Source organism: Sphingopyxis bauzanensis, from assembly GCF_002205675.1.
In the GTDB taxonomy this organism is placed as follows: domain Bacteria; phylum Pseudomonadota; class Alphaproteobacteria; order Sphingomonadales; family Sphingomonadaceae; genus Sphingopyxis; species Sphingopyxis bauzanensis.
The window spans coordinates 226,864-447,147 of the sequence record NZ_NISK01000003.1 but is presented as its reverse complement, the minus strand read 5'-3'; the positions used below and the strand labels follow the sequence as shown (position 1 = coordinate 447,147).

At 62.6% G+C, this 220,284-nt stretch carries 237 protein-coding genes, 7 tRNA genes and 1 pseudogene (1 of these 245 only partly in view); 120 read left to right on the top strand and 125 right to left on the bottom strand.

Annotated features, from left to right (window positions below; genetic code table 11):
* Nucleotides 1-116 carry the final stretch of an EF-hand domain-containing protein gene (locus CDQ92_RS13615; protein WP_088441906.1) on the top strand. Its footprint begins 355 nt before the window's first position, so 116 of the gene's 471 nt are visible here — the last part of the coding sequence; its start codon lies off the left edge, out of view; the stop codon is at nucleotides 114-116.
* A 61-nt stretch (nucleotides 117-177) separates the two neighbouring features.
* On the opposite strand, the pseudogene CDQ92_RS13610 reads toward CDQ92_RS13615, so the two are convergent.
* Nucleotides 178-831, bottom strand: a pseudogene (locus tag CDQ92_RS13610) (JAB domain-containing protein).
* 209 nt (nucleotides 832-1,040) lie between these two features.
* Between CDQ92_RS13610 and CDQ92_RS13605 the strand changes: the two are divergent.
* The 8 genes from CDQ92_RS13605 to CDQ92_RS13570 all read left to right on the top strand — a co-directional run bounded on the left by CDQ92_RS13605 (nucleotide 1,041) and on the right by CDQ92_RS13570 (nucleotide 7,607).
* Nucleotides 1,041-4,208, top strand: a complete 3,168-nt coding sequence (locus CDQ92_RS13605; protein ID WP_229667111.1) for an intermembrane phospholipid transport YdbH family protein — start codon at nucleotides 1,041-1,043, stop codon at nucleotides 4,206-4,208.
* A complete protein-coding gene (locus CDQ92_RS13600; RefSeq protein ID WP_088441905.1) occupies nucleotides 4,205-4,420 on the top strand; it encodes a YnbE family lipoprotein in 216 nt (71 codons plus the stop codon). Before CDQ92_RS13605 ends, CDQ92_RS13600 begins: the two co-directional genes overlap by 4 nt.
* Before the next feature lie 14 nt (nucleotides 4,421-4,434).
* Nucleotides 4,435-4,839 (top strand): YdbL family probable chaperone protein, encoded by a 405-nt coding sequence (locus CDQ92_RS13595; protein ID WP_088442251.1) that lies wholly within the window; start codon nucleotides 4,435-4,437, stop codon nucleotides 4,837-4,839.
* A 221-nt stretch (nucleotides 4,840-5,060) separates the two neighbouring features.
* On the top strand, nucleotides 5,061-5,381 hold the full coding sequence (locus CDQ92_RS13590; protein ID WP_088441904.1) for an AtpZ/AtpI family protein: 321 nt from the start codon (nucleotides 5,061-5,063) through the stop codon (nucleotides 5,379-5,381).
* Nucleotides 5,382-5,448: 67 nt separating this feature from the next.
* On the top strand, nucleotides 5,449-6,234 hold the full coding sequence (locus CDQ92_RS13585) for a F0F1 ATP synthase subunit A (protein WP_088441903.1): 786 nt from the start codon (nucleotides 5,449-5,451) through the stop codon (nucleotides 6,232-6,234).
* A gap of 42 nt (nucleotides 6,235-6,276) precedes the next feature.
* The gene (locus CDQ92_RS13580; RefSeq protein ID WP_003044110.1) at nucleotides 6,277-6,504 is read left to right on the top strand and encodes a F0F1 ATP synthase subunit C; all 228 of its coding nucleotides are present in this window, start codon (nucleotides 6,277-6,279) and stop codon (nucleotides 6,502-6,504) included.
* 79 nt (nucleotides 6,505-6,583) lie between these two features.
* Complete coding sequence (locus CDQ92_RS13575) at nucleotides 6,584-7,084, top strand: F0F1 ATP synthase subunit B family protein (RefSeq protein ID WP_088441902.1); 501 nt, start codon at nucleotides 6,584-6,586, stop codon at nucleotides 7,082-7,084.
* Nucleotides 7,077-7,607 (top strand): F0F1 ATP synthase subunit B family protein, encoded by a 531-nt coding sequence (locus tag CDQ92_RS13570; protein WP_088441901.1) that lies wholly within the window; start codon nucleotides 7,077-7,079, stop codon nucleotides 7,605-7,607. The genes CDQ92_RS13575 and CDQ92_RS13570 overlap by 8 nt, the downstream gene beginning before the upstream one ends.
* Nucleotides 7,608-7,996: 389 nt before the next feature.
* Here CDQ92_RS13570 and CDQ92_RS13565 read toward each other — a convergent pair whose 3' ends face one another.
* Complete coding sequence (locus CDQ92_RS13565) at nucleotides 7,997-8,716, bottom strand: SDR family oxidoreductase (RefSeq protein ID WP_088441900.1); 720 nt, start codon at nucleotides 8,714-8,716, stop codon at nucleotides 7,997-7,999.
* Nucleotides 8,717-8,785: 69 nt separating this feature from the next.
* On the opposite strand from CDQ92_RS13565, the gene uvrC reads away from it, so the two are divergent.
* From uvrC to CDQ92_RS13530, 7 genes are all read left to right on the top strand, one after another.
* Nucleotides 8,786-10,720, top strand: coding sequence for an excinuclease ABC subunit UvrC (gene uvrC, locus CDQ92_RS13560; RefSeq protein WP_088441899.1), 1,935 nt, complete (start codon nucleotides 8,786-8,788; stop codon nucleotides 10,718-10,720).
* Between the two features lie 157 nt (nucleotides 10,721-10,877).
* On the top strand, nucleotides 10,878-11,270 hold the full coding sequence (locus tag CDQ92_RS13555) for a PaaI family thioesterase (RefSeq protein WP_088441898.1): 393 nt from the start codon (nucleotides 10,878-10,880) through the stop codon (nucleotides 11,268-11,270).
* Nucleotides 11,258-11,995 carry a DNA repair protein RecO gene (gene recO, locus CDQ92_RS13550; RefSeq protein ID WP_088441897.1) on the top strand — a complete coding sequence of 246 codons (738 nt, stop codon included), beginning with the start codon at nucleotides 11,258-11,260 and terminating at the stop codon, nucleotides 11,993-11,995. Before CDQ92_RS13555 ends, recO begins: the two co-directional genes overlap by 13 nt.
* 48 nt (nucleotides 11,996-12,043) lie before the next feature.
* A complete protein-coding gene (gene leuB, locus CDQ92_RS13545; protein WP_088441896.1) occupies nucleotides 12,044-13,090 on the top strand; it encodes a 3-isopropylmalate dehydrogenase in 1,047 nt (348 codons plus the stop codon).
* A 5-nt stretch (nucleotides 13,091-13,095) separates the two neighbouring features.
* On the top strand, nucleotides 13,096-14,301 hold the full coding sequence (locus CDQ92_RS13540) for a trans-sulfuration enzyme family protein (protein ID WP_088441895.1): 1,206 nt from the start codon (nucleotides 13,096-13,098) through the stop codon (nucleotides 14,299-14,301).
* Nucleotides 14,302-14,318: 17 nt separating this feature from the next.
* Nucleotides 14,319-14,720, top strand: coding sequence for a Co2+/Mg2+ efflux protein ApaG (apaG, locus tag CDQ92_RS13535; protein WP_088442250.1), 402 nt, complete (start codon nucleotides 14,319-14,321; stop codon nucleotides 14,718-14,720).
* Nucleotides 14,717-15,508: a LysR family transcriptional regulator gene (locus CDQ92_RS13530; RefSeq protein ID WP_088441894.1), complete on the top strand. Its 792-nt coding sequence runs from the start codon at nucleotides 14,717-14,719 to the stop codon at nucleotides 15,506-15,508. Before apaG ends, CDQ92_RS13530 begins: the two co-directional genes overlap by 4 nt.
* An 18-nt stretch (nucleotides 15,509-15,526) precedes the next feature.
* Here the strand turns inward: CDQ92_RS13530 and CDQ92_RS13525 are convergent, their stop codons facing one another.
* Nucleotides 15,527-16,837, bottom strand: a complete 1,311-nt coding sequence (locus CDQ92_RS13525) for a serine hydrolase (RefSeq protein WP_088441893.1) — start codon at nucleotides 16,835-16,837, stop codon at nucleotides 15,527-15,529.
* A gap of 34 nt (nucleotides 16,838-16,871) precedes the next feature.
* The gene (parE, locus tag CDQ92_RS13520; protein ID WP_088441892.1) at nucleotides 16,872-18,851 is read right to left on the bottom strand and encodes a DNA topoisomerase IV subunit B; all 1,980 of its coding nucleotides are present in this window, start codon (nucleotides 18,849-18,851) and stop codon (nucleotides 16,872-16,874) included.
* 169 nt (nucleotides 18,852-19,020) lie between these two features.
* On the opposite strand from parE, the gene CDQ92_RS13515 reads away from it, so the two are divergent.
* Nucleotides 19,021-19,851 carry an outer membrane protein gene (locus tag CDQ92_RS13515; protein ID WP_088441891.1) on the top strand — a complete coding sequence of 277 codons (831 nt, stop codon included), beginning with the start codon at nucleotides 19,021-19,023 and terminating at the stop codon, nucleotides 19,849-19,851.
* A gap of 57 nt (nucleotides 19,852-19,908) precedes the next feature.
* Here CDQ92_RS13515 and CDQ92_RS13510 read toward each other — a convergent pair whose 3' ends face one another.
* Both CDQ92_RS13510 and CDQ92_RS13505 read right to left on the bottom strand, forming a co-directional pair.
* Complete coding sequence (locus tag CDQ92_RS13510) at nucleotides 19,909-20,307, bottom strand: PaaI family thioesterase (protein WP_088441890.1); 399 nt, start codon at nucleotides 20,305-20,307, stop codon at nucleotides 19,909-19,911.
* 10 nt (nucleotides 20,308-20,317) lie between these two features.
* Complete coding sequence (locus tag CDQ92_RS13505; RefSeq protein WP_088441889.1) at nucleotides 20,318-21,013, bottom strand: GcrA family cell cycle regulator; 696 nt, start codon at nucleotides 21,011-21,013, stop codon at nucleotides 20,318-20,320.
* A 118-nt stretch (nucleotides 21,014-21,131) separates the two neighbouring features.
* Between CDQ92_RS13505 and CDQ92_RS13500 the strand changes: the two genes are divergently transcribed.
* Nucleotides 21,132-22,004: an ABC transporter permease gene (locus CDQ92_RS13500; RefSeq protein WP_088442249.1), complete on the top strand. Its 873-nt coding sequence runs from the start codon at nucleotides 21,132-21,134 to the stop codon at nucleotides 22,002-22,004.
* A 10-nt stretch (nucleotides 22,005-22,014) separates the two neighbouring features.
* Here CDQ92_RS13500 and hspQ read toward each other — a convergent pair whose 3' ends face one another.
* A complete protein-coding gene (gene hspQ / locus CDQ92_RS13495) occupies nucleotides 22,015-22,389 on the bottom strand; it encodes a heat shock protein HspQ (protein ID WP_088441888.1) in 375 nt (124 codons plus the stop codon).
* A gap of 188 nt (nucleotides 22,390-22,577) precedes the next feature.
* Here hspQ and CDQ92_RS13490 point away from each other — a divergent pair, with 188 nt between their 5' ends.
* Nucleotides 22,578-23,213: a Yip1 family protein gene (locus CDQ92_RS13490; RefSeq protein WP_088441887.1), complete on the top strand. Its 636-nt coding sequence runs from the start codon at nucleotides 22,578-22,580 to the stop codon at nucleotides 23,211-23,213.
* A 66-nt stretch (nucleotides 23,214-23,279) separates the two neighbouring features.
* Here CDQ92_RS13490 and CDQ92_RS13485 read toward each other — a convergent pair.
* Nucleotides 23,280-23,369: transfer RNA gene (locus CDQ92_RS13485), tRNA-Ser, on the bottom strand.
* A gap of 161 nt (nucleotides 23,370-23,530) precedes the next feature.
* Nucleotides 23,531-26,770: an amidohydrolase family protein gene (locus tag CDQ92_RS13480; protein WP_088441886.1), complete on the bottom strand. Its 3,240-nt coding sequence runs from the start codon at nucleotides 26,768-26,770 to the stop codon at nucleotides 23,531-23,533.
* Between the two features lie 140 nt (nucleotides 26,771-26,910).
* Here CDQ92_RS13480 and CDQ92_RS13475 point away from each other — a divergent pair, with 140 nt between their 5' ends.
* The 3 genes from CDQ92_RS13475 (at nucleotide 26,911) to CDQ92_RS13465 (ending at nucleotide 29,799) form a co-directional block, all read left to right on the top strand.
* Nucleotides 26,911-28,089, top strand: coding sequence for a CaiB/BaiF CoA transferase family protein (locus tag CDQ92_RS13475; protein WP_088441885.1), 1,179 nt, complete (start codon nucleotides 26,911-26,913; stop codon nucleotides 28,087-28,089).
* Between the two features lie 101 nt (nucleotides 28,090-28,190).
* Nucleotides 28,191-29,066, top strand: a complete 876-nt coding sequence (gene yghU, locus CDQ92_RS13470; protein WP_088441884.1) for a glutathione-dependent disulfide-bond oxidoreductase — start codon at nucleotides 28,191-28,193, stop codon at nucleotides 29,064-29,066.
* A 178-nt stretch (nucleotides 29,067-29,244) separates the two neighbouring features.
* Nucleotides 29,245-29,799 (top strand): TadE/TadG family type IV pilus assembly protein, encoded by a 555-nt coding sequence (locus CDQ92_RS13465; protein ID WP_088442248.1) that lies wholly within the window; start codon nucleotides 29,245-29,247, stop codon nucleotides 29,797-29,799.
* Here the strand turns inward: CDQ92_RS13465 and CDQ92_RS13460 are convergent.
* Nucleotides 29,796-30,872 (bottom strand): MBL fold metallo-hydrolase, encoded by a 1,077-nt coding sequence (locus CDQ92_RS13460; RefSeq protein ID WP_088441883.1) that lies wholly within the window; start codon nucleotides 30,870-30,872, stop codon nucleotides 29,796-29,798. The two genes, CDQ92_RS13465 and CDQ92_RS13460, sit on opposite strands and share 4 nt — an antisense overlap.
* Before the next feature lie 159 nt (nucleotides 30,873-31,031).
* Here CDQ92_RS13460 and CDQ92_RS13455 point away from each other — a divergent pair, with 159 nt between their 5' ends.
* Entirely contained in the window at nucleotides 31,032-32,225 is a 1,194-nt protein-coding gene (locus tag CDQ92_RS13455) for an acyl-CoA dehydrogenase family protein (RefSeq protein ID WP_088441882.1), read from the top strand.
* Nucleotides 32,226-32,331: 106 nt separating this feature from the next.
* Nucleotides 32,332-33,471, top strand: coding sequence for an acyl-CoA dehydrogenase family protein (locus tag CDQ92_RS13450; RefSeq protein WP_088441881.1), 1,140 nt, complete (start codon nucleotides 32,332-32,334; stop codon nucleotides 33,469-33,471).
* A gap of 144 nt (nucleotides 33,472-33,615) precedes the next feature.
* On the opposite strand, the gene CDQ92_RS13445 is transcribed toward CDQ92_RS13450, so the two are convergent.
* From CDQ92_RS13445 to CDQ92_RS13425, 5 genes are all read right to left on the bottom strand, one after another.
* Nucleotides 33,616-36,099, bottom strand: coding sequence for a TonB-dependent receptor (locus CDQ92_RS13445; RefSeq protein ID WP_088441880.1), 2,484 nt, complete (start codon nucleotides 36,097-36,099; stop codon nucleotides 33,616-33,618).
* A 2-nt stretch (nucleotides 36,100-36,101) separates the two neighbouring features.
* Entirely contained in the window at nucleotides 36,102-37,034 is a 933-nt protein-coding gene (locus tag CDQ92_RS13440) for a FecR family protein (RefSeq protein ID WP_088441879.1), read from the bottom strand.
* Nucleotides 37,024-37,692, bottom strand: coding sequence for a sigma-70 family RNA polymerase sigma factor (locus CDQ92_RS13435; protein ID WP_308423590.1), 669 nt, complete (start codon nucleotides 37,690-37,692; stop codon nucleotides 37,024-37,026). The genes CDQ92_RS13440 and CDQ92_RS13435 overlap by 11 nt, the downstream gene beginning before the upstream one ends.
* A gap of 85 nt (nucleotides 37,693-37,777) precedes the next feature.
* Entirely contained in the window at nucleotides 37,778-40,990 is a 3,213-nt protein-coding gene (locus tag CDQ92_RS13430; RefSeq protein ID WP_088441878.1) for an autotransporter outer membrane beta-barrel domain-containing protein, read from the bottom strand.
* A 188-nt stretch (nucleotides 40,991-41,178) separates the two neighbouring features.
* Nucleotides 41,179-44,181, bottom strand: coding sequence for a TonB-dependent receptor plug domain-containing protein (locus CDQ92_RS13425; protein ID WP_088441877.1), 3,003 nt, complete (start codon nucleotides 44,179-44,181; stop codon nucleotides 41,179-41,181).
* A 545-nt stretch (nucleotides 44,182-44,726) separates the two neighbouring features.
* On the opposite strand from CDQ92_RS13425, the gene CDQ92_RS13420 reads away from it, so the two are divergent.
* Complete coding sequence (locus tag CDQ92_RS13420) at nucleotides 44,727-47,012, top strand: penicillin acylase family protein (protein WP_308423589.1); 2,286 nt, start codon at nucleotides 44,727-44,729, stop codon at nucleotides 47,010-47,012.
* Here CDQ92_RS13420 and dacB read toward each other — a convergent pair.
* From dacB to CDQ92_RS13390, 6 genes are all read right to left on the bottom strand, one after another.
* Entirely contained in the window at nucleotides 47,007-48,485 is a 1,479-nt protein-coding gene (gene dacB, locus CDQ92_RS13415; protein ID WP_229667109.1) for a D-alanyl-D-alanine carboxypeptidase/D-alanyl-D-alanine endopeptidase, read from the bottom strand. The two genes, CDQ92_RS13420 and dacB, sit on opposite strands and share 6 nt — an antisense overlap.
* Nucleotides 48,482-49,510, bottom strand: a complete 1,029-nt coding sequence (locus CDQ92_RS13410) for a serine hydrolase domain-containing protein (protein WP_088441875.1) — start codon at nucleotides 49,508-49,510, stop codon at nucleotides 48,482-48,484. Before CDQ92_RS13410 ends, dacB begins: the two co-directional genes overlap by 4 nt.
* On the bottom strand, nucleotides 49,507-50,760 hold the full coding sequence (locus CDQ92_RS13405; RefSeq protein ID WP_229667107.1) for a dicarboxylate/amino acid:cation symporter: 1,254 nt from the start codon (nucleotides 50,758-50,760) through the stop codon (nucleotides 49,507-49,509). Before CDQ92_RS13405 ends, CDQ92_RS13410 begins: the two co-directional genes overlap by 4 nt.
* Nucleotides 50,761-50,794: 34 nt before the next feature.
* A complete protein-coding gene (gene dgcA, locus CDQ92_RS13400; RefSeq protein ID WP_088441873.1) occupies nucleotides 50,795-51,787 on the bottom strand; it encodes an N-acetyl-D-Glu racemase DgcA in 993 nt (330 codons plus the stop codon).
* Between the two features lie 10 nt (nucleotides 51,788-51,797).
* Nucleotides 51,798-52,832: an N-acetyltransferase DgcN gene (gene dgcN, locus CDQ92_RS13395; RefSeq protein ID WP_088441872.1), complete on the bottom strand. Its 1,035-nt coding sequence runs from the start codon at nucleotides 52,830-52,832 to the stop codon at nucleotides 51,798-51,800.
* Nucleotides 52,833-52,927: 95 nt separating this feature from the next.
* Nucleotides 52,928-53,812 (bottom strand): LysR family transcriptional regulator, encoded by an 885-nt coding sequence (locus CDQ92_RS13390; protein WP_088442245.1) that lies wholly within the window; start codon nucleotides 53,810-53,812, stop codon nucleotides 52,928-52,930.
* Here CDQ92_RS13390 and CDQ92_RS21295 point away from each other — a divergent pair.
* Together CDQ92_RS21295 and CDQ92_RS13385 are read left to right on the top strand one after the other, a co-directional pair.
* Nucleotides 53,783-54,136 carry a hypothetical protein gene (locus CDQ92_RS21295; protein ID WP_162291073.1) on the top strand — a complete coding sequence of 118 codons (354 nt, stop codon included), beginning with the start codon at nucleotides 53,783-53,785 and terminating at the stop codon, nucleotides 54,134-54,136. The genes CDQ92_RS13390 and CDQ92_RS21295 overlap by 30 nt on opposite strands.
* Entirely contained in the window at nucleotides 54,024-55,673 is a 1,650-nt protein-coding gene (locus tag CDQ92_RS13385; RefSeq protein ID WP_088441871.1) for an N-acyl-D-amino-acid deacylase family protein, read from the top strand. The genes CDQ92_RS21295 and CDQ92_RS13385 overlap by 113 nt, the downstream gene beginning before the upstream one ends.
* Before the next feature lie 114 nt (nucleotides 55,674-55,787).
* Here CDQ92_RS13385 and CDQ92_RS13380 read toward each other — a convergent pair whose 3' ends face one another.
* The 19 genes from CDQ92_RS13380 to CDQ92_RS13290 all read right to left on the bottom strand — a co-directional run bounded on the left by CDQ92_RS13380 (nucleotide 55,788) and on the right by CDQ92_RS13290 (nucleotide 63,824).
* On the bottom strand, nucleotides 55,788-56,744 hold the full coding sequence (locus CDQ92_RS13380; protein WP_158213843.1) for a tyrosine-type recombinase/integrase: 957 nt from the start codon (nucleotides 56,742-56,744) through the stop codon (nucleotides 55,788-55,790).
* Between the two features lie 2 nt (nucleotides 56,745-56,746).
* Nucleotides 56,747-57,034, bottom strand: coding sequence for a helix-turn-helix domain-containing protein (locus tag CDQ92_RS13375; protein ID WP_088442244.1), 288 nt, complete (start codon nucleotides 57,032-57,034; stop codon nucleotides 56,747-56,749).
* A gap of 163 nt (nucleotides 57,035-57,197) precedes the next feature.
* The gene (locus CDQ92_RS13370) at nucleotides 57,198-57,602 is read right to left on the bottom strand and encodes a hypothetical protein (RefSeq protein WP_088441869.1); all 405 of its coding nucleotides are present in this window, start codon (nucleotides 57,600-57,602) and stop codon (nucleotides 57,198-57,200) included.
* An 81-nt stretch (nucleotides 57,603-57,683) separates the two neighbouring features.
* Nucleotides 57,684-58,082 (bottom strand): recombination protein NinB, encoded by a 399-nt coding sequence (locus CDQ92_RS13365; RefSeq protein WP_088441868.1) that lies wholly within the window; start codon nucleotides 58,080-58,082, stop codon nucleotides 57,684-57,686.
* Nucleotides 58,075-58,422 carry a DUF968 domain-containing protein gene (locus CDQ92_RS13360; RefSeq protein WP_088441867.1) on the bottom strand — a complete coding sequence of 116 codons (348 nt, stop codon included), beginning with the start codon at nucleotides 58,420-58,422 and terminating at the stop codon, nucleotides 58,075-58,077. Before CDQ92_RS13360 ends, CDQ92_RS13365 begins: the two co-directional genes overlap by 8 nt.
* Nucleotides 58,422-59,048: a phage replication initiation protein, NGO0469 family gene (locus CDQ92_RS13355; RefSeq protein ID WP_144035782.1), complete on the bottom strand. Its 627-nt coding sequence runs from the start codon at nucleotides 59,046-59,048 to the stop codon at nucleotides 58,422-58,424. Before CDQ92_RS13355 ends, CDQ92_RS13360 begins: the two co-directional genes overlap by 1 nt.
* Nucleotides 59,049-59,064: 16 nt before the next feature.
* A complete protein-coding gene (locus tag CDQ92_RS13350; RefSeq protein ID WP_088441865.1) occupies nucleotides 59,065-59,757 on the bottom strand; it encodes a hypothetical protein in 693 nt (230 codons plus the stop codon).
* Nucleotides 59,754-59,939 (bottom strand): hypothetical protein, encoded by a 186-nt coding sequence (locus CDQ92_RS13345; RefSeq protein ID WP_088441864.1) that lies wholly within the window; start codon nucleotides 59,937-59,939, stop codon nucleotides 59,754-59,756. The genes CDQ92_RS13350 and CDQ92_RS13345 overlap by 4 nt, the downstream gene beginning before the upstream one ends.
* Nucleotides 59,936-60,145 carry a hypothetical protein gene (locus CDQ92_RS13340; protein WP_088441863.1) on the bottom strand — a complete coding sequence of 70 codons (210 nt, stop codon included), beginning with the start codon at nucleotides 60,143-60,145 and terminating at the stop codon, nucleotides 59,936-59,938. Before CDQ92_RS13340 ends, CDQ92_RS13345 begins: the two co-directional genes overlap by 4 nt.
* On the bottom strand, nucleotides 60,142-60,648 hold the full coding sequence (locus tag CDQ92_RS13335) for a hypothetical protein (protein WP_144035781.1): 507 nt from the start codon (nucleotides 60,646-60,648) through the stop codon (nucleotides 60,142-60,144). Before CDQ92_RS13335 ends, CDQ92_RS13340 begins: the two co-directional genes overlap by 4 nt.
* A 127-nt stretch (nucleotides 60,649-60,775) precedes the next feature.
* Complete coding sequence (locus CDQ92_RS13330) at nucleotides 60,776-61,378, bottom strand: hypothetical protein (protein ID WP_229667105.1); 603 nt, start codon at nucleotides 61,376-61,378, stop codon at nucleotides 60,776-60,778.
* A gap of 178 nt (nucleotides 61,379-61,556) precedes the next feature.
* Nucleotides 61,557-61,826 (bottom strand): DUF7303 family protein, encoded by a 270-nt coding sequence (locus CDQ92_RS13325; RefSeq protein ID WP_088441861.1) that lies wholly within the window; start codon nucleotides 61,824-61,826, stop codon nucleotides 61,557-61,559.
* The gene (locus CDQ92_RS13320; RefSeq protein ID WP_088441860.1) at nucleotides 61,823-62,230 is read right to left on the bottom strand and encodes a hypothetical protein; all 408 of its coding nucleotides are present in this window, start codon (nucleotides 62,228-62,230) and stop codon (nucleotides 61,823-61,825) included. The genes CDQ92_RS13325 and CDQ92_RS13320 overlap by 4 nt, the downstream gene beginning before the upstream one ends.
* Nucleotides 62,212-62,556 (bottom strand): hypothetical protein, encoded by a 345-nt coding sequence (locus CDQ92_RS13315; RefSeq protein ID WP_088441859.1) that lies wholly within the window; start codon nucleotides 62,554-62,556, stop codon nucleotides 62,212-62,214. Before CDQ92_RS13315 ends, CDQ92_RS13320 begins: the two co-directional genes overlap by 19 nt.
* Nucleotides 62,556-62,780, bottom strand: a complete 225-nt coding sequence (locus CDQ92_RS13310; protein ID WP_088441858.1) for a hypothetical protein — start codon at nucleotides 62,778-62,780, stop codon at nucleotides 62,556-62,558. Before CDQ92_RS13310 ends, CDQ92_RS13315 begins: the two co-directional genes overlap by 1 nt.
* Nucleotides 62,777-62,995 carry a hypothetical protein gene (locus CDQ92_RS13305; RefSeq protein ID WP_088441857.1) on the bottom strand — a complete coding sequence of 73 codons (219 nt, stop codon included), beginning with the start codon at nucleotides 62,993-62,995 and terminating at the stop codon, nucleotides 62,777-62,779. Before CDQ92_RS13305 ends, CDQ92_RS13310 begins: the two co-directional genes overlap by 4 nt.
* On the bottom strand, nucleotides 62,992-63,198 hold the full coding sequence (locus CDQ92_RS13300; RefSeq protein WP_088441856.1) for a hypothetical protein: 207 nt from the start codon (nucleotides 63,196-63,198) through the stop codon (nucleotides 62,992-62,994). Before CDQ92_RS13300 ends, CDQ92_RS13305 begins: the two co-directional genes overlap by 4 nt.
* Nucleotides 63,195-63,380, bottom strand: a complete 186-nt coding sequence (locus CDQ92_RS13295; RefSeq protein WP_088441855.1) for a hypothetical protein — start codon at nucleotides 63,378-63,380, stop codon at nucleotides 63,195-63,197. Before CDQ92_RS13295 ends, CDQ92_RS13300 begins: the two co-directional genes overlap by 4 nt.
* Before the next feature lie 159 nt (nucleotides 63,381-63,539).
* Complete coding sequence (locus tag CDQ92_RS13290) at nucleotides 63,540-63,824, bottom strand: helix-turn-helix domain-containing protein (protein WP_088441854.1); 285 nt, start codon at nucleotides 63,822-63,824, stop codon at nucleotides 63,540-63,542.
* Nucleotides 63,825-63,908: 84 nt separating this feature from the next.
* Here CDQ92_RS13290 and CDQ92_RS13285 point away from each other — a divergent pair, with 84 nt between their 5' ends.
* Nucleotides 63,909-64,124, top strand: a complete 216-nt coding sequence (locus tag CDQ92_RS13285; RefSeq protein WP_088441853.1) for a hypothetical protein — start codon at nucleotides 63,909-63,911, stop codon at nucleotides 64,122-64,124.
* Between the two features lie 2 nt (nucleotides 64,125-64,126).
* Complete coding sequence (locus CDQ92_RS13280) at nucleotides 64,127-64,348, top strand: hypothetical protein (protein WP_088441852.1); 222 nt, start codon at nucleotides 64,127-64,129, stop codon at nucleotides 64,346-64,348.
* Here the strand turns inward: CDQ92_RS13280 and CDQ92_RS13275 are convergent.
* Nucleotides 64,341-64,532 carry a hypothetical protein gene (locus CDQ92_RS13275; RefSeq protein ID WP_088441851.1) on the bottom strand — a complete coding sequence of 64 codons (192 nt, stop codon included), beginning with the start codon at nucleotides 64,530-64,532 and terminating at the stop codon, nucleotides 64,341-64,343. The genes CDQ92_RS13280 and CDQ92_RS13275 overlap by 8 nt on opposite strands.
* Before the next feature lie 80 nt (nucleotides 64,533-64,612).
* Between CDQ92_RS13275 and CDQ92_RS13270 the strand changes: the two genes are divergently transcribed.
* From CDQ92_RS13270 to CDQ92_RS13095, 41 genes are all read left to right on the top strand, one after another.
* Nucleotides 64,613-64,924, top strand: coding sequence for a hypothetical protein (locus CDQ92_RS13270; protein ID WP_088441850.1), 312 nt, complete (start codon nucleotides 64,613-64,615; stop codon nucleotides 64,922-64,924).
* Nucleotides 64,925-65,024: 100 nt separating this feature from the next.
* Nucleotides 65,025-65,387 carry a hypothetical protein gene (locus tag CDQ92_RS13265; protein ID WP_144035780.1) on the top strand — a complete coding sequence of 121 codons (363 nt, stop codon included), beginning with the start codon at nucleotides 65,025-65,027 and terminating at the stop codon, nucleotides 65,385-65,387.
* Nucleotides 65,388-65,568: 181 nt separating this feature from the next.
* Entirely contained in the window at nucleotides 65,569-65,808 is a 240-nt protein-coding gene (locus CDQ92_RS13260) for a hypothetical protein (RefSeq protein ID WP_088441848.1), read from the top strand.
* On the top strand, nucleotides 65,805-66,095 hold the full coding sequence (locus tag CDQ92_RS13255) for a hypothetical protein (RefSeq protein ID WP_088441847.1): 291 nt from the start codon (nucleotides 65,805-65,807) through the stop codon (nucleotides 66,093-66,095). The genes CDQ92_RS13260 and CDQ92_RS13255 overlap by 4 nt, the downstream gene beginning before the upstream one ends.
* Complete coding sequence (locus CDQ92_RS21830; protein WP_268239138.1) at nucleotides 66,095-66,226, top strand: hypothetical protein; 132 nt, start codon at nucleotides 66,095-66,097, stop codon at nucleotides 66,224-66,226. The genes CDQ92_RS13255 and CDQ92_RS21830 overlap by 1 nt, the downstream gene beginning before the upstream one ends.
* Entirely contained in the window at nucleotides 66,223-66,363 is a 141-nt protein-coding gene (locus tag CDQ92_RS21190) for a hypothetical protein (RefSeq protein ID WP_158213842.1), read from the top strand. The genes CDQ92_RS21830 and CDQ92_RS21190 overlap by 4 nt, the downstream gene beginning before the upstream one ends.
* Nucleotides 66,360-67,016: a DNA-methyltransferase gene (locus CDQ92_RS13250; RefSeq protein ID WP_088441846.1), complete on the top strand. Its 657-nt coding sequence runs from the start codon at nucleotides 66,360-66,362 to the stop codon at nucleotides 67,014-67,016. The genes CDQ92_RS21190 and CDQ92_RS13250 overlap by 4 nt, the downstream gene beginning before the upstream one ends.
* Entirely contained in the window at nucleotides 67,013-67,324 is a 312-nt protein-coding gene (locus CDQ92_RS13245) for a hypothetical protein (RefSeq protein WP_144035779.1), read from the top strand. The genes CDQ92_RS13250 and CDQ92_RS13245 overlap by 4 nt, the downstream gene beginning before the upstream one ends.
* Before the next feature lie 256 nt (nucleotides 67,325-67,580).
* Entirely contained in the window at nucleotides 67,581-67,814 is a 234-nt protein-coding gene (locus CDQ92_RS13240; protein ID WP_144035778.1) for a hypothetical protein, read from the top strand.
* Nucleotides 67,811-68,158, top strand: coding sequence for a hypothetical protein (locus CDQ92_RS13235; protein WP_144035777.1), 348 nt, complete (start codon nucleotides 67,811-67,813; stop codon nucleotides 68,156-68,158). The genes CDQ92_RS13240 and CDQ92_RS13235 overlap by 4 nt, the downstream gene beginning before the upstream one ends.
* Nucleotides 68,155-69,102 (top strand): helix-turn-helix domain-containing protein, encoded by a 948-nt coding sequence (locus CDQ92_RS13230; RefSeq protein WP_088441842.1) that lies wholly within the window; start codon nucleotides 68,155-68,157, stop codon nucleotides 69,100-69,102. Before CDQ92_RS13235 ends, CDQ92_RS13230 begins: the two co-directional genes overlap by 4 nt.
* Entirely contained in the window at nucleotides 69,095-69,373 is a 279-nt protein-coding gene (locus CDQ92_RS13225) for a hypothetical protein (protein WP_088441841.1), read from the top strand. The genes CDQ92_RS13230 and CDQ92_RS13225 overlap by 8 nt, the downstream gene beginning before the upstream one ends.
* A gap of 151 nt (nucleotides 69,374-69,524) precedes the next feature.
* Entirely contained in the window at nucleotides 69,525-69,689 is a 165-nt protein-coding gene (locus tag CDQ92_RS21185) for a hypothetical protein (protein WP_158213841.1), read from the top strand.
* 152 nt (nucleotides 69,690-69,841) lie between these two features.
* The gene (locus CDQ92_RS13220) at nucleotides 69,842-70,231 is read left to right on the top strand and encodes a hypothetical protein (protein ID WP_144035776.1); all 390 of its coding nucleotides are present in this window, start codon (nucleotides 69,842-69,844) and stop codon (nucleotides 70,229-70,231) included.
* 490 nt (nucleotides 70,232-70,721) lie between these two features.
* Nucleotides 70,722-71,006, top strand: a complete 285-nt coding sequence (locus CDQ92_RS13215; protein ID WP_088441839.1) for a hypothetical protein — start codon at nucleotides 70,722-70,724, stop codon at nucleotides 71,004-71,006.
* Nucleotides 71,003-72,301, top strand: a complete 1,299-nt coding sequence (locus CDQ92_RS13210) for a PBSX family phage terminase large subunit (RefSeq protein WP_088441838.1) — start codon at nucleotides 71,003-71,005, stop codon at nucleotides 72,299-72,301. The genes CDQ92_RS13215 and CDQ92_RS13210 overlap by 4 nt, the downstream gene beginning before the upstream one ends.
* On the top strand, nucleotides 72,298-75,369 hold the full coding sequence (locus CDQ92_RS13205; protein ID WP_088441837.1) for a portal protein: 3,072 nt from the start codon (nucleotides 72,298-72,300) through the stop codon (nucleotides 75,367-75,369). Before CDQ92_RS13210 ends, CDQ92_RS13205 begins: the two co-directional genes overlap by 4 nt.
* Nucleotides 75,366-75,605, top strand: a complete 240-nt coding sequence (locus tag CDQ92_RS13200; protein ID WP_088441836.1) for a hypothetical protein — start codon at nucleotides 75,366-75,368, stop codon at nucleotides 75,603-75,605. The genes CDQ92_RS13205 and CDQ92_RS13200 overlap by 4 nt, the downstream gene beginning before the upstream one ends.
* On the top strand, nucleotides 75,602-75,880 hold the full coding sequence (locus CDQ92_RS13195) for a hypothetical protein (protein ID WP_088441835.1): 279 nt from the start codon (nucleotides 75,602-75,604) through the stop codon (nucleotides 75,878-75,880). The genes CDQ92_RS13200 and CDQ92_RS13195 overlap by 4 nt, the downstream gene beginning before the upstream one ends.
* Before the next feature lie 35 nt (nucleotides 75,881-75,915).
* On the top strand, nucleotides 75,916-76,881 hold the full coding sequence (locus tag CDQ92_RS13190; RefSeq protein ID WP_088441834.1) for a hypothetical protein: 966 nt from the start codon (nucleotides 75,916-75,918) through the stop codon (nucleotides 76,879-76,881).
* 12 nt (nucleotides 76,882-76,893) lie between these two features.
* Nucleotides 76,894-77,844: a DUF5309 domain-containing protein gene (locus CDQ92_RS13185; RefSeq protein ID WP_158213840.1), complete on the top strand. Its 951-nt coding sequence runs from the start codon at nucleotides 76,894-76,896 to the stop codon at nucleotides 77,842-77,844.
* 66 nt (nucleotides 77,845-77,910) lie between these two features.
* Nucleotides 77,911-78,087 carry a head fiber protein gene (locus CDQ92_RS20900; RefSeq protein WP_144035775.1) on the top strand — a complete coding sequence of 59 codons (177 nt, stop codon included), beginning with the start codon at nucleotides 77,911-77,913 and terminating at the stop codon, nucleotides 78,085-78,087.
* A 48-nt stretch (nucleotides 78,088-78,135) separates the two neighbouring features.
* Entirely contained in the window at nucleotides 78,136-78,294 is a 159-nt protein-coding gene (locus CDQ92_RS21180) for a hypothetical protein (protein ID WP_158213839.1), read from the top strand.
* On the top strand, nucleotides 78,287-78,607 hold the full coding sequence (locus CDQ92_RS13180) for a hypothetical protein (RefSeq protein ID WP_229667103.1): 321 nt from the start codon (nucleotides 78,287-78,289) through the stop codon (nucleotides 78,605-78,607). Before CDQ92_RS21180 ends, CDQ92_RS13180 begins: the two co-directional genes overlap by 8 nt.
* A 9-nt stretch (nucleotides 78,608-78,616) precedes the next feature.
* Complete coding sequence (locus CDQ92_RS13175; RefSeq protein WP_088441832.1) at nucleotides 78,617-79,249, top strand: phage adaptor protein; 633 nt, start codon at nucleotides 78,617-78,619, stop codon at nucleotides 79,247-79,249.
* The gene (locus tag CDQ92_RS13170) at nucleotides 79,246-80,649 is read left to right on the top strand and encodes a hypothetical protein (protein ID WP_088441831.1); all 1,404 of its coding nucleotides are present in this window, start codon (nucleotides 79,246-79,248) and stop codon (nucleotides 80,647-80,649) included. The genes CDQ92_RS13175 and CDQ92_RS13170 overlap by 4 nt, the downstream gene beginning before the upstream one ends.
* Complete coding sequence (locus tag CDQ92_RS13165) at nucleotides 80,646-80,900, top strand: hypothetical protein (protein WP_088441830.1); 255 nt, start codon at nucleotides 80,646-80,648, stop codon at nucleotides 80,898-80,900. Before CDQ92_RS13170 ends, CDQ92_RS13165 begins: the two co-directional genes overlap by 4 nt.
* Before the next feature lie 12 nt (nucleotides 80,901-80,912).
* Nucleotides 80,913-81,218 carry a hypothetical protein gene (locus CDQ92_RS13160; RefSeq protein WP_088441829.1) on the top strand — a complete coding sequence of 102 codons (306 nt, stop codon included), beginning with the start codon at nucleotides 80,913-80,915 and terminating at the stop codon, nucleotides 81,216-81,218.
* Nucleotide 81,219: 1 nt separating this feature from the next.
* A complete protein-coding gene (locus CDQ92_RS13155) occupies nucleotides 81,220-82,560 on the top strand; it encodes an SPRY domain-containing protein (protein ID WP_144035774.1) in 1,341 nt (446 codons plus the stop codon).
* A complete protein-coding gene (locus CDQ92_RS13150; RefSeq protein WP_144035773.1) occupies nucleotides 82,557-84,044 on the top strand; it encodes a DUF1996 domain-containing protein in 1,488 nt (495 codons plus the stop codon). Before CDQ92_RS13155 ends, CDQ92_RS13150 begins: the two co-directional genes overlap by 4 nt.
* Before the next feature lie 240 nt (nucleotides 84,045-84,284).
* Nucleotides 84,285-84,632 (top strand): hypothetical protein, encoded by a 348-nt coding sequence (locus tag CDQ92_RS13145; protein WP_088441827.1) that lies wholly within the window; start codon nucleotides 84,285-84,287, stop codon nucleotides 84,630-84,632.
* On the top strand, nucleotides 84,629-85,276 hold the full coding sequence (locus CDQ92_RS13140) for a hypothetical protein (protein ID WP_088441826.1): 648 nt from the start codon (nucleotides 84,629-84,631) through the stop codon (nucleotides 85,274-85,276). The genes CDQ92_RS13145 and CDQ92_RS13140 overlap by 4 nt, the downstream gene beginning before the upstream one ends.
* Nucleotides 85,276-85,881, top strand: a complete 606-nt coding sequence (locus CDQ92_RS13135; RefSeq protein ID WP_088441825.1) for a hypothetical protein — start codon at nucleotides 85,276-85,278, stop codon at nucleotides 85,879-85,881. The genes CDQ92_RS13140 and CDQ92_RS13135 overlap by 1 nt, the downstream gene beginning before the upstream one ends.
* A gap of 49 nt (nucleotides 85,882-85,930) precedes the next feature.
* A complete protein-coding gene (locus CDQ92_RS13130) occupies nucleotides 85,931-86,173 on the top strand; it encodes a D-Ala-D-Ala carboxypeptidase family metallohydrolase (RefSeq protein ID WP_088441824.1) in 243 nt (80 codons plus the stop codon).
* Nucleotides 86,173-88,968: a hypothetical protein gene (locus CDQ92_RS13125; RefSeq protein ID WP_088441823.1), complete on the top strand. Its 2,796-nt coding sequence runs from the start codon at nucleotides 86,173-86,175 to the stop codon at nucleotides 88,966-88,968. The genes CDQ92_RS13130 and CDQ92_RS13125 overlap by 1 nt, the downstream gene beginning before the upstream one ends.
* 103 nt (nucleotides 88,969-89,071) lie before the next feature.
* A complete protein-coding gene (locus CDQ92_RS13120; protein WP_088441822.1) occupies nucleotides 89,072-89,410 on the top strand; it encodes a hypothetical protein in 339 nt (112 codons plus the stop codon).
* Entirely contained in the window at nucleotides 89,400-89,852 is a 453-nt protein-coding gene (locus tag CDQ92_RS13115) for a hypothetical protein (RefSeq protein ID WP_088441821.1), read from the top strand. The genes CDQ92_RS13120 and CDQ92_RS13115 overlap by 11 nt, the downstream gene beginning before the upstream one ends.
* Nucleotides 89,853-92,024, top strand: a complete 2,172-nt coding sequence (locus CDQ92_RS13110; RefSeq protein ID WP_088441820.1) for a hypothetical protein — start codon at nucleotides 89,853-89,855, stop codon at nucleotides 92,022-92,024.
* Between the two features lie 43 nt (nucleotides 92,025-92,067).
* Nucleotides 92,068-92,268 (top strand): hypothetical protein, encoded by a 201-nt coding sequence (locus CDQ92_RS13105; protein ID WP_039571445.1) that lies wholly within the window; start codon nucleotides 92,068-92,070, stop codon nucleotides 92,266-92,268.
* A complete protein-coding gene (locus tag CDQ92_RS13100; protein ID WP_088441819.1) occupies nucleotides 92,265-92,459 on the top strand; it encodes a hypothetical protein in 195 nt (64 codons plus the stop codon). The genes CDQ92_RS13105 and CDQ92_RS13100 overlap by 4 nt, the downstream gene beginning before the upstream one ends.
* Nucleotides 92,459-93,082, top strand: coding sequence for a glycoside hydrolase family 108 protein (locus tag CDQ92_RS13095; protein ID WP_201792062.1), 624 nt, complete (start codon nucleotides 92,459-92,461; stop codon nucleotides 93,080-93,082). Before CDQ92_RS13100 ends, CDQ92_RS13095 begins: the two co-directional genes overlap by 1 nt.
* Before the next feature lie 5 nt (nucleotides 93,083-93,087).
* On the opposite strand, the gene CDQ92_RS13090 is transcribed toward CDQ92_RS13095, so the two are convergent.
* The gene (locus tag CDQ92_RS13090) at nucleotides 93,088-93,639 is read right to left on the bottom strand and encodes an HNH endonuclease signature motif containing protein (RefSeq protein WP_158213838.1); all 552 of its coding nucleotides are present in this window, start codon (nucleotides 93,637-93,639) and stop codon (nucleotides 93,088-93,090) included.
* 113 nt (nucleotides 93,640-93,752) lie between these two features.
* Here CDQ92_RS13090 and CDQ92_RS13085 point away from each other — a divergent pair, with 113 nt between their 5' ends.
* Nucleotides 93,753-94,022 (top strand): hypothetical protein, encoded by a 270-nt coding sequence (locus tag CDQ92_RS13085; protein ID WP_144035772.1) that lies wholly within the window; start codon nucleotides 93,753-93,755, stop codon nucleotides 94,020-94,022.
* A 285-nt stretch (nucleotides 94,023-94,307) separates the two neighbouring features.
* Complete coding sequence (lysC, locus tag CDQ92_RS20895; protein ID WP_144035771.1) at nucleotides 94,308-94,592, top strand: Rz1-like lysis system protein LysC; 285 nt, start codon at nucleotides 94,308-94,310, stop codon at nucleotides 94,590-94,592.
* Here lysC and CDQ92_RS13075 read toward each other — a convergent pair.
* From CDQ92_RS13075 to CDQ92_RS13035, 9 genes are all read right to left on the bottom strand, one after another.
* Nucleotides 94,589-95,119, bottom strand: a complete 531-nt coding sequence (locus CDQ92_RS13075) for an HNH endonuclease signature motif containing protein (RefSeq protein ID WP_088441815.1) — start codon at nucleotides 95,117-95,119, stop codon at nucleotides 94,589-94,591. The two genes, lysC and CDQ92_RS13075, sit on opposite strands and share 4 nt — an antisense overlap.
* Nucleotides 95,120-95,271: 152 nt before the next feature.
* Nucleotides 95,272-95,604 (bottom strand): hypothetical protein, encoded by a 333-nt coding sequence (locus tag CDQ92_RS13070; RefSeq protein WP_088441814.1) that lies wholly within the window; start codon nucleotides 95,602-95,604, stop codon nucleotides 95,272-95,274.
* On the bottom strand, nucleotides 95,601-96,197 hold the full coding sequence (locus tag CDQ92_RS13065; RefSeq protein WP_088441813.1) for a hypothetical protein: 597 nt from the start codon (nucleotides 96,195-96,197) through the stop codon (nucleotides 95,601-95,603). The genes CDQ92_RS13070 and CDQ92_RS13065 overlap by 4 nt, the downstream gene beginning before the upstream one ends.
* Nucleotides 96,130-96,387, bottom strand: coding sequence for a hypothetical protein (locus tag CDQ92_RS20890; protein ID WP_144035770.1), 258 nt, complete (start codon nucleotides 96,385-96,387; stop codon nucleotides 96,130-96,132). Before CDQ92_RS20890 ends, CDQ92_RS13065 begins: the two co-directional genes overlap by 68 nt.
* Nucleotides 96,388-96,389: 2 nt before the next feature.
* A complete protein-coding gene (locus tag CDQ92_RS13055) occupies nucleotides 96,390-96,611 on the bottom strand; it encodes a hypothetical protein (protein WP_088441811.1) in 222 nt (73 codons plus the stop codon).
* Between the two features lie 373 nt (nucleotides 96,612-96,984).
* On the bottom strand, nucleotides 96,985-97,296 hold the full coding sequence (locus CDQ92_RS13050) for an ASCH domain-containing protein (RefSeq protein ID WP_229667101.1): 312 nt from the start codon (nucleotides 97,294-97,296) through the stop codon (nucleotides 96,985-96,987).
* Complete coding sequence (locus CDQ92_RS13045) at nucleotides 97,289-97,549, bottom strand: hypothetical protein (protein ID WP_088441810.1); 261 nt, start codon at nucleotides 97,547-97,549, stop codon at nucleotides 97,289-97,291. Before CDQ92_RS13045 ends, CDQ92_RS13050 begins: the two co-directional genes overlap by 8 nt.
* A complete protein-coding gene (locus CDQ92_RS13040; protein ID WP_088441809.1) occupies nucleotides 97,539-97,877 on the bottom strand; it encodes a GIY-YIG nuclease family protein in 339 nt (112 codons plus the stop codon). The genes CDQ92_RS13045 and CDQ92_RS13040 overlap by 11 nt, the downstream gene beginning before the upstream one ends.
* Before the next feature lie 125 nt (nucleotides 97,878-98,002).
* A tRNA-Ser gene (locus tag CDQ92_RS13035) sits at nucleotides 98,003-98,092 on the bottom strand.
* Nucleotides 98,093-98,239: 147 nt separating this feature from the next.
* Between CDQ92_RS13035 and CDQ92_RS13030 the strand changes: the two genes are divergently transcribed.
* The 10 genes from CDQ92_RS13030 to mazG all read left to right on the top strand — a co-directional run bounded on the left by CDQ92_RS13030 (nucleotide 98,240) and on the right by mazG (nucleotide 107,129).
* Entirely contained in the window at nucleotides 98,240-99,301 is a 1,062-nt protein-coding gene (locus CDQ92_RS13030) for a lytic murein transglycosylase (RefSeq protein WP_088441808.1), read from the top strand.
* Nucleotides 99,285-100,247 carry a septal ring lytic transglycosylase RlpA family protein gene (locus CDQ92_RS13025; protein ID WP_088441807.1) on the top strand — a complete coding sequence of 321 codons (963 nt, stop codon included), beginning with the start codon at nucleotides 99,285-99,287 and terminating at the stop codon, nucleotides 100,245-100,247. Before CDQ92_RS13030 ends, CDQ92_RS13025 begins: the two co-directional genes overlap by 17 nt.
* Nucleotides 100,222-101,223, top strand: a complete 1,002-nt coding sequence (locus tag CDQ92_RS13020) for a D-alanyl-D-alanine carboxypeptidase family protein (RefSeq protein ID WP_088441806.1) — start codon at nucleotides 100,222-100,224, stop codon at nucleotides 101,221-101,223. Before CDQ92_RS13025 ends, CDQ92_RS13020 begins: the two co-directional genes overlap by 26 nt.
* 78 nt (nucleotides 101,224-101,301) lie before the next feature.
* Nucleotides 101,302-101,922 (top strand): dTMP kinase, encoded by a 621-nt coding sequence (gene tmk, locus CDQ92_RS13015; RefSeq protein WP_088441805.1) that lies wholly within the window; start codon nucleotides 101,302-101,304, stop codon nucleotides 101,920-101,922.
* Nucleotides 101,919-102,899 (top strand): DNA polymerase III subunit delta', encoded by a 981-nt coding sequence (locus CDQ92_RS13010; RefSeq protein ID WP_088441804.1) that lies wholly within the window; start codon nucleotides 101,919-101,921, stop codon nucleotides 102,897-102,899. Before tmk ends, CDQ92_RS13010 begins: the two co-directional genes overlap by 4 nt.
* Nucleotides 102,900-102,937: 38 nt before the next feature.
* Nucleotides 102,938-104,515: a methionine--tRNA ligase gene (metG, locus tag CDQ92_RS13005; protein ID WP_088441803.1), complete on the top strand. Its 1,578-nt coding sequence runs from the start codon at nucleotides 102,938-102,940 to the stop codon at nucleotides 104,513-104,515.
* Complete coding sequence (locus tag CDQ92_RS13000; RefSeq protein WP_088441802.1) at nucleotides 104,515-105,291, top strand: TatD family hydrolase; 777 nt, start codon at nucleotides 104,515-104,517, stop codon at nucleotides 105,289-105,291. Before metG ends, CDQ92_RS13000 begins: the two co-directional genes overlap by 1 nt.
* 13 nt (nucleotides 105,292-105,304) lie before the next feature.
* Nucleotides 105,305-106,069 (top strand): MBL fold metallo-hydrolase, encoded by a 765-nt coding sequence (locus tag CDQ92_RS12995; protein WP_088441801.1) that lies wholly within the window; start codon nucleotides 105,305-105,307, stop codon nucleotides 106,067-106,069.
* A complete protein-coding gene (locus CDQ92_RS21175; protein WP_158213837.1) occupies nucleotides 106,066-106,242 on the top strand; it encodes a hypothetical protein in 177 nt (58 codons plus the stop codon). The genes CDQ92_RS12995 and CDQ92_RS21175 overlap by 4 nt, the downstream gene beginning before the upstream one ends.
* A gap of 110 nt (nucleotides 106,243-106,352) precedes the next feature.
* Nucleotides 106,353-107,129 (top strand): nucleoside triphosphate pyrophosphohydrolase, encoded by a 777-nt coding sequence (mazG, locus tag CDQ92_RS12990; protein WP_088441800.1) that lies wholly within the window; start codon nucleotides 106,353-106,355, stop codon nucleotides 107,127-107,129.
* On the opposite strand, the gene hflX is transcribed toward mazG, so the two are convergent.
* The 7 genes from hflX to dusB all read right to left on the bottom strand — a co-directional run bounded on the left by hflX (nucleotide 107,104) and on the right by dusB (nucleotide 116,316).
* Entirely contained in the window at nucleotides 107,104-108,444 is a 1,341-nt protein-coding gene (gene hflX, locus CDQ92_RS12985; RefSeq protein WP_088441799.1) for a GTPase HflX, read from the bottom strand. The genes mazG and hflX overlap by 26 nt on opposite strands.
* Before the next feature lie 8 nt (nucleotides 108,445-108,452).
* On the bottom strand, nucleotides 108,453-108,953 hold the full coding sequence (gene hfq, locus CDQ92_RS12980) for an RNA chaperone Hfq (protein WP_088441798.1): 501 nt from the start codon (nucleotides 108,951-108,953) through the stop codon (nucleotides 108,453-108,455).
* 116 nt (nucleotides 108,954-109,069) lie between these two features.
* Nucleotides 109,070-110,449: a nitrogen assimilation response regulator NtrX gene (gene ntrX / locus CDQ92_RS12975; RefSeq protein ID WP_088441797.1), complete on the bottom strand. Its 1,380-nt coding sequence runs from the start codon at nucleotides 110,447-110,449 to the stop codon at nucleotides 109,070-109,072.
* Nucleotides 110,439-112,730 (bottom strand): sensor histidine kinase, encoded by a 2,292-nt coding sequence (locus tag CDQ92_RS12970; protein WP_229667099.1) that lies wholly within the window; start codon nucleotides 112,728-112,730, stop codon nucleotides 110,439-110,441. The genes ntrX and CDQ92_RS12970 overlap by 11 nt, the downstream gene beginning before the upstream one ends.
* A gap of 93 nt (nucleotides 112,731-112,823) precedes the next feature.
* Nucleotides 112,824-114,233, bottom strand: a complete 1,410-nt coding sequence (locus CDQ92_RS12965; RefSeq protein ID WP_088441795.1) for a sigma-54-dependent transcriptional regulator — start codon at nucleotides 114,231-114,233, stop codon at nucleotides 112,824-112,826.
* Nucleotides 114,230-115,321, bottom strand: a complete 1,092-nt coding sequence (locus CDQ92_RS12960; RefSeq protein ID WP_088441794.1) for a two-component system sensor histidine kinase NtrB — start codon at nucleotides 115,319-115,321, stop codon at nucleotides 114,230-114,232. Before CDQ92_RS12960 ends, CDQ92_RS12965 begins: the two co-directional genes overlap by 4 nt.
* Nucleotides 115,318-116,316, bottom strand: coding sequence for a tRNA dihydrouridine synthase DusB (gene dusB, locus CDQ92_RS12955; RefSeq protein ID WP_088441793.1), 999 nt, complete (start codon nucleotides 116,314-116,316; stop codon nucleotides 115,318-115,320). The genes CDQ92_RS12960 and dusB overlap by 4 nt, the downstream gene beginning before the upstream one ends.
* Nucleotides 116,317-116,411: 95 nt before the next feature.
* Here dusB and CDQ92_RS12950 point away from each other — a divergent pair, with 95 nt between their 5' ends.
* Complete coding sequence (locus CDQ92_RS12950; protein ID WP_088441792.1) at nucleotides 116,412-117,590, top strand: bifunctional 2-C-methyl-D-erythritol 4-phosphate cytidylyltransferase/2-C-methyl-D-erythritol 2,4-cyclodiphosphate synthase; 1,179 nt, start codon at nucleotides 116,412-116,414, stop codon at nucleotides 117,588-117,590.
* A gap of 2 nt (nucleotides 117,591-117,592) precedes the next feature.
* A complete protein-coding gene (locus tag CDQ92_RS12945) occupies nucleotides 117,593-118,150 on the top strand; it encodes a CinA family protein (RefSeq protein WP_088442238.1) in 558 nt (185 codons plus the stop codon).
* Here the strand turns inward: CDQ92_RS12945 and CDQ92_RS12940 are convergent.
* Nucleotides 118,093-118,572, bottom strand: coding sequence for a type II toxin-antitoxin system RatA family toxin (locus tag CDQ92_RS12940; protein WP_088441791.1), 480 nt, complete (start codon nucleotides 118,570-118,572; stop codon nucleotides 118,093-118,095). The genes CDQ92_RS12945 and CDQ92_RS12940 overlap by 58 nt on opposite strands.
* Nucleotides 118,573-118,580: 8 nt before the next feature.
* A complete protein-coding gene (gene lipA / locus CDQ92_RS12935; RefSeq protein ID WP_088442237.1) occupies nucleotides 118,581-119,516 on the bottom strand; it encodes a lipoyl synthase in 936 nt (311 codons plus the stop codon).
* Nucleotides 119,517-119,578: 62 nt separating this feature from the next.
* Between lipA and CDQ92_RS12930 the strand changes: the two genes are divergently transcribed.
* Nucleotides 119,579-120,220, top strand: coding sequence for a carbonic anhydrase (locus tag CDQ92_RS12930; RefSeq protein ID WP_088441790.1), 642 nt, complete (start codon nucleotides 119,579-119,581; stop codon nucleotides 120,218-120,220).
* 14 nt (nucleotides 120,221-120,234) lie between these two features.
* Complete coding sequence (locus tag CDQ92_RS12925) at nucleotides 120,235-120,819, top strand: hypothetical protein (protein ID WP_088441789.1); 585 nt, start codon at nucleotides 120,235-120,237, stop codon at nucleotides 120,817-120,819.
* A gap of 66 nt (nucleotides 120,820-120,885) precedes the next feature.
* On the opposite strand, the gene CDQ92_RS12920 is transcribed toward CDQ92_RS12925, so the two are convergent.
* Both CDQ92_RS12920 and ettA read right to left on the bottom strand, forming a co-directional pair.
* Nucleotides 120,886-121,263: a PaaI family thioesterase gene (locus CDQ92_RS12920; RefSeq protein ID WP_229667097.1), complete on the bottom strand. Its 378-nt coding sequence runs from the start codon at nucleotides 121,261-121,263 to the stop codon at nucleotides 120,886-120,888.
* Nucleotides 121,264-121,334: 71 nt separating this feature from the next.
* Nucleotides 121,335-123,014, bottom strand: a complete 1,680-nt coding sequence (gene ettA / locus CDQ92_RS12915) for an energy-dependent translational throttle protein EttA (RefSeq protein WP_088441787.1) — start codon at nucleotides 123,012-123,014, stop codon at nucleotides 121,335-121,337.
* A gap of 374 nt (nucleotides 123,015-123,388) precedes the next feature.
* On the opposite strand from ettA, the gene CDQ92_RS12910 reads away from it, so the two are divergent.
* Together CDQ92_RS12910 and CDQ92_RS12905 are read left to right on the top strand one after the other, a co-directional pair.
* Nucleotides 123,389-123,769, top strand: a complete 381-nt coding sequence (locus CDQ92_RS12910) for a hypothetical protein (RefSeq protein WP_158213836.1) — start codon at nucleotides 123,389-123,391, stop codon at nucleotides 123,767-123,769.
* Between the two features lie 16 nt (nucleotides 123,770-123,785).
* Nucleotides 123,786-123,862, top strand: a tRNA-Pro gene (locus CDQ92_RS12905).
* Nucleotides 123,863-123,890: 28 nt separating this feature from the next.
* Here the strand turns inward: CDQ92_RS12905 and CDQ92_RS12900 are convergent.
* From CDQ92_RS12900 to CDQ92_RS12885, 4 genes are all read right to left on the bottom strand, one after another.
* The gene (locus CDQ92_RS12900; protein ID WP_088441785.1) at nucleotides 123,891-125,366 is read right to left on the bottom strand and encodes a M20 family peptidase; all 1,476 of its coding nucleotides are present in this window, start codon (nucleotides 125,364-125,366) and stop codon (nucleotides 123,891-123,893) included.
* Nucleotides 125,367-125,437: 71 nt separating this feature from the next.
* Nucleotides 125,438-125,513 (bottom strand) — tRNA-Ile (locus tag CDQ92_RS12895).
* A 54-nt stretch (nucleotides 125,514-125,567) separates the two neighbouring features.
* The gene (locus CDQ92_RS12890) at nucleotides 125,568-126,542 is read right to left on the bottom strand and encodes a polysaccharide deacetylase family protein (RefSeq protein WP_229667096.1); all 975 of its coding nucleotides are present in this window, start codon (nucleotides 126,540-126,542) and stop codon (nucleotides 125,568-125,570) included.
* 80 nt (nucleotides 126,543-126,622) lie between these two features.
* Nucleotides 126,623-128,266 (bottom strand): histidine kinase dimerization/phospho-acceptor domain-containing protein, encoded by a 1,644-nt coding sequence (locus CDQ92_RS12885; RefSeq protein WP_088441783.1) that lies wholly within the window; start codon nucleotides 128,264-128,266, stop codon nucleotides 126,623-126,625.
* Between the two features lie 184 nt (nucleotides 128,267-128,450).
* Here CDQ92_RS12885 and CDQ92_RS12880 point away from each other — a divergent pair, with 184 nt between their 5' ends.
* Complete coding sequence (locus CDQ92_RS12880; protein WP_088441782.1) at nucleotides 128,451-128,924, top strand: Lrp/AsnC family transcriptional regulator; 474 nt, start codon at nucleotides 128,451-128,453, stop codon at nucleotides 128,922-128,924.
* An 83-nt stretch (nucleotides 128,925-129,007) separates the two neighbouring features.
* Here CDQ92_RS12880 and CDQ92_RS12875 read toward each other — a convergent pair whose 3' ends face one another.
* Both CDQ92_RS12875 and CDQ92_RS12870 read right to left on the bottom strand, forming a co-directional pair.
* Nucleotides 129,008-130,306 carry a tetratricopeptide repeat protein gene (locus tag CDQ92_RS12875; protein ID WP_088441781.1) on the bottom strand — a complete coding sequence of 433 codons (1,299 nt, stop codon included), beginning with the start codon at nucleotides 130,304-130,306 and terminating at the stop codon, nucleotides 129,008-129,010.
* 187 nt (nucleotides 130,307-130,493) lie between these two features.
* Nucleotides 130,494-130,790 (bottom strand): Hpt domain-containing protein, encoded by a 297-nt coding sequence (locus tag CDQ92_RS12870; protein WP_088441780.1) that lies wholly within the window; start codon nucleotides 130,788-130,790, stop codon nucleotides 130,494-130,496.
* A gap of 69 nt (nucleotides 130,791-130,859) precedes the next feature.
* Between CDQ92_RS12870 and CDQ92_RS12865 the strand changes: the two genes are divergently transcribed.
* Complete coding sequence (locus CDQ92_RS12865) at nucleotides 130,860-133,232, top strand: coiled-coil domain-containing protein (RefSeq protein ID WP_088441779.1); 2,373 nt, start codon at nucleotides 130,860-130,862, stop codon at nucleotides 133,230-133,232.
* A 443-nt stretch (nucleotides 133,233-133,675) separates the two neighbouring features.
* On the opposite strand, the gene CDQ92_RS12860 is transcribed toward CDQ92_RS12865, so the two are convergent.
* Genes CDQ92_RS12860 through CDQ92_RS12765 form a run of 21 tightly spaced genes read right to left on the bottom strand, consistent with a single transcriptional unit; the run spans nucleotide 133,676 to nucleotide 152,158 of the window.
* Nucleotides 133,676-133,936: a DUF1467 family protein gene (locus CDQ92_RS12860; RefSeq protein ID WP_088441778.1), complete on the bottom strand. Its 261-nt coding sequence runs from the start codon at nucleotides 133,934-133,936 to the stop codon at nucleotides 133,676-133,678.
* A gap of 14 nt (nucleotides 133,937-133,950) precedes the next feature.
* Entirely contained in the window at nucleotides 133,951-135,585 is a 1,635-nt protein-coding gene (locus tag CDQ92_RS12855) for a ribonuclease J (protein WP_088441777.1), read from the bottom strand.
* The gene (locus CDQ92_RS12850; protein WP_088441776.1) at nucleotides 135,582-136,367 is read right to left on the bottom strand and encodes a type III pantothenate kinase; all 786 of its coding nucleotides are present in this window, start codon (nucleotides 136,365-136,367) and stop codon (nucleotides 135,582-135,584) included. Before CDQ92_RS12850 ends, CDQ92_RS12855 begins: the two co-directional genes overlap by 4 nt.
* Complete coding sequence (locus tag CDQ92_RS12845; RefSeq protein WP_308423592.1) at nucleotides 136,368-137,033, bottom strand: biotin--[acetyl-CoA-carboxylase] ligase; 666 nt, start codon at nucleotides 137,031-137,033, stop codon at nucleotides 136,368-136,370.
* A 59-nt stretch (nucleotides 137,034-137,092) separates the two neighbouring features.
* Nucleotides 137,093-138,526, bottom strand: coding sequence for an NADH-quinone oxidoreductase subunit NuoN (gene nuoN, locus CDQ92_RS12840; RefSeq protein ID WP_088441774.1), 1,434 nt, complete (start codon nucleotides 138,524-138,526; stop codon nucleotides 137,093-137,095).
* Nucleotides 138,523-140,076, bottom strand: a complete 1,554-nt coding sequence (locus CDQ92_RS12835; RefSeq protein WP_088441773.1) for an NADH-quinone oxidoreductase subunit M — start codon at nucleotides 140,074-140,076, stop codon at nucleotides 138,523-138,525. Before CDQ92_RS12835 ends, nuoN begins: the two co-directional genes overlap by 4 nt.
* Nucleotides 140,073-142,124, bottom strand: coding sequence for an NADH-quinone oxidoreductase subunit L (gene nuoL / locus CDQ92_RS12830; RefSeq protein ID WP_088441772.1), 2,052 nt, complete (start codon nucleotides 142,122-142,124; stop codon nucleotides 140,073-140,075). Before nuoL ends, CDQ92_RS12835 begins: the two co-directional genes overlap by 4 nt.
* A gap of 4 nt (nucleotides 142,125-142,128) precedes the next feature.
* Nucleotides 142,129-142,434, bottom strand: a complete 306-nt coding sequence (nuoK, locus tag CDQ92_RS12825; RefSeq protein ID WP_053554267.1) for an NADH-quinone oxidoreductase subunit NuoK — start codon at nucleotides 142,432-142,434, stop codon at nucleotides 142,129-142,131.
* Nucleotides 142,431-143,042 (bottom strand): NADH-quinone oxidoreductase subunit J, encoded by a 612-nt coding sequence (locus CDQ92_RS12820; RefSeq protein WP_088441771.1) that lies wholly within the window; start codon nucleotides 143,040-143,042, stop codon nucleotides 142,431-142,433. Before CDQ92_RS12820 ends, nuoK begins: the two co-directional genes overlap by 4 nt.
* Nucleotides 143,043-143,054: 12 nt before the next feature.
* Nucleotides 143,055-143,543, bottom strand: a complete 489-nt coding sequence (gene nuoI, locus CDQ92_RS12815) for an NADH-quinone oxidoreductase subunit NuoI (protein WP_088441770.1) — start codon at nucleotides 143,541-143,543, stop codon at nucleotides 143,055-143,057.
* Nucleotides 143,540-144,589, bottom strand: a complete 1,050-nt coding sequence (nuoH, locus tag CDQ92_RS12810) for an NADH-quinone oxidoreductase subunit NuoH (protein ID WP_088441769.1) — start codon at nucleotides 144,587-144,589, stop codon at nucleotides 143,540-143,542. The genes nuoI and nuoH overlap by 4 nt, the downstream gene beginning before the upstream one ends.
* Entirely contained in the window at nucleotides 144,586-144,726 is a 141-nt protein-coding gene (locus tag CDQ92_RS21170; protein ID WP_158213835.1) for a hypothetical protein, read from the bottom strand. Before CDQ92_RS21170 ends, nuoH begins: the two co-directional genes overlap by 4 nt.
* The gene (gene nuoG, locus CDQ92_RS12805) at nucleotides 144,723-146,735 is read right to left on the bottom strand and encodes an NADH-quinone oxidoreductase subunit NuoG (protein ID WP_088441768.1); all 2,013 of its coding nucleotides are present in this window, start codon (nucleotides 146,733-146,735) and stop codon (nucleotides 144,723-144,725) included. Before nuoG ends, CDQ92_RS21170 begins: the two co-directional genes overlap by 4 nt.
* Nucleotides 146,735-146,938 carry a hypothetical protein gene (locus CDQ92_RS12800; protein ID WP_088441767.1) on the bottom strand — a complete coding sequence of 68 codons (204 nt, stop codon included), beginning with the start codon at nucleotides 146,936-146,938 and terminating at the stop codon, nucleotides 146,735-146,737. The genes nuoG and CDQ92_RS12800 overlap by 1 nt, the downstream gene beginning before the upstream one ends.
* Nucleotides 146,935-148,224 carry an NADH-quinone oxidoreductase subunit NuoF gene (gene nuoF / locus CDQ92_RS12795; protein WP_088441766.1) on the bottom strand — a complete coding sequence of 430 codons (1,290 nt, stop codon included), beginning with the start codon at nucleotides 148,222-148,224 and terminating at the stop codon, nucleotides 146,935-146,937. The genes CDQ92_RS12800 and nuoF overlap by 4 nt, the downstream gene beginning before the upstream one ends.
* 1 nt (nucleotide 148,225) lies before the next feature.
* Nucleotides 148,226-148,894 (bottom strand): complex I 24 kDa subunit family protein, encoded by a 669-nt coding sequence (locus tag CDQ92_RS12790; protein WP_088441765.1) that lies wholly within the window; start codon nucleotides 148,892-148,894, stop codon nucleotides 148,226-148,228.
* Nucleotides 148,887-149,069 (bottom strand): hypothetical protein, encoded by a 183-nt coding sequence (locus CDQ92_RS12785; RefSeq protein WP_144035769.1) that lies wholly within the window; start codon nucleotides 149,067-149,069, stop codon nucleotides 148,887-148,889. The genes CDQ92_RS12790 and CDQ92_RS12785 overlap by 8 nt, the downstream gene beginning before the upstream one ends.
* Nucleotides 149,066-150,283: an NADH-quinone oxidoreductase subunit D gene (locus tag CDQ92_RS12780; protein WP_188682264.1), complete on the bottom strand. Its 1,218-nt coding sequence runs from the start codon at nucleotides 150,281-150,283 to the stop codon at nucleotides 149,066-149,068. Before CDQ92_RS12780 ends, CDQ92_RS12785 begins: the two co-directional genes overlap by 4 nt.
* 35 nt (nucleotides 150,284-150,318) lie before the next feature.
* Nucleotides 150,319-151,221, bottom strand: coding sequence for an NADH-quinone oxidoreductase subunit C (locus CDQ92_RS12775; RefSeq protein WP_088441762.1), 903 nt, complete (start codon nucleotides 151,219-151,221; stop codon nucleotides 150,319-150,321).
* A complete protein-coding gene (locus CDQ92_RS12770) occupies nucleotides 151,221-151,754 on the bottom strand; it encodes a NuoB/complex I 20 kDa subunit family protein (protein ID WP_088442236.1) in 534 nt (177 codons plus the stop codon). The genes CDQ92_RS12775 and CDQ92_RS12770 overlap by 1 nt, the downstream gene beginning before the upstream one ends.
* Before the next feature lie 29 nt (nucleotides 151,755-151,783).
* Nucleotides 151,784-152,158 carry an NADH-quinone oxidoreductase subunit A gene (locus CDQ92_RS12765; RefSeq protein ID WP_088441761.1) on the bottom strand — a complete coding sequence of 125 codons (375 nt, stop codon included), beginning with the start codon at nucleotides 152,156-152,158 and terminating at the stop codon, nucleotides 151,784-151,786.
* Nucleotides 152,159-152,384: 226 nt separating this feature from the next.
* Here CDQ92_RS12765 and CDQ92_RS12760 point away from each other — a divergent pair, with 226 nt between their 5' ends.
* Nucleotides 152,385-152,867: a YbjN domain-containing protein gene (locus CDQ92_RS12760; protein WP_088441760.1), complete on the top strand. Its 483-nt coding sequence runs from the start codon at nucleotides 152,385-152,387 to the stop codon at nucleotides 152,865-152,867.
* Nucleotides 152,868-153,191: 324 nt separating this feature from the next.
* Here CDQ92_RS12760 and CDQ92_RS12750 read toward each other — a convergent pair whose 3' ends face one another.
* The 3 genes from CDQ92_RS12750 to thiE form a co-directional block, all read right to left on the bottom strand.
* Nucleotides 153,192-154,010 (bottom strand): inositol monophosphatase family protein, encoded by an 819-nt coding sequence (locus tag CDQ92_RS12750; RefSeq protein ID WP_088441758.1) that lies wholly within the window; start codon nucleotides 154,008-154,010, stop codon nucleotides 153,192-153,194.
* 96 nt (nucleotides 154,011-154,106) lie between these two features.
* Nucleotides 154,107-154,670, bottom strand: a complete 564-nt coding sequence (gene efp / locus CDQ92_RS12745; protein WP_088441757.1) for an elongation factor P — start codon at nucleotides 154,668-154,670, stop codon at nucleotides 154,107-154,109.
* A gap of 351 nt (nucleotides 154,671-155,021) precedes the next feature.
* Nucleotides 155,022-155,660: a thiamine phosphate synthase gene (gene thiE / locus CDQ92_RS12740; RefSeq protein ID WP_088441756.1), complete on the bottom strand. Its 639-nt coding sequence runs from the start codon at nucleotides 155,658-155,660 to the stop codon at nucleotides 155,022-155,024.
* 35 nt (nucleotides 155,661-155,695) lie between these two features.
* Here thiE and CDQ92_RS12735 point away from each other — a divergent pair, with 35 nt between their 5' ends.
* Complete coding sequence (locus CDQ92_RS12735; protein WP_229667093.1) at nucleotides 155,696-156,097, top strand: hypothetical protein; 402 nt, start codon at nucleotides 155,696-155,698, stop codon at nucleotides 156,095-156,097.
* 201 nt (nucleotides 156,098-156,298) lie between these two features.
* Here the strand turns inward: CDQ92_RS12735 and CDQ92_RS12730 are convergent, their stop codons facing one another.
* The 4 genes from CDQ92_RS12730 to CDQ92_RS12715 form a co-directional block, all read right to left on the bottom strand.
* Nucleotides 156,299-157,378, bottom strand: coding sequence for a Cj0069 family protein (locus CDQ92_RS12730; RefSeq protein ID WP_144035768.1), 1,080 nt, complete (start codon nucleotides 157,376-157,378; stop codon nucleotides 156,299-156,301).
* Between the two features lie 87 nt (nucleotides 157,379-157,465).
* A complete protein-coding gene (locus CDQ92_RS12725) occupies nucleotides 157,466-158,128 on the bottom strand; it encodes a superoxide dismutase (RefSeq protein ID WP_229667091.1) in 663 nt (220 codons plus the stop codon).
* 80 nt (nucleotides 158,129-158,208) lie between these two features.
* On the bottom strand, nucleotides 158,209-159,606 hold the full coding sequence (gene chrA / locus CDQ92_RS12720) for a chromate efflux transporter (protein ID WP_037555262.1): 1,398 nt from the start codon (nucleotides 159,604-159,606) through the stop codon (nucleotides 158,209-158,211).
* A gap of 2 nt (nucleotides 159,607-159,608) precedes the next feature.
* Entirely contained in the window at nucleotides 159,609-160,532 is a 924-nt protein-coding gene (locus CDQ92_RS12715) for a chromate resistance protein ChrB domain-containing protein (protein WP_037555261.1), read from the bottom strand.
* A gap of 183 nt (nucleotides 160,533-160,715) precedes the next feature.
* On the opposite strand from CDQ92_RS12715, the gene CDQ92_RS12710 reads away from it, so the two are divergent.
* From CDQ92_RS12710 to CDQ92_RS21975, 3 genes are all read left to right on the top strand, one after another.
* Entirely contained in the window at nucleotides 160,716-161,606 is an 891-nt protein-coding gene (locus tag CDQ92_RS12710; RefSeq protein WP_037555260.1) for a DUF1259 domain-containing protein, read from the top strand.
* A 75-nt stretch (nucleotides 161,607-161,681) separates the two neighbouring features.
* Nucleotides 161,682-162,005 carry a hypothetical protein gene (locus CDQ92_RS12705; RefSeq protein ID WP_088441754.1) on the top strand — a complete coding sequence of 108 codons (324 nt, stop codon included), beginning with the start codon at nucleotides 161,682-161,684 and terminating at the stop codon, nucleotides 162,003-162,005.
* A gap of 78 nt (nucleotides 162,006-162,083) precedes the next feature.
* Nucleotides 162,084-162,410 carry a Rap1a/Tai family immunity protein gene (locus tag CDQ92_RS21975; protein WP_373289591.1) on the top strand — a complete coding sequence of 109 codons (327 nt, stop codon included), beginning with the start codon at nucleotides 162,084-162,086 and terminating at the stop codon, nucleotides 162,408-162,410.
* 209 nt (nucleotides 162,411-162,619) lie between these two features.
* On the opposite strand, the gene CDQ92_RS12700 is transcribed toward CDQ92_RS21975, so the two are convergent.
* On the bottom strand, nucleotides 162,620-163,276 hold the full coding sequence (locus CDQ92_RS12700) for a DUF6118 family protein (protein ID WP_188682253.1): 657 nt from the start codon (nucleotides 163,274-163,276) through the stop codon (nucleotides 162,620-162,622).
* Nucleotides 163,277-163,458: 182 nt separating this feature from the next.
* Between CDQ92_RS12700 and CDQ92_RS12695 the strand changes: the two genes are divergently transcribed.
* Nucleotides 163,459-164,565, top strand: coding sequence for a recombinase family protein (locus tag CDQ92_RS12695; protein WP_081933069.1), 1,107 nt, complete (start codon nucleotides 163,459-163,461; stop codon nucleotides 164,563-164,565).
* Between the two features lie 327 nt (nucleotides 164,566-164,892).
* Here the strand turns inward: CDQ92_RS12695 and CDQ92_RS12685 are convergent, their stop codons facing one another.
* The 5 genes from CDQ92_RS12685 to CDQ92_RS12665 all read right to left on the bottom strand — a co-directional run bounded on the left by CDQ92_RS12685 (nucleotide 164,893) and on the right by CDQ92_RS12665 (nucleotide 168,720).
* Complete coding sequence (locus CDQ92_RS12685; protein WP_037555255.1) at nucleotides 164,893-165,873, bottom strand: TerC family protein; 981 nt, start codon at nucleotides 165,871-165,873, stop codon at nucleotides 164,893-164,895.
* Between the two features lie 140 nt (nucleotides 165,874-166,013).
* Complete coding sequence (locus CDQ92_RS12680; RefSeq protein ID WP_037555253.1) at nucleotides 166,014-166,310, bottom strand: TFIIB-type zinc ribbon-containing protein; 297 nt, start codon at nucleotides 166,308-166,310, stop codon at nucleotides 166,014-166,016.
* A gap of 3 nt (nucleotides 166,311-166,313) precedes the next feature.
* Nucleotides 166,314-166,472, bottom strand: a complete 159-nt coding sequence (locus tag CDQ92_RS12675) for a DUF465 domain-containing protein (protein WP_308423591.1) — start codon at nucleotides 166,470-166,472, stop codon at nucleotides 166,314-166,316.
* A gap of 229 nt (nucleotides 166,473-166,701) precedes the next feature.
* The gene (locus tag CDQ92_RS12670) at nucleotides 166,702-167,628 is read right to left on the bottom strand and encodes a hydrogen peroxide-inducible genes activator (RefSeq protein ID WP_037555250.1); all 927 of its coding nucleotides are present in this window, start codon (nucleotides 167,626-167,628) and stop codon (nucleotides 166,702-166,704) included.
* 204 nt (nucleotides 167,629-167,832) lie between these two features.
* Nucleotides 167,833-168,720 (bottom strand): LysR family transcriptional regulator, encoded by an 888-nt coding sequence (locus tag CDQ92_RS12665; protein ID WP_037555249.1) that lies wholly within the window; start codon nucleotides 168,718-168,720, stop codon nucleotides 167,833-167,835.
* Nucleotides 168,721-168,820: 100 nt separating this feature from the next.
* Between CDQ92_RS12665 and CDQ92_RS12660 the strand changes: the two genes are divergently transcribed.
* Genes CDQ92_RS12660 through CDQ92_RS20885 form a run of 5 tightly spaced genes read left to right on the top strand, consistent with a single transcriptional unit; the run spans nucleotide 168,821 to nucleotide 174,994 of the window.
* Nucleotides 168,821-170,446 carry an NADH-quinone oxidoreductase subunit L gene (locus CDQ92_RS12660; protein WP_037555247.1) on the top strand — a complete coding sequence of 542 codons (1,626 nt, stop codon included), beginning with the start codon at nucleotides 168,821-168,823 and terminating at the stop codon, nucleotides 170,444-170,446.
* Nucleotides 170,443-173,001: a YbcC family protein gene (locus CDQ92_RS12655; protein WP_088441752.1), complete on the top strand. Its 2,559-nt coding sequence runs from the start codon at nucleotides 170,443-170,445 to the stop codon at nucleotides 172,999-173,001. Before CDQ92_RS12660 ends, CDQ92_RS12655 begins: the two co-directional genes overlap by 4 nt.
* Complete coding sequence (cysD, locus tag CDQ92_RS12650; protein WP_037555243.1) at nucleotides 172,998-173,903, top strand: sulfate adenylyltransferase subunit CysD; 906 nt, start codon at nucleotides 172,998-173,000, stop codon at nucleotides 173,901-173,903. The genes CDQ92_RS12655 and cysD overlap by 4 nt, the downstream gene beginning before the upstream one ends.
* 2 nt (nucleotides 173,904-173,905) lie before the next feature.
* Nucleotides 173,906-174,769 carry a DUF6671 family protein gene (locus CDQ92_RS12645; RefSeq protein ID WP_037555242.1) on the top strand — a complete coding sequence of 288 codons (864 nt, stop codon included), beginning with the start codon at nucleotides 173,906-173,908 and terminating at the stop codon, nucleotides 174,767-174,769.
* A gap of 27 nt (nucleotides 174,770-174,796) precedes the next feature.
* Nucleotides 174,797-174,994, top strand: coding sequence for a hypothetical protein (locus CDQ92_RS20885; protein ID WP_144035767.1), 198 nt, complete (start codon nucleotides 174,797-174,799; stop codon nucleotides 174,992-174,994).
* A gap of 149 nt (nucleotides 174,995-175,143) precedes the next feature.
* Here CDQ92_RS20885 and CDQ92_RS12640 read toward each other — a convergent pair whose 3' ends face one another.
* Together CDQ92_RS12640 and traA are read right to left on the bottom strand one after the other, a co-directional pair.
* Entirely contained in the window at nucleotides 175,144-175,857 is a 714-nt protein-coding gene (locus tag CDQ92_RS12640) for a DUF6118 family protein (protein WP_052182209.1), read from the bottom strand.
* Nucleotides 175,858-175,867: 10 nt separating this feature from the next.
* Nucleotides 175,868-178,828, bottom strand: a complete 2,961-nt coding sequence (gene traA, locus CDQ92_RS12635) for a Ti-type conjugative transfer relaxase TraA (RefSeq protein WP_088441751.1) — start codon at nucleotides 178,826-178,828, stop codon at nucleotides 175,868-175,870.
* Between the two features lie 172 nt (nucleotides 178,829-179,000).
* Here traA and traD point away from each other — a divergent pair, with 172 nt between their 5' ends.
* From traD to CDQ92_RS21370, 3 genes are read left to right on the top strand one after another with little or no spacing between them, the layout of a single operon-like run.
* Nucleotides 179,001-179,306 (top strand): conjugal transfer protein TraD, encoded by a 306-nt coding sequence (gene traD / locus CDQ92_RS12630; RefSeq protein WP_037555239.1) that lies wholly within the window; start codon nucleotides 179,001-179,003, stop codon nucleotides 179,304-179,306.
* A gap of 22 nt (nucleotides 179,307-179,328) precedes the next feature.
* A complete protein-coding gene (locus CDQ92_RS12625) occupies nucleotides 179,329-179,586 on the top strand; it encodes a conjugal transfer protein TraD (protein WP_052182217.1) in 258 nt (85 codons plus the stop codon).
* On the top strand, nucleotides 179,583-179,750 hold the full coding sequence (locus tag CDQ92_RS21370; protein ID WP_169714565.1) for a DUF6771 family protein: 168 nt from the start codon (nucleotides 179,583-179,585) through the stop codon (nucleotides 179,748-179,750). Before CDQ92_RS12625 ends, CDQ92_RS21370 begins: the two co-directional genes overlap by 4 nt.
* Before the next feature lie 3 nt (nucleotides 179,751-179,753).
* Here CDQ92_RS21370 and CDQ92_RS12620 read toward each other — a convergent pair whose 3' ends face one another.
* The 6 genes from CDQ92_RS12620 to CDQ92_RS12595 all read right to left on the bottom strand — a co-directional run bounded on the left by CDQ92_RS12620 (nucleotide 179,754) and on the right by CDQ92_RS12595 (nucleotide 185,329).
* Nucleotides 179,754-180,191: a Ros/MucR family transcriptional regulator gene (locus CDQ92_RS12620; RefSeq protein WP_088441750.1), complete on the bottom strand. Its 438-nt coding sequence runs from the start codon at nucleotides 180,189-180,191 to the stop codon at nucleotides 179,754-179,756.
* A gap of 71 nt (nucleotides 180,192-180,262) precedes the next feature.
* Nucleotides 180,263-180,769, bottom strand: coding sequence for an RNA polymerase sigma factor (locus CDQ92_RS12615; protein ID WP_052182207.1), 507 nt, complete (start codon nucleotides 180,767-180,769; stop codon nucleotides 180,263-180,265).
* The gene (locus CDQ92_RS12610; RefSeq protein WP_229667090.1) at nucleotides 180,766-181,263 is read right to left on the bottom strand and encodes a hypothetical protein; all 498 of its coding nucleotides are present in this window, start codon (nucleotides 181,261-181,263) and stop codon (nucleotides 180,766-180,768) included. Before CDQ92_RS12610 ends, CDQ92_RS12615 begins: the two co-directional genes overlap by 4 nt.
* Nucleotides 181,264-181,483: 220 nt before the next feature.
* Nucleotides 181,484-182,404, bottom strand: a complete 921-nt coding sequence (locus CDQ92_RS12605) for a HEPN domain-containing protein (RefSeq protein ID WP_037555238.1) — start codon at nucleotides 182,402-182,404, stop codon at nucleotides 181,484-181,486.
* Nucleotides 182,405-182,526: 122 nt separating this feature from the next.
* Complete coding sequence (locus CDQ92_RS12600; protein WP_037555237.1) at nucleotides 182,527-184,275, bottom strand: ParB/RepB/Spo0J family partition protein; 1,749 nt, start codon at nucleotides 184,273-184,275, stop codon at nucleotides 182,527-182,529.
* 10 nt (nucleotides 184,276-184,285) lie between these two features.
* Nucleotides 184,286-185,329, bottom strand: a complete 1,044-nt coding sequence (locus CDQ92_RS12595) for an IS110 family RNA-guided transposase (RefSeq protein ID WP_088441749.1) — start codon at nucleotides 185,327-185,329, stop codon at nucleotides 184,286-184,288.
* Between the two features lie 916 nt (nucleotides 185,330-186,245).
* Here CDQ92_RS12595 and CDQ92_RS12590 point away from each other — a divergent pair.
* Nucleotides 186,246-188,411 (top strand): DUF4238 domain-containing protein, encoded by a 2,166-nt coding sequence (locus CDQ92_RS12590; protein ID WP_081933068.1) that lies wholly within the window; start codon nucleotides 186,246-186,248, stop codon nucleotides 188,409-188,411.
* Between the two features lie 210 nt (nucleotides 188,412-188,621).
* On the opposite strand, the gene CDQ92_RS12585 is transcribed toward CDQ92_RS12590, so the two are convergent.
* Together CDQ92_RS12585 and CDQ92_RS12580 are read right to left on the bottom strand one after the other, a co-directional pair.
* Nucleotides 188,622-190,625: a UvrD-helicase domain-containing protein gene (locus CDQ92_RS12585; protein ID WP_037555277.1), complete on the bottom strand. Its 2,004-nt coding sequence runs from the start codon at nucleotides 190,623-190,625 to the stop codon at nucleotides 188,622-188,624.
* A gap of 4 nt (nucleotides 190,626-190,629) precedes the next feature.
* Complete coding sequence (locus CDQ92_RS12580; RefSeq protein WP_052182206.1) at nucleotides 190,630-192,678, bottom strand: ATP-dependent nuclease; 2,049 nt, start codon at nucleotides 192,676-192,678, stop codon at nucleotides 190,630-190,632.
* 618 nt (nucleotides 192,679-193,296) lie between these two features.
* On the opposite strand from CDQ92_RS12580, the gene CDQ92_RS12575 reads away from it, so the two are divergent.
* The 3 genes from CDQ92_RS12575 (at nucleotide 193,297) to CDQ92_RS12565 (ending at nucleotide 195,438) form a co-directional block, all read left to right on the top strand.
* On the top strand, nucleotides 193,297-193,524 hold the full coding sequence (locus CDQ92_RS12575) for a helix-turn-helix transcriptional regulator (RefSeq protein ID WP_037555235.1): 228 nt from the start codon (nucleotides 193,297-193,299) through the stop codon (nucleotides 193,522-193,524).
* Nucleotides 193,521-193,727, top strand: coding sequence for a hypothetical protein (locus CDQ92_RS12570; RefSeq protein ID WP_037555234.1), 207 nt, complete (start codon nucleotides 193,521-193,523; stop codon nucleotides 193,725-193,727). Before CDQ92_RS12575 ends, CDQ92_RS12570 begins: the two co-directional genes overlap by 4 nt.
* 73 nt (nucleotides 193,728-193,800) lie before the next feature.
* On the top strand, nucleotides 193,801-195,438 hold the full coding sequence (locus CDQ92_RS12565; protein ID WP_229667087.1) for a recombinase family protein: 1,638 nt from the start codon (nucleotides 193,801-193,803) through the stop codon (nucleotides 195,436-195,438).
* A gap of 19 nt (nucleotides 195,439-195,457) precedes the next feature.
* Here the strand turns inward: CDQ92_RS12565 and CDQ92_RS12560 are convergent, their stop codons facing one another.
* The 5 genes from CDQ92_RS12560 to tkt form a co-directional block, all read right to left on the bottom strand.
* Nucleotides 195,458-196,114: an O-methyltransferase gene (locus CDQ92_RS12560; protein WP_088441748.1), complete on the bottom strand. Its 657-nt coding sequence runs from the start codon at nucleotides 196,112-196,114 to the stop codon at nucleotides 195,458-195,460.
* Nucleotides 196,115-196,132: 18 nt separating this feature from the next.
* Entirely contained in the window at nucleotides 196,133-197,002 is an 870-nt protein-coding gene (locus tag CDQ92_RS12555) for a fructose bisphosphate aldolase (protein WP_188682262.1), read from the bottom strand.
* A 100-nt stretch (nucleotides 197,003-197,102) separates the two neighbouring features.
* The gene (locus tag CDQ92_RS12550; protein WP_088441746.1) at nucleotides 197,103-198,299 is read right to left on the bottom strand and encodes a phosphoglycerate kinase; all 1,197 of its coding nucleotides are present in this window, start codon (nucleotides 198,297-198,299) and stop codon (nucleotides 197,103-197,105) included.
* A gap of 18 nt (nucleotides 198,300-198,317) precedes the next feature.
* Entirely contained in the window at nucleotides 198,318-199,325 is a 1,008-nt protein-coding gene (gene gap / locus CDQ92_RS12545; protein ID WP_088441745.1) for a type I glyceraldehyde-3-phosphate dehydrogenase, read from the bottom strand.
* A gap of 36 nt (nucleotides 199,326-199,361) precedes the next feature.
* Complete coding sequence (gene tkt / locus CDQ92_RS12540; RefSeq protein ID WP_088441744.1) at nucleotides 199,362-201,329, bottom strand: transketolase; 1,968 nt, start codon at nucleotides 201,327-201,329, stop codon at nucleotides 199,362-199,364.
* A 168-nt stretch (nucleotides 201,330-201,497) separates the two neighbouring features.
* Here tkt and CDQ92_RS12535 point away from each other — a divergent pair, with 168 nt between their 5' ends.
* From CDQ92_RS12535 to CDQ92_RS12520, 4 genes are all read left to right on the top strand, one after another.
* The gene (locus tag CDQ92_RS12535) at nucleotides 201,498-201,704 is read left to right on the top strand and encodes a hypothetical protein (protein ID WP_088441743.1); all 207 of its coding nucleotides are present in this window, start codon (nucleotides 201,498-201,500) and stop codon (nucleotides 201,702-201,704) included.
* On the top strand, nucleotides 201,697-202,140 hold the full coding sequence (locus CDQ92_RS12530) for a cell division protein ZapA (protein WP_088441742.1): 444 nt from the start codon (nucleotides 201,697-201,699) through the stop codon (nucleotides 202,138-202,140). Before CDQ92_RS12535 ends, CDQ92_RS12530 begins: the two co-directional genes overlap by 8 nt.
* A gap of 231 nt (nucleotides 202,141-202,371) precedes the next feature.
* Nucleotides 202,372-202,965: a 5-formyltetrahydrofolate cyclo-ligase gene (locus CDQ92_RS12525; protein WP_088441741.1), complete on the top strand. Its 594-nt coding sequence runs from the start codon at nucleotides 202,372-202,374 to the stop codon at nucleotides 202,963-202,965.
* Nucleotides 202,962-203,198 (top strand): DUF2842 domain-containing protein, encoded by a 237-nt coding sequence (locus CDQ92_RS12520; RefSeq protein ID WP_088441740.1) that lies wholly within the window; start codon nucleotides 202,962-202,964, stop codon nucleotides 203,196-203,198. The genes CDQ92_RS12525 and CDQ92_RS12520 overlap by 4 nt, the downstream gene beginning before the upstream one ends.
* Before the next feature lie 79 nt (nucleotides 203,199-203,277).
* Here CDQ92_RS12520 and CDQ92_RS12515 read toward each other — a convergent pair.
* Together CDQ92_RS12515 and CDQ92_RS12510 are read right to left on the bottom strand one after the other, a co-directional pair.
* Nucleotides 203,278-203,354 (bottom strand) — tRNA-Asp (locus CDQ92_RS12515).
* Between the two features lie 43 nt (nucleotides 203,355-203,397).
* Entirely contained in the window at nucleotides 203,398-204,594 is a 1,197-nt protein-coding gene (locus CDQ92_RS12510; protein ID WP_229667086.1) for an AI-2E family transporter, read from the bottom strand.
* Between the two features lie 283 nt (nucleotides 204,595-204,877).
* On the opposite strand from CDQ92_RS12510, the gene CDQ92_RS12505 reads away from it, so the two are divergent.
* From CDQ92_RS12505 to CDQ92_RS12490, 4 genes are all read left to right on the top strand, one after another.
* On the top strand, nucleotides 204,878-205,792 hold the full coding sequence (locus CDQ92_RS12505) for a DUF11 domain-containing protein (protein ID WP_229667084.1): 915 nt from the start codon (nucleotides 204,878-204,880) through the stop codon (nucleotides 205,790-205,792).
* An 11-nt stretch (nucleotides 205,793-205,803) separates the two neighbouring features.
* Nucleotides 205,804-206,268, top strand: coding sequence for a DUF11 domain-containing protein (locus CDQ92_RS12500; RefSeq protein ID WP_088442234.1), 465 nt, complete (start codon nucleotides 205,804-205,806; stop codon nucleotides 206,266-206,268).
* A gap of 73 nt (nucleotides 206,269-206,341) precedes the next feature.
* A complete protein-coding gene (locus tag CDQ92_RS12495; protein WP_088441738.1) occupies nucleotides 206,342-207,406 on the top strand; it encodes a DUF11 domain-containing protein in 1,065 nt (354 codons plus the stop codon).
* Between the two features lie 67 nt (nucleotides 207,407-207,473).
* Nucleotides 207,474-212,135: a DUF11 domain-containing protein gene (locus CDQ92_RS12490; protein WP_088441737.1), complete on the top strand. Its 4,662-nt coding sequence runs from the start codon at nucleotides 207,474-207,476 to the stop codon at nucleotides 212,133-212,135.
* Nucleotides 212,136-212,245: 110 nt separating this feature from the next.
* Here CDQ92_RS12490 and CDQ92_RS12485 read toward each other — a convergent pair whose 3' ends face one another.
* From CDQ92_RS12485 to thyA, 4 genes are all read right to left on the bottom strand, one after another.
* Nucleotides 212,246-213,544 carry a dihydrolipoamide acetyltransferase family protein gene (locus tag CDQ92_RS12485; RefSeq protein ID WP_088441736.1) on the bottom strand — a complete coding sequence of 433 codons (1,299 nt, stop codon included), beginning with the start codon at nucleotides 213,542-213,544 and terminating at the stop codon, nucleotides 212,246-212,248.
* Between the two features lie 4 nt (nucleotides 213,545-213,548).
* Nucleotides 213,549-214,586: an alpha-ketoacid dehydrogenase subunit beta gene (locus CDQ92_RS12480; RefSeq protein WP_373289590.1), complete on the bottom strand. Its 1,038-nt coding sequence runs from the start codon at nucleotides 214,584-214,586 to the stop codon at nucleotides 213,549-213,551.
* Nucleotides 214,586-215,881, bottom strand: a complete 1,296-nt coding sequence (locus CDQ92_RS12475) for a 3-methyl-2-oxobutanoate dehydrogenase (2-methylpropanoyl-transferring) subunit alpha (protein WP_088441735.1) — start codon at nucleotides 215,879-215,881, stop codon at nucleotides 214,586-214,588. The genes CDQ92_RS12480 and CDQ92_RS12475 overlap by 1 nt, the downstream gene beginning before the upstream one ends.
* A gap of 93 nt (nucleotides 215,882-215,974) precedes the next feature.
* Nucleotides 215,975-216,910 carry a thymidylate synthase gene (thyA, locus tag CDQ92_RS12470; RefSeq protein WP_268239135.1) on the bottom strand — a complete coding sequence of 312 codons (936 nt, stop codon included), beginning with the start codon at nucleotides 216,908-216,910 and terminating at the stop codon, nucleotides 215,975-215,977.
* 141 nt (nucleotides 216,911-217,051) lie between these two features.
* Here thyA and CDQ92_RS12465 point away from each other — a divergent pair, with 141 nt between their 5' ends.
* Complete coding sequence (locus tag CDQ92_RS12465) at nucleotides 217,052-217,480, top strand: JAB domain-containing protein (RefSeq protein ID WP_201792061.1); 429 nt, start codon at nucleotides 217,052-217,054, stop codon at nucleotides 217,478-217,480.
* Between the two features lie 107 nt (nucleotides 217,481-217,587).
* Nucleotides 217,588-217,664, top strand: a tRNA-Pro gene (locus CDQ92_RS12460).
* 181 nt (nucleotides 217,665-217,845) lie between these two features.
* Here CDQ92_RS12460 and CDQ92_RS12455 read toward each other — a convergent pair.
* Nucleotides 217,846-218,721 (bottom strand): N-formylglutamate amidohydrolase, encoded by an 876-nt coding sequence (locus tag CDQ92_RS12455; RefSeq protein ID WP_088441734.1) that lies wholly within the window; start codon nucleotides 218,719-218,721, stop codon nucleotides 217,846-217,848.
* A gap of 142 nt (nucleotides 218,722-218,863) precedes the next feature.
* Here CDQ92_RS12455 and cpdR point away from each other — a divergent pair, with 142 nt between their 5' ends.
* Nucleotides 218,864-219,241 carry a cell cycle two-component system response regulator CpdR gene (gene cpdR, locus CDQ92_RS12450; protein WP_088442230.1) on the top strand — a complete coding sequence of 126 codons (378 nt, stop codon included), beginning with the start codon at nucleotides 218,864-218,866 and terminating at the stop codon, nucleotides 219,239-219,241.
* 70 nt (nucleotides 219,242-219,311) lie between these two features.
* Nucleotides 219,312-219,386: transfer RNA gene (locus tag CDQ92_RS12445), tRNA-Val, on the top strand.
* Between the two features lie 54 nt (nucleotides 219,387-219,440).
* Here CDQ92_RS12445 and CDQ92_RS12440 read toward each other — a convergent pair.
* Nucleotides 219,441-220,232, bottom strand: coding sequence for an SDR family oxidoreductase (locus CDQ92_RS12440; protein ID WP_088441733.1), 792 nt, complete (start codon nucleotides 220,230-220,232; stop codon nucleotides 219,441-219,443).
* Nucleotides 220,233-220,284: the final 52 nt, after the last annotated feature.

The window sequence follows — 220,284 nt, the reverse complement described above, 5'->3', positions numbered from 1 at the left end:
CTGAATCGGCCGACGTGAAGACTTGGATCGGTCAGGCGTTCGCCGCCGCCGATGTCGATAAATCGGGTGCGGTCAACAATACCGAACTGACCGGCTTTCTTTCGCGCGGCGCCTAATCAGCCAAGCGCGGGGTAGTGCAGCCGTCGGAGCGATCCGGCGGCTGCATCCGGTTGCGTTCTATAAACGGCCCATCGCGCGGAAGCTGCGAAATTCCGATCCGCCGATCCCGATATGCTCACGCAATACGATCCCCAGCCGCGCTCCTGAACCCGCAATCTCGCGCGTAATCGCGATATTCTGGAGGCTGGGTTCGGGGCTGCCGCTGCGGTGGTTGTGGACGAGGATATGGCCGATGCCCCCCAGCTAAAGCGCGCGCTTTATCACTTCGCGAACATAGATCGCCGACTGGTCGATCGATCCCTCGTTCGCCAGTTCGTCGCGGATCAGCATGTTGCGCGAATTGCGATACAGGACGCGGACGCGATCGATGTCGATCGGCCTCATGTCGGCGCGTAGCCAGTCGGGGAGGGCGTCCCAGTTCGACAGTAAAGGCTCGTCGCGATACTCGCCTTGAGCATTCGCAGGCTGGCGGCCTGGACGATTTTCAACGCCGCAATGCCGGTGTCGCCCAATCCATCGACGCGGCGGAGCGATTCGGGATCGGCGCTGACGAGTTGTGCCAGCGAGCCGAACTCGCGCAGCAGCGCCTTGGCCCGTGGCTTGGTGTGGCAGCGTGGGATCGCCAGCGCGAGCAGATATTCGACCAGTTCAGCGCCCGTGAAGGCGCGCGCGGTGGCCCGCACGGTCGGGGGAGGAGCGGCGTGTCGGCATCGGCCATCGCTGTCCGAATAACCGCCTTGTGAGGCGCACTCAACGGGCATAGGACACAGTTGATGGCGATCCGGACCAATTTGTTGCAGCGAAACGGGATTTCCGGCGTTGCTCTGATGAAAACCGGCGGGTCGAGGGACGAATTAACGCCATGACGTCATCTGCCGCCCTGCGATCTTGCGATAATTCCGGCATCTCGCGACCCCGTTATGACTGAAGCCGAGAATACACCGCGGCGCAAATGGCGTCACCGGACGGTGCTGTTCAAAAAGCGCTGGATGACCGCGGGCGCGGTCATCGTGGTCATTGCCGGAGTGTGGGTAGCGCGCGAGCCGATTGCCGACCGGTTTATCAGCGACGAACTTGGCAGCCGCGGCGTACCGGCGCAATATCAGATCGATTCGATAGGTTTCCGCAGCGAGCGGCTGTCGGATGTGGTGATCGGCGATCCCAAAAACCCCGATCTGACCGCGAAGAGGGTCGAGGTGCTGCTGGGCTATGGCTGGTCCGGCCCCTACGTCACCGAAATCCGCGCCGAGGGTGTCCGGCTCTACGGCCGCTTCATCAATGATCGCCTGTCGTTCGGGGCGCTCGACAAGTTTCGCGATCCGACCAGCACCGATCCTTTCGCCTTGCCTGATCTGACCGTGGTGTTGCGTGATGCGCTGGCGCGCGTTGAAACGCCGTGGGGCAATGTTGGCGCGGCGCTAAGCGGGGGCGGCAATTTGCGCCGCGATTTCACCGGCAAGCTTGCGCTGGTCGCACCCAGCGTCACCGCAGCCGGGTGCAGCGGGCGCGATGTCAGTTTCTACGGCACCTTGCTTGTGCGCGATGTTCGTCCGCAGCTCGTCGGCCCCTTGCGCGGAGGCAGCATTTCGTGTGCCGATGGCGGAGTGACCGCAGCTTCGCCGCAGATCGCGCTGGATCTGTCGCTGACGGAGGATTTGCAAAGCTGGAAGGGCGAGGCTGACGCCAGCGTTGCGTCGCTCGTCGCGGGGACAGTCCGGGCCGACCGCTTGGGCTTGCTGGCCAAGTTTGAAGGCACGGCAGCCGCGACAAGAATCGACGTGGACGCCGATACGGCGCGGGTCCGCGGGGCCGACTTTGCAGCCGGGACGGTGAGCATTGATGCCCGCGGCGTGGTCGGCAGCGCCGCGCCGAAGCTCGACGGCCAGATCAGATTTGCGCGAGCCAGCGGCAGCGCGGCGATGCGGCGCGCGCTGATGAACAGCGTCGGCAGTCTTGCCGAAACCCCGCTCGGGCCGCTGGCGACCAAAGCCAGCGTAGCGCTCAGCCGCATGTTGGCCGACATTGGCGGCAGCGCCAATTTCACGTTGGGGGGCGAAGCGAACTTGGCGCGCATCGACCTGATCGCGCCTCAACTGGCGAGCGCGAGCGGGGCGCGCTTTACCGGTAGCCCGGACAGCCGAATCAGCTATGTTTACGGAGCCGCGGAGCCCGCCGTTCTCGCCGCCGGCCGATGGAGTTTTGGCGGCGGCGACTTGCCTGCGGGCTCGCTCAGCCTCGATCGCCGCGGCGACGGGTCTATAACGGGAATTGCCAACCTCGATCCGTATCAGGCGAGCGGCGCAAGGCTCGCGCTGGCGCCGGTGCGCTTTTCGGGCGACCGCACCGGCCTGCTGCGCGTTGCGACGCGCGCCGAGTTGTCGGGGCCGTTGGCCGGTGGGCGAATCGAGCGGTTGAACATCCCGCTGAACGGCTTCGTCGCGCCGACTGGCGCGCTGGCGCTCGACGGCGGATGCAGCCGAGTGAGCGCGGGCCGCATCACCGTTTCTGGTTTCCAGCTTGGCCAAAGCGCGATCGACCTGTGCAGCCGCCCCGGCGCACCGCTGCTCAGCGCCGGACCGGGCGGGCTGCGCGGCTATATTCGCATCCCCGGCATCAATCTGCGCGGCACCAACGGTCGGTCGCCGTTCGCGGTGACGAGTGGCCCGGCGAATTTCGACCTGACCGCAATGCGCTGGTCGCTGGCGCTCGCCGATTTTCGGCTGGGCGAGGGCGAGAGCCTCACCCGCTTCAGCGCCCAGACCATCGCCGGACGCGCCACCGCGCAGGGCATGGTCGGCGAGCTGGTGGGCGCCAACGGCAAGATCGGCGCGGTGCCGCTCAAAATGAACGAGATCGCTGGCGTCTGGCGCTTGGCCGACGGTGCGCTGACGCTCAACGGTGGCCTGCAGCTGACAGACGCGGCACCTGAGGCGCGCTTTGCCCCGCTGGTCAGTGGCGACGCGACGCTGCGCTTTGCCAATGGGGTGATCGACGCCAAGGCGGGTTTCAGCGAACGGCAAACCGGCACAAAGATCCTCGACACGATCATTCGTCACCGGATGGCGGATGGCAGCGGTTCGGCGGACTTGCTGGTCAAGGAACTGCGGTTCGACGAGCGGTTCCAGCCCGACCAGCTGACCAGCCTCGCGCTCGGCGTCGTCGCCAATGTCGAGGGATCGATTGTCGGCGACGGGCGCATCGATTGGGCCGCCGACGGGGTGACCAGCCGCGGCACCTTTGCTACCGCCGACGCCAGCCTGGCCGCAGCGTTCGGCCCGGTGAGCGGACTGACCTCGACCCTGACCTTTGACGACTTGATCGGGCTGCGGTCGGCGCCGGGCCAGATCGCGAAGATCAAGGAAATCAATCCCGGCATCCCGGTGCTCGACGGCGAGATCGAATATCAGCTGCTCGGCGACAATCGGGTGCGGGTCGAGGGCGGCAGCTGGCCCTTTGCCGGGGGACAATTGCTGCTCCACCCGACGACGCTCGATTTCGGCGCCGAGCAGACGCGGCGGCTGTCGTTCGACATCGTCGGGGTCGATGCGGCGGTGTTCCTGCAAAGCTTCGGCTTCGACAATATCAACGCGACCGGCAAGTTCGACGGGACATTGCCGGTCGAATTCAGCGGCCTCGGCGGGCGCATCGTCGAGGGGCGCATCGATTCGCGCGAGGGCGGCGGGACGCTCGCCTATGTCGGCGAATTGTCGAACCGCAATCTCGGCGTGATCGCCAATTTTGCCTTTGGCGCGCTGCGCAGCCTGAAATATGACGATCTGACGATCATTTTGAACGGGGATCTCGATGGCGAAATGGTGACCGACATTCGGTTTGGCGGCGTGGGGCAGGGCGAGGGCGCGGCGCGCAATTTCCTGACCAACGCGGTCGCGAGTATCCCGCTGGTCTTTAACGTGAAAATTACGGCGCCGTTCCGCCAGTTGCTGACCTCGGCGAAGGGATTTTACGATCCGTCGCTGCTGATCGAACAAAATCTGCCCGCGCTGATGCGCGCCCAGGAAGAAGCCGAGGCGGCCGAAAAGGCCCGCTCCGCCCCCGTTCAGCCTCCAGAAAGCGAGCCCATGCGATGAACATACCCAAGACAGGAGCAAGGAGGCGGACTATCGCCGGTCACGGTCTGGCGGTTCTGGTCGGTGCGACAGTCCTCAGCGGCTGCGTGCAGATCGAAACGCCCGACAAGCCGATCGAAATCAACCTGAACATCAACATTCGTCAGGAAGTGGTGTACAGGCTGGATGGTGACGCCAAAAAGCTCATCGAGCAGAATAGCGAAATATTCTGATGACAGGGAATGACATGATGCGTGTGAAGATGTGGAAACCGACCGGACTGGCGCTTGCTGCGATTGCGGCGACCGCTGCCATTGCGGTTGCCGTGCCGTCGGCGATGGCGCAGCGCGATCCCGCTTATGCTGCGGCGCGTGCCGCAGGGCAGATCGGCGAGCAGCCCGACGGCTATCTTGGCTTTGCCAGTACCCCTACCCCGGCGATTCGGGCGCTGGTGCAGGATCTCAATATCAAACGCAAAGCCGCCTATACCGAGCGCGCGCAGGCAACCGGCAGCACGGTTGAGCAATTCGCCTTTACCAGCGGCTGCAACCTGATTGCGAACACCAAGCCGGGCGAGAAATATCAGGCGCCCGACGGCCGCTGGCTGACCCGCGATGGCAGCCCGCCGGTCCGCAACGCCAGTTGTCCGTAACGCGTCCAGCTTCCAATAGCGCCCGCGGGCGCCCCATGCCGCCGCGCCCCTAAACGCGGCGGCATTTTTGTGCATGGCAGCAATTGTGTTAGGGGCGGGCATTGACTTAATGGGGCGTCATTCCTAAACGGACCGCGCCTTAGGGGTCCCCCGATTTTTCGGGCCTTTTTTCGCAGGCGGAATCGGGGTTTTCCGGTTCTGTTTCAGGAGGATGGCGCAAAATGAAGGGGAACGGCAGCGATCCGGAACTTGGCTCAGAGGATTCGCGCCTGGTCTCGCTCAACAAGCGATTGGACCGGGCCGAAGCCGCAGAGGCAAAACGGACCGCGGTGAACGCCGGACCGGAATCCGATGCCAATTACCGGCTCGGCAACCGCGTTCTGGCTGAACTGTTGGGTGGATTAATCGGCGGTGCCTTGTTCGGCTGGCTGATTGACCGCTTCGCGGGAACGTCGCCCTGGGGTTTGTTGGTGATGTTGTTCATGGGCATAATCGTGGCCTTTCGGAACATCATTCGCCTGTCAAAGACGCCGCCCAAATAGCGGGGTGCGCAAGATATTTTCAGCGAGACGGCGCACCCGCCGCCTCGCCAGACGCGTGGAGTGAAGAGTGGCGGCGGAATCCGGCAAGATCGACCCGATGCACCAGTTCGAGGTGACCCCGCTCGGCGGTGGCTTCAACTTGGGCGGGCACGACATCCTGTTCACCAACAGCGCGCTGTGGATGATCGTCGCAGCGATCGCGCTTGGCCTGTTCATGTGGGGCGGCATGCGCCGTCAGCTCGTTCCGGGTCGCTGGCAGGCTGCGGTTGAGGGCTTCACCGGCTTCATTTCGAACATGATGATGGCGAATATCGGCAGCGAAGGCCGCAAATATACGCCCTATGTCTTCTCGCTGTTCATGTTCATCCTGTTCTGTAACCTGCTTGGCATGTTGCCGCTGGGCGTGCTGGGGTTGCATCCCTTCACCGTGACCAGCCACATCGCGATCACTGGCGTGCTCGCGCTGATCAGCTTCGCCATCGTCCTCGTCGTCGGCTTCTGGCGCCATGGCCTGCACTTCTTCTCGCTGTTCGTACCGCACGGTACGCCGCTGCCGATGATCCCGATCATCGCGCCGATCGAGTTCGTGTCGTTCATGGTCCGCCCGTTCAGCTTGGGGCTGCGTCTGTTTGTCGCAATGACTGCGGGGCACGTGCTGCTCAAGGTGCTGTCGGGCTTCGTGATCAACGGTTTCAACGCCGAAACGCTCTGGCTCGGTTCGATCGTGTCGGTGCTCAGCTTCATCCTGATGATCGGGATCAGCGCGCTCGAGCTGCTGGTCGCCGGCATCCAGGCTTATGTTTTCGCCCTGTTGACCTCGCTGTATATCAACGACGCGGTCAACCTTCACTAAGTTACGTTTACTTTCAAACGATTATACCAAGGAGTAATTATAATGGACGCAGAAGCAGCAAAGCTGATCGGTGCCGGTCTGGCAGCCATCGGTGCCGGCATGGCCGCCATCGGCGTGGGCAACGTGTTCGGTAGCTTCCTCGAAAGCGCACTGCGCAACCCAGCTGCCGCCGACGGCCAGCAGGGTCGCCTGTTCATCGGCTTCGCCGCTGCCGAACTTCTCGGTCTGCTGGCGTTCGTCGTTGCGATGATCCTGCTCTTCGTCGTCTGATTTGGTGACGATATGCGAGGCCGGTCCCGGCGGGATCGGTTTCGTGGCAGGTTTTTCAGTAAGTTAAGGTTCGCCTTTCATGCCCCAAATAGCCCAGCTCACCGCTGACAATTGGTATCTTGCCTCGCAGCTGTTCTGGCTGCTGGTCGTATTCGCCGGGATTTACCTTGTGATCGGCCGCGGCATGTTGCCGAAGATCGAAGCGACCGTGGACGCCCGCGACCGCAAGGTGGCGGACGATCTGGCGGCGGCCAAGGCGGCGCATGCCGCCGCCGACGGTCTTGAGGAAAGCTATCGCCAGCAAAGCGACGCGAGCCGCGTCGCTGCGCAGAAGGCGGTCGCCGAAGCCAAGGACAAGGCCGCGAAGGACGCCGAAAAGCGTCTGGCCAAGGTCGATGCCGAACTGGGCGACAAGTTGGCAGCCGCAGAGGCCGATGTTGCGGCAGCGCGCAAGTCGGCGATGGCGGAAATCGAGTCGGTCGCGGCCGAAGCGGCGGGCGACCTGGTCGCCAAGCTGTCGGGCGTGAAAGTCGGTGCGGCGGATGCCAAGGCGGCGGTAAAGGCGGTGCTCCATGGCTAATCTGACGCTGATTTTTGCCGAGGGCGCCGTCGAACCGACCGCGTTCGGCCTGAACGCAACGGTGTGGGTGTCGATCGCGATGCTCGTTTTCTTGGGCATCCTCGTCTGGAAAGGCGTGCCGGGCGCGATCGCGGCGATGCTCGACAAACGCATCGCCGAAATTTCGAAGCAGCTGGACGAAGCCGAACGGCTGCGGCTCGACGCCGAATCGCTGAAGGCCGAGTATGAGGCGAAGCTGGCCGGCGCAGTTAAGGAAGCTGCGGATATGCGCGCTCGCGCCGAAAGCGAAGCCGAGACGCTCGTCGCGAAGGCAAAGGCAGACGCCACCGCGCTGATCGGTCGCCGCAAGCAGATGGCCGAAGACCGCATCGCGGCGGCCGAAGCGACCGCGCTGACCGAAGTCCGCGCTGCGACCGCCAAGGCAGCGACGGCGGCTGCTGCGGCTCTGATTGCCGAAAAGCATGATGCGAGCGCCGACAAAGCGCTGGTGGATCAGGCGATCGCGGGCGTCGCCAAGGGCTGACGCGTTTCGACATCGCTGAAACAAGGCGCCCGCGGATTTCCGCGGGCGTTTTGCTTTGGGGTGAGCGGCGGCGAGTGGCCAAGAGCTACCATAGTTTCCATCGTTATCCCGGCGGAGGCGGGGGGCGCCATCGGCCTTATCCTGCGCAGCCGAGTAAACCGATAGCGGCCCCCGCCTTCGCGGCGGTAACGGTTTATGGAGACGTCTGCTCGCCCCCAAAGCGAACACCGCCCTCAAAAGGCCTTTCCTGCATTATTGCGCTGTGCCAGCCTTCATCCAGCGGCGAATCCGCCGCCGCGCAAGGTCCTGATCGCGGCGCGCATAGGGCTGAACTTTCCTGAACTTTGCATGACGCGGTCCCCACGCGCCACGTCGATTGTCGCCGGGCTTCAAAACTTGATCATGATCCGCCGCGCCAATGCCGGCGAGATGCTGTGGACGAGCTGCAGCATTTTCACCATCCCGGCATTAACCTCGCTTTTGCCGGTACGGATGCCGTGCACGATTTCGGCGGCGCAGTCGTGGGCGCTCATCTTCTTGCCGCCGCGGCCCGCAGTCATATTGGTCTCGACGACAGGCGGCAGTGCCTCGATCACGCGGACATTGCTGTCCTTGAGCAGATGCCGGATTGCCTGTGTATAGCTGCGCAGCCCGGCCTTGGTCGCACAATAGATCGAGCCGCCTGCCCGCGGCGCGATGGCAAGGCCGGACGTCACATTGACGATCGCCGCCTCGGGCTGGGCCCGCAGCTTCGGCAGTAGGCGCGTGCAGAGCGCGATCGGGGCGTCGAGGTTGGTGCGGATACACAATGCCGCGCTATCGAGCGTCGCAACGTCATCCAGCTCATATTCGCTGCCTACGCCGGCATTGTTGACAAGCAACGCGAGCGGCTTGCCCGCGACCCCGCCTACCACCGCATCGACGCCTGCCGCGGTCGACAGATCACCCGCGATCGTTCCGAACCCCAGCGCCGCCATCGCCCGCAACTTCTCGACCGAACGGCCCGTGACGATTACATCGGCGCCCGCCGCCTGCAGTTGCAGCGCGATCTCGCGCCCGATGCCGTCGCTACCTCCGGTTACCAGCGCCAATTTTCCTCTGACGTCCATGCGACCCCTCCCATGTTGTTACCTCACACACTATGGCGGCTCGCATCGCCATCGCCTACATGCAAAATCATGGCTCGCCCGAACGCTCCCGACCGATTCAACGAAGAGAAGGCGACGTACGTTATCCGCGGCAGCGGCGCGGCTGATGACAAGCCGGACCTGGAGCGCGGCGCCGAGGCGATCCGCAGCGTTGTGCGCAAATTGCCGACCCGCCCCGGCGTCTATCGCATGCTCGATGCGCGCGGCGACGTGCTGTATGTCGGCAAGGCGCGGGCGCTGAAAAACCGGGTGACCAATTACACCCAGGTCGCGCGGTTGCCGCAGCGGTTGCAGCGGATGGTGTCGCAAACGCGCGCGATGGAGATCGTCACGACGACGAGCGAGGCCGAGGCGCTGTTGCTGGAAGCGCAGCTGATCAAACGGTACCGCCCACCGTATAACGTCCTGCTGCGCGACGACAAAAGCTTCCCCTACATCCTGCTGCGGATGGATCATGATTTTCCGCGGGTGCAGAAGCACCGCGGCGCGCGGCGGGCCAAGGGGCGCTATTATGGGCCGTTCGCGAGCGCGGGGTCGGTGACGAAAACGCTCAACGCGCTGCAAAAGACCTTTTTGCTGCGCAGCTGCACCGACAGCTTTTTTGCCAACCGTTCGCGGCCGTGCCTGCTGTACCAGATCAAGCGGTGCAGCGCGCCGTGCGTTGGGCGGATCGACACCGAGGAATATGCCGGGCTGGTCAGCGACGCGCAGGACTTTCTGGAGGGCCGCTCGACCGCGGTCCAGAAGCGCCTCGGCGATGCGATGACCAAATCGGCCGAAGCGATGGATTTCGAGCAGGCGGCGGTGCTACGCGACCGGCTCAAATCGCTGACGTTCATTCAGGGTAGCCAATCGGTGCATGCCGACGGGCTGGGCGATGCCGATGTTTTTGCGCTGGCGGCGAAGGGCGGGCAGTTGTGTGTCGCGGGCTTCTTCATCCGCGGCGGACAGAATTGGGGGCATCGCAGCTTTTTTCCGGCGCATGTCTCGGGCGTCCCCGAAGAGGAAGTGATGGCGAGCTTCCTGATGCAGTTTTACGAAGGCGTGCCGCCGCCGAAGACGATCCTCGTCGACCGCGAACCTGCCGAAATAGAATTGCTGGCGGAAGCGCTGGGCGAAGTCGCCGAACGCAAGGTCGAGATCAGCGTGCCACAGCGCGGCAACCGCCGCCGCCTGCTCGAACAGGCGGTCCGCAACGCAGGCGAAGAGCTCGACCGGCGGCTTGCGGAGAGCAGCTCGCAGGCCAAGCTGGGCCGCGAGCTCGCTGAGCTGTTCGATCTGGAGAACCCGCCGCAGCGGATCGAGATTTACGACAACAGCCATATCCAGGGCACCAATGCGCTCGGCGCAATGGTGGTCGCGGGGCCGGAGGGCTGGATCAAGGGCGCATACCGCAAGTTCAATATCAAGCGCGCCGAGACGATGCCGGGCGACGATTTCGCGATGATGCGCGAAGTGTTCCAGCGCCGCTTTGCGCGCGCGCTCGAAGAAGACCCTGAGCGCACGAAGGGCGAATGGCCCGACCTGGTGCTGATCGATGGCGGCAAGGGACAGGTGTCGGCGGTTGCGGGGGTGTTCGCCGAGCTGGGGATCGACGATCTGCCTTTCGTCGGGGTCGCCAAAGGACCGGATCGCAACGCCGGGCGCGAGACATTTCACTGGCCCGACGGGCGCGAGTTCACGCTGCCACCGAACAATGCGGCGCTTTTCTATATCCAGCGACTGCGCGACGAGGCGCACCGCTTTGCGATCGGCGCGCACCGGGCGAAGCGATCGAAGGCGCTGGGATCGTCGCCACTCGACGAGGTGCCGGGCATCGGTCCGTCGCGGAAAAAGGCACTGCTGATGCACTTCGGCACGGCGCGCGCGGTGCGCGGGGCGAGTTTGGAGGATTTGCAGAAGGCGCCGGGCGTGAGCGCGGCGGTGGCGCAGGCGGTGCATGATTTCTATCATGCGGGGCGGTGAGAATATTTAGCCCCTCCCCTTCAGGGGATGGGTTGGGGTGGGGTCTATCGACCTTGCGCAAGGTCGATGGACCCCACCCGCTGCGACTAGCCAGCAAGCTGGTAAGTCTCGCTGCCCTCTTCTGAAGGGGAGGGCTCATAGGGTGAGGAGAGCATATATGGATTTCGCCGCGATGATGCCCTTGGCCGCCACGCTCGGCGTGACCATCCATGAAGGCAGCAAAGACCGCGTCGCCGGCAAGCTTGCCGTGCGCCCCGACATCTGCACCGCGGGTGGGATCGTCCATGGCGGCGCCATCATGGCGTTTGCCGATTGCCTGGGCGCGGTCGGGGCGTTTCTGACGCTGCCCGAGGGGGCGAGCGGGACGACGACGATCGAGAGCAAGACCAATTTCCTCGGCGCCGGGCCGGTCGGATCGGTGTTGGTCGCCGAAGCGACGCCAGTGAAGATCGGCAAGCGCGTGTCGGTGTGGCAGACGCGCATCGCCACCGAGGATGGCGCCGATGTCGCGCTCGTGACGCAGACGCAGCTGGTGCTGTGGCCAGCCTGACCGCCCCCGCCATCGTCTGCGCGGTCCGCGCGCATGGCGAGCATGGGTCGATATTGCGCGCGCTGACCGAGGAGGCGGGGCTGGTCGCGGGCTATGTACGCGGCGGGCGGTCGACGCGGTTGCGCCCGATCTTGATGGCTGGAAATCTGATCGCGCTCGAACTGCGCGCACGCACCGACGAGCAATTGGCGAGTGCCACCGCCGAACTGCTCGCGAGCCGCGCGCCGCTGCTTGCCGAACCGCTGGCGGCGGCGGCGATCGACTGGGTAACCAGCGTCACCGCGACGATCCTGCCCGAAAATCAGCCCTATCCGGCGCTCTATTCGGCGCTGTCCGGGTTGCTCGACGCGATCGGCGTTGCATCGTCGGCGCGGCAATGGGCGGCGGCGCTGGCGCGCTATGAATTGCTGTTGCTCGCCGAACTGGGGTTCGGGCTTGATCTCGACGAATGTGTGGTGACGGGAGCGGCGAGCGATTTGGCGTTCGTCAGTCCCAAATCGGGCGGCGCGGTGAGCTTGGCCGCTGCGGCGGGCTATGAGGAGCGATTGCTGCGCCTGCCGCCATTCCTGCGCGGCGCCGATGCCAGCACGTCGCTGGGCGATGTCATCGACGGACTGGCAATTACCGGGCATTTCATCGACCGCGACCTGCTCGACGGCCGCGCGCGCGATTTGCTGGCGGTGCGCGCGCGATTGATCGATCGGCTGGGCAGGGCGGTTGCGTGACGCGCCGCTGCTGTCTAAGCGGCGGGCGAGACACGAAAGGGCGACAAGTTGAAAATCCTGCTGCTGGCTGGCGACGGTATCGGTCCAGAGATCATGGTTGAGGCCGAGAAGGTGCTGACGGCGCTCGCGCTGCCGGTGACGCTCGATCGCGCGCTGGTCGGCGGGGCGGCGTATGCCGCGGCCGGCCATCCGCTGCCGCCCGAGACACTGGCGAAGGCGAAAGCGGCCGACGCGATCCTGTTCGGCGCCGTCGGCGATCCGCGCTTCGACAATGTCGAGCGCCATTTGCGTCCTGAGCAGGCGATCCTGGGCCTCCGCGCCGAACTTGGCCTGTTTGCCAATCTCCGCCCCGCCAAAATGTTCGCCGGGCTGGAAGACAGCTCGGCGCTGCGTCCTGAAGTCGCGTCGGCAATCGACCTGCTGATCGTGCGCGAACTCAACGGCGACGTCTATTTCGGCGAAAAGGGGACGCGCACGACCGCCGATGGGCAGCGCGAAGGCTATGACATCATGGCGTATAGCGAGAACGAAGTGCGCCGGATCGCGCATGTCGCGTTCCGTGCGGCGCAGGGGCGGCGCGGGCGGCTGTGTTCGGTCGACAAGGCAAATGTACTGGAAACGTCGCAGCTGTGGCGCGACGTAGTGATCGAGGTTGCGGCCGACTATCCCGACGTCACGCTCAGCCATATGTATGTCGACAATGCCGCGATGCAGCTGGTTCGCAACCCCGGCCAGTTCGACGTCGTCGTCACCGGCAATCTGTTCGGCGACATATTGTCCGATCAGGCGTCGATGTGCGTCGGGTCGATCGGCCTGCTCGCGTCGGCATCGCTCAGCGAAAGCACGCAAGGGCTGTATGAGCCGATCCACGGCAGCGCGCCCGACATTGCGGGGCAGGGTGTTGCTAATCCGCTGGCGATGATCCTGTCGCTCGCGATGCTGCTGCGCCATTCGGGCGGCGACGAGGCGAGCGCGGTGCGGATCGAGGCGGCAGTCGCGCAGGTGCTCGCTGATGGCTGCCGTGGTGCCGATCTGGGCGGACATATGGGAACGGCGGCGCTGGGTGACGCGGTTGTTGCGGCTTTGAACGGATAGACGAGATGAAAAAGACCACGGGTTTCGATCGCAACACCACGCGCCACTGGCACCCTGCGACGCAGGCGGTGCGCGGCGGCACCTGGCGCAGCGAACATGGCGAGACGTCGGAGGCGCTGTTCCTCACCTCGGGCTATACTTATGACGACGCCGAGACGGTCGCGGCGCGTTTTGCCGGTGAAGCGCAGGGCATGACCTATTCGCGGCTCCAGAACCCGACCGTCGCGATGCTCGAGGAACGCATCGCACTGATGGAGGGCGCCGAAGCGTGCCGGACGCAGGCGACGGGCATGGCGGCGATGACCACCGCGTTGCTGTGCCAGCTGTCGGCTGGCGATCATATCGTAGCGGCCAAGGCAGCGTTTGGCTCGTGCCGCTGGCTGGTCGACCAGCTGTGCCCGCGCTTTGGCATCGAAACGACCGTGATCGACGGGCGCGACAATGATGCGTGGGAACGCGCGATCCAGCCAAACACCAAGGTGTTCTTCTTTGAAACCCCGGCCAATCCGACGATGGACATCGTCGACATGAAGCATGTCTGCGGTGTCGCTCGGGCGCACGGCATCACATCGGTCGTCGACAATGCGTTCGCGACCGCGGTGCTCCAGCGGCCGATGGGTTATGGCGCCGACGTCGTCGCCTATTCGGCGACCAAGCTGATGGAAGGGCAGGGGCGCGTGCTCGCCGGCGCGGTGTGCGGTACCGAGAAATTCATCAACGACGTGCTGCTGCCATTCCAGCGCAACACCGGGCCAAACCTGTCGCCGTTCAACGCGTGGGTGGTTCTCAAAGGCCTTGAAACGCTCGACCTGCGGGCGCGGCGACAGTCGGAAAATGCGCTCGCGGTCGGCAAGTTTGTCGAAAAGCGCGTGCCGCGCATCCTGCATCCCGGCCTCGCCAGCCATCCGCAACATAATCTGGCGATGAGCCAGATGGAGGCGTGCGGACCGATCTTCTCGTTCATTCTCGAGGACCGCAAGCAGGCGATGGCGCTGCTCAATGCGCTCGAGCTGGTCGATATTTCGAACAATATCGGCGATTCGCGCAGCCTGTGCTGCCACCCCGCATCGACCACCCACTATAGCGTCAGCGCCGAAGCGCGCGCCGATATGGGGGTGGTCGAGGGGATGCTGCGGATCAACATCGGGCTGGAGGATCCGCGCGATCTGATCGCCGATCTGGACCAGGCATTGACCAGGGTCGGGCTTTGAGCGACCTTGGCCGCGTGATGATCGACTCCTTCTTTCCCTTTGCCGAGAGCACCGGCCCCGTCACCGTGCGCGTGTCGGTCAGCTATCTGCCCGAACAGTCGCATCCGGCGCTGGGTCGCTGGTTCTGGGCCTATCATGTCCGGATCGAAAATCATGGCGATGTCGCGGTGCAGCTGATCAGCCGCCACTGGCGGATCAGCGATGGCCGCGGCCAGATCAGCGAAGTCGAGGGCGAAGGCGTTGTCGGCGAGCAACCGCTGATCGCGCCCGGCGGCGCCTATGATTATGTCTCGGGCTGCCCGCTCCCGACCCCGGAAGGGTCGATGGTGGGTAGCTACACGATGGAGCTTGGCGACGGGTCGGAGATGCTGATCGCTATCCCGCATTTCCCACTCGTGGCGCCTGCGACCGCGGCATGAAGCGCACCCACCTGCCACTGAACGCCTTGCGCGTGTTCGACGCTGCAGCTCGGCACCTCAGCTTCACGCGTGCCGCCGACGAGCTGGCGGTCACGCCTGCCGCGGTCGGACAGCAGATTCGCGCGCTCGAGGATATGCTGGGCGTCGTCCTGTTCCGCCGGACGCCCAAGGGACTGGAACTGACGGGTGAGGCCGACGCGGGGCTTGATGCGCTGCGGCAGGGGTTCCTGCAATTCGAAGAATCGGTGCGCGCGATGCAGGCGGGGCAATCGTCGCAGTCGCTGACCATCGCCGCGCCGCGAGACCTCACCGCCAAATGGCTGGCGCCGCGGTTGGCGCGCTACAGCCAGCAGGCGCCCGATGTGCGCTTTACTTTGGTGTCGGCCGACGGCGGCATCGATTTTACCGAGGCCAATCTGGATCTCGCGATCTTCTGGTCCGACGGTGTCGGTGACCATGAAGGCGTGGCGCTATCCGAGCCGCTGATGGTGACCGTTGCTGGGCCGGGCAGTGCCAGCGACACGCGCATCGCCTGGCCGGGTTGCCCCGTCGCCGACGGTGAGCCCGCGCTGCGGCTGGGCGATGCGGGCCTCGCGATCGACGCGGCGGCCAACGGGCTGGGCCAAGCCAATGTCCCGGCGATGCTGGCCGAGGCGGACATTGCGTCGGGGCGCGTGCGGCAGATTGGCGATGCGATGGCGGTGAAGCGCGGCTATTGGCTGGTCGCGCCGACGCCGCAATGGCGGCAGGCCAAGGTCAAGGCGCTGGTTGCCGCGTTGACGGCGTAAACATTGCACTGCAAGCGGCTATTTCGCCGCCAGCGCCAGCAATCGTGTGACCAATCCGACGAGCGTGTCGGTGGCCACTGGTGCCGCCGGGTTGTTCCAGCTCGCGGTGACGACAAACCATTTGCTGTCGGACTTGCGCTGGCCGAGCAGGCTCATCGAAATCACTCCGAGTTCGGACCCGCCCTTGTAGCCGAGCCACGTCCAATCCCTGGTCGCGCCGGGGTTTACACCCGGATTGATCGCCATCGCAGACATGGCTGTGGGTGAATTGCGGTTGCGCAGGTCGATCATCAACCGTGCGACGTCGTTGGGGCTGGCGAACCATTCGAGAGTGTCGATAAAGCGCGGACCGCCCGCAAAGCTCACGCCGTCAACATTGGCGAGAGTCAGGCGGCTCTTATTGGCGTCGATCAGCTTGCGCTGCGCCGCGTCGTCGCCCGCGATAAAGGCGGTGCGCTCGCTTTCGAAATTATTCCCCTTGAGCGCAAAGGCTTCGACCGTCGTCAGGAACGGGATATTGCGCGACGGCACGCTATGCCCCGCGGCGCGCATCCGCGCTTCGATCGACTCGCGCCCGAGCACATGGATCAGCGTATCGGTGGCGCTATTATCGCTGACCGAAATCATCCAGTTAGCGAGGCTTTGCAGCGTTACCGGGGTGTCCTTCGCCCAGTTTGCGGTACCCGTCGACGAAAAACTGAGGTGTGACAATGGCACAACGTCGGACCAGCGGCGCTTCTTCGCCGCTACCTGCGCCGCCAGTTCGTCGAGGATGTAGAGCTTGAAAGTCGAACCGACTGCGAATTGCCGGTCTGTATTGGCCGCGGCAAGCGGGCGGATTGTAGCGTCGTCGAGCTCCGCGACCAGAAATCCGGTCGCGCCGGGCAAAGCGGCGATTTCCGTGGCTACCTTGGCGAAACTATCGTCCGCTGCCTCGAAGCCGGTGAGCCGCAGGCCGATCACCCGGCCATCGGCAGCCGCACTAACGTCGAGCAGCACCGCCGCAATGCCCTTTTCGAACCGCAGCGACAGCGAACCGGAACGGCCGTCGGTCGATACCGGCTTCTCGACCGCCAACGGCTTGCCATATTGCGCGATCAGGCTGGCGGTCATCGCTTTGAACTGCGCCTCGGGAAGCGCGGCTTGAAAGGTTGGGTCGAAATAGTCGGCATAGGCGATTTCACCGTTGAGCAAATCGACAAGCTGCGCCGCGCGGCGATCGAAGCCCGTTGTGGTCGCGGCCTGCATTTCGGGGGACTGCGCCGCGACCGGCGCGCCAGAAAGCGACAGCGCCAGCAGGAGCACGGCGAGAACGGGTTTGCGGATCATGAATACCCCCCTCGATCGATGAACTCGCCCGATATTAAGCGTCGATCGCCGCTTCGTCGAGTGTCGCCGCGTTCGCCTGGATGAACTGGAAGCGGTGCTCAGGATGCTTGCCCATTAGCCGGTCGACCAGATCCTTGACGAGGTGGCGCTCCTCATATTCCTGCGGCAGCGTGACGCGGAGCATCGAGCGCGTTGCTGGGTCCATCGTCGTTTCCTTCAATTGGTTAGGATTCATTTCTCCCAACCCCTTGAAGCGTCCGACATCGACCTTCTTGCCCTTGAATTGCTTGGCTTCGATCTCGGCGCGATGCGCATCGTCGCGGGCATAGACCGAGGTGTTGCCCGACGTGATGCGATAGAGCGGCGGTTGCGCTAGATAGACATGCCCCTTTCGGACGATGTCGGGCATTTCCTGAAAGAAAAAGGTCATCAGCAAGGTCGCAATATGCGCGCCATCGACGTCGGCATCGGTCATAATCACGATTTTTTCGTAACGCAGCCGATCGGCGTCGCAATCCTTTCGCATCCCGCAGCCGAGCGCGAGCGCCAGATCGGCGATTTCCTGATTGGCGCGGATCTTGTCGTTGCTGGCGCTCGCGACATTCAGAATCTTGCCGCGGATCGGCAGGATCGCCTGCGTTTTGCGGTTGCGCGCCTGTTTGGCGCTGCCTCCGGCGCTGTCGCCTTCGACTATAAATAATTCCGTGCCTTCGGGGCCGTCATTGGCACAGTCTGTGAGCTTGCCAGGAAGACGCAGTTTACGACCGCTGGTCGCGGTCTTGCGCTTGACCTCGCGCTCGGCCTTGCGTTTCAGCCGCTCGTCCATGCGATCGAGGATCAGCCCAAGCAGGGCGCGGCCACGGTCCATATTGTCCGACAGGAAATGGTCGAAATGGTCGCGCACCGCGTTTTCCACGAAGCGGGTGGCTTCGGGGCTCGACAGGCGATCCTTGGTCTGACTTTGGAACTGCGGGTCGCGGATGAACACCGACAGCATCATCTCGCCACCATTGAACACATCCTCAGCAGTGATCTGCGCCGCCTTCTTCTGCCCGATCAGTTCACCAAAGCCGCGCAACCCTTTGGTCAGCGCCGAGCGCAGCCCCGCTTCGTGCGACCCGCCGGCGGGGGTCGGGATGGTGTTACAATACCAGCTGTACGATCCGTCGGACCACAAAGGCCATGCGATCGCCCATTCGGCGCGGCCTTGGTCGCCGGGAAAATCCTGGCGGCCGATGAACGGTTCAGCGGTCGCGCATTCGCGGGTGCCGATCTGTTCCTTCAGATGGTCGGCGAGCCCGCCTGGGAATTGGAACGTCGCCTCGGCAGGCGTGTCGTCACCGATCAGCTCGGGCGCGCATTTCCAGCGGATTTCGACCCCCGCGAACAAATAGGCCTTTGACCGCGCCATCCGGTAGAGGCGCTGCGGCTTGAAACGCTGATGATCGCCAAAAATTTCAGGGTCGGGAACGAAGGACACGCTGGTACCGCGGCGGTTAGGCGTGGGGCCAAGTTCTTCGAGCCCGCCGACCGGGGCGCCGCGGGCGAAGCGCTGACGATAGAGCAATTTGCTGCGCGCCACCTCGATTTCGGTGTCGATCGACAAGGCATTGACGACGCTGATCCCGACGCCATGCAGGCCGCCCGACGTCGCATAGGCCTTGCCCTCGAACTTGCCGCCCGAATGCAGCGTGGTCATGATGACCTCGAGCGCCGATTTACCGGGGAATTTCGGGTGCGGGTCGACCGGGATGCCGCGGCCGTTGTCGGTGACGGTCAGCCGGTTGCCGACATCAAGCGTGACTTCGATACGGTTCGCGTGCCCCGCCACCGCTTCGTCCATGCTGTTGTCGATCACTTCGGCGGCGAGGTGGTGCAGGGCGCGTTCGTCGGTGCCGCCGATATACATGCCGGGGCGTCGCCGGACGGGCTCCAGACCCTCCAGCACCTCGATCTGCGAAGCGTTATAGCTCTCGGTGGCCGGGGTCGCGGCGTCGAACAAATCGTGACTCATGCTGTGGCTATAGGGGGCGGGAAAGCCCGCTGGCAAGCGCGGTTTTTCGCGGCTGCGGCCGTCGCAATCGCCGCTCGGCTCATCCTATTTTCATGCACGGGTGGAACTTTAGCGGAGGAGACCGGGTTTGGCCGGTGACTAAAAAGTCATTCAAAAAGCGGAGTAAAAAATGAAAACTCTCTCTCTCCTCGCCGTATTGGCGGCCAGCACTGTTGCCGTCCCGGCTTTCGCACAAGACCGCGACCCGTCGCAGGATTTTGACGGTCCTTACATCAGCATCGGTGGCGGCGGTACGCTACAAGGCAGCGACCGCGGCGAAACCGTAGTGTTCGATACCAATCGTGATGGCACCTATGGTGACCAGGTCACCACCGTTGGCGGCGCCAACGCTTTCTCGACCGGTTTCTGTAACGGCGCGGCCACCAGCAGTGCCAACTTGAACTGCCGCAACGACAAGGATGGGCCGGAATATTTCGGTCGTCTGGGTTTCGATAAGCGCATGGGCAACTTCGTCCTCGGCGCAGTGATCGAGGGCGGCCGTAGCGTCGCCCGCGACAGCGTCACGGCTTTCTCGACCACGCCGGCGAGTTACACCTTCAGCCGTGAAGCCGACTACCAGGCCAACGCCCGCCTGCGCGCCGGTTACACGCCCGGTGGCGGCGCCCTGTTCTATGTGACGGGTGGCGGTGCCTATGCGCGCCTCGACAACCGCTTCTCGACGAGCAACGGCGCCAACAGCTTTGCCGATAATGGCAAGACGCACGGCTGGGGCTATACCGCAGGCGGCGGCGCCGAGGTGATGGTAACCAACAACATCGCTGTCGGCCTGGAATATCTCTACACCGACATCAAGGACGATGATTTTGTCGTCAACGTCGGCGCCGGCACCGCGCCGCCGACCAATCCATTCCTGCTCAATGGAGGCGGCACCGATATGAAGCGCAGCAGCGATAATTTCCGCACCCACAGCGTGCGCGGGACCCTCAGCTTCCGCTTCTAAACACTTGCAGAAGCAGCAATTGGAAGGCGTCGGATCGCAGGATCCGGCGCCTTTCGGCTATTTGGTGGATGGCGCGGCGAAGATCGCGAAGTTCCCGTTGGCGCTGCTGACCAGGCGACCGTCCTGATAGAGCTTGGCGTCGATATTGGCGACGCGCTTTCCGCGATGCAGCACCGCCGCCTCGCAGGTCAGACGTCCTTCGCCGACGCGAACGTGGTAGTTGAACTTGATTTCCAGCGTTGCGCACCATTGATCGGCGTCGAGCAGGCTGGTCAGCGCCCCACCCATCGCGGTGTCGGCGAGCGAGTAGGCGACGCCGCCATGCGCAGCGCCTTGCGGGCTGAAATGCTGCTGCGGATTGACGTCGATCGCCATGGTGCAGCGCCCGTCGCCGCGCTCGACCATTTGCAGGCCGAGCGCGCGTGCGAATTCAAACTCCTGCGCGAACGGCCTCACCGAACGCGCCTTAGCGAACTCGGGGGCCTCCGAACGGCGGTGGCGGCGGCGGACGGCGCGTGCCGCGCGGCAGCTGCGCCTGATAGGCACGCCCGCAATGCTCGACGCAATAGGGGAAGCCGGGATTCACGGCCTGACCGCAAAAATGGAAGTCGGGCTCGCCCGGATGCCCCATCGGCCAGCGGCAGATGCGATCGTTGAGATCGAGCAAGGTCGTCTTGTCGGCGATCTCCGGGCTCGGTTTGGCGGGAACTAGGCGGCGCGGCGGCGCGGGCGGGATCGGCGCCTGCTGGTCGCCCGGTCCCTGACGGATGAAGCCGCCGGGGCCGATCGAGACGATACGCGGCTGATCAGCCTTGGGAATCTGCTCACCGACCGAACCGTCGGCGGTCGGCGTGTCGACCGTCGGGCGCGCTTCAGACCTTGGCGGGGTAGGGGCGACAGGGCGCGGCGCGATAGGCGCTGCGGCGCGCGGGGCCGCGGCGGGGGCAACTGCCTTCGGTGCAGCAGGAGCCGCCGCCTTGGCAGGCTTGACCTTATCGGTCGCTTTCACCGGCGACGGGCGCGATTTCAGGCCGAGGCGATGCGCCTTGCCGATCACCGCATTCCGGCTGACGCCGCCAAGTTCGTCGGCGATCTGGCTGGCGGTCAGCCCTTTTTCCCACATGGTGCGCAGGCTTTCGATGCGCTCATCGGTCCAAGACATATTCTATTCCTTATCATTCCACGCCGCGGGCTATGTCGCGGTTATCGATGCGATCCTTGCGGACCGGCGCCACTGCCCAGCTTGCGGTAAGATCGGGGAGGCGATAGGCGAGAACGCCATGAACGACCAGCCCCAAATTTCGCGACCCGACTCGAGCAAATTCGCGGCAACCCCGCCCTTTGCCGAACCGGGAGTGCCGCACATCCGGACGCTCAACGTGCCCGGCATGCAGGCGCTATATGTCAAGGAGGTGCGGCGGTTTTTCAAGGTGCAGCTGCAAACAATCTGGGCACCCGCGATCACAACGCTTCTGTTCCTCGTCATTTTCACCGTTGCGCTCGGCGGCGCGGGGCGCGAAGTCATCGGGGTTCCCTTTGCCGATTTCATCGCGCCGGGGCTCATCATGATGGCGATGCTGCAAAACAGCTTTGCGAATGCCAGCTTTTCGCTGCTCGTTGGCAAGATCCAGGGAACGATCGTCGATTATCTGATGCCGCCGCTCGCGGTCGGCGAACTGATTATCGCGCTGGTTGGTGCTGCAATCACGCGCGCTCTGCTTGTTGGCCTCGCGCTATGGCTCGCGATGTCGCTGTGGCCTGGGGTCAGTGTCATGCCCGATCATTTGTGGGCAGTGGTGGTGTTCGGCGTGCTCGGCGCCTCCATGCTCGGTTTCCTCGGTCTAATCACCTCGGTCTGGGCGGAAAAGTTCGATCATGCCGCGGCGGTGACCAACTTTGTCGTGACGCCGCTCGCTTTGCTCTCGGGGACTTTCTACTCGGTCGACCGGCTGGCGCCCTGGTTCCAGACCGTCGCGCACGGCAACCCCGTCTATTATGCGATCATGGGCTTTCGCTACGGCTTCATCGGCACGGTGGATTCGACGATCGTCAACCCGATTCTGACCGCGATCCTGGTGCTGGTCGGGGTCAATATCGCGCTGGGATTGTTGACCTATCGCTTGCTCGCGTCGGGCTGGAAACTGAAGGCTTGAACCCGCTTGCTTAGTGGCGATGAATGGCGCGGACGCGGTATCGGCCGTCGTCCAGCCCCTCGAACATCGCCTCGATCTGCGGATGGTCGATCGGTCCACCTTCGGCGTCGGGGACCAGATTCTGTTGGCTGACGTATGCAATATAGGAAGAATCGCCGTTTTCGGCGAGCAGGTGGTAATAGGGCTGTTCTTTCGCCGGACGGATTTCCTCCGGGATCGCCTCATACCATTCGTCGCTGTTGGCGAATACCGGGTCGATGTCGAACACGACCCCGCGAAAATCGAACATGCGGTGGCGCACGATGTCGCCCGGCGCAAAGCTGGCGGCGCCGATCAAAGGTGCGGTGACGGCTGCGGGACGCTCGGAGGAGGATTCGGAAATCATGCGTCTAATCTATGGCTATTCCCTGCTGTTTCAACCCTGTTACACTCGGTTGCCCGCCGGTGGGTCGAATCCCGGCTGTGATAGGCGTTACAGACGATGACGCACGCCGAGCTATCTTGCTTGCTCGGCCGCCGGTTGTACCGGGCTGGATTGCGGGCCGTGTTGATTGCAACAGGGAAAGGCATAGCATGAACGAGATACCAACGAGCAACCCGACACCCCCGCCAAGCCCCGCATCGGGCATTATCGAGCGGGCCAAGAACATCATCCTCAAACCCAAAGAGACGTGGGTCGCTATCGATGCCGAACCCGCGACGACGCAGTCGATTTACATGCCTTATGTACTGGTTCTGGCCGCGATCGGGCCAATCGCCCAGTTCGTCGGCGGGCAGGTTTTTGGTTACGGCGCATTTGGCATCAACTTCCACCCGCCGATCGGTACCGCCCTGGTTTCGGCGATATTGTCCTATGGGCTGGCGCTGGCGACAGTCTTTGCCCTTGCGCTGGTGATCGACGGGCTGGCGCCGAATTTTGGCGGGCAGAAGAATCAGGTTCAGGCGCTAAAGGTCGCGGCCTATTCGGCAACGGCAGGCTGGCTCGCCGGCATATTCGGTCTGATCCCGGCGCTCGCCATTCTGGGGCTGCTCGGCCTCTACAGCCTCTATCTGCTATATCTCGGGCTGCCCATTTTGATGAAAGTGCCGCAGGACAAGGCGATGGGTTACACGGTGGTCGTGATCATCGTCGCGATCGTGCTGTTCCTGATCGTCGGTGCGATCGTCGCATCGCTGACGGCGCCTTCGCTGCCTGGAATAAGCATCTAGGGATTGTCAGCCGTCCCGGCGGTGGCGCGGGGCGGCTGCCCGCTGGTGGTCAGATCAGGGGGAAAATGGAGGAGAGTGAGGGATTCGAACCCTCGGTACCGTTGCCGGCACTTCGCATTTCGAGTGCGACGCTTTCGACCACTCAGCCAACTCTCCTCGCTGAGAGGTGACGCCCCTAGCGGCGGTCCGCCACGCTTGCAACCCTCTAGTCACAAACCTTCTCAGAATTGCGTCATCCCGGCGTATGCCGGGCTCTCCACGTCGCGTTATTACGCAACGGCGAGACCCCGGCCTACGCCGGGGTGACAAAGGGGGGCTTAGGGCTTTTCTGCTTCCCACCAATAGGCGGCGCGCTTACGGTTGCCCGTCGCCACTTCGTTCATCGTCAGCGGATCGTAAAGCCGCCCGCCGAGCATGACGCGGTGGATGCGTTCGGTGTTGCGGATGTCCTGCGTCGGGTCGGCGTCGAGAATCAGCAGGTCGGCGAGTTTGCCCGCTTCGAGCGACCCGACATCCTTGCCATAGCCCAGCGAGGTGGCAGGCATGATCGTCGCGGCGCGCAACGCGTCGATATTGCTCCACCCGCCGCGCACGAACGACCAGATTTCCCAATGCGCTCCGAGCCCCGATTGCTGCCCGTGCGCGCCGATCGAAACCATTCGGCCCGCCGCCGCGATCTTGCCCGCTTCGCGCGCCGAATCATCGTCGACATAATCACCCTCGGGCGCGATCGTGCGGCGCTTGTTGTTCGCCGCCAGCTGCGCGGGCGGGATATGTTTTGTCAGGATCGGATGCTCCCACACATTGGTGTGCGCGCGCCAATAAGGATCGCCCGCGGGGCCACCATAGGTGACGACCAGTGTCGGGGTGTAATCGACCTGCGTCTGCCCCCACAACTGCACCAGATCCTTGTAGAAGGTGTGGAGCGGGATGTTATGCTCGACCGTCGAATTGCCGTCCTGGATCAGCGACACGTCCATCGTGTAAAGCGAGCCGCCTTCGGGCACGACGAGCATTCCCTCGGCCTGCGCTGCCTTGACGACCATCTGGCGCTGATCGCGGCGCGGCTGGTTGTAGTTTTTGACGCTATGCGCGCCCTGCGCCTTCAGACGGCGGATATGGGCGAGCGCGTCGTCATAGCCGTTGATCTCGGCATAGACCCCCGCCGCCTTGGCGCCATAGATGATCTCCCCGGTGGAAAAGATACGCGGCGCGAGGATCAATCCGGCACGCTGCATTTCGGACGACACGAAGATTTCGGATGCGCGCGACGACGGGTTGTGGCTGGTGGTCGTCCCCATCGCGAGGTTGACGATTTCGGACCAGTTCTGCTGCGGCACCAGCTCGTCGTCGCCGTGCGCACCATGGGCGTGCGCATCGACGAAGCCGGGGACGATCGTCTTGCCCGTCGCATCGACCGTGACCGAGCCCGCAGGAACACTGATCGACGCCAGCGGCCCGACCGCGGTGATCCGGTCGCCCTCGATAACGATCGCGCCATTGTCGATGATGCCGGCGTCCGCCCCGGCCATCGTGACGATCCGCGCACCGGTGATGACGACGGTGCCGCGTCGTTTCGACGCCGCCTGCGTCATCGCGAGCGAAACCCCTCCCGTTGGCGGCGTGAACTTCGGTGCCTTCTCGTCCGCGGGCGCGTTGGTGAACAGGCTGGCAAGGTCGGCACTGAACAGCGTCGCGCCGCGGCTCCAGTGGAGGCGGCGGCCACCGCCGGACCAGTGGACATACTCCGCCCCGCTACCGCTAACCCGGGTGACCGGCAGCGCGCCACTCTTGGTTTCAAGCGCGATATCCTGCCCGCCGGGCATCAGCGGGGTCACATAGGCGTCGTAGTTCTGGCGGAAGGCCAGCGTGCGCCCGTCGGGCGAAATTTCATAATCGCTGACCAGTTCGCCATTGGCGTGGGTGCGCTTATCTTGACCGCTGAGGTCGGTACTGACGAGCTGGCTCTTGCCGTCTCCTGCGGTGACCATGAAGATGCGGTCGCTGGTCGCGCCATATTGCGGCTTGGCGCCGTCGGCGTTCACCCGCTCTGCCGTGCCGCCGGTCGCAGCGATGCGATAGACGCCGGGATCTTCGCTCCAGCGTGTCGAGGTGAGCCCGCCGCCGCGGCGCCGTTCGAACACGATCGTCTTGCCGTCGGGCGAGAAGCGCGGTTCGGCATAGAGGCCGGGGACGCTCGTCACCTTGCGCGACGCGCCGCCGCCCGCACCGATGGTGTGAATCTCCCCCATGCCGCTGTCGGTCCAGCGCACAAAGACGAGCGACTTGCCATCGCGCGACCAGCTTGGCCACGCCTCCATCGCGTCGTCCTTGGCGGCAGTCAGCCGCCGCGCGGTGCCGCCGCTGGCGGGCTTGATGTAGAGCTTGCCGAGCGTTTCGAAGACGACACTGCGCCCGTCGGGCGACACTTCGGCCCAGCGCGGCATTTGCGTCGTGAAGCTGTCGGGGGCGACCTCGACCGCTGGATGGGTGGCGTCGATGATCACGCGGTCGTCGTTGATGCTGAACGGAATGACGCGCGCTTCGCCGCCCTGACCGCTTACACGGCGGAGCTTGCCGCCCGCCCAGAACACAATGTCGCGGCTGTCGGGGGTCCATGCCATGTTGGGATAGACGCCGGTGACCGCCCAGGTTTCCTGCACATCCTGGTCGAGCGCGTCATATACCTTGCGCTCGGTGCCCGACGCGAGGTCTTTGACGTACAGTTTCGACTGCGCCGCCTCGCGGCGGACGAAGGCCAGATATTTGCCGTCGGGTGAGGGGGTGGGGCGCACAGCGCCACCGGCGCCCGACGCCGCCGTGCTGACCTTGGCGCCCTGCAGATCATAGCGTTCGATGTGGAACAGGTCGGTGTTGCTGTCCTGTGCATATTCAAAGATCGGCCCGGCCGTCACGTTGCGAGTGTAGAACACGCTCTTGCCGTCGGCCGCGAAGATCGGCTCGCCCAGTTCTTTCTGGTGGCGTTCATTCGGCTTTTTGACAAGCGGCACCCCTGCACCGCCCGACACATGGTACATCCACACCTCGCCGGTACCGAGCGACCGGCCGGTGGTGAAATGTTTCTTGGCAACGATGAACTGGCCGTCGGGACTCCAGCTCGGTTGGTTGAGCAGGCGGAAGTCCTCCTTGCTCAGCTGTACCTTGCCGCTGCCGTCGCGGTTCATCAGCCAGATATTGTCGCCGCCGGCGCGGTCGGACACGAACGCGATGCGCTTGCCGTCCGGCGAAAAGCGCGGCTGATGCTCGAACGCCAGCCCCTCGGCGATGCGCGTCGGCGTGCCACCTTCGATCGGCATCGTGTAAATGTCGCCGAGCAAGTCGAAGGAGATCGTGCGTCCGTCGGGCGCAACGTCAATGTTCATCCAGCTGCCTTCGTCGACCGTGATCGGCACCTTGCGCGTCGTCATGCCGGGGGGCGCATTGACGTCCCATTTCTCCGGCTTGGCGTCGGCGGCGGGCGTTGGCGCCGCCTGCTGAGCAAAAACCGAAGTCGAACAAGCCAAAGTCGCTGCAAGGGCGAGAGCGAAGCGCGCCATATCATTATCCCCGTTTGAAATTATCTGCCGACCATATGACCCTCTAACGAACATGCAAGCGACAGGTTTCGACGAAGAACTGGCAGCGTCGACGAGCGACTGCTAGCGCGGTCGAAAGAACAGTACCGGGAGAGCAAGGCGTGCCGCTCAAAGGAATACGAGTCCTCGATTTCGGGCGCTATATCGCCGGACCCTATTGCGCGGTGCTGCTCGGCGATTATGGCGCCGACGTCATCCGCATCGAAGCTCCGGGCGGCAATGACGATCGCTACACGGTGCCGGTTGCCGACGATGGTTCGGGCGCGATGTTTATGCAGATGAACCGCGGCAAGCGTTGTCTGACGCTGAAACCGGGGAGTCCCGAAGGCCGCGAGATCGTGCGGCGGCTGGTCGAGACTGCCGACGTCGTTGTTGCCAACCTGCCGCACGCCGCGTTGACCAAGATAGGGCTGGATTTTGACACCCTGTCGGCAATCAATCCGCGCATCATCCTGGCCACCGTGTCGGCGTTTGGCAGCGAGGGACCGCTGGCGCAGAATGTCGGCTTTGACGCGGTCGGGCAGGCGATGTCGGGGGCGGTGCATCTGACCGGGACGCCCGATCAGCCGTATCGCGCGCAGGTCAATTATGTCGATTTCGGTACCGCGCTGCACACGGCCTTCGGCGTCATGCTGGCGCTGCGCGAGCGTGAGACGACAGGGCGGGGGCAGTGCGTTTCCGGGTCGCTGCTCGGCACCGCGCTGGCTTTTTCCAACGCGCTGGCGATTGACCATGCGCTCAACGGCATCGAGCGCCAGCCGATCGGCAACCGCAGTTATAGCTCGGGACCGACCGACGTCTTCCGCACCCGCGACGGGTGGATCGTGACCCAGATCGTCGGCGGCGGCATCTTTGCCCGCTGGGCGAATCTGGTTGGGCGTTCCGAGCTGGTCGATGATCCGCTCTATGCCAGCGACATCTTGCGCGGCGACAATGGCGAGGCGCTGAGCGTCATCATGCAGGATTGGTGCAGCCAACGCAGCAGCGCGGACGCAATCGCCGAGTTGGGCGCCGCGCGCGTGCCCGCCGCTCCGGTGCTGCGCGCGAGCGAGGCGCTGGCGCAGCCGCAAGTGGCGGCGATGGGGCTGGTCGAGCCCGCCAACTATCCCGGCACTCCAAGCAGCGCACCCGTCATTCGGGCGCCGATCATCCTGTCGGACAGCACCAAGGTGGCCTCGGCCCGCGCCCCGCAAGTTGGCGAGCATAGCGAAGCGATCCTCGCGGAGCTTGGCTACGGTGCCGCGGAGATCACGGCTTTGCGAGCGGCAAGCATTATTTGAGCGGCGCGGGGTGGACGGCGGCGCCCCGGCACCTTAAATACCGATCAGTATGAAATTCAGCTTCCCACGAAACAACCGAGAAACAACCGAGGAGTGTCGAGATGAGCGATCAAGCCGAATATGTACCGCCAAAGGTGTGGGTCTGGGACAAGGACAGCGGCGGACGTTTCGCCAATATCAACCGCCCGATCGCGGGACCGACGCACGACAAGGATCTGCCGGTCGGCAAGCATCCGCTCCAGCTCTATTCGCTCGGCACGCCCAATGGCGTGAAGGTGACGGTGATGCTTGAGGAACTGCTCGCGGCAGGCCACAGCGGCGCTGAATATGATGCATGGCTGATCAATATCGGTGAGGGGGATCAATTTTCCAGCGGCTATGTCGCGGCCAATCCGAACAGCAAGATCCCCGTGCTCGTCGACCGCAGCGGCACCGAGCCGATCCGGGTGTTCGAATCCGGCGCGATCCTGATCCACCTCGCCGAGAAATTCGGCGCGTTCCTGCCGACCGAGACCGCGAAGCGCGCCGAAACCTTGTCGTGGCTGATGTGGCAAATGGGCAGCGCGCCCTTCCTCGGTGGCGGTTTTGGCCACTTCTACGCCTATGCGCCGACCAAGCAGGAATATCCTATCAATCGTTACGCCATGGAAGTGAAGCGCCAGATGGACGTGCTCGACCGGCGGCTGGCGGAGAGCGAATATATCGCGGGCGCCGACTATACGATCGCCGATATGGCGATCTGGCCCTGGTACGGCGCGCTCGCCAAGGGATTGGTCTATGACGCGGGCGAATTCCTGCAGGTGCACGAGTATAAGAACGTCCAGCGCTGGACCGATCAACTTGCGACACGCCCGGCGGTCAAGCGCGGGCGGATGGTCAATCGGGTGACCGGCGATCCGGCGAGTCAGCTCCGCGAACGGCATGATGCGTCGGACTTTGACCTGCGGACGCAGGACAAGCTGGAGGCCGCGGAATAGGTGCAATTTGCGCGGTTCGATGACGAGGCCCGTTTGCGCTGAATCAATGAATGGCGCCAACGCCCGGAATAGTGTCGGTTTCGAACTCTCGTGCGAGCAAAACTCTATGTAAAATGCGCAAAAGCGGCGTCGAACATTCTCGACGCCGCTTTCATTTTAGTCCGCCATGCTGGCGGGTATGACAGCTTTCCTCCGATCGCCGCGGTATCCCCGCCCTCCTGTCCTGACCGGACTCACCCTGGCGCGCGAGGAGCGCGGTGCTGCCATCGTCGAAATGGCGCTGGCGCTGGCGCTGCCGCTGCTTCTCGCGCTGCTGATGGGAATGCTCGTCTATGGCCAATATTTCATGCTGGCGCACGGCGTCCAGCAAGCGGCGAACGACGCCCGACAAGCCCTGCTCACCGCCCTCGAGGCGCAGGGCGAAATCGGCCACGCCCGTATCTCGGTACGCGAAGCCGTCGAGGCCGCGAATGATGCGCTGCTAGAAATGCTCGGGGTCGATGTCGCTGCGATCCGGCGGGTAAGCTTTTCGGCGTTGCTGGCGATCGGTTATCGGGCGGGTTTTGCCGATGGACTGGAGGAACTGTTCCGCTCGGGTCAGCCGGTACGACTGGCATCGCAGATCGTCACGCGGGATGGCGACGCGATCGACGTGACGCTGACGATCGCCGAAGTGCGCGGACCTTTTGCAAGCGACGGCGCGGTCGTGCTCGTCACCCAGCGGCCCGCCTAGAACCAGCTGCCGCGTTCGATCAACTTGCTGCCCGCGGACAGTGAGAAATACTGGCCGTCCTCGCCGACGATGATCGGCCCGTCGAAACGATCTTCGGCGCCATCGAGGAAGGCGGCGTTGAGGTAGGCGGAGGGCATCGACGGCACGACATGGCTGAGGACGAGCATCTTGACCCCCGCGACGCGCGCGCTGTCGGCGGCCTGCACCGGGCTGGCATGGTAATCGAGGATGTCGCGCATGATCTGTGCCGTCTGTTTGCGGCCCGCCTTATCAAGATTGGCGGCGAGCGTCTCGACCATCGCCGGGTTCAGAGCCTCGTGGATCAGCAGGTCGGCGCCCTTGGATGCCGCTTCCAGCGTTTTTGACGGCGCCGTATCGCCGCTGACGACAACGCTGCGCCCTTTATAGTCGAACCGATAGCCCACCGACGGCTGAACCGGCCGGTGATCAACAGGAAAAGCGGTGACGCGAAGCCCGCCCGCGTCATAGACGACCGTCGGCGCAGCGGGGATCGCAAAGGGCATTGCGGTGGCGCCCGCGGCGGCAGGTGGGGTGATCGTCTGGCCGTGATGCGCGGTACGATAGCCATTATCGAGTGCGTAGGCGGCATTGAACCCGCCAATAACCCGCTCGATGCCCGGCGGCCCATAGACGGGCAGGGGGCTGATGTTGCCGCTGGCAGTCCAGCGGAGCAGCATCATCGGTCCCATGCCGTCGATATGATCCGAATGGAAATGGGTCAGAAACATCGCCTGGATGCGGCCATTGGGCAGGCCCATCTGCGCGATATTGCGCGCCGCGCCTTCACCGGCATCGACGACAAACATCGCCTTGCCCGCGATCACGACGGTGCAGGACGCCGCTCGCTCGCGGCTGGGCAGGGGGGAGCCCGTTCCGCACAGTCCGACGTGCAATCCATCGGGCAGATCCTTGAGCGTATCGCGCCCCGCGGCGCGTTCGACCGCCCGTTCAAACAGCCACAGGCCGATCGGCCGCTGGAACATCCCTGCGGCCAGTACGGCGACGGCAATGACCGCCGCCACCCACAGAACGGCCCGTTTTGCCTTTGTCATCGCTCTTCCCCCATCTTGTCCGCAGCAACTGCGCGCGCTGGACAAGCCGCATCGTTACGCGCAATCATTACACCGAGGAAAGTTGTCAAATGCAACTTGCCGTTTACGTAAAGGTGAGCGCTCATTATAAGTGCGCCATTACCCAATGGGAGATTCGTGATGGACATGGAATTCAGCCCCGAAGATCTCGCCTTCCAGCAGGAAGTGCGCGACTTCATCGCCGAAAATTACCCCGCCGAGCTGCGTGAAAAGCAGGACGAGGGCGAAGAGATGTCCAAGGAGGATTTCCTCGTCTGGCACAAGATCCTGCACAAAAAGGGCTGGATCGCACCCGCATGGCCCGTCGAATATGGCGGCACCGGCTGGACCCCGACCCAGCGTTTCATCTGGTCGGAAGAAACTGCGCGCGCCGACTGCATCCGCCTGATGCCCTTCGGCCTCGCGATGGTCGGACCGGTGATCTACACCTTTGGCACGCCCGAGCAGAAAGCCCATTTCCTGCCGCGCATCCTGTCGGGCGAGGATTGGTGGTGCCAAGGCTATTCGGAACCCGGTTCGGGTTCCGACCTTGCTTCGCTGCGCACAACGGCCGTCCGCGACGGCGATGATTATATCGTCAATGGGCAAAAGACCTGGACGACGCTGGCGCAGCATGCCGACTGGGGCTTTTTCCTCGTCCGCACCGACAAGGATGCCAAGCAGCAGGAGGGCATTTCGTTCCTACTGATCGACATGAAATCGCCCGGCATCACCGTGCGCCCGATCATCACCTTGGGCGGCGAGCATGAGGTCAACGAAGTGTGGTTGGAGGACGTCCGCGTCCCCGTGTCGCAGCGCGTTTACGAAGAGAATAAGGGCTGGACCTGCGCCAAGTTCCTGCTCGCGCACGAACGCACCGGCATTGCCGGGGTCGCGGCTTCGAAGCGCGGGATCGAGAAGGTCAAGGCGATCGCCCGCACCGAAGTCGATGGCGACAAGCCGCTGCTCGCCAATGCGTTCTTCAAGCGCAAGGTGGCCGAGCTGGAAGTCGATCTGGCGGCGCTCGAATTCACCGAGCTGCGCAGCCTGGCCGGTGCCAATGCGGGTCGCGGCCCGGGGCCGGAATCGAGCTTGCTCAAGATCAAGGGGTCGGAGATTCAGCAACGGTTGACCGAACTCAGCCTGGAAGCGGTCGGCCATTATGGTGCGCCCTATTTCCGCGGCTTCGGCGAGGGCGACAACGAGCATCCGATCGGGCCGGATTACGCCCATCGCGCGGCGCCGACCTATTTCAACATGCGCAAGACGACGATCTATGGCGGATCGAACGAGATTCAGCGCAACATCATCGCGAAGATGGTTCTGGGTCTCTGAAGCACGCGTCGCCCCCGCATAGGCGGGGGCCGCAATCGGCCTGACTCAGCGCCGCAGTATAAACCTATAGCGGCCCCCGCCTTCCCGGGGGCGACGGGGATGTAAAATGGATTTCACCTACACCGAAACGCAGGACATGATCCGCGACACGCTGTCGCGCTTCCTGAGCGATACATATGATTTCGACACGCGACAGAAGTTCATCAATTCGGACGGCGGCCGCGATCCGGCGATCTGGACCGCTCTCGCACAGGAACTGGGCATGCTCGGCGCGCCCTTTGCCGAAGAGCATGGCGGCCTCGGCGGCGGTGCGCTGGAAAATGCGATCGTCATGGAGGAAATGGGCAAGGTCATCGGGATCGAACCCTACCTGCCGACCGTCGTCATCGCCGGCGGCGCGCTCAAGGCGGTTGGCGGCGCACAGGCCGATGCGTTCATTCCTGAAATCATCGCGGGCAATGCGATCATCGCATTTGCCTATGCCGAACCGCAAGGTCGCTACGACCTAGCCAACCTACGCACCACCGCGAAAAAAGACGGTGCTGGCTATGTGCTGAACGGCCACAAGGGTGTTGTTTATGCCGCACCCTGGGCGACCCACCTCCTCGTCACCGCGCGGACCGGCGGTGCGACACGCGACCGTGAGGGCGTGTCGCTGTTCCTGATCGACGCCAACCTGCCCGGGATCGTCCGCCGCGACTATCCGACCGTCGATGGCAGCCGCGCATCGGAAATCTATTTCGAAAATGTCGCGATCCCCGGCGATGCGCTGCTCGGCGGCGAAGGCACTGGCCTGCCGCTCATCGAGCAGATCGTCGACGAAGCGACCGTCGCGGTCTGCGCCGAGGCGACGGGCGTGATGCAGAAGCTGCACGAAGGTACGCTGGAATATACGCAGCAGCGCAAGCAGTTCGGGGTACCGATTGCCAAGTTCCAGGTGCTCCAGCACCGTATGGTCGACATGTTCATGGAGGTCGAACAGGCGCGCTCGATGACGATCATGGGCGTGCTCAAGCTCGGCCTTCCCGCCAACGAGCGCATGGCCGCTGTCTCTGCCGCCAAGGCGAAGGTCGCGCGCGGCGCCAAATTCGTCGGCCAAAACGCGATCCAGACCCACGGCGGCATCGGCATCACGCAGGAATTGGCGATCGGTCATTATTTCAAACGCGCGACGATGATCGAGAGCCAGTTCGGCAGCCATGATTATCACATGGACCGGTATGAGCGGTTGGTTCTGGCGGATTGAGGCACTTTCGCCCATCTTTTCGAGGGAGGGGTGCGAGACTTACGAGCTTGCTCGTAAGTCGCAGCGGGGGTGGGTACGCGGCCCGAAAGAACGCCTGCGGTGACCCGCCACTAGCCCTCCCTAAAGAAGGGAGAGGAACGATCCTCAATACGCCACGTCCACCGCAATCCGCAGCGTCCTCGGCCGCAGCGGCGTCATAAAGCCCTCATTACCCTCGACGAACGGCGTGCCGAGCGAAAAGCGATTGCCGCGCGAATCGAATAAGTTGGTCAACGTCAGCGATAGCCCGCGGCGATCGTTGCCGATCCGCATCGCGACCCCCGTATCGATATAGTCGCCCTGGCTCTCGCCCAGCACTGGCCCAATGCCGAGCCGCGACGGCCCGATATAGTTGGCCCAGCTGTTGACGCGGAAATCCTCGTCACCGACGACGGTGGCATAGTTGATCGACCCGCGCACCGCGTGGCTCGCGACATTGGGGATGCGGCCTAGCCGTCCGGGTGCGCTGGCGAACACCGGCAGGATTTCGAGCGCCAGATCGTCGACGCGGCTGTGGTTATAGACCGCGCCGAGCTCAAAGGTCAGCGTCTCGGTCGGCCGCATCGCGAGCGCGCCCGACACGCTGGTAATCCGTCCGTCGCCGATATTGGCGGTAGTCGGGAAACCGGCGCTGTCGATGAAATCGGCCTGAATGTTGCGCCAGCGGCTGTGCGACACGGCGATGCTCGCATCGAACAGGCTCTGCCCCTTGTCGCCGAACCGCACCCCTGCTTCCCATGTGCGGACCTGATCGTTCAGAAACCGCCGAACGAAATTGCCGTCGACCGCCAGCCCGCCGGGACGGAAACCCTCCTGATAGCGCGCATAGAGCCGCAGGTTATGCAGCGGTGTCGCGAGAAGCGAAAAGGACGGCAGCAGGTCGGTTTCATTGCGCGACGCGGTCGTGGCCCGCCCTGCTTGCGCGAGCGCGAACGAGACGCCTTCGGCCATACCACCGAGGCGCGCGTGCGACAAACGGATCCCACCCGCGGCAATCAGGTCGGGCATCACTTCGACCGTGGCCTCGGCATAGCCGGTGACTTCGGTGATTTTGTTGGTGACGCCGGGCAGCACCGCGCGCAGCGGACCATAGCCATATTCACGCTTCTGCCGCGCGCGATTGTCGATGAAACTCGCGCCGATCACCCAGCCAAGACCGTCGTGATAGGGCCGTGATAGCCGGTTCTCGCTGACGAACATCCGCGTAGCGTTGCGCTGATCGAGCACGCGCGGGACGTTGCTGAGCGGGGTGATCTGGACCGGAGCGAATAGGCGTTCGACATCCACCGCACCCGTTGAGGCGACCGACCCGGGCGGTGCTTCGGGCACGCTGGCGTCAAAGCGTTCGAACAGACGGTGATCGATAAAGGCGTTCGACGACTGGAAATGCAGGCCGTCCCAATCCTTCATGATAACAATCGTGCCAAGCCCGTAACGCGCCGACGCATTCTGCTCGACCATCGAATTGCGGGTCAGCGGATCGGCAGCCTTGTCGGCATATTGCGCGTCGTTCGACTTGATCGACTGATACACGCCGCCCAGATCGACGGTCCAGTCATTGCCCGCGTCGAAGCGAAATGCGCCGCGACCGCCGCGCACATGGACGCGATTGACGTCGTTCTGGCCGCGTAGCGGGTTGTCGATATAGCCGCCGTCGGTCAGCATATAGCCGACCAGCCGCAATGCATGGCCATCATCACCGACCGGGAGATTGGCGATGGCAGCGATGTCACCGCCGGGGTCGCCATGCTGGGTCAGCGAAACACCTGCGATTGCCTGCACCGTCATCGCGCGCGGGTCGGGCGCTTTGGGGACGACGCGGATGATGCCGCCCAGCGACCCGGCGCCGTAAAGCGTGCCCTGCGGCCCTTCGAGGATTTCGACATTATCGACGTCGTAAAGGCGTAGGTCAGGATCGGGCGCGTTATAGCTGAGGCGGATGTCGCCCAGATATTGGCCGACGGTCGACTGGGTCGGGCCGGTGAAGCTGGAATCGGCAATACCGCGAATGAACAGTTTGTTGCGACCCGATCCCAGATGGGTCGAGGATACCGTCGCGGTACGCGACAGGATCGATTCCATCCCGCGTTCGCCGCCAAACGCCAGATCGCCGCCACTCAACTGAGTGACGACGCCGGCAAAATGCGAATAGGGCAGGTCGGTTTTCGACGCGGTGACGATGATCTCGTCCTGCGCCGCCGCGACCATATTTTGCGCCGGTTCGCGCGCGCGGGGCTGCGGCACCTGTCGCGGCGGCGGGGCGGGTCGATGCGCGACGCGCGGTGCGACGGCACGGCGCTCGATGCGCCAGCTGGTGGCACTGACGCGGACAGCGCGGGCGTCCGAACCCTTCAGCAGACGCTGGATCGCTTCCTCGACGCGCATCCGCCCGCGCACCGGCTTGACCCGCGCCTGCCACAATTTGGCGTCGACGACGCTGATGCTGACCCCGGCCTGGCGACTGATCACCGGTAGAGCGCTCGACAGGCTTCCTTTCGGCACGTTGAACGCGCGCTCCTCTGCCGCCAAAGCCTGCACGGGCAGGCTCAGCAGCGTCGCGGCAGCGACAAGGGAAAGGCGCGGGTGCATGCTCAGCGGGTCAGGATCCAGCCATCGCCCTGCCGCTCGGCCTTCGTCCCTGACAAGGCTGCAAGGTCGGCAATGGTGCGGTTGCGATTCTTGTCGATGATCAGCGCGCCGCGGAACGATAGTGCGGCGGCGGCTGGAGCCACCTGCACGTCCATACCGGCGGTCCGTTTCAGATCCTCGGCCACAATGACCAGCGGGGCATCGTTATAAACAAGCAGCCCACTGCGCCAGCCACCGATGCTGGCGACATCGATGTCCTGCACAACGGGTGGTTTGCTATCATCATCGCGCGCCTCGATCGCCTTGCCTGCGATCAGACGGACCTTGTCGCGATCGGGGTTATAGAGAACGATGCCCTCCGACACCGCGACCGATGTCTGCCGCTCGCGCCGGACGACATTGAACGCAGTGCCCAGATCCACAATCCGGTCGTCGCCCGCCTCTACGACGAAAGGATCATCATCGCGGTGGACGACATGGAACATCGCTTCGCCCGCTTCCAGTCGGGCAAAGCGCGGCCGGTCCTTGTCAACTTCGACCACAGAGCCGCCGTTGATTTCGATCCGCGACCCGTCGGCGAGCTCGATCGTGCGATGTTCGCCCGCCGCTGTCTCGATCCGGTTGGCGTTGCCGAATGGGTTCAGCGTCGACAGGCCGACAACAGCGACCAATGCCGCTGCCACAGCGCCGCCGAACCACGCGCGGCGCGAGGTGCGGCGCGGCGCGGTCGGCATTGCCGCTGGCAAGGGCTTGGCCACCGCGGGCAGCGCGTCGAGGTCCCGATCGATGCTAGCGACGGCATCATAGATCGCAGCATGTTCGGGATCTTCGCCGAGCCAGTCGGCAAAACCGTCCCAATCGTCGAACGCCGGGTCGCGCTGACGGATCAGCCAGTCGATGGCGCGCGCTTCGGCGGGATTGGCATCAGGATGCATCGAACTGCCTCCGCAGCGCGGCCAGTGTTGCATAAACCTTGCGCAAATCGGCCTCGACGGTGCTTAGGCTGATCCCCATTTCGCTGGCTATAGCGCGTTGACTGGCTCCGTCGACGCGGAACCGGCGAAAAATACGGGCCGGGCGTTCGCCGGTACGGGTGATTGCCGACTCGACCAGCAGCAGTTGCTCGCGGGAGATCAGCGCGGTCTCCGCCGACGGTTCGTGACCCGCCGCTGCCTCGCCCCACGCATGGTCGCGCAGCGCGCTTTGCCGCGTCGATCGATAGCGATCCAGCATCAGATTGTTCGCGGCGCGCATGACATAGGGCAGGGGATCGGCAACCGGACCCATCGGCCGATCGGTCAACCGCATCCACAAATCCTGGAACAGATCCTCGGCCGCATCGCCCGCGCCGCGCACCTGCAAGAACCGGACGATCCGATCCCGGTTGGCGAGCAATACGCCTTCGATGCCCAGTGCGGCATCGGTTCGGTCGTGCGAACTGGTCATCGATTGCTTGCTCTGGAACGCCATCTTTTGCCGGTTAGCGCCGCCCCGGCGCGCGCCATAGGTTCCCCTGATGCCGCCGTCATATAGCGCCCATGTCCCGCCGCGCAACCGCGGCGCCGGGAAAGAGAGGAGGGGCAATGCAAACATCGGTGTCTTGTTTCATTTCTGTCTAAGCAAGGGGGAGGCGGGGTAGGGAGGGGCCTCCCCCTTGCACGCGGGGCCGGCCGGGGGGCTAGAGGCCGACCCGCAGACTCGCACGGAACGCCCAACCAATATGGTTTTGCTGTTCCTCCGCGGACATTTCGCCAGCGACCTGAAAGGCCGAATTGCCAGCAATGCCACGAAGACGGCCGACCCAGCCGCTCGTGCGATCATCAGGAATTAGCGTAAAGGGCGTGCCGTCCTTGAACGACGCGGTGGTCGAGCCCAGCGTACCGCCAACGATCTGACGCCGACCGCCTTCGATTTCGAAGCGCGTCCAGCCGTCATATTGATCGAGGCCTCCGAAATCCATGCCGAGCGCAACGGTACCCGACACCGCGAGTTCGTCGCTGTCGCGGCCGAGCACCTTCAGGTCGAGCGCATCGCCGCCGCCGGTTTCCTGATAGCCCTTCTCGGTCAGCTTGAAATAGTCGACCGCGACCATCGGACGGATCGTGATTCCCCCAGCATGGGCGTCATAGGCAAGCGAGCCCGACGCCGACCACAAGGTGCCGTCCCATTTCCCCTTCATCGTCTTTTCGATATCATCTGCGCCCGCCTCGGCGCTGAAGATGCGGGTACCCTTCATCTTGACTGGCGCGCCCGAGACGCGGGCGTTGGCCATGAAACCCTTCGAGCGCAGGCGCCAGTGCAGCGCGCCTTCGAACTGGCTGGTGGCGACTTCATTGGCGTTGCTGCCATTGCCGTCCTTGCCGCTGAGGAACGCAATCGACCCGCCGAAATTGCCGATGTCGCTCTTGATCTCGGCGCCGAGGCCGATGCCCCAGCCGCTGACGTCATAGCTGGCGGTGTCGCCGACGCTTTTCGACGTCCCCCATACCGCCTGGTTGACCCAATAGCCCCATTTGCCTTCGTCCTGGAACGGTGCATTGGGATCCTGCAGGTGGCGCGAGAGCGCGCGCGAGCCCGAGGTGACGGTTTCGAACACGCCGCCTTCATGCTCGGGCAGCATCTGGCCGAGCTGGGCGCGGAACTGATCGCCATCGGTGATGCCGAGGAAGACATCTTCGATCTTCTGGTCAGCGACCACGGCGTCGATCACCGCGTCGAACGCGCCCGCTTCAGAACGGTTGAGCCCAAGGTCGCTGGTGCTTTTGCGCGCCACATCGACGATCAACTGCGTCGCGTTCGAGGTCAGTGTGCCTTTGTAAAGGAATGGTAGCAGCGTCTGCGACGCGGTCAGATTGCTCGCGCCGGTCAGCGAACCGGCGGTCAGCACGATGTGCCGTCCCTCGGCCTGCTCAATGCTCGACAATTTGAGCGCGAGCTTTGATTCTGCGCCGAAACCGGCATTGCCTGTGACCTGAAGCCCCGTGCCGGTGGCGCCGGTGTCGAGCAGCACCCCCAGCGTGCCCTTATCGGCAACCGCGAGCGAGGCAATTGTCGCCTTGCCGCCGACGTCGAACGTGCCGCCGCTGACCGATACCGCCAGCCCCTGCGCATTGGCCAGCGAGCCCGAGAAGATGGCCGTTCCGCCGATGCTGAGCGTGTCGGTACCGCCGCCGAAATCGGCTGCGCCGGTGAACTTTGAGGTGCCAGCCAGCGTCATGGTGTCGTTAGCGGCGCCGAAGCGCGCGTTGCCCGCATATGTGGCGTCGCCCGACAACGCGAGGCGATTGTTGCCGCCGCCAAAGAAGCTGTTCCCCTTCACCGACCCGTCTGCAATATCGAACACGTCATTGCCGCCGCCAAAGCGCACGTCGCCAACGATGGACGGGGCAGTGACCCCCGACGCGACCGCAGTCTGCTTGACGGTCGCCCCCGCGGCATTGGTCGACAGGTCGATCGCCACATTGCGGTCGGACGTTGCCAGCGCACCGCTGGCGCTGATCGTGCCGCTGTTCTCGACCGTGGCGACGGTACCCGACAGGTCGACGATCGCCCGCGCGGTGCCATTGTCGCCGCCGGTCTTGGCCGCGATCAAGCCGCTGTTGCGGATCAGCGCGACATTGCCGCCTGCTTCCACCAGAACGGCGGTGGCGACCGAACCCGCGACGTTACCCGTGGTCGTCGCCTCGACCTTGCCCGCATTGCGCAGCTCGGGCGTCGTCGCGCCGCTGCCGATGCGGATTGCGGTCGCGGCGACATCCTTCGACAGCGCGGCCACGCTGCCCGTCGCGCCGATGCCGATGCCACCCGCAATGGTCACGGCTCCGCCGAGGCCACCGATCTGCATACCGTTGCCGTCCTTGCCGGCATAGAGACCGTTGCCAATTACGCTACCGTCGATGATCAGGCCGAGCCCGGTTCCGGTTCCCGCAACCGGACCGATCGTCACGCTTTGCGTTGCCGATCCGATCCGCACCGCTGCGGCCGAGCCGAACGAACGCACCACCGCGCTGCCTTCCTTGTCGTCGGGGATGCCGTCCTTGTCCTCATCATTGTCCGTGGTGCTCGAATCCTTGGGCGGGACCGCGAGGACGATGCCGCCGCTCACATTCCCCTCAACCGACAGCGCCGGGCCGCCGATCAACAGATCGTCAGCATCGAGCTTCGACGGATCGGCGGGCGGCGTCGTGAAGCGATATCCAGTGGAGGTCAGATTGCCCTGGACGACGAGCGCCCCCGTGATGTTGCCCGCCAGTCGCGCGGCGGTTGCATCAAGCCCGGTGGCGGTGATCGTGCCCGCCAGCCGGACATTGCCCGTCACATCCTGCAACCCAACGCCGAGCGCGCGGTCACCAAGCACGGAGACCGTACCGTCGGTGGTGAAATTGCCGGTCAGCGGTCCGCCAAGGCGGATGCCCGCCGAATCATTGCCCTCGATCGTGATCGCCCCGCTGTTGACGATATTGCCGGTAAAGGCGCCAAGGGTCGCAATGCCGACGCGGTTGCTCCCCAACGCGAACGGCCCGTCGATGTCGCCGTCATTGTCGATGTCGGTCGGTGCATAGGGTTCGTCGATGATGATCTTGCCGGTCGCTGCATTGGTGATCGATCCGACCGTCCCGGCGTTGGCGACGATGCCGCGCGCGCCGTTGACGTTGCTGATTTCGATCGTGCCTTCGTTGATGAGCTTGTGATTGCTGTCGATAGTGACCGCGGTGGCGCTCGTCGGCTTCACCGATCCGGTCGAGGTGATCTTGATATCGTCGGGCGCGCCCGATTTGATCGTCGATGTCCGCACCGGCGCCGTGGTCGCGGTGGTAATCGTCGTTTCTGCGTGGGCAGTCGTCGAAAGCAGGGCGGCCAGACAGGTGGTGGCCAGCAAGGTCTTGCGCATCGGGTTCCTCTTGTGATCGGGGCCGGGTGACATCCCGGCGACAATCACAAGACGGAGCGGGCGAAGCGCAGCCTTGATCGGTTTGTCATTTTATTCGGACATGGAATTTTGGGCCGAAGGGAAAATCCCGCAAAGAAAAAGGAGGGCCCTTGCTGACCCTCCTCCCTCATTCGTTTCGGTATCAGCCGTTAGCGGGTCTTGAAACGGACCCCGACGCGGAAGCTGCGGCCCAGCAGATCCGAATAGGTGCTGTTCGCGGCGAGGCCGGTTTCGGGCAGCAGGATCGGATTTCCATTGAGCAGGTTCGTAACATTGATGAAGAACTCGCCACCGCCTTCGCTGAAAGCGGAGAACTTCTGCGTCAGGTTGAGGTCAACGTAGAAGGCGCCTTTGACGCGGTTCCGTTCATAAGTCGGCGCGTTGACCGTCGAGACGGGGCAGGTGGTCTGGCATTCGATGCCATTGGCGACATATTTCCCCGCGCTTACCCCGCGGCCAACCGCAGTAATGCTGAAGTCATCGTCATCATAGGCGGCGCTGACGCGGTAGATCCATTTTGGCGTACTCGCCTGACCGCCATTCACACCCACCGTGTTGAGTACAACCGTGTTGGGGACGCCGCTGTCGAAACGGTTTTCCAGATAGCGGGTCGCAAGCCCACGAAGCGTGAACGCGCCGCTGCCCTGCGCCATCGGTATCCGGTAGGACGCGTCGATATCGAGACCGCGGGACTTCTGACTTGCCGCATTGAACGGGCGCGTCAGGATAACGAGGTAAGGCTGCGCCGGATTTTGGGTGCGCGCGGCATCGACACTGATCGCGTCACAGAATGCCTGTTCGCCAAGGAAACACAGATTGACGATCTGCTGCGCGCTGAATGCCCCGATCCCGCCTTTTAACTTGATGTCGAAATAATCGACCGCAAGATTAAACCCCGGCAGGAAGGTCGGCGTAAATACCGCGCCGATGTTCCACTGGTCAGACTTTTCCGGTGTCAGGTCGGTGTTGCCCGTCGCGAACCCGGAATAGCTGTAGCCCGCCTGCGGCGGCTGGCCGGCGGGGACGAACGAAGGGCTGGTTCCGGTAATGAAACCGGGATTGCTGACCGAATCGCTGTTTGCGGTACCGGCCTGGAAGAGTTCGTTCAAATTGGGCGCGCGGATGTCGCGCGACCGTGTGACGCGCAGACGGATGTCGTCGATGGGCTGCCAGGTCGCACCGGCTTTCCAAGTGGTAACATAACCTGCTTCCGAGTAATCGGTCGCGCGGACAGCGCCGTTGAACTCCAGCCCGAAACCCAGGGGAACGACGGTTTCGAGATAGGCTTCCTTGACGTTATACGATCCGCGGCTAGGCAGATAGTTACCCACCGACCAACGGTTGGTGGCACCGATCACGTTGCCTGACCCGTCGAGCCTCGGTACCGGTTGGAATTCGTCGGGCACGAAGCCGCTGACCTTTTCCTTGCGATACTCCCCGCCGACCGCGATGCTGACGTCGCCCGCCCAGGTCGCGAATGGCGTGAACGCGAAGTTGGCACCAAACACCATCTGCTCAAGACGCTGTTTGCGATATGGGTCGCCCAGGACATAATCGATCGCCGCCGGGTCAGCGACGCCAAGGCCCAGACGGTTCAGCGGAACACAGGCCGCATCGTTGTTGTTCGGATCGGCGTCGACGTTGATCAGGCACTGAATCGACCCCGTCGGGAATCCACTCCCAGCAGGCGCGAATGCCGCGTCGCGCGCCGCATTGATTCGTGCGATATTCTGAATATCGCGAAGCTGCTCGCGCACATCGGCGCGGCCGTACTGAGCATAGATGTCCCAGCGCGCCGACTTTCCGAACGCGTCGAACTCGCCCTCTGCACCGATCAGATAACGCTGCACCTCGCGCTTGTTGTTGATCCCGCGGAACGGCAGGTCGGCCGATGTCGTGGCTACGGTGACGCTGGTGATGCCCTGCAACGCAGCGGCGCCCAGCGTGTTGAGCAAGAAAGCGTTGCAAGTAGTGGGCACCGGCGTCTGTGTACAACCTGTCGCGTCGAGGCGGATGCCCGTTTGCAGGTTCGGACCAGCGTTGAATAATACTTCTTGCTTATTATAGGCGGCTTCGGCGAACAGTTCGATACCGTCGCTCACCTCATAGCTTAGACGGCCGAATAGACCATAACGGTCATCGCGCGGGTCGAGGCCGATATTGCGTCCCGAATCATTGACTCGCCAATCGCCGCCGCGCGTGCGCAGCGGCACGGCAGCGCCAGTCGGCGACGGGAAGGTCAGATCGCCCCAGACGAACTGGTTGATCGATCCGCCGTTGCCGAAATAGAGGCCACGCAGCTGGTTGGCGACGCCACCGGTAGAGTTAGTGACTATGCTGCCAGGGGCGGAGTTGGTCGGACCTGCGCCGCGTACAAAAATATACTGCGGCGCGCCGGAGTTGGCGTTCGCGAGATAGGCCGGATTTTCGAACCGCAGGAATCCGATCTGATTCCAGTCACGGTCGACCTGCAAGATACCGTCATTATGGGCGATCTCACCGCTGAGCAGCAGGTGGCCGCGCCCACCCGCGAATGCCATCCCGGCCGCCGCGCTGAACGAATAGCTGAATCCGTCGCCTTCCTGGGTAATGCCCGCGTCACCTTCGACCTTCAGCCCTTCATACTTGTTGTTCAGGATGAAGTTGACGACGCCGGCGACGGCGTCCGAGCCATAGGCCGCCGAAGCACCGCCGGTGACGACCTCGACGCGCGAGACCAGCGCCTGCGGAATTGTGTTGATGTCGACCAGTCCGTTGATTGTCGATCCCACCGACCGGCGGCCATTGACCAGAATCAGCGTGCGCTCTGGGTTAAGGTTGCGGAGGTTGAGTGCGTTGATGCCCGCCTGACCGCTGGAAATGTTGAGGCGCGAGTTGGACGGGCGGGTCGACCCGGCCAGCGACGGCAGCGTGTTGACGAAGTCGGCAATGTTGTTCGTCGGCGAGCTGTTTTGGATCTCCGTCTCGCCCAGCACCGTCAACGGCGTCGGCGCCTGGAACCCGTCGCGCACAATGCGCGTGCCGGTCACGACAATCTGGTCGTTCGCCGCGGCTTCGCTGGCGGCCGCTGGGCTCACGCTCTCGTCTTGCGCCAGCGCGGGCGCACTGTGAACGATCGCCAAAGCGGTCATCGCCGCACCGATATTCCTCATGCCGACGAACGACCGACGATTCCGACCAATATTACGCATTTTAACCGTCCCCTTTGTTGCCCAAGAACCAGCCCACCATCACCCGATGGCATACCGGCGTCGATACGCCAGATAGCTGTTCCGTGTTGTCCCGCCTGCCTGTGTGGTGGCCGTTTGGCGCACTCGATTATTTTGTAGCACTCACATTCCGTCGGCCCCACAGTTCGCCTCGTCACGGGGCGGGCGCAGCGGGTTCCGTGACGGGAAGGTTACAGGGTGGTTGCGGGGGGTCAACCGCTTCGCGCTGATCCTGACGATATGGACCTATAGCCATAAGGCATGGTGTGCGGCCCAAGGCTGTCGGCGGTAAATAGCTTGTGTTTATAGGGGGTACCCCGCTTACTATAGCGGTACGCCGATGCGCTGCGATAGGCTTTGATTTTCCTTCGCAACTTGGAGAAGCTCCGTTGATCCAACGCCGCGCATTTCTACTTGCCTCGGCCGCGCTTGTCGCCATGCCAGGAAGCCTGATCGCTCAAGCCAATATCAGGGGCGGAGCACGCAATGTGACGCTGACGGGCGCTCGCGCGCCGATCGAGATCGTCGAGGATGAACTCGGTATGCCGCATGTGCGGGCGGCGTCAAAGCATGACGCATTTTTCGCGCAGGGTTACCTGGTCGCGCGCGATCGCCTTTTCCAGCTCGATATCGACCATCGCCGCGACATGGGACGGATGGCTGAAGCGTTCGGGCTGGCTTTTGTGGCGGCGGACCGGGCGGCACGTCTTTTCCACTATCGCGGTGACATCGACGCCGAACTGGCGGGCTTGCCGCCAGATGTGCTCGACTGCGCGCTTGGATATGTCGCGGGCGTCAATGCGCGGATCGACGAACTGACCGATAACCCGGCGGACATGCCGCTGGAATATGGGATACTCGGCTTTGCCCCGCTCCGCTGGGATATTCGTGATCTCGTCAAACGGCGCGGGATCGGAATGGGCGATGCCGACGACGAAGTCCGCCGCGCGCAGCTTCAGGCGCGCGGATTGATCGACGCCGAACAGCTGATGATGCCCCTTCGCCCGGCATGGTCCTTTTCGGTACCTGAGGGACTCGACCCGGCGGCGGTGAGCGATGCCGATCTGGGTGTGCTTGATCCGGCAAACCGACCTGTGCCTTATGATGCCCTGCAGGAACCAAGGATGGGACCGGACCAGCCGGAGGGCGATCGCTTTGCCTTGGGTAGCAACGCGTGGACAATCGCCGCGTCGCGGAGTGCGACCGGTCGCCCGATCCTGGCGAACGACCCGCACCTCGGGATCGGCGGCACCAGTCCGCGGCATATGATCCATTTGACGGCACCGGATCTCGACGTGATCGGAGCAGAGGCGCCCGGTTTGCCAGGGATCATGCAGGGGCACACCGACCGCTTCGCTTTTGGCCGGACCAATTTCCATATTGATCAGACCGACCTGTTCATCCTGCAAACGCAGGAGGGCAATGCCGACAAATATTGGCACCAGGGCAAATGGCGGTCGTTCGAAATCTTTGAGGACGAGATTGCGGTGAAGGGCTCAACGCCCGAACGTGCGATCCTGCGCTATGCCGACGGGCGGCCGATTGTGTCGCAGGACGCCGCGCGCAACCGTGCCGTCGCGCTTGCAACAGTGAGTATGTTGCCCGGCGCCAATATGCGCTTCGCAATCATCGCGATCAATCTGGCGAAGGACTGGACGACGCTGCAGCAGGCATTCAAACTGCATGTGTCGCCGACCAACCTTCATTACGCCGATGTCGACGGCAACACCGGTTGGCAGACGATCGGTTTTACGCCGCGACGTCCGAAGCACGACGGCCTGTTTCCCGCCCCCGGCGACGGCGCCTATGACTGGACCGGGCTGATCCCGGTCAAGGATATGCCATCGGTCTATAATCCGCGTGAGGGCTGGTTCGCGTCGGCGAACGAGATGAACCTTCCCGCCGATTACCCTTACCGCGAGCGGATCATCAGCTTCACCTGGAGCGACCCCTTCCGCTACAACCGCGTTGCCGAGGTGCTGCGGAGCCAGCCAAAGCATCGGATAGATGACAGCATCGCGCTTCAACACGATGTCCAGTCGCTTCCCGCGCGGGCGTTGCTCAAGCTGCTTCCGGCCACGTTGTCAGCCGAGGCGACCGCCGCGGCGGCCATGCTGCGCCGCTGGGATTGCGGGATCGAGGCGGACAGCGCCGCGGCACTTTTGTTCGAAATGGTGATGGCCGCACTGTCGGCCAGCTTCCGCAAACGAGTGGTGCCAGCGGCGGCGCGGGAACTGATCCCTTCAGTCAACCTGTCCGAAATGCTCCGTATCCTCGCGGCGCCGGACAAGCGCCTCGGTGACGATCCCGCCGCGGCACGCGATGCGCTGATTGATGGCGCGCTGGTCGCAGGCTGGGCGAAGGCCGTCGAACTGGGCGGCGGCGACCCGGCAAAATGGCAATGGGGCAATCTGCACCGCGTCAATATCGCGCATCCGCTCGCATCATCGAACAGCGCGATCGCGGCAGCCTTTCCAAAGATCGCGGGCGGGCGGTCGGGCGGCGACGGCACGACGCCGATGGCGCGCGGCTTTAATGCCCGACGCGGATTTCAAGTGTCGCACGGCGCAAGCTTCCTGTTCGTCGCTGACGTGGGCGCATGGGACAACAGCCGTTATCTGCTGCTTCCCGGCCAGTCGGCCGATCCGCGGTCGCCGCGTTATGGCGACTTTTATCCCAAATGGCTGGCGGGTGCGATGCAGCCGATGTGGTTTAGCCGCGCAGCGGTCGACCGCCACGCGGTCGGTCGGATGACCGTCACGCCAAAGCTATAGCGTCCCGGCGATTGCCACGAGCATCCGGTCCACCGCGGCAGTTGCCTGGCTGTCGGTGCCGTCGGGCATGTCGTTGGCCAGCACCGAAAAGATCAACGTCCGCCCGCTGCGCGTTACCAGATAACCCGATAGTGCGCGGCTGGCGTTGAGCGACCCGGTCTTGGCGAATAGCTGGCCTTCGAGCAGCGTCCCCTTGAACCGGTTTTGCAGGGTGCCGTCGCGCCCGGCGATCGGCAGCGTGTCGCGCCATGCCATGCCCCACGACTGGCGAGCAATCCACGCCAGCAGGCCCACCGCAGCGCGCGGTGTGATGCGGTTATAGGTCGACATCCCAGACCCGTCGGAAAAGTCATAACTGGTTTCGGTCAGCCCGGCCTGACTCATCAACTGGCGCATCACCGCCTGCCCATCGGCGATCGAACCGCTCCCACTCTGCCGCGCCACGCGTCGCAGCATCAATTCGCTATGGAGGTTCTGGCTCTCTTTGTTGATCCGGATCATGTTCTCCGCCAGCGGCTGCGGCTTGAGTTCGGCGAGCATTGCTGCGGGCTCTGGCGGCTGGACAAAGGGGGTGGTGCCGCGTGCTTTCGGATCGTCGGCACGCGTCAGTGGGCGGCGGCGCACGTCGATATTTCCGTCGACACGAACGCCGCGCGCGCGCAACAATTCGCGCAGCCGCCAGGCGGCAAAATGCGCCGGGTCATCGATGCCATAGCGCATGGTCATGACTGGAGCCTCGGCACCGATCGTTCCGGTCAGGCGCAGGGTGCGACTGTTCGGCATCCGGTCGGAGACAACCGCCTCTTCTTTACCGGCGACGGTCACAACACGATTTTCGATGTCGTAATAGCCTGTGGATTTGAGGCTTGCGGCAGCTCCGACGACGCCCGGCGCCAGAGTGACGACAAGCTCATTGTCGTCGAGCGTCAGCGCCGACGTCGCGGTGCCGTACCGCGACTGTATATTGTTCCAGCTCATGCCCGGGCTCCAACGCTCGTCAGGCAGCCAGCTGTCGTCGCCGATGACATGGCGGACGTGGCGCGTTGTGCGCGCAACAGCATCGGCCAGCATTTGCAGGCAGTTTTGTACGCAGTCCTCGGCACTCGACAGCCGCGGATCGCCGCGACCATGCAGCACGACGTCGGTAGCGCCCTTGCTAGTCTCGAGCCCCACCCCGGTACCTTTGGCGGCGCGCTCGAGCAGGGGGAGTTGTGCATAGCCGATCGCGGTGGTGAACATCTTGGTGTTCGAGGCGGGGATGAACCGCTGGTCGGGCGTTATCGATACCAGCGTTTCACCCTCCATCGTCGTCACAAGCAGGCCGATGCGCGAGCCTGCGGGGCGATCGGCCAGCTTCTGTTCGGCAACCGACTGCGGCGAAGGCGTTTCGGGCGGTCGGGCTTCGGCAGGCGCGAACGACAAAGACAATGCGAGCAGAGCCGGGAGCGCAAGCCTCCTGTTCAAAATCATCATGCGGTTTGTGATTCCTCCCATGCGGAAATAAGCCGTTCGCCCACGGCCGGGCGTAGCGCGGCAATGCCGCTGTCGCGATGCCGCGATGGATGAACGCGATTGGTCAGCAATGTCCAGGCGAGGCCGCGGTCGAAATCGATCCACAAGCCGGTTCCGGTGAATCCCGTATGCCCGATGGTCTCCGCCGAGCAGCGACTGCCGCCGTGCCAGCCCGGAAAAGCCTTTTGCCAGCCGCAGGTCCGGTGCCGGTCACCCGCCGTCCGGATTTCGGCCATCATCGCGGGGGACAGCAGTGATCCGTCCAGCAGCGTGCGCGCGAAGCCGAGCACCCCATCGACCGTGCCGAACACGCCGGCATGTCCGGTCGCGCCGCCGAGCGCAAAGGCGTTTTCGTCGTGCACCTCGCCCTTCAAAATGCGGCCGCGCCAATTACAAAATTCTGTCGCAACAGCCGGGCCGGGCGGCCGGCCGTAGCCCAATCCCCTGCCGAGCGGCCAGTCGGAGAGCGGTACCCCGGTCACGCGTTCGATTGCGATCCCGAGCAGGATGAAATTGATGTCCGAATAGACCGGTGGCCCTTGCCGCCACTCTCGTTGCAGCACAAAGGCGCGCAGGCGCGCCGGGTCGGCATCATAGGTGTAGATCGGCTCGACCGCGGGCAGGAAGGTCCGGTGCATCAGGCAATCGCGAAAGGTCAGCGATCGTTCGGGTGCGTTCGCAACGTCATATTGGCGCAGATCGGGGATCGCGTCAGTGAGTGGTCGGTCAAGTTCGAGGCGCCCCTGATCGGCAAGCATCAGGATGATCGTAGTGGTCGAAATCACCTTGCTGAGCGACGCGAGATCGAACCAGTGGCCGCGGGTCAACGCCTCGCGCGCAGGTTCGAGCGCCGCCAGGCCTGCAAGGCATACGGCGCTCTCGCCTGTAGCGGTGACCACACCCAGCGCCGCCGCGGGGATGTCGCCCCGCTGGACGGCGGCAAGAGCGGGTTCAAAGCCGCGATCACAGACCGCTTGCAGGTTCATTGTGCGGGTTGCTGCATTTGAGTCTCCGTCTCGATCTCGGCATCGATCGCTTTCTCCCAGCGCGCCACCACCGTGGTCACGGTCAGATTGGCGCTGGCGCTGGCCACCGTGCGCGTCATGTCGAGCAGGCGGTCGAACGGCAGGATAAAGCCGACGATCAGCGCCGTCTGCTCAGGCGAAACACCGGCCGACGCCAGCACCGCGGCGAGCATGAACAGCGATGCCGACGGAATGGGAGCGGTGCCGAAGGCCGCAAGCGCACCGGTCAGAAGGACGATCGCGAGCATCGGCAGGTCGGGTTCAATCCCGAGCGCCTGCAGACCAAAGATGCTGAGCAGCCCCACGTACATAGCGGTGCCGTCCTTGCCGATGCTGGCGCCGATCGGCAGCACCGTCGACGCGACGCCGGGAGCGATCTTCAAGTCGTCGCGCGCGATCCGCAACGCGACCGGCAGGGTAGCGGCGGACGAGGCTGTCGAAAATGCCACGGCGAGAGCATCGACGATGGTGCGGTAAAAATGCAGAACATGTTGGCGGGCGACCAAGGCGATCAGAGGAACGTGGACCAGCAATATCTGGAGAAGCACCCCCACCGCGACGCCGACGGCCAGCCATCCCACGTTGGCAAATACCGCGACGCCATTGTCGGCGACGGCCTTGCCGATCAACGCGAGAACCCCGAACGGCGTGATCTCCATGATGATACGCACGAGGTGGAACATCACTTCCGCCACCGATTGCAGCAGATTGGCGACCGGACGTCCCTTGTCCCCGGCCAGGATAACCCCGAAGCCCAGCATCATCGCGAAAAAGATGATCGCCAGCATATCACCATCGGCGAGCGACTGGACGATGTTCACCGGGACAATGCCCATCAGCTGATCATAAAGCGATTTGGGTTCGCCTAGCGCGTGCGGCGCCGCGTTGCCGAGTGCCGCCCCCTTGCCGGGTTCCAGCACCATTCCGACGGCGATACCGATCGACACCGCACAGGCGGTCGTGGCCGCGAACAGCGATACGGTGCGGGCGCCGACCGAACCCAGTTTGCGCGGGTCGGCCAGGGCGGTGACGCCCGAGGCGATGCTGATGAACACGATCGGGACGACCAGCATCCGGATGAGGCGGACGAACAGGTCGCCAATAAAGGCAATGGCGCTGGTAGCCGCGGGCCAGAGCAAGCCAAGCGCGACGCCGATCACCATCGCGCCGAGCACCCGTTGCCAAAGGGGAATCGCAAACCAGCCGTGCATCAATCCTGTCATCGGCCCCTGCACCCCATGTCCGTTAAAGTCCGCCCCAGAACCCCGGTTGCGGTGGCGACAGCATGCCGCTGGCGCCGCTGACGCCGCCCGCACGATCCTCGGCAAGCCAGAGCGGTCCGTCAAGGTCGATGAAGTCGCTCCCGGCGGCAACTGCCCAGGCCGGGGCGATCGACAGCGAGGAACAGATCATGCACCCCGTCATGACGCCCAGCCCGCGCTGCCGGGCGGCGGCGGCCAGTTCGAGTGCGGCGGTAAGCCCGCCAGACTTGTCGAGTTTGATGTTCACGACGCCATAACCGTCAGGCAATCGATCGAGATCGGCGGCGACGTGTACCGCTTCGTCGGCTGCGATGGGGCTCGCGGAGCGAAATCCGGCAAGATCGCTGTCGGCGTTGGCGGGCAGCGGCTGTTCGAGCAAGTCGACGTGCAGCTCGGTCAGCAGTCCCTGCAGATCGCGGACCTCGTCGATCGTCCAGCTTTCGTTGGGATCAACGATCATCCGCGAGGTAGGCGCAGCAGCGCGGACCGCCTTTAGGAGCGCTGCAGGGTCGTTGCGGTCGACCTTGACTTTCAGCAGCGGCGCATCCGCGAGCGTGGCCGCGAATCGCGCCATATTCTCGGCCGTATCGAGCCCGACCGTCATCGCGGTGACGAGCGGACGCCGCGGAACCTCGACGTCAAAGGCTTCGCCAAAACTACAGTCGCCTTGCTGCAGTTCCAGATCCCACAGCGCACAGTCGATCGCGTTGCGCGCCGACCCAGCGGGCATCAGTTGCATCACGTCCTGCCGTCCGGCGCCACCCTCGATCGCCGACCGCACGCTCTCCACGGCGGCAATCGCATTGGCGACGCTTTCACCGTAGCGCGGATAGGGAACACCTTCACCGCGGCCGATGACACCATCTTCCGAGATCAGGACCGTAACGACTTCGGCAGCAGTCTTGGTACCGCGCGATATGCGGAAGGGTGAGTGGAGCGGAAAGGTCTCCGCAAACACCGAAAGGATACGAGGCATCGGCGAAGGTTCAGGCTGTTTGCGCGGCGACGGGCGAGGCGGCTTCGACGCCGAGCAATCGATCGAGAATGGCCTCAACGCCGAACCGATAGGGATCGCTCGTTGGCAGACCGAACTCGGCTTCCGTTTTGGCACAAAGTGCGACCGCTTCCGCCTCGGGCATCGCGGACGTGTTCAGCGCGATGCCGACCATCCGCACATCGGCGCTGGTGAGCCGCGCGGCGCGAAGATTGGCCTCGATACATTCGCCAATCCCCGGCAAATCATAATGCGGCAGTCCGCGCATGTGCGGCCGCACCGGGTCGTGACATAGAACGAGCGCGTCGGGCTGGGCGCCGTGGATCAGACCCATCGAGACACCCGCGAACGACGGGTGATAGAGCGAGCCCTGACCCTCGATCAGATCCCAGCCATCGTCGCTGCGCGCAGGCGATATTTGCTCGATCGCGCCCGAAATAAAATCGGCGATGACGGCGTCCAGCGGCACACCGTCGCCCGCGATCAGAATACCGGTCTGTCCGGTCGCGCGGAAGTCGGCGGCGACGCCGCGCTGTTCGAGGGCACGGGCAAGACACAGCGTCGTATACATCTTGCCGACCGAGCAGTCGGTTCCGACGGTCAACAGGCGCTTGCCGGGGCGCGGCTTGCCATTGCCGATCGGAATGTCCGGGCGCGGTTCGCGCACATCGTGCAGCTTGCGGCCCAACCGCGCTGCGGCCTCAGCCAGCCGCGGCTCGGCGTTGAGGCGCTGGTGCAGCCCCGAGGCGATATCCAGCCCGGCTTCCATCGCTGCGAGCGCATCGACGATCAACGCATCACCGAGTTTGCCCCCGGCATTGGCGATGCCGAGCACCAGCGTTTGCGCGCCCGCGGCGCGCGCGGCGGCAAAGTCCATCCGCGGCAATTCCAGCGTCAGCGAACAATCGTCGTGGCGAAATTCGCCGACGCAGATCTCCGGCCGAAACACCGCGAGACCGCGTGAGGTCTTGATGTCGGCGGCATCGGTCGAATGACCCAGATAGAGAAGATAGGGTGTAGCGATCATGGCTTGAAAAACCTGCGTGACAATGAAGGCATCATTTCTATCTGCACCCGGCGTGTTGCCCCAATATCCAGCGCCTCATATCCTATAGCCTGACGCTATAATCCTTCGATCACCGTCGCGAGCACGTCGAGGAAGGCGGACGTGGTTTTCGACGGGGGACGATTCTGCAAATAGACAGCGTTGATGTCGAACGTGATTGCGGGCTGCAGCGGCCGGCTGGAGAGCCCCGGCGCCAATACCGCGTGGGCGGTGAAATTATCGACGATCGCCATCCCGACGCCTGCTCCGACGAGGGCAGCGGCGACATAATAGGTGCGCGCCGATATCACCTCGTCGAGCGTTACTTCCAGCCGGCTGAGCTCGCTCGACAACATGCGGCCGATTGGCCCGTTCTGCACCGGGCTGATAAACTTGTGCCCGCGCAGCTCGTCAAGGTGCAGGCGCGGCGGCGCGGCGGGCATGTCCTGCTCGCGGTAGATGACGACCAGCTCGCCCTCGCCAATCACCTGATGCGCGACCGGCGCCGACAGGGGCACCTCGAAACCCACCGCAATGTCCGTTTCATGCTCATAGAGTTTGCGCACCATTTCGTCATGATGCAGCGTCTGAAGGTCGAACATGATGTCTTCATGATCAGCGAGAAACCGTGCGACCGCAGCGGGAATTGCGCCAAGGCCAAGCGAAGGCAGAGCCGAGATACGCAGCAATCCGCCGCGCCCGTGCCGGAGATTCTGACACGCCTGACGCAGCGAGCGAACCCGGTCCTGAATGTCGGACACCTCCGCGAACAGGGTGTGTGCGTCCTGGGTCGGGATCAGCCGCCCCTTCGATCGTTCGAACAGCGTCAGACCGATCGAACGCTCAGCGTGGCGAAGCACCTTGGTGACGGAAGGTTGAGACACGTTGAGCGCCCGGGCAGCGGCGCTGACCGTGCCGTGCAGGAACACTGCATGGAATATCTCGATCTGTCGCAGGTTCATTCGGCTATGGTCCCGGATCAGGTGGTTGGGGCGATGATCAACGGCCGCCACAACCAACATTATGCCATCGGGTTATGGGCGCGGCAACTCCCCTGTCTGGACCTCGGGTGGTTGTTCGGGACATTCTGGTCAGCGCGTGGTTCGAGCCAGCGGATACGAACGCTATTTTACGCCCCGGCGGCGCGCCACTATATCTGGAAGAGTCTGATCAATGCCACCATCACTTTCCGCCAAAGTCGCTCGGCGATCGATCGCGCTCCTTTCATCGGCGGCGCTACTCCTTTGCGTGTCCAGCGCCGGAGCAAACCCGAACGACTCTGTTGATGTCCTTATCCGAGGAGGCACCATCCATGACGGCGGGGAGGGCGCGCCCTTCGTCGGCGATGTTGCCATCCGCGACGATCAGATTGTTGCGATCGGTCCGGATATTTCACGAAAAGCAAAGCGCATCATTGACGCCAAAGGCATGATTGTCACACCCGGCTTTATTGACCCGCACACCCACGCGGACGCATTTTTGAGATCCTCCGTTCGGGGGGAAAGGCTCAACGCGCCGTGGCTTTATCAAGGCGTCAGCACGGTAATGATCGGCGTCGACGGGGCCGGCACGCCCGATGTTGCAGCCGACGCCCGGCAGCTGGCGCAATCCGGCATCGGAACCAATGTCGTGCCCTTCGTCGGTTTCGGCCCGGTTCGCCAGCGCGTGCTGGGCCAGGATGCGCGTGCGCCGACGGACGCCGAGCTTGGAGCAATGAAGGCCCTGGTCGCCAAGGGAATGTGCGAGGGGGCAACGGGCTTTTCGACCGGGCTCTTCTATGCCCCGCAAAGCTTTGCGGCGACGGCGGAAGTTGTGGCGGTGGCGCGCGAAGCGGCGACCCGCGGCGGCGTGTACGATACCCACCAGCGCGACGAATCGAGTTACAGCATTGGTCTGCTCGGTTCGGTCGAAGAAGCGATCGAGATCGGTCGGCAAGCCAATATGCCGGTGCATTTCGCGCATCTGAAAGCGTTGGGCGTTGACGTGCACGGCCAAGCAGCCGCGGTAATATCGGCGATCGACGAAGCGCGCGCGGCGGGCATCGAGGTGACCGCCGACCAATATCCGTGGCTCGCTTCGGGCTCGAACCTCGATGCGGCCCTGTTGCCGCGCTGGGCGGTCGATGGCGGCGGCGCAGCGTTGCTCAAGCGGCTGGACGATCCGGCGACGCTCGCGCGTATCCGCAACGAGATGCAGGCGAATTTGCGGCGGCGCGGGGGCGCTGAAGCATTGCTGCTGATCGGGCAGGGGTATCCCTGGGTCGGCAAGACGCTGGAAGATGTCGGTGCCGAATGGAAACTCGACAGCCGTGACGCTGCGCTGCGGATCATCCGCCAGAATATCGCGGAAAAACAGCGTGGCGAAAGCGGCGGCGGAACTGCCGTCGCTTCGTTCAACATGGCGCAAGCCGACGTCGATCTTTTCATGCAGCAGCCCTGGATGGTGACGTCATCGGACGGATCAGCGGGCCATCCCCGTATGTTCGCCAGCTTCCCGGAAAAATACGTCCGATATGTCCGTGAACGGCAGGTCATCAGCCTTGCAACCTTCATCCGCCAGTCGACCGGGCGCACTGCCGACATCTACAAGATCGACCGCCGCGGTTATCTTCGCCCCGGTCATTACGCCGATGTGCTGGTGTTCGATCCCGCGACCTATGCCCCGCAGGCGGACTATATCCGGCCACGCGAATTCAGCGTCGGAGTACGCCAGTTGTTCGTCAACGGACAGCTTGCGATCGACGGCGGGCAATCGACGGGGGTCGCCGCGGGGCGCCCATTGCTGCGCCCGCTCCCCGCCAACTGCGCCCAAAGAATGCCATGACGCCAAACGAAGGTGGCGGACAGGGTGGGATTCGAACCCACGGTGAGCTTGCACCCACGGCGGTTTTCAAGACCGGTTTGTTGCATGGCGCTCATCTCCTTCTAAGCCGCAAGATTACGCGGTTTCTGCCTTATCCGCAACAGAAAACCGCTTTGCTTGTGACGGATTTTGCGACGGGGCAAATTTGGCGCCCATCTGTTCATCAGGTGACAGGAATTGCAGATACCATTCCGTCTGCTTGACGCTGCCGTGACCGAGTTCGATTTGAAGCTGGTAGATGTTGCCGCCGTTCGCGAGGTAGTCGATAGCGAACATATGGCGCAGGTCATGCAGCCGGAACCGCTCGAATTTCCACCCCTGCTTTTTCGCCTTCTCGACAGCTCGCGCCTGCGCGGTTGCCCAATTGGTGCTGGCTTGCTTATAGACCCGCGCCTCGCCGGTAACTCGGTCGATAGCCGGAAACAGGATGTCGCCATCCTGCCCCGCGAGGATACCCAGGGCCGTGGAATTGAGCGACACGGTGCGAGCGCGACCGTTCTTTGTATCGGTGAGCGTGGCGACCTTGCGGCGTTTGTCGATTTGCCCGCGCGTGAGGCTCGCCCCTTCCATCAAACGCATCCCCGTTGCCAGCAGGAAGCGCGCCAGAGGCTCTAGATTGCCGTGGCAGCAGCTTATGCCCAGATCCACCGATCGCTGGCTGGGGCGCTTGAAAACGGGCGACTTGTACCGCAGCGGACGCTTGGGCAATTGTGCGACAGGATTTGTGCCAGCCCATGCGCGGTCAACGGCATAGTCGGCGGCTTGCGACAGGGCGGTAAGGTCGCGCTTGATCGTCGAAATCTTGACGCCATCGCCCTTGCGTTCGTCGATATATTCGAGCAAGGTTTCCTTGGTGATCGCGTCCCACCAGTGACCGGCAAACGTGTCGGCCAGTTTCAGGATGCTGGTTTTATAGCGGCGGTGCGTGGCGGGTTTCAGGTTGGTTTTCGCGCTCGCCAGATACTCGCCGGTCACGTCCTCAAACTTGCGCCGGATCGTGGCCTTGTAAGGGGAGGTGGATTGCAGGAACACGGCTAGGCGCCTTTTCGCCTCTGCGCGATTTCCTGTCTGTAGGGATTTTCGTTGGTCGCGACCTGCCACTTGAATCCGCGCATACCATATGCCGCCGCGTTGGTAGAGGTTATCTGACACTCTCGTTCCTTATTCCTGATCCATCGTGCCAGCTTAATGCGGTCGAACGTCCACGTCGAACCCAGCTTTGCCGCGCCCGGTATCTCGCCGCGCTGCGCCATCTTCTGGATCGTGCGCTTGGCAAGACCCGTCTTATGCACAACGGCGTTAACCTGGACGCGCTCGCTCATCGTCCCAACGCCCTATGCCACCAACTACGATGGGGTGGGGGTGCCTCGGAACGACGGACTGTGCGGACGTGCCTGCCGTCGATCACATAACCCGTGCTTGTCAGCTTAACGACGCCGGGGGCTTCTGGTAGCCGCTCTATTGGGGGCCAGTCGCGGGGCTTTATCATGCCGCGTCCTCCGCCAAGAACACGATCCCACGGCAATAGGTGTCGCCGTCCTCCATGATGACGAAGGTTTCGTGCGGGATTTCGGTGACGTAGAGCCACGAAAAGCCGCCCTCATCCCAATTTGCGTAGATGGTCCGAGCATTCGCCCTGACAGCCTTGAAATAGGGGCAATAGTCGTCATCGCAGTCATTGATGAGCGGTCCACTCTCGTTGACGTACAAGGTGGCGCTTCCGTAGCAGCTAGCTTCCTCCCGCCATGCACCGCGAAATTCAGCAAGGTCATCGCTGGCACCGAACAGTGCTACCAGACCGGCAGCTTTGAAAGCCGCCTCCTCGTCGCGGGTGATCTCTTTGGTATATTCGCGCCCGTTCAACAGGGCGGCGGCTTCCGTGGGGGTCATGGTTCTAATCCCTCCCCGCGAGCATCCTAGGTCCGTGCGTCTGCTCGCGGGCGTTTTGTGCCAGCACGTTGGCGGTTGATGTTAGGCGGCCAGAGATTGAGGCTCTGACCAGCGGACGCCATGTTGAGCGCCGGTTGCGTAAATCAGTTCAATAAGGTCAGCGAATTGCCTGACAGACAGGGCCGATGACTTGTGGCCGACCGGGAAAAATCCCGTCCCGTCTAGCTTCGGCAAATATCGCATCTCGGTGCCGAGCGCGTCCATGAAGCGGAGTTTGATGCTCTCGCCGTCCATCTCGCGCATGTCAGGAATCTGCTCCTGGCAGTCGGCTATCATGGCCCACATCTTTGCGTTCTGGTCGAGGTTGCGGGTAGGCTCACTGACCACGACAACATGCCCATCTGGCGCGCGGTCGATAAGCTTGTGGGCAAGATCGCGCGCCATTTGGTCGAGCAGCTTGACGGTTTTCTTTTCAGCCATTGCGGGCCTCCCATGCGCCGCGCCCCGGCCATTTCGACCAGTATTGACTGGCAGCCCAAAGCGCGTCGAACTTGTATTTCTTCTGGAACGTCTGCCAGCCGGTGTTGTGCTGCTCGCGATGATGGCCAGAGCAACCGGGGATGGCGAAGCGGTCACTGACCTTCGTCCCCATCCCCTTGTCGCCGCCGTGATCGACGTGCATTGCCTCCATCTGCCCCTCGCAAGCGCCAGTGTGGGCGAGGATGCACGGGCGACCGCGCAGCCATTGCAGGAACCCCGGCGCCGACTTACTGGCAGGCCGACCGGCGTTCTTCTTGCGAGGGGCGAATGACAGACGCATCAAAATGGCACGTCATCGTCAAGGTCATCGTCCGCGAACGGGCGGGGACCGGCGCCTTCATCCTCGACTTTGCCGGGGTCGATCTGCGCGGTGATCTTCTCGCGCAGCCACTTGGGCAGGTTCTCGAATGTCCCGGCGTTATCGTTGTCATAGAGCGTCACGCCATTCTCGGCGCTCGGCTTGTCCATGCCCTTGGGGATGCCGCCAAGGCTGGCAACATTGGTATAGGTGCGACCGTTCTTTTCGGTGTGCGTTACAGTCAGGGTCGCCGGGACGCCAAGCAGCTTGGCAACGTCGAACCCGCGCAATTCTTCCTCGGTGAACGACTTGCCGCGCCATGCCTGCAAATCCTTGCGCAGATTGGCCTTCTCACCCAGCGAAAGGGTGTAGGTCTTGCCGATGACGGCGGGGCCTTCCTTCTGGTTGCCGTCACCGTCTTTCCATTCGACGCGCTCGGCGGGGATCTGCCAGCGCAGATAGATCTGGTGCTTGACGCTTTCCTCGCCCTGATAGGACGTGCGCTGCTTTCCAAGGTCCACAACCATATCGCAGACCGCGAAATGAGTGCCCATGGGGACGGGGGTAAAGTCGCCACCCCCTCCGGTGTCAGTTGCTACAATCGCCATTCTTTTCGTCCTTTCTCTATGCTACTTTTCGCTCTTGGTTGATTGTGAAGCCGGGTATTTCCCGCGCACCGGCGTTCACGGCCTTTCCGGCCAATTCGCGCAGAAACTCTCGCAATTCTTCGGGGTGACGCGCCTTCGCCCATTTCAGGGCTTCCCCGCTGTCTGTCAGGGATGCTTCCCAATAGGTCCGCAGCCCGAAAGCCCGACCGCCGCCGTGAACATGGCTCTTGGCCTTGCCAGCGCGTTTGGCGACCTTGGCAGCGTCAAAGGCGGCGTCCTGCAATTCGCGGGTCGCGGTGAGGCTTTCCAGACTGCCCGACGTGCGCGCGGCTGCGATTGCCTGTTCTGCCAGCCTGTCAGCTTCTGCCTGCGTCTCCTGGGCTATCCGCTGGCGTTCTTCCTCTTGTGCCAGTAGCCACGCTGTGAGGGGCTTCTGGACGGCTGTAATCACGTCATCGACCTTGGTCAGCACCGGCGCCCATTTGGCTTGCACGGCCTTGGCAGCGTCGTCATGGGGCTGCTTTTCGGTCTTGCGGGCAGCATCGGCATCCTTGCGGATTTGCTTCGCCCCGGTGATGATCGCAGCCAGCGCGTCGGCCTCGCCTTGTGTTTTGACGGGTTCGCCATCAACAAAGTTCGCTGCCTCGCTATAGAGGTCGTCAACCGCCATGCTGTAGGCGATGTCGGGGGTGGAGTTGGGGATGCTCATGCGGCAAGCCTTTGAATGTCGCACTGGTCGATGCGGGCGCGGACAAGGTGGATCGCTTTCGTGAGACCGGCGCGATAGGACCACGGCCACAGCAGCGGCTTGGTGCGGCGCCCCATGCGGTCCTCCCATGAGCGTTCCATGAGCAGCAGGTATTTGCGGACAAGGCGGTCGCGCTCGTTCACAATTCTTCTCCTGCGATATGGTCGTCAATCTCGACCAGCAATTCTTTGTAAGTGGCGGCATGGACCTGAGCGCCGCCGCAGCGAAAGAACCCGTCCTGATCGCAATCAACGTCATAGTCGGGCGAGGTCGCGCACCAGTCGAAGCTGCGGATCGGGATCGGCGGGCAGTCGGCGCTGATCGCCCAGCCCTTGTAGGTGGCGTTCACTGGTTTTCTCCTTTGGCTTTGAGCGCGGCGGCGCATAGGGCCAGCGCTGGAGTGGCGGCATTCGATATCGACCGGTATTCAAGCGGATCGGCAGGGCCGGACCATGCCCACGCGGTTCCAGTTGCGTCTTTCGAACCGCAGCCGAAAATATGCCCCGGCGGAACCAACGTCATGGCGGCGTCTATGCTGGTCGAATATGGGCGAGGCTCGCGCCAGATGTCGGTGCCGTGAAGGCTGTCGAGCTTCGGCGTTCGCCGCCCGTCCCCCCTGACATATTCGCCAATAAAATCCTCTGGCGCGATCCAGCCGGGGTTCTTGCGGCCAATCTCGCTAGGTGAATAGCGGTGCCAGCCAACAGCAAGCGCGATTTCCCGGTCTAGGGCCGCGCTTGGCTTGGCGCCGCGCTCGACCAGCTCGACCAGCCCCGCGTTAGGGATGCTGCTCTGCTGAGACGGCGAAGCTGGCTCAGGCCGTAGGCCAGCAGCCCGGGCCGCTTGCGGCAACGCCCCCTTCACTTGAGCATCCCCGCAAGAATAAACCCCAGCACCAACCCCATAACAGGCAGGTATCTATCACCGGGTGAGTGGATAGAGGGCCGGAGCATGCGGAAGTGTCTGGTGAAGACGCGGATCATGCTGCGAGCCTTTCGGTCTTGAGGATGTAATCACCCCACTGGCCAGCCATTGCGTCGGCTATCCCCTGATAGGTGCGGCTGCGCTCTTTCCAGCGGTTAGGTCCTGGCGGCATCTTGTGGATGCGATCAGAGCGGCCTTCGACAACGTCGGTCGGGACCATCTTCGGCAGGTTTTTGAGCCACAGGCAGGTGGATTTCGTCTCGCCATGCCCAAACTGCCACGGCTGGATAATCTGGTCAGGCTTGCGTATCTTGCTCGATATGACGCTGATCGGGTTTTCCAGCGCGATATGCGGGACCGGGGCGTCAAGCAGCCGCTGCACGAACTCAAGCGCGCGTTGCTGGCGACCGTCTGCGATCTTCGCCGGGAAGTGCCTGGCGCCGCTTACAGCAAGGTCAGTGCAGGGCGGGTGAGCGATCAGCAAATCCCAAGGCCGCGCCATGCCGGTCAGGAACGAAAGAACATCGCCGTGGATATGCCAACGCGGGTCGCCTTCGGTCGGCAACAGGTCGCAGGACCAAGCATCGAACCCGCGAGCGCGAAAGGCGTCACGAACGGTCGCTGAATATTCGCAAGCGATGAGGACGCGTTTCATCATTCACCCCCTTCAAAATCACGCCCATACCGAGCGCGACAATCAGCACGGTGGGCTTCCAAAACGTCGGTCATGCGCTGTTCAAGAGCCTCGCTTTGTGCTGTCAGCTCGTTCCAGCGATCTATGGGAGGAACGGCGTCGAGGGAGGCATAAACTCGCGCGAGTTGGGCGGTTCGGCTGCTCATGCGAGCCTCCAGCAGCGGACGACGCCATCTGCGCGGTCAATCCGCGTCGTGAATTTCGCCTTGGTGTCGTTGCGACGTTTCCAATTGGCGGCGGCAGACATGACCCGCTGCAGAGCTTTTTCGTTGCCGGTCCCGTATCGCTCGCCAGAAATCGGTACAGAGAAGCTTTCTCCGACTTTAAGGTTGGCGAACGGATAGTTCGGCTTCATGCCTCGGCTGCGCGGCTCAGGGATCGGCAGCCCTGTTTCGATTTTGACGTCGATCATGACGGGTCTCCAATCTCATTAGGGGTGCGACCAAGGGCTGCGCGGGCGGCACGGCGGCGAAGGTCTGCGATGTGGAGCATTGCCCAATCGCGTTCCGTGCCGGGGTGGCTTGCGGGCTGGTCTCCAAGGTAGCTTGTTGCTATGTCTTCCAAGGCGGCGGTCAGTTCGTCGCAGCGCTGGCGGGCAGTTGACGCCTCGCGTTCGGCGCAGTCGATGCGGCTCGCGATGTTGAACGCCAGATTGTCCTTGAGATAATCCTGCGTTGCGTCGAGTAATCCGCTATAGATGTCGTCAACGGCCTTCTTGAGCAGCGGCTGCACCGCCTTCTCAATCGCGCCCGTCACGTCGTCTGCAACGTCTTCCCACGGCTGGTTGAGGATCGCGCTCACAGCGATGCCTTCCATGCGATCCGGCGGGCTTCACATCCCCCGCAGTCGTCAAAATTCGCGCAGTCAGGAGACTTCTCGCACCAGCCTTCGCAAAGCTGGTCGGCATACTTTTCGAGGGTCGCGAGCATATCCGGCGCGGCGTCCGCCAGTGCGACCTTGCTGTTGAAGTCGGCCAAGTCTTTGCTGTCGATCCCGTTGGGGTGGCGCTTCCAAAGAAGCTCCATCCCGCGATCATCTGGCACCGCGAACGGCTTGGCGTCATTGCGAGCCAAGGCTTCGGCGTAGCAGTCGAAGAAACCATGCTCGAAAAAGAACTGCGCTAGGGTGCGGTTGTCGGCCATCAGACCAGCCCCCCGAGCACGTCCACAGCCTCATTCCGAGCGTCGTCATCAACGCCTGTGAGATTGTCGATCAGGTGAATTGCCAGCGCGAGCCGATCCTCTGACGGCAGCGATGCAGCCGACATGCGCGCTCTATCGTAAGCGAGACTGCGGCTGACAGCGTGGACGTGTGCCGTGTGGGCAGCGCGGAGGGTGGGGGTGATGTTGAGAGCGGGGCGGTTCACTTGACCTGCTCCCGCGCGGCTAGCATTTCGTCTGCGACGACATAGGCTCCGTAAGCGAGTGTGGACTCGTTTGAGCCATCGAGCATGCGACCAATCGAAGCTGCGCAAATTCCGGCGATCGCTTGACCGGCGAACCAGTCGCGCAGGGACATGCCCATCGTGCCGTTGACGTTCGCCTCATTGCAGGCCGGAAAAGCGGGGGTGTCGTTATTCATGCTGCACCGCCAGTCGATTTGGCGATGGCGTCATCCATGCGGCGCTTGACCTCGACCCGATAATCAACGTGATTTATGTTGATGTTCTCGTAGTTGTCGGCTGCCCAAATCGCGGCTTCCAGCAGCGGGTTGCTCGTCGCTTCGGCACAGGCCACGCATTGAAAGATGTCGCCCGGTTCGCACCGGCACTTTGCGGCGCTCACGCTGCACCGCCATTGGCGAACGATGCGTCGATTAACCGGCGAACAGCAACGCGAGTGTTTCCGCTGCCAATTTCGAAGCGTCCGCGAAATCCGCGATACGAGCCTTGGAAAAGGGCGATCACAAAGCCGCGATATTCTTCGCAGGTCGTATAATGGTTCGGGATGTAGGTCTCGGTCTGCATATCTACTCCATTCCGGCTGTCCGGGGTGTGACCCGGTTGCTTCGTTGATGGAGGGATAATGGGACAGGTTGTCCCGCCTGTCAAGGACAATCTGTCCCTTTAATGCGCGCGCGAAAAAGCCCGCAAAAGCAGGCTAATGTGTTGTCATCGCTATTAGAATTATCCGTCTGTGCCGGTGGCGCGGATTAGGTTGCGAGGTTTTCTCACAAAATTATCGTCTTTCCCGGTCACGAGATACGTCACCGATCGATCCACCATCTGCGCAAACCGGGGCAGAAGGTAAGCGGGCATGGGTGAACGCGTTTCATACTTCTTATAGCGTTCGTGCGGCAGGCCAATCGCCGCCGCCATTTGCTGCTGGGTCCACTCGCGCTCAATGCGGAGCCTTTGCACACGGGCGCATAGTTCATCGTTGAACTGCGCTTCATCCAACCAGGTCGACATGCTCCTATTATGCCAGCGGGGAGAAAATGAATCCCGCGACACGTTGTCCTTGACTAAGGGGACAATCTGTCCCATCATCCCCGAATGGACAGCAAACATCTTACGTGGCTCGTTGTTGACAGCGAAGCCGAGGCCCTCGGAGCGGAGGCGGAAGCCCGCCGCAAATGGCGGCAACCGAACCGCAAGGTTCCTTTCGAGTGGCAGCTCCGCATAATCGAGAGTCTCGCCAGCAAGGGCCAGCGCATCACGGCAGCGGATTTTGACGCCCTACCGGTCAACCCCGGTCGGATCGCAGCCTGACAATGAAACAGGGGGGCGAACAACACACCATCAATGAAGGAGATTATCCCATGCATACGCCTGAGGAGCGCGACCTCGCGCTTGCCTGTCTGAACCTCGCCAACACGATCAATGCGGACACTTCGTCCATTGTCGAGCGCGCCGAGGCGTTCTTTGCCTTCGTGACGGGCCAGACGCCGCGCGATCAGATCAACGCGGCGCTGGACCGGGCTGGCGTCAAGTAAATTGGCTGGCGTCAATCTTCCTGCTCTTGGTGGCGTTGAGGCATTGGGCATAAAGCTCAAGCTCGCCTTGGACGTTCCCCGGTTGCTTGTGGACGTAGCGAATTTGCTGCCACAGTCGGAACGCGACATCTTCCGCGCTTCCGGCAGTTGGAAGGTCGGTAATCCTGACGCTCTGGTCGGCCATAAGAAATCCTTTCGTGCTGTTTTCGACGACTGCACGATGAACGGAGGGCAGGGGCGCGTCAATGCGTCCCTGCTTACCGCATGACCGCCCGCAACCACATTCCCGTGAACCGGGACGATGCCGAGATCATCCCCCCCGATCTCGGCGTCGAGAGTCGCTCGCTGGGTCGAGCGCCGGGGAGGGCGTCCACTGCTCTCCCCGGTAATCCTGACAAGGCAATCGTGCGTCATCGCCTGATCGTCGCCGAGACCTATCACGAACTCGCGGACGATTTCCCCGATCAACCGGGCCTTATCGCACTCATCGGGATCAACGGGGGTGTCGAACCCTTTCACTTCATCGATTTTCGTCCTTTCCATGCTGGGAGAACTAGCCGTGTCTGTCAAAAATAGGCTGGGCAATTCGCCCCTGCTTACCCAAAGTCTTTTTGAGGATCTCGCGTCGGGCGCGGTGCGTCGGGTCCAATCGTCAACCGGCGCGACCGATCAGGACTTGGCCGATGTCATCGGGTGCAGCTCGGCAACCGTTGGCAATGCGCGCAACCGCAACGGCAAGCTGTCGGCACATACGCTGTTCAACCTGCTCGCCGTCGATCCGCTGGCGCTGGAAAGCCTGCTTGGTCACTTCGACCGCCGCAGCGTCCCCATCGTAGCCAAGTGCGACACCGACGCCCTGCCTAGCACGGCTGGTGCTGTTCACAAGCTGGCTGTCGTGACCGCCGACGCATCACCGGGCGGCAAGTTCATCACCGATTGCGAGGCTCTCCAGTGCGAGCCTGAGATTGATGCAGCGATGGAAGCACTGGCGAGCCTCAAGGCCCGTTGCATCGCCATTCGTAAGGATCGCGCAGCATGAGAACTTTGACCGCCGCCGCCATTGCTATTGCGGCATCCTCGATGATCGCCGCGCCCGCTTCGGCGGCGCCCTATCCCACTGATAGCATGGTCCGCCGCCCCAAGGGTCCGCGCTCGAAATACATGCCCCACCAAGGCGCTCGCGAGATTGCCCGCCGCCTTCGTCAAGCGGGGAGGGCAGCATGAGCAGCCCAATCCACAGCGACCTTCTGCAATGGCAGACGCTCGACACCGCGCCCGAACTGTACCGCGTATTCGTCACCGGCTGGCAAGCGCAACACGGCACCACGCGAGGCTACTGGTGGTGGCATGAGGACACCGTCCACGAGGGACGGGCCGTTGAGCATCCCGACGCGCTCTATTGGGCGCCGATTGTCCTGCCCGAACCTCTCCCGCCGCACAAATCGGGAGACGTCCCATGATCGACCTTATCGCAGCCGCAGGTATAGGCGGCATCACTGTCGGCGCGCTCGTTTATCTGGCGATGAAGGGGAAGGTGGAAGCGGCGGACGCTGAAACCGAGCGCGCCTATGACGCGGTTGGCTTTGAACATCTTGCCGCATGGAACGCGAGGGAAGCCCACACCCGCTGCTCCGACGCTCTAGAGACTGCGCGCAATCGCATTGAACGGGCGCTATCTGTGGAGACACCCAAGGCAGCGCACGGCGTTCGTAAGATGGCGCGGATACTTCGTGGGGAGCAGGGCTGATGTGGCGCATCCTGCTAGTCCTCAACATGATCCTTTCGCTGGTCTTTATGTTCGTGGGCGAGATCGACCGCGCGACCTTCCACTTGGTCTGGTGCGTTCTCTGCCAGCTTGGCGTGGAGCGTCAATCATGATCGCGCGTTTCCTCACCCGCATAGCCTCCCACATCCTCTCCAGCCAGCGCAAAGACCCCAGAGAGGCTTACCGCGCCAAGGCTCGGCAGATGTACCGCGATCAGGGGAAGCCTGTTCCCAAGGTGCTGCGGCCATGAGCGAGCCTGTAACCATCGGGCGGGCTACGCTCTACAATTCTGACTGCCGCGACATTTTGCCGACACTCGGCAAGGTCGATGCTGTCGTGACTGACCCGCCTTATGGGATCAACGCCGCGCGGGACCGCAAGAGCGAACAGTGGGGCTGGAAAGACTACCCGCAATCCGGTTGGGACAAAGAGCGCCCCGATGCGTCCTGCTTTGCAGCCGTTCTGGCCGCTGCTCGATACCAAATCATTTGGGGCGGCAACTATTTCACCGACCGCCTGCCCGCAAATCATATGGGCAAATGGCTCATCTGGGACAAGGGGCAAGAGGGCTTCTCGCTTGCCGACGCGGAACTGGCTTGGTGCAATTTTGACGGCGCGATCCGCCGCATAAACTACCACCGCGCGAAAGCCCTTCAGGACGGGAAAGAACACCCGACGCAAAAGGCCGTCGAGGTGATGAAGTGGTCAATCGACCAGCTTCCCAAGCCGTCCGCCACAATCCTTGACCCCTTCCTTGGATCGGGAACCACCGGCGTCGCCGCCGTCCAGATGGGTCGCGACTTCGTCGGCGTTGAGGCTGACCCCGTGTTTTTCGACATCGCATGTCGGCGCATTGAGGACGCTCAACGCCAGCGCGACCTGTTTCTGGAGTCCGCAGCATGATCCCGAACGGCTCAGACCACATGATCCGCCGCGCGCTGGGCTACATGGAACCGCGCAAGGTCGGCCAATGGGCGCGCACCATGATCTGTCCCAATATCACGGACAGGGACATCATCCGCATACAGCGCAGCATGTCGGCACCCCGGCGCATCGGCACGGCAAAGGACACTGGCGCCGGTCCGTACAACAGCAACCCTCTGGTGGATGACGGGACGTTGGGCCGCAAGATCGACGCATTTGTTGCGGCCCGCTCGAAAGATTGTGGCGTCCACCCTGACTACTATCGGAGGTCGCTGGGATGGCGTTGAGGATGACCCCCGACGAGCGAGACGCAATCCTTGCGGCAATCGCTGCGCAGCCGCCCGTAGCTTATCGCTGGATAGGTGAGCGGTTCGACCGGCACGTCAAGACCATTGCCGCGCTCGCTCGCGCCCACGGCTTCCAGAGGCAGGGCAAATGATCGAGCTGCCATTCCCTCCTAAAGCACTATGGCCGAACGGTCGCGTCCATTGGGGAACCAAGAGCCGCGCAACCGCGAAGGCCAAGCTTGACGCCTACATGTCGATGAAGGGCTATCTGGCAACCATGCGGGCGCCTGCTGTCCCCGCTCGACTGGTCTACACGATCCATCCCAAGACCGCGAACCCGATCGATGCGGATAATGCCGCAGCGGCCATGAAGGCATACCAGGACGGCATCGCTGGCGCCCTTGGCATCAATGACGCCTCGCTAGGCGCTCCCCGCATCATCTTCGGCGGCCCGATCAAGGGCGGCGCCGTGTTCGTGGAGGTCGAATGATGGACGGCTGCACCACCTGCGGAAAGCCGCTGTCGCGTCGCAACGTGTCTGGCCTTTGCCGCCGCCACGCGCTCGACCTTGGCAACTTGCCACATAATACGGTCAAGCGGGTAGGGGCATTGCGCAGATTCGCCGCCGACAATCCTGATCGCGTCCGCGAGTATTGCACTCAGGCTTCGCGCTCGCGCCTCTCATGGTGCCCGCCAGAGTACCGGGACGAATATCGCCGCCTGACCCGCGTCAAGATGCTGCCCGCTGCTGAGAGCCGCAAGGTTATTGAGGATCTGATTTCCGCCCACGCCACGCGCTATTCGCGCACCGGCAAGTTGCAGCAAGCCGCATGAGCAGCGAAGCCCTCGCATGGGCCTTCAAGGTCAACGTCAAGCCGTCGGCGGTCAAGTTCACGCTGATCGCGCTGTGCGAGTGCGCCAATTACAAGACCGGCAAGATATTCCCGTCCATCGAGCACCTGTCCGAAATCACGGGGCAGGACCGCAAGACGATCATCGCCAATGTCGCAAAGCTGGAGGCCATGGGGCTGATCCGCGACACTGGCGAGCGCGGCGGTCGGACCAAGCAAATCAAGGTCTATGAGGCGGCTGTTGGAAGCGGCCCGCGCATCGTCGGTGATTCCCATTACGTCTACAGGCTCCGCGCGGATGACGGCTCCTATTACATCGGCGTCCGGTCATGTTCAGGCGCACCTGAGAGTGACGGATACATGGGTTCGGGAAGCTGGCCCAAGCATTGCGCCTATCACTCCATCCCGCTGACCAAGGAAATTGTATCGTCGCACGAAAGCCGAACCGCTGCCGATATTGCAGAGGCGATGCTCATCAAAGATTGCATCGGTGACAGCCGCTGCATGAACATAGAATATAAGGATACCGAAAAAGGTATACCAAATACGGGACTGTTAAAGGGTACCGTTTCTCCGCCGAAACAGTCCCAAAAACGGGACACGGAACCTTCAAGGGAACCTTCATCCCCTGTATCAGCTAACGCTGATACGTCCCCGCCTTCGATTAAGCCCAAAGATGTTTTGGACGCTTGGAACGATATGGCAGCCAAGAACGGCCTGCCTATCGCCAAGGTGCTGACCACGCCGCGCCAGAAGCGGCTGCGGACGATGATAGCCCAACATCCACCAGACGACTTCGCCACGGCGCTGGACGCCGTTGAACGCTCGCCTTTCTGCCGGGGCGAGAAGTCAGACTGGAAGGCAGACTTCGATTTCTTCCTGCAAACCAAATCATTCACGAAATTATTGGAGGGCGCATATGGCTGACAATGCAATCATGGTTCGCCGTCAAGGCGGCGGCGACGGCGGGGGCGGTAAAGTCACCCTCGAATCTCTGGAGCAGTACGCTGCCCGCCTCAACCGGATGAACTTCACGATAGCGCAGGGCATTCACTGGTTCGTCGCAACTCGCACGACGCCAGACGGTGAGATCCAGCATGTCCTGGATAGCCGCAAGATGTTCGACGGCGACGAAAGCCCGAACGGCCCCGTTCGCCGCGCTGCCAGCAATCTGCGCGTCCCGTACTCCGATCGATGACCTTCCAGAAAATGACCAACGACCTGATCTCGTACCGTCAAGGAACCATCACCATGGACCAATTAAGGGCGCTCTACCCGACGTGGAAGGTCTCAGCAGAGACCGCGCGTTTCTGCGTGAATGCCGCGATGGAAGCAGGGAGGCCACGGGCATGAGCGTTTCCGACAAGATCGTCCGCGACATCGTCAAAGCGGCTCGGGCTTACCTTCCACCAGACGGCATAACCGCTGACCAGTTCATCAATCGGGTTATCGAAGCGATCGACAACGACGAGGTCAACCCGACTATCGCGCGATTAATGGAGGACGGGGCATAATGGCAAGGGCGGCAAAAATATCGACCAAGATCAAGCGGGCAGGGCGCCCGACCAAGGGCGAGGTTGCACGAAAGACGGGCGGGACCGAACGCCTGCTTGATGGGGTCATGCAAAATCACGGGGCAAGCCCGCTCACACGATGGAAGGCCGCTATGGAACTGACAGATAGCCAGCTCGCCGCGATCGGTTGGTGCCAAAAGCGATGGGCGCTAGTAGGACATGAACAGCGCACGACCGCGAGCTATGACGAGCGCACCAGCCCTGCGAACGATGACGGGGAAAGTGGGGCGATGATCCTGCGCCGGATGGACGCCAGCGACGATCTCAAGCGCGTCTGTGGCGGCAATGGCATGTCAGGCGAGTATGAGTCCGGATATATCCCGCGCGCCTACTGGCAGACCTTTGAGAACTGCATACGGTTCGATGAGCCTGCGGGAACTGCCGGGTCACGCTTGGGCCGATCAGCGCCGAGCGTTCGCGCTTTGACGGTGGTCCGGTTCGTAGCTGACATCATCGCCGACAAAGAGCGTTTGCAGTTTTAGGTGACAAAGACTCTTGTCATGCTCGCGAGGACATGGTAGCCAATCCGTCATTGGTCGAACTGCGACCGCAACCGGCTGCTCATAACGGGCGGCCCTTTTCATTTCCGGCAAGCGTTCCTCCCTGTTCCGCGCCGGACCCCGCCGCCGACAACCTCGCAACCATTGCTCACCTATGTTTGAGATAGCGTTGGTTCGTCGCGCGGCGGGAAGTTTCAGGAGATCAGCCGTGAACATTGAACGTGCATTGGTGATCTGCATTCTCGTCATTCTCGTAGTGTGGATGGCTACTCGACTTCTCTGATCGACAGGAAGCGCGTTCTCCTTGGCCCGACCATCGGCGGCGGGCTTAACGGCTATTCTGGTTCCTGACTTAACGCTGTGCGCTTCCGAGGGTTCCGACCCTTTCATATGAGCAGCGAAGCTTAGCAACGCCGATATTTCACGATCCGAAACCGCCCACCCATTGGGAGCGGAAAGAGAGGATTGGCCCATGTCTGAGCCGAATAAAATAGAGGGCGACAATTTGTCGAACCGTGGGCGTGGGCGTCCCAAGGGTTCGGTGAACAAAGTCACGGCAGAAGCGAAGAATGTCATCGCGGAAGCCGCCGCGGCGCTTGGCGGCAAGGACCGTTTGGTAGCTTGGGCAAAAGAGGCGCCCGAGAATGAAAAAGCATTCTGGTCCACTGTGTATCCGAAACTGTTGCCGCTCCAGGTCACTGGCGAGGGCGGGGGCGCATTCAAGGCGATTACCGAAATCCGCCTTGTGAGCGGATGAAGGTCGAAGTCCAGCTTCCCCCGAAGCTGATACCGGTATTCACTGGCTCCGCTCGATACCGGGGAGCCTATGGCGGGCGAGGGTCGGCCAAGACACGAAGCTTCGCCAAGATGGCAGCCATTCACGCGCACCGATGCGCGCAGGCTGGCAAGGAAGGGATCATCCTCTGCGTCCGTGAGTTTATGAACTCGCTGGATGACAGTTCAATGGCTGAGATCAAGGCGGCGATCCGGTCAGAGGAATGGCTTGAAGCGCATTTCGAGATTGGCGACACGTTCATCCGCACCAAGTGCCGCCGGGTTGAGTTTATATTCGTTGGCCTGTCGCGCCATCTGGACAGCATCAAATCGAAAGCCCGCATCCTTCTGTGCTGGGCCGATGAAGCTGACCCGATCACTGAGACCGCATGGGAGAAGCTGGTTCCGACTGTCCGCGAGGATAACTCGGAAATCTGGGTAACGTGGAACCCCGAGATTGAGGACAGCGCGACCGACCTGCGCTTTCGCAAGAACCCGCCGCCCGATGCCAGGATTGTTGAACTGAACTTCGCGGATAACCCGTGGTTCCCCAAGGTGCTTGAAGCCGAGCGGCTGAACGACAAGGAACGTCGTCCCGATAGCTACGAGCATATTTGGGGCGGGGCTTACAAAACGCATTTCGAGGGGGCTTACTTCACCACGCATCTGACTGCGGCACGGGAGCAGAACCGCATCACGACGGTTCCCGAAGATCCGCATATGGTCATTCACCTGTTTGCCGACATTGGGGGCACCGGGGCGAAGGCGGATAACTTCGTATTCTGGGCTGCGCAGTTCATCGGCCTGACGATCAAGTGTGTGAATCATTACGAGGTGCAGGGGCAACCGATCGGTTCGCATCTCGATTGGCTGCGGACACAGGGCTACGCACCGGGCCGCGTCAAGATCTGGCTGCCGCACGACGGCGACACGCAGGAAAAGGTTATTGATACGTCCTACCGCAAGTCCTTTGAGGATGCGCTGTACGACGTTGAGGTTGTCCCCAATCAGGGCAAGGGCGCAGCGATGCAGCGGGTCGAGAAGGTCCGCGAGCATTTCAGCCGCATCTGGATAGACGAAGCGAAGTGCGCGGGCGGCTTGAAGGCCATCGCGGCATACCATGAGAAGCGCGACGAAAAGCGCAAGATCGGGCTTGGACCGAACCACGACGGCAACAGCCATAGCGCGGACGCCTTCGGGTTGATGTGCAGTGTCTATCAGGAACCCAAGGCCGCAGCGCCGTTGGACCTTAGCAGATTGATGAAAGGGGTAGCATGAAGCGAGAACCCCTAACCGAAGACGAACTGTTGCAGGCTCTCCAGAGCGAGGCGACGGCGGCTTGCGGCTTTTACGACACCACGGTCTATGAGGAACAGGCTGAGGCGATCAAATATTATCAGGGCGAGCCGTTTGGCGATGAGGTTGATGGGCTTAGCCAGATCGTTCTGAAAGATGTTGCCGAGACGGTCGATTACATGACGATCAGCGTGGGGCGCCTGTTTGTTGCTGGTGACCGCGTGTGCGAGTTTGAGGCCAAGGATGAGAGCGAGGCCAAGGCCGTCGATCAGGCTACGGCTGCGATGCACCAGATTTTCATGCAGGACCAGGACGGTTACCGCATCCTGATGGACTGGCTCAAGGCTGGGCTGATTGAGAAGTACTGTGCGACCAAGACGGCGATGGTTGAAGAGGAAAGCATCAGCACCAAGGTTTACACCGGCACTGCTGACGATCTCATGGCAGCCGAGGAGCGCGGCGAGCTTCCCGATGATGCTGAGGTCACGCAAGGCGAAGACGGCACGTTCCGGGTCAAGATCAAGACCAAGGCGCAAAAGACCCGCTTCTATGATTACCCGCTGCCTTCGGAAGAGTTTCGTTTCAGCGCCCGCGCCCGCCATGAGGATGATGCGGACTATCTTGCGCATGTATGCCGCAAGACGCGCTCCGAGCTGGTCGAGATGGGTTTCGACGCCGATATGGTTTATGAGTTGTCCACTGAGGACGATTTGCTGACCGACCAGCGCCGCGCCGCTCGTGACGACTGGCAGCATTGGCGCGACGACAACGTCAATCCCTCCATGCAGGAGGTGACGCTGTGGGAAGAATATATCAAGATCGACGCTGACGGCGACGGCATTGCCGAGCGGCTGAAAGTGTTCCGCGTTGCCGACAAGATTCTGAAGCAGGAAGAGGTGGACGATCACCCGTTCGTGATCTTCACACCGTTCCCGCGCCCGCACCGCATTGTTGGCGATGGCCTTGCCGACAAGACAATGGATATTCAGCGCATCCGTTCGGTGGTCGCCCGCCAGTTGATGAACGGCATGTATCTGTCGAATATGCCCCGCTATTGGGTGCCGCAGGAAAGCGTCAACGAAAACACCTACAACGATCTTTTGACGGTCATTCCCGGCTCGCCTGTGCGCGGCAAGGGTATGGCCCCGACCCCGCTCAATGCCGGGTTTGACGCTGGCCGCAGCATCAACGTGATGGAGTTCTGGACCGGGGAGCGCGAAAGCCGCACCGGCATTACCCGCCTGAACCAAGGCCTTGACGCCGACGCGCTGAACAAGATGCTCTGCGTGGAGACGCCGGTTCCGATGGCATCCGGCGCCTATAAGTTGCTGGCCGATGTCGAAGATAACGATTGGCTGATTGGCTCTGACGGCGGTTCCGTCCGCGTCGTCAAAGCGCACGAAATTCACGATCCCGAGAGGGCTTATCGCATCCGTTTCTCGTCGGGTGAGGAAATTGACGCGGGCGGCGAGCACCTGTGGACCGTCCAGACCGATAATGACAAGCGTTATAACAAGTTTCAGACCGTAGATACTGACCGCCTTTTTGAGATGATGCAGGGCAGGGGCTTGGTCTATATCCCGCGCGTCCAGCGCCCCCTTACCGGCGCTGAGCGCGAGCTTCCTCTAGACCCGTACCTTCTCGGTACATGGCTCGGTGATGGCAGCCTCCACGCTCCGCGCATAACGACGATGGAAGCAGAAACGGTCGCGTATACTGAGGCTTGGGCCGAAGAGTACGGCGGGCTGACGATCGATAAACAACAGAACAGCGGTGCAGCTAAAACCTACTACGTCAAGGGGCTGTACCCCATCCTGCGCGGCATGAAGATGCTCAAGCGCGGCGATGCTGATAGAGACGCGGGCATCGTCGGGAAACACATTCCCGAGGAATATTTCCACGCGTCCTATCGCCAGCGCCTTGAATTGCTCCGTGGCCTCATGGACACGGATGGCTGTCACCATAGCAATGCGCTATGTGTGTTCGTGCAGAAGGGCGGAAAGCTCCTAGACGACGCCGTTCGCTTGATCGAGAGTCTCGGTGGTTGGCCGAGTGTCCGCCCCGCCACCGCTGCCGGCTGTTATCAGGTCACATTCTCGCTTGCCGATTGCCCGTTCCGCTTATCCCGCAAGGCTGAGCATTGGCGTCCGGCCAAGGCCAACGCGGCTACTCAAGTCGTCAAATCTATCGAACGTATCGCGATTAAGCCGATGCGCTGCCTTACGGTCGATGCAAGTGATGGCCTGTTCTGCGTCGGTCGCCGTTTCACTGTCACGCATAACACCGCATCCGGCACTGCCATGATGCAGGCGCAGGGCCAGCAGTTTGAGGAATATATCGCCCGTAACTTTGCCGAGTGCTTTGCGCGGTTGATGTGGAAGAAATACCGATTGGTCAAAGAGTTCGGCCAGCCGTTCAAGCTCAAGATGGACGGCGAGTATCAACAGGTCGATCCGGCGATGTGGCCCGATGAGCCTGACATGGTTATCCGTGTCGGCATGGGGACGGGCCGCAAGGAATATCGCTTGGCGCTGCGGATGCAGTTGCTCGATATTCAGCGCGAAGGCCTTGAAATCGGCATGGTCAAAAAAGAGCACCTGTTCAACAACGCTGGTGCGATTGTTCGCGATGCTGGCTTGGGTCAGCCTGACGACTATTTCGTCAACCCTGCAAAGCCTGAGTTGGACGCCGAGGGTAACCCGGTCCAAGAGGAGCCGAAGCCCGATCCCGAAATGGCGAAGGTCGAGGCTGAGACACAGTTGCAAGCGAACAAGCTGCAAGGCGAGCAGGCCATGTCAGCCGCCAAGATGCAGATGATGCAGCAGGAAGCGGCTCTCAAGTTGCAGTTGCAGCGCGAAGAAGCCGAGGCGCAGGCCCAGCTTGCCCGCGACAAGGCGACATTCGAGGCGCAGCAGGCGGAGCAGCGGTTTGCGTTTGAGCAGGAGATGGCAACCCGCCAATTCCAGCAAGATTCCATGCTCGCCCAGCAGCGCGCCGACAACGACGCCAAAATGAAGAAATACCGTGAAGGCGGGAGTCTGGCAGAATGACGCTAAGCGATAAAATCGGCCGCAAATTGGCGTCACGCCTGCTTCGTCTGCACTGGCGCATTGGCTGCAACTCGCCGTTTGAGAACTGGTCGCAGTTGGTTTGCCTGTTCTGGCCATGGTCATGGCGACCCAGCGGCACCCTACGCAACAATCTGAAAACCGTCCCCGGTCGGCTGGTGCGGTTTTGGCAGTGGAAGATCGTCTATCCGATTCTGCGGGACGCAAAGAAGCTATGAGCGAAGACCCGCTGCACCGCGCAAGCCGCTGGCAATCGTTCTACGACGAGGACGGCGGGCTTGACGATGTTCTGTCCGGCCTTCGCCGCGCCTATTTCGAGCGCGCCCAGACGTTGGGAGCGAGGGACACCGACGGGCTATTGAAGCTGTCCATTGCTGACAAGATCGTCGGCGAACTGGACGCCCATATTCGTTTCATCATTGACGGGGGCCAGGTCGAAAAGGACCGCAAGGCCCACGTTGAGCGCGTCCGCAAGGTCGGCAAGCTTTACTAAGCCGCGCTACGGCGCATCACCCTGGAGTATAAACGATGGCCCATCCGGAAACCCCGGAAGCCCTCGACGTGCGCCCGTTGGATACAACGGACGATGCGGCGGCGGCTTTGGACGACTATTTTGCGCAGCAGGACGAAGACGAGCCTGTTGACGACGATTCACCCGAGGACGACGCGCCGGAAGGCGATGAACCCGAGGATGATGAGCAGGACGACGAAAGCGACGAACCGGAAACGGCCATCGATGCGCCCGTCAGCCTGAACGCGGAGGAAAAGGCGGTCTTTGCGCAGCTTCCAGTGGAAGCCCAGCAAGCATGGGCCGCGAGTGAAACCCGACGCAACGCACAGGTCCAAGAGGCCACGACGAAAGCCGCCCATGCCGAACGATCTGCAAAGACGCAAGCGGCAGAGGCGCACAGCAAGGCGAAAGCGGTATTCGCCACGCAGCTTGCGGAGTTCGCAAGCCATCTATCCCCGCAAATGCCCGATGCCGAACTGGCTCGGGTCAATCCGGGGGAATATATCGCACAGAAAGCCCAATACGACGCCATGAAAGCCCAGCACGACGAACTCGTGCAGCAAGTAGCGGCGCTCGGTGACGAGGCCAGTCAGGAAATCGATCAGGCGTTTATCCAGCAGCGCGACCGGGAACTTCTAGCCATCCCAGAGGTCGCGAACGAGGAAACGCGCGGAGACTTCTTTGACCGGGCGCTCGGCGCAGCGGAGGCCCTTGGATATGAGCGCGACATCCTTTTGCGGGATGGCAACGCGACGGACTTCAAGGCGCTGGTCGCTGCCCATGGGTGGAAACAGGACGCCGACAAATACAAGGCCTTGATGGCCAAGCAGATGACGCGCGTCCGAGAGGCCAAGTCCGCGAAACCCAATGCCGCCCAGCCCTTGGGCAGCGGCAAAGCCCGCGCGCAGGTCAAGACACAGCAGCGGCTACGCGAAACCGGAGACATTCGGGACGCCGCAGCCGCTATCACAGCACTAGGCTAAGGATTTAGTACCATGGCAGTTCCAACCAATACCGTTCAGGCGGTGGGCCGCATCGGCAACCGCGAAGACCTTTCCGACATCATCTACGACATCAGCCCCACCGACACCCCGTTCGTTTCGTCGATCGGTCGCGGCAAGGCTGAGGCGACGTACACCGAATGGCAGACCGACACCCTGGTGGCGGCGAACCACGATAACAAGACCATCCAGGGCGATGATCTGGCCAACGAAAGCCGTCCGGCAACGACCCGCGTCGGTACGCACACCCAGATCTTCAAGAAGGTCATCGGCACCTCGACGACCGCACAGGCCGTCAAGCAGGCTGGCCGCGCCAACGAACATTCCTATCAGGTCGCCAAGGCCGGTAAGGAAATGAAGCGCGACATGGAAAAGCGTTTCACCGGCAACTATGCCTCTGTGGCCGCTACGGCGTCCGTGGCCGGCGAAACTGCTGGCGCGCTGGCGTGGATCACCACCAACGACTCGCGTGGCGCTGGCGGCGCTGATGGCGGCTTCTCAGCGGGTATCGTCGCTGCGGCCACCAACGGCACTCAGCGCGCCTTCACCGAAACGCTGCTCAAGGCGGCTGTTTCGGCTGCTTGGAACGCTGGCGGTGACCCGACGATGGCAATCATGTCGCTGACCCAGAAGCAGACGGCAGCCGGTTTCGCCGGCCTTGCCGATGCGCGCCGTGAAACGGGCGACAAGAAGCTGAAAATCATCGCGGGCGCCGACGTTTACGTCAGCGACGTTGGTGAAATCCGGCTGGTCCCGGATCGCTTCTGCTCGACGCGCGATGCGCTGATTGTGGACCCGGAACTGTGGGAGATCGCAACGCTCGATCCGATGCAGCGCCGCGCTCTCGCTGTCACCGGCCTTGCCGACCGCACCGCGCTCTACACCGAATGCGCGCTCAAGTCGCTCAACGAGTCAGGCAACGCGCTGATTGCCGATCTGACCTGATAGGTTCGCCTGTCAACCATATGGGGTGGGGGTTTCGGCCTCCACCTTTTTTCAGGAGTGAAACAAATGGCTGCTGGTTCCCCGGTATCCCAAAGTAACGGGCGCGCCACCACGGCACGTCCCGGCACGGTTCTACAGGCCGCTGCGCAGGCCAACACGGCTGCGGCTGATGTCGCGGGCCTTGTGACGGACATCAACGCCCTACTCGCCAAGCTGCGCACGGCTGGCGTTATAGCAACCTAATAACGGGCGGGGGTCTATGGCTCCCGCCCTTTTTCATGGAGAATTGCCATGGTGAAAGCCAAAGCTAAGCCGGTCGAAAAGCCGGAATATGTGGTCGTGATCGACAAGCTGCATCTGGACGACGGCACGACGCTGCTGCGCGACCAGCCCGATGATGGCGATGCCGCCGAAACCTACCTTGCCAGCGGGTGGATCGAGCGTGTCTGAACGGCTTTTCGACCATGACCCCGTTTCGGGCATGACGACTTGGCACAGTTACGACGAAGAAACCGACACCACGTTCTTTCGCTACGAACAGGACACGTCGGCTATCCTTGACCACAACAAGGAAATGCAGGCCGAGGGTTTCGATAAGCGTTCGGATATGTGGCATGCGGCGAAGATTCCCAACGTCATCATCATGGAATGGCTGACGAAGCACGGCGTTCGCTTCTGGGACAAGAACCACACAGAGGGCGTGAAGCGTCTGCTTAACAGCGACGAATATCGCCACCTCCGTACCAATCATTTCATCATCTAGGGGCTGTCCATGACGATTGTCATCTCGACCGAAGACAGTGTCCGGTTTCAAACGCTGGCAGGCCTCAAGGCGTCCATCTCGTCGCGGCTGGACCGTGATTTTGACGATGACGACCTGGCTGATTTTATCTACCTTGCCGAGCGCGAAATGGAGCGCGTTCTTCCTGTCGCCGCTCGCGAGGTAACGGCGCCGCTGACGATCAGCGCGCAGACTGCAACCCTGCCGTCCGACTTCAAGGCCGTGCGCCACATTACGGTTTCGTCCAACGGAACATGGCCGCTGAGCCTTTCCGCGCCTTCGTCGCTATGCTCGCACACCGGCTGCCCCAATGCCTATGCGGTGGTTGCTGGTCAGCTTTGGTTCTCGCCCGTCCCCGCCACGGCCTACAGCGGTTTGCTGGTTTATGAGCGCAAGATTACGTCGCTCACGGAAACGGCGCCGAGCAACTGGATTTTGCAGCTTCACCCGGACGCCTATTTCTACGGGGCGTTGGTGCAGGCTGCCGACTTCATCGCGGATTCGTCGCGCATCGATCGCTACCGGGCAATGTTTGAAACGGTGATCGGTCAGATGATCGACGAAAGCGAGCGGTATCGCAACAGCGGCTCGCCCATGATGCCAACGATGATCGGCGTCGTGTGAGGATCGACCTTCCGGCGTACCTGCCGGACCAGTCCATCAACAGCGGTGTCATCACCGTGGCAGAGAACGTGTATCGTGCAGCGGATGGGTATCGGCCTATCGGGTCATTCCTGACCAACTCCACGGCGCTTCCTGCGGCATTTAACGGGGGCGGGGCGTTCATCTCGACGAGCGGGACAAGCTACCTGCTGGCGGGGACGACAACGACGCTGTCGCGCTATTCTGCCGGGGGTTGGGTTAGCCTCCTGTCTGCGCTGACCGTCACGAAGCGGTGGAATTACGCACAGTTCGGTGACTTTGTTGTCGCGGTCAATGGCGGGGTCACGCAAGCGGTTAATCTGAACGCTGGCACGGCGGCAGCATTAGCTGGTGCGCCTACGTTTACGTGCATCACGGTTGTGGGGGATTATGTCGTCGGCGGGCAAGCTGGCGGCGACATCCTGCTGGTCCAGTGGTCGGCGTTCAATGACCATACCGGATGGACACCGGGAACGGATCAATCGGGCTTTCAGCCGATGCTTACAGGCGGCGAGATCATGGGCATCGCCGGGGGCGAGTTCGGGATTATCCTGCAACGTGGCCGCCTGGTTCGCATGTCGCGCACCGGGGCTGCTGACGCACCGTTTCAGTTCGACGAAATCACCCCCAACGTGGGCTGCGCTTCCAAGGGTTCGGTTTGCCAGCATGGGCGCTCGGTGTTCTTCCTGTCCGACCGTGGCTTTATGGCTTGTGAGGATGGGCAGCTTCCTGTCCCCATCGGTAACGAAAAGGTTGACCGCGACTTTCAATCACAAGTCCCGCGTGACGAATGGCATCGCATTTACGGCGCCGTTGATCCGCGCCGGACGCTGGTTAGCTGGGTACTCCCCGGCAACCCCGGCAAGGAATGGATCTACAACTGGACGCTGCAAGAGTGGTCCACCGGGGCATATGTCGTTGACGGCATCTTTTCGGGCTTCACGTCGTCCACGGACACCGACAACACTGGTATTACGAACGTTGACAGCGACCCGGCGCTGACGGTTGATGATCCCCGCTTTTCGGGCGGCGCGCCTCGCTTGTTCGCTGTGCAGAATGGGCAGATCGGGACGCTGGAAGGCCCGCCGCTGGCTGCGAGGGTCTGGATGGGCTTTGTCGAGTTCGCAAAGGACAGGGTTTCACGGCTGCGGTCAGTGCGTCCTGTCGGTGATTTGACGGCGGCATCGTGCGTCCTGGATTGCCGCCAGCGCCTTGGTGACGCGGAGAATCTGAAAACGACGGGTTCGATGCGGGACAGCGGCGTCATGGCGGTGCGAGCGTCGGGCAAGTACGTGGCCACGCGCCTGTCGATCCCGGCAGGCCATTCCTGGAATTACGTGAGGGCTTTCGAATACGACGTTGAAAGCGGCGGCAACCGATGACTCTCATCGTTCCCGAAACCCAAACCAACAAGGATTGGCCGCGACGGGTAGCGCAGGCGGTCAACGGCGGCATGAACACCATGGCGTCCCTGCAGGCGCGCATCGTGGCCCTTGAGGCGCACACCGTCGAGACAATCACGTTCACCCCCATTGCCGAGCCTGTCAGCCCCGTTGAGGGCATGACCTATCAGGACAGCACTTCTCACAAATTGCGCACTTACGACGGCACAATTTGGAGAGACCATTGGTAAGGAATTAGAAACATGGCAACACCATTTCAGCCGCAACCGGCCAAGACCGTCAATATCGACGTATCCGCAGCATCACAGCGCGTTGCTATCGCAGGCGCACCGGGAAGCGTCCGGGTGATGAACAACGGCACGGCAACCGTCTGGATCGACTTTGGCGATGTGACGGTAACGTCTGCCGTGGCAACGGGTATGCCGCTCGGCCCCGGCGTTACCGAGGTGCTGAGCTTCCCGAACCTGACGGCCACAACCTTCTATGTTTCGGCAATCGCAGCGGGCGCAACCGGCAAAATCCACTTCACGCCGGGAAGCGGTATCTAACGTGGCCATCCATTGGGGCGGTCGCGGACGTGGCCATACCGGTCGCTGGAGTGTTGCCGCTATCGCTGGCACCCCCACGCCTACCCCAAGTGACAGCACCCCCGATGCATTTAGCTTTACCGATCAGGTCGGCGCCGCACGTTCGACGGTGGTTGAGAGCAACGCCATTACCGTGGCTGGCATCAACACCGCTTCCGCCATCTCTGTCACCGGGGGAGAGTACCAAATCGGCGCCGGGGCTTGGGCATCTGCGCCAAGCACGGTGACGAACGGCCAGACCGTCAAGGTACGGCTTACCACGTCAGCCAGCTACTCGACCATCGCGAACGCTGCACTGACGATTGGCGGCGTGTCCGATACCTTCTCGGTCACGACTGAGGCGGAAATTCCGACGCCCGCGATCACCAAGACCAGCGCGAGCGGAGACATTATCACGTTCTCGGTCGATGCAATCCCCTATGTCGTCGGCTATTACTGGAACCTGCAAATCGCAGGGGACAGCGGCTTTACGACGAACTACCCGACCGAAGGCGCTATTCGCGACGAAACCCGCATTGTCACGATTGAAGATCTCACCGACGACGACGTTGACGGCACGGTTGAGCTGGACCCGTTCACCAGTCTCGACAACCAAAAGGCAGGCGCCGCATATCTGCGTATCCGCCTTGGCCGTGACAGCGATGACGGGCTGAGTATTGATTGGGGTGCGTGGTCCAACACGATCACCGACACGGTGGTTGTCCTTACGCCCACGACCTTCGACGCATCGGCGGCTTACTCTGGGACGGTGCTGACCAACGGCAACTTGACCGCTACCTCGCGCTCACAAAACACTGGCCAGCACGGCAAGGTGCGCGTTACTCAGTCCCGCACTGGCAAGCGATTCTTCCAGATGACGCTGGACGCCATGCCCTCCACCGTCGTTGTGTTTGGTGTAGGCCCTTCGACCTATGGCTGGACCGCCCTCAATGCCAACTATCCCGGTACGGTTGCAACGCCTGATGGCATCAGTCTGAGCCAAGGGGGCGTCGTCCTCAACAACGGCGCTTCGACCAGCAGCGTCACTCCCACGCTCGCCGCAGGCGCGATTGTCAGCATCGCCTTCGACACGACCGCTGGCAAGGTCTGGTACGGTTACACCGCCCCGGCAGGCTCCACCATCACTTGGAACGGCGACCCGGCGGCAGGAACGGGCGGCTTTAGCCCCGCTGGCATGACCGATTGGTATGCCTACGCCTCCATGCTCGTGAAAAGCACCGATCAGCGACAAGTGACCTTCAACGGCGGGGCTTCGGCTTTCGTCGGAACCATCCCATCTAGCTTCGTAGGATATGACCTGTGACCCGTTTTCTGATCGCCCTCTTGCTGCTCATGCCGTCCATTGCGTCGGCGCAGACAATCCAGGACGGCTTTGTCCGTCCACCTGATGTTCCGGCCTATTCGCCACCCCCCGACGCCTACGCATCGGGGACCACGCCCAACGTCATTGGTGACGGCTCGAATGCGCGAGGCGGCACGATGCCTGTTATCGCCGTACAGCCCGCAGACATTCCCTCAACGGCAACAGGATGGCTCGCCACGGTGTCTTGCGATGAGAATGTGCCGGGGGCTTGCCACAAGATCACGAACCCAGCCGGGGAAGAAGCGAAATTCCGCACCGTCGCGGACTATAGCCATGTCAATTATGACGATCCGATCCGCAATTGGGGTCAGCCGGGGACCGCTCATTGCCATATGTTCTTTGGCAACACGAACACCAACGCCTTTTCGACCTATGCGTCGATGCGGACCCGCGCGAATGCGAACGCGAACGGAACCCCAAAGCGCGCAGCCTCGACCATCGCAGGCGGGCCGTATAACGCCACCGGCTACTGGTTCCCCTGCATCATCAAGCCCAATGCCTTTGGTGACGGCAAGGCCTACGCCGTCAAAGTGGACGAGATCATCGTCTACTATGTCGAGAACCCCGCCACCCTTGCCGCAGCGGCGTCCCGCCTCCCACGCGGACTGCGCTACATCTTCGGCACCAACATGGATGACCCTCGCGATACGATTTTCAAGGCGAAGATCGCAACAGCCAACGCCCAACCCAGCACGTCTGGCCGATACGCCTACAATGGCAACGGGTTCATGGGATGGATTTGTTACAACAACGCGAAAAGCGCAGTCATCCCGAGCGTCACCGGAGACTATCACCCCGGCTTCACGACAAGCGCGGGCGCTGATCCTTGGGGCGGCGCCTGCACAGCGGATATGTGGCTCCAAGCGGCGTTCAACGCGCCTGCCTGTTATGATGGAACGAACCTTTGGTCGCCGGGTGGCTACAAGCATCTCCGCCCGCGCGTCACCGATAACGTCGCCACCGGCTCGATCATCGAAGGATGCCCGAACGGCTGGTTCAAACTGCCGCAGCTAACCGCAACCCTCTGGTTCAAGCATCAGGGCTTTAGTGATTACGGGACGTGGTACGCCTCATCTGACGCGATGGCCACGATGGCAGCGCAAGCGATCGATCCGCTTGACCCTGACATGCGCCCCGGCGAATCCATGCACACCGACTGGATGAATGGCTGGGACGATACCGTTCTAACGCAATGGCAGGATTTCTGCATCGGTCTTTCGGGCGGCGACATGCACACTTGCGATAGTTCGCTGATCAGCACGACGCAGGCATTAGTCGGCGGTTATTCGGGCGTGAACGCACCCGACCTGACGCGCTCGCCGCAAGTGGTGCAGACGCCGGAGTTCAACACGACTGCGCGCAACCTGATGGTTCAGCTACCGGCTAATCCGGCTGGGCCGTTCACGACACACGCAGGCCATTGATAGTGCCTACCATTCCCGCATTCCAGCGCACGGTGAGCATTCGGCCTCATCGGCCTCTCGCCCGCAACGGATGCAACGCCCCGGCTTGCCGCGCAGAAGCCAGCGGGCGTGGGCGGCGGAATACCATTTGGTCAGAAGTACGATCATTCGGCGATCATATCATGCTTCGCGCGAAAAAGCATTGGGTGCCGTGATGCGCTGCTCGCAATCCCGCCCGCCGTTTCTGGAAATCGGGCGACCATGACGCCTTGGTCCAGCCCTTGGTGGCCGGACATCGTAAAGACAGCGGAACGAGGCGGCAGCACGGCGAGCGACATCATCGATAAGGTGAGCGCGGGCCATGCGATGGGCTGGCCTGTTAAGGGCGGGTTTCTCGTTTTGGAGCGCACGACTGACGACGCAATCCGCATCTGGGTCGGCGTGGGCCTCAACGTGCGTGACTGGTGCGGGACCGCCGAGCGCGAGGTGTCCGCATTCGCAAAGGAAATCGGCTGCAATCGCTTGGTCATCGAAGGGCGAAAGGGCTGGCGGCGAATCCTGCCGCATTGGACGCAAATTGGTGACGACCTGGAGTTAAAATTGCCATGAAATCGAAGAGTTCCACAAAGCCGATCTACTCGAAAGAGGTGGAGGGCGCGGCGGGCAACATCACGTCAGCTTATAATCAGGCTGCGCCGGGTTTGCAGGCTGGCGCGCAGAAGTTCGGCGGCATCATGGATAGCGTGTTGGCGAAATACCAAGCTGGTGATCCGAACATCACGGCAGCGCGTGGCTACAATGCCGACGTGCTGGGCGGCAAGTATCTGGACGCTGGCAATCCTTACCTTCAGCAGATGATCGACCAGACCGGCAACGACGTGTCCAACGGGGTGACGGCCTCGCTCGGTACGCGCGGACTGACCGGCGGCAGCGCGCACAGCGGCATCGTCGGGCGCGAGCTAGCAAAGAACAGCACGGCGCTACGGTATGGCGATTACAGCGCAGAACGGGACCGCATGGGGCAGGCCGTGTCGCAGATTCCCGGTCTTGTGGCTGCTGAGAACGGCGTACTCGATCCGGCGTTCGCTGCTTACGACGCGATGCAAGCGCCTGTCCGTGCTGCGGTCGGCGCAGGGCAGGGCGTCGGTGGGTTGCTTGGACAATACACCAAGACCACGCAGAAGGGCAGCCTTGCCGGATTGCTCGCCCAGATGGCCGGTAACGCGGCGCAAGCCTATGCAGGAGGCGGCTAATGACCATGTTGCCGATGAAGCGCGACCCGATGCAGCAAAATACGCCGTTCCCGCGCCGTGGGGGCCTGTTCGGCGCCTCGCCCGCTATGCAGCCTGCCATGACGGCAGAAGCCGCTCCTATGGCCCCTAAAAAGGGCTTTGACTGGAAGAAGCTTATCGGTGTGCTGGGTGACAGCCTATCGATCGCTGGCGGGGGACAGGCCCAATATGTCCCTAACCTGATCGACCAGCGCAACCGTCGGCAAGCGCAGCAATACGCAGAGCAGACGTACCAGCGCCGCCGTGGTGACGAGATGACGGACTGGCAGGCCAAACAGGAATACGAACGCGCCAACCCCGCGCCGATCAACAACGACACGGTGAACGACTATCAGTTCCTTGCGTCGAAACTCGGTCCTGAGGCGGCACAGCAGTATCTGCGCAACCTCTCGGAAGGCCCGCCCGTCGCCGTTGACGTAGCCAACCCTGACGGCAGCGTGACGCGCCAGTTCCTGCCCCGCTCGCAAATGGGCGGCGGCGGCGCGATGGTCGCACCGCAGAAGCCGGTTGGCTCCCTCAAGCCCTACGGAGGTCAGACGGCAACCCCGTCTGGCACCTTTCGCTAAGGCCGCACCGGCTGGGTTCGTCCCGCCCGCGCGCCTCAAGGGCGGGGCGATGACAAGTGGCCGGCGCACACCGGAGGGCAACCGGATTGTCGGCGGCGTTCGCAATAGCCGCCATCTCGACGGCACCGCAATTGACTACGACGGCCCCGATCTAAACGCGCTGCTTCGCGAGGCTCGCGCGCTCCCCGGCGTTCGCAAGGCATTCATTCACGACGGCCACGTCCACACCGAGGGCGATGGCTGGAATGTTCCCTATTATGGCAAGCGCGGCACGACAGGATTGAAACGATAATGCAGCAAGCAATCGACGAAGCCGGTAACATCTGGAACGTGGACGCACAGGGCAATCCTGTGTCCTACGTCGGCAATGCCAACCAGCAGCAGGGCGGGATGCAGATCAAGCCCGCCGATCCCTCACGGCAGTATGCTGGGCCACAGGCGCAAGCTGATTTGCAGGCTCGACAGATCGGCAATCAGGTTGACGCCGCCGCCGCTCCTTATGCTGGCACCAAGGCTGCCGCTGATGCGCAGGCAGCACAGATCGCCGCCGCACTGGCTCAGATGAAGCTCAACCAGGCACGCGATGCTGAGGCGAAAAAGGGCGGTCCCAACACCGCTAGCTCCGCGCTGTTGAACGTCATCAACCAGATCGACAACATCGCCGCCGATGCGGCTGACAACGGCGGCTGGGGCGAAACCGGCTTTACCGGCGCCCGCCTGCGCGGGTGGGAAGGCACGGCAGCCTATGACATCGCGCAGAAGCTGAAAACCGTGGACGCCAATCTTGCGTTCGCTGAGTTGCAGAAAATGCGCGACAACAGCCCGACCGGCGGCGCTCTCGGACAGGTCACGGAAAAGGAGCTTGATCTGCTCCGTAGCACCGTGGCGAACCTTGACCCGAACCAGTCGCAGCCTGAGTTTCTGGCTGCCCTGAAACGCGCTCGCGACAGCTATACCGGGATGCTGACCCGCGTCGATCCCGAGACTGCGACACGCTTGCAGCAGCAGGCCGAAAAGCAGCAGCGCGACCCACTGACCGGCTATGTCGGCAGTGAAGGCAATTACTACGGCCCTGACGGTCCCGTTGAAGGTGGCCCGCCGCCTGTGAGCGGTGGCAATCCTGCCGCAAGTCAGCGCGACACCGCGATGGGTGGCCTTGACGCCGTGGGGCGCAATTTCGCCAACGCTGGCACCTTGGGGCTGGCTGACAAGTTCGCCGCTGGTGCAAACGCCTTGCTGCCGATCGACAACCTGTTTGGCGCGAACAACCGTTCTGTATGGGACGGCAGCACGTTCGGGCAGGCGTATGACGCCAACATGGGCTTGCAGGAGCAGACCAACAGCGCGGATCGGCAGGTAAACCCCGTCGCGTCGTTCACTGGGGATGTGGGTGGGTCGATCACTGGCATGTTTGGTGCCAACGCGCTTTTAAAGGGTCTTGGCGCTGGCGGGCTTGTCGCTCGCACTGGCGGCGCCGCTGGTGATGTTGCCTATGGCACGGCGCGTGGCGGTGTCGAGGGCGGGCGTGATGGCGCCCTGTGGGGCGGCACGGCTGCGCTGGGCGGTAATATCGCTGGTCGCTACGTCTTGGCACCGCTCGCGACAAAGGTTGCGGGAACTCGCGCTGGGCAGGCAGCAACACAGACTGTTGGCCGCGCTGGCAATGCCGTGGCGAACGCTGGGCGTGGCCTGTTTGGTCGCTCGCCGGTCCCGTACCGTGCCGCACCCGTCCCGGCTGCGCTTAGCGGTGGCGAAAAGGCCGCAGTTGCCCGCGTTCCCGATGACGTGACGCAACAGCTTTCGCAGGCGGAGGCTATGGGCCTTCCCATGGCGCTGGCTGACACGTCGCCGCAGTTGCAGACGCTCGGCGGCTCGGTGGTTCGCAAGTCGCCGGAAGCCTACGCATTGGCTCGCGATACGCTCGGCAACCGTGCGCTTGGTCAGGCTGACCGCGCGCAGGAACAGATTGCCCGCAATTTCGGCCCTATCGACAATCCGAACGAAATCAGCGCGCGGCTTCTGGAAAAGGCTCGCATTGACAGCAAGCCGTACTACGACGCATTCCGTGCGCAACCAGCTCGCACCTCTCCTGAATTGGAGGCGCTTCTTGCGACCCCGGCTGGCCGGGAGGCTCTGACCAAAGCCCGTACCATTGCCGCCAATGAAGGCCGCGACCCCAACTCTATGGGCTTCGATCTCGATCAGCAGGGGCAGGTTGTACTGCGCCAAGATCCGTCACCGGATACGCTCAATTTCGTGAAACGTGGCCTCGACGACGTTGTTGGCGAATACAAGAACCCCGTTACTGGCAGGCTCGATCTCGATCAGCAGGGCGGTTCGGTCGAAGGTCTGCGTAAAAACTTCGTCGCTGAAGTGGACCGGCTCTATCCCGATACGTATCCGCAGGCTCGCGCCGCCTTCGCTGGACCGGCGTCCGAGCGCGAGGCTCTGCAAACGGGCCGTGACATGGCAACCGCCAACCCGCGCGACATCGCCCCTCGTATGCAGGGGATGACGCCGGGACAGCAGGAGCAGTTCAAACTAGGCCAGCGCGCTGCCATGGCGGACACGGTGGACAAGGTTCGGTATTCGTCGAACCCCTATCAGAATATCTATGGTTCGCCCGTTGCCCAGCAGCGCGCCGCCACGGTATTCGGTGAGGAACCGGCGGCGGCGATGAAGCAGGCCTATGACGTTGAGCAGACCATGGGCCGCACCGCTTATGATACGCTTGGCGGCTCGCCTACGGCAATGCGCGCGGCGGCAGACGAAGCGTTTGACAGCCCCATGGGAACCGCAATCGACGTGGGCTTTGCGGCTGCAACTGGCGGCGGTGGCGTGAGTGAATTGGGCCGCAAAGGCGCCAACTGGCTGAAGGATACCTACCGCTTGGGCGCAAGCAAGAAGAAAGCCGACCAACTCGCCCCGCTCCTGTTCAACACCAACCCCGCCGAGACTAAAGCCCTGATCGAGGCGCTGACCAAGAAATCAGCGGCGCGGGATGTCTACGTCAAGCGGGCCAGGAAAACCGGCGGTATCTTCGGTTCCAGCGTCGGGAGTGCGGCGGCTATCCCGTTTATCCAGTAAACTCTGGATCACGACCCTACCGGCGGCGGCGCAGGCAATAACCAGCGCCATATAGACCATATCGCTCATCCCACATCGCTAACACCAAAAGGACGCAAAGGCCATGGCTTTCAGCGACTACAGTATCACGCCCAGCGCGAACCTCACGCTGGCGGGGCTTTCGCTTGCCGAAAACAGCACCGCACTGGCGAGCTACAACAACCAAGTGCGCCAACTCATGGCTGACGGCAAAGAGCTTGCCAACACCGTGGCAGCCCTCGGCAACCCGCTGCTTCTGACTGGCGGGACCGTCACCGGCAACATCATCCGGTCGGGCTTTGGCGGGCATTACTACGCCAACGACGCTGCCCACACAGGCCCGCGCATTTACTCGCTGGTTGACGGGTCAGCGGCTCCCACTTCGCCGCCTGCCGGGTCGGTGGTGTTCTACTATGCCGCTTAAAGTCATCGTCGGGTCCGAGACGAAAGACGTTGAGGCCGTGCGGGTTTACCCTGCAACCACGGCCAAGCGCGTCACCCGTATCGAGGCATGGAACGGCAGCGCGTGGAAGCTGGTCCAGTCGTTCGCCCCGCCGATCTCGCTGAGCGTCTCGCCGCAATCCAGCGACGCATCTGTCAACTCCGCCTCCGTTGCCGCGGTTGTCACGAGTAATGTCACCGCAACCGTTGTCGGCGGGACTGCACCGTACACTTACGCTTGGGTGCAAACCAGCGGCCCCGCTGCCTCGATCTACTCGCCAACCAGCGCAACGACCAAGTTCGCGATGGGGCTTGGTCCGGGGTCCAGTGAGGACGCGCAATTTACCTGCACTGTCACCGATAGCAACGGCCAAACCGCCGCAGCCATCGCTTTTGCCACTTTCTCCAACACCAGCGGGGCATAAATGTTCAAATATACCAACGCCTTCACCAACCGCAGCGGCGATTCCCTGCCGGGTTATTTCGCCAAGCTGTTCGACGCTGGCGGCAACGCGGTCGATATTTTCGCGGACGCGAGCAGCACCCCGATCTCCACCGTGTCAGGTGTCGCCAACGCGGCCTTGAGCGATGAGAACGGCATGTTCCGCTGGTATGTCGCCAACGGCACTTATGACATCCGGTTTTACGACGCCAACGACGTGTTTGTGTCGGTGGAAACCGGCGTCCCGATGGTTGACGCTGGTGCACTGACCGTGGACTTGTCTGCCGAAACCGGCGCCACCTTGGTCGGCGCAAGCGGCGGGACGGTGCAGGCATCACTCAATGCCCGCCCTACGTCTACTACGCTCGCAGCGTCTGGTGGTGCTGCACTGGTGGGGGCTATCGCCACTGGCGGGAATGCGACCAACTTAGGGGTCATTTACAACCGCCTTCACGTCTGGACCGAAGATTACAACAGTTTCCAAGAGGCTTTTAACGCCGCCATCGCGCGCGGCGCCGAACTGCATTTCCGTCCCGGCGTGACCTATAACTGGCCCGCAACCGGGGTCAGTGTCACCGGCAAGGTGAAGGTCGTTGCGACGGGCGCAAGCCTTGTTGTGTCGGCCGCGATTACCGCGCTGACCTTTGCCACTGGCGCGGACGGCAGCGAGTGGGATGGTGGGTCGTGGTCGTACACCGGATCGCTGACCAGCGGCTATAACGCCAGCAGCAACGCGATCCTCGTCACCGGCACCCGCAACGGTGCAGCGGTGGCCCCGACGTTTATCCAGAATGTCCGCATCAAGAACGCGACCTTTGACGGGTTCGGCAGCATCGCGGTCGAATGGCGCTATGCCCGCAACTGCGGCGACGAAAATCTGCGGGTCCTCAACGGCGGCTATGCCGGGGTCTATTGCTATTCGGTCGATCTGTACCGTTCGTCTGGCCTCTATGTGAACACCCTCGCGGGCCAGCTCGACACGGGCAATCCGGTAACGAGCGAACTCAACGCCTACGGCTTTACTGCCACTGCTTTGACCGGCGGCACCCCTGACCGCGTTCGTGACCCGCACAGCCGCGATATCATCGTGGACAGTCCAACGATCATCAACGTTCCAACCTGGCACGCGATCGACACCCACGGCGCAGACGGGATGATCGTCAAGAACCCGACGATCATCGATTGCCGTCGCGGCGTGGTGTTCACCGGCCTCACTGACCGGGGCGCGTCGAACTGCAAATCCTTGGGCGGCACGGTCACCAACAACCTGTCCCCCAGCGCGACGAATGCGAACGGCACGTACAAGAAGGGCGAGGCATTCTGGGATATCGGCCCGTCCAGTGTATTGCGCAACAGCTTCAACCGGTTCGAAGGCTGCTCCTGCTTTGGCCATGGCAACCCGAACGGCAATGACGGCGCGGTCACCATCGCGAATGCCAATGATGGCTTTTACGGGATTGCTGACGAGGAAAGCCAGCGCGTCGGGTGGATGATCGGGGCGAACATTTCCCGCGCCACCATCGACGCCCGAACGACCAACACGCGCCACGCCAGCGTCAATCCTTCGGTCGCTCGGATCGAGGGCAACAACATCGATCTGCGCATTGCCCGCTGGCGCACCGACGCCCGCAACGCGGCGGTCGATACGAACGTGATGGTCAACGGCCTCGTCGTCGTGAACACGAACACTGGCGGCACGATGTTCTTCGAGGACTTCGACCTGACCGCCTGCACGGCTGGCGAGCTTGTCTCGACGAGCGGCAACACCATCGCTGCCACTCTATCGGGCAATTACAGCATCACCTCCGACATCACGATGACCGGCGTGGATTCGACGGTTACGGCGACGGTTCGCTTTGTGCGGCAGGGCAGGGTGTGTTCGGTTCAGCTTCCCGCCAGCGGACTTAGCGGCACCAGTAATGCAACCAGCCTTACCCTGACCGGCGTTCCCGCAAGTTTCCGCCCCTCTGTGACCACTCCAGCTGGCACGGTGTCAGCTCTGGACGCGGGCGCGAACTACGTTTTGGCCTATTCGCTGATCGACAGCAGCGGCGTGATCACGCTTACCCGCGATGCGGACGGCAACACCTCAAACTGGACGAACACCGGGACAAAATCACTGCGCGGGGGGCTGCTGCAATGGTTGGCCGCATGACCCAGCAATCAGACATCCACACCCTAGCAGTAAAGGTCGGGGAATGACGCCTGAATTGATCACCGCATTCGGGCAATTCGGATCGATGGGCCTCATGGTCCTCTATCTGGTCTGGCGCGAAAAGACTGGCGCGGAAAAGCGGGGACAGGTCGAACTCGCGCGCGCGGCTTCGGACATCGAACTGGCGAAGGCTTTGACCGCGTTGACCGTGACAATCCAACATCTCGATCAGAGAATGAAATGAACGGTGCCGGACAGATCGCCGCCATTCGCGCTGTGCAGGCGGCATCGATCAAGTTGACGTTGGCGTGTGCCGAGATTGTCGGGCCGCTCGATATCGCTCTGGGCATGGCTGAGGCTGCCACGCTGGGTGAGCATGTGCCGGACACCATGAAAGCGCAGGTGGATGCCATCAAGCGCAAGGAGCGTAAGTAGTGACCACCTTGGCAGACATTCAGCGCCGCGTAGGCGTGACGCCCGATGGCAGGATAGGCCCACAGACCATTGCTGCGATTGCGCAGGCGCTGGGCATGACAGAAGCTGTCACCCATGATCGCTTCGACCACTGGCTGCCCCATATCCTGAAACATGAGGGCGGCTATGTGAACCACCCGAAAGACCCCGGTGGCGCCACGAACAAGGGCATTATCCAGCGCACCTATGATAGCTGGCGCGACCGGCAGGGGCAACCGCGCCAGTCCGTCCGCAACATCACCGACGCCGAGGTGGCAGCGATCTATCGCCGCGACTATTGGGACGCGATCAAGGGCGACGACCTTCCTGCCGGTGTCGATTATTGCGTGTTCGACTTCGCGGTGAACAGCGGCATCAACCGAGCTGCGAAGTATCTGCAAGCGGCGGTTGGCGTGGCGCAGGACGGCGCTATCGGACCGGCGACGATTGCGGCCGCAAAGGCTCAGGACGCGGCAACGCTGGTCAACGCTATCTGTGACCGCCGCATGGCCTTCCTACGCGGGCTGGGGACGTTCGCGACGTTCGGCAAGGGATGGACCCGCCGCGTTACCGAGGTGCGCGCTTTGGCATTGGGGGCGGCATGATGGTTTCAATATCTCGATATGAACCCATGCTCAATCTCTGCCGCCACACGCGCGGCCTGAGCGTCAGCGATGTGAACATGGCGACCAAGATAAATCACGACGCCGTCCACCTCTATGCTGGCACACCACAGGCCGGTTTTCTTTTCGAGGTAAACGCCGATAACGCCCGACTGGTTGTTGCTGGAAATGCGCCGGTTCCGCATGTTGCCGCTGACGCTCACCGAGCGAAGGTTGCAAAGGCGATTGTCGTCGCGAACGCCGTTGATGTGATCAATATGTTCCGGGTCGACGCCAGTAATCAATTTCCAGATAATCCGGTGCTGCAAATAATCGACGCTATCAAGCGCACCATGCAGGTAGCCGTTCGCCATAGGGGAAGCGAGGGCAGGCCCACCGGCGAACTTGCCGTTCCATATTTTCGCCAATCGATCCTTTGGGTAGCGGCTTGCCGGAAAATTGGAAGCGGGGCGCTCGCGCCAAATAAGCGCTCCGGTGTCCGCCTCATAGCTCAGGCGGTTGCGCAGAAGGTCTTGCGGTGGCAGGGGCTTGGTAGCCATATCGAACGCTCCATGTTCGTTTGTGGTCAGGGCCGCACGGCGTTGGTAGCGCCGTCGCGGTCCGTTTTTCATAGCAGAATCGCCCATCGCTCGCAAGCAATGGAGGATCTGAAATGAGAAGCTGGCTATCCCGCGACATGCAACGCTTTGCCATCGCCCTGTTGATCCTGGCACTGTTCGGCGGGGCTATCATCGTCCTGACCTTCATTGTGGTCCCCGACGTGAACCGGGACGCGATCATCCAGCTTGTCGGCGGCGTCAACACGCTCGCCGGTCTCGTTGTGGGCTTCTACTTCGGCAAGAGTGCCGGGGACGACAAGCCGCAGCCCGTCCAGATTGAGCAGCCAGCCAACATGCCGGTCCCTGTTGAGGAGCAACGCTGATGCCGTTCCCCACGCTCGCTGTCCCGTCGATCCTAAAGGCCATCCTAGCCCCTCTCGCGTCCCTGTGGCGCTGGTTGACCGATGAGCCAGTGCGTCTCGCCTTCGCTGTCCTGTTGCTGCTGTGCGGCGTCCTGTGCTGGCGTCTCGCGTCTGTTGATGGAGACAGGGACAAGTGGCGCGACCGTGCAAGGGCATATGAAGCTGCCAGCAAGGTAGTGAAGGATGCTGACGTTAAGGCTGATGCTGTTGCGCTGGACGTGGCGGCTGACAAGAAAGGATCGATCGATGCCCAAAACCAGAGCGCGCGCGATGCTGCTCGCGATAGTGACGACAAGCTGCGCGCTGGTCTTGAGCGGCTGCGGTCACAAGGCGCTGGCGGTAGCGGTTCGCCCACCCGCTGAATTGCTCACCTGTGACGGGGAGCCACTTCCGCCGTCGCTACCGGATCGCGACCAGCAAGACGCGCGCGATGCGTTGATGCTGGACTATGCGCTGGCGCTTCGCTCGGCTTGGGGATCGTGCGCCGGTAATCTTGCGGGCATAAGGCGCTGGTCAGAAATGCTCGATTAGGTTTTGTACCTTTCCGAGAATCCCAATTCTTCCCGCTTCGCTTGAGCGGCGGTCACCGCGTCCGATTTTTCGTCATAGAACCCCAAACTGATATGCTTGCCGTTTGTTTGGACATAGGCTCGCCATTTCCTGCGTTGCTTATGCCAACCGACACCGCAATGCCCGCTTGTGTTGCTCTTTGGGCGCTTGGCGTTCTTCTGGTTATCGGATGGAGTGGTCAGCCGTAAATTATCTATTCGATTGTCGGTCGGGTCACCATTGATGTGGTCGATCATTTTTTCTGGCCACTCGCCGTAAAAAAGACACCACGCTACGCGGTGAGCCATGCTGTCACGATTAAAGATGCCGATCCGGCAATAGCCATGGCCGTTTGGCCTGTCCGCTTTCTTTCCCGCATATCGCGTATTCCAAGTGCGCTTTGGTTGGGTGTCAGCTTCCCTAGGGAGCCAATAAAACTTTCCTGTCTCCGGTTCATAGCGAACAAGTTGACGCAATTCTTCTGGTGTGGGTAAAGGGCGCTTAGCCATCGGTGCAGATCCTTTGCATTTGTGGTCAGGCCCAGCGCGGTGTTAGTCGCACCCGTTGGGCCGCAATTTTTCTAGCAGAATCACGCTATGTTCGCAAGCCAATCAAGGCATGGTCGGACGCGCTGCCGGACTGAAGCCGGTCGGCTCGCCGCCTATTCAACGGGCGTGTCCTTGAGGGCTGCGGCCTGCTCTCTGGTCATAAGCAAGCGGCGATACGCGATAGGGTGTTCGGCCTTGAGCCATGGGTAATCCTCCCGATCCGCCTCTGACAAGCCCATCCATTCATCACCGCGCAGGCCCGCCAAGTCGTTAAGTCCGATCTCGGCGGCGCGGCATTCGTGGTGGTAATAGACGCTGTTGAAGTCGCCATCTGTCATCCCGGCCCAATTGATCGCCGACTCGCCAATCTCAATGAACTTGTTGCAGGCAATGCAGACGTGCCGCTTGCGGGTAGCCTTGACGGTCTTTTCACCGGAGAAGCTCACGCCCCATCCTCCCCCGCCTCGACCGGCTGAGCAAGGGCGGCGAGCATCTCACGAAACGCTTTCAGGATCGGTCCAACCGTGTTTGCCAACGCATTCGGCTCGATCTGGTCAACCGTCGTGTCGCTCTCCCATGGATCGCCGCTGATCGTTTTTGTGAAGCGCATTGCCGCTACCCTTTCGGCAAGGGCTTCGGTGGATTTCAGCATGTGGTCGCTGACTGTTATCTGGCTAGGCGAAGTCGCCCACGGTCCGGTTTCATCGCTGGCACCCATCTTCCAGCCGTCCAACACCCCTCTCCCATCTCTGGTAAGCGCGGCCCCGGTCTCGGACTGGCGAGCGTTCCATGCAGCGAGCGCGGCCTTCTGCGTGTCACCATACGGACCCTCTGCGCCACACTCGCACATGACTTTGTAGCGATCCGCAAAACCGCGCGCCCACACGACGCGCTGAACGGCTGACCGGGAATACTTCGCGACGAACGGGTGGCCGAAGGGACACGCCGCAATCTCCGGCGCCACCGCCTCCTTATCCACGGGTTGCAGCCGTCTCTCGTCCAGCGCCTGAAATGCTGCTAGTGCGTGTAGGTCGTTCATGGGTCAGTTCTCCGTTTTGATCCTTCGGCATTTTCTCGCCGTCCGCATAAACCGCATATCGATCGCCAGCATAATAGGCGCCGTACCAAGCCATGATCGGCGCGATGCTGGCAGTGCTGACTTGCAGGACCGTTGTTTTCGGGCGCGCATCGCTGTTGACGAATTTAAGCTCGACCAGTTGGGAAGGCATGGTTAGGACTCCTTGGGGGTGGCGGGCAGAACGCGGTAGGCCACAATGTCACCGGGATCGCCGACGTGCTTCCATGCCCAGCAACAGGCGCGAGCGTCGTTGCCGTAGTGGGCCATGTACGAGCCGCTTTCCTCACCGCTCCTGTGGCGCACCTCGACAGGCGTATCGGGCGCGACTGGACGCTTGCCCCCGCCGTGGGTAATCCAACCGCGCTCAATTCCCATCGGTCATCTCCTTAAACATGCCATCGGGCCGTGGTAGCGTTCGCGGATCACGCTGATCTCGTCGGGGGTGAAGGTCATGCTGGTTGTTCCGGGGTGGGGCTCCGAGCAATGCACATGCGGCGAACATCCATCCCGTAGGATGTGAGGCGATAAAATGGTGTCGAGCGCCCGTAGTTGTCGCTGCTCACCATTCGCTCCAGCAAGCCCTTGGCTGCCAGAGCCCCCTTGAACCTTCCGATGCGCGCGGTCGGGACAGAAGGACCATACCAACGCCCCCCTTCCTCAAATGCAATCAGCGCCGTCACCTGTGCCGGTGTAAGCGTGATTGGCCTATCGGCCTTGTCCCGCTTCCCGCTCCCCGTGCGATGATGGGTCATGAGGGTTGGTCCTGTGTGGAAACATCGATCGCAAACACCTGAACGGAATGCGGGCCGAAATGCGGATGCGTGATCCACCGAACCTGATAGCCCAACCACTCTCTCGTAAGGCGGGTTTGCCCTTCGACACCGCCGCCTTTCGGATAGCCACGGGTCAGGACGATACGGTCGAAGGTGCGGCCAACTATGCGGCTCGACCAAAAGTCATTTGCGAGCCGATATTCCTCCAACTTCTCGCCGCGCGCGATAGCGTCGAAATACTCGCCGTTCAGAGGCAGGGTGAGCGTTCGGATGGCTAGGTCACCCATGATCACGGCTTTCCTTGATACGGTAAGCCACGATGTCATTGCGGCGCAGGCTGGCGTCTGCCGCGCTTTCCGGCGTCCTGCCATGGTCCCAGCGCAGATTGCCCGCAGTGCTTACGAGGGGCATGCCATCCGCCGTTTGGAGGCGCAGGCGATATTCGACGACCGTAAGCAGATCGACGGGACAGATGCCGCCAGACCATGGCAGCCACTCTTGCAGGGCGGAATCGTGGCGGGTATCGGTGTCAGTAGGCATTGCGCAGATCCTTTGCGTTGAGCCGTTCAATCTCGGCAAGGATGTCGGGGTGACGCTCAAACCACTCGCCTTCGACGCGGTGTTCGCCAAATTGGAAATGGTAGGCGCTTTCACGCTCTATGCCGCCAGTGGCGACCGCAAGAATCTCCATGTCATCGCCATGGTTGTTCCGCAGCTTCGTCAGCCGCATCTTGAGATTCTTGCTATAACCGATCTTGATCAGCCCATCAGGGGCGGCAGCGAAATAGCAAAACTTGCCGCACTCTGACCGATCAGCCGATTCGTGATGAGCGCGGATAATGGCGTTCACCTGTTCCACCCGCATCATTATGATTTCGCCGCAAACCGACACCGGAAGGTGTGTGCCGACTTCCGCGCCATCGTCAGCAGTAGAACGGGACGCGAACGGCGCAGTTTGCGCGGCGTCGTTATCGCCCGAAAAGCCTAGGGAATTGGCGGACAGGGAGGGATTCGAACCCTCGGTAACGTTGCCGCTACGGCGGTTTTCAAGACCGCTGCCTTAAACCACTCGGCCACCTGTCCGCACGGTCGCCGCCATAGCGCGATGGGCCGATGCGGCAAGAAAAACCTGCCCGGCTCGGCCCGCCGTGCGAATGACTCGGCTCGTCCCGCCATTGCCTAGCCAAGCCGCTCGCATCTGTGCGAGACACGTTTTATGGGTGGGACATCATGCACGCTATCTTTTTAAGAATCGGACGCCTTTTCGCCGTTGCCGCTGCCGTCCTGTCGGCATGGCTGCTCACTGCATCGGCGCCGCTTCACGCGCAGAGCGGCGACGGCGGCTTTGATGCTTATGTGCAGTCGCTGTGGCCCAAGGCACAAGCGCGCGGCGTATCGCGACAGGTGTTTGATCGGGTCACCGCTGGGCTGCGCTATAATCAGCGCGTGATTGCGCTCGACCGCGACAATCTGGGCAGCCCGCCGACCAACGACACGCCGATTCCGAACTTCGCGCCCTATAAGGCACGGCACGTCGATGCCGCACGGATCAACGGCGGGCGCCGCGTCCACGATCGCCTGTTGCCGCTGCTGTCGCGAATTGAGGCGCGCACCGGGGTGCCGACGAGTATCATGATCGCAATCTATGGCCATGAAACCGCCTATGGCCAGGTCACGGGCAGCTTCGACCTGCCCGAAGCGCTGGCGACGCTGGCCTATGAAGGGCGCCGCCGCAGCCTGTTCGAGCCGGAATTCATCGCGACAATGGAGATGGTCCAACGCGGCGTGCCCCGCGAGGTGCTGAAAGGCAGCTGGGCAGGGGCGTTCGGTTATCCGCAATTCCTGCCGTCGGTCTATCTGGCAGTCGCCGAAGATGGCGACGGCGACGGACGCGCCAATATCTGGTCGAGCGAGGCCGATGCGATTGAATCGATCGGCGCTTATCTCCGCCGCGCCGGCTGGCGCGCCGGGCAGCCATGGGGCGTGGCCGTAACCGTGCCGAGCAGCTTCGACCGTAATCGTTTTGCCAGCCGCCTGACTCCCACCCGCTGCCCCCGCGTTTTCGCGCGCCATAGCCGCTGGCGCTCGATGGCCGAATGGCGCGCCGACGGCATCCAGCCGATCGGCGGTCGCTGGCCCGACGGACAGGTTCAGGCGGTTCTGCTCGAACCCGACGGCCCCGGACGGACCGCATTTTTGCTGACCGGTAACTATCGTGCGATATTGGACTATAATTGTTCCAATTTTTACGCATTATCAGTGGGGTTGCTGGCGGATGAAATCGATCGGTAGAAAGACGGGGCTGATGGCCGGGGCGATGCTGCTAATCGCCGGCTGCGGCAGTTTCGGCGGCGAGCGCCACGGCGGGCCGACCGCTAGCCCCACACCGGCCCAATCCGCGAACGGCGTCAGCGACACGCCGGTCAAGATCGGCGACGCCTATACGATCGGTGGGACGACCTATACGCCCGCCGATACCGCGGATTATGACGAGGTTGGCTATGCCAGCTGGTATGGCGAAGAACTGGCCGGGCGACCGACTGCTAATGGCGAGACATTCGACCCTGCCGGGATCAGTGCCGCGCACAAGACTTTACCGCTGCCCAGCTATATCGAGGTCACCGCGCTCGACACCGGACGGACAATCTTGGTCCGCGTCAATGATCGTGGGCCAATGGTGAACGATCGCCTGATCGACCTGTCGCGCGGCGCGGCGGAGCAGCTGGGGCTGAGCGCTGGCGTTTCCGCAGTCCGGGTCCGCCGGACTAGCCCGCCCGCTGCCGAGCGTGCGCAACTGCGCGCCGGAGGACCGGTGCGCGAGCGCATTGCGACCCCTGGGTCTTTGCTCGCGATCTTACGCTCCAAAATACAAGCAATGCCGATTCCCAAAGGGATGGCGCCGACACCGGCTATCGAATCGCAACCAGCGTCGCCGGTTGCATCGGGAAAAGCCAAGGCCGGCGACGACCGAGTGGCAGTCGATGGTAGCCCGCCCGCAAAACTCGTCAGCAAGCCCGTTGTGCCAAACACCGGCAAATATGTTGTGCAGGTCGGTGCGTTCAGCAGCGAGAGCCGGGCCAATGCCGCGGCGAAATCGGTTGGCGGGACCGTGAGGAAGGCGGGCAATTTGTGGCGGGTTCGGATCGGTCCCTTCGCCAGCGAAGCCGAAGCACAGGGCGGTCTCGCCACGGCCAGGACCAAGGGCTTCAGCGATGCGCTGGTCCAACGCGATCACTGACGAGCTACCCTTGATAAAAATTCTATCGGTTACAAAGCGAAGTGCTGCGACTTTAACAGCGCTCGCGATCCTGGTTGCGGCGCCGTCGGTCGCGGCAGGCGAAGCTGGTCCGACAGCGGCAACAACAGCTGGAGCGCCCTACACCACCCAAGCACCGATCGTGATGCTCAAGGATCTCGATTCGGGCGAGGTTCTGTTCTCGCGCGGTGCAGACAAGCGCTTTGCCCCAGCGTCGATGGCGAAGGTCATGACCGCCTATGTTGTTCTCGACCTGATCAAAAAGGGCGAGTTGGCGCGCGACAAGCAGTTCACCGTCAGCGAAGCGACGTGGAAGAAATGGAGAGGCAGCAACGGCGGATCGACGATGTTCCTGCGCCCTGGCGAAAAGGTCTCGGTCGATGAGCTGCTGAAAGGCCTGATCACCGTATCTGGCAATGACGCCGCCGCCGCGCTGGCGGTGGGGATCGACGGCAACGAAGCGGCTTTTATCAAACGAATGAACGCTATAGCTGCACAAATTGGTATGAAATCGAGTAATTTCGGAACGACGAACGGCTGGCCCGATGGCGGGGTGACCAAGGTCAGCGCCAGCGACCTCATCACGCTTGCCGACCGGCTGATCCGCGATCATCCCGCTGGCTACGCCCGCTATTTCTCGCTGCCAAAGCTACAGCATGGCACCTCGCCCGAAGGCAAACCGATCATTCAGGCGAACCGCAATCCCATCCTTGGGCGCGTTTTGGGCGCCGATGGATTGAAGACGGGGCACACGTCCGAAGCGGGCTATTGCTTGCTGGGCTCCGCGAAGCGCGACGGGCGGCGGCTGATCATGGTCGTTGCCGGTTTGCCGAGCGACAAGGCGCGGCGCGAAGAGGCCGAGCGGCTGATGACCTGGGGTTTCTCCGTAGCGTTGGCTTCGAACGACAGCCGCCAAGGCAAAAAAGCTGCGAGTGGTAGCGCTCGCGCTGCGCCGTGATGACAAAGCGCGTGCTGGCGGCTACTGCCGCATAATGCAGGCGCACTTGTTCCTTCACGAACTCAACGGGCGGTCGGTATGACGCGTGGGCGCTTTATTACACTCGAAGGCGGCGAGGGGGTCGGCAAATCGACGCAGATCCGCGCGTTGGCGGCCGCGCTGGCCGCACGCGATATCGATGTCGTCACCACGCGCGAGCCCGGTGGCAGCGGCGGCGCCGAAGCGATCCGGACGCTGTTGATGGAAGGCAGCGATGACCGCTGGGACGCACGCAGCGAAGTCTTGTTGTTCGCCGCAGCGCGCGCCGACCATGTCGCGCGCACGATCCGCCCGGCGCTGGCGCGCGGCGCGTGGGTGCTGTGCGACCGCTTCGTTGATTCGAGCCGCGCCTATCAGGGCGGCGGCGGCGGCATTACCGACGCTGACATTTTGACGCTGCATGGCGTGGGGTCCGAAGGCTTGTTGCCCGACCGCACCTTCCTGCTCACCGTCAGCCCTGCCGAAGCCGCGCGCCGCCTTGCCGCACGCGGCGGTAGTGATCGGATGGGCAGCAAACCCGCCGACTATCAGGCGCGCCTTGCGGCGCGCTTCGTCGAAATGGCCGAGGCGGAGCCCGAACGCTGGCGTGTTATCGACGCCGATGCCCCCGCGGAGCAGGTAACGGCAGCAATCCTGGCCGGACTAGCCGAATGGCTATGATCGGCCATCAAGACGCCGAGGCGGCCTTTCTCGAAGGCTGGCAGGGGGGCAGGCTGCATCACGCCTGGCTGCTCGCCGGACCGCAGGGGATGGGGAAGGGGGCTTTTGCGGCCCGCGTCGCGCGGTTCCTCGTCACCCATGGCCGCGGCGGCGATGGGCAGGCCGTTGCGCTCGGCGATCCCGGCGACAGCGCCGCGGGTCGGCTGGTCGAAGCGGGCAATCACCCCGAGATCCTTCATCTGACGCGCCAGCTCAAGGACAAGAGCAAGGAGTTCGCGCGGAACATCACGATCGATCAGGTGCGAACGATGATCCGCCGCTTGCATCTGTCGCTATCGCTCGGTGAGTGGAGGGTCATCATCGTCGATGCGATCGACGATCTCGAGACCGACGCCGCCAACGCGCTGCTCAAGACGCTGGAGGAACCGCCAGCAAAAACGCTGTTCCTGCTGGTCAGCCATTCGCCGGGGCGTTTGCTGCCGACGATCCGGTCGCGATGCAGAACACTGCGTTTTCAACCGGTTGATCGTGACGTCATGACAGCATGGCTGCACGACCTGCGCCCGATGCTCGAGATCGCCGAAGTGCGCGCAATCGTCGCCGCGTCGGGCGGTGTGCCAGGCAAGGCACTCGCACTGATCGACAGCGATGTCGCCACGATGGAGAAAAAGCTGCTGGCGATTGCCGCGACCGGCGACCCCGAGAACCGGCTGCGCGAGGCGCTGGCGCGCGAGGTTGGCGGCACCAGCAATCGCGCTAGGCTCGAACTCGTTATCGATATCGTGCCCGGGCTGCTCGCGCAGCTGGCGCGCGAGCGATCGGTGGCGGAGATCGCGCCGATCCTGGCGCAATGGGACCGCGTCCAGCGCACCGTGCGCGACGCGATCCGCGGTTCCTATGACGGTACGATGGTCGGATTCGAAATCGGCAATTGCCTGGCCGACCTAGCGCCGCGTTCCGCGCAACCGGCACGCTGACGCTTTCCCTCGCGCGCGCCAGCGGCTAAGGCGCGGCCATGTCCGAAAACAGCGCACCTTTCTATATCACCACCGCGATAAGCTACCCCAATGGGCGGCCGCATATCGGCCACGCCTATGAAGCAATCGCGACCGACGTGATGGCACGGTTCCAGCGCGCGCGCGGCCGCGACGTGCGGCTGGTCACCGGCACCGACGAACATGGGCTGAAGATGTTTCAGACCGCTCGCGACCAAGGCCGCGAAACGATCGACCTCGCCAATGAAATGTCGTCCTATTTCCGAGAGATGTATGCCAAGCTGAATATCAGCTATGATAATTTCATGCGGACATCGGATGCGGCGCATCACGCGGCGTCGCAGGCGATCTGGCGCGCGATGGAGGCCAATGGCGATCTTTATCTTGATCGCTACGAGGGCTGGTACTCGGTTCGCGACGAAGCCTTTTACGACGAAAGCGAACTGGTCGACGGGGAAGGGGGCGCCCGCCTGTCGCCGCAACGAACGCCGGTCGAATGGACAGTCGAGGAAAGCTGGTTCTTCCGCTTGTCAAACTATCAGGATCGGTTGCTCGCGCTGTACGCAGAGCAGCCCGACTTCATTCGCCCCGAGAGCCGCCGCAACGAAGTAATGCGCTTTGTGGAAGGCGGTCTCAAGGATCTCAGCGTTTCGCGCACCAGCTTCGACTGGGGCGTGCCGGTGCCGGGTTCGCCGGGACATGTGATGTATGTGTGGGTCGATGCGCTCACCACCTATCTCTCGGGGCTGGGCTATCCCGATCTCGAAGGCGATTTCGGCAAATTCTGGCCCGCCAATATCCATATGATCGGCAAGGATATTGTGCGTTTTCATACGGTTTACTGGCCGGCCTTTCTGATGAGTGCCGGTCTGCCACTGCCCAAGCAGGTGTTCGGGCACGGTTTCCTGCTCAACCGCGGTGAGAAGATGTCGAAGTCGCTCGGCAATGTTGTCGATCCGATGGTGCTCGCCGATACCTTCGGCGTCGATCCGCTGCGCTATTATCTGTTGCGCGAAGTCAGCTTCGGACAGGACGGCACGTACTCGGCCGAAGCGATCGTGCGCACCGCCAATGCCGATCTCGCGAACAGCTTCGGAAATCTGGCGCAGCGCAGCTTGTCGATGATTTTCAAGAATTTGAACGGTGTCCTGACAGCAGATTATGCGTCGCACGAAGATGATCACGCGCTACTGTCAATCGTCAACGATGCGTGCCGCAACCTCCTGCCGCGCGAATTTGAACAGCTCGCGTTCTCGGTAGGCATCGAGGAGTGGCTGCGGGCCGTCTTTGCGTGCAACCAATATGTCGATACGCAAGCCCCGTGGGCGCTGCGCAAAACCGACCCCGACCGGATGCGCGCGGTGCTGATGACGTTGTTTCAGGTCGTCCGCACGCTCGCGATCGCGATCCGCCCGGTGGTGCCTACCGCGGCCGACACCCTGCTCGACCAGATGGGCATTGGCGAAGAAGCGCGCGATTTCACGGCGTTGAACGATGGCGATTGGTTTACGAACCTCGCTGCCAGCGGGTTTATCGTTGGCCAACCGACCCCCCTCTTCCCGCGCCTCGACCTGCCAGAAGAGGAAGGGGAGGCGTAATGCTCGTCGATTCGCACTGCCACCTCAATTACAAGGGGCTCGCCGAGCAGCAGGGCGAGGTGCTTGAACGCGCGCGCGCGCGCGGCGTCACCGCGATGCTCAACATCGCGACTCGAGAAAGCGAATGGGACGATGTGCTGGCGGCGGCTGAAGCCAATCCCGACGTGTGGGCCAGCGTCGGCATACATCCCCATGACGCCGATCATCATCCCGACGTCGACACCGCCAAGCTGATTGAGCGCGCCGCACACCCGCGCGTGATCGGGATCGGCGAAACCGGGCTCGACTATTATTACGACAAGAGCGACCGCGCGCGGCAGCAGGACAGCTTCCGCCGCCACATCCACGCGTCGCAGGCGACGGGGCTGCCGATCATCGTCCACACCCGCGATGCCGAGGCCGATACGCTGGCGCTGCTGGGTGAGGAGATGGGCAGGGCGACCTTCCCCGGCGTAATCCATTGCTTCACCGCGAGCGACGATTTCGCGCGCCAGGCGCTCGACCTGGGGCTGTTCATCTCGATCTCGGGCATCGTGACCTTCAAAAACGCCGCCGATCTGCAAGCGACCGCCAAATGGCTGCCGCAGGACCGGCTGCTGATCGAAACCGACTCCCCTTTCCTCGCCCCCGTGCCGCACCGCGGCAAGACCGGCGAACCGGCGTTTGTCGCGGATACGCTGGCGTTTCTCGCAACCCTGCGCGACGAGGAGCCTGCAGCACTGGGAGCGGCCACTAGCGCGAATTTCTACGCGCTTTTCAACAAGGCGGCGCCATGACGTCACGCGCGCTATGAAGGTTCGTATCCTGGGTTGCGGCACGTCGTCGGGCGTGCCGCGGATTGGTAACGACTGGGGGCAATGCGACCCAGACAATCCGCGCAACCTGCGCAGCCGATCCTCGATCCTCATCTCGCTCGGCGGGTTTAGGCTGCTCGTCGACACCAGTCCCGACATGCGGCTGCAATTGCTCGATGCCGAGGTCGGCGCCGTCGACGGGATCATCTGGACGCACGAGCACGCCGACCATTGTCATGGCCTCGACGATTTGCGCCAGATCATGCATCTGCGCGGCTCACTGGTGCCCGCCTATGCGCGCAATCATGTCCTCGATACGCTCAAGTGGCGTTTCACCTACGCCTTCGCCGGAAACGCCGGTTATCCGGCACTGGTCGACCCGATCGATTTGCTCGACCATCAATCGATCGGGCCGATCGAGGTCTCGGCGATTGAAATGCCGCACGGGCCGATCAAGGCCAGCGGTCTGATCTTCAGCGACGGTGTTCACAAGATCGGTTATGCCACGGATTTTTCAAAGTTTACCGATGACATGGTCGACTTCTTCCAGGGCGTCGACTTGTTCATCATCGATGCGCTCCGCCGCTATCCCCACCCGACGCATCCGCATCTGGCGATGACGCTTGCGGCGCTCGAAAAATGCGGCAATCCGCGCGCGATCATCACCCATATGGACAATACGATGGATTACGACGACCTGGCGGCCGAGTTGCCGCCGGGTGTCGAACCGGGGTACGACGGGTTGGAGGTGCAGCTATGAGCGGTGATACAGCGGTACAGATGATCTGGTTTGTCGGCGCGCTGACGCTGGTCATCAGTTCGCTGCTGGCGCGGCGACTGCCTATGGCCGACTGGCTCAAGATGGGGCTGGCGTGGGCGGCGATTTTCGGGCTGGTGTTTCTGGTCATCCGGACGTGGCAGATGGTCACCTGAATCGAGGCACGATCATATCGCCGCAAATTTGCATGATTTCAACGGCAGGGGGGTCGCGTCTTGACCCATGTGCAGTATAATTTAACATAATATATATTATCGGATAAACCATGGCCAACGCGACGCTCCAGTCCCCCATTGATCGCCTGCTGGCTGTGATGGCCAAATTGCGCGACCCCAATGGTGGATGCGAATGGGATCTCGCGCAGAGTTTTGCGACCATCGCGCCCTACACGATCGAGGAAGCCTATGAAGTATCCGATGCAATCGCTGGTGGCGATCCTGCGGCGATTTGCGACGAGCTTGGCGACCTGTTGCTACAAGTTGTATTCCACAGCCAGATTGCCGCCGACGCAGGCCTGTTTGGTTTCGACGACGTTGCCACCGCGATCTGCGACAAGATGGAACGTCGGCATCCACACATCTTTGGTGACGGCAAGACCGACGACGTCCGTCAGCAATGGGAGCAGATCAAGGCCGACGAGCGCGCCGCGGATGGCTCCAAGGGTGCACTGTCGGGCGTCGCATTATCGTTACCGGCTTTACTTCGTGCCCAAAAGCTCCAGTCACGCGCCGCGCGTGTCGGCTTCGACTGGCCCAATGTTAACGGTCCGCGCGACAAGATCGCCGAAGAACTGGTCGAAGTTGCACTCGCGACCGATGAAGCGGAACGCCACGAAGAGGTCGGGGATCTGCTGCTCGCGGTCGTCAATTACGCACGCCACCTAGGAGTCGATGCAGAAAGCGCGCTGCGCGATGCCAACATCAAATTCGGACGTCGCTTTGCAGCAATGGAGGATCGCGCCGGCGGCAGTCTGGCGGGCCTGTCGCTCGACGCGCAGGAAGCCCATTGGGTCGCGGTCAAGGCGTCGGAGCGTCGTCCGTAGGCCACAGCCGCTCAAAACGTGCGCTGTCGGCGGGATCGAGCCGGACCGTTAGCACATGCCCCTCACCCTCAGGCTGATCGGCCAGGACCTCACCGCGCGCGTGAAGCCACGCCGCCGCTTCGCCGTCCTGATAGTCGAGGTAGATCCGCTGGACCTTGTGCAGCGCGGTCAGCTGCGCCGCCATCAACACGCGCGCGGCTTCGACGCCTTCGCCCGTCACCGCGGAAATGACCGCGACGTCAGAACGGCGCGCCGCCATCTCCTCAATCGCGGCGCGGCCATCGGCGTCCGCGGTATCGATCTTGTTCCAGATTTCGATCTGCGGGATCGCAGGCGCCGCATCGCCTTCCCCGTCGTCCTGCGGTCCATTGACGCCAAGCGAGATTAGGATCGCGCGAACATCGTCATATTGCGCGTCGCTGTCGGGATGGACGATGTCGCGGACATGGACGATCAGGTCGGCGGTCGTCACCTCTTCCAGCGTAGCGCGGAACGCTGCAACCAGTTCGGTGGGCAGGTCCGACACAAAGCCTACGGTATCGGACAAGATCGCCTTGTCGATCCCCGGCAGCCGGATTTCGCGCATCGTCGGGTCGAGGGTTGCGAACAACATATTTTCCGCCATGACGTCACTTCCCGTCAAGCGGTTGAAAAACGTCGATTTCCCGGCATTTGTATAACCAACCAGCGCCACCACGGGCCATGGCGCGCGCTGGCGCTTCGACCGTTGGAGCTGGCGAGTGCGACGCGCATCGTCGAGCGAACGGCGGATGCGCGCCATCCGGTTGCGGATCATCCGTCGGTCGGCCTCAATCTGTGTTTCGCCCGGGCCACCGAGGAACCCAAAGCCGCCGCGCTGGCGTTCGAGGTGGGTCCAACTGCGCACAAGCCGTCCCGCCTGATAGTCGAGATGCGCCAGCTCGACCTGCATGCGGCCCTCAGCGGTCGCGGCGCGCTCGCCGAAGATCTCGAGGATCAAACCGGTGCGGTCGATCACCTTGGTGCCGAATGCGGTTTCCAGGTTGCGTTGCTGAATCGGACTGAGCGCCGCATCGACCACCACCAACTGGACGCCGTGCTTTTCGATGTCGGGCGTAATGGTTTCGATCTGCCCGACGCCGAGCAGCGTGGCAGCGCGCGTCTGGCGCAGCCGCAAGGTGTGGACTGCAACGACGTCGAGCCCGATCGCTAGCGCAAGTCCCCGCGCTTCATCGGCGCGCGCGTCAAGGTCGCGCGCCAGCCGCTGGCTATGCCATTCGGGCACCACGAGGAGCGCGGCGGCGCCGCGGGTGACTTCTTCTGGACTGTCAATAATCGAGGCGATCAGACGTTGTCCGCTTCTGCGTCCGGCTCGCTATCGGTCAGGTTGATTGGGCCGTTCGGCTGCACCGTCGAAATCGCGTGCTTGTAGACGAGCTGCACCTGCCGCTCGCGCTCAAGCAGCATGCAGAACAGGTCGAATGCGACGATATCGCCCTGCAACATCACCCCGTTGACCAGGAACATCGTCACCGATTCATCGGATTTTCGCACCGCATTCAGGAATACATCCTGCAACGCCTTGCCCTTGCTCGCCGGCGCATCGCGCAGATTGCCGCCGAGCAACGACAGGTCGAAATCATGCGACGGCATCACCGTCGAGATCGCATGCTTATAAACAAGCTGCGATTGACCATCGCGGCGCAGCAGCAACGAGAAATTGTCAAACCAGGTGATGATGCCCTGAAGCTTCACGCCCTTGACGAGAAACATCGTTACCGGCGTTTTGCTTTTACGCAGTGCATTGAGGAAGATATCCTGGAGATTCTGGTTCTTATCGGACACATTTGCCTCCTGTTTTTGGCGGTACGACCGCGGGTATGCGCCGGTTTTCCGGCCTTAAGACCTTCTTCTTTGCATCAATATGCGGCAAAGCATGCGTCAGGTCTAGCGCAAAGCCTTTACCCCTCGCCGTCCGAACTCTCGGTGAGCCCCAAAAGTTTCAGTTTTCGGTGCAGGGCTGAGCGTTCCATGCCGATGAAGGTCGCGGTGCGCGAAATATTGCCCGAAAAGCGGTTGATCTGGATGCGCAGATATTCGCGCTCGAAATTTTCGCGCGCTTCTTTCAGTGGGATCGCGGTGATCGATTCCGAATTGGGCAGGATGTCGGTGCCGCCCCGCACCAGTTCGCCCGGCAGCATATCGGCATCGATCCGCGCCAGCCGGTCGCTTGGCGCCAGGATCATCACGCGTTCAATCACATTGCGCAACTCGCGGACGTTGCCGGGCCACTCATGCGCCTGCAAGGCCGCCATCGCTTCCGAACTGATTTCGGGCGGCGGCACACGGCGATCGGCGGCGTAGCGGCGGATATAATGGTCGCACAGGCTGGCTATGTCGTCGCGACGCTCGCGCAGCGGGGGAATATGCACCGGCACGACATTGAGCCGGTAATAAAGATCCTCGCGAAACCGGCTTTCGGCAATCTCAGTCGTCAGGTCGCGCGCCGAGCCCGAAATGATGCGGACATCGACGCGGATCATCGTGCGGCCGCCGACCCGGGTAAAGCTCTGATCGGTCAGCACGCGCAGGATCTTTCCCTGCGTCGTCAGCGGCATGTCGGCGACTTCATCGAGGAACAAGGTGCCGCCGTGCGCCTGTTCGAGCAGCCCGACGCGGATCGCGCCGTCGTCGGTTTCCGACCCGAACAATTCCGTTTCGACTGTCTCGGGATCCATTCGCGCCGACGAAATGACGCGGAACGGCGCATTGTGACGCCCGCTCCACCCGTGCAGCACGCGCGCGGCGACTTCCTTGCCGACCCCCGCAGCACCGGTGATCAGCACTCGACTGCCCGTCCCCGCCACGCGCTTCAGCGTTGCGCGGACATTGTTGATCGACGCGCTGGTCCCGGTCAGCTCATCTGACGGCCCCGCCTTTTCGCGCAGCTGCTCATATTCGAACTTCAGACGTTCGCTTTCGGTCGCGCGCGCCACCAGATGGAGCAGACGCGATGCCTCGAACGGCTTTTCGATGAAATCATAGGCGCCGCGGCGGATCGCCGCGACCGCGGTATCGAGCCCGCCATGGCCCGAAATGACGATGATCGGCAGCGTCGGGTCGAACGCCTTGATCGCCTCGACCAAGCCCAGCCCGTCGAGCCGCGATCCCTGCAACCACACGTCGATTAGCGCGAGCGACGGCCGCCGCTGGCGGATCGCTTCGAGCGCGGAATCGCTGTCCGACGCGATACGCGCCTCATAACCTTCGTCTTCCATGACGCCGGCGACGAGGTCGCAAATGTCGCGCTCGTCGTCGACGATCAGAATATCAAGCGCCATGTTCTTCTCTGTCCTGTCGGTTGCGGATCCGCCCCGGAACCGATTCTGCGTACCCCATGCTTGTTTCGTCGCCCTTCCCTGCCAATCCTTGCAGCCGGTCAGGATGGAGCGTCAGCGTGACGCACGTCCCCTGCCCCGCCGGATTGTCCGAAAACTCGAGCTCGCCATAATGCTGCTCGACGATCTTCTTCACGATCGCGAGGCCTAATCCGGTGCCGCCCTGCCGCGTCGTCATATAGGGTTCGGCGATGGTATCACGCGCCTGCGGCAAGCCGATCCCGTCGTCAGCAACACGGATCAGGATTTCGCCGTGCGGCCCGCCAGCCAGCTCGGCATCGATATGCCCGATGGGAGTCGATTCCGAATTTTTGGAATTTTCTTCAATCGCTTCCACAGCGTTTTTGACGATATTTGTCATGGCCTGCGACAACAGACGACGATCGCAAACGAGCGGCTCGATTTCGTCCGGGGTTTTTACCGCAAAGACGATATCGGGCTTTGCAACCTCGAACAGGAACACCGCCTGGCGCAGGATATCACGGACATCCTCGACCCCGAAGGTCGGCTTGGGCATGCGGGCAAAACTGGAAAATTCATCGACCATCCGCCGCATATCATGAACCTGGCGGATCACCGTGTCAGTCAGCTTTTTGAACGTCGCGCTGTCGCCCTCGATCTTGTCGCCAAAGCGGCGTTGGAGCCGCTCGGCCGCAAGCTGGATCGGGGTGAGCGGGTTCTTGATCTCGTGCGCAATGCGCCGCGCGACATCGGACCAGGCGGCGCGGCGCTGATCGAGCAATTGCTGGGTAATATCCTCAAAGCTCAGGACAAAGCCGTCGCCTTGCGCTACTGCTTTCGCGGCCAGCGTCGCGGGTTCGGCGTTTACGCGCGCGAGTTGGACGATCGCCTCGCGCTCGTCCCCAATCAGCAACTGCGCGAGTTCGGGCGCGACGTCCGCCAAGGGGCGACCGGTCAAGCAATCAGCCGATTGGCAGATCAGCCGCTCGGCGGCGGCGTTGGCGAGCTGGATGCGGTGGTCGGCATCCACCGAAATCACTGCCGACGACACGCCGCTGAGCACCGCTTCAATAAAGCTGCGCCGAGCCTCGAGCTGTTCGTTGACGCTAACCAACGCGCCGGTCTGCCCTTCCAATTGTTCGGTCATTCGATTGAACGCGCGCGTTAGCACCGAAATCTCGTCATCGCGCGCCGGTGGCGTCACGCGCACCGACAGGTCGCCGCCCGCCGCGGTTCGCGTCGCGCCGATCAGCGTGCCTAGCGGTCTGACGATACGGTCTGCAACGACGATGGCCGCGATCACCGCGAGCGCGAGGAGTAACAGCGAGCCGAGATAGAGGGCGCCGTTGAATTGTAGCTGTAAGAGCTGCGAGCGTTGGAACAGCGCGTTATAGTCTGCAAGCACGGTGCCGGCGCGAATCGATTGCTGGAATCCCGGGACATTGAAGTCGCGCGATGCATAGACATAGGCCCGTTGCGCGCCCGGCAACCGGGACGCGGCTTCAATGCGATCCGACTGACGCACAACGACGACTTCCTCGCCCGCTTCGAGGCGGGCAATCATTGTGGGCGAAAGCCGATTGTTAGCGGCGCGATCATCAGGATCGATTGCCGCCGCTGTGCGAGCAACACCGTCCGCGCCAATTTCGATGACCGCTGACTCATTTAGGTTGCGAACGACGACCTGCTGGAAATAATAGTTGGAAAAAGCAGGGTCGCTGGTCGACGCCCGATCGAGAAAAGAACCAAGATCTTTTGCCATCGCAATGGTGTTGTCGCCGACATCGCGTTGATTTTCCTGATAATATCCTTCAGCCAGATTCGCCGCATTCTCGAACATTCCACGCGAGCGGTCCGAGAACCAGAAATCTACACCAAATTGGAATAGCAGCGACGCAAAAATCACGACGAGCAACGTCGGCGCGGCTGCAATCAAAGAAAACAGAGCGACCAGTCGCACATGCAGGCGGCCGTTGCCGCCCTCCATCGATCGTACCGCGCGGGCGCGCGCGACGCGGCTCCCGATCAGCACGATCAGCGCCATCGCCGGTACCAGATTGGCGACCATGATCGCCGCGACGAGCGCAGGGGTGAGGAGGCGCTCGCTCTGCGCATCGCCGGTAACAAAGACATAGGTCGCGATGCCGACGCTGATGACCAGCGCCAGCGTGTAATATTCGGGGACCGCGAAACGCCAGAAGCCCGAACGCACGTCCGGCGCGGCTGGGTCGATATCGTGAGTCAGGGGAGCCGCATGCACCATTGTTGCTATGCTACGACAAACCTGTTGCATAGAAAACACACAAACTGCGCTTGTAAGGGTCGAGTGCCGCTATTTTGAGCTAGTTGCCGTCATTCAAGGATGCGTGGGATCGATATCCAGCTGCCCAAGCCGCTTGCGCAGCGTGTTACGATTGATGCCGAGCCGCCGCGCGGCCTCCAGTTGATTGCCGCGGACATCGCGCAGGACGCGGCGAAACAGCGCTGCTTCGACGATCGCTTCGAGCTGACCGTGGAGTTCGCCCTCGGGCGCGTCACTGGCCATCTGCTCGCGTGCCCAATCATCAACCGCGCGGGCGATCAGGTCGGCGGGCGCCGCCGCGCCGCCGCCTTCGCCATTTTCGTGCAACACCGTTTCGACATCGCGCACCGTCACCACGGTATCGCGTGACAGGACGGCCAGCCGCTGGACGACGTTGCCCAGCTCGCGGACGTTCCCCGGCCAGTCATAGCGCTCGAGCCACTGCATCGCGGCTGGTGCGAACTGGCGGTCGGGGAGACCCGAACCGCGCCCCGCGTCGACAAAATGACGGACCAGCGCGGCGATGTCGCTGCGGCGATCGCGCAACGGCGGCAGCGTCATCGGGATGACGTTGAGCCGGTAGAAGAGATCCTCGCGGAACCGGCCATCGGCGACCAACGTCCGCATGTCGCGGTGGGTTGCGGCGATGACGCGGACGTCAGCACGCAAGGCCTGATTGCCGCCAACGGTCGAATATTCATTGCTCTGCAGCACGCGCAGTAGCCGCGTCTGCGCCTCGAGCGGCATGTCGCCTATCTCATCGAGGAACAATGTGCCGCCCGCCGCTTGCTCGAAACGTCCCGCATTGCGGCTATGGGCGCCAGTAAAGGCGCCTTTTTCATGGCCAAACAACTCGGCTTCGATCAACTCGCGCGGGATCGCTGCCATGTTAATCGCAACGAACGGCCCAGCCCGCCGCAGCCCGGTGGCGTGAATAGCGCGCGCGACTACTTCCTTGCCGGTTCCCGATTCGCCAAGAATGAGCACCGCCAGATCGTTCGATGCGAGCCGTGCGATCGTTCGATACACCGCCTGCATCGCCGGGGCGCGGCCGACGAGGCCGTGACTGTCCGCCTGCGCTGGATCCGTACTCACCATCGGCTCGGCCCGGCGTTGAAGCGCCGCGCGAACACTCGCAGTCAGTTCGTCGAGGTCGAACGGCTTGGGCAGATAGTCGTAACTGCCGATCCCGGTCGCGCGCACCGCGGTGTCGAGCGTATTCTGTGCCGACAGCACGATCACGGGCGTACCGCAATCCACGCGCAGCGAATCGATGCCGTCACCATCGGGCAACACAACGTCGGTGATGACAAGGTCGGGGTGGTGGTCGGCGAGCCAGGCGTTACGCTCGGCGATGCTCCCCACCGACGCGAAATGACCACATTCTCCGATCAGCGTTTCGCGGATGATCATCGAAATTGCGGGATCGTCCTCGACCAGCAAGATCGTCGTTGCGCTGCTCATACTGCGGCCCCCTCCTGCGCCACCGGCAGATGAACACGAAAGCGCGTCCATTCGCCGTCGCGCAGATGCTGGACAGTGCCGCCCATATCGCGCGCCAGCTTGGCGACGAGCGCCAATCCGAGCCCTCGCCCTTCGCGCTTGGTCGTCACAAACGGGTCGAACAGGTCGCCGCGAATGTCGGCGGGAACGCCGGGACCATTGTCGCTGACGCTAACTTCGATCGGCAGCGCGATGCGCCCCCTCCCGTCGCCGTTGTCGATCGACAGGCCGTGGCGATAGGCGGTCGCGAGCCGTACGACGCCGTCGTCGCGCCCGCCCAGGGCTTCGCAGCCATTGGTGACCAGATTGAGCAAGATCTGCACCATGGCGTCATGGTTGCCATGCACCAGCGGCAGCGACGGGTCGAAATCCTCGGCAAAGCGAACGCCCGTAAACTGCCGCGCCCGCGCGGTTTCCATCGCTTGGTGGATCGGCTGGTACAGGTTGATCGGCGCGCAAGCGATCGGCTGGCCGCGGGAGAAATGCTCCATTTGGTCGATCAGCGTCGCGATCCGGTCGACCTCGGCGCAGATCAGCGTTGTGAAGCGTTCGCCGCTGGCATCGGTCTTACGCGCTAAGAGCTGCGCCGCGCCCTTGATCCCCGCGAGCGGGTTCTTGATTTCGTGCGCCAGCATTGATGCGGCCCCGCCCGCGGCACGCCCCGATCGCCCGATCGCGCCGCCCATCAGCTCGGCGTCGCTCTGCGCCGGAATCAGTGCGAGGATGCGGTGGCCGCTTTGACCATAGGGGACCATCTGCATATCGACGAAAATCGCCTTGCGGCCGCCAACCGAAATCTCGGCGCGATGCGCAAACAGCGCTGACGTCGCGGCGTCGCTCATCCGCTGGCGGTAGCTGCGGTCCATGTCGATGACGTCGTAAACGACGCGCCCGATCATCGCCGAGCGGCTCATATTGCACATCTGCTCAGCGGCGGCGTTGACGAACAGGACGACGGCCCCCTTGTCGATCAACAGCGTCGGGACGGGGTGCGAGTGAATCAGCTCGTCATGGTCGAAGTGCGGAATGCTCGACGTGAGCGCGCTCACGCGGCGGCCTTGCTCAGGAACGGGGTGTAAAAGTGTTCGAGGGCATCAAGCACGTCGCGGCTGCTTGGGATCTGGTTGACCATGTTGCGGAACTCGGCCGAGCCATGCAGTCCCTTGACGTACCAGCCGAGATGCTTGCGCGCCATATTAACCCCGGTAATTTCGCCATAATGCTCGATCATCGCGCGATAGTGGGATGTAATTACGTCATATTGTTCGTCGATGCCGGGGTCAGGCCGATCGCCTTCGCCGCGCAGCGCCGCCATCACCTGCCCCAGCAGCCATGGGCGACCATAAGCACCGCGACCGATCATCACGCCGTCCGCACCGCTCTGTGCAAGCGCGGTGCGCGCGTCGTCGGCGGAACAAATGTCGCCATTGGCGATCACCGGGATCGATACCGCGTCCTTGACCTTGCGAATGAAGCTCCAATCGGCCTCGCCGCGGTACATCTGGTTACGGGTGCGCCCGTGGACGGTCACCAGCGTGGCGCCCAGATCCTCGGCAATATGCGCAAGTTCAGGCGCGTTCAGGCTGTCGTGGCACCAGCCCATCCGCATCTTGACCGTCACCGGCACCGACACCGCCTTGACGCAAGCTTGGATCAAAGCCGCAGCGAGCTTCAGGTCGCGCATCAACGCCGATCCGGCATCGCCGCTCGTCACCTTGCGCACCGGACAGCCCATGTTGATGTCGATGATCGCCGCGCCGCGATCCTCGTTCAGTTTCGCCGCTTCGCCCATTTCATAGGGGGTACAGCCGACGAGCTGCATCGACACCGGCTCCTCGACCGGATGCCATGCAGCCTTCTGAATCGACTGCCGCGTTTCGCGGATCGCCGCTTGGCTGGCGATCATCTCGGTGACGTTGAGCCCCGAGCCATAGCGGCGCACCAGGGTGCGGAACGGCATGTCGGTGACGCCCGTCATCGGCGCGAGGATCACGGGATCCGCGATGGTGATGTTGCCGATCTGGATGGGCCGCAGCGGCGCCATGGCGGGAGCTTTCGTCTGATTGCCTAAAATTTGAGCAGCCCGTACACGCTAAGCCGCTTTCCCGCAAGCCGCGGCTGCGCTAACCGGCGCGCATTATGACCGATTCTGCTCCCTCCACCTCGCCACGCGCGATGGTCATATTGCTTGCGGGCGGTCAAGGCAGCCGGGCCGGTTTTGCCGTGCCAAAGCAGATGGCGACGCTCGGCGGCAAGCCGGTGCTGCGCTGGAGCCTCGATGCTTTTACCGCCCATCCGGCGATTGCTGGCGGGGTGCTGGTTGCCAATGATGACGTCATGGCGGCGCTGGGATCGCTGCCGGATGGCTGGATTTCCGCCAATCCCGGGGCCGAGCGACAGCAGTCGGTGGCCAATGCTCTCGCCGCGCTGGCTGACCGCGATGACGAGACGCCGCTGCTGGTGCACGACGCGGCGCGGCCGGGGGTGACGATCGAAGTCATCGACCGACTGCTCGCCGCACTGGACGTCGCCGAAGCCGTGATCCCCACCCTGCCCGTTCCCGATACGCTGGTCGAACAAGCCGGGGATGCCGCTGGCGAGGTCGTCGACCGGACCGCGCTCGCACGTGTCCAGACCCCTCAGGCATTCCATCTTGGGACGCTCCGCCGTGCCCACGCCGCCGCGACGGACGCAACCGCGACGGACGACGCGCAACTCGTCCGCCGCTTGGCCGTGGCGGTGGCAACGGTGCCGGGCGACGCGCGCCTCCACAAACTGACATATGCCGAGGATATGGCGATCCTGAACGGCCTGCTGAGGATCGAGACAATGACACGCACCGCGGTCGGCATGGGTTATGACGTTCACCGCCTCGTTGCAGACAAACCGCTCTGGATCGGCGGCATAGAAATCGCTCATAGTCATGGACTTGAAGGTCATAGCGATGCCGACGTCGGGCTTCATGCGCTGACCGATGCGATCCTCGGCGCGCTGGCCGACGGCGATATTGGCGACCATTTCCCGCCCAGCGACCCGCAATGGCGCGGCGTGGCGTCGCATCGCTTCCTGGAATTTGCCGCCAACCGCGTGGTCGAAGGCGGCGGCCAGATCGACCATGTCGATCTGACGATCATCGCCGAGGCACCGAAAATCGGCCCGCACCGCAGCGCGATGCGCGCCCGGATCGCTGAAATCCTTGCGATTCCGCTCGATCGGGTTAGTGTGAAGGCAACGACAACAGAGCGGCTGGGCTTCACCGGTCGCCGCGAGGGGATCGCTGCGCAGGCTGTCGCGACTTTGCAACTTCCGGAGAATTGACCGTGCTGCCTGACGATGAAACGCGGTTTGCCGTGCGCAATAGGCTGGCGACCAGCGTGCTCGCCAACAATCGCGCCGCGGGTCGCAAGATCGCGGTCGCCGAAAGCTGCACCGGCGGGATGGTCAGCGCCGCGCTGACCGATATCGCGGGCAGCTCTGACGTGTTCTCGGCGGGTTTCATCACCTATTCGGGTCATGCCAAGCAAAGCCAGCTCGACGTCAGCAGCGAAATCCTTGAAACCTTCGGCGAAGTTTCACTGGCCACGGCATGGGCGATGGCCACCGGCGCGCTCGCCAACAGCGATGCCGATATTGCAGTCGCGATCACCGGTATAGCTGGTCCCGGTGGCGGATCAGAGAAAAAGCCGGTGGGCCTGGTCGTTTTTGCCCGCGCGCTGCGCGGCCAGAATTCAGACGATTATTTTACCCAGCGGGTGCAGTTTGAAGGCGGCGATCGCGCCGCGATCCGCCACCATGCCACATTATTCGCGCTCGACCTGCTTCAACCCGAAAGGGACGAACTACGCCCGTCGGAAGACATCGCCCTTCCCGCCGCGTAAAGATCGTCGGCGCGCGTTTCGAACGCCGCGATCATCTTGCGCAGCGCCTTGTCGAACATCTGCCCGGCCAAGGCTTCGAACATCCGGCTGCGGAAGGCAAAGTCGACCATGAAGTCGACGCGGCAACCGCCGCCTTCAACCGGCGCGAATTGCCATTCGTTCCTGAGGTGGCGCATTGGGCCGTCGATATAGCTGACCGTCACGGTGCGCGGGCGGTCCTTGTGAACGCGGCAGGAAAAGCTTTCGCGCAGCCCCTTGAAGCCCACGATCATGTCGGCGACCGCCTCATGCTCGCTGTCACTACGGATTCGCAGCGCGATGACCCAGGGCAGGAACTCGGGGTAACGCTCGATATCGGTAACGAGCGCGAACATCTGCTCGTCGCTATACGGCAGGACGCGGGTTTCGTGGTGCCTTGGCAAGCGCGGGGTCAGTCGATGCTGGAGCGCGCCAACTGCGCCTCGCGCGCGGCGCGCATCCGCTCGAAATCGTCGCCGGCGTGATAGCTGGAGCGCGTCAGCGGCGACGAAGCGACTTGCAGGAAACCTTTGGCGCGCGCGATCTGCGCATAGGCGTCGAATGCCTGTGGCGTCACGAAGTCGATCACCTTGGCATGCTTCGGCGTCGGTTGCAGATATTGGCCCATCGTCATGAAATCGATGTCGGCGCTGCGCATGTCGTCCATCACCTGATGCACCTCCATCCGCTGTTCGCCCAGACCGAGCATGATCCCCGACTTGGTGAAGATCGACGGATCGCGGCGCTTGACGCTTTCGAGCAGGCGTAGCGACGCATAATAGCGCGCACCGGGGCGGATCGTCGGATAGAGCCGCGGTACGGTTTCGAGGTTGTGGTTATAGACGTCGGGCCGGGCATCGACGATCGCCGCGATCGCGCTTTCGGGCTTGTTGCGAAAATCGGGGGTCAGGATTTCGATCGTCGTCTGCGGTGTCTCGCGGCGCAGTGCGTTGATCACCTTGACGAACTGGCTTGCCCCGCCGTCGGGCAGGTCGTCGCGATCGACCGAGGTGATGACGATATGGCTCAGCCCCATCTTCGCCGCCGCAATCGCAGTATGTTCGGGCTCAAGCGGATCGACCGCGCGCGGCATCCCCGTCTTGACGTTGCAAAAGGCGCAAGCGCGCGTGCAAGTGTCGCCCAGGATCATCACCGTCGCATGCTTCTTGGTCCAGCATTCGCCGATGTTCGGGCACGCCGCCTCTTCGCACACGGTGTTGAGGTTCAGCTCGCGCATCAGCTTGCGCGTTTCGGCATAGCCGGGGCTGGTGGGCGCCTTGACGCGAATCCAGTCGGGCTTGCGGGTGCGCTGGCTGGGCGTCGAAACGGGCTGTGCGGGAGCGTTCATTTTGCCCACATAGTCGCGCACGCGCCTCTTCTCAACCTCCCTAGCTATGCTAAGGCGCGTGCATGACTCACTTTGCAGATATGATCGACGGTTACCGTCGTTTCCGAAACGGCGGCTGGCAGGAACAGCGCGAGCGTTGGGACGGGTTGGCCGAGGGGCAATCGCCCAAGGTGATGGTGATCGCCTGCTCCGACAGCCGCGTCGAACCGTCGCAGATTTTCGATACCAATCCGGGCGAAATCTTCGTTGTCCGCAATGTGGCAGCTTTAGTGCCGCCGTTCGAAACGACGCCGGGCCGCCACGGCGTGTCGGCGGCGCTCGAATTCGCCGTTCAATTCTTGCGGGTCGAGGAAATCGTCGTGATGGGGCATGGCCTGTGCGGCGGCTGCCATGCCGCGCTGCATCGCTCGATGGCGGGCGCCGAGCCCGGCCGCGGCGGTTTTATCGCCGACTGGATCGCGATGCTCGACGACGCCAGCGAGCAGGTGCGTCGCAATCATGCCGACATCGACAACCGCGACGCCGGTCGCGCGATGGAACTGGCCGCGGTGCGCGTCAGCATCGACAATCTGCGCACCTTCCCCTGCATCCAGGAAAAAGAACGCCGCGGAACGCTGCGGCTGCGGGGCGCCTTTTTCGCGATCAGCGACGGGGTGCTGCATCTTTTAGAAGAAGCGACGGGGGAGTTTGAACCCGCCGCCTGAACAGGAGACGCGATATGAGCAAGAATGCGATGTGGCTGACCCTCATTTTTGTGGCGGCGGTGGTCGGCGCGTTCATGGGACCGTCGTTGGCCAGCGTTCTATCCCCGGTAACCTTGCTCATCCTGTCGGTGCTTCTCATCGGCGGCATCGTGATCTTCTGTTTCTGGGCGCTGTCGAGCAACAAAAGTGGCGCGAAGGCGGACACAGCGGCGATTGCCGACGCGCGAACGATGCAAGCGCCGACGGGCAAAGCACGCATCTATGTTACGCGCCGTGGCTTTGTTGCGGCGCTGCAGGGCATGAACGTAACGCTCGACGGCAGGGGACAAGGCCAGATCAAGTCGGGCCAGATGCTGATGGCCGATGTCAAACCGGGGCCACACCGCCTGCATATTGCAACCGCCAAGGCCAAGCTGGCGCATCCTGCCGAATTTGACATCGATGTCGGCGCGGGCGGGGTCGTGGTGATCGGCGCGATGATCGAAATGGGCGCCTTGAAAGGCAGCATCAGGCTGGAACGTCTCGACGCCGCGAAGGCGCGCGAGGATGTTTACGCGACCAAATTGATGCTGTGGGAGGTTCCGCCCGCAACAAGCTGATCACATGAGCGTTATCGTTGGGGCGGTGGGTGCAATTTGTCGTTAGCGGTCGTCGATCGTAATGATCTAGGGAATCGCGTATGTCACATTCGCCTGCCCGACCGGCTTATTCGGATCGTCGGTCCAAATCCGCACATCCATCACCGCGAGCCGTTTGCCGAGGCGCAGCATATGGGCGTCGGCGAACAGCGGCCCGGGGCGGCACGGGCGCAGGAACTGGTAATTGAGCGCACTCGTCACCGCCATCGCGACCGGGCCGATATGCGCGAGGACGAGCGCATAGGCGGCCATGTCGGCGAAACCCATCTGCGTCGGACCGGAGATTAACCCGCCGGGGCGCAACGCCAATTCGGTCGGCTCCATCCGGGCCTGAATATGGCCCGGCACGGCAGAGACGACGGCGCCGCGCGAGCCCGGCGCAGAATGAGGGAAGGCTTCGGCCATAAACGCGTTGAGCGCATCCGCGTCCAAGCGGATGGCGCTCGACGAGATTGGCGCCGCCTCCCCCATCGCGGTCAGCGGGTCAGTTTCTTGTACGACGTTGCGTGCGGACGCGTCGCATCGTCACCGAGGCGGCGGATCTTGTCTTCTTCATAGGATTCGAAATTGCCTTCGAACCACTCGACATGGCTGTCCCCCTCGAACGCCAGGATGTGTGTCGCGAGGCGATCGAGGAAGAAGCGGTCATGGCTGATGACCACGGCGCAGCCCGCGAAATTTTCGAGCGCTTCTTCGAGCGCGGCGAGGGTTTCGGTGTCGAGATCGTTGGTCGGTTCGTCGAGCAGCAACACGTTGCCGCCCTGCTTCAGCATCTTGGCCATATGGACGCGGTTGCGCTCGCCGCCCGACAGCTGGCCGACCTTTTTCTGCTGGTCGACGCCCTTGAAGTTGAAAGCGCCGACATAGGCGCGGGTCTGCATCTCGTGCTTGCCGATATTCATCATCTCGGCGCCGCCCGAAATTTCCTGCCAGACATTGTTGTCGGGTTTCAAATCGTCGCGGCTCTGATCGACGAAGCCAAGGTGGACGGTGTCGCCGATGACGACCTTGCCGCTGTCGGGGGTTTCCTGCCCGGTGATCAGCTTGAACAAGGTCGATTTACCCGCGCCGTTCGGGCCGATCACCCCGACGATGCCGCCCGGGGGCAGCGAGAAGGACAGATCTTCGAAGAGCAGCTTGTCGCCATAGGCCTTCGAGATATTCTCGACCTCGATGACCTTGCCGCCCAGGCGCTGCGGCACCTGAATGACGATTTGCGCCTTGCCGGGGATGCGCTTTTCCTGCGCTTCGACCAGCTGGTCGAAGCTTTTGATACGCGCTTTCGATTTGGCCTGACGGGCTTTCGGCGACTGGCGGATCCACTCGAGCTCGTCCTTGATCGCTTTCTGGCGACCGGCGTCCTCGCGCGATTCCTGCTCGAGGCGCTTACCCTTCTTTTCAAGGTAGGTCGAATAATTACCTTCATAGACAAAATAGCGGCCGCGATCGAGTTCGAGGATCCAGTTCACGACATTGTCGAGGAAGTAGCGATCGTGGGTGACGAGGATGACGTTGCCCGGATAGTCGACGAGATGCTTTTCGAGCCAGGCGACACTTTCGGCGTCGAGGTGGTTGGTCGGTTCGTCGAGCAGCAGGATCGAGGGTTTTTCGAGCAGCAGGCGGGTGAGCGCGATACGACGCTTTTCGCCGCCTGACAGGCTCTGGACGCCCATATCGCCCGGCGGACAACGCAAGGCTTCCATCGCGATTTCAAGCTGATTGTCGAGCGTCCAGCCATCGACCGCGTCGATCTTTTCCTGCAGCGTTCCCATTTCCTCCATCAACGCATCGAAATCGGCGTCGGCGGGCGGATCGGCCATCAGCGTGCTGATTTCGTTGAAGCGTTCCATCATGTCGGCGACGCCGCGGACGCCGTCCATGACGTTCTCCTTGACCGTCTTGGTCGGGTCGAGCTCGGGCTCCTGCGCCAGATAGCCGACCGTGATCCCGTCACCGGCCCAGGCTTCGCCGGTGAATTCGGTGTCGATGCCCGCCATGATCTTCATCAAGGTCGATTTACCGGTACCGTTCGGGCCGACGATGCCGATCTTGGCATCGGGATAGAATTGCAGGCTCAAATCCTTGAGCGTCGGCTTTTGCGCGCCGGGATAGGTCTTGTTCAGACCCTTCATCACGAAACTATATTGGGCGGCCATGGAATGCTCCGGATTTGGGCTGGGCCGCGCGCGCGGCCGGGAGAGAATGAATCGTGGGCCGGTTAGCGAATGGGGGCGGACTTGGCAATCGACGCCTGTCGCTCGCTGCTGCGCCAGTCGGTTCCAGTCTGTCAAAGACGATCATCAACGTCATATGACGTGGCCAAATGCAAAATTTGGCGATTCTTGCCTGACTTGTCGATAGCGTATCGATCGATTTGTTGCGCAGGAATGACAGTTTTCCGCCAGCGCGGGGCATCTCAATTATTTTTGTTGACGATCCATACGGAACGGCTAAATCCCGCCGCTCGCGGGACGGGAAGTTTCCCCATCGCGGTAAGGCATTTTAGGGAGCCCACACATCATGAAGAAATTTGCTGCTATCGCTGCTGCTGCCAGCATGTTCGCCCTCGCCGCTTGCGGTGAAAAGGCTGCTGAAGAAGCCACCACGGAAGCCCCGGCCGCTGAAGCTGTTGCTGAAGAAGGCGCCGACGCCGCTGCTGCTGGCGCCGACGCCGCTGCCGCTGGTGCCGAAGCTGCTGCCGCTGGTGCCGAAGCTGCTGCTCCGGCCGACGCTGCTGCGACCGCTGCTGCTCCGGCTGACGCCGCTGCTGCTCCGGCTGAAGAAGCTAAGTAAGTCACAGCCCTTCGGGGCGTTGACTGAAACGAGAAACGGGCGGTCTTCCTTCGGGACGGCCGCCTTTTTCTTTGCATTTTGCACGGGCGGGATAGACTTGCGACATTCCCCTGTCTAAGGCGCCCACCAGTAGTCGGGGAGTAGCGCAGCCCGGTAGCGCGCCTGCTTTGGGAGCAGGATGTCGCAGGTTCGAATCCTGTCTCCCCGACCACTGTCTTCCCACATCATTCCCGCCGCGTTTAACCGGCGGACGTCGCGATCAGCCGCGCATAGAAATCGATCATGCGCTTGAAGCTGTCGATTGTCATATGTTCGTTAGTGCCGTGAATCATCGCCGTTTCTTTCAGCGAGAAATGCATCGGCATGAAGCGGTACACATCCTCCGAAATTGGCGCCATGCTGCGACCGTCAGTCGCGCCCACCACCAGAAATGGCGCGACGACGGCGTCGGGAGCATCAGCACGCGCCGCGGCAACGACGTATTTCCAGCCCTGTGAACTGGTCGATGAGACGCGCGATGGTTCATTCGGCGGCTTGACCCAGCTGAACTCCACCGGTGCGTCGCCCACCGCCGCCTTGGCCGCCGCCATGACGTCAGCAGACCTGTTCCACGGCGCAATGCGATAGTTGATCAATGCGGTCGCCGATTGCGGCAGGACATTTTCCTTCGGGCTTCCCTCAAGCATCGTCGGCGCGATCGTCGTGTGGAACGCCGCCGCCGAGGACGGCGAAGCACCGAGCTGACGTTTCAGCAAGGGGGCGAACAGCCATTGGTTGGCCACCGCCATCTTGGTCGTGCCGCCCTTGTGGGTGGCGAGGGATTCCACCATCGCCGCCCCCGGTCCGCGCATTTCCATGGGAAAGGGACTTTCGGTGATCGCCAGAACCGCGCGCGCCAGCGTCGTCACCCCGGTTTCAGCCGGCGGCATCGAACTGTGTCCGCCGGGCGCGTTGGCGGTGACTTTCAGCGTCGCATAGCCCTTTTCGGCCACTCCGATCAGGATCGCGGGGCCGTTGATGACCGGGGTATCGCGCAGCTCCACGCTGCCCTCGTCTAGGGTGAACAAGGCGCGTACCCCCTCGGCTTTCAATTTGGCGGCCGCTGCCGCGGCGCCCGATCCACCGACCTCTTCGTCATGCCCCGAGACGAGATAGATACCGCGTTTGGGCTGGAACCCCTGCCCCGCGAGCGCTTCCAAAGCTTCGAACAGGCCGACAAGCGATCCCTTATCGTCAACCGTACCGCGTCCCCACACCGCCTGTTCGGCGATCGTCCCGGCAAAAGGAGGATATTTCCAGTCGCGCTCGGTTCCTTCGGTGACTGGCACGACGTCCTGATGCGCCATTACAATAATCGGTGCCAGCGAAGCGTCGCTGCCCTGCCAGTGATAGATCAACGTCCGGTTGGGCAAGATAGTGCGCGTCATCGCACGGTGAGTGTCGGGATAAGTCGCCGCTAGCCATGCGTGCAAGCGGTCCCATTCGACGACCTCATCGTCCGCAGGATCCTGATGCGAGATCGTGCGGATCTGCGCCGCTGCGCTCAGGTTTGCAACGGCGGCACTGAGATCATAAGGGGGAGCCGCGGCCAGCCGGATGTCGGTGCCATCGGCGATGTCCGTGGGCGCAAAGCTTGCCGTGCGTACCGCAACCGTTCCTGCGACCACCGCAACGACCGCAAGCCCACCACATAGTACATTCCGCCGCTTTCCCATGCCCCGCTCCTCCTCTTGCCGCAATGGACCGCGATCGGTTTCGATTTGCAAGGGAAATGGTGGAGGGAAAATGGTGGGCCCGGCAGGACTCGAACCCGCAACCTAGCCGTTATGAGCGGCCAGCTCTAACCATTGAGCTACAGGCCCCCGTAGGGAAATGCGGCGATAGCGGAGCGCGCGGCGCGTTGGCAAGCGCCAACGCTAGGCTGTCGCATTGTGCTCTGCCATTGTCAGGATCTGCGCCGCCGTGGTCGGCTCGACCCCGCGCTGCGCCAGGTGGTTCAGCACCACGTCCCACCAACGATAGAAAAGGTCGAGATCGGCCGGCGTGCGGACGTAGGGTGTATTGCCGGGCTGAAGCGACGGCGAATGGAAAGAGAAGTTGAGGACGGGCAGGCGCAGATCGATGGCGAGGTCGATCGCTTTGCAGGCGCGTTCGGCAGGGATCCCTTCAGGCGTCAGCGCGATCCGCTCGACCATGCCAAGCCGCGCTAGCGCCGCGCCGACGTGCGTGCCGTTGCGTGCCAGGCAGTGATAGATATGCCGCCCCGCGCGGCCGAGCAGGCCGCCGAACACAGTCGTCACCGGCATCTCCAGTACCGCCCCTGCCTCCGTCCGGACCCACCATGGATGCAGAGAAGTGCTGCGATAGTCGGGGCCGTGACCGGCGCGATAATCGAACCCCGAACGCACCGACGTATCGCAGCGGAAGCCGAGTTCGGCGAGCATCGTCGCGGTATTGGCGCCAAGCCCATAGCGCCCGGCACGATAGACGATCGGCGTCATGGCGAAGCGCGTGCTGATCGCGTCCCGCAGCGCCGTCATCTTTGCGCGTTGCAGATCGAGTGCCAGGTTGCCCGTGTAGCTGTTGCGCGCGCTGACGTCTTCGTCGTGCGGTGGTGTGACCCATGGGTGAAGCTGCGCCCCGATCTCGCAGTCGCCGCGCGTCTGCGCTGCGCCGAGAATTTCAACCGCACGATCGTCAGCGACAATGGGCCAATCGACCAGATAGATCGGCCTCACGCCCGCGCGTTCGAAATAGCCCTGACAGTCGGCGAGCGCGGGAACTGACGCAAGGCTGTAGCCGGTACGCGCAAATGGCGCCGTCCAGTCGAAATCCTCTTCGGTGTCGATCGTGACCCAGAACCGCGGTCGCTCATCGGCTGCAAGTTCCACCAGATCGGAAGGCGCCGGATCCGCAAAGAAATTCCCCGCAGGCTGCACCACGCTCCCCTTTGCTCCCGCAGCCGCCCTGGCTATTCGCCTTGCTGGGCCTCCAGCCCGGCTTCGGCCTTCGAGTTGGCGGAGCGCAGGTGCAAGGTCAAGGCGTTATGCCCGATATCGAGCCGCCCACCTGCCGCGCGGGCCAGGCTGTCGACGAGGCGCAACGAAAAGCCGAGGCTGAGCACCGCGGCACCCGGCGCTTCGCCCTCGGGGCTGAAACCGGGGTCGAGCAGGTCGGATGCCGTGGCAAAGCGAATCGTCGCGGGGCGAACGATCCGCAGCTGAAGCATATCGTCGTGCGGCGATTCGGTAACGAGCTGTCCGACAAGAATTGCACCCGTTTCGGATACATCTATCAACGCGGTCAGCAGGCGGCCAACCATGCGCCGTGCATTGGCGTCGTTGGCCAGCCCCATGAATGGTCCGCCAACGCGCGAGATGCTCAGGTCAACACGCTGTTCGGCCAGTAGGGCGGCCAGATCGCTCTCGACTTGAGAGACGACCGCTCCCATATCGACAACTTCGCTCGGTGACGGGTCGACGGGCACGGCGCTGTTGCTGCGCGCCGCGGTTTCCAGATCGTCGATGATCGTTTGTACCGATAGCGCGTCGGCAACGATCGTGTCGGCCATCGTGCGATAGCTTTGACTGACCGGGCCAAACATCTGCCCGGCGACGATCTGCGCAAAACCCGAAATCGCATTGAGCGGGCTACGCAGTTCGTGGATCAGCTGGCGAATCGAATCGCCTGAATCCTCGGCGACGGGCCGACCATAGGGCGTCTCGCTGCGGTTGGGGCGGCGCGCGCTGCCGCGATAGCCGCGAAACTGCCCGGTTGCCGGATCGAACCATGGCAGTGCCGAAAAGCGCCATTCACCGGCGTCGGCTGGGGTTCCTTCCAGCATCATGCGCGCATTGAGGATTTCGGCGCGCTGGCGAAAAGCGCCTGCGGCGACCCCATCGGTGCCGGGTTCGCCGCCAAACGCCGCCTCCGCGATCGACAGGCCGATCACGGCGCCGCGGGTGACGCCGTCGACCCAATGAACCACTCCGTCGGGGCCGGTCTCGAACAGAAACGCCGATCGCTGCTGGTGCAGCGCCGCAGCCGTGGCAGGCTGGGCGCGGGTGGACTGATATTTATCGATCCGGCGGACGAGTTCACTGATCTGGCTGGTGCCGTTCTCAACCGCAGCGTCGGGTGCTGCGTGCAGCGGCACCACAGGCGCCGGGGCCGCATCGACCGCTACCGCAGGCTGCGGCAAGGCAACCGACGCGCTCCCCAGGCTGGCCAGCGCCCGATAGACCCCGTGGGGCAAATTCGACCGCCCGGCTAGCACCGATCGCGCCATCGCATTGGTCGCGGGCAACATCGCCAGCCAGTCTGCCTCCGACAGTTGCGCGCCGCGCAGCATGATCGCTGCAACCGCCGGAACATCGTTGGCGTAAAGCGCAACCAGCGGCGCAAATCGGCCATGTTTGGCAATCGCCCGCGCGCAATCGCGGCGTACCGCTTCTGGAACGCGCGGCCGTAAAACCGCCAACGCATGCAGGCTACGACGAATATCCTCGTCACCCAGTTGATTGCCGCGCTGAGCCAGAATATCGGAAAGCTGGCGCCACGCCGCGATACTGGCGCGACGATCCGCAGGCGCCTGACGCAGGATGGTCGCGATCATCGAGTCAGCAGTCACGCGAAACCAGCCCCACACCTTCTATCGTTGGTTATCGTAAGATTACCGGCTAGCGTGAATCTTTCGGTCATGAAAGTGCCTTCACCGGCCACGTCACATTGTGGGACAATTGCAATCCGCTGAAATAATATTATGGTCATCGCAGTTTTGGAAAGCGGATGTTTCAACGATGGCGAGTCAGAAATTCGATCAGATCGACCTCCAGATATTGGGCGAGCTACAAAAAAATGGCCGAATGACGAATGTCGAACTGGCGCAAATGGTCGGCCTCACCGCACCGCCGTGCCTGCGCCGGGTGCGCGCGCTGGAGGAATCGGGGGTCATTCGATCCTATCACGCCGACCTCGACGCCGCGAAGCTGGGCTATGGCATTACTGTCTTTGCAATGGTCAGTCTGCGCAGTCAGGCTGAGGCGGATTTGAAAGCGTTCGAAGATTATGTCGGCGGCCTGGCAGAAGTGCGTGAATGCTACATGCTGAACGGAGAAATCGATTTCCTGCTTAAGGTTGTCGCGCGCGACCTGCAGAGCTTCCAGTCGTTTCTGACGGCGCATCTGACGTCAGCGCCGAATGTGACAAGCGTCAAGACATCGTTGACAATCCGCACCGCCAAGCAGCTTGCGGGAATCCCGGTCGAAATCTGATCACCGCCAAACCGCGGCAAGTTAAATGGGCGCCCTTCTCAGTCGAAGGGCGCCCATTTAGTACGATTTGGAGGGCCCAGCCTTCAGCTGACCGGAGCGGGTGCCGGGGCTGAAGCAGGGGTCGCGCCCGCCTTGGCGCGAACCGTCCACAGCTGCGCCAACCGCTGACGGTTACCCTGAACCTTGGCAAAGCTGGCGGCGGCGGCATCGGTTTGTCCCGCCAGCGCCTGCGCTACGCCCAGACGATATTGAATCACCGGATCGGTAGGGCTGGCCGCCAGCGCTGCCTCATAAAGCGGGATTGCCTTGGCCGCGTTACCGGCGCCGACCAGCGCATCGGCAGTAGCACGCGCCGCCTTGGGATTGCTTAGCGTGGCGGGCTTGGAGGCATCTGCGGCGACCGCCGCCGCATCGCTCGCCGCGCGCGGCGTCTGCGATTCCAGGATGCTGCCAAAATGCGTATCGGTCTTGGGAATCGCGCCGCTGTTCTGGCCATGCTTGATCAGCGCCACGACTTCGCTGGGATAGCCAGCTTCGGTCGCCAAGCCAGCATATTCCAGATATTCGGGACGCTGCGTCATCGAATTGGTGGCGCGCATCAGGCGCAGGATATCAAGGTTCAGTTCCTTGTCGCCGCCCGACTGCTGCAGCAGAATGTACAGCGTGTTGCGCCATGTCGCCGGGGTCGGATAATCCTGCACGCGCATGGTCAACACATCAAGCATCTCGTTGGTTCGGTTGGCTTTTTGGAAAGCCTGCGCAGGACGGACGAACAATTCTTCCGACGGCTTGGTACCCGCAGCGCGAGCAGCGGCAATCCCGGCCTGGGCGATCTCCCAGCCCTTGTCGACCTGCCCCGCATTCAGATAGCTGTCCATCAGCATCGGCGCGAGCGCGGCCTCGGTTGAGCCTGCAGCCTTTGCGGCCTCGAGCCGCTGGACCGCCTTCTGGTAATTTTTCGCGCCATAGGCGAAGTTGCCCGAGTAGAAGTTATAGACACCGATATTCTCGGCCGGGGTCAGACCTGACTCGATCATCACATCGAGCCCCTGCCCCTGCAGCGCCTGATCCTTGTTCAGAATACCCAGCTGCAACTGATAGAAGCCGACCAGATACTTATCGTCAGGGGTCGCCGCACTCGACTGGCCCTCGCTCAGTGCCGCCTGCAAGGTCGCAACGTCTTTCGCGGTCGTGGCATCGGTCATTTTTTTCAGCGTCGGCGCGAACCCCTTGCTCGCGGTCAGACCCTTGCCCTTGGCTGCTTCTTCCTTCTTCGGCTTTTCTTTCTTCTGCGCGGCGGCCGGGGTGGCGGTCGTCATCAGCGCGCAGCCCAGCACAGCGGCCATGGCCGTCGCGGGCATCGAGCGGAAACGGGTGAACATCGAAATCTCTCCTCAGAATCGGCCGGCTAACCCAAAGAAAACTGGCAACGCAAACAGGGTTCCGGCGCGCGTTCATAACGCGGCTAAACCCGTCGCGTTGCCAAGGCAAGACGGCCCGTTGCGATATTTATTGGATGAAAGCGCCTGAACGGGGATTGAACCCGCTCCCTTGCAGTTGCCGCGCGGCTCAGGCGAGGTCGTCGATCGCCGCGTTGATCTGGCGCAGCACCAGCGGATCGCCCGGCGCACCCGCCATGGCCTGCTCGGCAAGTTCGATCAGCGAAATGATGCCAAAGGTCGCCGAAAGCCCCTTGAGCCGCAGTGCGGCAACCTCCCAATTGGCGTCACAACGGGCGCGGCGCATCAGGTCGGCCAAGTCGCGCGCGCTGCCGGTAAAGGCCGTGCGCAGGTCCATCGCGATCGCCGGATCGTCACCGATCGCGGCGCTCAGGTAACGGTCAAGAGGGCCACTATCGAACGACATTTCCACAGGCTTGGCAGACCGTGGTTAAGTTTCCGTTTCAAGACGGCCATTTGATGCTAAGATGTCCGGATGATGGGGGACAAGAAAATCGTTGGATTGTGGCGGGATTCTGCCAAAATCCAGGAAGCCGACAGCGCCGCGCAGGCCGACGCCGCGCCGCCTGAGACGATGGCTGCGCCCGAAGCGGCTGCCTCGATCGAACGCGAATGGCTCGACACGTCGCCGCTGAACACAGCTGAAGATGTCGGCGACTATTCAGATGCCGAAGGGCAACCGGCTTCGGCGTGGCGCGATCGCGTTGCTCCCGCCCTGCTTATTCTGCTGGCTATCGGTTGGACCGCCTTCACACTTGCCGTTGCAACGGACAGCTTCGCGCGGAGTCCCGCGCTTGCGGACGCGCCGACGCTGATCGCAACGATCGCGATGCCGCTGACCCTGCTCGCGGTGTTGTGGATGGTACTGCTGCGTTCGGGTCGTTCGGAGCAGGCCCGCTTCGCCCGCGTCGCCACGGCGCTGCGCGAAGAGAATCTGGCGCTCAACCAATCGATGCATTCGCTCGGCCTGCATCTGGCTGACGCGCAAAAACAGCTCGGCGAGCAGGCCAAAATCGTGCAGAAGCTCGGGCTCGATACCGTGATGCGGCTTAATGAAAGTAGCGATAAGCTGGCCAGCAACGCATCGGTGATCGCCAACGCGCACGACCAGCTGGCACGCTCGGGCGATGTTGCGTTGCAGCGGATGGACGGGCTGCTCGCCGGCCTGCCGCGGATCGACGATGTCGCGCAGCGGCTTGCGGTGAATTTCCGCGAAGCCGGCCTCGTCGCGCACCAACAGGGCGCCAGCCTGGAGGCCAAACTTGCCGAGCTCGGCGAGGCAGCCGCCACGACCGCGCAAACTGGCGAGACGGCCACCGCCAGCATTCTTGAGGCAATTGTTGCGCTGCAGGAACAGAGTAAGGAGACCGAAACCGGTCTGCTCGCGGCCTCAACGCAGGTCAGCAGCGCGCACGATGCGGCGCTAGCCCGGATCACCATCGCCAGCGCCAGCGCGCGCGACGATATGACATCGACCGTCGCCTCCGTGACCGCGCAGATGGACGAAAGCTGGCGCCTGTTCCGCGAGGGTGTCGATACGGCCGCCGCGCAGATGGACGCCAAGCTGACCGCCGCACGCGATGCTGGCGATGCGATGGGCGCGCAGTTGGCCGCGCACGCCGACGCCAGCGACGCGCTGGCAACGCGGATCAAGGCGCATGTCGCCGACGTCGCACAGCAGCTGGAGGTGCTCGACGTCAGCGTCAGCGCCAGCACCGGCGTCATTGGCCGTTCGATCGACGACACAAAAACGCAGCTCAGCACTTTCATGCAGGAAGTGCAGAGCGGCAATGCCTCGGCGCACCAGCTGATCACCCACGCCGAATCGCTGCTCCTCGCGCTCGACGCGGTCACGCGCGAACTCGACGAGACGCTGCCCCACGCGCTCGATCGGATGACATCGCACGGCAAGGCGACCCAAACCGCGTTGTCGCAGCTGCGCCCGATGCTGGAAGCGTCCGAACTCGTCGCGCAATCGACGATGTCGCACGTCAACGCGGTGCAGGCGACGCTCAAATCGAACGAAGAACAGATGGCGGGGCACGCGACTAGCCAACAGGCGCTCGTCGACCGCATCAATGGATCGCTCGCCGACGCCGAGGCCGCGCTGGCGAAGCTGCGTGATGGCGCCGACGAATTTGCCGAACAGGGCGGCGCACGGATGATCGCGACACTCGGCGAAGTGCGCGCCACCGCCGATTCGGCCGCTGACGAAGCGCGGCTCACGCTCGAAAATCTGGTGTCGGGCGCACGCGAAGCGATGCAGGCGACCGCGACCGAAGCGATCGACGCCGCGTTCAAGACTGAGATCATGGCGCAACTGACCGCGATCGAAGAGGCCTCGGCACGCGCGGTCGCGGCGGCCAACGGCGCCGCCGACCGCCTGATGCGCCAGCTGATCACGATCATGGATACCAGCGCGAGCGTCGAACAACGCGTCGCCGAAGCCGAACAGGCAATTGCCGCATCCGACCGCGATTCGCTCGCCAAGCAGGTCGGGCTGCTGACCGAGGCGCTGAAATCGACCGCGATCGACGTCACCAAAATCCTGTCGACCGAAGTCAGCGACACTGCCTGGGACGCCTATCTAAAGGGCGACCGCGGCGTGTTCGCGCGCCGCGCAGTCAAGTTGATCGAGAATGGCGAGGCCAAGGAAATCCTGCGCCTCTACCAAAATGACGATGGTTTCCACGCGTCGGTGAACCAGTTCATCCATGATTTCGAAGCGATGCTGCGTCTGTTGATCGGCGCGCGCGACGGCTCGGCGATCAGCGTGACCTTGCTGTCGTCGGACATCGGCAAGCTGTATGTGGCGCTGGCGCAGGCGATTGATCGATTGCGGGGCTAAACAGCCTCGACGGAGTTAGTCGGGCGTGGCGTCTGTGACCGTCCGGCGAACATTATCCCAGGCGATGTGGTGTCGGATCACCCCGTTCGGCGATTAATTGCGCTCTGGCTTCAACCAGACAACGGGCAAATTCCGCCGCAATCTTGTCTTTGGATCGCAAGGTCTCCACGGCAACGAGGACTAGAACCCCTTCCTAGTCTCTGGCGGCGATCTCTTTAACTAAAGACGATTCGCCTACTCCAAGTGTCCGAGCGAGAAGTCGCGTGGCGCGAACCCGCTGACGAAACTCGAAGTCAGCAAGCCGTGCAGACTCGAATTCCTCTTTCTTTTGCCTCGCTTTGCCGAGGTCCCAAACCATGTTGGAACTATGGGAAGGCGGTTACCGCAGATCAAGCAGTTGTCCGCTCTCCAGCCCAACACAGATGATATCGGACCAGTATTGGTCAGGCGCGCCCGCTCAGCACGTTGGGATTAACCCAGCCGTTCACATAAGCGACGTAGTAGATGACGAAGCCGACCGTTGCGACGATAGCCATCTGAAGTAGGATGCGCGCAGGTCGAAACACCGCGGGCGCGCCGCGGTCCTGTCCTATGACCAGCGGAGCATCGCCGTCGCTTGCCTTGCGACCATGGAAGGGCAACACAAAAAAGGCGCTGAGCGCCAGGAACAGCGAATAGATTGCGAGGGCCGAAGTCCATTTCATCGTCGTCAATCCGTTCAGAGCTGCACGAGCATGACATCGACGACCGGCTTTTTTCCGGTCCAGTCGGTCGCGACGCGGCGCACGCTCAACCGGATCGCCTCACGCATTTTTTCCTGCTCCTTGGCGGGCGCCAGCGCCGCTTTCTCCGCCGCTTCGCGCATTTCGTCGATAAAGGCTTCACGCTCATCCTCGACCGGGACACCGCGATAGCTGATCGCGACCTCGGTGAAGCGCTTGCCGGTAAAAACGACCGCGACGGTGATATGCCCGTGCAGCGCCAGCTTGCGGCGTTCGTTGATCGTTTCGCCGTCGGCGGGCAGGATGACATCGCCATCGAGGATCAAGCGTCCGGCGCGAACGCGCTCCAGGATTTTGGCCGGGCCGGGCGCCAGTCGCACCAGATCGCCATTTTCCTGAATCAGCGCGTCGGGAACGCCCTTCTCCAACGCAAAGCGCGCCTGTTCGTGCATATGGCGAATCTCACCATGCACGGGCACCACCAGCTTTGGACGCAGCCAACCATAGAGCGCCGCAAGTTCCGGCTGCCCCGGGTGGCCGCTGACATGAATATGCGCCTGCTTTTCGGTGACGGTCAGAATGTCCTTGGCAGCAAGCTGGTTCATGATCCGCCCGATCGCGACCTCGTTGCCCGGAATCTGCTTCGACGAAAAGACGACCGTGTCACCCGGCGCGAGCTTGATCTGGTGGCTGTCCGCCGCCATGCGCGCCAGCGCCGCGCGCGGTTCGCCTTGCCCGCCGGTGGCGATCACCATCACCTTGTCGCGCGGCAGGCGCATCGCTTCGTCGAAATCCACCGTCGGCGGAAAGTCTTTCAGATAACCGACCGAGCGCGCGACACCCAAAATGCGGTCGAGCGAGCGACCGGCGACGCACAGCGTGCGCCCGGTCGTCGTAGCGACGCGGCCCAGCGTCTTGAGCCGCGCGGCGTTCGAGGCAAAGGTGGTGACGATGACGCGCCCCTTGGCGTTGCCGACCGCGGTGAGCAGCCCGTCGTACAGATCGCCCTCGCTGCCCGACGCCTCTGGATTGAACGCATTGGTCGAATCGCCGACAAGGAAATCGACGCCCTCGTCGCCAATCGCGGTCAGCGCCGCGGCGCTCGACGGGGTACCCAGCACCGGATCGGCGTCGAGTTTCCAGTCGCCGGTGTGGAACACGCGGCCATAAGGCGTGTCGATCACCGCCGCGCTCATCTCGAGGATCGAGTGCGCGAGCGGCATCAGGCGGATGCCGAACGGGCCAAGCTGGAAATGCGCGTCGATGTCGACGGTCTTGATCTTGACCTCTTTCTCCAGCCCCTCTTCCGCCAGCTTGTTGGCGATCAGCCCCGCGGTAAAGCGATTGGCGTAGAGCGGTACGCCAAGGTCGGCGGCGAGATAAGGCAGAGCCCCAATATGATCCTCATGCCCGTGGGTCAGGATGATACCGAGCAGATCCTTCTTGCGATCCTCGATAAATTCGAGGTCGGGCATGATGATGTCGATGCCGGGATAATCATGGGTGCCGAAGGTCACGCCGAGGTCGAGCATAATCCATTTGCCGTCGCAGCCGTAGAGATTGGCATTCATGCCAATCTCGCCCGATCCGCCGAGCGCGAGGAAAAGCAGCTCCTTTCCGGGAGTCGTCATATTGTCTGGTTCCGTTGGTTATAGAGGTGCATCAACCCGTTCAGCGTGAGGTCGGGTTCGATGCGGTCGAACAGGTGCGCCTGTTCCTGAAACAATGTTGCCAGCCCGCCCGTCGCTATGACGGTGAGAGGCTTGCCGATTTCGGATTTCATTCGCCCTATCAGGCCTTCCATCATCGATACATAGCCCCAATAGACGCCGATCAGCATCTGGCTTTCGGTGGTGCGACCGATGACGCTAGCGGTCGCGGGCGCTTCGATAGCGATGCGTGGGAGTTTGGCGGCGGCTGCGACCAGCGCTTCGAGCGACAGGTTCACCCCGGGCGCGATAATCCCGCCCAGATAGGCGCCGTCGGCTCCGATATGATCGAGCGTCGTCGCGGTCCCAAAGCTGATGACCAGCTTGTCCTTGCCGGGCTCGACCGCCTGCGCCGCAATCGCATTGACCGCACGGTCGGCGCCGACCGAGCGCGGCTCGGCGACCTTGAGCGCGATGCCCCATGTCACGGGCTCGCGCCCGGCGATGAAGGCATCGACGCTGAAATATTTGACCGCGAGCAGTTGCAGATTGTGAAGCGCGCGCGGGACGACGGTCGAGATGATGACGGCATCGACCTGCGCGCGATCATAGCCTTCAATGCGCAGCAGTTGATCGAGCCACACCATATATTCGTCGGCGGTGCGGCGGTCGTCGGTCGCAATGCGCCAGCGCGCAAGCAACGCGGCGCCGTCGAACAGCGCAAATTTGGCATTGGTGTTGCCGACATCGATCGCGAGCAGCATCTATCTTTCTTCCTCGACCGGGCGACGCAGTTCGACATCGCCAGCATGCACCAGCATGGTCTCCCTGCCCGCGACGCGCAAGCGCAGCGCGCCGTCCTCGGCCAGACCGTCAAACGTCCCGTCGATACCCTGTTCGGACACGCGCAGCGGCGTCCCGATGGGATGTGCCAGTGGCAGCCAGGTGCGGACGATACTCGCCACCCCCTCTTGCCGCCAAGTCCACAGCGCGTCGATCATCGCGATACCCAGCGCCCCCGCGAAATGATCGCGGTCGAGCACAGCCCCTTTGGATGCCAGCGTCGCGGTCGGCCGATCGGGCAGTTCGGGTGCCGCAATCAGGTTCACTCCGATCCCGATCACCACCGAATTGCCCGTGCGCTCCATCAATATGCCCGCACATTTCGCGCCGCCCACCAGCAGGTCGTTCGGCCATTTGAGCTGCGCGTCGATGTGCGGCGCCAGCGCGGCCACCGTCTTGGCGAGCGCGACCCCCGCAACCAGCGCCAGCGTCGCGGCTGACGGATCGCCGATCGTCAAATGAACGACGGTCGAGCCCATGAAATTGCCCTGCCCGTCGTTCCAGCCGCGGCCGAGCCGTCCGCGCCCCGCGGTCTGGCGATCGGCGATCAGCCAATGCCCCTCGCCGACCTGCTCGCCGCCAGCCAGCCGCGCCAGCAGGTCGGCGTTGGTCGAACCTGTCTGCGCTACCCGCTCGATCGGCGGGATCAGAACAGCACCGCGGCGGCGCTCGCCGAAACGACTGCGAGCATCGGGATGAACAGATAACCAATGACCGAGAGCCAGAGTGCGCTGGCGGTGATCACCGCATCCTCGACGATCGCGCCACCACCCACGGGGATTTCGGTGTCCGATTTATCGTCGAAATACATCGTCTTGATGATCGCGATATAATAGAATGCGCCGATCACCGACGCGACGATACCCGCGATCGCCAGCGGCAGCAGGTTCGCGTTCACCGCGGCCTCGAATACCAGATATTTCGGCCAGAAGCCGAACAGTGGCGGAATACCGGCGAGGCTGAACAGGAACACCGCCATGGCCGCGGCCAGGCCCGGGCGGCGCTGCGACAGGCCGGCGAGCGCCGGGATGCTTTCGATATAATTGCCATCGGCATCGCGCAATTGCAGCACGACCAGGAAGGCACCGATCGTCGTCACCACATAGACGAGCAGATAGGTCAGCACACCTTCGACCCCCGCCTGCGTGCCCGCCGCCAGGCCGATCAGCATGAAGCCGACATTGTTGATCGAGGAGTAAGCGAGCAGGCGTTTGATGTTCTTCTGCCCGATCGCACCGACCGCGCCGAGGATGATCGAGGCGAGCGCGAGGAAGATGATGATCTGTTGCCACGCGCCGACCGCTGGCCCCATCGCGTCGATGACGACGCGCGTCATCAGCGCCATCGCCGCCACTTTCGGCGCGCTGGCAAAGAAGGTGGTCACCGGGGTCGGCGCGCCTTCGTAAACGTCAGGCGTCCACATATGGAACGGCACGGCGCTGATCTTGAAGCCAAGCCCCGCGAGCACGAACACAATGCCAAAAATCAGCCCGATGTTCATCTCGCCGCCCATGCGCGCCGCGATACCGCTGAAATCGGTGGTGCCGGTAAAGCCGTAGAGCAGCGAGATGCCGTAGAGCAGCATGCCCGACGCGAGCGCGCCAAGGACGAAATATTTGAGCCCCGCCTCGGTCGACCGTTCGTCGGTGCGCATGAAGCTGGCGAGGACATAGGCCGCCAGACTGTTGAGCTCGAGCCCGACATAGAGCGTCATCAGATCGCGCGACGACGCCATGATCCCCATGCCGAGTGCGGCAAACAGAATCAAAGTCGGATATTCGGCGCGCATACCGCCGGTGAAGAAGCGCGGCGCGATGAGGATGCAGATAAAGCTGGCAGCATAGATCAGCAGCTTGGCGAAGCCGCCGAAACCGTCGACCGACAGCGTCCCTGAAAAGACCGTCGCATTGACGCCGAACAGCGCGACGACTGCGGCAGCCGCCGCAGCGAGCGTCAGCAGCGCGCTGAGCTGGTAAATGCCGACCTGCCGGTCACCCAGGAAGGTCCCGAGCATCAGGGTAATGAGCCCGCCGATCGTCAGGATCAGTTCGGGCCAGATGAGCGCGAGATCGGCGGTCATTGGACGCCTCCCGCATGGCTCGATCCGTGGGCGGTGTCACCCTGTGCCTTGGCGGGCTGCGGTTTGCCGGCGGCCAGACGGGCATCGCCCGCAGGCTTGGCCGGAGCGAGCCGCGCGACAACCGTCGTCACGTCGCCGCGCATCGGCGCGAGGAAGCTTTCGGGATAAACACCCATCCACAGTGCCACGGCGGCGAGCGGCGCCAGCACCGCCCATTCGCGGGGATTGAGGTCGGGCATCGCCTTGACATCGTCCTTGGTGAGTTCGCCGAACACGACGCGGCGGTAGAGATAAAGCATGTATGCGGCGCCGAGGATGATCCCGGTGGTGCACACAAAGGCGACCCAGCTCGACGCTTCGTAAATACCGGCAAGGCTCAGGAATTCGCCGACGAAACCGCTGGTTCCGGGCAAGCCAATCGACGCCATGGTAAAGAGCATGAAGAAGATCGCATAAGCCGGCATGTTGACCGCGAGGCCGCCGTAGCGGTCGATCTCGCGCGTGTGCAGACGGTCGTAAATCACGCCGACGCAGAAGAAGAGCGCGGCCGAGACGACGCCGTGGCTGAGCATGATGATCAGCGCGCCCTCGATACCCTGCTGGTTGAACGCGAACAGGCCCGCGGTGACGATCGCCATATGCGCGACCGACGAGTAAGCGATCAGTTTCTTCATGTCGCTCTGCACGAGCGCGACGAGGCTGGTGTACACCACCGCGACCATCGACAGGCCGAACACGATCCACATCAGCTGCGCCGACGCGTCGGGGAACATCGGCATCATGAAACGGATGAAGCCATAGGCGCCGAGCTTCAGCAGCACCCCAGCGAGGATCATCGACCCGGCCGTCGGCGCCTGGACGTGCGCGTCCGGCAGCCAGGTGTGGACGGGCCACATCGGCATCTTGACCGCGAGGCTGGCGAAGAAGGCGAGCCACAGCCACGTCTGCATTTCGATCGGGAAGTCGTAATTGAGCAGCGTCGGGATGTCGGTTGTACCCGCTTCGGCGATCATCGCGATCATCGCGATCAGCATCAGCACCGACCCGAGCAGCGTGTAGAGGAAGAATTTATACGCCGCATATTTGCGGTTCGCGCCGCCCCAGATGCCAATGATGAAGTACATCGGAATCAGGCCAGCCTCGAAGAAGATGTAGAACAGCAGCAGATCCTGAGCGCAGAACACCCCGATCATGATCGTTTCCATGACGAGGAACATCGCCATGTAAAGCCCGACGCGGCTCTTGATCGCGTCCCAGCTGGCGAGGATGCATAGCGGCATCAGGAACACGCTGAGCATGATCAGCATCAACGCCATGCCGTCGATGCCGAGCGCCCAGCTGAACCGTCCGAACAGGTCGGCGCGCTCGGTAAACTGCCACTGCGGCCCGCCGATGTCGAACTGCGCCCACATGACACAGCCGAGCACGAAGGTGACCAGCGTCGCACCGAGTGCGATCAGCCGCGCCATTTTGTCACCCGCGAACAGGCAAGCGATGGCGGCGACCGCGGGGATCGCCAGCATCAGCGAAAGGATCGGAAAACCGCTCACAGGAACTTCACCATGGCCCAGCTGGCGAGGCCGACAAGCCCGAGCAGCATCACAAACGCATATCCATAAACATAACCCGATTGCAGCCGCACCGCGAGCCGCGTGCCGCCCTGAACAAGCGCCGCCGCACCATCGGGACCGAAGCGGTCGATGGTCTGCTCATCGCCGCGCTTCCAGAAGAAGCGGCCGATCGCAAAGGCGGGCTTCACGAAGACGATGTTGTAGAGCTCGTCGAAATACCATTTGTTGAACAGGAACTGGTGCAGCAGCCCGAACTGCGCGACGAAGCGCGCAGGGAGCGTCGTGTTGCGAATGTAACTGTTCCACGCAAGAAACAGCCCGATCGCCATCACCGCGAACGGCGTCCATTTCACCCACAAAGGTACATTGTGCGCGGCGTGCATCAGATGCTCGTCGAACGCGAGCATGCTGCCGCTCCAGAACGCCATCCCCTCTTCGGGGTAGATGAAGGGATATTTGAACGCGAAGCCTGCAAATACGGCGCCAATCGACAGCAAAATCAACGGCACCAGCATCGTCCACGGGCTTTCATGCGGATGATAGCCTGCGGTGCCTTCATGCGTGCCGGCGGCATGGTCATGGTGCGTGTCATGTCCGGCATGTTCATCCGACGGGTGATCGTGATGACCGTCATGCACCGCGTGCTGGATATGCTCGCTCGCTGCCCAGCGCGGCTTGCCGTGGAAGGTCAGGAAGACCAGGCGCCACGAATAGAAGCTGGTGAGGAAGGCGACAAAAATGCCTACCCAGAAGGCGATCACGCCGCCGCCGCCGCTCGCGAAGGCAGCCTCTAGGATGCCGTCCTTCGAATAGAAGCCCGCAAAGCCGAAGACGCCATAGATGCCGACGCCGGTGATCGCGAGCGTCCCGAGCATCATTGCCCAATAGGTGATCGGGATTTCTTTCCGCAGCGCGCCATAATAACGCATGTCCTGTTCGTGGTGCATTGCGTGGATGACCGAACCGGCGCCCAGGAACAGCAACGCCTTGAAGAAGGCATGCGTGAACAGGTGGAACATCGCCGCGCCATAAGCGCCCGCGCCCGCGGCGAAGAACATATAGCCGAGCTGCGAACAGGTCGAATAGGCGATGACGCGCTTGATGTCCCACTGCGTCGTCGCGACGGTCGCGGCGAAGAAGCAGGTCGCGGCGCCGACGAACATCACGACGCCCTGCGCGACGTCCGACGTTTCGAACATCGGCGACAAGCGGCAAACCATGAAGACGCCCGCGGTGACCATCGTCGCGGCGTGGATCAGCGCCGACACCGGGGTCGGGCCTTCCATCGCGTCGGGAAGCCAGGTGTGCAGACCGAGCTGCGCCGATTTGCCCATCGCGCCGATGAACAGCAGCAGGCAGAGGATCGTCATCGTGTCGAGACGCATGCCCATGAAGGTAATGGTGCTTCCCGCCATGCCCGGCGCCGCGGCCAGAATCTCGGGGATCGAGACGGTGCCGAAGACGAGGAAGGTACCGAAGATGCCGAGCATGAAGCCAAGGTCGCCAACGCGGTTGACGACGAAAGCCTTGATCGCGGCGGCGTTGGCGCTCGGCTTCTTGTACCAGAAACCGATCAGCAGATAGGAGGCGAGACCGACCCCTTCCCAGCCGAAGAACATCTGCACCAGATTGTTCGCGGTCACGAGCATCAGCATCGCAAAGGTGAAGAGCGAGAGATAGGCGAAGAAGCGCGGCTGATCCGGGTCTTCCTCCATATAGCCCCAGCTATAGAGGTGGACGAGCGCCGACACCGTCGTGATGACGACGAGCATCACCGCGGTCAGCGCATCGACGCGCAGCTCCCAGTTGAACTGGAGCGCGCCCGACGACACCCAGTGGAGCACCGTCACGACCTCTGCCTGACCTGTGCCCATCACATAGGACAGGAAGATCGGCCAGCTGAGCGCAGCGCTGGTGAACAGCGCGCCCGTGGTAATCAGCTTGGCCGCAAAGGGGCCGATGGCCCGCTGGCCCAGGCCTGCGACAAGCGCCGCGAGCAGCGGCAGGAAAACGATCGCCTGAATCACCGGCTTACCCCTTCATCCGGTTGGCGTCATCGACCGCAATGGTACCGCGGCCGCGGAAATAAATTACAAGAATGGCGAGCCCGATCGCGGCTTCGCCCGCCGCGACGGTCAGCACGAACATCGCGAACACCTGCCCGACGAGGTCGCCCAGCGCCGCGCTGAACGCGACAAGGTTGATGTTCACCGCGAGCAGGATCAGTTCGATCGCCATCAGGATGACGATGATATTCTTGCGGTTGATGAAGATGCCGAGCACGCCGAGCGTGAAAAGCACCGCCGAGACGGCAAGATAATGGCCGACCGAAATCACAGTTCCATCCCCTGCCCGACGCCCGGATCGACCAACCGCGTCGCGTCCTGCGGACGGCGCTGGTTCTGTGACGAGATATTCTGCGTCCGCACCCCGCCACGCTGGCGATGCGTCAGCACGATCGCGCCGATCATCGCGACGAGCAGGATGATCCCCGCCGCCTCGAACAGGAAGATGTAGCGCGTATAGAGCAGCTCACCGATCTGCTGGATATTGCTCTTGTCGGTGGCCGCTGGCGCTACGCGCGCGGCCAGATCGATCCCACCCGCGCTCCACGCGCCCAGCGCGAAGATCAGTTCGGCGACGAGGATGATTGCAACCAACGCGCCGAGCGGCAGATAGCGCACGAAACCGGCGCGCAGCTCGGCGAAATCGATGTTGAGCATCATCACGACGAACAGGAACAACACCGCGACCGCCCCGACATAAACAATGACGAGCAGCATCGCGATAAACTCGGCCCCCGCGAGCAGCATCAACCCCGCCGCGTTGAAGAAGGCGAGGATCAGCCACATCACGCTGTGGACGGGGTTGCGCGCGAAAATCACCATCGCCGCAGAGGCGATGACGATGGTCGCGAACAGGTAAAAGGCGATAAGCTGGATCATGTGCGCGCGCCCCTATCGATAGGGCGCGTCGGCGGCAAGATTTGCCGCGATCGCGCGTTCCCATTTGTCGCCATTGGCGAGCAGCTTGGCCTTGTCATACAGCAGTTCTTCGCGCGTTTCGGTCGCATATTCGAAGTTCGGCCCCTCGACCACCGCATCGACCGGGCACGCTTCCTGACAGAAGCCGCAATAGATGCACTTGGTCATGTCAATGTCGTAGCGCGTCGTGCGGCGCGAGCCGTCCTCGCGCGGCTCGGCCTCGATGGTGATCGCCTGCGCCGGGCACACCGCTTCGCACAGCTTGCACGCGATGCAGCGTTCCTCGCCGTTCGGATAACGCCGCAGCGCATGCTCGCCGCGGAAACGCGGGCTCAGCGGGTTCTTCTCGAACGGATAGTTGATCGTCGCCTTCGGTTTGAAGAAATATTTGAGCGTGAGGGCGTGCGCCTTCACAAACTCCCACAAGGTGAAGCTTTTGATGAGGTGAGCGATAGATGTCATGAGTACCTCGTCAGCATCAGCCAGCCCGAGATCAGGAAGATCCAGATCAGCGAAATCGGCAGGAAGATTTTCCAGCCAAGGCGCATCAGCTGGTCATAGCGGTAGCGCGGCACGGTCGCCTTCACCCAGCTGAAAATGAAGAAGAAAAACAGGATCTTGGCGAACAGCCAGATGATCCCCGGAATGTCGAACCATGGGATCAGGTCGATGTTGAGCGGCGGCAGCCAGCCGCCCCAGAACAACACGGCGTTGAGCGTCGCCATCAGCAGCACATTGGCATATTCGCCGAGCCAGAACAGAGCGAAGCTCATCGACGAATATTCGGTCTGATAGCCCGCAACAAGCTCGCTCTCGGCCTCGGTCAAGTCGAAGGGCGCGCGCGCGGTTTCGGCGAGGCTGGCGATCAGGAAAATCACCGCGAGCGGGAACAGCAGCAGATTGAAGCCAAAGGCGTTGACGATGCCCAGCCCGTGACCCTGCTGCGCCTTGATGATTTCGTTGAGGTTGAAGCTGTCGGCATAGAGCACGACCCCGACCAGGATGAAGCCGATCGAAACTTCATAAGAGATCATCTGCGCCGCGGCGCGCATCGCGGAAAAGAAGGGATATTTGGAGTTCGAGGCCCAGCCCGACAACACGACCCCGTAAACGCCGAGCGACGAAATCGCGAGGATGTAGAGCAATCCGACATTGATGTCGGCGAGCACCGCGCCCGAATTGAACGGGATCACCGCCCACGCCATCAACGCGACGGTGAAGGTGATGATCGGCGCAATCAGGAACAGCCCGCGGTTTGCGCCGGTCGGGATGATGGTTTCCTGCAGGAACACCTTCAGCCCGTCGGCAAAGCTCTGCAGCAGCCCGAACGGACCGACGACGTTCGGCCCGCGGCGCAGTGCGATCGCCGCCCAGATCTTGCGGTCGGCATAGATGATCATCGCGACCGCGAGCATCAGCGGCAGCGCGATGAGCAGGATACCCGCAACGGTTGCGACGCCCCATGCCCAATCGGCGTCCATGCCCCAGGAAATAAAGGTTTCGGTCATTTCCGCGTCCCGTCCTCGTTCCGCCAGCCGTTTTGCGGCCCCGGCTTCTCGGACTCGTTGCGCGGATTAAAACCGCGCCAGACGGCAAAGCTCATCCCGGCCAACAGCAAGCTGTCGATCGCTTGTACCGGGCTCATTCCGCCGCCTCCGCATATTCACCGCCATGGAGAATTTCATCCGAGCAGCGCTGCATCGTCGGCGACGCGCGGCAGATGGCGTTGGTGAGGTAGAAATCCTTGATCGGCGACGGGATCGCGCGCGCCTCGGGCTTGGCGGGCAGCTTGGGTGCTCTCCAGCCGTAATCGGCGACGCCTTCAATGCCGAGCGCCGGTACCGTCGCAATCATCGCTGCGCGGCACGCATCGAAGCTGTCAAAGCCAAGCGACACGCCGAGCGTATCGGCGAGGGCGCGGAAAATGCTCCAGTCCTCGCGCGCGTCCCCCGGTGCGAATACCGCTTTCTCGCTGCGCTGGACGCGGCCCTCGGTGTTCACCGTGGTGAAGTCCTTCTCGGGCCACGCGGCTGCTGGCAGGATGACGTCGGCGGCATGCGCGCCTTTGTCGCCATGGTGGCCGACATAGACTTTGAACGTCGTTGCGAAGGCCGCAAAATCAACCTCGTCGGCGCCGAGGAAGAAGGCGAGCTTCGGCTTCGCCGCAATCACATCCTTGATTCCGCCGGGCAGTCCGTAACCGAGCATCAGCGACCCCATGCGCGCGGCGGAGAAATGGACGACGTTGAAGCCGTTCCAGCCCTCTCTCACCGCATTCACCGCTTTGGCGAGCGCGAGCCCCGCGCCGTGGACGCCGGGCACCGACAGCGCACCGCCGCCGAAGACCAGCAAGGGCCGTTCGGCGCCCTTCAACGAATCGGTGACATGCTTCGGTAGCTTGGCGACGAGCGACGCATCGTCGCCGAGCCATTCGGTCTTGTAGGTGAGGTCGGTTTCCGGGCCGATCGCAAAGACCTTCGCGCCCTTTTTCCAGACCGCCTTGCGGACGCGCGTGTTGATCAGCGGCGCTTCCCAGCGCAGGTTGGTGCCAACCAGCAAGATCACGTCGGCATTCTCGGCCTCGGCGATGCCCGTGTTGAAATTGACCGCCGACAGGCTGGTGACGTCATAGTCGAGCCCGGTCTGGCGACCTTCGAGTAATGTCGAGCCGAGCGCGTTCACCAGCGCCTTGGCGGCAAACATTGTCTCGCAGTCGGACAAGTCGCCCGCGATCGCGGTAACCGACTTGCCAGCGTTGACCGCCTTGATAGCTTCGAACGCTTCGGCCCACGTCGCTTCGACCAGCTGGCCGTCCTTGCGCACATAGGGCCGGTCGAGGCGGCGGCGAGTAAGGCCGTCGACATGGTGGCGCGTCTTGTCGCTCGCCCATTCCTCGTTCACATCGTCGTTGATCCGCGGCAAAACCCGCAGCACCTGACGCCCGCGCGCATCGATCCGCACATTCGTGCCGACCGCGTCCATCATGTCGATGCCCAGCGTCTTGGTCAGCTCCCACGGCCGCGCTTCGAATGCATAGGGTTTGCTGGTCAGCGCTCCGACGGGGCACAGGTCGACGACATTACCCGACAGCTCGCTCGCGACTGCGCGCTCCAGATAGGAGGTGATCTGCATATTCTCGCCGCGCCCGATCGCGCCGATGTCTTCGACCCCGGCCACTTCCTCGGCAAAGCGGACGCAGCGCGTGCACTGGATACAGCGGGTCATAACCGTCTTGACGATCGGGCCCATGTACTTTTCGGTCACCGCGCGCTTATTCTCGTCATAGCGCGTCGCGCCGCGGCCATAGGCGATCGACTGGTCCTGCAAGTCGCACTCGCCGCCCTGATCGCAGATCGGGCAGTCGAGTGGGTGGTTGATGAGCAGGAACTCCATCACCCCCTCGCGCGCCTTCTTGACCATCGGGCTGTCGGTGCGGATCACCTGCCCCTCGGCGGTCGGCAGCGCGCACGACGCTTGCGGCTTCGGCGGGCCGGGCGACACTTCGACCAGGCACATGCGGCAATTGCCGGCGATGCTCAGGCGTTCATGATAGCAGAAACGCGGGATTTCCTTGCCCGCCAGCTCGCACGCCTGCAGGACGGTGGCGCCCTGCGGGACGTCGAGTTCTACGCCATCTACGGTTACTTTAGGCATTAGTGATCTCCGCCAGCAGCTCGATCGCCGCCGACACTTTCGACGTTATCGGACCAGCTGCGGGACTTCGTATCGTCAATCTTGCACCAGTTATTCTTCGCCGACGGCCGCGGAGTCCGCTTGCCCCACAGGGCGCTCACGCCGATCGCCAGCAAAACCACCAAGGTTATCAGCAACAGGCTTTTCATTTCGGCGTCGGTCACTCTGCCGCCTCCAACGCACCATTGTCGCGAATACGCCGCTCCAGTTCGGGGCGGAAATGTTTGATCAGCCCCTGGATCGGCCATGCCGCGGCATCGCCCAATGCGCAGATGGTGTGGCCTTCGACCTGCTTGGTCACGTCGTACAAAGTGTCGATCTCGCTGATGTCGGCGTCGCCGGTGCGCAGGCGTTCCATGACGCGCCACATCCAGCCGGTGCCCTCGCGGCACGGGGTGCACTGGCCGCAGCTTTCATGCTTGTAGAAATAGCTGATGCGGCTGATCGCCTGAACGACGTCGGTCGACTTGTCCATCACGATCGCGGCCGCGGTGCCAAGGCCCGATCCGACGGCTTTCAGCCCGTCGAAATCCATCGGGCAGTCCATGATCTCGGCTGCCGGAACCAGCGGCACCGACGACCCGCCGGGGATCACCGCGAGCAGATTGTCCCAGCCGCCACGGATGCCGCCGCAATGCTTGTCGATCAGCTCGCGGAACGGGATACTCATCTCTTCCTCGACGACGCACGGCGTGTTCACGTGGCCCGAAATCTGAAAAAGCTTGGTGCCCTTGTTATTCTCACGCCCGAAGGACGAGAACCACGGCGCGCCGCGGCGCAGGATCGTCGGGACGACCGCGATGCTCTCGACATTGTTCACCGTCGTCGGGCAGCCATAAAGCCCAGCGCCCGCCGGGAACGGCGGTTTCAGGCGCGGCTGGCCCTTTTTGCCCTCTAGGCTTTCGATCATCGCGGTTTCTTCGCCGCAGATATAGGCGCCGGCGCCGCGGTGGACGAAAACGTCGAAATCATAACCCGACTTCGCGGCATTCTTGCCGAGCAGGCCGGCGTCATACGCCTCCTGTACCGCCGCAAAGAGCGTCTCGGCCTCGCGGATGAATTCGCCGCGGATATAGATATAGGCCGCACGCGCGCGCATTGCGAAGCCCGCGATAAGCGCGCCTTCGATCAGCTTGTGCGGATCGTGGCGGATGATTTCGCGGTCTTTGCAAGACCCCGGCTCGGATTCGTCGGCATTGATGACGAGGAAGCTCGGGCGATCGGCGCGCGGCTCCTTCGGCATGAAGCTCCACTTGAGACCCGTCGGGAAACCCGCGCCGCCGCGGCCGCGCAGCCCCGACGCCTTGATCTCCTCGATGATCGCGTCCTGCCCGCGCTTCATCAGATCCTTGGTCTTGTCCCAATCGCCGCGCATCTGCGCCGATTTCAGGTTCCACGGCTGGAAGCCGTAGATGTTGGTGAAAATGCGGTCCTTGTCCTGAAGGCTCATGTCACCACTCCTTCCGATAGTCGTGGTTGGCCTTCACCATTTCCTTCAGCGTCGTCGGCCCGCCCTCGGGCTCGCTCGTGTGTCGCCCCGGAATCTGCGTCCCCGCCTTCGGCGTCTCGCCCGCGGCGAGCGCGTCGAGGATCGCAGCCATGCGGTCGAAATCCAGATCTTCGTAATTATCGTCGTTGATCTGGACCATCGGCGCGTTGGTGCAGGTGCCCATGCACTCGACTTCGGTTAACGTGAACAGTCCGTCGGGGGTGGTCTTGCCCTTGATCATGCCGCGGTTCTTGCACGCCGCCATCACATCGTCCGACCCACGCAGCAGGCACGGCGTCGTGCCGCACACCTGCACATGATAGCGGCCGACCGGGACGAGATTGTACATGGTGTAAAAGGACGCGACCTCATAAGCGCGCATGAACGGCATATCGAGCTGCGCCGCGACGAACTCGATCACCGGCACGGGCAGCCAGCCCTGCGTCTGCGTCTCGGCGCCGACCTGGCGCTGCGCGAGGTCAAGCAAAGGCATCACCGCCGAGCGCTGGCGCCCCGCGGGATAGCGCGCGATGACTGCCTTCGCCTTCGCGGCATTCTCCGCCGTCCACGCAAAAGCGCCCCAGCGCGCGCGGGTTTCGGCTTCGTCCGGGATTTGGGGTGCGTCAGCCACGGGCCAGACCTCGTTCAATATATCGTCCGACGTACATGCCCAGCGTCGCCGCAAAAGCTGTCGAGACGATTTCCTTTACTGGCGCTTCGCCATGAAACGCCGCCAGATAAGCAGCTGTGGCTGACGCGAATCCTGCGAGCACGAGAATGAGGATCGCAAGTTCACGCAGCATCACCGGTCGCACTCCCCGAACACGACGTCGATCGCGCCGATGATCGCGGTCGTATCCGCGAGCATATGGCCCTTCGACATCATGTCCATCGCCTGCAGATGCGAAAACGCCGTCGGGCGGATCTTGCAACGGTACGGCTTGTTGGTGCCGTCGCTGACCAGATAAACGCCGAATTCGCCCTTCGGGCTTTCGGTCGCGACATAGACTTCGCCGGCGGGGACGTGGAAACCTTCGGTATAGAGTTTGAAGTGATGGATCAGCGATTCCATCGACTGCTTCATCTCGCCGCGCTTCGGCGGCACGACCTTGCGGTCGAGGCTGGCGATCGGGCCGGTGGGCATGTCGCGCAGGCACTGCTTGATGATCTTAGCCGACTGATAGACTTCCTCGACGCGCACCATGAAGCGGTCATAGCAATCGCCGCGGGTGCCGACGGGAATGTCGAATTCCATCGCCGCATAGGCATCATAAGGCTGCGACTTGCGCAGATCCCACGCAATGCCGCTGCCGCGGATCATCGGGCCGGAGAAGCCCCACGCCAGCGCGTCTTCCTTGCTCACCGTCGCGATGTCGACGTTGCGCTGTTTGAAGATGCGGTTGTCGATGACCAGGCTCATCGCGTCGCCGAACAGCTTCGGCAGGCGCGTTTCGACCCATTCGCCGATGTCGACGAGCAGCTTTTCGGGGACGTCCTGATGGACGCCGCCCGGACGGAAGTACGCCGAGTGCATGCGCGCACCCGAGGCGCGCTCGAAGAAGTTCAGGCAATCCTCGCGCAGCTCGAACACCCACAGGTTCGGGGTCATCGCGCCGACGTCCATCACATGGCTGCCGATGTTGAGCATATGATTGCAGATCCGCGTCAGCTCGGCGAACATCGTGCGAAGATATTGCGCGCGCGCCGGGACTTCGAGGTCGAGCAGCTTTTCGATCGCGAGCACATAACTATGCTCCATCCCGAGCGGCGAGCAATAGTCGAGCCGATCGAAATAGGGCAGCGCCTGCAGATAGGTCTTGTACTCGATCAGCTTCTCGGTGCCGCGATGGAGCAGCCCGACGTGCGGATCGACGCGCTCGATAATCTCGCCATCGAGCTCGAGCACGAGGCGCAGCACCCCGTGTGCCGCGGGATGCTGCGGGCCGAAGTTGATTGTGTAATTGGTGACGGCCTGATCGCCCGCAGTGTTCGCGGTGTCGACCGGATAGCCTTCGAACATGTCGCCGCCGTGGTGGCGGATGGTCGGGGTGTCGGTCATGCGTCACCTCCCGTCTTGGGCTTGCGCGGCGCGCGCGGCTTGGCGGGCGCCTTTTCGGCCTTGGTCGTCGCGGGCGTTTTCGCTTGCTTGGTCGCAACTTTGGATTTCGCGCCGTCGCGGCTCGTCTTCGATGCGGCCTTGTTGACGCTGGCGCCCGCGCCGGTCTGCGCTGGGCTGTCGGTCGTCTTCGGCGTCGGCGGCGGCGAAGCCTTGGCATTGTCGTCCGACGCCTTCACGTCCTTCGCAGTCATCGGCGTGGGCGCACCCTTGCCCGGCGCTTCGCCCGTCCCGCCCGCCTTCTCATCGCCCGGCAGCACATAGTCGGCGCCTTCCCACGGGGAGAGGAAGTCGAAGTTGCGGAAATCCTGCGCCAGCTTCACCGGCTCATACACAACGCGCTTGTCTTCTTCGCTGTAGCGCAACTCGATATAGCCGGTCAGCGGGAAGTCCTTGCGCTGCGGATGCCCCTGGAACCCATAGTCGGTCAGGATGCGGCGTAGGTCGGGATTACCCGCGAACAGCACGCCATACATGTCGAACACTTCGCGTTCGAGCCAGCCCGCGACGGGCCACACCGGCACGATGCTCGGCACCGGCGTCGCCTCGTCGGTCGATACCCGGACGCGCAGGCGGTGGTTCCGCGTCACGCTGAGCAAATGATAGACGACCTCGAACCGCTCGGCGCGGTCGGGATAATCGACCCCGGCGATCTCCATCAGCTGCTGATATTCCAGATTATCGCGCAGCGCGATCATCACCACGGCAATCGCGGTGCGATCGACCGTGATGCTGTCTTCGTCGGCAGCGAAATCATGCGCGAGCAGGTTGGCACCGAGCAGCTGCTTCAGCTCAGCCGCCAGCGTCGCGCGCGGCGCAATCAGGGGAGCGGCGTGGGCCATCAGCGTTCAATCGTCCCGACGCGGCGGATCTTCCGCTGCAACTGCATCACCCCGTAAAGCAGCGCCTCGGCGGTTGGCGGGCAACCGGGGACATAGATGTCCACGGGGACGATGCGATCGCAGCCGCGCACCACCGAATAGCTGTAGTGATAATAGCCGCCGCCATTGGCGCAGCTGCCCATCGAGATGACATATTTCGGGTTCGACATCTGGTCGTAAACACGGCGCAGCGCCGGGGCCATCTTGTTGCACAGCGTGCCCGCGACGATCATGACGTCGCTCTGACGCGGACTGGCGCGCGGGGCAGCGCCGAAACGCTCCATGTCGTACCGCGGCATGTTGACGTGGATCATCTCGACCGCGCAGCACGCGAGGCCAAAGGTCATCCACCACAGCGAGCCGGTGCGCGCCCAGTTGAACAGATCCTCGGTCGAGGTGACGAGAAAACCCTTGTCGCCGACCTCGCTGTTGAGGTCGTCGAAATAGGCCATGTCGGGGTTCGTCCCCGGAGCGACAGGGCTTGCAACCGGCATCTGGCCGGGCGGCAGGATGATCGAGCTGCTCATTCCCAGTCCAACGCCCCTTTCTTCCATGCATAAACAAGGCCGATCGCGAGTTCGGCGAGGAATATCATCATCGTGGCCCAACCCGCCCAGCCGATTTCCTCCAGGCTCACAGCCCAGGGAAACAGGAACGCGGCTTCGAGATCGAAGATGATGAACAGGATGGCGACGAGATAAAAGCGCACGTCGAACTGGCTGCGCGCATCCTCGAACGCCGGGAAGCCGCATTCATATTCGGTCAGCTTGGCCGGGTCGGGTTTGTGCGCGCCGGTGAGCCGCGCGACGCCCATCGGCAGGAACACGAACGCCGACGACAACCCGACCGCAATGACCAGGAATATCAGGATCGGCAGATATTGCGTCAGATCGACCATGGGAGCTCGCAGTCTTGTTTTGAGGTGTTTGCCACCGTTATGCGGGCGCTTTAGGCCAGCCTGCCGCCCGTCGCAAGCACTGCGGGCATGATTTTCATGCGCCAGGTGACCAAAAGCACAAACGCCGCTGGTGACAGCGCCTATCGCTGTGATACGCCACAGTAATTGGGGTCAGTCCGACGCTTTCGGGGGCGATATCGACAGCGGATCAAACAGGGGGAATTTCATGAGATCATTTGCCAAGCGCGCCGCCTTTGCCTTCGGTGCATCCGCCCTGCTGGCGACAACGCCCGCGCAGGCCGAACTGGTAAACGCCACCGACCCGGCGACGATCGAGGCGATTGTCGAGTCGCAAGGCTGGCCCGCGACGATCATATCCAAGCCGGGTGATGATCCCTATATCGAGAGCAATCGCAATGGGCTGAAATTCCTTGTCCTGTTCATGAATTGCGAGGAAGGGAAAAACTGCAAGACGCTGCAATATTATATGGGCTTCAGCGACGCCAAGGACGTCTCGCTGGAAAGGCTTAACCAGTGGAACAAGGACAAGCGCTTCGCCCGCGCGTACAAGGATGACGAGGGCGATCCGGTCCTCGAAATGGACGTCGACCTCGATTTCGCGGGCATCCCGCGGGAAAATGTCGGCGAGACCTTCAACACCTGGGCAACGCTGATGGACAGCTTCCGCGAATATGTGTTCGAGAAGTGAGCGAGCGCCTCGATCGGGATACGGGGTATGACCTGATCGACGTTTGACGTCGATCCTGGCGCCGAAAAGCGAGACAGGCCGATCACCGCCGAATGGGGGCCGAGCTTATCGGTGGACAACGCCTGTTATCCCGGACGCATCAAAGCCTGCGATAAGTCGATATTCTTTGGCAAATCTGGAAAAGTGCGGCTTTCGGTGATGACATTTCCTGGAAACTTGTCGCTCACGGTCGGTCAAGAATTCGGGCTCTGCCCGGGACCGCGGCAGATCGCATCCGGGCCCGTTCTCGAGATCCTTTAACGCGGCCGGATGCGCCGATGTTGATCACACGTTGCGCAGCGCGCCCGCGACCAGCTTTTGCAGCTTCGAATGCACCGCAGCGCTGCCCGCGATGAATTCGCTGCGCTCGATCGCCCGGTCGCCGCCGCGGAAATCGCTGACGAAACCGCCGGCTTCGCGCACCAGCAGCATGCCCGCTGCGACGTCCCAGATTTTGAGGTCGCTTTCCCAGAAGCCGTCGTAACGGCCCGCGGCGACCCAAGCGAGGTCAAGACTGGCGGCGCCAAAGCGGCGGATGCCCGCAACTTCAGGGGCGACCGCACCGAAAATGCGGCTCCACTGCGGCATATTGCCATGGCCCATGAACGGTATACCTGTCGAAACCAGACATTCGTTCAGATTGCGACGCGACGCGACGCGAAGGCGGCGATCATGCAGCCACGCACCACGGCCGCGCTCGGCCCAATAGCTTTCGTCGGTCACCGGCTGGTAGATCAGGCACGACGTAATGTCGCCCCAACCACCGCCAATCTTGGGTTCCTGCACCGCGATCGAAATCGCGAAATGCGGGATGGCGTGGAGGAAGTTCGAGGTGCCGTCGAGCGGATCGATGATGAAGCGCGGCTTACCCGGATCGCCCTCGATCACCCCGCCCTCTTCGAGCACAAAGCCCCAGCCCGGACGGTCGCGGCCGAGTTCGTCATACAGCGTGCGTTCGGCGGCCTGATCGGCTTTCGACACGAAATCGGCCGGTCCCTTTTGCGAGACCTGAAGATGCTCGATCTCGCCGAAGTCGCGGCGCAGCTTGGTCCCGGCCTTGCGCGCGGCGCGTTCCATAACGGTGATGATGCCGGATATGGCCATTTTCGTTTCCCTCAACGCGTCGCCCCCGCGAAGGCGGGGGCCGCTGTCGGCAATGTAAAACGCTAGCGGCCCCCGCCTTCGCGGGGGCGACGTTACTTAATCCGCGCGGCGCACATATTCGCGGTCGTACACATGCACGACGATCCGGGTGCCGCTGGTGATGTGCGGCGGCACCATCACGCGCACGCCATTGTCGAGGATTGCGGGCTTGTACGACGACGACGCCGTCTGCCCCTTCACCACCGCGTCGGCCTCGACGATCGTCGCTTCGATGGTTTCGGGCAGCTCGACCGAAATCGGGCGATCTTCCCACAGCTCGAGCACCACATCCATGCCGTCCTGCAGGAATTCATGCGCGTCGCCGACGACGTCTTTGGATATGTTGATCTGCTCGAACGTGTCCTTGTCCATGAACACCAGATCGTCACCCTCGGCATAGAGGAACTGGAAATCCTTGGTGTCGAGGCGGACCTTTTCGACCGTGTCGGCGCTGCGGAAGCGGTTGTTCAGCTTGCGGCCGTCGATCAGGTTCTTGGCTTCGACCTGCATATAGGCGCCGCCCTTGCCCGGCTGGGTGTGCTGGATCTTGGTGACCTTCCAGATCCCCTTTTCAAATTCGATAATATTGCCGGGACGGATTTCAACGCCGGTGATTTTCATCGCGCACACTCACAGTTCAAGGATGGAAAGAGCAAACCGGCACCCCGCAGGGCAGCGGTATCAGGTGCGCGCCTTTAGCGGCCTGCGTCAAATGAGGCAAGCCGATTGGACCAAAGCGCCAGAAGCGACGAACCGAAGCTGATTTGACGCATCGATCCAATATGGACGCATTCGTTCGCGGCATATCGGCGGCATGATGAGTATCGATCTTTCCGATGTCACACCCCGACCACGCGGTAGCGGCGCCGTACCGCCGCGCCGTCCAGCGCCTTGCGCCGGCCTGTTTGGCTGGCGCAAGGATGCTGCGTGGCCCATGCCGTCCGGCGAGCCGCCGAAAAAGCCGGGAAGCGACTATCCTGCGGGCTGATATTTCAGCAGCGCGCTGAACGCCTGCACGGCTGCGGCCGGGCCATCGGGGTGCGCCCACACAGCACCCGAAACCGCCAGAAAATCGGCGCCCGCATCGACCAGCACGCGCGCATTATCCACCGTGATTCCCCCGATCGCCACGCAGGGCAGTTCGAACATCCCCTGCCACCAGGTCAGAATTTCGGGCTCGGCGTGATGCTCGACCGCTTTGGTTGTCGTCGGATAAAAAGCGCCGAACGCGACATAGTCCGCCCCCGCCTCGCCCGCTTCCATCGCCATATGGCGGCTGGCGTGACAGGTGACCCCGATCTGCGCGTTGGGGCCAAGCTCGCGCCGCGCATCGCGGGGATCGCCATCGCCTTGCCCCAGATGCACGCCGTCGGCGCCCAGCCGTTTGGCCAGCGCGACATCGTCGTTAACGATGAACGCCACATCGCGCGCGGCGCAGATTGCTTGTAGGGGTTCGGCCAGCCGCGCCGCCTCATCCTGCTCCAGCCCCTTGACGCGAAACTGGAACGCCGCGACCGGCCCAGCGTCGAGCGCCGCGGTCAACCGGTCGGGAAAATCGTCGCCGACGTCGAGCGGCGAGATCACATAAAGCAAGCAGGGTGTACGGGTCATAGCGCGTTCATAGCGACGCGGTTAGCAACCGGCAAATGCAGAACAGTCCCCTCCTCGCCGCCTCCATGCTGGCCGCCGCGCTCGCTCTGTCGGCGTGTGCTACGACGCGCGACCAGACGCCGCTTGCCGATGCCAGCAATGTTGCGCTCGGCCAGCAAGCCTATGCCGATGGGCCGATCATCCAGCCGATCGCAGTGCTCGAGGACAGCCGCTGCCCGATGAACGCGCGTTGTATCTGGGCCGGCCGGGTGCGCGTTAAGATGCTATGGATCCGCGGCAATGGCGAGGAGCAACCGTTCGAGGCGACGCTGGGCGAAGCGACGCCAATTGCAGATGGGAGCATCACGCTGGAATCGGTACGACCCGACAAGATAACCAACGTTGAACTGAAGCCGACGGACTACCGCTTTGCGTTCCGTTTCGCGGGTGGGCTCTGACAAACACCCCACTCTAGTCTCGTCATCCCGGCCTTCGCGGGAACACCTATGTTATAATTCCTTAGAAATTGCCATTTAAAGCATTGGTTCTCAGATTGGTTTCCGAAGTTCCACCCAGCCTCGCTCACCCTTGGGCTTGCCTGATCGATAGGCAACTATGCTTACGACCAATGTCACGTCTCTTGAATTGCTTGAATCATATCAATGCGGATTGGAGGTTTCCTTTCGCAAACGACCAGCCAGAGCGCGACCGACCGCCGCTGCGGCAACTGGCTGGACAGCGCTTGGCGGAAATGGTGCAACCGAACTGGCGTTGATTTCGCACAGCACGTACGGACTATCGTTGGGGCCTTTACGAGCACGAAACAGGAAGTCGGCGTCCCAAAGAAGCGGAAGATCGTGGTCGGCAATCGACAGCAAACCTTGCATCTCTGGAATCCAGCGATCTTCCATCGCTTTCCGCAAGGCTGCGAAGCGCGTCACCTCCGGTCCGAACATGACGCGCTCCATCGGCTGTAGGCTTGACGACGCTGTCTCAACGGACGTTGGCGTCATCAGCGCAGTGATCAGGTTGTGCCCAAAGCCCACCACACGGTGCCCGCACACATAGCACCGGACCATACCCTCGGACGATGGCGGCTGATAAGCTTGATCGATCAGCACGCCGCCGTCGTTCAAAAACGGCGCCCACCGATCCAGGAACCCAGCTAGGCTGATCCGCTCCGTTTGGCTTCCTTCGCGGGCCTCTTGAACTTCCACCAACATTTCCAAAGCCGGAGCGTCTCCCGCTGCGGCCTGTTGGATACGCCACACATTCCTGCCGCCGTTGCCGTAGTTCGGCTTTAGCACGCGCGGACCTGCGGCGAGATGTTCGGGAAAACAAGCGCGAAGGCCTTCAACGTCCACGTATCGATCGACATCGCTGCCCCATTCCATGGACCGCGTTGTGTAGAGCACTTCCTTGACGCCGATTTTGGCGATCACGTCGGGATGCGCGCTGACGACAACGCCGCACGCCGCGACTTCGCGCAGCATCGGATCGAGCACCGAGCGGTCGCCTGAGCTATCCAACGGATTCACCCAGACCAGCACCGCGTCAAACGACAACAACTCGTCACGAATCTCGCGAACCGCCTCGTCCCTGTACAGTACAGGCCTTGCGGTGGCGCCGAGCGACCGCAAGGCCGGAACGATCGGCCACTGCCGGGCTTCATGAAAGCGATGCATCCAGTCGGCTGCTTGTCCGCGCCAAAGCAGAGCGATGTTCGGGCCGGATGTCACTGTTGCATCTCCCCATCGAACCTAGCCCCTTGTGGTCGCCAACTCAGGGGGACGCGCAGAAGCGGGTGTTGCCCCTCGTCGGACGGGTCAGCCGCCGCCGCGCAAAGCCGCGGCATAGCGGCGATCGACCACTTCCCAATCGATGTTGCGAAAGTAGGCGTCGACGTATTTGGCGGCGGCGGTGCCGTAATCCATGTGAAAGCTGTGCTCGTACATATCGAGCGCCAGCAGCGGCACGCCGGCGATCGCGCCGTGCATATGATCCCACGCCCAATGGTTGTGCAGCGAGCGGGTGTGGAGATTATAGACGAGCACGCACCAGCCCGATCCGCCGGCAAGGCTCATACCGGTGCGGCGAAAGTCGGCCTCCCAGCGGTCGAACGAGCCGAACGCCGCGCCCAGCGCATCGCGGATCGAGCCGGCTGCCTGGCCGTTGCCGCCAAGCCCGTCGAAATATATTTCATGAAGCACGACCGAACCGGTGCGGTGCAGCTCCTCGCGCTTGAGGCCGCCATAGACCACCGGCGGCAGATCGGGGTCGGCGAGCGCGGCGGCAAGCCGGCTTTCAATCATATTCAGTGCCTTGACCGAGCCCGCATAATTGTTCTCGTGGTGCGATGTGATCAGCCGTTCCGAGAGGCCGTGGAGCCTGGCGGGATCGAACCTGAGCGGCTTGACCTGATGATTTCCGGCAAAGGCGGGGACAGCCGTCGGCGCTGCGGTCGGCGTCTGCGCGGAGGCTTCGTTCATAGTCATGGCGGCGGCTCCGATGCCAAGAGTTGCGATTGCACTGCGTCGGGAAAGATGGTCGATCGTCACACGTCACTCCTTCAGATGGTCATTACATATGCGGCCCCGAGGACCGAGCAGACGCCGAGCACCGGCAGCATGCCGGCCTTGAACCGGAACATGGCGAGTATCGCACCCACGGCCAGCGCCAGCGCCGGCCAGTTGACGGACGTCAGGACTGGGAGATCGATAGCGCCGGCTGCGAACGGCACTTCGCGGACTCGGCCGAACAGAGTGTGGATACCAAACCAGACCGCCAGATTGAGAATCACGCCGACCACTGCGGCAGTGATCGCCGAAAGCGCGGCCGACAATGCGCGGTTGCCGCGCAACCGTTCGATGAACGGCGCGCCGGCGAAGATCCATAGAAAGCAGGGCAAGAATGTGACCCAGGTGGTGAGGATCGCGCCCAGCGTCGCGGCGACAAGCGGAGGCAACCCGGTCGCCTCGCGGAAGGCTGCCAGAAAGCCGACGAACTGCGTCACCATGATTAGCGGTCCCGGCGTAGTTTCGGCCATGCCGAGCCCGTCAAGCATTTCGCCGGGCTGGAGCCAGCCATAGGTCTCGACCGCCTCCTGCGCGACATAGGCTAGCACAGCATAGGCGCCGCCGAAGGTCACCACCGCCATCTGGCTGAAGAAGGTGGCGATACGGCTGAATACGTCGTCCGCACCGAATGCGATCACTAGCGCTGCGACCGGCGCCAGCCAGAGCACCAGCAGAACGCCGGAGATGCGCAGCGACCATGAAAGGTTCGGCCGCGCATGGTCGGGAAGGCCCTCGCCAAGCGCGGTGTCGCGGTCGTGGACTATCTCGGCACCGGCGGGACCATGTCCGCCGCCGCCATTGAATGCGGTGTAACCAGCGCGGCCACCGAAGAAGCCAATCAGCGCGGCGGCAAGCACGATCAGCGGGAAGGGTACGTCGAGCACGAAGATCGCGACGAACGCCAGCGCGGCAAGGCCGCGCATGACGTTGTTCTTCAGGGCACGCGAACCCACCCGAACCACCGCCTGCAGAACCACCGCCAGCACGGCCGCCTTCAAGCCAAAGAACAATCCCTCGACCAGCGGCACTTCGCCCAGCAGCACATAGACATAGCTGAGACCGAGAATCGCAAGGAAGCCCGGCAGCACGAACAGCGCGCCCGCGACCAAGCCGCCTTTGGTCTTATGGAGCAACCAGCCAATATAGACTGCTAGCTGTTGCGCTTCAGGGCCGGGCAGCAGCATGCAATAGTTGAGCGCATGAAGGAACCGCTCCTCGCCGATCCAGCGCTTCTCCTCGACCAGGATGCGATGCATCACCGCTATCTGGCCCGCCGGTCCGCCGAAGCTGAGCAGCGCGACCCTGATCCAGACGCGCACCGCCTCGCCAAAGCTGATGCCGTGCTCGTGCGGCCTCTCAACTGCAAATTCAGCGCGTGCGCTAGCCTCCATCTTTAATCCTCTTTTCGCCGGGTGAAGTGAGCATAGAAACCGTCGAGCGCGGTCGATCCGCGCGCGATCCGCTCCTCGTCGTCCTCCGTGCCGGCACAGATGCCGGCGATAAGTGCGCTCACGCCCGGAGTCTCCGGGCGCTCGAACCGCGCATCGGCAATATCGAGGTCGTGAACAATTTCGCCGAGCGCGCGAAGAGCTGGATCGGTCTCAAGACCGGTGCGGAACAGCAATGTCTCGAAGCTGCAGCGGTCGCCTTCGTGGGTGAACTCAGCGTCCGCCATGTCGAACCTCAGTTCGTCAGGCTCCGGCGCATAGCCCTTGCCCTCGACGAACTTGAAGCTCGCCTCGGGATCGATGAAGCGGCGAATGAGCCAGGCGGATGCGATGCGATCGACGTGGACATGGCGGCGCGTCACCCAAACGCGGCGCTTTAACTCGACCGGCGTCAGATCGGGCGCACCCGGGCCGCTCACGTCGGGATGTTGATGGGAGCGGCGTTCGGCCTCGGAAATGGCGGCCTCAGCCTCCTGCTGGCCGTGCGCTCCGAAAAAGTCGATCGCGGCGATCTCGTTCAGGCGCTTGCGCAAGCGGCCTGCGTCCGACGTGGCGACGTACTCGCCATCACTCAGAGCGCGCGCCTCGCGCGCCAACTCCTCATAATCGGCATCACGCGCGGCGTCGAACACCCCTTGCAACTCCGCATCGCCCATGCCGCCGGCAAGCCGCGCTTCTAGGATCAGCGCCTCGCCGCCGTTGTCGGTGATCTCGCGATGCAACTCCTCGAACAGCGTGTGCGTGTCCTCGCGATTAGGGAGGGCATGGACGGCGTTCTTGAGCGGCGCGGCGCCGATCGCCTGCAAGCGCCGCCACACCTTTACCCGCAAGTAAGCGGGTTTGGCCGGGAGCTGCGGAATCAGCAGCAACCAAGGAGTTGTTCGTTTGTTTGTCATAGTTGTATCTTCCCACCCTACGATTGAAAGGGTTGCATCACAAGCCCCATAAGCATAGGACTGCTCACCGCGAAGACAGAAACGGAGAGCGATGCTGGGTCTGTCGAGACTCGCCTGTTTCGTGCTCGCATGACGTGCGCTGATGAAGGATCAAATATGCTGAAAAAGACCCTCGCCTTGACCCTCACCGGCCTCCTGCTTGCAAGCCCCGCATGGGCAGCGCCGGACTGGTCGGCGGTCGACCGCGCGATAGGAAGAGCGGGCGCTGAACAGGCGGGGGGAGTTCACCGCTACAGCTTCCCACGTTCGGACCTTAGCGTCACGCTGGATGGGGTAACGATCAAGCCCTCCCTCGCGCTCGGCTCCTGGGCAGCGTTTCAGCCGATGGGTGACGAGGCGATGGTGATGGGCGATCTCGTGCTGACGCACGACGAGGTGAACCCCGTTATGAGCCGCCTGCTCGCAAGCGGTTTCACGATCACCGCACTCCACAATCATCTGCTCCGCTCGTCGCCCGCGACCATGTACATGCACATCGCCGGCCACGGAGACCCGGTGAAGCTCGCGGCCGCGCTCCGGCAAGCGCTGTCGGCCAGTCGGACCCCGCTAGCCTCGCCGCAATCGCCCTCGACCAGCGCAACCCCATCGCCGCTCGATCTCGACACGGCCGCGCTCAACGGATTGATGGGCGGTGAGGGCAAGACCGCCGGCGGCGTCCTCCAATACAGCTTTCCGCGCGCCGAGCGGCTGATGGACGGCGGCATGGAGACTCCGCCGACGATGGGCACGGCGACCGCGATCAACTTTCAGCCGACCGGGAACGGTCGAGCTGCGATCACTGGCGACTTCGTACTAGTCGCAAGCGAGGTCGATCCAGTCCTGCGCGCGCTGCGAGCGAACGGGATCGAAGTCACCGCGCTGCATAATCACATGCTGAACGACGAGCCGCGGCTGTTCTTCATGCACTTCTGGGCCAACGACGACGCAGCCAAACTCGCCCGTGGGCTGCGCGCGGCGCTCGACAGGATGAACAATCAGAGGAGTTGAAACCGGACGACGGCTCATTGGGCCGCAACCGCCGCCCGCTCGACCCACGGCCCTCATCTAGGAAGTGGAATGAACATGGCTAGCAAACGAACTCTCACTGTCGTCGCGGGCGTCGGCGCGGCCGCGCTGGCGATTGCCGGTGTCGCGATCGCGCAAAGCCACGAGGCGAACGAGAACCGGATCATCGGCGAGCACAGCGAAAGAGATATCCCGCTCGATCAGGTGCCTCAGGCCGCAATGAAGGCCGCACGCGCGCAACTCGCGTCAATAAGCAAAGCGGAGCAAGTCACTCGAAAGGCGGACGGAAGCACGCTCTATGAAATCAAGGGCAAGAACAGTGACGGCAAGACGATCGAACTGTTCGTCACGCCTGAAGGCCAGGTGCTCGGCCGCGAATGATGAAAAATCTCGGTGGGTCGGCTGTCGGCGGGCCGGCCCACTTACCTCGAATGCAATGTCACGAGACGGGAGAGGAAAATGAGGCCAAGACGATTGATATTGTTCTGCGCTGTCTTGGCCGCCCTGCCAGGTAGCGCGGTCGGTCAAACAGAACCCGCTTCAGCAACAGGCTCGGTACTGTTCGCAAGCTGCCAAGCGAATGAGCCGCGATGCGGCGCCTATCTGCAAGGCGTGCTCGACATGATGATTGGTGCGCGAGAAGCAGAATGCGGTGCTCCACGCTACGACCGGGCGGCGCTGCGCGCGGCATACGTACGCTGGGCGGAGCGGAATAGCTATTTCCTGAGCGTTCATATGGTGGCGGGCGCTGAACGGGCGCTAAAGGAGGCATGGCCATGCCCATAGCATGCCATATCCCGGCGGCGCAGCCTGCTGGCGACTGTTTTTAGGGCAGGCGAAGCGTCCGCCTGACGGTGAATTCCGCCCGCTCAACGATCCCATGTCGCGACTCAAGCTCGTCAGTTAGCGTGTTGCAAAGCCGACTGGTCGCGCGCTTCTAATATTGCTCCGTAGCGCTAGGTCGGCTTCGCTGGGGGCTGCCCCGCTCGCTCCGGTCAAAGCTGCCGATTCCCTATCCTGATTGTGCATCGCACCGGTTGCTTAGCCTTGACGGCCTGCTGCTCGCAGGTGTCGATGGCATCGCGGTTGTCGCGGCGCATCTCGGCGGCATCGACGATGGCCTGCCATGCATCTGGGCGACCGGCACGCATGATCCGGGCTCCGGCCTCCCACAGCGTCGGCTCGCGCACTGTTCGTGCGGCGATGCGTTCGGGCCAGTGCCAGCTAATCGGCATGATGCGCGCGACCACGCCGGGCAAGATCGCCCAGAGCAGGCAACCGGCAAGAACTCCGCCGCCGATGCCCGACCATATGTGCTCGCGCTGCTGCTCCCGCGTGTGGGCGTTGCCGATGATCCGATGCAATGCCTGAACAGCGTCCACCTGACTCTGCTGGACCTGCTGGACGCTGGCCCGGTCGGCCTCGCGGGCCTTCTGCGCCGCTGCAGCGATGCGTGCCCCCATATTCTCCGGGGTCATGTCCAGCGCGGGCGCATCCTCGATCGCCTTCAACCGCTTGTGAACGGCGGCGAGATACGCGTTCGTCTTTTCCAATGTCGGGCTGTAGTCGGGGATCTCGATGCTCAGCCGCTCGGCCGCCATATGCTCGACGGCGCGGACCATGAGCGCGATGCGCCCGTCGAGCCCCGCCACGCGGTCGTCGAGCCGCGCGAAGGCTTGCCGCCGGCATACTCGCGCCGAATCCGAACCACTGTCTCCAAAACCAACATCCCGATCTCGCCGCCTGATTATCCAGGCCGCTGCTTAAACCATCGAAATGAGGGGTCCCTTTTAGACGCCGATCACCCCGCTAACGGGGTCCTTTTTGCACGCCGATCCACACCGGAAAGAGCCCGCTTGCGATCGCGCGCGACCTCAACGCCGACGGTGTTGCCGGACCTGTCGGAAAGGCTTGGCGCGACACCAGCATTCGGGGCGATGTGCGGCGGGGAACCGGTATACTCAATAATGAGCTGTATGTCGGGGTCCGGGTTTGGAACCACAAACACACCATGAAAGACCCCACCACTGGCAAAGAAGTCATGCGCCTCAATCCTGAATCCGAGTGGATCCGGAATGCGGCGCCGGAACTGCGCATCGTCAGCGACGAGCTATGGGCCGCGGCGAAGCGTCAGCAGGAAATCGTTGCCGACCGATATGTCGGCATCAAGCAAGCCGCACAGGCCCGTTCGCTGCATCAAGCGCGGCGTCCAGCCTATCTGCTCTCCGGCTTGCTCGAATGCGGCGTTTGCGGCGGAACTTATGCCCTCGTCGTCGGAGACCGTTACGGCTGTGTAGGTCGCTATCGCAGCCACTCATGCACGAACGGCCGCACAATCCGGCGTGCGGAGCTGGAACGCCGCGCGCTGGCTGGTATCGCGGATCGCCTTGTTTCGGCGGACAAGATCGACGCAGCGGTGGCTGCCTATGTGGCGCATATCAATGGCGAGAACCGCGAGCGTCGAGTTCAGGCCGATGCCGACGTCCGTGCGCTGGCAAAGGTCGACCGGGCGCTCGCGGGGATCATGGCGGCGATTGAGGATGGTCTCTACCAGCCCAGCATGAAAGCCCGCATGGCTGAACTCGAACGCGAAAAGCAAGAGATCGCTGCACGGCTAGCCGACACGCCGCAGCATATTCCCGACATCCATCCGGGCATTGCTGAAATCTACAAGGCCAAGGTCGCGCGGCTCACCGAAACGCTGGAAGACCTGGAAACTCAGCTCGATGCTTCAAGCGACATTCGCTCACTCGTCGGCAAGATCGTTCTACATCCCGGCGCCAAGCGCGGCGAGGTTCACGCCACCCTGCACGGGTCGCTGATGGGCATTCTTGACTTTGTGAACGACAATCAGCAACCCGACGCCAACAGAGTTATAACGTCAGTGGCCTCGGGTTCGCGGAGCCACCGATGTTATAACTTGCTGGCGGTGCTTATATAAACTCAACATAAACACGATTTTTAGACAGTTATGATGTTGAGCCAGTTATGGGCGGGCGCCCCGAGCTCCTCTCCAAAAAATGGGAGCGTCAGGTACATTACACGCGTCTCCTTCACGTCATTATGCTTGCGCCATCGCAGCTGCGAGAGCTGCGGTGGTAGCTGCCCAACCGGCGTAAATACTGAGCTTGAATCGAGCATAAGTCATTCTTCGAACTCCTCTTTGGTCATGCAATAGGCCCATTCGGTCTACGCCTACGTACTTGGTCGGCTGCGTTAGCCTGCCGACCGTGCTCTGGATTTGCGCAATCGACGTTTATTCTGGCGTCTACCCAAAGGGAGGCGGCGCCGCGCGAGTCCTCCATAGTGACCAACCGACTCCAGCCGCCAAGATAACAAATGTGATAGACAGCGACGCAACCGGCGGGATTTTAGCAAGGCCAAGTGCATCGGCCACGAATATCTTTGATCCAATGAACACGAGCAGCATTGCCAGCGCATATTTGAGATAGTGGAACCGGTGCACCATTGCCGCGAGCGCGAAATAAAGGGCTCGCAGCCCGAGGATCGCAAAGATATTCGAGGTGTAAACAATGAACGGATCGGTGGTGATCGCGAAGATCGCGGGTACGCTGTCGACCGCGAATACGACGTCGACGATTTCCACCATCGCGAGGGCAAGAAACAGAGGCGTCACCCAAAGCTTCGGCTTGCCAGTCACCCCGTCGGGCTGGCGTACAAAAAAGCGCTCGCCGTGCAGCTTTTCGGTCACGGGGAGATGCTTCTGAATGAAGCGAAGTGCCCCGCTTGAGCCAACATCATAGTCCTTGCCCGCGGTCATCCACATCTTGACGCCGGTCAGGATCAGGAATGCCGCAAACACATAGAGAACCCAGCTGAACTGTTCGACCAACGTTGAGCCAACGCCAATCATGATCGCGCGCAGAACGATCACGCCGAGGATCCCCCAGAATAGCACGCGGTGCTGATATTGCCTCGGAATTGCGAAATAGGTGAAGATCATCGCGATCACGAAGACATTGTCCATCGCAAGACTTTTCTCGATGACAAAGCCGGTGACATACTGAAGCCCGGCGGTTTCGCCCATATACCACCAGACCCATGCGCCGAAGAGCAGACCAAGGCCAATATAGACCGCTGACAGCACCAGGCTCTCGCTCACCCCGATCTCGCGCTGCTGCTTGTGCAAGACCCCGAGGTCGAGCGCCAACAGGGTAACGACGATGGCAAGGAAGGCGAGCCACATCCAAAGCGGCTTACCGAGCCAGATATATTCAAGAAATTCCATGGGTTCGATCCGATCCGGGTCAGCCTAGCGTCAGGCGGTTGGTGATTGTCCGACATCGCAACCCAGGTCGAGGTCGCCAGAGGGACCCGGAATTATTGCGCAAGAAACCCGCCGCCGACGGCAGTCGGCGGCGGGAAGGATCAATCGAACAGGTCCGACAAAAAGGACTTTTTGCGCTTGCCCGGCCGGTAGTGGCGATCATCGTCGCCGCGATAGCCATCCGACCGATAGTCTTGACGCGGCTGATCGTCTTGGCGGGATGCTGACGTCGCGTCACGGGCGCTGCGTTCGATGATTTTGTCGAGCTCACCGCGATCGAGCCAAACGCCGCGACAAGTCGGGCAATAATCGATTTCTACGCCCGAACGGTCGGACAAGGTCAGTCCCGTCCTGCAATTCGGGCACGGCATGGCGGCTACCGCATCGGCGCTGCGCATGGCTTAAGCCGTCCCTTGTAGGCGCGACCCGATCAGCCTGTGCATGCGATCCTTGATCGCGAGCCGCAGCTTTTTGAGCCGCAGCAAGCGCCAACTATCCGGTATGCGGCGCTTCTGTTCGCGGCTTATCTCCGCGTCAAGCTTGCTATGCGCGAGCGCCATTCGATATGTAATTGAATTCATAGTCTCTCTCCACTCGATGTTTGGTCGACCGGAAAAGTGCGGTGCTACTTGACGGGCGTCAGGAGCCGATCACCAATCCGATGCGGTCCGACATCGCAGCTGCCTAAACGGCAGTCGCCAGAGGGGCCCGGGCCGCACAACAATCGATAGATTATTTGCTGATAGATGGCTAATTCGATTATGCGGGCAAAGCAATAGAAAAAATCTATTACTCGCGAAACAGTCCCCCGTTCGCACCGGTCAATGCGCTTGCTTCGGTTCCGATACGTTCGGCGATCATTCGATAAGCGTCGCCATAAGCTGCGCCCGAGCGCCACGCTGCTGCAATGCTGCGCGTGAAGTGCCACCCCTCTGGTTGGAGGACGGCGACCCCAGTCCGGCCCGCGACATCAGAGCGGATGTATAGTTCCGGGAGGATCGCTAAGCCTATCCCTGAGGCAGACATTTGATGGATACTGTCTAAGCTGGTGCCTTCATAATCGCGCAGCAGCTCCATACCGAACGCGGTGCAGATCGTGGCGACCTCACGATGAAGATGATGACGTCTGTCGAGGCTAAGTACGTGCGCCCCTTGAAGATGTTCGCAGCGCAGGTTTTGGAGTTTCGTAAGCGGATGGTCGGAGGCAGCAACAACGAACAATCGCTCGCGAAATAGAGGCTGAACATTAAGATCGCTGCCCGCGATCGGCAACGGCCCCAGCAGCATGTCGAGAGCCCCGCGTGACAGCGCAAGCGCTTGGTCGTCGGGAATCCCTTCTTTGATATGCAGTCGCAGATCTGGTTGCTCACGGTGAAGTGCCGCCACGATCGGCGGCATCAAATAAGGCCCCAAAGTTGGTGTAACACCAAGTCTTAGGGTTCCAGCTAAGCGGTCGCCTGCGCGCCGAGCAACATCACGAATGTCCTGCGCTTCGACCAAGAGCCGTCGTGCTCGCGCGGTGATATCGCGGCCAATCGGAGTCAGATCGGCACCCGTTGTGTTCCGCTCGATTAGGATTACGCCAAGACTATCCTCAAGCGAACGCAACTGCTGACTGAGGGTGGGTTGCGAAACATTGCAAGCCTGCGCCGCGCGGCCGAAGTTGCGCAGATCCGCGATCGCGACGAGATATTCAAGTTGGCGTAGTGTCGACATCGAACACTTCTTCATATGCTAAGGCAGCGTTGAAACTGATCATCGATCGGGTTCCGTGCAAGCGGATCCCTCGCCGACGGACGAGTACCTTCGTCAATTCGGCGAAAGAGAGATGGTAGTCCAGCATTTTGCGCAAGCCCTGATCGGCGATCTATTTCCAGATATCGCTGGCGACTCACGTCGAGTTCGACAAGACCGGCGTGATCACTTGTCTTTAGCTGCGCACGCGAGCAGGTCCGCGAGTAGGGGATTCGGGAAGCGGCGTTTCTGCGTTATCGCGTAGAAAGTTTCGCTTAGGTTCGGAATGGGACAGACCTCTACGAGAAGACCTGCCGCCAGCTCGTCCCGCACCACTATCGGTGGCACCAATGCTAGCCCTTCGCCGTCGCGGGCGAGAAGCCGTAACATAGCCATATCGTCCACCTCGGCAATGATGAGCGGGCGCACGCCAGCGAGTTCGACGATTCGATCGAACCCAACCCGGATCTCGCTATCCAAGCTTGGGAGTAAGATCGGTTGGGATTGTAGGTCTTCAGGAAAGCGAAATGTAAAGGATTGGGCACTCGGCCGCCTAACAATCGCAACCGGTTGCTGAGCCAGTAAATGGCTGCGAAGATCAGACCGGGCATCAAGCTGTGGGGCGCTGTTCGCGAGCACGACATCGACCGTATGCGCCTCCAACTGGGCGAGGAGATCGCGCATGTTGCCTGAACGGATGATGAGTTCAACGTCAGCTCTGCCAATCAGTGGGCTCAGGAACTCCAGCTGGAAGTTGCGGGAGAGCGTGGTCAACGCGCCAACCCGAAATGCCTGCCGCCGATCCACTGGGCGCCCCTTCATCGTGCTTACAAGCTCGTCTCCGGCCTGGAAGACGGTATCTGCATAATCGAGGGCGATGCGTCCGGCCTCGGTAAGGACAAGCCGCTTGCCGGCTCGGTCGAACAGCGGATGGCCGAGCTGCAGTTCGAGCTTGCCGAGCTGCACCGAGAGCGCCGATTGCGACAGATTAAGCCGTTCGGCGGCGCGCGTGAGGCTCCCCTCATGGGCGATGGCCCAGAAATAGCGCAGATGGTGATAGTTGAGAGTTGGCATTAATTGCGTTTACAAAAACGAACGATGTTGCGCAATCTTTGTATTATCTAGAACCCGTTCCCACCGTTAATGAATAGGTCGCTTCGCGCTGGAGACGACCATGATGCCGAACATAACCTGGTGCCTCGCTCTCGGACCGCTCGCGCTCGCAATCGCCGGATTGGCGGCCGGCCGCGTCCAGCCGGGTCAGGGCCGCGTCGGAGGGGGTGCCGCGTTGATCGCAGGCTTCGCGCTGGCGCTCGCTGTGGCCACGGGCATTGGCATCGCGGTCAAGGGCACCTTGGCGACTGGCACGATCGGCGTCGCAGGTGTCGGCGTTGGATTCTATGTCGATACCCTGGCCGCGATCATGTTCGCGCTGGTCGCCTTCGTCGGCTTGATCGTCGTCCTTTATAGCCGCAACTATCTCGACGGTGACCGTGGGCAGGCCCGTTTTACCAAGTGGCTGTGCCTGACGCTCGCGGCGGTGCTGCTGCTGATTGTATCGGGCAATCTGTTCCAATTCGCGCTGGCCTGGATCGCGACCAGCCTCGGGCTCAACAAGCTGCTGCTGTTTTATCCCGAGCGACAGTCGGCGGTGCTCGCGGCGCGGAAGAAATTCCTCGTCAGCCGCCTCGGCGATCTCTGTCTGATCGCGGCGATGGTGCTGCTCCATCAAGCCTTCGGCAGCCTCGACTATGCGGTCCTCTTCGCCGGCGCCGAAGCGATGCGCCTCGGCGGTGATATTCCAGCCGTGATCCACGCGGTCGCGCTACTCCTGGTCGTGGCAGCGCTGCTCAAGTCCGCCCAGTTCCCGTTGCATGGCTGGCTCACGGAGGTGATGGAGACACCGACGCCGGTGTCAGCGCTGCTCCATGCTGGCGTCATCAACGCCGGCGGCTTTCTAGTGCTGCGCTTAGCCGACGTCATCTCGCTCTCGGCGCCATCGATGGAAGTGCTCGTCATCGTCGGCGGCGTGACCGCGCTGTTCGGCTCGGTCGTCATGTTGACCCAGACCAGCGTCAAGGTTTCGCTTGCCTATTCTACGATCGCCCAGATGGGCTTCATGATGCTGCAATGTGGCCTCGGGGCTTTCGCCGCCGCGCTGCTGCACATCGTTGCCCACTCACTCTACAAGGCGCACGCCTTCCTCGCGTCGGGCAGCGTCATCGACCTCGCGCGGGCGTCTTGGTCGCCGAGCCCCGGCGGCCAGCCGCACCCAGCGCGCATGGCGATGATCGTTGGTCTGGTGCTGGCGGCGGCGCTGGTCGTGGGGACGCTGTTCGGCGCTACCATTACCGCGCAACCGGGGGTGTTCGCGCTCGGCGCGGTCGTGATGCTCGGTCTCTCGCACCTCATCACCCAGGCCTTCGATGAGCGGCCGAGCCTCTATGTGGTCGCCCGCACTGTGGCGCTCGCAGTCGCGGTGTCGCTCGCCTATTTCGGGCTGCAATGGGCGGTGGAGCATTTGCTCGCCGGGTCGCTGCCCCCGGTGCAGGCACTGCGCGGCCCGCTCGATCTCGTCATCGTCGCCCTGGTCGTGCTCGCCTTTGCGGCGGTGACAGTCTTTCAGAGCGTCTTGCCTGGCAAGGCGGACGCGCCGCGCTGGCAGGCCATCTACGTCCACCTCGCCAACGGGCTCTACGTCAACACGGTCGCCAACCGGCTGGTGCTGCGGTTCTGGCCCAGCCCGCCGCCGCCCAATGCGATCGTTCCCTCGACCCCTGTCAGCGGAGTTCCTTCATGAGCCATGCCGTAGCCGTCGCGATCGATCCGCTGAGCCCGTCACAGGATGTCGAGCCATCCAGCTCCCTGCAACGGTCGGCGATTGACGCCGCCATCGACCGAGCGTGCAACAAGATCGCGCCGCTTTGGCCGCTCAAGCACTTCGTAGCGGTCAATCCATTCCTCGGTTTCAGCGACCAGAGCTTCGCGGCGACATGCGCGACGCTGCGCCGTGTCGCCGGCGTCGACATGCTGATGCCGCGCACATTCTACCGTGAAGCGCTGGCGGCCGGACGGATCGAAGATCGCGATCTGGAGGTGGCGATCGCCGGCACGTCCGGTCATGCGACGCTGGCGAGCGATGCCGCTGCGCTGTGCCGGTCAGCTGCGCGAGATCCGGTGACGAAGAGGCCGAAGGCGGTCGTCGCGACCGTCGCCGAAGTTCTCGATGCGTTGGCGGCTGGCGACCGTCAGGCCTCGCGCACGGCGTTCATGATCGACGAGATCTCGAAATGGTGCGCGGCCTATTTCGACGAAGGCCAGGCAGCCTGGAAGCTGCCGTCGCGGGCGTTGCCTCCTTACGCCGCCTGGCGCGCGGCGATGCGATTTGACCGCAACCCCGAGACGATGGGGATCAAGGGCTTCCGCGAAGCCGTCGCTGCCCTGGCCGACGATCCGCTCGAGGCGATCGCCGCGGTCGTCGGCGCGCTCGGTATCCCCGATCGCGCGGTCGAGGATTATCTGCACCGCGCGCTGGTCGATATCGGCGGCTGGGCCGCCTATGCGCGCTACCGTGTCTGGGACAACGCGCTTTACGGGCGTGACGACGACACCCTGGTGCAGCTGCTCGCGATCCGGGTGGTGTGGGGCTATGCGCTGTTCCTCGAACGCGCGGACCCTGACTTCAGGACGGCGTGGTCGAATGCGATGGCTGAGGCCGCGGCGCTGCCGGAAGACGAGCGCCTTGGCAACGATCCCGAGCTGGCCGTCGATCTGATGCTCCACGAGGCCTATGAGGCCGCCTACCAGCGCCAATTGCTCGCGCGGCTGGGGCAGCACCTCGCATCTCCCGCGCCTGCAAAGGGCGCGCGCAAGCCTTTCCAGGCGGCGTTCTGCATCGACGTGCGCTCCGAAGTCTACCGGCGGGCGTTCGAAACCGTCTGTCCCGATGCCGAGACTATCGGCTTCGCTGGCTTCTTCGGCTTCCCGATCGAATATGTACCGATCGGCCGCGACACCGGCGGCGCGCAGTGCCCGGTGCTGCTCAAACCTGCCTTCGTCGTCTGCGAGGCGGTCACCGGCGCTTCTGAGCCCGAGGAGACCAATATCCTCAGGCGCCGTCTGATGCGTCGCCGGGTGGCCAAGGCGTGGAAGGCGTTCAAGCTCTCGGCGGTGTCGTCGTTCACCTATGTCGAGACGGCGGGGTTGCTGTTCGCCGGCAAACTCGTCGGCGACAGCGCGCGCCTCACGCGGACGGTCAGCGATCCCAACACCGATGGTCTCGACGAGAACGTCATCGGTAGGATCGGTCCAAGTCTGGAATTGCGTCCGGTGGGTGGCCGGCTGACCGGCTTCGACGACGCGCAGCGCGTCGCGATGGCCGAGGCTGTCTTGCGCGCGATGTCGATGACGCAAGACTTCGCACGGCTGGTGCTGCTCGCTGGGCACGGCAGCACGACGGTCAACAATCCCCATGCCTCGGGCCTCGATTGCGGCGCGTGCGGCGGCCACACCGGCGAGGCGAACGCCCGCGTCGCGGCGGCTATCCTCAACGACCCTGGCGTGCGCACCGGCCTCGCCCGCAAGGGGATCGATATCCCCGAGGACACCTGGTTCCTGGGCTGCCTGCACGACACCACGACCGACGAGGTTCGCATCTTCGACGCTGATGACCTCCCTGCAACCCACGCGGCCGATTTGTCGGCGCTGAGCACGGCACTGGCCACCGCTTCTTCGATGGCGCGCGCCGAACGCGCGCTGGGACTCGGGATCGACAAGACGACGGACGTTGATCGCGCGGTGAAGGCGCGCAGCCGTGACTGGGCGCAGGTCCGTCCTGAATGGGGGCTCGCTGGCAACGCCGCCTTCATCGCCGCGCCGCGTGCGCGGACGCGCGGGCTCGATCTCGGGGGCCGCGCTTTCCTCCAGGACTATGACTGGCGCAAGGATGATGGGTTCGGCGTCCTCGAATTGATCATGACCGCGCCGATGGTCGTCGCAAGCTGGATCAACCTGCAATATTACGGCTCCACCGTGAACAACCGCGCCTTCGGCAGCGGCAATAAGGTGCTTCACAATGTGGTCGGGCAATTGGGGGTGCTGGAGGGTAATTCCGGCGACCTCAAGGTCGGGCTGCCCTGGCAGTCGGTGCATGACGGCGAGCGCTTCGTCCACGAGCCGCTACGGCTAAACGTCTTCATCGAAGCGCCCGAGGAGGTGCTCAGCCAGACGATAGCCGCTCATGCGAGCGTGCTCGAGCTCGTAGACAATGGCTGGGTGCATCTGTTCCGGATCGATGAGGACGGCCGCACGATCCGACGCTATGCTGGGGGACTGGCCTGGGCGGCGGTCGAATGACGGCAACACTCTCGCATCTGTCACGGCTAGAATCCGAGGCGATCTACATCCTGCGCGAGGCGGTTGCCGAAGCCCGCAAGCCGGTGATGCTATTCTCGGCGGGCAAGGATTCGACCGTGCTGGCGCATCTGGCGCTGCGCGCCTTCTTTCCAGGCCGCCCGCCGTTTCCGTTGTTGCATATTGATTCGACTTGGGAATTCCGATCGCTGCTCCGCTTCCGTGACGCCTTTGCCCGCGAACACGGATTCAAACTGATCGTCCACGTTAACGAGGAAGGGCGCGCCGCTGGCCTGAACCCGTTTGATCATGGTGACCGCTATACGCTGGAAATGCGCACTGAGCCGCTCAAAGCTGCTCTCGACCTGGGCGGCTTTGACATCGTCTTCGGCGGAGCGCGCCGCGATGAAGAAAAGTCGCGGGCGAAGGAGCGCTTTTTTTCGGTCCGCGCCAAGGGGCATATTTGGGAGCCTCGCCAGCAACGTCCTGAGCTTTGGAATCTCTACAATACTCGGCTGGTAAGCAATCAGTCGGCACGCGTGTTCCCGCTATCGAATTGGACCGAAGCCGATATTTGGATTTATGCGCTGGCGAATGATATTTCGCTGGCGCCGCTCTACTTCGCAGCAGAAAGGCGCGTCGTCCTGCGCGACGGAGGGCTGATTGCTATAGACGACGCCGCCCGAATGCCACTTCGCGCGGGCGAAACTGCCGAAATCAAAACCGTGCGTTTTCGAACGCTTGGTTGCTGGCCGGTGACCGCGGCGGTTGAATCCGAGGCGACGGATCTTCGCTCCGTCGTGCAGGAGACGTTGGCCGCGTCGGCGTCTGAGCGGCAGGGGCGAATCAGCGACGGCGACGAGGGAGGGTCGCTCGAACAAAAGAAGCGTGAGGGGTATTTCTAGCAATGCGCCCCGCTGTCCGACCCTACGATGACGAACTGGCGGTGCTGGCAACGATGCACGGCAAGGAGCGGGTTATCCATCCGCTGCTAAAGCGCGCGCTCGGCCTGCACGTAGCGGTGAGCCGCGATATCGATACCGACTGGTTCGGCACATTTAGCCGTGACGTGGAGCGGACTGGCACGCAGATCGACGCGGCGCGCGCCAAAATCTCGGCGGCATTCGCCGCCACACCCGAGGCGACCGTCGCCATTGCGAGCGAGGGCAGTTTCGGTCCGCACCCCTATATACCCTTTGTGCCGCTGGCGCGTGAGATCGTCATGCTCGCTGATCGGACCCGAGGTATAGAAGTTATCGGATACCATGCTTGCTTGGAAACCAACTTTAGCCATGCGGTGGTCTCGAACGTGGAATCGGCGCTGGAATTTGCGTCGCGGCTCCAATTCCCGAAACACGGTCTTCTTGTTATTGGTTGCCGGGACGGACAGCCGGCACCTGAACGAGTTCTGCTCAAAGATATCGCGGATGCGAACGATCTAACCGACGCTGTCGAACGCGTAGTCAGTATATGCGGCACCGCCTTTATCGAAACCGACATGCGGGCCCACCGCAATCCGACGCGAATGCGCGGGATCAAACGCGCGACCCTGGACTTGGTGCGGCGTTATCGCAGTTCGTGCCCGGTATGCGCTGCACCTGGGTTCGCGGTCACGAGGCGGCTAACCGGGCTACCGTGTTCTTGGTGCCACGGCCCGACAGACGCCATCCGAGCGGAAGTGATGTCCTGCGTCCTATGCGACCACCGTGTCGAGCGACCAATGGCAGCTGTCAGCGCTGACCCTGGCAGCTGCGGCCAATGCAATCCTTAACGCGCTTAGTAACGGAGCAAAAAAATCATGATTCCAGAGCCTTCCAAGAAATATCCGCTGAAATCAGACGAACAGATAGCATGGATTCTTGCTCACCCCGCGATGAGTCCTTGGCTCAAGCAGGCGTTGCGGACGGCTCGAGAACGGGATCCCAATGCCGTTTTGAACGATCTTGAAGTGCTGCGGCACGTCATGAACTCGAAAATCTCGGACTGCCTGCGCTGATTATGGGAGGATAACGCGCAGTAGGTCAATTGGCCTCGTCCGTGACCCTAGTCCAGAACGCCTGCCGCCCAAGTGGGGCGTAAATTTCGGCCTTGAATGTGATAGAAAGCGCGGCCCGACCTCCAGCTTTATTACGCGATACAACCTATTCAGATTCCTGTTTCATACGAATTTTCCTTAATCTGTATAGTGCAGCGCACCGACTTTTTGGACCTCTCTGCACTCTTTTCGCAGGCGGCAATCTTGTCCTTATTGTCGTGGCGCATCACCGCCGCGGCGGAAATTGCCCGATAAGCTTCCGGACTGCCAGCCTGCATAAGCCGCACGCCGCCTTCCCATATCGTCGGCGCACCGACGATATGCGCCGCCATTCTCTCGGGCAGCTGCCACCGATCCGGCAGCGCCCTGGCAAAAGCGCCCGGCAGGATCGACCAGAGCAGGCACCCGGCGACAATGCCGCCGCCCACTGCCCAAATGAGGTGAAGGCGCTGCTCATGCGCTGCCCGCAGCGTCGATATCGTACCGCGCAGTTCATATGCGGCATTGTCGAACCGCACCTGCGCCCGCTGCATTTCGCTTGCCGTGGCGTCACGCGCCTGCCGGGCCGCCCGGTCAATCTGACGCGCCATTTCTTCCGGGGTCAGCTCCATCGCAGGCTTGGCAACGATGGTTCTCAGCGTTCGCTCCGCGGCACCGAGATGTTTCGATAGTTCGCCAAGCGTATCAGTGTAGTCCGGGATGTGGATATCGGCCCTCTCTGCCGCGAGTTGCTCCACCGCGCGGCGCATGAGCGCGACTTCGCCTTCGAGCCGGGCGAACGCCGTGGTTGCGGGATCCTGATACTCCATTTCCTGTTCACGCATGTGTCTTCTCCTACATACCAATACCGATGCCGCGCGACCGCACGTGACCGAGCCCGGCGATGTCGGCGAGTTCCTGTCCGATGGGGCGAACCGCTCGCGCGTCGATGCCGAGCGCCGCCTTGCGGGCGCTGAGAATCGATTCGACCTGCGCGTCGCGCTCAAGGCTTTGCGCCATCGCGCCCATCTCGCCCGAAAGACGGCTGGCGGTGCGTTGCTGGCCTTTGGTGAGCGAACGCTCGCGCTGCTGCTGGAGCTTCTGCCAGCCCTCGACGAAGCGATCGGCGCGGCGCGCCGGATCGGTGCGGACTTCGGCTTCGAGCTGCATGGCGCGGATCGCGGCCTGACTGTTGCCTTGGGCGGCTTGCGCAACCAGCTCGGGCTGGCGCTCGAACGCCGACGCCAGATCGCGCCGCGCGTGGGGTCCGATTGCGCCGAGCGCATCGCCAGCGCGTGCGAGCGCATCGTGCTGGTGCCGCAGTACCGGCAGCTCCTTCTCGCGCATCCGGTTGATGTCGGCCTGCGCGCGGGCATAGCGTTCGACCGCACGGCGCTGGTCGGTCGTTCGCGAGGTATCGCGGGGTTCAACGCTGGCGCGCCTCACGACCGGCTTAAATCCCGCAAAGATGCTGCGAGCCTTCTCGGGGACTTGCTTTGCAATCCCGAGGCCCGCCCGAGACAGGGTCTCGGGAAGCTTTTTCGCGGCTTCAACGATTCGCTCGCGCATTACTATCCCGCGCCGCTCGGCAAATGCCCGCGCGGGGTCCGCCTTGGCATAGTCCGCCGCCATGTCCTTGGCGCGCTCGCGGCTCAGGGTGCGAACGAGCTTGCCCTGATCCTTGAAGTCGTCGCGGCCGTAGTGGAGGCTCACACCGTCGCGGTGGCGGCTCAGCCCGACATAGGCGCTGTGACTATCCATCCCCGGCGTTGCCAGCACATGGGTGCGGTCCACCGTCATGCCCTGCGCCTTGTGGATGGTCGCCGCATAGCCATGATCGATATGGGCATAATCCTTGAGGTCGAACGCCACCGACCGTCCGTCACCGGTGTTCACCGTCATGCCGCGTTCGCTGACCTGCTCGATCGTCCCGAGCGTCCCGTTCTTAACGGCCAAGCTACGCTCGTTGCGCAGGAAGATGACGCGGTCGCCGGGTGCAAACACCCGGTCGCCGCGCTCGACCTTCACCGCGACGTCGGCGCCAAGATCGCCCGACGAGCGCATCCGTTCCCGCGCTTCCTCGTTGAGCGCGCGCACCTCGTCATTAGTGTGGGTGAGGATGATGCGGCTAGCGTTTGGATCGCACTTCCGGTCGCGATCCCAATTCTCTACGAGGTCAGCGCGCGCCGCTCCCCGCGTCTCGGCGGCGCGCACCATACCCGCCTCGTCATAGGCGCGGATCGCATCGCCGGTGTGGCCCGTGGCCAGCTCGCGGGTCGCCTCGCGTTGCCAGCCTTCATGCTGGCGCCGCACTTCGGTGATTTCAACACCGCCATGCCGTTCGTGGAGCGCGTGGAACGCTGCGCCAGCCTCGATCGATTGCAGCTGCTGCGGATCGCCGACCAGCACGACTTTGGCGCCGGCATCGGCAGCGTGCGACAACACGCGCTCCATCTGGCGCGTGCCCACCATGCCGGCCTCGTCGATGACAAGCACATCGCGAGTGGTGAGAAGATCGCGGCCCTGCGCCCAACCATGTTCAAGGCTGGCAATCGTGCGCGAGGCGATGCCCGAGCCGTTCTCAAGACCCTCGGCCGCGATGCCTGACAGCGCGGCACCGCGCACCTCCAGCCCGGCGTTCTCCCATGCCCCGCGTGCCTGGCCCAACATCGCGCTTTTGCCCGTTCCGGCATAGCCGATGACGATTGCAAGATCCTGCCCTCTCGTTATATGCTTCAGCGCGGCCTGCTGCTCGCGACCAAGCACCAGGCCAACACTCCCGGCTGCGTCAGCGGCTCTCTGCAAAGACGCGGCCGGGAGACCATGACGCGACCGCCCCGCGAGCCGTTCCGCCGCGAGTTCAAGTCGCTGCTCGGCCTCAATCATTTTGCGCGAGGTGAACCTATCCTCGCCGCGTCCGTCCCGACCGAGCGCAATCAGGTCGGGCGATGATCGCACCGCGCCGATGACCGCATCAAATTGTTCGCGCCCGTCGCTGTGGCGGTGCGCAAACATGGCAAGGTCGCGTGTCGTGAACGTCGCCTGCCCGTGCGTGATCGCGTCGAGCGCCACGCGGGGATTGGTGATGATCCGCTCGCCATTGCGCTGCGCGATCTCGCGGTGTTCAGCAAGTCGTTGGGCCTCAAGTCCGCGATCGCCCATGCGCGATGCGGCGGGTCCGATCTTGTCCTGCGGTTCAAGCGCGATCCCCTGCGCCGCAAGGCTGCGGTGGTCGATACGCGCGTCGATGTCGAGGTCGGCGAGGCGCTCATTGACATGATCGGCCCAGCGCTCGCGCCATTGCTCGACGAATTCGGTACGATTCCAATCGCGGACCTTGGCGCCGAACCCGGCTTCGCCATCCTCGCCGACGACGATCTCGCGCATCGTCAGCATCACATGCGCGTGGGGTTTGGCCTGTCCGTCGGCGCCGATGTCCCAATGCACATTGAGGTCGGCGACCATGCCCTGATCGACAAACTCGCGTTGCACAAAGTCGCGGGCGAGTTCAATGCCCTGCGCCTGGTTCATTTCGCGCGGGATCGCGAACTCCACCTCGCGGGCAAGCTGCGCGTCCTTGCGCTTCTCGATGGCCTCGATATGATTCCAGAGCTGCTCGCGATCGCGATATTGTTGCGGCGCGTTCGTGGGCAGCATCACGTCCGAATGCACGACGCCCGATTTGTTGGTGAAGTCATGCGCCCGGTCGAGCCGTTCATCGTACAGCCGTTCGGCCGAACGATAGGCCGCTGCTGCGACGGCGCTCCGTCCGGCGGCGCGGCTGATGACTTTGACCGAGAGATGGAAGATTGCCATTGCGGCAATCCATCTACACTTCAAAAGCCACGTCGGCACGACGTATAAGCGCGCCCTCACACGGAAAAATCCGCGGAGGGACTAGGCTGTGCCAGGCTGTCCCGACGACCTTGCTGCGCATCGTGAGGCGCGTCCCTATGATGGGGGCATCACACCATCATGGAGATGCGACATGCGCAAACCCCGCGATATCGATTCGGAATTGAAGGCGCTCGAAGCCAAAGCGAAGACCCTCAAGGAACGTCGCGTTCGCCAACTCGGCGAACTCGTCATCGCAACCGGCGCCGATGCGCTTGATGCCGATCTGCTCGCCGGCGCATTGATCGGCGCGGCCGCGACGAAAGACGCCAATACGAAGGAGGGCTGGCGCAAGGCGGGCGCGGGCTTCTTTCAGCGAACTGCGCGGAAAACAGCGACGCGATCTCATCGCGGTGCAGCGAATGACACGGCGCCTGACGGCCATGCGGCATCGGCTTGAAGCGGTGAAGGCGCGAACCGGAATGCGCGAATGGCAAGTGAAGCGCCGCGAGCGCACGCGCCAGCTTATCGAACTCGGCGGTCTCGTCGCGAAGGCCGGGCTGGTCGAACTGGCCGACGACGACCGCGCTATGCTTTACGGGGCATTCCTTTGGATGGCCGACACGCTGCGAAGCGATGGTGCTGCCGATACGGCCGCCCTCTGGCGACGCCGCGGCAAGCGGGCGTTCGCCGCGGAGACATTGCCGTGCGGCGACCGCAATGCCATAGGCGCGTCATGACGCGCGAACTGACCGACACCATTCTCCGGGTGGTCGAACGCGCGCCGCAATGGGTGCGGCGCGATCTCGACGCCAAAGACCCGGTTGCGCGCATCCGCGCCGAAGAATCGCTCGCGGCGATGATCGCCGATGCGCTCGAACGCCAGGCCGACCAAGCGGCCTGAGGATTATTTCGCGGCCGGGCGGCGCACAGGCGCCTTCTTGGGCCTGCCGCCGCGTCCCTTGGTGCCGAGCCCGATTTCCTTGGCAAGCGCGCGGCGCTTCTCGGTATAGTTGGGCGCGGTCATCGGATAGTCCTTCGGCAGGTTCCATTTGGCGCGATAGTCATCGGGCGTCATGTTGTAGTGCGTCATCAAATGACGACGGAGCATCTTGAGCTTCTTGCCGTCCTCAAGGCAGACGATGTAATCGGGCTTCACCGATGACCGGATCGATACCGCCGGTTCCTGTTTGACTTCGGGCTCGGCTGTGGCGCCAAGTCCCGACAGCGCTTCGTGCACCGATCGGATGACGAGCGCTATGTCCGATATGGCGACGCTGTTGTTGCTCACATGCGCGGCAACAATATCCGCCGTCAGCGTGACGAGCGTTTCGGTATCTTCCATTTGCGCCTCCAATGCGATGCAGATCGATAGTATTCTATCGATCCGCGACATGCACCGATGTCGCCGCTGCATCAAGCATATCGCGCAGCGAATGCCTTGCGGCATCGCACCAGCGCGCGGGTCATATGCTTTTCGACGGACTTGACGCTGATACCGAGTTCGTCGGCGATTTCGCGATAGGTCTGTTGCCGGAGCCGGCTCATCAGGAAGATGCGGCGGGTCCGCGGTCGCATGGCGAGCAGTGTTGGCCGAAAGGCGCGGCGGATATCCAGCTCGACCATGCGCCGCATCTGCTCGGGCGGCAGGGCGGCGTCGCATGTCTCATCGAACGGATAGAGGACCGCCCCTTCGCGGGCCTTTCGGCGCGACCGCTCGAAGACCAGATTGCGCGCGGTGCGAAGCAGATAGGGACGCGGATAGTCGATCCGGTCGAAGGCGCCGGAACGGAGCACGCGCATGAACGCTTCCTGCACAAGGTCGGGAGCCGCGTCGCGGCCGACGCGCCTCCGGAAATAGCGCAGCAGCATCGCCTGCTCGGCCCGGCAGAAAGCGTCGAAGGTGGTGGCGGGCGCGGTCATGACCGCGCCCCCTTGCGCTCGCGTGGCAAGGGCGCGTCGCGCGACGCGCGATAGAGGGTGATGCCCGCCTCGATCCGGTCGAGGATGAAGGTGTCGCGCTCGGCCTTGGCGACACGGATGTCGACCTTGGAGTAGAATTCAAGGCCGACCGCGCAGCGGTTGCCAAGCTCGCGGTCGATGACATCGCGGGCGCGGGTCCAGCATTCCGTTTCCTTGAACAGCGGATGATTGACGACGACCCAGAACTCGTAATCGGAAAAATTGATCGTATCCTCGTCTTCGTACCAATTCTTCCGCGCATAGGGACCGATCAGGATGATGCGCCGGATCTCGCCCGGCTCGGGCGCCTGCACCGCGTCGGGGTCGAAGCAGGCGCGCAGTATGCGCGTGATGCGCTCGACCTCCTGCTGCTTGCGCCGGATGAGATGGCCGACGCGCGCCATCACGACTTCGCGCGCGTAAACGTCGTTTGCTTTCGATTTCGGGGTATTCATTTGCAGCTCGCACACTGGCGGTCCGCGCATTCATGCGCGGATGTGCAAGCGGTGTCCGCTGTGTGCCGCTAGCGCGGGCTACAGCAACTGCCCGACCTTCGCGGCCGGACCTGCATGATGCTGGCAGGACGTTCCTCGGGATGGCCGCCAGTCATTCCATCCCGTGGGTGCGATTATGTCAGAATCCGGGAATCCCGGCAAGTCGGGCGGCGCGCGCCATTTATGCGTGCGCCGTTTTTTCGAGTTCGGCGATCTTGTCTGTGCAGACTTGATGAACGACGCGGCCCAATTCCTCGACGCGTTCGCCGAGCCAAGCGAGTTCCTCTGCGCTGATCCTGTAATGCTTGCTGTAGCGGGCCTTCGTGTAGGCTTCCTTCAGCTTCTGGAACATCGCGCGCTCGCGGCGATTGCTCTCGGGCCAGATGCCGAAGAGGCGTCGGTCGAGTCCTTCGGCGAGCGAGCGCAGAAAGGCGATATTGTGGTTGTAAGGCGTGTAATAGGTCAGCGTGAGCAACAGACTGACGTATAAGCGCTCGGTGGCTTGATGCAGGTCGAATGCAGCGTCCTTCAAATAGCCTTTTTGAAGGTAGAATTGGGCGCCTTCATACCGCTTCATCGCTGACGGAAAGCCGTCTTCAAAATATTCCCTCGCTGTTTCCAGCGCCTGCTGTGGCGTCTTCGGCTTCGGCGTCGCCAATTCCCGGTCATCGGCCTCATAGAGCGCGATCCCGTCTTTCGCGACTTCCATGAAGAAGACACGCCCATGCGCGAGACCGTCGTTCACTTCGTGCAGCGAGTGAACGATGAAATTGACCGGCGTCCGAAGCGTCTTCTCGATCGTATAGGCGCGAATGAGCCGTTCCTCGGCTTTCGCCCAATAAGCAGCGCGGTCGGTCAGCTCCTTCTGGCTGACGATGACGAGAATGTCGTAGTCCGATTTATACTGGTTCGCCGACAGCGGCGCATCGACATGGTCGCCGCGTGCGTGCGATCCGAACAGGATGATCTTCAAGATGCGGGCGCCCTTGCGGCGCCCGGTCGCATTTTCGGTCGCCTGCCCGAACTCGTCGAAGATGATTTCGACGATGCGCTCAAGCTCGCGCTGCTTGGCGGCGGGAAGATGATCGACGTCGGTTCGCATGGGCCAGGAATCTTCGGGCAATGCCCGTCACTTGGCAAGAACAGATTGCCCGGCGCTTTGCGCCGGGCCAAAAATCTGGGGGAACGGGCGGACCCGTTCCCCCAATTATACGCCGCTAATCATCAAGCCGCCTCGCGAAGTTCCGGTTCGTTTTCGACATGTGCCGGGTCGAGCAGCGGCGCGACACGATCGCTCCGCTCGACACAGCCGATGCCGCCACGCTCGGTATAGCCCGACGGCGGAAAGGCGAACCAGCGGGGAAGCCAGCCCTCGACCTTCGCCCGGCCATTGCCACCCGTGAGACAATCGACAAGAATACCGCGCTGCACCTTCGTGGTCGCCCCGGCATTGGCCTCCGCCGCGTCGGTGCCCGCAACCTCGGCGACGACGGCATTGAGCAATTGCTTGTCGCGAATAAGGTCGGGCAACACAGTCGTGTCGTTCCAGCATGTCCGCATGTTGGTGCCGGTGATCTGGCCCAGCAACTCGACCTCGGCGCTTCCGACGCTGAGCGTCTCGCCCATCACGACGGGCAGGATACCCACCACCGAGTCATCGGACAGCGCGAGCAACTGGACGAACAGCCCGGCAACACCATGCTCGCCATCATAGCCGCCAACCACCGTGGGCGCTTCGGGATCGAAGCCGAGCAGGTCGAGCACCGCACGGCGCGCCTTGTCGAACGCCGCCTCGCTCGCCGACACCTCGACGCTCTCGGCAATCGCATCGCTCGCCGCGCGCTGCTTCTCGACATCGACCCGCCATAGCGGCGATCCGAAGATGGCGTGGGCGACCATCATGCGCAGGGCGATTCCCGGCTCGGACAGCATGGATGCGCGTACGGCAGCATGGCGGTGGAGGTCGATATAATTGCCGAGCGCCGCGCTGACTTCGGGACGCACGGGCTTGGGGGTATCCGTCTCACCCTTGGCGAGCTGCCGCGCTTCCTTGGCGGTGATATAGCCTTCGTGGATGGCGACCTCGCCGCGATGGCTGATGGTGGCGAACACCTTGCCGCCCTTCTTCTTCGGGCAGCGTTCATGCTCCCACGAATTGAAATGGGCGCCGCGCTCCATGACGACGACATCGGCCCAGCCGCTATCGCGAAAGAAGCTGGCCTGTTTTTCGACCTCGGCCATCTGCGCGGTCCAGAAAGCATCGGCGTCGGCAAAATAGCTGTCCTCACCGAAGAGGTCGGAAATGACCTCGCCGGTGTAGTCGCCAAGGTCGAACATCGCGACCTTGGCCGAAATCGCGCTTCCCCCGAACAGCCATGCCTTCAAGCTCGATCCCGTGGGCGCATGCTTCTCCGGGCAATCGACCAGCGCCAGCCATTCGCGCTGCTGCGCTTTGGTGGCGAGGGTCAGATGCCGCATGGTCACGGCATCGATTTTGTCGGCCCGATAGAGGTTACGGATACGGGGCAAGAGATTGCCGACAGCCAGCGTGCGCTTCACCTGCAACGACGTGAGTCCGAACGTCAGGCCAATGTCCTCGGCGCTCCGGCCTTCGCGGACAAGCCGGGTAAAGGATTCGCAGCGATTGATCTCATCGGGATCGAGGCGCGCGATATTCTCGATGAGCGAGGCTTCGAGCGCCGCCGCATCATCCCCGGCTTCCATCACCGCACAGGGCAGCGGATCGATGCCGTCCTGTTCTTCGGCAACGGTCAGCGCCGCATGATAGCGCCGTTTGCCCGCCACGATCTCGTATAAGCCTTCCTCCGTTCCCGGCCTGACGATCAGCGGTACGAGGATACCGCGCGCCCGCACCGACGGCAGGATGTTCGTGAGGTCGGGCTTCTTCGCGACCCCGCGCATGTTGGCGGGCGACACCGAAAGCTGCGACAGTTCGATATGCTTGAGTTCCATGACTTGTCTCCTATGATGATTGTCCAGCGGGTCTGAGATTTTCTCTGCGCTGGAACTGGGTGAAGTCGTCGAAGACCCATCCATTGCGGAGGGTATCGTAGATGATGGAGAGCAGCTTTCGGGCGGTGGCGATTATGGCCTTTCCGGTGCCGCGCCGCTGGCGGATGCGCTCGTGGAAGTTCTTGAGGTATGGCGAGTAGCGCGTGGCGACGAGGCTGCACTGGACGAGGGTGGTGCGCGCCAGCTTGTTGCCGCGCTTGGTGATCCGGCCGCGGTGGTCGGTCTCGTTCGACTGGGCAACGCGCGGCACCATGCCGAAGTAGGCGGCGAGCTTGTCGGCGCTTTCGAAGTCATGGACGTTACCGATAGCCGCGAGCAGAACGGCGGCTGAGCGTGGGCCCACGCCCTTGATCGAGACGATCCCCTCATAGCCGGTGAGCGCCGAGGCGTGCTTTTCGATCTCGGTGTCGAGCTGCTTGAGGCTTGCAGTCAGGGACAGCGCGGTCTCACGCAGCACCGTGATCTCGACCTGCTCGCAAGTCGAGAACAGGGCCATGTCGATCGCGGCGAGCCCCCGCTTCGAGCCGAGGCTTTCCTTTTTCAGCTTGAGCCCCTTGCCGACATGCAGCGCGTGGATCTTGTTCAAGAGCCGGGTGCGCTGCTTGACCAGCAGATCGCGGGTGTGCGCCAGCGAAGCCAGTTCGGTCTCGGCGCTCGTCTTCACCCGCGTTTCGGGCAGCATGTCCTTGGCCAGGAACAGCGCGAGCGCCGCTGCGTCGTTCTTATCGGTCTTCTTTACCGACTTCCTGATCACCTTGAACTGACTGGGGTTGACCACCACCACCCGGCCCACACAGGGCAAGATCTGGTCACGGAACCAGGCGCTGTTGCCGGTCGCCTCGATCGCCACTTCGTCATCGGCGTCGAGGCTGCCGCAAAAGCGATCCATATCGCCAGGCGACAGGGTCAAGGTCTCGAACGCTTCCGTGCCGTCCGCCTCGCGTCGGCACACCGTGATGCTGTTTTGATGAAGGTCGACTCCGATATAAGACATGGCTATTCTCCCGCTCGTTGGGTGAGGCGGAACCCACCCAGGCAAAGGGCGGGTGTGAACGGCCCGGCCAAACTCCTATACGAGGTCACCGACGCAAGTCGGGCCTCAAGCTGGTCGTTCGGCGGCAGGCGGCGGGTAATCTCCTTTACAGGGTCCAAAGCCCTAAGATGCCGATCCAGCCTGCAACCTATCCGCCTCGCCCAACACCGTAGCAAACGCCACGACGCCGAGCACCAAGGCCGATCACAAATCATTCATGCCATCTCCTTTGCTCTTCCTAACCACCGCAGCCCCGGCTGAGCGGGGTGGGCGGCGAGAGCGACCGGAGAGGCCCGCCTGCAAGGCAGAGCGCACCCGAAGGGCTGCAACGAAGTGGAGGACCCCGCAGGGGTTGCGCGCTGCCGGGCGGGCCTCAGAGGAGAGCGACGACCACTCCGCACGGCCGGAGGCCCATGCCATCGCGCGGAATGCGCGATGACCTTTGGGCCGGAGCCAAACTCCGGCCCGATGCGTCAGCGATCGTCACGGCGAAGCCGACGAGACGGCGCGAAGCGGTGGCTCGGTTGAGCGAAGCGGAATAGAGCGCGGCCGCCGCAGGCGGGACGCCGAACCTGTTTGCCTTTCATGTGAAGCGGGAATTCTACTTCACTCAGACAATTGTCCTCCACTCCGGCTCCCGCCGGGTCTGCTCTGCTGAAAAGTTCTTGAGTGGGTGGGGATGTCCAATCAATGTCGTATTTTGGGCCAAACTGGCCGGTTGCGGTCAGGCGTCTTTTGGAAGAATAAGGCACAAAGCTACCGTTGGCGCATCCTATATCTGGCGCCCCCCGCGTACGGACTAACTCTCAAATGTGATGAGCGAGTTTCCAGATCGGCTCCAGCCTGCTGACGCGCGGTTCCGCTTTCACGGAATTCTATGGCTTTTAAATCGACGCACCGTCATGATGCGCTATCCGAAAGGCTGAGAAGAATGGCTGGAAAAAACCAGCACTATATTCCGCAGGCAGTGCTGCAATCCTTTGCCATTCCTGACTCGCGCACGGCGCAGGTCCATGTGTTTCGGCGCGAGAAGCATTTTCGCTCTTCGATCGCCAATGTGGCGGCCGAGGATTATTTCTATTCAGTTCCTTCGAGCGACGGGACTGAGACGCTCGACGATATCATGACGCGGCATGAGAATGGGCCGTTCAATCGAGACCTCAAATCTCTTTTGGGCGCGACGCCGGGTGCCATACACCCCGACGCTCCCGCCGAGGTCTTGGCACATCTCATTGTCCGCGGCGACCATCTGCGTGGCGTCTTCAGGGCTTCCGCCCCGATCCTCGCCGAGTTTGTCGACGATCTGCTGGGGAGCAGCGAGCAGATAGCGCGAATGATGGGCGCTAGCGGCCCGGCTCCATCAGACTTGTTTCGGGAGCGGTTAGCGAAGGCAGTGGACGAACGTCATCCGCTCTCGCAACTCGGTTTGCCGCGTCCGGTGATTGAAGCGATCGCTTATATGATGCTCCGCGAAAATGCCGAAACGGGCTTCGAGGAGGCTGCCGAAGCCCTAACGGCCGCGATCGACGATTTTCGAGAGAGAGCGGGGGCGATCGCCAAGGACGCCCAGGTAAAGGCGCTTTCCGGCGCTATGATTCCTGAAGGTCGGATCGAAATATTGCGCCAGCTCGACTGGCGCATCGTTGATATCGACCAATCGACCTTCGTTCTCCCCGACTTTATCAGCCTAGCGTTCGACAAGGCCGGGAGGAGTGGAACGATTTTCAGCTTCGACGCGGAGAGCCTAATCGCCGTCCTGATGCCGCTCACGCCATCGCGCATGCTGATCGGCGGCGAATGCCCCGCATCGATCGCTCTGGCAGACTTCAACGTCTTGGCGGCGTCGCATTGCCTGAACTTTTTCGTGAGTGCCTATACCGACAATGAACTTCAGGATCTTCGGACGAGGATCGGCACTGAAGCCCTCGATCCCATCCACCAAGGTCTGGCAGAAGCCGCAAGCGAGTTTCGAGCCGAGATCGAGGCAGGTGAAAACTCCGACGTCCCGCAAGACGCCGGTGAATGGCGTCATCGGCAGGGTCCGGACATCCAGTTCTCGACAGATTATCTCGACAGCGAAGCAGTCGTCGCGCTCACTCCGATCCTGGGTCAACTTACGGGGTATGCCCGGCAACGCTTCAATACAGACGCCCTGATCCGGATCGTGGCGCCTGCGGACTATGCCCACCGGCTAGCCACGATCGACCGGGGAGAACTCGACGATGGCGAGCCTATCCGTCCTGCAACGGATGGATGGAGCGCCGCCTATAATGTTCCCGTCGAGGAGAACGGGCGACAAGGCATCGTAATGGTGCTGCATCCCGACGCAGTCGCCATGTTGCTCGCGCCCGACGACACTCTATTCGCGGCAGCCGCTAGCATCTTGATCAGCCAGTTCGCGCGCTTCGGCACCGATCATGTGATTGGTACCGTCTTCGCCAAAGGAGTCGATGCCATCACCGGCGGGGTCAACCGGTTCATTCTTCCGCACGCGTTGCGGATTTGGAAATCCTACATGGTGGCGGACGGACATTGCCGGTTCGCCAGCGATATGCGCGATCATTATCGCAACATCTTTCTCGGCGCTCTCGATGCATTGCCCGCGCGGCTCGTTGATGCGCGCCGCGGCTATTGGATGAGCGAAAACGATGTCGATGGCCTGCTACCTGCCGCGATCCTGCCGACCATCGAGTTGCTCGAATCGGCCGCATGCGCGGCTGCGAGCTTCAAGAGCGAAGCCGGAGACGCCAACATTGCTCCCTTTTGGCAGGCTCTTGATGCAATAGGACTGGCAAAATGGTTCGCACTGTTCCGGGCGGACCTAAAAGCCTTATGGGAGCCCGGAACCAGCTATCCTGAGCCGGCCGCCTTTAATGTTCTCGTTACGCATGTTCAGCGCATTCTATTGACTGGGGCCATTTTTCCGTGGGACGACGGATCGCCATTCGGGCGGATCGAGGTGCCGTTCTGGTCCGACCTCGCATGGCTCACCGAGCAGGCCACGATGGCGGCCGAAGAGCCGGAGTCAACGCCAGCCCCTTAGCCTCCTGCGCCCGACTCTTCTTGGCCGCATCTTAAGCGGGACGCATTAGCTGTCATTCCAGAACCGGATGGCTACGCTAAGCCATGCCTCAAGACTTTTGCCCAGCCAAGTCACCGGTGAGGTCCGATGGCAAACGCCCGGCGGCGGTTGCGGTACGCAGGTGAACACATCGTCGACATATTTGAACGCGCGCGTAGGGCGAAGAGCTAGCTAGGGCTCCGCCGGCTCCGCGGCGGCACAACAGTCTATGACCTCCCAGCCGCGACCCGTCAAAATATCGAGCTCCCCTGCGTCAAAGACATCCTTGCGCATCGCGACACACAGAAGATGCGTTGGACGGGTCATCGCCACATAATGGAGTTTCAGCCGCCCCAGGGTACGCGAGCCCTCGAACACCTGCCGGCCGCGGTTGTTCACCATCGATCCGCCCGCCTTCGCACCCAGCAACCAAGGCTTGAGCTCGCTCAGGTGATGATTATAATAATAGCTGTCGAGGACGAGCGTAGCGGTATGCGTCTCGCCTTTCACCGAGTGGATCGAGCCTAGGCGTATATGTACCTCCGGCGCTTCGCTAGGGTAAGCGAAGAGATTGTCGGTGCGCGCAAATATCGCCTCTTGGTCCGTTTGAGCCGGTACGGGCGGCCAGGCGAGGAAGGCATTGGCGGCGGCGCCAAGCGCTGCAGTGCCGCTCAGAACCTTGACAATCTCCACCGCGAGGGGAAGCCCATTAACCTCCCAGTCGGGGGAGGCGAATTCGCCGCGACCGGATAGGATCAACTCCAGAAACGCGAGGTAATGGGCGCGAGCATCGCTATCGGCGAGATAGTCGAGCATCCGGCGATGCGGGGATTTTCGAGCAATCCTGCCATGCGTTCCCCCAGCAAGTTCGCTCGCTGCTAGCAGCGCCGCCGCAGCCGCGTTGATCAGCCGTTCGGTGTTTCCTGAGCCCGCCGTCTCGAAGCGCGCTCGCGCGAGATATTGGGCGAAGCGATCCGGCGCCGTTTCCCGCCGCGCGCAGCTTGGATCATAGCTCGGGACATAATGCCCCATCGCGTGGGGCACGCGGCCATTTTGATCGAGTTCGTGCACCCCGGCGACCGCAGTAAATGTGCCGGCCGCGAGTGCTGCCGCGTCGAACGATGCGACGAGATGCGCACCGAATTTCGGAAGGACCGACTGCACCGATGCGTCGTCGAACAGGAATATCGCAGGCATTTTCGGCTCGGCTGCGATGTGTGGCGGCGGACCGGCGCCGACAAGCGCCTGCGGCGTGACGCCGAAGCCCTTCACCTCGTCGGCAAGGCTTTGGCTGAAACGATAGCTGCGCGGCAAGGGGTGGACGGCGGCGCCGGGAAATGGATCGGTCTCGGCGCCGGCGAGGCCCGGCTTTGCATAAATCGCCTGGTTTGAATCGCCGAAGCGCTGCCGGCGCACCGGTCCGTCGCCCGCACAGAAGATGCGGTGCAGCAGCGCCGACTGCTCTTCACTGTTATCCTGGGCTTCGTCGATGAAGACTAGCGGGAAGCGCTGGCGCAAATCATGGGCTGCCTCAGGTCGCCGGTCGAGCAGGTCATTGGCCCAGACGAACATTTCGTCGAAGCAGAAATAGCCCTGCTCGCTAAACTTGCGGCGGGCCGCGATTATGAGCTGGCCCGTCGGTGTGTGAGGCCCGAACTTGCCGACCTTGCCGCCGGTATAGTCAGGACCGTCATAGGCCATCGCAGCCGGCGTCAGGTGGCTTCGCTCCAGCGCGATGCGCGTTGTGTACGGCAATTCGTACCAACGCTTCGCGAGCGCGATCTGCGTATCGATGCAGCGGACGTTGAGTCCATTTGATCTGAGCCACGGCAGCGCCAAATATTCATTCACAAAGGAATGGATCGTCCCGACGAAATGCGGATACCGCATCAGTGCAAGCCCCGCCGCCGAGTTGCCAAGTTTCGTCCCAATCTCGTTGCGCGCCGCGTTTGTGTGCGACAGAACGCAAATGCCCTGCTTCCGATGTGGCCATCGCACGGCCAGCACGGCAAGCTTGGCGACGAGGAGTGTGGTCTTGCCGCTGCCGGGGCACGCCTCAAAATCGACGCTATCGAGCCTCCGCATTGCCTGGAAGCGGCTTTCGTCGCCATCCACCGGTGCGAATCCGTTGGGGCCCAGTCCCATCAGGCTGGCGGCCCAAGGCACATCCTGCTCGCGGATCAAATCGTCGAACATGCGTTCAGCCCGCCGCGATCGGGTCGGCAGGGACCCCGCCTGCGGCAGCCGCGCCGCCGGCGTCGTCGAATGGCACGGTGACATGCGCGATCGCCGCCACGGCATAGGGCGGCAGCAGCGCGCGCAGCGCGCCCGCATTCAGAGCGCCGGCCTTGAACGCGTCCTCGAGTATCTCGGCAAGATATTGCGCGGCAATCGCCTTCGACGCTTTTTCGACCTCGAATTGAGCGTAAATATGCGAGCTGAGCGTCGGTTGATCGTGCCCGGCTCCCGCGAGCGCACCGTAGGCGGCATCAGCCGCGCCGATCACATCGGCCTTCACCGCGGTGCCGGCATTCAATTGGTCGTCGGCGAGCGCCAGCGCCGCCGCACGCCACACCAACTTGCCGAGGCCGTGGAAGGCGAGATCATATTCGAGCGTCCACTCGTCGGAGACGAAAGTTTCAACGCGCTGTTCCGAGGCTTTTTCGCGGCGCGCTGTGCGGCGCACGTCCAGTCCGGCGCCCGGAAAATCGGCCTTGCGTCGCCATTGCCGGCGGGAAGGTGGTATGGTGGGCACGGGCAGGCCCGGCTCGAGCTTGCCGATGATCCACGGCGCCATGTCGGGCATCACGTCCATGTCGGTAACGCAGGCGACAGGGATGTTGATTACCCCGTCCGTTTCGGGGTCAGACCGCATGAAGATGCGCGCGTAACGGCCGAGGCCGACGCCTCCCACATTGACGAGCGAAACTCCATGCCGGTGGAGGTCGCGGTCGAGCAACTTTGCGATCACCGGGAGCAGAATCGTCTCGGCATCGCCTTCCACGATCAGCACCGCGCGTGCAAAGAACAGGTTCGCCTTGGTCACGTCGAGGAAGCGTTCGAGAAAGCGATAGTCGGACTTGCTGAGTTTGGTCTTGCCATGCCCCAGCGGAAAGGCGCGCGCGCCTTCGATGAGCACAAGATTGTCGAGGCGGAGGTCGGAAGCGAGGTTCGGGCTATGGGTCGTCACGATGATCTGGATTCGCTGTCCATCCGCGCGCTGCTTTTCGGCCTGCTGTTGAAGAAAGGACATCAGGCGAAGTTGTCGTTGCGGATGAAGATGCGCCTCAGGCTCCTCGATCAGCAGCAACGGAAAGCCATCGCTCTCGGCAGCGAGCAACAGTAATTCGCAGGCCATGAACAAAAGGTTGTTCGATCCAAGACCGCGGCTGTGCGCGCTGTCGGCGTCGGCGGAGGCCGTCAAGGCAAGTTCGAACTTTTCGAGGAGCTGGCGAAGTCGCAGATTATCTTCTTGTCCGCCGGCGATCCCTATCCGCGCGAGCAGCAGGTCATTCGCAAATGAGAGCGGCGCGAGATAGTCTTCGTTGAGCCGCTTGCGTGCTTGTTTGATCCCCGCGTTTTCGCCGAACAAATGGCTCGAATAGTCGCCTAGCCCCAGGACACTGAGCGCTGCAGGGTCGACGGGCGGGTTGGCGTCACGGTCAAACGCTTCGCCCGTCTCGCGAATTTCCTTCGTATGCTGAAGGATCTGCGAAAGCCGCGAGCCCCGGCCCGCGCTCATGGCACGCTCGGCATCGCGCAGCGGCCTTAAATATGTCGCGGTGAGCAGCGAGCGCGCCCCAAAATCGAGCAGAGGGCCGTCGCCCTTGGCGCCGGTGCGCCATTCGGGGGGCAGCACCCGGCGCGAGCTTCCTTCCTTGCTATTGCGCTTGGCTATCCAGGTGACGATGAGCGCCGTCTCGGCCGCCGCGCCCTCGCCCTCATAGGTGAGATATTCTGCGAAGGCACCGCGATCGGCAACAGTGAGCCCGCGGAATGTCAGACGGATCAAAATTTGCTCGGCGCGGTCGGCCTCGGGTGCGGCCTGGTGAAAGTCAACCGGGTCGAGGCGCAGTAAGTCATGATCGCGCGTCCCCAATACCAGCCGCAGCGCGTCGACGACCGCGGTCTTGCCCGCATCGTTTTCGCCAATTAGCGCGGTAAGGCCAGGGTTTAGCGGCAAAACGAACGCCTTTTCCGCAGCGCCGAATGGCCGAAAATTCTCGATCTTTATCTCTGAAATGTACACGGCTCACCCCTCAGCAAAGCAGGCTAGCAAAAGGAAGTGGTGAGAGAAACCGACTGCGCAGCAGTCCTGCCAAAATGGTCCTGAACTTCTTGGGCCCCGCTCAAGTTATTGAAAAGCTCGGTCCTCTCCACTGGTGGCCGATTGTCCCGCTCACGCGCCATCGCAACGCGCAATAGATCGGCTTGCTAACACGGCTCTAAAGCGGCTCGAGAAGAGCAGTGTGAGGGCAAGGCCGCCACTCGTCAACGAGAAGACAAATGACCGCTTTCGGGTCTGGCGCGAATACGTCCGGAACGGCAGGCTTAGGCGCAAACCTGCCGATCTCTGCTCGAAAATAGATTGCTTCACGCAACAGACAGGGCCGAGTCGAATCGGCCCTTTCAGTCTAGGGCTACTCGGGAGGGTGCCAATCTTGGCACCAAACGTCTTCGCTGGGACAGCATGGGAAATTAATTTCGGCCCAAATATCGCACGCTGGGCAACGACAAGAAACGACAAGAAACGACAGGACACGACAGGGCAGTTGGCACCATTTTTGGCACTCTTGCGCGATTAGTTCGGATCGCCAATTCTATACCCAGGGGAGCCCAACCGAAGCCAGCCGATGGAGTAATTGCCATGCCCGTCTCCGATAGGATCATCCGCCTACCGACCGTTCTCAATCGCACCGGACTGTCCCGGTCCACCCTCTACCGCAAAATCGCCGAAGGCACCTTCCCGGAGCAGGTGCGTATCAGCGTCCACGGTGCCGGGTGGCGGGAGTCGGCCATCAATCGGTGGATCGCCGATCCGCCCGGCTACCGCGCCGAGAATGACAATCGGCCCATCGGTGATGGGCCGGTATGAAAAAGGACGAAGCGCCGCGTTCGCGGCCGCTCACGGCCGCGAATGACAACTCTTCCGCACTTGCTCCTGCCGCCGTTGACGCGGCCCTGACGCGCATCGCAGAGGCGATCGGACGACACATCGCGCGCGAGCACATCAATGCCCGAAAAGCCGCCAACGACAATGACGTCGCACCGAAAAACCCGAAGGCGCCAAAGCATTGACCATAGGGTGTTCGCACAGGACACTGTCTTAACCGGCTGTGCGGGGCTTTGTCCCGCCACATGAAAGGAAGACATGATGATCCGCGCCGCGCTCTATGCCCGCTATTCCTCCGACCAACAAAATGCCGCGTCGATCGCTGACCAGCAGCGCATCTGCCGCGAGCGCGCTGAACGCGAAGGATGGCAGATTGTCGGGAGTTTCGAGGATGCCGCCATCTCGGGCGCGAGCATGATCCTGCGACCCGGTGTCCAGAAGCTGCTCGCCGATGCGCAGGCGGGGAAGTTCGACATCGTGCTCGCCGAAGCGCTCGACCGGGTGTCGCGCGACCAGGCCGATGTCGCGACCTTCTACAAGCATTTGCAGTTCGCACGCGTGCCGCTCATCACGCTTGCCGAAGGCGAAATCTCCGAGCTGCATGTCGGGCTCAAGGGCACGATGAACGCGCTGTTCCTGAAAGACCTCGCAAAGAAGACGCATCGCGGTCTGCGCGGGCGTGTCGAGAAGGGCTTCTCTGCCGGAGCGGTCGGCTATGGGTATCGCATGGTCCGGCGGCTGAACTGCGAAGGCGAGCTGGTGCGTGGCGAACGCGAGATCGATCCGGCCCAGGCGCTGATTGTCGAACGCATCTTACGCGAGTTCGCGGCGGGCAGGAGCCCACGCGCCATCGCCTGCGACCTCAATGCCGAAGGCATCGCAGGCCCGGCAGGAAAGCCGTGGCGCGACACGAGCATCCGCGGCGATGTGCGCCGGGGAACCGGCATCCTCAACAACGAGCTATATGTCGGTGTGCGCGTCTGGAACCACAAGCATAGTGTGAAAGACCCGAACACCGGCAAGGAGGTCACCCGGCTCAATCCTGAATCCGAATGGATCAGGAATGCGGTTCCCGAGCTTCGCATCGTCAGCGATGCGCTCTGGGAAGCGGTCAAGCGCCAACAGCAGATGCTTGCCGAGCGCTACGCATTGGTCAAGGAAGCGGCGCAGTCGAGGAGCGCGCAAGGGCTGCGCCGTCCAGCCTATCTGCTCTCCGGGCTGCTCGAATGCGGCACTTGTGGCGGAACCTATGCTGTCGTCGTCGGTGATCGCTATGGCTGTGTCGGCCATCATCGCAGCCGTAACTGTTCCAACGGCCGGACCATCCGGCGTGAAGAAATCGAACGCCGTGCGCTTGCCGGTATCGCCGAGCGGCTGGTGTCGGCTGACAAGATCGAAGCTGCTGTCGCGGCTTATGCTGCGCATATTAATCGCGAGAACCGCGAGCGACGGATACAGGCCAACGCCGACCGGCGGGCGCTCGCGAAGGTCGACAAGGCGGTTGCGGGCATCATGGCCGCGATCGAGGACGGGCTGTATCAGCCCTCCATGAAGGCACGCATGGCCGAACTCGAACGCGAGCGGGTCGAGATCAGCGCGCGGCTCGCGGAAGCGCCGCAGGACGTTCCCGACGTGCATCCCGGCATTGCGGAAATCTATAAGCGCAAGGTTGCGAGGCTCACCGAGACGCTTGGCGATCCCGACACGCTGCTCGATGCTTCATCCGATATACGCTCGCTTGTCGGCAAGATCGTCCTTTATCCCGGCGACAGGCGCGGGGAGGTCCATGCCACTCTCCATGGGTCGCTCACGGGTATCCTTGACTTTGTGAACGACAACCCGCAGCCCGGTCACCGCCGAGTTATAACAAAGGTGTCCTCGGGTTCGCCGGGATGACCGAACATGAAACGTCCGCTCAGCGAACGCGCGCCAATATAAACCCGTCCCACTTCTTCGCCCCGACCGTCTGCACCGCGGTCGCGTCGAGCCGCGGCTCGGCGCTCAGCATGTCGAACAGCGCGCGGGTGCCGACGATCTTCTCGTCGTCGCTATCGACCTCCAGCACCCCACCTTCGCGCACAACATTGTCGACAACAATCGTCGTGCCGGGACGCCCGAGCCGGATCGCCTCGCGCACATAATGCGAATTGCTCTGCTTGTCGGCGTCGATGAAAACAAAATCGAACGGCGCGTCGTCGGTCATCGCGGCCAGGCTATCGACCGCTGGACCGACCCGAATATCGACCTTGGTCAACACGCCTGCGCGCTCAAGGTTTGCTCGCGCCACCGCCGCGTGGTGCGGTTCGAGTTCCAGCGTCACCAGCCGACCATCGTCGGGCAGCGCGCGCGCCAGCCAGATCGTCGAATAGCCGCCAAGCGTTCCGATTTCGAGAATGCGTTTGGCCCCGGCGATCTGTGCCAGCAGGAACAGCATCTTGCCCTGCGCCGCCGACACATCGATCGGCGGCAGGCCATGCGCGGCATTGTTGGCGAGGGGGGTGGCAAGCACGTCGTCATCGCCGAGCAATTTGGCGGCGATATAGTCGTCGACGGCTTGCCACCCCCCAATCATTCTAGGCGCCCCATCACTTCAGGCCACGGAGGCCGCGTGAATTTCGTTGATCGCGCCGCCGAGCGATTTGTCGAACTCGTCGTCGCTCATCTGGTGGCGCAGGTCTTCCAGCAAGGCGCGGCTGAAGCTCGCGATGATCCCGGGGTTCTTGGCCAGTTCGGCGCAGGCTTCGAGGCGGGCAAAGCCGCCCGACAGCGCGACGACGCGCAGCACTTTCGAATGATCAAGCAGCGGCTGGAACAGCCCGGCCTCGGTCGGCAGCGACAGTTTGAGCATCACCGGCGCGCCCTCCCATGCATCGAGCGCGGCGAGCGTTTCGTCCAGCAGCAAGCGGTCTGCTGCATCGCGTTCGGCGCTCTTGATGTTCACTTCGGGTTCGATGATCGGCACCAGCCCGTGCGCCGCAATGCGCTTCGCTTCGGCGAACTGCTGTTCGACGATCGCCTTGACGCCGGCCGGATTGGCAAGATTGACGACGCTGCGCATCTTGGTGCCGAACACGCTCTTGGCGACGGCACGCGCGCACAAGGCGTCGAGATCGGGATTGGCCTTCATCAACTGAACGCCATTAACTTCGTCCTCCAGCCCCTTATCGACCTTCAGAAACGGGACAACGCCGCGTTCCCAGAGCAGCGCCGGCACTGGCTTGCCATCGGCATCGCCATCCATCGTGCGCTCGAACAGGATCGCGCCGATCACCTTCTCACCGTTGAAGCACGGTGCAGTAACGATGCGGCTGCGCATCGCGTGGATCAGGCCGAACATCTCTTCGTCGTTCGAAAAGGCGTCGGCTTCGATGCCATAACCCTTGAGCGCCTTCGGCGTCGAACCGCCGCTCTGGTCGAGCGCGGCGATAAAACCCTGCCCCGATTTGATCTGGTCGAGCATGGCAGCATTGGCGGTGGTCATAACGTCTCCGATGATTTGCATACGTATGTGGCGGCGCGCATAGCGATCCCGCGATCGGGATGCAAATATACGCGGAAACTCAGGCTTTCAGCGCATCCACGCCCGGCAGCGGCTTGCCTTCCATCCATTCGAGGAAGGCGCCGCCAGCAGTCGAAACGAAGGTGAAATCTTTCGCGACCCCAGCGTGATTGAGCGCGGCGACGGTATCTCCGCCCCCGGCGACCGAGATCAGCGATCCTTCTCGCGTCAGCGCCGCGGCGGTTTTGGCCAGGGCAACGGTGGCAGTATCGAACGGCGGCGTCTCGAACGCGCCGAGCGGGCCGTTCCAGACCAGAGTGCGGCAATTCTTGAGGACATCGGCGAGTGCCTCGGTCGCGGCCGGGCCAACATCGAGGATCATCTCGTCGGCGGCGACCTCATGCACATTGACGGTGCGCGTCGGCGGATTGGGTGCGAACTGCTTTGCCACCACAACGTCATACGGCAGGTGGATGGTGCAGCCCGCAGCATCGGCGGCGTCGAAGATCGCATTAGCGGTATCGACCAGCTCATGTTCGCACAGCGACTTGCCGACATCGACCCCGCGCGCCGCGAGGAAGGTGTTCGCCATGCCGCCGCCAATGATCAGATGATCGACCTTGGTCACCAGATGGCGCAGCACGCCAATTTTGCTCGATACTTTCGCGCCGCCGACGACCGCGGCGACCGGATGCGCCGGATTGCCCAACGCGGCGTCGAGCGCTTTCAGCTCGGCTTCCATCGCGCGACCGGCATAGGCAGGCAGCCGCCGCGCGATGCCCTCGGTCGAACCATGCGCGCGGTGCGCCGCCGAAAAGGCGTCGTTGACGTAAAGATCGCCGATCTCGGCCAGCGCATCCGCAAAGGCCGGATCGTTGGTTTCCTCGCCCGGATAGAAGCGCGTGTTTTCCAGCACCGCAACATCGCCCGCAGCGAGCACCGCGATCCCAGCTTTCGCACCTTCACCGATACATTCAGGGATGAACATGACCGAATGACCCAGCACATCCTCGACCCCGCCCATGACGAGGCTGAGCGACTGTGTCGGGTTCTTCGCGCCCTTCGGCCGCCCGAAATGCGCGAGCAACAGGACAATCGCGCCCTTGGCAGCCAGTTCACGGATCGTGGGCATCGCCGCCTCGATCCGCGTCCGGTCGCCGACCGCGCCATCGTTCATCGGGACGTTCAGGTCGACGCGCACGAGCACGCGCTTGCCGGTGACGTCGCCGATATCATCGAGGGTCTTGAACGCGGTCATCGACGTTTCCTTTGGGCTTTAGAGGAATTTGGCGATCACGCCCGCGGTGTCGATCATGCGGTTCGAGAAGCCCCATTCATTGTCGTACCAGCTCAGCACGCGCACCAGCTTGCCGTCGATCACTGCGGTTTCCAGGCTGTCGATGGTCGAGCTGGCCGCATCATGGTTGAAGTCGATCGAAACCAGCGGCTCGTCGGTATAAGCAAGGACGCCCTTTAGCGGACCTTCGGCCGCCTCCTTCAGGACCGCGTTGACTTCTTCCTTGGTGGTCTCGCGCAGCGGCGTGAAGGTCAGGTCGACGACCGACACATTGGGGGTCGGGACGCGTATCGACGACCCGTCGAGCTTGCCCTTAAGTTCGGGCAGGACCAGGCCAACGGCGACCGCCGCACCGGTCGAAGTAGGGATCATCGACATCGCGGCGGCGCGGGCGCGGCGCGGATCATCATGGATCTGATCGAGGATCTTCTGGTCGTTGGTGTAAGCGTGGATCGTGGTCATCAGGCCGCGCTCGATCCCGATCGCTTCATGCAGCACCTTGGCAAAGGGTGCGAGGCAGTTGGTGGTGCACGACGCGTTCGAGATGATCAGGTGATCGGCGGTGATCTTGTCGTCGTTGACGCCGAACACGACGGTCAGGTCAACCTCCTTGGCGGGCGCCGAGATCAGCACGCGCTTGGCGCCGGCGTCGAGATGCTTCTGACCACCGGCCTTGTTGGTGAAAAAGCCGGTGCATTCCATCACGATGTCGATGCCGTTGGCGGCATGCGGCAACGCGGCGGGGTCGCGTTCGGCGGTCACCTGGATGCGCTTGCCGTTGACGATCAGGTCATTGCCATCGACCTCGACGCTGCCGTTGAAGGCGCCGTGAACCGAGTCATTGCGGAAAAGACGCGCATTCGCCTTGGCATCGCCCAGGTCGTTGATCGACACCAGTACAAGATCATGGTCGGTACGCTCCAGAATGGCGCGCGCTACGTTGCGCCCGATGCGTCCGAAACCGTTGATTGCAACCTTTACTGCCATGTCGAAAAATCCTTTCTGCGTGGGGCCAGCCGGTCCTTAATTGCCGAGCTTTGCCAAAATCTTAGGGGTGATCGCATCAACCGTGAGGCCGAAATGCGCGTAGAGATCGTCGATCGGCGCCGAGGCGCCAAAGCTGTCGATGCCGAACCGCAGGCCGTCGCGGCCGGTATAGCGTTCCCAGCCAAAGGTCGTGCCGGCCTCGATCGAGACGGTCAGGACGTCGCTAGGCAGCATGTCGGCCTGATAGGCCCCGGACTGCTCGTCGAACAACGCGGTCGACACCATCGACACGACATCGGCGCCGTGGCCCGCGGCCTCCAGCTTGTCGGCAATGTCGATTGCCAGCGACACTTCGGACCCGGTGGCGACGAGGACGACCTTTCGCGCTGCCGAGGCAGCGCGAAGGCGGTAACCGCCTTTCAAACAAAGATTTTCGGTGACGTCGTGACGCAGCGGCGGGAGGTTCTGACGGGTCAGCGCCAGCAGCGAAGGTCGGCTTTCCTGCGCGAGCGCCAGCGCCCAGCACTCGGCGGTTTCGACCGCATCGGCAGGGCGCAGCACCAGCAGATTCGGCATCGCGCGCAAAGATTGCAGGTGCTCGATCGGCTGGTGCGTCGGGCCATCTTCGCCAAGGCCGATGCTGTCGTGCGTCATCACGTAGACGACGCGTTGCTGCTGGAGCGCGGACAGGCGGATCGCCGCGCGGCAATAATCGGCGAAGACCAGAAAGGTGCCGCCATAAGGCACGACACCACCGTGCAGCGCCATGCCGTTCATCGCCGCGGCCATGCCGAATTCGCGGATGCCGTAATAGATATAGCGCCCCGAATAATCGTCTTTAGTCAGCGGCTTGGTGGACGATGTTTTGGTGTTGTTTGAACCAGTCAAGTCGGCGCTGCCGCCAACGAGCGCCGAGATATCGGCGGTCAACGCGCCAAGTGTGTTCTCCGAAGCCTTGCGCGTCGCGACCTTCGGCGGTTCGGCGACGAGGCCGTCAAGATAGGCTTTGAAGGTATCGCCCGGAATGATTTTACCGCTCAGACGATCGGTAAATTCTTTTTTCTTTTCGCTATTTGCGAGGCGATTATTCCATTCCGAGTGAAGACTTTTGCCCTTCTCTCCGAACGCCGCCCACGTCGAAGCAATATCCGCCGGAATGACGAAAGGTTCGGCCGTCCAACCAAGCTCCTTGCGCGCCGCGGCGATCTCGTCGGCACCCAGCGGAGCGCCGTGCGTCGCCGACGTACCCTGCTTGTTCGGCGCCCCGAACCCGATGATTGTCCGGCACGCGATCAGTGACGGGCGCGGATCGGCGAGCGCGGCATCGATGGCGCGGCGAATGTCGGCGGGATCATGGCCGTCGCAGTTTTCGACGTGCCAGCCGGTCGCCGCATAACGCGCCGCAATATCCTCGCTCGTCGACAGCTCGGTCGATCCGTCGATCGTGATCTTGTTGTCGTCCCACAGCACGGTCATCCGGCCGAGCTGCAAATGCCCCGCCAGACCAATCGCTTCGTGGTTGATGCCCTCCATCAGGCAGCCGTCGCCCGCGACCACCCACGTGCGGTGATCGACCAGATCGTCGCCATAGAGCGCGTTCAGATGCCGTTCGGCGATCGCCATGCCGACCGCCGTCGCCAGCCCCTGCCCCAGCGGCCCGGTCGTCGTTTCGACGCCGTCCAGCTCGAAATTCTCGGGATGACCCGCGCACGGGCTGTGCAGCTGGCGGAAATTGCGGATGTCGTCGATCGTCGGGCGCGCATAGCCCGCGAGGTGCAGCGTCGCATAAGCGAGCATCGAGCCATGCCCCGCCGACAGGACGAATCGGTCGCGATCGGCCCATTTCGGGTCGGTCGGATCGAATTTCAGATAATCCGAATAGAGCACCGTTGCGACGTCGGCCATGCCCATCGGCATCCCCGGATGGCCGCTGTTTGCGGCCTGGACGGCATCCATCGCAAGCGCGCGGATAGCATTGGCGAGCTGACGTTCGGGCAGTGTCATTGGTCCCCCGGAAATGGCTGGGCAGGCGCCGGACGCTACGTCCCGACTGGATGCGCACAGCCCTTTGCGGCGGCGGGGTCAGGAGTCAACCGCTGCGAACCGAAAATCGGCGCATTTTGGACCGACAGGGCAATTGCACCCCCTCCCCCGCGCTGCTACCCTTCGCTCATGGAACTCGACCTCGACGAATCCAGCCTGGCCATTGGCCGTATCGAACGCGCGCTGAGCCGCATCGAAAAGGCGCTGGCCGACCAGCCTAAGCGGTCTCCACCCGCCATTGCTGCCCCTGCGACCGACCAGTCGGCGCTGAAAGCCGAAGTTGCGGCGGTAATTGGCGAACTGGACCGACTGATTGCGGAGGCGGATCGTGGCTGATGTCAAATTGATGATCGCTGGACGTCCCTATGACGTCCACTGCGCCGACGGCGAGGAAGCGCAGCTGCTCCAGCTTGCCGCCGTCGTCGATGAAAAAGCGCGCGGAATTCAGGGGGGGACCGAGGTTCGCCAGCTGCTGTTCGCGGCTTTGATGCTCGCCGACGATGCGCAGGAAGCCAAGGGCAAGGTCGACAAGGCCGAACCGCAGTCCGATTCGCTGCGCGCCGCCGTCGCGCTCGCCGAAAGCCGCGAGGCGGCGGCGCGCGACGAATTGCGCGCCGCGGTCGTCCGCGAACAGGCGGCGCTCAAGGAACTGGAGGTGGCACGCTCCACCGCGGTCGCGCCGTCGGCACCCAAGCCCGCAAACGACCGCGCGCTGCTCCAGATCGCCGACCGGATCGAGGCGCTGGCAACGAAAGTCGAGCAAATCTCTTGAGCGCAGCCACCCGCCCCCCTACATAGGAGGCGGCGGGTACTGCCCGGCACGAGCTTTTGCGAAAATCCCTGAGGCGATACATCATCCTAGGGAGCTGTCCCTGCCCGGACCCTGGTCCGACGTATATGGTTCCCACCTGACGTTACTGGCGTCAGAGGACTTTCCAGCAAACGACCTCGGCGGTCCCGCCAACCCACCCCAGCGCCCGGGTCTAAACCCGCACAGGAGGCGATGACCCACTTGTCCGCTGATCTGGCCCAGCAAAAACGAAAATTGCGCGAGAGACTGCGTTTTCGGCGTAAGCATTTTGCTGCCAATCTCGACGGGATGGCGCAGCTGGCAGCATTTCGCGCGCTGCCCGCGCCGCTGACCGAGCTTTTGGCCGATCATTCCGTTGTCGGCGCGTATGTTGCGTGGGGCGATGAGCCCGACATATTGCCAATGTTCGCCGACCTCGCCGTGGCGGGGGCGCTCGCTTTGCCCCATCACACCGCGCGCATCGATAGGATGGACTTTCGGCGCTGGCGGACCGGCGAAACGCTGACAAAGGGACCATGGAGCACCCAGCAGCCCGCGGACGACGCAACCGCAGTTGCTCCCGACGTCATCTTTTGCCCCCTCGTGGGATTCGACCGTCAAGGTGGCCGCATCGGTCAGGGCGGCGGCCATTATGATCGCTATTTCGCCGCGCACCCCTCCGCGTTGCGGATCGGCGTGGGCTGGTCGGTGCAGGAAATCGACGCGACGCCGCGCGAATCGACCGATATGGCGCTCGATGCCATATTGACCGAACAAGAATTCATCCTGTGTGGAGACCGTTTGTGAGCCAAGACCCCGCCCAGGACAATCCACAGCCGAGCTGGCGCAAACCGGTTGGGATGCTGCTGATCCTGATGCTGATCGCCGCATGGACCGCGATCATCGTCAGCCTGTCGCCGTGGGTCGGCGTTTGGCCGGTGCTGGTGCAAGGAATTTTCTATCTGGTCGCGGGGATCGTCTGGATCTTGCCGCTGAAGCCGCTGCTGCGCTGGATGGAATTGGGGACTTGGCGCCGCTGAAGAGCGACGCCAAGTCCCCAATTTCCAGTGCTGGATAATCCCAAGCCGCGGCCGCCATTCCGTCCCTAAAGACAAGGAATGGCGCGAGTGACGGGGCTCGAACCCGCGACCTCCGGCGTGACAGGCCGGCACTCTAACCAACTGAGCTACACCCGCGTGTGCTTGGGAGCAGCGCCAATATGGCGCTCGCCCCGACCTGTCAACCGTCGCTTTCGGCTTCGCTTCGATTTAATCGATCGCGCATCTCGTCGACCGTCGTCAACGTCCCGCGTTCGAACAGGAATCCCGCCAGATCGGGTGTCCCGGTCGATTGCAACACCGTCTGCAAAATCAGCAGCAGCGGTACCGCGAGCAGCGCCCCTGGCGCACCCCACACCCAGCCCCAGAAGCTGAGCGAGACCAGAATCAGCAACGGATTGATCGTCAACCGTTTGCCCAGCACCAGCGGCGTGATCAGATTGGCCTCAACCGTGTGGACCCCGATGAACAACAACGCGGGCAGCAAGGCCAGCCCGACCGCGTCGAATGTCATCAACCCGCCAAGTCCAAGCAGGATCGCCGCGACAATCGGCCCGACATAGGGCACGAAATTGCACAGCGACACGATGCCGCCCCACATGAACGGCGACGGCATCCCGAGCGCCCATAAGAGCAACGCGACTGACAGCCCGAGGATCGCGTTGATCATCGTGATCGTCGCGAGATAGTCCGCGGTGGCATCGACCACATTCTGGATCACCCGCGCGGTCTGCATCGCGCCATCGAAGCTGCCGCGGCGCCGGATCGTTCCCTTGCGGAGCCGCGTCCAGCCCGAAAGGAAAAAAAAGATCACCAGCACGGCAAAGAACAGCTGGATCGCTGCCGATGGCGCCGCCGAGATGAAATAGTCGACGACAGATGTCGGCGCGGTCGCCGCGACCGCCAGCGCCGTCGCCTCGCTCCCGCTCGCCACCGACAGCAGCGTCCGCTCAACAAAGCCTTGCAGCGTCGAATAGAAATCGATCAGCGGCGCCAGGTTGCTCTGGATCCGTGGGATGGAATCGGGCAGGCGGGCGAACCAGCCCGTTGCCGGGACGACAATGATCGCCAGCGCGGCGTTGATGAGCATCAGGAACATCGCCAGCGACAGGAAAGCCGCAAGCGCGGATGGCACCCCGCGCCGTTCGAGCCACTCAAGCAACGGTACGAGCGCGATCGCAATCACGATCGCGGCAGTCAGCGGCAGAAAGAATTCGGCGCCCGCCTGCAATGCAAAGGGCAACCCGAGGCAAAAGCTCGCGCCGAATATCAACGTCAGCGCCGCGAGCAGCCGGTCGCGGCGAAAATCGTCGATCTCGATTTGATGCAGCGGATTGGAACGCGGGCGCGTGCCTTTGCTCCCCCGATCGTCCGCCACCCCTGTTCTCCTGCGTTAACCGCCTCTTCTTACGCACCGTTTGCATTTAGCGCCAGCGCCCCGTTTTGCGACGCACCGAGCCTCCATTCTGTCCCCGTCTGGGTCATAACCCGTCTTTCTCGCTGCTTTTTAACCTGAAATTACCCTTTTTCGTCGACTGAGGGCTCCAAGGACCAACCTTTTCGGAGTTAAAGTGATGACGACAGCGCCTGTGGGGGGCGCGAAGCATCGGCTTCCACCCTCTTGTTCAATATTCGCCCTGTTGGCCGCGCTTGCGCTGCCGATGCAGGCTCAAGCCGCCGGTACACGCGCCGGTTCGACGATCAGCAACACCGCCTCGGCCAGTTTCGACACCGGCGCCGGTACGACGACGATCGATTCGAACCAGGTCGATCTGCTCGTCGATGAACTGCTCGACGTTACCGTCGATTCGAGCAATCCAGCCGATGTCCCGACGACCCCCGGTGCAACCGGACAGGTATTGACCTTCTCGGTCACCAACAACGGCAACGGCGTCGAAAATTTCGTGCTGAGCACGATCGCCAACGCTGGCGGTGACAATTACGACCCGGTCGTCGCCCAAATCTATATCGACAATGGCGACGGCGTGTTCGACGCGGGTACCGACACGCTCTACACGCCGGGCGCGAACGATCCCGAACTCGATCCCGACGAAAGCGTGACGGTCTTTGTCGTTGCGACCACGCCAGGGACCGTCGTTGATGGCAACCGCGGGATCGTTAGCCTAGTCGCAGCAGCCGTCACCGGCACCGGCGCACCGGGAGCCAGCTTCGCGGGTCAAGGCGAAGGCGGCGGCGACGCAGTTGTCGGCTCGACCGGTGCCGATGGCACCGATGCCGGTGCCTTTATCGTCTCGGCGGCCACCGTAACCCTCGTCAAATCGGCCGTCATAACTAATCCGCTCGGCACCGCCGATCCGATCCCGGGTGCGACAATCACTTACACGATCGTGGCCACCGTCGCGGGCAGCGGGTCAGTCAACGGCCTCGCGATCACCGATAACATCCCGGCGGACACCAGCTATGTTCCCGGATCGATCACGCTTGGTGGCGCCCCGCAGTCCGACGCGGTCGATGCGGATGCGGGCGATTACAACGGCACGCGGATCAACGTCGCGCTCGGCACCGTCGCCGGCGGTCAGACCCGCACCGTCACCTTCCAAACCACGATCGATTGATGGAGATGCGTATGCGCACGGCCCTTTTCCTGTTTCTCGCGGCGCTGTTGCCGACACAGGCTCTCGCCGCCAACCAGGTGGCGCTCGCCAACGACGTGTTCGTCGAGCGCGTGTCCACCGATGCCCAGGGTAAGCAGCGGATCTTGCTCGAAGAACCCAAGGTCGTCGTTCCCGGCGACCGGCTCGTCTTCGTGCTCAACTATCGCAATGCCGGTGCCCAGCCCGCGGACAAGTTCGTCATCACCAACCCCCTCCCTGCGGCAGTCAGCTTTGCCGACGCCGGCGACACACGGCCGCTTGTCTCAATCGATGGCGGCCGCGGCTGGGGACAACTCGATCAACTGACGGTGGCGATGTCCGACGGCACGCGCCGCGCGGCGCAGCCGGGCGACGTGACGCACATCCGCTGGGCCTTTCAAAAACCGATCCCGGCGGGCGGCAGCGGCAAGCTGATGTTTCGAGGAGTCGTAAAATAGCGAATTAAAATAACCGCTTACAGATTGCCAGCGGTGGGGAAACGGCAATCGTTCAAAGCCAAGGAGCTCAGCTATGACCAGCAAGCTGAACACCGTGGGCATCATCGGTCTGGCGGCGATCACAAGTCTAGCCGCCACTCCGGCACTTGCTGCCGGGACGACCGCGGGTACCACGATCACGAATACCGCCACCGTCGACTATCAGGTCGGTGGCGTTGCGCAGGGACAGCAGTCGGCCTCCGACAATTTTGTCGTCGACCGCAAGATCAACCTGCTCGTCGAAGAAGTCGGCACGGTCACCACGAATGTTGTGCCGGGGCAGACAAATGCCGTCACGACGTTCCAATTGACCAACAGCTCGAACGAAACGCTCGATTTCGCACTTGTCGCTTCGCAGATCGCAGGCGGCACTGCGGCGCATGGCGGAACCGACACATTCGATGCTACCAACGTACGGATTTATCGCGACAATACGGTTACCGGCTCGGTTGGCAGCTGGGATGTCGGTGACACGCTGCTCACCGGCTACGTCGACGAACTCGTTGTCGATACAGCGATCCGCCTGTTTGTGATTGCCGATATTCCGGCAAGCCTTGCTAACAACGCCGTCGCAGGCGTCACTCTTCGCGCCACTGCGCGCGAAGGTGGCACGGTTAGCGCCCAGGGCGCGGCCATCACCCAAACGGCCGGTGCGAATATGGCAGGCAAAGATACTGTCTTTGCCGATATCGCGGGCGTTACCGGCGATGCTGCGCGCGACGGGTCGCATAGCGACAATGATGACTATACAGTACAAACCGCCACTCTGGCGGTCACTAAAACCAGCCGTGTCATCTCGGATCCGTTTAACAACACGACGAATCCGAAGCTGATCCCCGGCGCAATCGTCGAATATTGCATCGCTGTCGCCAACAGCGGCAGCGTTCCGGCGACGTCGGTGGTCATCAATGACGCGGTACCCGGCCAGCTCAACTTCAACGCAGGTACAATCCGGCTCAACGGAACGGTTACCGCCGGCACCTGTAACGCCGATGGCGTCGCGGGAGGCAGCTATATTGCGCCCAATGTGACGGGAACGATCGCCACGATCGCAGCAGGCGCAGCGCAGACGCTCGTCTTCCGCGCGACGGTCAACTGATCGAAGTACCGATAGAGCAGCGGGCGCGGCCCAAAAACCGCCACCCGTTGCTCCATTCGGGGCTATCATGGCACTCGGAACCAACTATTTCGGCCTTGTGACCGCCCTGGTCGCGGCAGCCATGCTGCCTGCGGTCCCCCGGGCGCACGCGCAGGTGATCACGAACACGGCTTCGGCACAGTGGACGCATGACGGCAACCCCGGTCAGGCGCTGTCGAACCGTGTCGATGTTAGGGTCACCGATCAGGCGAACGCCATCCTTGTCGCGCTGGCGACGATCAATTTCCTCGTCGACCCGTTCGGCATCGTGTTCGACAGCGGCGACGGCGCCCCCGTTCCCGGCAGCCGCGTGACCTTGGTTGATGCCGCCACCGGCCAGCCCGTCCAGGTTTTCGGCGACGATGGCGTCTCGGCCTATCCGTCGAGCGTCATCACGGGCCAGAGCGTCTCCGATGCAGCCGGTACGACCTATAATTTCCCGCCAGGCGACTATCGGTTCCCGTTCGTGGCGCCGGGCACCTATCGCTTGATCGTACAGCCCCCCGCCCCGTTCACCGCGCCGTCGGCATCAAATCCCGCCGATCTGGCGTCCTTCCGCCGCCCCGACGACGGGCTTCCATTCGAAATCAGCGGCGCGAGCTATGGCAATCCGTTCACGCTGAACAGCCCTGCCCCCGTACGCGTCGATATTCCGGTCGATCAGCCCGGTTTGCCGCTGATCCTGCGCAAAACGACATCAACGCAGGTCGCGGTGCCGGGCGACGTGATCCAGTACCGCATCGAGGTCGCCAACCGCGACGCGCGCCGCAACACCGGCGCAGTGACGGTCAGCGACGTGCTGCCCGCCGGGATGCGGCTGCGCGCCGATACGGTGCGGATCGATGGCGTGCGCGTGACCGCCAATATCGTCGCCAACGGCCGCGAATTTAGCGTGGTGGTGCCGAGCATCGCCGCATCGCGCACGGCGCTGCTGATCTATCTGGCCGAAGTCATCGTGTCGGCGCAGCCCGGCAATGCGCTCAACCGCGCCTCGGCCGTCGATAACCGCGGCTCGGCGAGCAATATTGCCGAAGCGACGATTTCGATCAAACGCGACCAGTTGGGCGACCGGATGACGATCATCGGCCGCATCAGCGACGGCGGCTGCACGGTTGATCCGCGCGAGGCCGAAGGCATCGCCGGCGTGCGCGTGATGCTGCAGGACGGCAGTTACACCGTCACCGATGAGGATGGCCGCTATCATTTCGAAGGCGTGCGCCCCGGCCTGCACGTTGTCCAGATCGATCCGTCGACGCTGCCGCTCGACCGCGAAGCGATCGATTGCGCCCGTTCGACGCAAAGCGCCGGCAGTGCCATCTCGCGTTTTGTAGAGGGTCGCGGCGGCGCGCTGAAACGTGCCGATTTCCGTGCAATCGCCAGCGCACCGCGCGCAGCGCCCAAAACTGCGCTAATTGTGGCGCCAACGGTGCTCAGCGACCCCGAAGCAGCGGGAGCCGGTCGCGACTGGCTGGCCGGACAGGCTCCGGGCATCGACTGGCTGTTCCCCGCCACCGATCACAACCCGCGCTCAAAAGCGATCCGGGCCGCGGTTAAGCACACGCCGGGCCAGACCGTCGCGCTGCGTGTTAACGGCAAAGCCGCCGACCCGCTGACCTTTGAAGGCACCAGCAAGTCGGCCGACGGCAGCGTAGCGGTCAGTCTGTGGCGCGGGCTGGAAATCCGCGAAGGCGAAAACCACCTGGCCGCCGAGGTGAAGGATCTTAACGGTGTTATCATCGCGGCATTGGAGCGCCAAGTCCACTACTCGATCACCCCGATGCGCGCGGCGCTGATCCGCGAACGGTCGGTATTGGTCGCCGACGGCGTCACCCGCCCGGTTATCGCGGTGCGCCTGACCGACCGCGACGGTAAGCCGGTCCGTTCTGGCCTGACCGGCGATTTCAGCGTCCCTGCCCCCTATTACCCCGCCGTCGAAGCCGACGCGCAGCAGGCGCGCCAGCTCGCCGGGCTCGAACGTGCGCAGCCGCTGTGGAAAATCGATGGCGACGACGGCATCGCCTATATCGAACTCGAACCGACCACCGCGTCGGGCACGCTGGCGATGGATTTCCTCTTCCGCGACGACAAAGTGACGCGCAAGCAGACGATCGAAACTTGGCTCGATCCGGGCGATCGCCCGTGGACGGTTGTCGGCTTTGCTGCCGGGACGATCGGCTACAACACGCTTGACGACCGAATGGAACCCGCGGCGGAAACGCTCGACGACCTCAACGCCGACGCGCGCCTTGCGCTCTATGCCAAGGGCCGGGTGCGCGGGAAATGGTTGATGACACTGGCTTATGACAGCGACAAGGACGAAGACGATGCGCGCTTTGGCGGCGTGATCGATCCGCGCGCCTATTATGCCATCTACGCCGATCGCAACGAAACGCGCTACGACGCAGCGTCGGTGCGCAAGCTCTACCTCCGCCTCGAACGCCCGCAATTCTATGCGATGTTCGGCGACATCGAGACGGGGATTTCGGAACCGCAGCTCGCCCGCTACCAGCGCGCGCTCAACGGCGGCAAAGCCGAGTATCGCGGGCGCAATTTCGCTGCGACCGCGTTCGTCGCCGACACCCCCTATCGCTTCCGTCGCGACGAGATCCAGGGCAACGGCCTCACCGGCCCGTACCAGCTCGGCGCCCGCGACATTTTGCCCAACAGCGAGCGCATCGTTATCGAAACGCGCGATCGCCTGCACAGCGAGCGCATAGTTAACAGCGTTAGCATGTCGCGCCACGTCGATTATGACATCGACTATCTGTCGGGCACGATCCGGTTCCGCAGCCCGGTGCTCAGCCGCTCGTCCGATCTCGATCCGCAGTTCATCGTCGCCGAATATGAGGTCGACGGGATTGGTCAGCGCGTGCTCAACGCCGGCGGCCGTGTCAGCTATCAGTCGAATGACGAGAAGCTGCGCGTCGGCGCAACCTTCATCCATGACGAAGACGGCAACGCCAAGACGAACCTGGGCGGCGTGGATGCGCGCTATCGTCCGAATATCGACACCGAAGTTCGCGCCGAACTGGCGATCAGCGACGGCAAAGCACAGAACGGCAATCCCGCCGCTGTCTCGGGAACCGCTAAGGCATGGCTGATCGAGGCCGAGCATCACAGCAGCAACGCCGATTTCCTTGCCTATGTTCGCGAACGCGAGAGCGGCTTTGGCGCAGGACAGCTCAATCGCGGCGAGGATGGCACGCGAAAATTCGGCGTCGACGCCCGCCTGCGCGCGACGCGCACGCTGTCGCTGACCGGCAGTGCGTGGCAGGAAGATTTCCTGAACGTCGGCGCGCGCCGCCGCGCCGCGCGTGCGCTCGCCGAATATGACAATGGCACCACCGTGTCGCGCGCCGGCCTGACTCACGCCGACGACCGGCTGTCGGATGGCACCCGCAACCGCTCGAACATCGTCCACTTCGGCGCCACGCAGCGCCTGTTTGAAAAGCGCATCGAACTCGACGCGCAGACCGAATTTGCGCTCGGCGGCAAGGATGCGAGTATCGACTTCCCGACCCGCCACCGCCTCGGCGCGCGATTTGCGATCAATCGCGACGTCAATCTGGTCGGCAGCTATGAAATCGCCGACGGCGACACGATCAAGGCACGCACCGCACGGCTGGGCTTCGACTTGACCCCTTGGTCGGGCGCCCGCCTACTCGCCACCGCGAACCAGCAGGAAATCGGCGAATATGGCCCGCGCAGCTTTGCCGCCTATGGCCTGTCACAATCGCTGAAACTCGGCGAGCGCTGGTCGGTCGATGTGGCGGTCGACGGCAATCGCACCCTTGGCGGTATCCGCGCGGGCGATGTTATCAATGTTAACCAGCCGGTCGCCTCGGGCGGCTTCCTGGGCGACAATGGCACGCTGACCGAGGATTTCCTCGCGATCAGCACGGGCGCCACCTATCGCGCCGATCGCTGGACGCTGACCGGGCGCGCCGAATATCGCGATGGCGAAATCGCCAATCGGTACGGCCTGACGCTCGGCGGCCTCCGTCAGCTCGGCGAAGGCCGCGCCCTCGGCGCGCTGTTTACCTACGCCAAAGCCAGCGGCAGCGGCACCACGCCGACGACCGAGGTCATCAACTTCGAGATGAGCTGGGCGCATCGCCCCGCGGACTCGAGCGTTTCTTGGCTCAACAAGAGCGAATTCCGGTCGGACAAGGTGCGCGATGCGGTCGCGGGACAGCCCGGACCGATCGGCGGCGGCGCGCTGACGATTGACGGCGACGCGACCAGCCGCCGCATGCTCAATAGTCTTTCGGTCAACTGGACCCCGCTTGGCGACCGCGAAAACCGCCGTGACGCGGCCCGCATGTGGTACGAACGCGGCGAATCCAGCCTTTTCTGGGGCACGCGCTACAATTTCGACAAGTTCGGCGCCGATGACGTCAAGGGCTGGTCGAACCTGATCGGCGCCGATTTCCGCTTCAACCTCGGCGAAAATGTCGATGTCGGTGCGTCGGGCACCGTCCGCGTCGGCACCGATGCCGATACGGTGAGCTGGGCGGGCGGGCCGACGGTGACGCTGGCGCCGATGAAGAACGCCAACATCACCTTCGGCTATAATTTCGCGGGTTTCCACGACCGTGATTTCGAAGATGCGCGTTATTCGCGATCGGGCGCCTATGTGGCGTTCAAACTCAAGTTCGACCAGACGAGTTTTGCGGGGCTGGGGTTGTAGGCCCAACGCCCAATTCCGTTCGTGTCGAGCGTAGTCGAGACACACTGAGCCCGCGCCTGCCTTAACATGTCTCGACTACGCTCGACACGAACGGCTGTTGGGTAGGCTTATCAGTCCGCGAACAGCAAAACCGGCGTTTCGACTAGCCTTTTTAGCGCCTGAACATAGCTTGCTGCATCCCAGCCATCGACCACGCGGTGGTCGCAGCTGATCGACAGGTTCATCAGCTTCGCGCGGCGAATATCGTCGCCATCGAACACCGGGCGCTCGACGATCTTGTTCGGGCCGATGATCGCGACCTCGGGCCGGTTGATCACCGGGGTCGTCGCGATGCCGCCGAGCGGGCCGAGCGAGGTGATCGTCAGCGTCGAGCCCGACAGTTCGTCAACCTTGGCCTTGCCGGTGCGCGCGGCCTCGGCCAAACGCCCAATTTCGCTCGCCAATTGCCAGACATTCTTGTCCTGCGCGTCGCGGATCACGGGGACCATCAGCCCGGCGTGGGTCTGCGTCGCCATGCCAAGATGCACCGCGCCATAGCGCGTCACCACCCCGGCATCGTCGTCGTAACGTGCATTGATCATTGGAAACTGCGGGATCGTCCGGCAGATCGCGACGATCAGAAAAGGTAACATCGTCAACTTAGGCCGCTGGCCGCGGTTGGCGTTCAGATCGGCGCGCATCTCTTCGAGCGCGGTCACATCCATTTCGTCGACATAGGTAAAGTGCGGGATCGCGCGCTTCGACGCCGCCATATTCTCAGCGATCTTGCGCCGCATGCCGATGACCTTGACCGGTTCGTCGGCGCGCGCGCGGCTCGCGCCGGGACTGTGATAGCCCTGCCCGCTGCTGTAGCGCAGGAAAGCGTCGAGATCGGCGTGGCGAATGCGATCGCCGTCGCTATGCACCTGGCCGAGGTCGACGCCCAGATCCTTGGCGCGGGCGCGGACGGCGGGGGATGCGAGTACCTTGGCGTCATGCCCGGTAACAACGGCTGGCGCCGCGGGCACTGGCGGCGTTTCGCTCGGCTTTGCTGCCGTCTCCGGCTCCGCTGCGCTCGATGTTAACTCTGTCACCTTCGGCTCGGACACCTGTTCCGCCCCGGGCGTTTCCGCTTCAATCTGCGCCTCGACGGCGGTATCTACCGGCGGCGCTTCGACATCGCCCTCGGCGTCGGTCTCGATCACCGCCAGCGTCGATCCGATCGGGATCAAATCGCCGACTTCGCCCGCCAGTTCGACGACAATTCCGGAAACCGGCGATTCCATCTCGACGGTCGCCTTGTCGGTCATCATGTCAGCCAACTGCGCGTCTTCCTCGACGCGTTCACCGATCTTGACGTGCCAGGCGACGATTTCGGCCTCGGCAATGCCTTCGCCGATGTCGGGCAGACGGAATGAATAGCGGGCCATGACGTCAGTCCTTCAAAATCTTGGTCAGCGCGGTCGCGATGCGGACCGGACCGGGGAAATAGGCCCATTCCAGGCTGTGCGGATAGGGCGTGTCGAAGCCGGTGACGCGCTCGACCGGCGCTTCGAGATGGTAAAAGCAGCGTTCCTGCACCAATGCGGCCAGTTCGGCGCCAAAACCCGAGGTGCGGGTAGCTTCGTGGATGACCAGACAGCGCCCGGTTTTCTTCACCGATGTTTCGATCGAGTCGATATCGAGTGGCAACAGCGTGCGCAGGTCGATAATCTCGGCGTCGATCCCTATTTCCTCGACGATCGTCTTGGTCACATGGACCATCGTGCCATAGGCCAGGATCGTGAGCGCCTCGCCTTCGCGCACAGTCGCCGCCTTGCCGAGCTCAATGCGGTAATAATCCTCGGGCACCGCGCTCGCGGCGTGTTTCGACCAGGGTTCGACCGGACGGTCGTAATAACCGCTAAACGGGCCGTTATAAATGCGCTTGGGTTCGAGGAAAACGACGGGGTCATTGTCCTCGATTGCCGCGATCAGCAGCCCCTTGGCGTCGTAAGGGTTTGAAGGAATGACGGTTTTTACGCCGCAGATATGCGTCATGATACTTTCGGGCGATTGGCTGTGCGTCTGACCGCCAAAAATCCCACCGCCAAACGGCGTCCGCACCGTCATCGGGCAGATGAAATCGGCCGCCGAGCGATAGCGCAACCGCGCTGCTTCGCTGACCAGTTGGTCGAGTCCCGGATAGATATAATCGGCGAACTGGATCTCGGGGACCGGGCGCAGGCCATAAGCGCCCATGCCAACGGCGACGCCGATGATCCCGCATTCATTGATCGGGGTGTCAAACACGCGCGTTTTGCCGTGCTTTTTCTGCAGGCCCGCGGTGGCGCGGAACACGCCGCCGAAAAAGCCGACATCTTCGCCCATCACGACGACATTGCTATCGCGTTCGAGCATGACGTCCATGGCGCTATTGATCGCCTCGATCATGTTCATCGTCTTGGTCGCGGTTTGGGTGTCAGTGCTCATCACTCGGGCTTCCAGTCGGGACCAAACTTCGCTTCCTGTTCGGCGAGCATCTGCGTGCATTGTTCCTGCAGGTGCCAGGGCATATCTTCGAACACATCCTGAAACATCGTTTCGAATGGCTGGTGCATGCCGTGCCCCAAAATACCGAGCTTTTCTGATTGCTTCTGAGTCGTTTTTACCAAGTCTTCGAGTTCAATCCGCTGCGCCTCATGCCGTTCGCCATCCCATTCGGCCAGCGTTTCGAGATGCCCGCGCAGCCGCGCAATCGGGTCGCCGAACGGCCAGATCGTCGGCTCCTCTGCGGGGCGATAGGCGGTCGGGTCGTCCGACGTGCTGTGTCCTTCGCTGCGATAAGTGAAATGCTCGATCAACGTAGGACCATTGTTGGTCCGCGCGCGGTCCGCCGCCCACTGCGTCGCGGCATAGACCGCCAGTGGATCATTGCCGTCGATGCGTAGCCCGGCGATCCCATAGCCCACCGCCCTTGCGGCAAAGGTCGTGCGTTCGCCGCCAGCAAAGCCCGAAAAGCTGGAGATCGCCCACTGGTTGTTGACGACGTTGAAGATGACTGGCGCATTGTACACGGTCGCAAAGGTCAGCGCCGAGTGAAAGTCGCCCTCTGCCGAAGATCCTTCGCCGCACCACACGGTTGCGATGCGGCTGTCGCCCTTTGAGGCCGACGCCATCGCCCAGCCCACCGCCTGCGGATATTGCGTGGCGAGGTTCCCCGAGACGCTGAAAAAGCCATGCTCGGGCGCCGAATACATGATCGGCAGCTGCCGACCCATCAGATGATCGCCGCGATTTGAATAAATCTGGTTCATCATCTGGATCAGCGGATAATCGCGCGCGATCAAAATGCCTTGCTGACGATAGCTCGGGAAACACATGTCGCCGCGGTCGAGCGCCATGGTCGAGGCGACCGACGTCGCCTCTTCGCCGGTGCATTTCATGTAAAAGCTGGTCTTCCCCTGACGCTGGGCCCGGAACATGCGGTCGTCGAAGGCGCGGACGAGCATCATGTAGCGCAGCATCGTGCGCAGCCGCTCGGGACTCAGCTTGGGATCCCACTGACCCTTGGCCTGCCCGTCGAAATCGAGCACGCGGACGAGACCATAGCAAAGGTCGCGCATCGCATCGGGCTTGGTCGCCTCGGATGGGCGCGGCGTCGCATCGACCGCAGGAACGGCAATATCGCCAAAGTCGGGCGTGTCGCCCGGGCGGTAGCGCGGTTCAGGGATATGAAGCGACAGCGGCGGCAGATTGCTCGCCGGGCGCCGATCCGTTTCGGACATATCGTCTTCCCATTGCGGCGCGAATCAGCGCCTAGTTATATTTCAGCGTGGCGACATATTATTTCGGTCGCCATACGAATGCAACGCTAGCAATTAGACCGCCACCGGCGCTGCGATATGTGCCTGCGGCGTATAAACTTCGACCACGAAGTCATCGAAATTATATCCGAAAATACTTTCCGGGCGTCGCAGGATGCGAAGCTTGGGCGCACCTTCGGGAACCCGTCCCATCTGCTGTTCGACGAGCTCGGCGTGGTTCAGATAAAGATGCACGTCGCCGCCCGTCCAGACCAGCTCGTGCGCATGGAGGCCGCACTGGTCGGCGACCATCCGCGTCAGCAGCGCCGCCTCGAATACATTGAAGGCAAAGCCAAGCCCCAGATCGCACGAGCGCTGAAACAACAGGCACGACAGCCCGCCATCGCTGCGCACATGGAACTGATAGGTCATATGGCATGGCGGCAGGGCCATGCGGTCGAGATCGGCGACATTCCAGCCGGTGAAGATATGCCGCCGTGATTCCGGATTGGTCTTCAATCCCTCAATTAGCGCCGCAATCTGGTTATGTCCCTGCTCGGCGCGGCGGAAAAGCCCCTCGCCCATCGGTTCATACCGCGGCCAGTTGACCCATTGATGGCCATAGACCGGACCAAGATCGCCCCATTGAGCCGCAAACGCGTCATCGGCAATAATCCGCGCCTCAAAATCCTCAGCACTGATCGCGTCGCCCGTCGCCTTGCGATATTTATCAAGCGGCCAGTCCGTCCAGATCTTCACGCCTTGTGATACCAGCGAGCGGATATTGGTATCGCCCGTCAGGAACCACAGCAGCTCGCGCAGCGCGGTCTTCCAATAGACGCGCTTGGTCGTCAGCAACGGGATCGCGTCGTCTTTCAGCGAAAATCGCATCGTTTCGCCGAACAGCGAGCGCGTCCCGACCCCGGTGCGGTCGACACGCTCGTCGCCTTCGACCCAGATGCGGCGCATCAGGTCGAGATATTGCAGTTCATAATGGATGGATTCAGGCAAGACTCACTCCCGGCTTTGTCGTTCTTTGCTAGGCCGCGTGCGCGATGCCGACAAGGGCGCAACGGGGGTGGCGCCAATAAGTCTCCATAGCGGCGCAGTCGTCGGTTGGCGGCCGCCGAACCCGGGCGCATGAGTGTCGCAATGACTCTGCTCGCTCCTATCGATCCAGCGGCCGATGCTAGGCCGGGTTCGGGCTATGTCCCATGTGAAGCCGAAGAGGATGTCGTGCGTCATCTGCTGCGCCCGCATTTTTCCGCCGACCGCGAAACGCTGCTCCTTGCCGGATTCGACCCGTTTGAACGGCTGGTGCGCCTCGAACGGGTTGGCGGTGAAGATGCCGGGCGCTACGTCATTCCGCCGCGCTGCTGGCGAAGCCTGATGCGCGGCGGCGTTGTACGGGTCATCATGGCGCACAATCACCCGTCGAATATCGCACAGCCGAGCGACGCCGACGTCGCGACGACCCGCGAAACCGTGCTTTTCTTGCGAACGCTGGGCATCGAACTGGTCGATCATCGGATTTTTGTGGCGAGCGGTCATTTCAGCTTTCGAAGTGCCGAAATGCTGTAGCTGCGGCAATCCCGTTGAATGTGCCGATTGGCGCTTGAAGTTCACCGATTGCGCGTCTAGAGGACCGCCCTGCCTTCGCGGCGACCCCGGTCGGCGCGCAGAACGGTCGGGGAGTAGCTCAGCCTGGTAGAGCACTGTCTTCGGGAGGCAGGGGCCGGAGGTTCGAATCCTCTCTCCCCGACCAATTTCCTGCATATTACAAATTCTGCTCCGTCGCTTCTTGTAAGTCGGCAAACAACATCCTAGATTTGTTTTACGCCGCCATGGTTTTCCCCCTTTCCATCGCGGTGAGTGCCCCGTCACCTTGACGCGGGCGCGTCCTCCCTGGACCCTGGCCACCTCGTACTTCGGTACGGGGTGGTTTTTTATTCGGCGGCCTGAACTATGATTTCAGGGGCTGGGCGCGCTCGGGCGGCCGCGCTGACGAGATCGGCAAACCACCGTGCCATGACGGCAATGCGATGAGAATCGGGCAGACGATCGGCGGTCAGATAAAGGCGCCGGTCAATCTCGATCTGCACAGCGTGAATCGCCTGCCCCGGATTGCCGTGGGTTCGAATGATATGGCCGCCGGCATAGGGCTGGTTGCGCGAGACCGGCTCGTTCAGGTTGTTCGCCGCAGCCAGCACGAGATCGACGAGCCACTCGCTCGATGTAACGCCGAAATGATCGCCGATGACGATACGCGCGCCATGACCCGGCTGCCCGATCGGGATTGACGGCATCGAATGGAGGTCGAGCAGGATCGCATAGCCGAACCGGTCGCGCGCCGCCGCTAGGGCGTCGGACAACACCGCATGATAGGGCCGATGAAAGGATTCGAGCCGCCATTGCAGCGCGGCTTGGTCGATCGGTCGTTTCCATAGCGGCCCGCAATCCGCCAGCCGCGTCGGGACCACACCCAGTCCGGCGCGCTCCTTGCGCCCCGGCGCCGAAAATTGCGCGCGCAGCGGCATGGCGACCTCGCCCGGTGCCATCTGTCCCTCAGCGCGATTGCAGTCCGCGACCGCGCGCGCCCACAGAGCCTGCACCACGGTGGCCCCGGCACCCACGGCGCTCGCCGCGATCAAATCGCACCAGCTGTCTTCGAGTCGTTCGAGATCGGCCTGCCCGACTCGGGCCGCCGCCAAAATTTCGGGCGGATACAGCCTTCCCGCGTGCGGCACCGATACGACCACCGGGCTGATCGCCTCAGGCCGGTTGACAGCGATGGCGGCGGGCGGGATGGTGCGGGATCGCATGGGTCATGGGTGGCAAAAAAACCGCGGTGAATCCAGCGCTGCCAAGTCAATTTGTTAAATCTCTGACGCTATGGCGGATTTCGCATTAAGCATGCCACCGACCGGAACGGCCGCGTCGAGGGATCAGGGGATTGATTTCAATATGATTCGCATTCTTCTGGCCGAAGACGATGACGTGATGCGCGAATATCTGGCGCGCGCGCTGACCAGCGCCGGTTACCATGTCACGGCGGTCGATCGCGGCACCGCAGCGGTGCCCTATATCGATTCGGGCACCTTCGACCTCCTGCTATCGGACATCGTCATGCCCGAAATGGACGGGATCGAACTGGCACAACATACCGCCAAGGTCGCGCCGCAGACGCAGGTGATGTTCATCACCGGTTTCGCCGCCGTGTCGCTGCGCGCCGAGGAAAATGTGCCGCAGGCAAAGCTGCTGTCGAAGCCGTTCCACCTGAAAGATCTGGTCCGCGAAGTCGACAATCTGTTCGGCCGCGCCGATCGGTCGAGCCAACAATAACGACGCTATCGGGCGCGAAGGGCTTGCCAAGCGTGGCCGGGGATATTAGGGGGCCGTCACCCCAAGGGATGGGCGTGTAGCTCAGTGGTAGAGCACTGTGTTGACATCGCAGGGGTCGCAAGTTCAATCCTTGCCACGCCCACCATTAAAAACGCCGCCACCCAGCTGGGTTGGCGGCGTTTTTACTTTCGGCTTGAGCTCAAGCCATCCCGCGCGCCAGATCGCCGCGTGAGGCGTCGCCGACCTGGCTGCCGCCGTCACAGTCGAGGATTGTGCCGGTGATGTAGCCTGCGGCAGGTGAGCAGAGGAACACTGCCGATTCGGCAACCTCCTCGATCTTGCCCCAGCGCTTCATCGCGATGCGGTCAAAATGCGACTGGCGGGTTTCGGCATCGGGGGCGAGCCGCTTCATCCCTTCGGTATCGGCGATCGGCCCCGGCGAAATGCCGTTCACCCGCACCTCCGGCCCCCATTCCAGCGCCAGCACGCGAATCAACTGGTTGATCCCCGCCTTCGCAGCGCAGGCGTGAACCTGCAACGCGGAGGCGTTGACCGCCTGCCCTGCGGTGATCGCGATCAGCGACGCGCCGGGGCGCTTGAGCAGATCGTGACAGCCGCGGAACACGTTGAAAGTGCCGTTAAGGTCGATATCGACGACGGTCCGGAATGCGTTCGCCGACATGCCGAGCGCGAGGGCGAGGAAATTGCCCGCTGCGCCCGAAATCACGATGTCCATCGGGCCGAGCTGATCGGCGACCTGCTCCATCGCGCCGCGAATCGCCGCATAATCGCGCACATCGGCAGACAAACCGATCGCCCCCGCGCCGATCTCAGCGGCCGCACGCGCTGCCTTATCGGGGTCACGCCCCGCCACTGCGACCTTGGCGCCCAGCTCTGCAAAGCGTTTGGCGATACCCAGATTGATGCCGCTGGTGCCGCCGGCGACGAAAGTCGTCTTACCAGCGAGCAGATTATCCCGAAATGTCGTCATCGTGCTTCTCTCCCTTGCTTCTCTTATCGGCGCCACCCGTATCCACCGCCAT

Excerpts from the sequence above, each read along its gene's own strand:
- CDQ92_RS12970 (WP_229667099.1), bottom strand. The coding sequence starts at position 112,730 with ATGGTGCATGCGGCTCCCCTGACTCACGATATCGACCCAGCCGCGCCG.
- CDQ92_RS13220 (WP_144035776.1), top strand. The coding sequence starts at position 69,842 with ATGGAACTGACAGATAGCCAGCTCGCCGCGATCGGTTGGTGCCAAAAG.
- CDQ92_RS12495 (WP_088441738.1), top strand. The coding sequence starts at position 206,342 with ATGACCAGCAAGCTGAACACCGTGGGCATCATCGGTCTGGCGGCGATC.
- CDQ92_RS13505 (WP_088441889.1), bottom strand. The coding sequence starts at position 21,013 with ATGTCTTGGACCGATGAGCGCATCGAAAGCCTGCGCACCATGTGGGAA.
- CDQ92_RS13290 (WP_088441854.1), bottom strand. The coding sequence starts at position 63,824 with ATGTCGACCTGGTTGGATGAAGCGCAGTTCAACGATGAACTATGCGCC.
- CDQ92_RS13140 (WP_088441826.1), top strand. The coding sequence starts at position 84,629 with ATGAAATCGAAGAGTTCCACAAAGCCGATCTACTCGAAAGAGGTGGAG.
- mazG (WP_088441800.1), top strand. The coding sequence starts at position 106,353 with ATGGCCAACGCGACGCTCCAGTCCCCCATTGATCGCCTGCTGGCTGTG.
- CDQ92_RS12535 (WP_088441743.1), top strand. The coding sequence starts at position 201,498 with ATGGAACTCGACCTCGACGAATCCAGCCTGGCCATTGGCCGTATCGAA.
- CDQ92_RS13110 (WP_088441820.1), top strand. The coding sequence starts at position 89,853 with ATGTTCAAATATACCAACGCCTTCACCAACCGCAGCGGCGATTCCCTG.
- CDQ92_RS13260 (WP_088441848.1), top strand. The coding sequence starts at position 65,569 with ATGAGCAGCCCAATCCACAGCGACCTTCTGCAATGGCAGACGCTCGAC.
- CDQ92_RS20890 (WP_144035770.1), bottom strand. The coding sequence starts at position 96,387 with ATGCCTTCCCAACTGGTCGAGCTTAAATTCGTCAACAGCGATGCGCGC.
- CDQ92_RS12600 (WP_037555237.1), bottom strand. The coding sequence starts at position 184,275 with ATGGAACTCAAGCATATCGAACTGTCGCAGCTTTCGGTGTCGCCCGCC.
- CDQ92_RS12995 (WP_088441801.1), top strand. The coding sequence starts at position 105,305 with ATGAAGGTTCGTATCCTGGGTTGCGGCACGTCGTCGGGCGTGCCGCGG.
- CDQ92_RS12485 (WP_088441736.1), bottom strand. The coding sequence starts at position 213,544 with ATGGCCCGCTATTCATTCCGTCTGCCCGACATCGGCGAAGGCATTGCC.
- CDQ92_RS12525 (WP_088441741.1), top strand. The coding sequence starts at position 202,372 with ATGACCCACTTGTCCGCTGATCTGGCCCAGCAAAAACGAAAATTGCGC.
- CDQ92_RS12655 (WP_088441752.1), top strand. The coding sequence starts at position 170,443 with ATGAGCCATGCCGTAGCCGTCGCGATCGATCCGCTGAGCCCGTCACAG.
- CDQ92_RS21830 (WP_268239138.1), top strand. The coding sequence starts at position 66,095 with ATGTGGCGCATCCTGCTAGTCCTCAACATGATCCTTTCGCTGGTCTTT.
- CDQ92_RS12475 (WP_088441735.1), bottom strand. The coding sequence starts at position 215,881 with ATGTCCGAAACGGATCGGCGCCCGGCGAGCAATCTGCCGCCGCTGTCG.
- CDQ92_RS13330 (WP_229667105.1), bottom strand. The coding sequence starts at position 61,378 with ATGATGAAACGCGTCCTCATCGCTTGCGAATATTCAGCGACCGTTCGT.
- dgcN (WP_088441872.1), bottom strand. The coding sequence starts at position 52,832 with ATGATCGCTACACCCTATCTTCTCTATCTGGGTCATTCGACCGATGCC.
- CDQ92_RS12685 (WP_037555255.1), bottom strand. The coding sequence starts at position 165,873 with ATGGAATTTCTTGAATATATCTGGCTCGGTAAGCCGCTTTGGATGTGG.
- yghU (WP_088441884.1), top strand. The coding sequence starts at position 28,191 with ATGAGCGATCAAGCCGAATATGTACCGCCAAAGGTGTGGGTCTGGGAC.
- CDQ92_RS12760 (WP_088441760.1), top strand. The coding sequence starts at position 152,385 with ATGAGATCATTTGCCAAGCGCGCCGCCTTTGCCTTCGGTGCATCCGCC.
- CDQ92_RS12930 (WP_088441790.1), top strand. The coding sequence starts at position 119,579 with ATGACTCACTTTGCAGATATGATCGACGGTTACCGTCGTTTCCGAAAC.
- CDQ92_RS12820 (WP_088441771.1), bottom strand. The coding sequence starts at position 143,042 with ATGATCCAGCTTATCGCCTTTTACCTGTTCGCGACCATCGTCATCGCC.
- CDQ92_RS13580 (WP_003044110.1), top strand. The coding sequence starts at position 6,277 with ATGGACGCAGAAGCAGCAAAGCTGATCGGTGCCGGTCTGGCAGCCATC.
- CDQ92_RS12680 (WP_037555253.1), bottom strand. The coding sequence starts at position 166,310 with ATGCGCAGCGCCGATGCGGTAGCCGCCATGCCGTGCCCGAATTGCAGG.
- CDQ92_RS13570 (WP_088441901.1), top strand. The coding sequence starts at position 7,077 with ATGGCTAATCTGACGCTGATTTTTGCCGAGGGCGCCGTCGAACCGACC.
- CDQ92_RS13020 (WP_088441806.1), top strand. The coding sequence starts at position 100,222 with ATGCGCTGGTCCAACGCGATCACTGACGAGCTACCCTTGATAAAAATT.
- CDQ92_RS13105 (WP_039571445.1), top strand. The coding sequence starts at position 92,068 with ATGACGCCTGAATTGATCACCGCATTCGGGCAATTCGGATCGATGGGC.
- cysD (WP_037555243.1), top strand. The coding sequence starts at position 172,998 with ATGACGGCAACACTCTCGCATCTGTCACGGCTAGAATCCGAGGCGATC.
- CDQ92_RS13195 (WP_088441835.1), top strand. The coding sequence starts at position 75,602 with ATGAGCGAAGACCCGCTGCACCGCGCAAGCCGCTGGCAATCGTTCTAC.
- CDQ92_RS12440 (WP_088441733.1), bottom strand. The coding sequence starts at position 220,232 with ATGACGACATTTCGGGATAATCTGCTCGCTGGTAAGACGACTTTCGTC.
- CDQ92_RS13435 (WP_308423590.1), bottom strand. The coding sequence starts at position 37,692 with ATGTTTGCATTGCCCCTCCTCTCTTTCCCGGCGCCGCGGTTGCGCGGC.
- CDQ92_RS20885 (WP_144035767.1), top strand. The coding sequence starts at position 174,797 with ATGATTCCAGAGCCTTCCAAGAAATATCCGCTGAAATCAGACGAACAG.
- tmk (WP_088441805.1), top strand. The coding sequence starts at position 101,302 with ATGACGCGTGGGCGCTTTATTACACTCGAAGGCGGCGAGGGGGTCGGC.
- CDQ92_RS13410 (WP_088441875.1), bottom strand. The coding sequence starts at position 49,510 with ATGAACCTGCAAGCGGTCTGTGATCGCGGCTTTGAACCCGCTCTTGCC.
- CDQ92_RS12590 (WP_081933068.1), top strand. The coding sequence starts at position 186,246 with ATGGCTTTTAAATCGACGCACCGTCATGATGCGCTATCCGAAAGGCTG.
- CDQ92_RS12505 (WP_229667084.1), top strand. The coding sequence starts at position 204,878 with ATGCAGGCTCAAGCCGCCGGTACACGCGCCGGTTCGACGATCAGCAAC.
- chrA (WP_037555262.1), bottom strand. The coding sequence starts at position 159,606 with ATGGAGGCTAGCGCACGCGCTGAATTTGCAGTTGAGAGGCCGCACGAG.
- CDQ92_RS12500 (WP_088442234.1), top strand. The coding sequence starts at position 205,804 with ATGCGCACGGCCCTTTTCCTGTTTCTCGCGGCGCTGTTGCCGACACAG.
- efp (WP_088441757.1), bottom strand. The coding sequence starts at position 154,670 with ATGAAAATCACCGGCGTTGAAATCCGTCCCGGCAATATTATCGAATTT.
- CDQ92_RS12560 (WP_088441748.1), bottom strand. The coding sequence starts at position 196,114 with ATGATTGGGGGGTGGCAAGCCGTCGACGACTATATCGCCGCCAAATTG.
- CDQ92_RS13305 (WP_088441857.1), bottom strand. The coding sequence starts at position 62,995 with ATGAATAACGACACCCCCGCTTTTCCGGCCTGCAATGAGGCGAACGTC.
- CDQ92_RS21975 (WP_373289591.1), top strand. The coding sequence starts at position 162,084 with ATGAGGCCAAGACGATTGATATTGTTCTGCGCTGTCTTGGCCGCCCTG.
- CDQ92_RS12775 (WP_088441762.1), bottom strand. The coding sequence starts at position 151,221 with ATGGCCCACGCCGCTCCCCTGATTGCGCCGCGCGCGACGCTGGCGGCT.
- CDQ92_RS13450 (WP_088441881.1), top strand. The coding sequence starts at position 32,332 with ATGGATTTCACCTACACCGAAACGCAGGACATGATCCGCGACACGCTG.
- CDQ92_RS12465 (WP_201792061.1), top strand. The coding sequence starts at position 217,052 with ATGACTCTGCTCGCTCCTATCGATCCAGCGGCCGATGCTAGGCCGGGT.
- CDQ92_RS12615 (WP_052182207.1), bottom strand. The coding sequence starts at position 180,769 with ATGACCGCGCCCGCCACCACCTTCGACGCTTTCTGCCGGGCCGAGCAG.
- CDQ92_RS13465 (WP_088442248.1), top strand. The coding sequence starts at position 29,245 with ATGACAGCTTTCCTCCGATCGCCGCGGTATCCCCGCCCTCCTGTCCTG.
- CDQ92_RS12645 (WP_037555242.1), top strand. The coding sequence starts at position 173,906 with ATGCGCCCCGCTGTCCGACCCTACGATGACGAACTGGCGGTGCTGGCA.
- CDQ92_RS13490 (WP_088441887.1), top strand. The coding sequence starts at position 22,578 with ATGAACGAGATACCAACGAGCAACCCGACACCCCCGCCAAGCCCCGCA.
- CDQ92_RS13050 (WP_229667101.1), bottom strand. The coding sequence starts at position 97,296 with ATGGGTGACCTAGCCATCCGAACGCTCACCCTGCCTCTGAACGGCGAG.
- CDQ92_RS13270 (WP_088441850.1), top strand. The coding sequence starts at position 64,613 with ATGACCGCCCGCAACCACATTCCCGTGAACCGGGACGATGCCGAGATC.
- CDQ92_RS13250 (WP_088441846.1), top strand. The coding sequence starts at position 66,360 with ATGAGCGAGCCTGTAACCATCGGGCGGGCTACGCTCTACAATTCTGAC.
- nuoI (WP_088441770.1), bottom strand. The coding sequence starts at position 143,543 with ATGACATCTATCGCTCACCTCATCAAAAGCTTCACCTTGTGGGAGTTT.
- CDQ92_RS13565 (WP_088441900.1), bottom strand. The coding sequence starts at position 8,716 with ATGGACGTCAGAGGAAAATTGGCGCTGGTAACCGGAGGTAGCGACGGC.
- CDQ92_RS13525 (WP_088441893.1), bottom strand. The coding sequence starts at position 16,837 with ATGATCCGCAAACCCGTTCTCGCCGTGCTCCTGCTGGCGCTGTCGCTT.
- CDQ92_RS12490 (WP_088441737.1), top strand. The coding sequence starts at position 207,474 with ATGGCACTCGGAACCAACTATTTCGGCCTTGTGACCGCCCTGGTCGCG.
- CDQ92_RS13200 (WP_088441836.1), top strand. The coding sequence starts at position 75,366 with ATGACGCTAAGCGATAAAATCGGCCGCAAATTGGCGTCACGCCTGCTT.
- CDQ92_RS12550 (WP_088441746.1), bottom strand. The coding sequence starts at position 198,299 with ATGACCGCGTTCAAGACCCTCGATGATATCGGCGACGTCACCGGCAAG.
- CDQ92_RS13130 (WP_088441824.1), top strand. The coding sequence starts at position 85,931 with ATGACAAGTGGCCGGCGCACACCGGAGGGCAACCGGATTGTCGGCGGC.
- CDQ92_RS21185 (WP_158213841.1), top strand. The coding sequence starts at position 69,525 with ATGAGCGTTTCCGACAAGATCGTCCGCGACATCGTCAAAGCGGCTCGG.
- CDQ92_RS13590 (WP_088441904.1), top strand. The coding sequence starts at position 5,061 with ATGAAGGGGAACGGCAGCGATCCGGAACTTGGCTCAGAGGATTCGCGC.
- CDQ92_RS13350 (WP_088441865.1), bottom strand. The coding sequence starts at position 59,757 with ATGAGCATCCCCAACTCCACCCCCGACATCGCCTACAGCATGGCGGTT.
- CDQ92_RS12675 (WP_308423591.1), bottom strand. The coding sequence starts at position 166,472 with ATGGCGCTCGCGCATAGCAAGCTTGACGCGGAGATAAGCCGCGAACAG.
- dgcA (WP_088441873.1), bottom strand. The coding sequence starts at position 51,787 with ATGCCTCGTATCCTTTCGGTGTTTGCGGAGACCTTTCCGCTCCACTCA.
- parE (WP_088441892.1), bottom strand. The coding sequence starts at position 18,851 with ATGAGTCACGATTTGTTCGACGCCGCGACCCCGGCCACCGAGAGCTAT.
- CDQ92_RS12875 (WP_088441781.1), bottom strand. The coding sequence starts at position 130,306 with ATGTTCACCCGTTTCCGCTCGATGCCCGCGACGGCCATGGCCGCTGTG.
- nuoF (WP_088441766.1), bottom strand. The coding sequence starts at position 148,224 with ATGAGCCTTCAGGACAAGGACCGCATTTTCACCAACATCTACGGCTTC.
- CDQ92_RS12565 (WP_229667087.1), top strand. The coding sequence starts at position 193,801 with ATGATGATCCGCGCCGCGCTCTATGCCCGCTATTCCTCCGACCAACAA.
- CDQ92_RS12880 (WP_088441782.1), top strand. The coding sequence starts at position 128,451 with ATGGCGAGTCAGAAATTCGATCAGATCGACCTCCAGATATTGGGCGAG.
- CDQ92_RS13320 (WP_088441860.1), bottom strand. The coding sequence starts at position 62,230 with ATGGAAGGCATCGCTGTGAGCGCGATCCTCAACCAGCCGTGGGAAGAC.
- CDQ92_RS12965 (WP_088441795.1), bottom strand. The coding sequence starts at position 114,233 with ATGAGCAGCGCAACGACGATCTTGCTGGTCGAGGACGATCCCGCAATT.
- CDQ92_RS12640 (WP_052182209.1), bottom strand. The coding sequence starts at position 175,857 with ATGCGTGAACAGGAAATGGAGTATCAGGATCCCGCAACCACGGCGTTC.
- CDQ92_RS13515 (WP_088441891.1), top strand. The coding sequence starts at position 19,021 with ATGAAAACTCTCTCTCTCCTCGCCGTATTGGCGGCCAGCACTGTTGCC.
- CDQ92_RS13135 (WP_088441825.1), top strand. The coding sequence starts at position 85,276 with ATGACCATGTTGCCGATGAAGCGCGACCCGATGCAGCAAAATACGCCG.
- CDQ92_RS12920 (WP_229667097.1), bottom strand. The coding sequence starts at position 121,263 with ATGGCCGAAGCCTTCCCTCATTCTGCGCCGGGCTCGCGCGGCGCCGTC.
- traA (WP_088441751.1), bottom strand. The coding sequence starts at position 178,828 with ATGGCAATCTTCCATCTCTCGGTCAAAGTCATCAGCCGCGCCGCCGGA.
- CDQ92_RS12595 (WP_088441749.1), bottom strand. The coding sequence starts at position 185,329 with ATGTCTTATATCGGAGTCGACCTTCATCAAAACAGCATCACGGTGTGC.
- CDQ92_RS21180 (WP_158213839.1), top strand. The coding sequence starts at position 78,136 with ATGGTGAAAGCCAAAGCTAAGCCGGTCGAAAAGCCGGAATATGTGGTC.
- CDQ92_RS13205 (WP_088441837.1), top strand. The coding sequence starts at position 72,298 with ATGAAGCGAGAACCCCTAACCGAAGACGAACTGTTGCAGGCTCTCCAG.
- CDQ92_RS12865 (WP_088441779.1), top strand. The coding sequence starts at position 130,860 with ATGATGGGGGACAAGAAAATCGTTGGATTGTGGCGGGATTCTGCCAAA.
- lipA (WP_088442237.1), bottom strand. The coding sequence starts at position 119,516 with ATGAACGCTCCCGCACAGCCCGTTTCGACGCCCAGCCAGCGCACCCGC.
- CDQ92_RS12625 (WP_052182217.1), top strand. The coding sequence starts at position 179,329 with ATGCGCGAATGGCAAGTGAAGCGCCGCGAGCGCACGCGCCAGCTTATC.
- CDQ92_RS13045 (WP_088441810.1), bottom strand. The coding sequence starts at position 97,549 with ATGCCTACTGACACCGATACCCGCCACGATTCCGCCCTGCAAGAGTGG.
- CDQ92_RS13160 (WP_088441829.1), top strand. The coding sequence starts at position 80,913 with ATGGCAACACCATTTCAGCCGCAACCGGCCAAGACCGTCAATATCGAC.
- traD (WP_037555239.1), top strand. The coding sequence starts at position 179,001 with ATGCGCAAACCCCGCGATATCGATTCGGAATTGAAGGCGCTCGAAGCC.
- CDQ92_RS12480 (WP_373289590.1), bottom strand. The coding sequence starts at position 214,586 with ATGAGCACTGACACCCAAACCGCGACCAAGACGATGAACATGATCGAG.
- CDQ92_RS12770 (WP_088442236.1), bottom strand. The coding sequence starts at position 151,754 with ATGCCGGTTGCAAGCCCTGTCGCTCCGGGGACGAACCCCGACATGGCC.
- CDQ92_RS12555 (WP_188682262.1), bottom strand. The coding sequence starts at position 197,002 with ATGCTCGACCAGATCAAATCGGGGCAGGGTTTTATCGCCGCGCTCGAC.
- CDQ92_RS13010 (WP_088441804.1), top strand. The coding sequence starts at position 101,919 with ATGATCGGCCATCAAGACGCCGAGGCGGCCTTTCTCGAAGGCTGGCAG.
- CDQ92_RS13600 (WP_088441905.1), top strand. The coding sequence starts at position 4,205 with ATGAACATACCCAAGACAGGAGCAAGGAGGCGGACTATCGCCGGTCAC.
- CDQ92_RS13245 (WP_144035779.1), top strand. The coding sequence starts at position 67,013 with ATGATCCCGAACGGCTCAGACCACATGATCCGCCGCGCGCTGGGCTAC.
- CDQ92_RS13025 (WP_088441807.1), top strand. The coding sequence starts at position 99,285 with ATGAAATCGATCGGTAGAAAGACGGGGCTGATGGCCGGGGCGATGCTG.
- CDQ92_RS13215 (WP_088441839.1), top strand. The coding sequence starts at position 70,722 with ATGTCTGAGCCGAATAAAATAGAGGGCGACAATTTGTCGAACCGTGGG.
- CDQ92_RS13325 (WP_088441861.1), bottom strand. The coding sequence starts at position 61,826 with ATGATCGACGTCAAAATCGAAACAGGGCTGCCGATCCCTGAGCCGCGC.
- CDQ92_RS13230 (WP_088441842.1), top strand. The coding sequence starts at position 68,155 with ATGAGCAGCGAAGCCCTCGCATGGGCCTTCAAGGTCAACGTCAAGCCG.
- CDQ92_RS12860 (WP_088441778.1), bottom strand. The coding sequence starts at position 133,936 with ATGAAATGGACTTCGGCCCTCGCAATCTATTCGCTGTTCCTGGCGCTC.
- CDQ92_RS12900 (WP_088441785.1), bottom strand. The coding sequence starts at position 125,366 with ATGGGAAAGCGGCGGAATGTACTATGTGGTGGGCTTGCGGTCGTTGCG.
- CDQ92_RS13425 (WP_088441877.1), bottom strand. The coding sequence starts at position 44,181 with ATGAGGAATATCGGTGCGGCGATGACCGCTTTGGCGATCGTTCACAGT.
- dusB (WP_088441793.1), bottom strand. The coding sequence starts at position 116,316 with ATGGCGCCGCTGCGGCCCATCCAGATCGGCAACATCACCATCGCGGAT.
- CDQ92_RS12855 (WP_088441777.1), bottom strand. The coding sequence starts at position 135,585 with ATGACGACTCCCGGAAAGGAGCTGCTTTTCCTCGCGCTCGGCGGATCG.
- CDQ92_RS13595 (WP_088442251.1), top strand. The coding sequence starts at position 4,435 with ATGATGCGTGTGAAGATGTGGAAACCGACCGGACTGGCGCTTGCTGCG.
- CDQ92_RS12705 (WP_088441754.1), top strand. The coding sequence starts at position 161,682 with ATGGCTAGCAAACGAACTCTCACTGTCGTCGCGGGCGTCGGCGCGGCC.
- CDQ92_RS12455 (WP_088441734.1), bottom strand. The coding sequence starts at position 218,721 with ATGCGATCCCGCACCATCCCGCCCGCCGCCATCGCTGTCAACCGGCCT.
- CDQ92_RS21170 (WP_158213835.1), bottom strand. The coding sequence starts at position 144,726 with ATGAGCCCGGTACAAGCGATCGACAGCTTGCTGTTGGCCGGGATGAGC.
- CDQ92_RS13390 (WP_088442245.1), bottom strand. The coding sequence starts at position 53,812 with ATGAACCTGCGACAGATCGAGATATTCCATGCAGTGTTCCTGCACGGC.
- tkt (WP_088441744.1), bottom strand. The coding sequence starts at position 201,329 with ATGACACTGCCCGAACGTCAGCTCGCCAATGCTATCCGCGCGCTTGCG.
- CDQ92_RS13385 (WP_088441871.1), top strand. The coding sequence starts at position 54,024 with ATGCCACCATCACTTTCCGCCAAAGTCGCTCGGCGATCGATCGCGCTC.
- CDQ92_RS20900 (WP_144035775.1), top strand. The coding sequence starts at position 77,911 with ATGGCTGCTGGTTCCCCGGTATCCCAAAGTAACGGGCGCGCCACCACG.
- hspQ (WP_088441888.1), bottom strand. The coding sequence starts at position 22,389 with ATGATTTCCGAATCCTCCTCCGAGCGTCCCGCAGCCGTCACCGCACCT.
- CDQ92_RS13145 (WP_088441827.1), top strand. The coding sequence starts at position 84,285 with ATGACGCCTTGGTCCAGCCCTTGGTGGCCGGACATCGTAAAGACAGCG.
- cpdR (WP_088442230.1), top strand. The coding sequence starts at position 218,864 with ATGATTCGCATTCTTCTGGCCGAAGACGATGACGTGATGCGCGAATAT.
- CDQ92_RS13120 (WP_088441822.1), top strand. The coding sequence starts at position 89,072 with ATGGCTTTCAGCGACTACAGTATCACGCCCAGCGCGAACCTCACGCTG.
- CDQ92_RS12660 (WP_037555247.1), top strand. The coding sequence starts at position 168,821 with ATGATGCCGAACATAACCTGGTGCCTCGCTCTCGGACCGCTCGCGCTC.
- CDQ92_RS21370 (WP_169714565.1), top strand. The coding sequence starts at position 179,583 with ATGACGCGCGAACTGACCGACACCATTCTCCGGGTGGTCGAACGCGCG.
- ettA (WP_088441787.1), bottom strand. The coding sequence starts at position 123,014 with ATGGCCGCCCAATATAGTTTCGTGATGAAGGGTCTGAACAAGACCTAT.
- CDQ92_RS13480 (WP_088441886.1), bottom strand. The coding sequence starts at position 26,770 with ATGGCGCGCTTCGCTCTCGCCCTTGCAGCGACTTTGGCTTGTTCGACT.
- CDQ92_RS12570 (WP_037555234.1), top strand. The coding sequence starts at position 193,521 with ATGAAAAAGGACGAAGCGCCGCGTTCGCGGCCGCTCACGGCCGCGAAT.
- CDQ92_RS13090 (WP_158213838.1), bottom strand. The coding sequence starts at position 93,639 with ATGGCTACCAAGCCCCTGCCACCGCAAGACCTTCTGCGCAACCGCCTG.
- CDQ92_RS12870 (WP_088441780.1), bottom strand. The coding sequence starts at position 130,790 with ATGTCGTTCGATAGTGGCCCTCTTGACCGTTACCTGAGCGCCGCGATC.
- CDQ92_RS12765 (WP_088441761.1), bottom strand. The coding sequence starts at position 152,158 with ATGGTCGATCTGACGCAATATCTGCCGATCCTGATATTCCTGGTCATT.
- CDQ92_RS13405 (WP_229667107.1), bottom strand. The coding sequence starts at position 50,760 with ATGCACGGCTGGTTTGCGATTCCCCTTTGGCAACGGGTGCTCGGCGCG.
- CDQ92_RS12750 (WP_088441758.1), bottom strand. The coding sequence starts at position 154,010 with ATGGCCATATCCGGCATCATCACCGTTATGGAACGCGCCGCGCGCAAG.
- CDQ92_RS13055 (WP_088441811.1), bottom strand. The coding sequence starts at position 96,611 with ATGGGAATTGAGCGCGGTTGGATTACCCACGGCGGGGGCAAGCGTCCA.
- CDQ92_RS12735 (WP_229667093.1), top strand. The coding sequence starts at position 155,696 with ATGCAGAACAGTCCCCTCCTCGCCGCCTCCATGCTGGCCGCCGCGCTC.
- CDQ92_RS12710 (WP_037555260.1), top strand. The coding sequence starts at position 160,716 with ATGCTGAAAAAGACCCTCGCCTTGACCCTCACCGGCCTCCTGCTTGCA.
- CDQ92_RS13210 (WP_088441838.1), top strand. The coding sequence starts at position 71,003 with ATGAAGGTCGAAGTCCAGCTTCCCCCGAAGCTGATACCGGTATTCACT.
- apaG (WP_088442250.1), top strand. The coding sequence starts at position 14,319 with ATGATCGACTCCTTCTTTCCCTTTGCCGAGAGCACCGGCCCCGTCACC.
- CDQ92_RS13190 (WP_088441834.1), top strand. The coding sequence starts at position 75,916 with ATGGCCCATCCGGAAACCCCGGAAGCCCTCGACGTGCGCCCGTTGGAT.
- CDQ92_RS21175 (WP_158213837.1), top strand. The coding sequence starts at position 106,066 with ATGAGCGGTGATACAGCGGTACAGATGATCTGGTTTGTCGGCGCGCTG.
- CDQ92_RS12585 (WP_037555277.1), bottom strand. The coding sequence starts at position 190,625 with ATGTTCGACGATTTGATCCGCGAGCAGGATGTGCCTTGGGCCGCCAGC.
- CDQ92_RS12605 (WP_037555238.1), bottom strand. The coding sequence starts at position 182,404 with ATGCGAACCGACGTCGATCATCTTCCCGCCGCCAAGCAGCGCGAGCTT.
- CDQ92_RS13575 (WP_088441902.1), top strand. The coding sequence starts at position 6,584 with ATGCCCCAAATAGCCCAGCTCACCGCTGACAATTGGTATCTTGCCTCG.
- nuoH (WP_088441769.1), bottom strand. The coding sequence starts at position 144,589 with ATGACCGAAACCTTTATTTCCTGGGGCATGGACGCCGATTGGGCATGG.
- CDQ92_RS13375 (WP_088442244.1), bottom strand. The coding sequence starts at position 57,034 with ATGAGCGAGCGCGTCCAGGTTAACGCCGTTGTGCATAAGACGGGTCTT.
- CDQ92_RS13125 (WP_088441823.1), top strand. The coding sequence starts at position 86,173 with ATGCAGCAAGCAATCGACGAAGCCGGTAACATCTGGAACGTGGACGCA.
- CDQ92_RS12780 (WP_188682264.1), bottom strand. The coding sequence starts at position 150,283 with ATGTTCGAAGGCTATCCGGTCGACACCGCGAACACTGCGGGCGATCAG.
- CDQ92_RS13175 (WP_088441832.1), top strand. The coding sequence starts at position 78,617 with ATGACGATTGTCATCTCGACCGAAGACAGTGTCCGGTTTCAAACGCTG.
- ntrX (WP_088441797.1), bottom strand. The coding sequence starts at position 110,449 with ATGGCGCTTGATATTCTGATCGTCGACGACGAGCGCGACATTTGCGAC.
- CDQ92_RS13085 (WP_144035772.1), top strand. The coding sequence starts at position 93,753 with ATGAGAAGCTGGCTATCCCGCGACATGCAACGCTTTGCCATCGCCCTG.
- CDQ92_RS13030 (WP_088441808.1), top strand. The coding sequence starts at position 98,240 with ATGCACGCTATCTTTTTAAGAATCGGACGCCTTTTCGCCGTTGCCGCT.
- CDQ92_RS13360 (WP_088441867.1), bottom strand. The coding sequence starts at position 58,422 with ATGCGTCTGTCATTCGCCCCTCGCAAGAAGAACGCCGGTCGGCCTGCC.
- CDQ92_RS13280 (WP_088441852.1), top strand. The coding sequence starts at position 64,127 with ATGAAACAGGGGGGCGAACAACACACCATCAATGAAGGAGATTATCCC.
- lysC (WP_144035771.1), top strand. The coding sequence starts at position 94,308 with ATGCCCAAAACCAGAGCGCGCGCGATGCTGCTCGCGATAGTGACGACA.
- CDQ92_RS13500 (WP_088442249.1), top strand. The coding sequence starts at position 21,132 with ATGAACGACCAGCCCCAAATTTCGCGACCCGACTCGAGCAAATTCGCG.
- CDQ92_RS13275 (WP_088441851.1), bottom strand. The coding sequence starts at position 64,532 with ATGGCCGACCAGAGCGTCAGGATTACCGACCTTCCAACTGCCGGAAGC.
- CDQ92_RS12575 (WP_037555235.1), top strand. The coding sequence starts at position 193,297 with ATGCCCGTCTCCGATAGGATCATCCGCCTACCGACCGTTCTCAATCGC.
- CDQ92_RS12620 (WP_088441750.1), bottom strand. The coding sequence starts at position 180,191 with ATGGAAGATACCGAAACGCTCGTCACGCTGACGGCGGATATTGTTGCC.
- CDQ92_RS21190 (WP_158213842.1), top strand. The coding sequence starts at position 66,223 with ATGATCGCGCGTTTCCTCACCCGCATAGCCTCCCACATCCTCTCCAGC.
- CDQ92_RS13455 (WP_088441882.1), top strand. The coding sequence starts at position 31,032 with ATGGACATGGAATTCAGCCCCGAAGATCTCGCCTTCCAGCAGGAAGTG.
- CDQ92_RS13040 (WP_088441809.1), bottom strand. The coding sequence starts at position 97,877 with ATGATGCGGGTGGAACAGGTGAACGCCATTATCCGCGCTCATCACGAA.
- CDQ92_RS13165 (WP_088441830.1), top strand. The coding sequence starts at position 80,646 with ATGACTCTCATCGTTCCCGAAACCCAAACCAACAAGGATTGGCCGCGA.
- CDQ92_RS12950 (WP_088441792.1), top strand. The coding sequence starts at position 116,412 with ATGACCGATTCTGCTCCCTCCACCTCGCCACGCGCGATGGTCATATTG.
- CDQ92_RS13355 (WP_144035782.1), bottom strand. The coding sequence starts at position 59,048 with ATGGCGATTGTAGCAACTGACACCGGAGGGGGTGGCGACTTTACCCCC.
- CDQ92_RS13555 (WP_088441898.1), top strand. The coding sequence starts at position 10,878 with ATGGATTTCGCCGCGATGATGCCCTTGGCCGCCACGCTCGGCGTGACC.
- CDQ92_RS12885 (WP_088441783.1), bottom strand. The coding sequence starts at position 128,266 with ATGATCGCGACCATCCTGCGTCAGGCGCCTGCGGATCGTCGCGCCAGT.
- CDQ92_RS13295 (WP_088441855.1), bottom strand. The coding sequence starts at position 63,380 with ATGCAGACCGAGACCTACATCCCGAACCATTATACGACCTGCGAAGAA.
- CDQ92_RS13115 (WP_088441821.1), top strand. The coding sequence starts at position 89,400 with ATGCCGCTTAAAGTCATCGTCGGGTCCGAGACGAAAGACGTTGAGGCC.
- CDQ92_RS13255 (WP_088441847.1), top strand. The coding sequence starts at position 65,805 with ATGATCGACCTTATCGCAGCCGCAGGTATAGGCGGCATCACTGTCGGC.
- CDQ92_RS13430 (WP_088441878.1), bottom strand. The coding sequence starts at position 40,990 with ATGCGCAAGACCTTGCTGGCCACCACCTGTCTGGCCGCCCTGCTTTCG.
- CDQ92_RS13530 (WP_088441894.1), top strand. The coding sequence starts at position 14,717 with ATGAAGCGCACCCACCTGCCACTGAACGCCTTGCGCGTGTTCGACGCT.
- CDQ92_RS13065 (WP_088441813.1), bottom strand. The coding sequence starts at position 96,197 with ATGAACGACCTACACGCACTAGCAGCATTTCAGGCGCTGGACGAGAGA.
- CDQ92_RS13315 (WP_088441859.1), bottom strand. The coding sequence starts at position 62,556 with ATGGCCGACAACCGCACCCTAGCGCAGTTCTTTTTCGAGCATGGTTTC.
- CDQ92_RS13235 (WP_144035777.1), top strand. The coding sequence starts at position 67,811 with ATGATGGACGGCTGCACCACCTGCGGAAAGCCGCTGTCGCGTCGCAAC.
- nuoN (WP_088441774.1), bottom strand. The coding sequence starts at position 138,526 with ATGACCGCCGATCTCGCGCTCATCTGGCCCGAACTGATCCTGACGATC.
- CDQ92_RS13370 (WP_088441869.1), bottom strand. The coding sequence starts at position 57,602 with ATGACCCCCACGGAAGCCGCCGCCCTGTTGAACGGGCGCGAATATACC.
- CDQ92_RS13000 (WP_088441802.1), top strand. The coding sequence starts at position 104,515 with ATGCTCGTCGATTCGCACTGCCACCTCAATTACAAGGGGCTCGCCGAG.
- CDQ92_RS12850 (WP_088441776.1), bottom strand. The coding sequence starts at position 136,367 with ATGCTGCTCGCGATCGATGTCGGCAACACCAATGCCAAATTTGCGCTG.
- CDQ92_RS13075 (WP_088441815.1), bottom strand. The coding sequence starts at position 95,119 with ATGGCTAAGCGCCCTTTACCCACACCAGAAGAATTGCGTCAACTTGTT.
- CDQ92_RS13225 (WP_088441841.1), top strand. The coding sequence starts at position 69,095 with ATGGCTGACAATGCAATCATGGTTCGCCGTCAAGGCGGCGGCGACGGC.
- metG (WP_088441803.1), top strand. The coding sequence starts at position 102,938 with ATGTCCGAAAACAGCGCACCTTTCTATATCACCACCGCGATAAGCTAC.
- CDQ92_RS13605 (WP_229667111.1), top strand. The coding sequence starts at position 1,041 with ATGACTGAAGCCGAGAATACACCGCGGCGCAAATGGCGTCACCGGACG.
- CDQ92_RS12925 (WP_088441789.1), top strand. The coding sequence starts at position 120,235 with ATGAGCAAGAATGCGATGTGGCTGACCCTCATTTTTGTGGCGGCGGTG.
- CDQ92_RS12670 (WP_037555250.1), bottom strand. The coding sequence starts at position 167,628 with ATGTCGACACTACGCCAACTTGAATATCTCGTCGCGATCGCGGATCTG.
- dacB (WP_229667109.1), bottom strand. The coding sequence starts at position 48,485 with ATGATGATTTTGAACAGGAGGCTTGCGCTCCCGGCTCTGCTCGCATTG.
- gap (WP_088441745.1), bottom strand. The coding sequence starts at position 199,325 with ATGGCAGTAAAGGTTGCAATCAACGGTTTCGGACGCATCGGGCGCAAC.
- CDQ92_RS12725 (WP_229667091.1), bottom strand. The coding sequence starts at position 158,128 with ATGAACGAAGCCTCCGCGCAGACGCCGACCGCAGCGCCGACGGCTGTC.
- nuoG (WP_088441768.1), bottom strand. The coding sequence starts at position 146,735 with ATGCCTAAAGTAACCGTAGATGGCGTAGAACTCGACGTCCCGCAGGGC.
- CDQ92_RS13365 (WP_088441868.1), bottom strand. The coding sequence starts at position 58,082 with ATGGCTGAAAAGAAAACCGTCAAGCTGCTCGACCAAATGGCGCGCGAT.
- CDQ92_RS13285 (WP_088441853.1), top strand. The coding sequence starts at position 63,909 with ATGGACAGCAAACATCTTACGTGGCTCGTTGTTGACAGCGAAGCCGAG.
- CDQ92_RS13240 (WP_144035778.1), top strand. The coding sequence starts at position 67,581 with ATGAAGGGCTATCTGGCAACCATGCGGGCGCCTGCTGTCCCCGCTCGA.
- uvrC (WP_088441899.1), top strand. The coding sequence starts at position 8,786 with ATGGCTCGCCCGAACGCTCCCGACCGATTCAACGAAGAGAAGGCGACG.
- thiE (WP_088441756.1), bottom strand. The coding sequence starts at position 155,660 with ATGACCCGTACACCCTGCTTGCTTTATGTGATCTCGCCGCTCGACGTC.
- CDQ92_RS13445 (WP_088441880.1), bottom strand. The coding sequence starts at position 36,099 with ATGCACCCGCGCCTTTCCCTTGTCGCTGCCGCGACGCTGCTGAGCCTG.
- CDQ92_RS12610 (WP_229667090.1), bottom strand. The coding sequence starts at position 181,263 with ATGAATACCCCGAAATCGAAAGCAAACGACGTTTACGCGCGCGAAGTC.
- CDQ92_RS13440 (WP_088441879.1), bottom strand. The coding sequence starts at position 37,034 with ATGCATCCTGATGCCAATCCCGCCGAAGCGCGCGCCATCGACTGGCTG.
- CDQ92_RS21295 (WP_162291073.1), top strand. The coding sequence starts at position 53,783 with ATGGAATATCTCGATCTGTCGCAGGTTCATTCGGCTATGGTCCCGGAT.
- CDQ92_RS13185 (WP_158213840.1), top strand. The coding sequence starts at position 76,894 with ATGGCAGTTCCAACCAATACCGTTCAGGCGGTGGGCCGCATCGGCAAC.
- CDQ92_RS13100 (WP_088441819.1), top strand. The coding sequence starts at position 92,265 with ATGAACGGTGCCGGACAGATCGCCGCCATTCGCGCTGTGCAGGCGGCA.
- CDQ92_RS12665 (WP_037555249.1), bottom strand. The coding sequence starts at position 168,720 with ATGCCAACTCTCAACTATCACCATCTGCGCTATTTCTGGGCCATCGCC.
- CDQ92_RS13460 (WP_088441883.1), bottom strand. The coding sequence starts at position 30,872 with ATGACAAAGGCAAAACGGGCCGTTCTGTGGGTGGCGGCGGTCATTGCC.
- CDQ92_RS13540 (WP_088441895.1), top strand. The coding sequence starts at position 13,096 with ATGAAAAAGACCACGGGTTTCGATCGCAACACCACGCGCCACTGGCAC.